Source organism: Micromonospora sp. NPDC000668, assembly GCF_042897975.1.
In the GTDB taxonomy this organism is placed as follows: domain Bacteria; phylum Actinomycetota; class Actinomycetes; order Mycobacteriales; family Micromonosporaceae; genus Micromonospora.
Genome location: NZ_JBIAYP010000003.1, coordinates 1 through 227,900 on the forward strand (window position 1 = coordinate 1; position 227,900 = coordinate 227,900).

Genomic DNA, 227,900 nt, shown 5'->3' on the forward strand with positions numbered 1-227,900 from the left:
CCGGGGTATAAATCATAATTGGCACTGGCTTTTCAAGCACCCTGTTGAGTTCTCAAAGAACAACCACACACCGACCAGAAGCCCCACTCAGTGGAACCCCGTTTCGGGGCAACCGCTCAAACCTACTTGGTCGAATTTTCATTGTCAACCTCGTGTTCGAGGCGATCAATGTGATTCGTCCGGACCCACGATGACGCACGCCGTACCCGGCGGTCGTTACTGTCGTGGGAAGCCGCAGACCGGCCGATCGCCACTTCGTGGCTCTCTGCCCGGCTCCTGCCGGCTTCAGAACTCTACCCGGTCGGCTTCGCGTTCGCAACCCCGTTTCCGGAGTGTTCCGCACCGCCCGATCCTCAGTCTCGCTCGGCGTTCCCGCCACGAGCCTGGTGCCTGGTCTCGGCCGGTTTGTCCGGCCTCCCCCGTGCAGAGAGAAAGTTACGCGGACGGCCCCGAGAAGGCAAATCAGGGTTCATCACTGGTTCGGCTCGCGAGGGCGCTGCGATGTCCCACGCAGCCGGGGACGCGGGGCGCGTCGGCGTGCCAGAGTGTCAGGCATGGATGAGTCCGGGCTCGGCGCCACGGTGTTCGCCGAGGAGGCGCTGCTCGGCCTCCTCCTGCCGTTCTGGCAGTTGGTGATCGGTGCGGTAGTGCTGGTCGTGCTGGTGCTCTCGGTGGGGCGGTTGGCGCGGCGGGGCCGGTCCCGGATGAGCACCGCCCTGCTGGTCACCGCCGCGGCCATCGCCGGCTTGGCGACGATCGGCGTCCTGTTGGAGGGCTGAAGGCTCAGAGCCGGCGGTTGGCCAGGCTGGGCAGCTCGGCACGGATCGCGGCGAGCCGGTCGAGGTCCAGGTCGACGACGGACACCCCCGGGCCGTCCGGCAACTGGGTGAGGACCGTCCCCCACGGGTCGACCACCATGCTGCGCCCGAAGCAGGTGCGACCCGGCTCGTGGTCGCCGGTCTGGCCAGCGGCCGCCACAAAGCACTGGTTCTCGATCGCCCGGGCCCGCAGCAGGACCTCCCAGTGGTCCCGCCCGGTGTGGAGCATGAACGCCGCCGGGACCACCAACAACTGGGCGCCCCCCGCGGTGGCGAGTCGCCGGTACAGCTCCGGGAAGCGCAGGTCGTAACAGATCGACAGGCCGACCCGGAGGCCCTCGACGTCGACCACCACGGGCTGGACACCAGCAGCGACGGTCGCCGACTCCAGGTATGAGACCCGGCCGGGAATCTCCACGTCGTACAAGTGGATCTTGCGATAGCTCGCGGCGAGGCTGCCGGACCGGTCGAAGACCAGCGAGGTGTTCCAGGTGTGCTCCGGGTCCGGGCCGGCCTCGTGGAACGACCCGGCCACCAGCCAGATGCCGAGTCGCCGGGCGATCCCGGCGAAGAAGCTGCCCACCTCGCCGTCCACCGGCTCCGGCTCGGGCAACCCGGCGGCGGGGCCGAGGTAGTCGACGTACTCCGGCAGGACGGCGAGGTCCGCGCCGCCGGCGGCGGCGCGTTCCAGCAGGGCCTCCGCGGCGGCCAGGTTGGCCTTGCGGTCGTCCCGGGCGTTCAGCTGGCAGACGGCGACGCGCATGAGCCCAGAGTACGGCCGGAAGGGCCGGCGCCGACAGCTTCAGATGCTGGCCAGCACCAGAGCACCGGCGGCGAAGCCGAGGCCGGCGACCTGGATCGGGCGCAACCGCTCTCGGTCGACGGCGAGCGCGAGCAGCACGGTACTGGCCGGGTAGAGCGCGGTGATCGCCGCGACGATGCTCAGGTGGCCACGGGCGGCGGCGGCGAGGAAGAGCGCGTTGGCAGCGCTGTCGAGCAGGCCGGCGACTGCCGCCCAGCCCAGCACCCGCCGTCCGAGCCGGAGCCGCACGCCGGTCCCGACGGCGAGCGCGAGACCGAACGCGATCGAGCTGGCCCGCACCGCCGCCACCGGCCACATGCCGGCGCCCTCATCGGCCTGGCCGAGCAGCGTGAAGAAGACGCCGAAGAGTGCGCCGGCGGCGAGGGACAGCCCCACCAGCCGCGCCGGGACGGACCGCCGGCTACCACCGTCTCCCAGGCTGACCAGTGCGATCGCCAGCACGGCGAGGCCCGCCCCGGTGAGTGCCGCTGCGCCGGGGAACGTCGCGGTGAACAGGCCGGCGATGATCGGCACCACGGCGGCGGTGATCGCGGTGACCGGTGCCACCACGGCCATCATCCCGCCGGCGAGCGCCCGGTAGAGCAGCATGACCCCGGCCGCGCCGGCCACCCCGGCGAGCAGCCCCCAGGCGATGTCCCCGACGGTCGGGGTGCCGGGCACCACCAGCACCAGGACGACCAGCAGCGGGACGCTCAGCAGCTGGGAGATCACGGTCACGGCGATCGGGTCCGCATGGCGGGACGCCTTCCCACCGGAGAAGTCGGCGGTGCCGAACGCGACTGCGGACACTGCGGCAAGGACAATGGGGAGCATAGAGTGTTCGTATCACAATAGTGACCGTGAGGGATAGTTTAATGACCGAGACCGGAACCGGCCGGGTGGGCGCGGTCACCGCCGCGGTGGCCCAGCAGGTACGCGAGCTACGCGCCGCCCGGGGCTGGTCCTTCGACGAGTTGGCCGGCCGGTCCGGGGTGAGCAAGGGCATGCTCGTGCAGATCGAGAGCGCACGCACCAACCCGAGCGTCGGCACACTGTGCCGGGTCGCCGACGCGTTCGGCGTCAACATCGCCCGACTGCTGGAGCCCGCCGAGGAACGGACCGTGAAGATCACCTCGGCCGCCGAGGCGCCGGTGCTCTGGCAGGGCGAGCGCGGCGGCACGGGCCACCTGCTGAGCGGGCTGGGCGAGCCGGATCTGGTCGAGCTCTGGGACTGGCGGATGGAGGCTGGGGAGGCGCACCGCTCCCCCGACCACCCGCGCGGCACCCGGGAGGTGCTGCACGTGCTGACCGGCGCGGTGGTCGTGCGGGTCGACGGGCAGGACCACCCCGTCCGGGCCGGCGAGACCATCGAGTTTCATGCCGACCGGGAGCACGGCTACCGCAATGACGCCGACGTACCGGCACGGCTGATGATGGTGACGGTCACCCCGTCGGGCGAATGGGATCGACGAACCCGTTCGCGCCGGCCGCGTCAGGACTGAACGGGCCGGCGCGACGCGAGAACGATCAGGCCGACTTCTCCTCGCGGTCCCGCCGGGCCCGACGGCCGGTGAACTCGCGCGGCACGATGGTCGGGTTGACGTTCTCCAGGACCACCTCGCGGGTGATCAGCACCCGGGCGGCGTCGGGGTTGCTCGGCACCTCGAACATCGCGGAGAGCAGAACCTCCTCGATGATGGCCCGGAGGCCACGGGCACCGGTGCCCCGCAGCATGGCCTGGTCGGCGATGGCCTCCAGCGCCGGCTCGTCGAACTCCAGCTCGACGCCGTCCAGCTCGAAGAGGCGCTGGTACTGCCGGACCAGGGCGTTGCGCGGCTCGGTGAGGATCCGTACGAGGGCGCTGCGGTCCAGGCTGCGCACATTGGTGATCACCGGCAGCCGGCCGACGAACTCGGGGATCAGCCCGAACTTGAGCATGTCCTCCGGCATGACCTGACTGAAGATGTCATCGGTCGACCGGTCGGAGACCGATCGGAGCCGGGCGCCGAAGCCGGTGCCGCCCTGCCCGGTGCGGGACTCGATGATCTGATCCAGCCCCGCGAAGGCACCACCGCAGATGAACAGCACGTTGGTGGTGTCGATCTGGATGAACTCCTGGTGCGGGTGCTTGCGACCGCCCTGCGGCGGCACGTTGGCCACTGTGCCTTCGAGCATCTTGAGCAGGGCCTGCTGCACGCCCTCGCCGGAGACGTCCCGCGTGATCGACGGATTCTCCGACTTGCGGGCGATCTTGTCGACCTCGTCGATGTAGATGATGCCGGTCTCGGCGCGCTTGATGTCGTAGTCGGCGGCCTGGATCAGCTTGAGGAGGATGTTTTCCACATCCTCGCCGACGTAGCCCGCCTCGGTCAGCGCGGTGGCATCGGCGATGGCGAACGGGACGTTCAACATCCGGGCCAGCGTCTGCGCCAGGTGGGTCTTGCCGCACCCGGTCGGGCCGAGCAGCAGGATGTTGGACTTGGCCAGCTCGACGGCGTCGCTGCCGGAGCCCGGCGCGCCGGCCGCCTCGGCCTGGATCCGCTTGTAGTGGTTGTAGACCGCGACGGCGAGCGCCTTCTTGGCCTGATCCTGCCCGACGACGTAGTTGTCGAGGAACTGGCAGATCTCCATCGGCTTGGGAAGCTCTTCCCACTTCACCTCGCCGGACTCGGCCAACTCCTCTTCGATGATCTCGTTGCAGAGATCGATGCACTCGTCGCAGATGTAGACCCCAGGGCCCGCGATGAGCTTCTTCACCTGCTTCTGCGACTTGCCGCAGAAGGAGCATTTCAGTAGGTCGCCGCCGTCACCGATCCGTGCCACCTACGTTCTCCCTGCACTCATCGGCCGGAGACCCGGCCCTGACCTGCGGACGCTGCGCGCCGTCCCGCTCCGTTCACCCCCGCCGGCCCAACCGGCGAAGCGGTACGGACCCGACGTTACCCGCTGGCGGGGCATTCTCCGACCCCCAAAACGGGTGTGTCAGAGGTCGGCCGGGAACCGATGCCCCGGCCAACCTCTGACCCGGTGCTGCTCAGCTGGCGGCGTTGGCTGCCAGCAGGCCCTTCTTGCGGCTGGTCAGGATCGTGTCGACCAACCCGTACTCCTTGGACTCCTCGGCCGTCATGATCTTGTCGCGGTCGATGTCCTTGCGAACCTGCTCGATCGGCCGGTTGCAGTGCCGAGAGAGCATGTCCTCCAGCTGCGTACGCATCCGGAGGATCTCCCGAGCCTGGATCTCGATGTCCGAGCCCTGCCCGTAGCCGCCCTCGGTGGCCGGCTGGTGGATGATGATCCGCGAGTTCGGAAGAGCCATCCGCTTACCCGGCGTGCCGGCCGACAGCAGCACCGCTGCCGCGCTGGCGGCCTGCCCGAGGCAGACCGTCTGGATGTCCGGGCGGACGTACTGCATGGTGTCGTAGATCGCCGTCATCGCGGTGAACGAGCCACCCGGCGAGTTGATGTACATGATGATGTCGCGGTCCGGGTCGGTGCCCTCGAGCGTCAGCAGCTGGGCCATCACGTCGTTGGCCGACGCGTCGTCCACCTGGACGCCGAGGAAGATGATCCGGTCCTCGAAGAGCTTGTTGTACGGGTTCGACTCCTTGACCCCGTACGACGTGCGCTCGACGAACGACGGCAGCACGTAACGGTTGTGCACGGCCGCGAACTGGGGCGGCAAGCTCAGATCGGTCATCGTCAGCTCCTCAGCTCAGGGTCCCGGCGCCATCCGGAACCTGAGCGGCCCCGATGATCACCTTGTCGATGAAGCCGTAGTCCATGGCCTCCTGGGCGGTGAACCAACGGTCCCGGTCCGAGTCCGCCTCGATCTGCCCCTGGCTCTGGCTGGTGTGGTGTGCGACCCGCTCCTGGAACATCCGCTTCGTGTAGAGCATCTGCTCCGCCTGGATGGCGATGTCGGACGCCGTGCCGCCCAGACCACCGGACGGCTGGTGCATCATGATCCGGGCGTGCGGCAGGGCGTACCGCTTGCCCTTGGTGCCCGCGCAGAGCAGCAGCTGGCCCATCGAGGCCGCCATGCCCATCGCCACGGTCGACACGTCGTTGTCGATGAACTGCATGGTGTCGTAGATCGCCATGCCGGAGTAGACCGAGCCACCCGGCGAGTTGATCCACAGATTGATGTCGCGGTCCGGGTCCTCCGCGGCGAGCAGCAGCAGCTGCGCGCAGATGCGGTTGGCGACCTGGTCGGTCACCTCGCTGCCCAGGAAGATGATGCGCTCCTTGAGCAACCGGTTGTAGACCGAGTCGTCGAGGTTGCCAATGGTGTCGCCACCTCGGGCATCAATCGCCCGGAGCGGCTTCGCTGGGATGTGCATGTCGGTCATGGCAGCCCTTCGCTCTCCGTACCGTCTTTCCCGACACTAACCGCTGTGCGGGGCGGCAGAGTCCCGGTCGGGGCACTGTTCGCTCTCAGCGCAGCTGTGTCGGGCGTACCCGCGGCGCGGGCTTCCGGGCGTACCCGGAAAAGGATTTGGCCGCCGTCCACCGCACAGCGGCGGACGGCGGCCGCACCCGACGATCAGTGCTCGTGGTTGTGCTCCGCCTCGTTGGCCGCACGCAGCGCGTCAAGGGTGACCTCGTTGCCGGCCGAGTCCTTGATCTTGATCCGCTCCATGACTGCCGCGAGCGCCTTGCCCCGCCGCACGTCACCGAAGACCGCGGCAGCCGCCCCGGAGCGCATGAGCTGGTCGTAGTACTGCTGCGGGGCCATCCCGGCGCGCTGCGCCCGGTGCACGATCTCGTGGCCGAACTCGTCGTCGGAGACCTGGACGTCCTCGGCGTCGGCCAGGGTGTCCAGCAGAAGCTGCACCTTGACGCCCTCGGTCGCCGCCTCGGTCAGCTCGGCGTCGATCTGCTCCTCGGTCTTCTCCTCGGCGGCGAGGTACTCCTCCATCGAGGCGCCGATCCGCTCCAGCTGATCGATCATGGCCTGCTTGCGGCTGGCCACCTCCTCGCGGATGACACCCTCCGGCGCCGGCACCTCGGCGGCCTCGACCAGCTCCGCCAGGGCCTTGTCCCGAGCCGCGTAGATCTGCTCGACCTGCTTGCCCTGGGTGACCCGCGCCCGCAGGTCGCCGCGCAGCTCCTCGATCGTGTCGAACTCGCTCGCCATCTGGGCGAACTCGTCGTTCAGCTCCGGCAGCTCCTTCTCCTTGACCGTGCGCACGGTCACCGCCACCTCGGCGTCCCGGCCGGCGAAGTCGCCGCCGACCAGCTGGGTGGTGAAGGTGGTGCTGTCACCGGCGGCGAGACCGACCGCGGCCTCGTCGAGGCCCGGCAGGAGCTGCTTGCTGCCCACCTCGTGGGAGATGTTGCTCGCCTGGCCGCCCGGCACGTCCTCGCCGTCGACGGTGGCGTTCAGGTCGATCTGGACGAAGTCGCCCTCGGCGGCGGCGCGCTCGACGGTCTTGAGGGTGGCGAACCGCTCACGCAGGTTCTTCACCTGCTCGTCGATCTCGCTCTCGTCGATCTGCAGCTCGTCGACGGTCACCTCGATGGTCGTGGCGTCGGGGAGGGTGATCTCCGGTCGGACGTCCACCTCGGCGGTGAAGTTCAGCGAGTCACCGTCGTTGAACTCGGTGATCTCGACCTCGGGACGCCCCAGCGTCTTGAGGTCGTGCTCGCGTACCGCGGCGAGGATGTTCTCCGGGATGGCATCCTGGACCGCCTCGTTGAGGACGGTGCCCCGGCCCACCCGCTGGTCGATCACCGCGGTCGGCACCTTGCCCCGGCGGAAGCCCGGGACCTGGACCTGCGAACCGATCTCCCGGTACGCCTTCTTGAGGCTCGGCTCGAGCTCGACGAACGGCACCTCGATGGCGAGCCGCACGCGCGTCGGGCTCAGAGTCTCGACGGTGCTCTTCACAGGCGTACTCCTTGACGGATCTCAGTTGAGTCTGGGCGTGGATTCAGCCCATCGAGTGTAGGTGAGCCGGCCTGACGCTCCGGCATCGCCCGGGGACCGCACGGAAAACTCGGGCGGCACCCGGGGCTGCCCGGCCGCGGACGACAGTCGGGGTGGCGGGATTTGAACCCACGGCCCCTCGCTCCCAAAGCGAGTGCGCTACCAAGCTGCGCCACACCCCGTGGCGACGTGCAGTCTATGCCGTCGCCGCTCCCGGGACGTGCCGGGGCCGCCCCCACCCGGACACAATCCCCCGAAAGCCGCGGGCGGCGGGCAAGATCCACACAACTTCGGGGAAAGTGTGGCCTCCCGGCGCGCGGAGACCACTACATCCCTGAAGTTGTGTGGATCTTGGACGCATCGCGACGCAGCACAGGGCGACGCGGTGGCGCAGGGCGGTGGCGTGGCTGCGCGGTCGGCAGGGGCATTGGGTACGCTGTCGGCGCATCCCGTTCCGGTGGGATGCACGCGGGCGTAGCTCAATGGCAGAGCTTCAGTCTTCCAAACTGACGGTGCGGGTTCGATTCCCGTCGCCCGCTCCATCGACAAAGGCCCAGGTCGACCGCATGATCGCGGCACCTGGGCCTTTCGCTTCTCCCCCACTGCGCAGGTCGTGGAAGTGGAAGCCGGCCAGGCCCAGCGAGGCGACTGTTCTGGTCCACTTCACCGCCCGAGCGAAGTTGCCGGAACGCAGCGGCGCCCCCTTCGCCGCCGATCGATGAAACAGCGAAACCGGTGCGCGCAAGGCGATCCTCCCGCAACCATGGGCGGATGGGGCGTCCATCGGAGCCGGCGCAGACCGGGGGCATCCTGCGTGGCGAGGAGGACGCCCAGCAGGCCAGCTTCCTGGAGCTGTTCTTCGACCTGGTGTTGGTCTTCGCCCTGGTCGGGGTCGTAGGCCGGATGGTGCCGGAACTTCTCTCCGACAGCGCTGGCATGCGCTGGCTGGCGCTGTTGGACGTCGTCGTTCTGGGCCTGCCGCTGCTCTGGCTGTGGACGACCACGGCGTACGTCACGAGCCGGTTCGACTACCGCAACCGCTGGATTCAGCTGCTGGTCCTGGTCAGCGCGTTCGGCCTGCTGATCATGGCGACGTCCCTGTACGAGTTCGAGCAACGCGGCGTCGCCTTCGCCGTTGTGTACGTGTTGCTGCACATCGGACGCCCCTTGCTGCTCCGGCCGTTGTTGCGGGAGCACAAGGAGGTACGGGCGCTCTACACCCGTCTGGCCATCTGGGCCAGCGTCTCCGGCGTGATCTGGCTCGCCGGGGCGGCGATGCGCGGAAACCACCGGATCGCCGTGTGGTTGATCGCCATCACCGTGGACATGGTCGTGGCGCGGTTCAGATGGCCGGTACCCGGCATGGGCCGACCACCGACCAGCGCGTGGGCGATGGCCAGCAGTCGATACCTCCCCGAGCGCTACCAGCAACTGTTGCTGATCGCGCTCGGCGAGACGGTGCTGTCCATTGGCCTCGCCTTCGCCAATCACCCCACCACGCTCGCCGCAAAGACGGCCCTGGTGATCACGTTCCTGTCGTCCGTGCTGATGTGGCGGATCTACTTCTATCGCGCTGGCCAGGTGCTGGCCGAGGCCGTCGAGATGGCGTCGAACCGAGCAGCTGCCGGCGGTATCGTCGGCGTGGCCCACGTGCTCATGGTGCTCGGCATCACCGCCACTGCGGCTGGCTCGGAAATCGTGCTGGCGCACCCCGAAGGGCCCTCCGTGCCGGCCTGGCTCGCGGTCATCCTCGGCGGGCCGGCGGTCTTCCTGTTCGGCCGCAGTCGGCTGGAACGGGTCGTCTTCAACCGGCTCGCCGTGCGCCGGCTCGTCGGCATCGCCGCTCTGGCTCTGCTGGCGCCGCCGCTGTTGTTCGGCCCGCCGCTGCTGGCCGCCATCGCCGCTGCCGTCGTGCTGCTCGGGGTCGCCGTCGCGGACGCTCGACGCGCCGCCGGCAGCCCACCGGAGTCCCCGTCCCCGTCCGCCTAGCGGAGACGGCCGCATCCAGTCCGCAACAGGTCCACAGACGATGGGGAAGCGTTGGGGGATGTCGTACGCCGCTGCCGGTGCGGTCAGTCAAGACGGCAGGACGATCGCAGCGAGGATGCCGGCCACGACCAGTGCGGGGACGGCGGACAGGCTGCCTGTCAGCAACGCGGAACGCCTCCGGCTATGGGTGACCAGGAGCCAGAGCGCCACCAGACTGATCAGCAGGGCGAGGAACAGCGCTGGCGTGGCCGTGTAGAGCCCGAACATCAGCATCCCCGACCGGTCGGAGTCGCAGCCCTCGTGACAGTCCGCCGGGACGTCCCCGGACAGCAGACTCAGATACACGCCGAACGACACGACGAGCGCGCCGTACCAGCCGAGCATCACCAGGAGCGAAGCCCTCGGGTCGGGCCGGGGCGGACCAGCAACGTCCGGACGTGCCGCCGACAGGGTCATGCGGCGAATTGTCCACCACTCGCAGCGATCGGGTCGCCCTGGACAGGGCGGCACAGCCCGCCCCGCTCCGAGAGCACTCGCGTCCGCCCGATCCCGGCCACCCCAACCGGGGCGTCTTGACAGGTGTCGATCTATGCACTGGTGTGAGGACCAGTGACATCGACGTCCGTCAGGAGGGCACATGATCGTCCGACGACGGTGGACAGCTGCCGCCACCACAGCGATCCTGATCAGCGCGGTACTGTCCCACCCCGGTCCGGGCACCGCGGCACCCGCCGCCTCGCCCGCACCGGTCACCCTGACCAGCAACGAGACCGCCCTGGTCCGGGTGCAACTGCGCGATCAGGCGCAGCTCGACCGGCTGGTCGCCGCCGGCGCCGACCTGGCCAACCGGCCTCGGGCCCGGGACGGGCGGATCCTCGCCGACCTGGTGCTCAACGGCGCCCAACTCGCCGACCTGACCGCGCAGGGCGCGACGGCCGTGCAGATCGTGCAGCGCGCCGGGGACGGCAGCCGGCATCACGCCGACAGCGTCCGCGCAGCACAGGCCCGCACCGCCGCAGGGCTGAGCGCTGCGGCCCCCGGCCAGCGGACCACCGCCGCCGCGACGGCCGTCGACACCCTCCAGGTGCAGCAGGCGTACTGGTGGACCACGGGTGGGCAGACGTTCCTGCAGGCCCAGGTGGCCACCACCGCCACCGACGACCCGGACGTGGAGATCACCGTCAGCTGGCGGACGGCCGATGGCGCCACCGGAACGTTCCCGCTGTTTCGGTTCGAGGACTCCGGCGAGTACCAGTACCACTACGCGCTCCCCCAACCGGTGCCGAACCGACCGGTCCAGCTCACCGCCACCTCCAGCCTCGGCGGGGTCAGCCGGGTGGTCACCCCGGCACTCTGGCCGAACGCCACCCCGCCGCCGCTGCCGGCCGGCTACCAGAAGGACTTCATCGACGCGTACCTGACGCCGGTGGACATCCAGGCGCGGATCAAGCGGTTGGCCCGCCAGTACCGGGACCTGGTGGACGTGATCGATCTGCCGAACCGGACCCAGGGGTACCGGCGCAACGCCGTCGCGTACCTGGGCGACCCGGCGGTGGCCGCCGTGGTGGTCGAGTCGGTCCGCTTCGGCGACCAGAGCATGAACGGCGTGCAGGTGCGGACGGTCGACCCGGGCCGGCGCAACCGCCCGCTGACCGTTGGCTACCGCGACCGGGTTCTCACGGTCTCGCTGGCCACCGACACCGCCGGCAAGACGGTGAGCACCACCGACGAGGTCGCGGCGGCGATCAACGCCCGCCAACCGAACCGTTTCCGGGCCTCCGTCGAGGACGGCTCGGCCGGGCTGCCGATGCCGGTCGCCGGCCCCGCCCGGCTCGACGACGACCTCCAGGGCACCGAGGTGCCGGCGCGGCCGTGGACGGTGCAGGCGCTGCGCCTCGGCGTGCACCGGGACGGCTCCCGGGTCGGGGTGCTGGCGTACTCCCAGGAACACGCCCGGGAGTGGGCCACGCCGCTGGTGACGCTGGAGTTCGCCGAACGGATGCTGGCCAACGCCCGCACCGACCCGGCCACCCGTGAGCTGCTGGAGCAGGTCGACGTCTTCGTCATCCCGACGGTCAACCCGGACGGCGCGAACTACTCGTTCAACGACTTCAACTTCCAGCGCAAGAACCTGGTCAACCACTGTGCCGGGGCGGCCCGCGACCCGAAGAACCGCAACTCGTGGGGCGTCGACATCAACCGCAACTACACCGTCGGGTCGTACTTCGACGGCTACGTGGGTGCCAGCGCCAACTGCCTCTCCGGCAACTACGCGGGCACCGCCGAGTTGTCCGAAGCGGAGAGCCGGAACGTGGTCGCGCTCGCCCAGGCCCACCCGAACATCAAGTTCGCGATGAACGTGCACTCCTACGGCGGGTACTTCATGTGGCCGCCGGGGGCGTACCGGGCGGACGGGCGGATCACCCTGCCCCGGCCGTCGATCGACGAGTCGACGCTGTTCCTGAACAGCGCCCGGCGGATCGTCGGCGCCATCGCCCAGGAGCGCGGCACCGTCACCTGGCCGTCGCAAACCGGCCCGGTCGCCGACGTGCTCTACTCCGCCGCCGGGAACTCCGCCGACCAGCTCTACTACGAGCTGGGCATCTTCGCCTGGGACTTCGAGGTCGGCAACGACCGGTGGAACCCGGCCACCGGCGAGTGGGAGGGCGTCGGCTTCCAGCCGCCGTTCGACGAGGCGCACGGCGAGTCCCAGGAGTACGCGGGCGGGCTGGTGGAGCTGGTCCGGGTGGCCCGCGACTACGCCGCCGCCCAGGCCGCCGAGGGCTGATCTGCCGGCGGTGCCGCGTCCGGCCCTCGGACGCGGCACCGCCGGACCGGCCGACCGCAGCAGGGACCGAGCAGGCCCCGAACGGGGCACCAGTCGGACCGGCCGGCCACGGATGAACCGTGGCCGGCCGGGTAAGCAGCGGCCCTGCCTGGTGGGGAGACGACCGGTGTCGCGGCGTGCTGCGACCGGGCGCACGGGCGGGCGGCGCTGGCCGGCCCGCCCGGGCGTACCCCGGGTCAGTTCGAGGAGATCCAGTTCCAGGCCGAGACGACCCACTCGGTCTGCTGGAGCCAGGCCACCCCGAGGCCGACGAGGAAGACCGCGGTCGCCAGGTGCGCGCCCCGCGCGCTGCGCCGGACCCGTCCCATCTGCCGCTCCAGCACCATCCGGCCGACCAGTCGGGACAGCGCGAACAGGCCGACCGCCACCAGCAGGCTCAACACCAGCACCAGCAGCGGACCGCTCAGGTCGCCCTGGCCGGAGAGCGCCCAGATCCCCCAGCAGACGAACGCGAAGAGCCCGGCCGCCGCACTCCACTCGCCGCCGCGACGCAACTGCGCCAGGCGCCAGCTCAGCGGCCGGCGGGGCGCCGGTTCGCCTGGCCAGCCGGTGCCGGTCGGATCCTGCTCGACCACCGGGAACGGCTCGGTCCGCGGGCTGCGCGGCTGACCGACCGGAGCCACGCCCCGGCGGAACCCGTCCCGCTGCGGCGGCACCCCGACGCCGGCCTGCGGCGGCACCTCCACGGTCCGTTCCGCCCACGGCTGCGTCTGGTCTGCCATCTCGTCTCCCCCTGACCGGCGGCACACCACCGCCCGGTTCCGAGGGTAGCCAGCCGGCAAATCGGTCGACGAGCCCGTCCGCGCACGCCCGGCACGACCGTGCCGAATCCCACCCCAAGCGAGTACGGTCGGCTGATGGGTGACCCGGACCGACGACGACGGCGGCTGCGCCACCACCCCGACTCCGAACCGGCCGGACGGGGCACCGACGGCCCTACGGTCAGCACGGCCGGGGTGCACGATGGCGCGGAGCCACCGACCCGCCGCCGGGGCCCGTCCGGCGACGAACGCGACGGCGAACGAGGGCTGCGCGGGCTGGTCGGATCCGGCTCGTCGCAGGTGGGGCTGAGCGCCGCGCTGCGGGCCCGGGACGCGGCCCGGCCCACCGACGACGACCTGGCCGAGGCCGAGGCCCGGGTGGTGGTCGTCCGACGCAACTGGGTGCCCCGCGAGGAGCTACCCCGCCCGCCGCGCTGAGCGCCCGCTGGCCGGGTCAGGGCAGGTCGGGCAGCTGCCGGGTCAGCTCGTACTCGGCCACCTGGGCGATCCGGCGGGAGTGCCGCTCGTTGCCGGAGAACGGGGTGCTCAGGAACGCCTCGACGATGGCGGTCGCCTCGTCCAGGGTGTGCTGGCGGGCGCCGACCGCGACCACGTTCGCGTCGTTGTGCTGGCGGGCCAACTGGGCGGTCTCGACGCTCCAGGCCAGCGCGGCGCGGACCCCGGCGACCTTGTTCGCGGCGATCTGCTCACCATTGCCGGACCCACCGATGACCACTCCGAGGCCGGTCTCGTCGGCCACCACCCGGTCGCCGGTGTGCAGGCAGAACGCGGGGTAGTCGTCGTCCGGGTCGTAGCCGTGCGGGCCGACGTCGACCACGTCGTACCCCTGCTTGGCCAGGTAGTTGGCCAGGTGCACCTTCAACTCGAAGCCGGCGTGATCGGAGCCCAGGTAGACGCGCATACCGGGCAGTCTGTCAGGCCGCCGTCGGGGACGCCGCAGGGGCGGCGTCCCCTGGCCGGGTTCGTCACACGGTCGTGCGGACGGTCACTCAGCGGGGCAGCTCGGCGACCACCAGGCCGCCGCGCGCCTTCGGGGTGAACCAGGTGCTCTTGCGCGGCATCTTCTCCCGAGCCAGATTCACCGCGACGAAGTCCGCCACGGTCACCGGCGCGATCAGAATGGCCAGCTCGGCCCGGCCGGCGTCGACCTCCCCGGTGAGCCAGCTCGCCGGGTAGTCACCGCCGACATAGGTGATCCGCTTGTCGCCCGGGTCCAGCCCCAGCGCGTCGCGCAGCAGCAGCCGCTCGACCAGGGCGTGGTCCAGGTTCTCCAAGCGGTCGCCGACGGTGGCGGGCAGGCGCACCGCGTACCCCTGGCCGGGGAGCTGGAGGTGGACGGTGCCGCCGGCCGCCGGAACCTCGACCCGGCCGTCGATCGGCTCGACCTCGGCGCCCGCCGCGCGCAGCCGGTCCAGCAGTTCCTCCGGCGTGGTGGTCAACTCGCTGACCAGCCGGTTGTACGGCTGGATGGCCACCGACGCGGGGGTGGTGACCACGGACAGGAAACGCGGCAGCCCACCGGTCTGGGCGGCCAGGCTGCGGTGGTTGCCGTCGGCGACGACCAGCTCCCCGCCGCCGGCGAGCGCGGTGAGCGCGTCCTGCTCCGGGCCGGGGCCGAGCAACCAGATGGCGTGCGTGCGCCCCGCCTGGTCGGTGTCCGTGGCGGCAGGCGCGCCGGCCGCGTCGGTCGCCGCCGCGAGCGCGGCGTGCAGTTGGTCGCCGCACCCGGTCTGCAACAGGAGTACGGGCGAGAGCAGGTGGCCCAGCGCGTCGGCCAGCGCCACCCGCTCACGCACCTTGGCGATGAAGACGTCCTCGTTGCGGATGACCAGGCCCGGCTCGTCGGCCCGGGTGGAGATCTGGTCGGTGTCCACCATCGCGAACAGCCCGTACGCGGGATCCTCGCCTGGTGCGCTGATCCGGTAGAGCACCACCACCTGCTCGGCGGGGGTGTAGCTGCCGTCGGCCTTGGCCTCGGCGAAGCGGGCCACCGCGTCCGGCAGCGCGTCGAGGAAGGACTTCCCCTGGCTCTCCGGCGCTCGGTGCGGCATCTCGATGCCGAGGGCACTGTGCGGGTTCGCCTCGATGATCGCGGTGATCTCCGCGTCGTCGGCGAACTCGTCGTAGTTCTGCGCGCCGGTGCCGCCAGTGGTGATCCAGGCCCGGGCGATCGGGTGTACGACCGTCATGCCCGCTGACGCTACCGGCGACGGCGTCGCCTCCGGACGGGGACCCGCACGGCGTCCACCAGATGAAAGTGCCGCAGCCTGGGCGGAGCGGTCAGCCGGCGCGGCCCGAGGTGCCGTTGTGCCGGCGGTGTCGACCGGCTGCGGCGGGTCCGCCGTTGCCCCGCCGGCCGGTCCCGGCAGGCCCGGTGGTGGCGTTGCGGCGGGGCGCGGCGGGCGGCCCGGGCACGGGACGGGGCTCGGGCGGCGGCGCCGGGACGGGCCGTGGGCTCAGCGGCGGCGTCGGCACCGGCCGCGGGTTGGCGGGCGCCGGCGGGGGCGGCGCGGGCTCGGCGGGTGCGGCCGCCGACGGTACGGCCGGAGCCGGAGCGGTCGCCGACGGTACGGCCGGAGCCGGAGCAGACGGTACGGCCGGCACGGACGCCGGAAGCGACGCCGGAAGGTCGGCCGGGGCGCTGCCCGGGGGCGGCGCCGGACGGTGGGTCGGCGCGAGGCCGGCGGGTGGCGTCGGCAGTTCGGCCGGCACGGGGCCGCCGGTCGACGGCAGCGGCGCGGCCGGACCGGCGGTGGCCGGCGGCCCGGGCGGCGTCAGGCGGGACGTGACCGGGACCCGCGCCACACCGACCACGATGGGAGGCGCGAGCAGATCCACCAGGTGGGCGGGCAGGTCGGGGCGGACCGACGGCCAGCGGGAGTCGTCGACCGACCAGTAGGCCGCGCCGGGAGTCTCGATCACCCCCTGCCGGGTCAGCTGATCGTCACCGGACGCACGGTGCTTGGCCATCGGGATTGCCTCCACGAACTGCGGGTGCGGCCCGGTGGGCCGCTGCGGCGGACACCGAGGGAAACGATGCCGCCCGCCCACCGGTGACGCAGCGACCGCCACCGACCCGAGACACACCCGGACGCCGAACGCGACGTGCCCCCGCCCGGGCAGCCGACGGTGACCGGAACGGGGGCGCGTGGTGTCGTGGATCAGTCGAAGATCGGGCCCTGCTCGCGGGTGCGCTTGAGCTCGTAGAAGCCCGGGGTGCCGGAGACCAGCAGCACGCCGTCCCAGAGCCGGCCGGCCGCCTCGCCCTTCGGCGCCGGCGTGACCACCGGACCGAAGAACGCGACCTGTCCGCCGTCCGGGCCGGGCGCGTGGACGACCGGGGTGCCGACGTCCTGACCGACCGGGCGCATGCCGGCCTCGTGGCTGGCCCGCAGCGCCTCGTCGTACTCGGTGCTGTCGGCGGCCTCGGCCAGCGCCGGGTCCAGGCCGGCGTCCGTCAACGCGGCGACGTAGAGCTCCTGGCCGCGCTCCTCCTTGCCGAGGTGGATCCGGGTGCCGAGCGCCGTGTAGAGCGCGCGCAGGACATCGGTGCCGTACCGCTGCTCGGCGGCGATGCAGACCCGCACCGGGCCCCAGGCGGTGCTCAGGAAATCCTTGTACTCCTTGGGCAGGTCGTCCCGGCCGTCGTTGAGCACAGCCAGGCTCATCACGTGGAAGCGGATGTCCACATCACGGACCTGCTCGACCTCGAGCAGCCAACGGGACGTGATCCACGCCCACGGGCAGGCCGGGTCGAACCACATGTCGGCGGTGACACGATCGGTCACGGTGAGGTCCCTTCATGATGGGTGGCGCCGGCAATCCGGCGTCTCTCCGAATCTTCACCCCGGGTCGCGTCGAGCGGCACCCGAATCAGAGCGTGACCTCGGCCACCGCCAAATGCCCGTACATGGAAGACTCGGATCCGGACCGGCCGCCACGAGCGGTCGGCAAACGGGCGCCGCCGGGCGTACGGCGAGATGTGGGATGGAGACGAACAGTGCCGGGAGTGCGCAACCTGACGCAGGTCGAGGCGACCGAGCGGGCACGCCTGCTCGACGTGACCGGGTACGACATCAGTCTGGACCTGTCGACCGCCGTGCTGGCGGCCGACGGCCGCACGTTCCGGTCGACGACCGAGGTCCGGTTCCGCTGCACCGAGCCGGGTGCGAGCACGTTCATCGAGGTGGCCGCCGACTCGGTGCGCTCCGCCACGCTGAACGGCGCTCCCGTCGACCTGTCGGACTGGTCGGCCGAGAAGGGCCTGACCCTGTCCGGGCTGGACAGCGAGAACGTCCTCGTGGTCGACGCCGACTTCGGCTATTCCAACAGCGGGCAGGGGCTGCACCGCACGGTCGACCCGGTGGACGGCGAGACCTACCTCTACAGCCAGTTCGAGACGGCCGACGCGCAGCGGGTGTTCGCCTGCTTCGACCAGCCCGACCTGAAGAGCGTCTACACCTGGCACGCCACCGTGCCGGCGCACTGGCGGGCGGTGTCCAACATGCCGGTGCAGCGCGAGGAGCCGGCGGGTGAGGGGCTGAAGTCCGTCCACTTCGCCGAGGCGCCCCGGATGAGCACCTACATCACGGCGCTCTGCGCCGGGCCGTACCACGAGGTGCGCGACACCCACGACGGCATCGACCTGGGCGCGTTCTGCCGGGCGTCGATGGCGCAGTACCTCGACACCGACGACCTGTTCCTGATCACCAAGCAGGGCTTCGACTTCTTCCACGAGAAGTTCGGGGTGCGCTACCCGCTGCCGAAGTACGACCAGCTCTGGGTGCCCGACTTCAACGCCGGCGCGATGGAGAACTTCGGCTGCGTGACGCACGCCGAGTCGCACTACCTCTACCGCTCGCAGGTCACCGACTTCGAGTACGAGCAGCGGGCCAACACGATCCTGCACGAGATGGCCCACATGTGGTTCGGTGACCTGGTCACCATGCGCTGGTGGAACGACCTGTGGCTGAACGAGTCGTTCGCCGAGTGGGCCAGCCACTGGTGCAACACCAACGCCACCCGGTTCACCGAGGCCTGGACGACGTTCCTGTCCATCCGGAAGAACTGGGGCTATCGGCAGGACCAGCTCTCCTCCACCCACCCGGTCTACACCGACATGCCGGACATGGAAGCCGTCGAGGTCAACTTCGACGGCATCACCTACGCCAAGGGCGCGAGCGTGCTCAAGCAGCTCGTCGCGTACGTCGGTGAGGAGCCGTTCGTCGCCGGGCTGCGGGCGTACTTCGGCAAGCACGCCTGGGGCAACGCCACCTTCGACGACCTGCTCACCGAGCTGGAGGCGGCCTCCGGCCGGGAGCTGCGCAAGTTCGCCTCGCAATGGTTGGAGACGGCGCAGGTCAACACGCTGCGGCCGGAGGTGACCATCGGCGCGGACGGCACGTACCAGCAGGTGGTGGTTCGGCAGGAGGCGCCCGCGGCGTTCCCGACGCTGCGGACGCACCGGATCGGCGTGGGCCTGTACGACCTGACCGACGGACGGCTGGTGCGCCGCGAGCGGTACGAGGTGGACGTGGCCGGCGAGCGGACCGACCTCGCCGAGCTGCGCGGCGTCCCGGCGGCCGACGTGCTGCTGCTCAACGACGACGACCTGAGCTACACCAAGCTGCGCCTCGACGACCGGTCGATGGCCACCGTGGTGCAGCACATCGGTGGCTTCGAGTCGTCGCTGGCGCGGGCGCTCTGCTGGACCGCGGCGTGGGACATGACCCGCGACGCCGAGCTGGCGGCCCGCGACTACGTGGCGCTGGCGCTCGCCGGCCTGCCCGCGGAGACCGACATCAACCTGGTCACCGCCACCCTGCGGCAGGCCACCACCGCGCTCACCCTCTACACCGACCCGGCGTGGGCGCCGACCGGCTGGGCCAACCTGGCCCGTACGGCCCGCGACACACTCGCCGCCGCCGAGCCGGGCAGCGGGTTCCAGCTCGCCTGGGCCCGGGCGTACACCTCGGCGGCCCGCTCGGACGAGGACCTGGCCATCCTGCGCGGGTGGCTGGACGGCTCCGGCGTGCCGGCCGGGTTGACCGTGGACACCGAGCTGCGCTGGGCGGTGCTCGGCGCGCTGGTGGCCAACGGTGCGGCCAACCCGGCCGACATTGAGGCGGAGCTGGCCAGCGACCGCACCGCCAGCGGCGAGCGGGAGGCCGCGTACGTACACGCACTGGTGCCGACGGAGGAGAACAAGGCCGCCGTCTGGGCACTGCTGACCGGCCCGGACGCGCTGCCCAACTGGCGGCACCGGGCGCTGCTGCAGGGCTTCGCCCACCCGGTGCAGGTCGACCTGATCGCCCCGTACCGGGAGCGGTACTTCGCGGCGGTCGGCCAGGTGTGGGCCACCCGGGACAGCGAGCCGGCGCAGGAGTTCGCCCAGCTGGCGTACCCGGCCTACCTGGTGGAGGACGACACGGTGGCGGCCACCGACACGTGGCTGGCCGGTGAGGGCCACCCCGCCCCGCTGCGCCGGCTGGTCGCCGAGGGCCAGGACGGCGTGGTACGTGCGCTCAAGGCCCGCGCGAAGGACGCCCAGAGCGCCTGATCAACCGCCGGAGATCTTGGAAGGAACAGGCCCCCAGCTGGGCGGTTTCCTTCCAAGATCTCCGGGAGCTCGTTCAACACCGACACGCGAAAGCCCGGCCCGCTTCCAGCGGGCCGGGCTTTCGCGTGCGAGTGGTGCTCAGCCCTTGCCGGCGTGGCTGGCGAGCTGGTCGAGGCCGTTGATGATGCCGCCGGCCAGGTCACCTCCGCTGAACGCGCCAACCATGGAGAGCGCGGCCAGCTTGGCGTACGTGTCGGGGATGCGCTTGCGGGCGTGCCGCCCGGTGACGATCTCCAGCTGGCGCTGGTTGGGCGACACCGCGATCAGCACCGACCTGTCGGGGTCGGCGAGCTGGCGGTGCAGCCGCTGGGCGTGCTCCCGGATCGGCTCGTCGAGGCCGCCGACGAAGATCGAGAAGACCAGGCCGGTGCCCTGGTCGGCCAGGCGCAACGCCTCGTCGATGCGCAGCAGCTGGCGGGTCGAGAACGGCCCGTCCAGCACCTCGGGCGGCGTGTCCGTCCCGGTCTGCTTCTCACCAACGGTCACTTGCGCCTCCGGTTCCACCGGCCGGCGCCTCGACGCTGGCCTGCTCAAGCTTGTGGCTGGTCAGCGCCGGCGCCTGCGCGCCAGCGGTCAGCGCGGTGCCGGCCGAGTCGGCCAGCTGCTCCGGGCGGCCCAGGAACCAGACCGGAGTGAAGTCGAAGGGCCGGCCCGGCCGGTAGCGCTTGGCACCGCCACCACCGCCGGTGGCACCGCCACGGCTACTGGCGTACGCCAGACCGGCGATCACCAGTATCGCGGCCGCCGGGATGCCGACGAAGACCAGCAACGTCTCGGTAACAGACAATCCCAACGCCCCCAGGCGGAAGAAGGACCTCGGACAACCGGGCCGGATGGACGATCATGACGCCGACCGCCGGACTCCGTCGCCATTCACGTTAGCGGAGTCGACGGCCCGCCAGATTGCGGGGTGCCGATCCCATCCGTCACTGGAGTTCTCCAGTTGCGCAGCGGTCGCGATGAGCCGCGCGTCGTCGCCGTACCGACCGGTGAGCAGCACCCCGACGGGCAGGCCGTCGGCGGTGACGCCCAGCGGCAGGGAGACCGAGGGTTCGCCGGTGACGTTGAAGATGGCGCAGTAGGGCGAGAAGCGGCGTTGCCGGTCGAAATCGGCCGCCGGGTCACCGTCGGCGGTGAACCAGCCGACGGGTGCCTGCGGGGCGGCCAGGGTGGGACAGAGGAGCAGATCGCAGCCGGCGGTGCGGCGGGCGCCGAGGCGGACCTGCGCCTGCAACTCGCCGAGGGTGGCGGCCAGGGCACCGGCTGACACCTCGGCGCCCCGGGCCCGCAGCAGCCGGGTCAGCGGCAGCAGCTCCGCCTCGCGCTGTGGCGGCACCGGGGCGAGCGCCAGCACGTACCAGATGACTTCGAACAGCGGCCACGCCTCCGGCCCGAGCGGCGGCGGCACCTCGACCACCTCGTGGCCGGCGGCGGTGAGCAGCGCGGCGGCCAGGTCCACGGCGGCCACGCAGTCGGGGTGCACCGGCTCGTCGGCGAGCATCGGGGTGGTGAACCGCCCGATCCGCAGCCGGTTGGGCGCGGCCTGGCGGGCGACGCCCAGGTAGCCGCCGGACGGTGTGGGCGGCGGCAGGTAGGGCTCGCCGGGCACCGGCACGGCCATGACGTCGAGCAGCGCGGCGACGTCGGTGACGGTCCGCCCGAGCGGCCCACTGGTGGGCAGGCCGAACGCACCGGAGCCGAGTGGCCCGCCGGAGACCAGGCCGCGGCTGGGCTTGTAGCCGACCAGGCCGCAGAGCGACGCCGGAATGCGCAGCGAGCCGCCGCCGTCGGAGCCTTGGGCGACCGGGACCAGCCCGGCCGCCACCGCGGCCGCCGCGCCGCCGCTGGACCCGCCAGCGGTGTACGCGAGCTGCCACGGATTGCGGGCCGGTGGCGCGACCAGGCCCTCGGAGTAGAGCGAGCAGCCCAGCTCGGAGGTGGTTGTCTTGCCGAGGCTGACCAGACCGGCGGCCTTGATGAACCGGACCACGTCGGCGTCGACCGGCGGGACGAAGTCGAGGAAGGCGGCCGAGCCGAAGGTGGTGCGTACCCCGGCGGTGAGGGTGAGGTCCTTGATCGCGGTCGGTACGCCGTGCAGCGGGCCACGCCCCTCGGCGGGCGCGGCGTCGGCGGCGCGGGCGGCCTCCCGGGCCAACTCCGGAGTGACCGTGACGAACGCGCCCACGGTGTCGCCGATCGCCGCTACCCGGTGCAGGTAATGCTCGACCAGGTCCGCGCTGGACAGTTCGCCGCGGGCTATCGCGGCGGCCTGCTCCAACGCGGTCAGGTCGTGCATTTCGGTCATCCCGTCATCCTGCCGGCCGCCGGCCCTCGGTGCACCCGTCACGCGCCGACGATCGGAGACGGACCGGAGCGGTCAGCCGTAGAGGAACCGCCGAGCGTTGGCCGAGAGGAGCTTGTCGCGCTGGTCGGGGCTGAGGAAGTCGGCCGCGTGGACCACCGCGCCGACCGGCCGCTCACCCAGGGGGTACGGGTAGTCGCTGCCGACCAGCACCCGGTCCTCCCCCATGGTGTCGACCAGCAGTCGCAGCGCGGGCGGCGCGAAGACCACGGAGTCGACGTGGAACCGGTCGAGGTAGCTGCTGGGCGGGCCGGCGGACGCGCCCCGTACCAGGTCACCACGGCGGCGCCAGGCGTTGTCCGCGCGGCCGAGCCAGAACGGGAAGCTGCCGCCCCCGTGCGCGAAGCAGATCCGCAGTGTCTCCGGCACCCGGTCGAAGACGCCGCCCAGGATCATCGCCAACACCGACAGGTGCGTCTCGGCGGGCATCCCGGTGAGCCAGCGGGCCATCCACCGGTCCAGCCGGGGACCGCCTGGCATGTCCCACGGGTGAACGAAGACCGGCGCACCCACCTCGGCGCAGTGCTGGAGGAAGGTGACCACGCCGGCGTCGTCGAGGTCCCGGTCGCCGACGTGGTTGCCGATCTCCACGCCGACGTGTCCGGCGGCCAGGCAGCGGTCCAACTCGGCGCAGGCGGCGTCCGGGTCCTGCAAGGGCACCTGACAGAACGGCACCAGCCGGTCGCCGCCGGCGGCGGTGACCTCCAGGGTCAGGTCGTTGAAGATCCGGGCGACCCGCACCGCCTGGTCGGCGGGGCGGTCGTAGCTGAAGAAGACCGGGGTGGGCGAGACCACCTGCACGGCCACGCCGTCGGCGTCCATGTCGGCCAGTCGCGTCGGGGCGTCCCAGCACTCGGCGCCGACCGGGCGGAACTCGGTCTCCCCCACCATGATCATCGCGGCCCGCTCGGAGTCGACCCGCAGCCAGGGCCAGCCGGACCCGCCGCACGCGGCGCCGAGGTCCGGCCATCCCTTCGGTACGACGTGCGTGTGCACGTCGACGACACCTGGAGGCATCAGCCCTTGCCCGGGTGCAGGGTCCCGCAGTTGGCGCAGGTACGCGCTGCCTCATCGGCGTAGAACGCCTGGAACACCGGCGGCAGGTCGGCGGCGATGTCCCGGACCTGCAACTCCACCTCGTGCACCCGGTGCCCACACTCCGGGCAGTACCACTGGAACGTCTCCAGGGTGCCCTCCTCGCGGACCCGCTCGACCACGACACCGATCGAGCCGACCTCCGGCCGCTGCGGCGAGTGCGGGGTGTTGCGCGGCAGCATCCACATCTGACCCTCGCGCACGTGCACCGTACGCGGCCCCTCCGGGGTGATCAGGTTGATGTGCATGTTGCCCTTGACCTGGTAGAAGAACTCCTCGTACGGGTCCACGTGGAAGTCGGTGCGTTGGTTGGGCCCGCCCACCACCATCACGATGAAGTCGTCCCCGCCGGGGAACATCTCCTTGTTGCCAACCGGGGGCTTCAGCAGGTGCTGGTTCTCCGCGATCCATCCCGGAAAACTGAACGGCTCGGCAATCTCACTCACGACTGACCTCCCGAGGGAAGAAGGGCAACGGCCTGGATCTCGATGAGCAGGTGCGGGTGCGGCAGCTGGTGCACCGCCACCGTCGTACGGGTCGGCCCGGACGCGTCGAAGAACTCCGCCCACACCTCGTTGTAACCACCGAAGTCATTCATGTTGACCAGGTACGACGTCACCTGGACGAGGTCGGTCAGGTCGGCGCCGACCGAGCGCAGCAGGTCCCGGATGTTCTCGATGACCGCCCGCGTCTGCACCCGGACGTCCAGCTCGGTCGTGCCGAGTTCGTCGACCGACACACCCGCGAAGCTGTTGTCCGGCCGCCGCGACGACGTACCCGAGACGAAGACGAACCCGCCCGCGACCTTGACGTGCGGAAACGCCCCGCGCGGGACGGCCTTCCCCGCCACCACGCTCGCATCGTCGCTCATGCCGACGCCTTCAGCGACGCCGTGCCCAGCTTTTCCACCACGGCACGGACATGAGCCCCCGGACGCAGTGGAACGGCGGCTGTGGCGGCACCAGCGAGAAACACCCACCCGGACTGCAGCCGCACCCCGTGCCGGCCGGCCAGCCGGATGCCCTCGTCCAGCGCCCGGCGCGGGTCGCCGAGGATCGCCGCCGTCGAACCGACCTGAACCACCCGCCCGTCCACCTCCAGCAGCACGCCGAGGTTGTCCAGGCCGGCCGGGACCGGCGACCACGGCCCCACCACGAACGCGGCTGCCGAGGTGTTGTCGGCGATCACGTCCGGCAACGAGAAGCGGAAGTCGGCGTACCGGGAGTCGATCAGCTCGATGGCCGGGGCGACCGCGCGGACCGCGGTGGCGAAGTCGCCGATCGGCTCGCCCGGTTCGGGCAGCCGGTCCAGGAGGAACGCCACCTCCGGCTCGACCCGGGGGTGGATGTACGCGGACGGGTCGACGGCGCCGCCGTCGGGCACCCGCATCGCGTCGGTGAGCCGCCCCCAGATCACCTCGTCCACGCCGACCTGGGCCATCTTCGCCTTGCTGGTCAGGCCCATCTTCACCCCGACCAGCCGCTCGCCACGGTCCAGCCGGCGCTGCACCAACGCCGCCTGCACCCCGTACGCGGTCGGCACGTCCAGCTCCACCTCGGCGGCGAGCTGTCCGATGGCGGTGGCGGTGTCCGCCGCCACGCCCAGCTTCGCCGCGACGCCCGCGGTGTCCACGCCGATCACAGTGCCACCTTCATTCGCGACTGCGGGGCTCGCAAACCCGGCTCACTCCTCACGCTCACGGTGCCACCTTCTGCTCGCGCTGACCCGCCAGGTCCAGCGCCACGTCCACGATCATGTCCTCCTGGCCGCCGACCATCCGGCGCCGGCCCAGCTCGACCAGGATCGACCGGACGTCGACGCCGTACTTCGCCGAGGCCCGCTCGGCGTGCCGCAGGAAACTCGAGTAGACCCCCGCGTACCCCAGGGAGAGCGTCTCCCGATCCACCTGGACCGGCCGGTCCTGCAACGGGCGGACCAGGTCGTCGGCGGCGTCCATCAGCGCGAACACGTCGCAGCCGTGCCGCCAGCCGTGCAGCTCGGCGACCGCGACGAAGACCTCCAGTGGCGCGTTGCCGGCCCCGGCGCCCATCCCGGCCAGCGAGGCGTCCACCCGCACGGTCCGGCCGTGCGGGGCGTCCGGGCCGGCCGGGGCTGACCCGGTGACCCGGCCGTGCTCGACGGCCAGCACGCTGTTGGCGACGCCGAGCGACAGGTTGTGGTGGGCGTGGATGCCGATCTGCGTCTCCGGCGCCAGCACCTGCCGGTACGCGTCGACCCGCTGCGCCACGTCCGACATCAGCAGCCGGCCGCCGGAGTCGGTGACGTAGACGCAGTGCGCCCCGTACGACTCCATCAGCTTGGCCTGCCCGGCGAGCCCCGCCGGGTCGTTCATGTGCGACATCATCAGGAAGCCGGCCACGTCCATGCCGTTCTCCCGGGCCCAGGAGATGTGCTGGGCGGAGATGTCCGCCTCCGTGCAGTGGGTGGCGATCCGGACGCTGGTCACCCCGAGCGCCTTCGCCGCCCTCAGGTCGGCGATGGTGCCGATGCCCGGCAGCAGCAGGGTGGTCAGCTTCGCCGAGGTCAGCACCTCGGCGGCTGCGGAGATCCACTCGGCGTCGCTGACCGCGCCGTGGCCGTAGTTGACGCTGGAACCGGCCAGCCCGTCGCCGTGCGCCACCTCGATCGCGGCCACCCCGGCGGCGTCCAGCGCGGCGGCGATGGTGCGCACCTGCTCGACCGTGTACCGGTGAGCGATGGCGTGCATGCCGTCGCGCAGCGTCACGTCCTGGATGTACAGATCCGTCATCGGGCGATCACCTCGCGCAGAGCGACCAGCCGCTCCGCGGTGCGCAGCGCGGCGGAGGTCATGATGTCCAGGTTCCCGGCGTACGCCGGCAGGTAGTGCCCGGCACCGGAGACCTCCAGGAAGACCGACACCTGCAACGCCGTGAGCTGCCGCCCGAGCGTCGGCAGGTACGCCTCGACCCGGTCGAACTGCACGTCCTGCTTGAGCCGGTAGCCGGGGACGTACTCCTGCACCGTCGCCACCATCTCCGCGACCGAGGCGGCGATGGCGGCGGTGTCGGCGTCGGCGTCCGGGCAGAGGCAGTAGACGGTGTCGCGCATCAGCAGCGGTGGGTCCGCCGGGTTCAGCACGATGATCGCCTTGCCCCGTTCGGCGCCGCCCACCACCTCGATGGCCCGGGCCGTGGTCTCGGTGAACTCGTCGATGTTGGCCCGAGTGCCCGGACCGGCCGAGCGGGACGCGATCGACGCGACGATCTCCCCGTACGCCACCGGGGTGACCCGGCGCACCGCAGCGACGATCGGCACGGTCGCCTGCCCGCCACAGGTCACCATGTTCACGTTCGGCTCGTGCAGGTGCTCGTCCAGGTTGACCGGCGGCACCACGTACGGGCCGAGCGCGGCCGGGGTCAGGTCGACGACGGTGCGGCCGTGCGCGCGCAGCACCTCGTCGTGGCGGCGGTGCGCACCCGCCGAGGTGGCGTCGAAGACCAGCTCGACGTCGGCGAACTCGGGCATCGCGACCAGCCCGTCCACGCCGTCGGCGGTGGTGGCCACGCCGAGCCGGCGGGCCCGGGCCAGGCCGTCGGAGGCCGGGTCGATGCCGGCCATCGCCACCATCCGCAGCTCGCTACTGAGCCGCAACACCTTGATCATCAGGTCGGTGCCGATGTTGCCGGAACCGAGCACCGCCACCCCGACGCTCATGCCGGCACTCCGCTTCGCTCCGTGCCGCCATGAGGCACCACGACCCTGCGCCGATGATTCGCTCGCTGACGCTCGCTCATGAGGATCCCTCCGTCGAGAAGCAGGTCCGCACCGAGCCGAGCCCGGAGATCCGCGCCTCGTACGCGGCGCCCGGGGTGACCGGCACCATCGGGCCGAGCGCCCCGGAGAGCACCACGTCCCCGGCGCGCAGCGGGTCACCGGCGCGGGCCAGCGTTTCGGCCAGCCACTGCAGGGCGTGCAGCGGGTTGCCCAGACAGGCCGCGCCCGCGCCCACCGACACCGGCTCCCCGGCGTGCTCCAGCACCATCCCGCACAGCCGCAGGTCGACGTCGGCGAGCCGGCGCGGCGACGTGCCGAGCACGAAGAGCCCGCTGGAGGCGTTGTCGGCGACGGTGTCCACGATGGAGATGTCCCACGCCGCGATCCGCGAGTCGACGATCTCGATGGCGGGCAGCACATGGTCCACAGCGCGGATCAGGTCGACCGTGGTGAGCTGCGGGTCCGGCAGGGCCTTCGCGAGCACGAACGCGATCTCCGCCTCGACCCGCGGCTGGAGCAGCCGGTCGATGGGCACCTCGACCCCGTCGCCGACCGCCATCGCGTCGGTCAACATGCCGAAGTCCGGCTGGAACACCCCGAAGGTCTCCTGCACCGCCCGCGAGGTCAGCCCGATCTTTGCACCGACCCGGCGCTCGCCGCGGCCCTGCCAGGCCCGCGCCTGGTGCTGCTGCACGCGGTACGCGGACTCGACGTCCCCCTCCGGCAGCAGTCGGCCGCGCAGTGGCGGGCACGGCTTGCCGGTGCTGCGGGCCTCGGCCAGCTCCCGGTTGGCGGCCTCGATGTCAGCTTTCATGCCCGCTCCTCGCTGCGGCGGCTCACGACAGGTCCACGCACACGTTGGTGAGTTCGGAGTAGAAGTTCAGTGAGTGCACGCCACCCTCGCGGCCGATGCCGGACGCCTTCACCCCGCCGAACGGGGTGCGCAGGTCACGCAGGAACCAGGTGTTGACCCAGACGATGCCGGCGTCCAGCCGTGCCCCGGCCCGGTGCGCGCGGCCCACGTCCCGGGTCCACACCGTCGCCGCCAGGCCGTACTCGGTGCCGTTCGCCAGGGCGTACGCCTCGTCCTCGGTGTCGAACGGGGCGACGTGCACCACCGGGCCGAAGATCTCCTCGCGGTTGGTGCGGGTGTCCGGGCCGAGCCCGGTCAGCACCGTCGGCTGCACGTACGACCCGCCGTCGCGGGCGTCACCGAAAGTGGGCGTGCCGCCGCCGGCGAGCACCTCGGCGCCCTCGGCGCGGGCCAGCTCGTAGGCGCCGAGCACCTTCGCCCGGTGCTGGTGGGAGATCAGCGGCATGGTCGCCGTGGCCTCGTCGGCCGGCCAGCCGTACGCCAGTTCGCCGGCCCGCTTCGCCAGCCGGGCGGTGAACTCCTCGAAGACCGGGCGCTGCACGTAGAGGCGTTCGGTGCAGAGGCACACCTGCCCGCCGTTGGTGAAGCTGGAGCGCACCGAGCCGGCCACCGCGGCGTCCAGGTCGGCGTCGGCGAAGACCAGGCCGGCGTTCTTGCCGCCCAACTCGAAGCTCACCGCCTTCACCCCGTCGGCGGCGGCCCGCATGATCGCGCCGCCGGTGGCCGACTCGCCGGTGAAGGTGATCGCGTCCACCCCGGGGTGGCGGGTGAGGAACTCACCGGCCGAATCGGGCCCGAACCCGTGCACCAGGTTGAACACCCCGGCCGGTACGCCGGCGGCGGCCATCACCTCGGCGAGCAGTGTCGCCGAGGCGGGCGTCTCCTCGCTGGGCTTGACCACCACGGCGTTGCCGCACGCCAACGCCGGGGCCACCTTCCAGGTGAGCAGCAGCAGCGGCAGGTTCCACGGCACGATGACCGCGACCACGCCGACCGGCTTGCGGACCGCGTAGTTGAGCGCCCGGCCGCCGGTCGGGGTGACCGTGGTGAACGACTCGGTGGGCGCGGTGGCCACGATCTCCGCGAACGCCCGGAAGTTCGCCGCGCCGCGCGGGATGTCCAACGTGCGGGCCTGGGCGATGGACTTGCCGGTGTCGGCGACCTCGGCGGTGACCAGGTCGTCGAAGCGGCGTTCCAACTCGTCGGCGACTCGGCGCAGCACCTCGGCGCGCTCCCGTTCGCCCATCCGGCCCCACGGCCCGCGCAGCGCTGCCCGGGCGGCGGCCACCGCATCGTCCACCGTGGACTTCGACGCCTCGACCACCTCGAAGACCGGCTCGCCGGTCACCGGGCTGACCTTGGTGAAGGTGGGCCCGCCGTCGACGAACTCGCCGGCGATGAAGTTGCGCAACCGCCCCGGCCCGGCCGGCGCACGGCCGGCCATCAGCCGCGGATCCCAGTTGCCGGTCATGCGCGCCTCCCTCGGCTGAGCGCGGCGCCGATCGCGCCGACCAGCAGCAGCGCGGCGCCGCCGGCGAACGCGCCGAGCACCCGGTGCTGTCGGCGGACCCGGCGGCGAACCTCGGCGTACGGGGTGGTGGAGAAGGACACCAACTCGTACTGGGAAACGTACCGGCCGGGCAGGGCCCGTTCCAGCGCGTGCTCCACCCGGCGGCCGAGCTGGAAGACCGGGGAGGCGACCTTGTCCCGCATCTCCACGAAGTTGGTCAGCGCCATCCTCGCGATGGCCTCGGCGTTCTCCTGCCGCCGCCGCTGGAACAGCGGCAACGCCGCCAACCAGTCGTCGGCGCACTCGTCCAGACAGCGGTCCAGCTCCACCACGTCCTCGAAGGCACAGTTGGCGCCCTGGCCGTAGAACGGCACGATGGCGTGCGCCGCGTCGCCGAGCAGGCCGACCGTCCCGTTGACCTGCCAGGGGGTGCAGCGGACCGTGCCGAGCACGCCCACCGGGTTGTGCTGGTAGTCGTCCACCAGGTTCGCCGCCAGCGGGACCACGTCCGGGTAGTGCTGGACGAAGTGCCGCTCGATGGCCGCCGGGCTGTCCAGCGAGGCGAAGCTCCCGGCACCCTGGTTGGGCCAGAACAGCGTGCAGGTGAAGGAGCGGTCCGGGTTCGGCAGCGCGATCATCATCGAGGTGCCGCGCGGCCAGATGTGCAGCGCGTCCGGGTCCAGCGCGAAGTCCCCGCCCAGCGGCGGGATCGTCAGCTCCTTGTAGCCGTAGTCGAGGAAGTCCACGCTCTCGCGCAGCAGCCCGTGCGCCAGCAACTGGCCACGCACGGCGGAACCGGCGCCGTCGGCGCCCAGCACCACCGACGCCTTGGCACTGACCGGACCCTGCGGGGTGTCGAAGCTCAGGCCGCCGTCGGTCGGGTCGAGCCCGACCAGCCGGTGGTCGAAGACGATCCGTACCCCGGGCAGCGCGGCTGCCGCGTCCAGGAGGGCGTTGTTCAGTGCGCCCCGGCTGATCGAGTTAATCGCCCGGTCGCCGGCCGCGCTGTACGACTGGAACTGCGGCTCCCCGTCGACCGGGTGGATCATCCGGCCGCGCATCGGCAGCGCGTCGGCCATCACCTGCTCGGCAAGGCCGATCCGGCGCAGGGCGTCCAGGCCGCGCTCGGAGAGCGCCAGGTTGATCGAGCGGCCCCGCTCGGCCGTGCCGGCGCGCGGGTCGGGCCGGCGCTCGTAGAGGGCCACCGGGTAACCGCGCCTGGCCAGGAAGCAGGCGGCCAGGCAGCCGGCCAACCCGGCACCGATGATCGCGATCTCGTCACGCCGGGCGGTCATCGGGACACCTGCCCTACCGTCGCGGCGAGCGCGGCGGCGGCTCGCCAACAGTCGTGGTACGTGGAGTAGAGCGGCACCGGGGCGAACCGGACGACGTCCGGTTCGCGGGCGTCGGCGATCACGCCGTGTTCGTGCCGCAGCCGCTTGGTCAGCTCAGCGGCGTTGCCGGCGCCGATCCGCACCGAGAGCTGACAGCCCCGCCGGGCCGGGTCGCGCGGGGTGACCACGCGCAGCGGCCGATCGGCGGTGACCTCGTCGAGCAGCCGCTCCAGCCAGCCGGTGAGCCGCAGGCTGCGCGCGCGCAGCGCCGGCATGCCGACCGCGTCGAACAGCTCCAGGGAGGTACGCACCGGGCCCATCGCGAAGATCGGCGGGTTGGAGATCTGCCACGCCTCCACTGTGGCCGGTGGCCGGGACACCGGCGTCATCTCGAACCGGGTGGCCGCCGCGGTGCTCCACCAGCCCTCGAAGCGGGGCAGGTCGGGGTCGCCGAGATGCCGCTCGTGCACGAAGACGCCGGCCAGCGCGCCCGGCCCGGAGTTCAGGTACTTGTAGGAGCACCAGGCGGCGAAGTCGACGTCCCAGTCGTGCAGGGCCAGCGGCACGTTGCCGACCGCGTGCGCCAGGTCCCAGCCGACCACGGCACCGGCCGCCCGGCCGGCGGCGGTGATCGCCGGGATGTCGAGCAGCTCGCCGGTGAGGTAGTTGACCCCGCCGAGCAGCACCAACGCCACCCGGTCGCCCTCGGCGGCCAGGTAGCCGGTCACGTCCTCGGTGCGCAGGGCATCCTCGCCGGGACGCGGACGCAACCGGACCACGGTGTCGTCCGGGTCCAGGCCATGGAACCGGGCCTGGCTGCGCACCGCGTAGCTGTCCGAGGGGAACGCGGAATCCTCGATGACGATGCGGGTGCGGGCGCCGGCCGGGCGGTAGAAGCTGACCATCAGCAGGTGCAGGTTGACCGTGAGGGAGTTCATCACGACGGTCTCCGCGGGCCGGGCGCCGACCAGTCGGGCGGCCGGCGCCGTCAACAACTCGTGGTACGGCAGCCAGGCGCGCTCCGCCTCCAGGTGCCCCTCGACGCCGAGCCGCTGCCAGGAGTCCAGGTCCGCGAGGAGTTCGTCGCGGGTGGCCCGGGGTTGCAGGCCGAGCGAGTTGCCGGCGAGGTACGCCGACTCGGGGTGGCTGCCGCCGTCCGCTGGCGGGACGTGGAACAGGTGCCGGTGGCCCGGATCGGCCTCGTCGAGGCGGCGGGCCTGCGCTTCGCCAGCGGCGAGGCCCAGAGGCTCGGTTTCAGGGGTGTGCACAGGGGTGTCTCGCTCTCCGGTCACATCGCGGTGCGGGCCGACCACAGCTCCGGGAAGACCACCCGGGCCATGCTGCGCTGCAACCACGCCAGTCCGGCGGAACCGCCGCTGCCGACCTTGGCGCCCATTGTCCGCTGCACCGCCTTGACGTGGTTCCACCGCCAGTCGCCGAACTCCTCGGCGACCCCGCTCAGCGCCTCGCCGAGCAGCCGCAGGTGGTTGTCCGGCCCGGTGTCGGCGTAGATCCGTACCCAGGCCGCCTCGACCGACGGCTGCGGGTCGTGCTCGATCGCCACGTCCCGGTTCAGCAGGTCGGCGGGGAGGTCGAAGCCGCGCCGGGCGAGCAGCGCGAGCACGTCGTCCCAGAGGCTCGGGGCGGCCAGCGCCGCGGTCAGCGCGGCGTGCACCTCGGTCTGCCGGCGGAACGGCCGGATCAGCGCCGGGTCGCGCAGCCCGAGCAGGAATTCCAGGTGCCGGTACATCGCCGACTGGAAGCCGGAGCCCTCGCCGAGCAGGTTGCGGAACCGGTTGAAGTCGGCCGGGGTCATCCAGCGCAGGCCCTGCCAGGCGGCATTGAGGCCTTCCAGGTGCAGCGCGGCGCGGCGCAGCGGGGCCAGCGCGTCCCAGACCCGGTCGTCGCGCAGCAGCCGCTGGGTCTCCCGCAGCTCGTGGCAGGTCAGCCCGAAGTACAGCTCCATGATCTGGCTGACCATCAGGAAGGACATCTCGCCCGGGTCGCTGCTGAGCGGATGCTGCAACTGGTGCAGGGCGCTGGCCTGCACGTACGCGTCGTAGGGCACCAGCTCGGCGAACTCCAACGTCGGCTCGCCGCCGTTGCGTGCGGCGCGGGCGGCCCGCTGCCGTGGGGTCACCGGTCGTACCGTGGCGGCGCGGTTCGGCGCCCGCCGCTCCGTCTGATCCACCATTCGTCTCCCTCCCCCGGACTGGTCGACGTCATGATCTCGCGGTCGGATGGCCTGCGGAATGCCGGATCAACGGTGCTTCCCGCGCTCAGCCGGCAAGCCAAAGGCATCTGGGCGAATCCGGTTCACGAAAGTAAGGTCTGAGCGTGGACGACATGGACTGGGCGCTGCTGCGCGAGTTGCAGGCTGACGCCCGCCTGTCCTTCAGCGAGTTGTCCCGGCGGGTCCACCTCTCGCCACCCGCCGTGGCCGAGCGGGTCCGTCGGCTCGAGGAGGCCGGGGTGATCACCGGCTACCACGCCCAGGTCGACCTGACCCGGGCCGGCCGCACCGTGGTCGCGCTCATCCGGATGTCCTGCTACGGCGCGCGGTGCATCCTGCACGACCCGGCGGTGGCCGGCTGGCCGGAGATCCTGGAGATCCACCGGATCACCGGGGACGCGTGCAGCATGCTCAAGGTGGCGGCCGGCTCGATCGGCGAGTTCGAGGCGGTCATCGACCGGCTCGCCCCGTACGGCCAGCCGTCGAGCACGATGGTCCTGTCCTCCCCGCTGGGCTGGCAGCCGATCACGCCGCTCCCCTCCGGCGGCACCACGCCCCGCCGCCGCTGACCGACCCCACCCTGCCCGCCTGCGGGTTTGCCCCCCGGCCAGCGGGAAAACAGCGCGTGTGCCCAGGGGAGGGTTCCGGCGGTTGTCGCCGGTAGGGGGAAATCATGCAGGGTCTTCGCACGATCAACCGCGCACTCTCGGCCGCCCTGACACTGATGGGGCTGGTCGGGGCATTCGTCCTGTTGTCGGTCTCACCGGCGAGTGCCGGTGAGAACACCTTCGTCGAGGTGACGCCCAGCAGCGTCCAGGCCGGAGGCCGGGTCCAGGTCCGGGCGAGCTGCGACAACGACAACAATCGCCAGGCCACCGTGCAGTCCGACGCGTTCGGGCAACTGATGCTCAGACCGGACAGGGGTTTCCTGACCGGGTCGGTCACCATCCCGGGCGACAAGCAGCCCGGCGAGTACCCGGTCGACCTGCGCTGCGACAACGGTCAGACGGCCACGACCACTCTGACCGTGCTGAACATGGCCTCGCCCAGCAAGGGGCCGGCGACCGGGGGCGGCGGCACCGCTGGCGGCCGGGGCACCGGATCGCTGCTGGTGCTCGGCGGCGTGGCGCTGGTGGCCACCGCCGTCGCGCTCGGCATGGCCGGCGGCCGGCGGCGTACCGGGGCGGGCTCCTGAGCAGGACACGCCATGACCCGATCCTCCGCGCGTGCGCGGCCGGACCGCGGTGCCCGGGGCCGGTCCGGGGCGGCGCTGCGCGCCTCCGGCCGGCTGGTCGCCCGGGCCTCCGGCCGGCTACGCAGGGTCGCCGGGCAGGCCGTGTCGGCCAGCGTCGCCACCACCGATCCGGCCGCCCGCCCGTTGCCGCCGAGCCGCCCGGCCGGCTCGCCGCTGCTCCGACGTCGGTTCACTACCAACCCGGGAGTGCCGGTACTGGCCGTCGCCGCGCTGATGGTGCTGATCGTGGCGATGCTCGGCATCGAGCAGGTGACCGGGGTCAGCCTGTTGCCGGACCGGATCACCGCCGGCCTGCGGCCTCCGCCGAAGAAGTTCCCGGTGCTGCCGGCCAGCCGCCCGGTGGGTCTCGCCATCCACACGCTGGACCTGCAGGCTCCGGTGCACGGCGTGGGCATCGCACCGGACGGCACCATCGCCGTTCCGGACGCGGCCCGCGCCCAGGAGGCCGGCTGGTACGACCAGGGACCCACGCCCGGGCAGTACGGCCCGGCGGTGATCGTCGGACACGTGGACACCACCAGCGGACCGGCCGTCTTCCACAAGCTGCGGGACCTGCGTTCCGGCGATCAGATCGAGGTCACCCGCTCCGACCGGAGCGTGGCGGTCTTCGAGGTGGACTCGGTGGAGCGGTTCGACAAGGCGCAACTGCCGGTGGACGAGGTGTACGGCGACTTCAGCCGCCCGAGCCTGCGGCTGATCACCTGCGGCGGCCGATGGGTCGGGGGCGAGACCGGCTACGCGGACAACGTGGTGGTCTTCGCGTCGCTGGTGAAGGCTCGTTCTGCGTGACGTTGGGGTCTGCGGGACCAGGATCAGGCGGCCGCTTCGGGCTCACGCAGGTCGAGCCAGTCGGCCCAGCGCGGATCGGGGGCGCGGTGCCCGAGCACCCGCCAGGCGGTGCCCTTCGGTGCGGCCGGCAGCGCGTGCAGCCGCCAGCCCAGCTCGGCCGGGGTCTTGTCACCCTTGGTGTGGTTGCACCGGGCGCACGCGGCGACCACGTTCTCCCAGGCGTGCCGGCCACCCCGGCTGCGCGGAAAGACGTGGTCGATGGTCTCGGCCGGGCCTCGGCAGTAGGCGCACCGCCACCCGTCCCGGGCGAAGATCGCCCGCCGGGACAGCCCGACGTGGGTGCGGTAGGGCACCCGGACGAAGCGGGTCAACCGGACCACCGACGGCACCGGGAGGGCGTCCCGGGCGCTGTGCAGGATGCCGTCACCGTCGGCGACGCAGACAGCCTTTGCGGAGAGGACGAGGATGGCGGCTCGGCGCACCGACACGACACACAGCGGCTCGTAGGTGGCGTTGAGGACCAGCGCGCCGGAGCCCACCGTGGGTCGTATGTCAGGCATCGCGCTCACCCTCCCGGTTCAGCGGCTGCTGCGGTACCGCCGCCGACCGGGGCCGGGCACGACGGCCCACACGGTCGACGCCGGTCCGATCACCGACGTCCGTTGCGCCAATAGTCCCTGATCGGACCCCGGATTGCACGTACTAATCCGGGGTCCGACATGAAGCTCTTTCCCGCACCTGTCACGATGGCCGGTTCGCCCCAGTCCGACCCCGCCCTCGGCGGCAGGTCACCCGGCCGGTGGGTCGGCGACGGGCTCGCCGGCTCGTTGCGGTACGAAGACAGGGTGAGTGCCGCCAGCCTGATGCCCCTTGCCCTGTCCACCGCCGCCCCGCCGGACTGTCAGGGAAGTACCTCCTGCGAATGGCTGTACGACCTGACCAAGTCGGCCTGGTTCGCCGAGGGCAGCTACTGGATCCTGCTCAAGCCACTGCGGGTGCTGGTGATCGTGGCGGTGGCGATGATCGCCCGCTGGGCGGTGCACCGGACGATCAACCGGCTGGTCCGGACCACCACCGACGGTGCGGTGCCGACGATGCTGCGGCCGCTGCGCGAACGGGTGCCCACCGCTGCGGTCGACCCGACGGAGTTCGTGCCGGAGCGACGTCGGCAGAGGGCCGAGGCGATCGGCTCGGTGCTGCGCAGCCTCACCACCGCGTTCGTCTTCGGCATCGCGCTGCTGATGATCCTGCGCGAGTTCAGTTTCGACCTGGCCCCGCTGCTCGCCAGCGCCGGGATCGCCGGCGTCGCGCTGGGCTTCGGCGCGCAGAGCCTGGTCAAGGACCTGATAGCCGGTCTGTTCATGCTGATCGAGGACCAGTACGGCGTCGGCGACAACGTCGACCTCGGCGAGGCGACCGGTGTGGTGGAGTCGGTCGGGCTACGTGTCACCACCGTGCGCGACGGGCGGGGCGTGCTCTGGTACATCCGCAACGGCGAGGTCGTCCGGGTGGGCAACAAGAGCCAGGGCTGGGCGCTGGTCGTGGTGGACCTGCCGATCGGCTTCAGCGGCACCGAGGAGGCCACGGCCGTGCTGCGGACCGCGGCAGCCTCGATGGCGGTGGACCCGGAGCTGTCGCCGGAGATCGTGGAGGCGCCGGAGGTGCTGGGCGTCGAGCAGATGACGGTGGAGGGGGCGGTGATCCGGACGGTGGTCAAGACGACTGCCGACGGGCAGTTCGCGGTGGGCCGGGAGTTGCGCCGGCGGCTGGCGGAGGCACTGGAGAACTCGGGGATCACCGCCCAGATCGCCGCCTCCCGCAGCTATCCCGGCGTCCCGATCCGGCCGCTGGCCGACGGCGAGACAGGTCAGGGCGGCCCGACCTGACCCGGACGACGCTGTCCGGCCATCGAGGGGTCGCGAGCCGCCCGGCCCCTCAGGTATCGTCCGTTCGTTCAGTCGGGGATGCGACGAACGAACCGTTCGCCCTAGCTAGTTGTCAGACGATCGGGCAGAATCCGGAGCACGCGTTCCCGCCGGAGCGTGATCCACATCCTCGCTGATCCGTAGATCTGACGAGTGTTTCCGGCCCCGGCTGTCACGAGCGGCCGTCCCGGGAGCCGATGGAGGCGACGGTGCCCGACGAGCGACCTTCCGCGGAAGGCCCGGCGACATTCCGCGAGGTGTTCGCCCAACGCGAGTTCCGGGCCGTCTTCGCGGCCGGCGCGCTCTCCTGGGTCGGCGACTATGTCGCGAAGGCCGCGGTCACCCTGCTCGTCTACCAGCAGACCAAGTCCGTCGCACTCTCCGCCGCCGCGTTCGCCGTCAGCTACCTGCCCTGGCTGCTCGGCGGCCCCGTGCTCGCCGCACTGGCCGAGCGGTACCCGTACCGACGGGTGATGGTGGCGTGTGACGTGATCCGGACGGCGCTGATGCTGCTCATCGCCCTCCCGGACCTGCCTGTCCAGGCCGTCCTGGTGCTCATCTTCGCCGCCACGCTGGCCAACCCGCCGAGCCAGGCGGCGAAATCCGCGCTGATGCCGCAGATCCTGGCCGGGGACCGGCTGGTGGTCGGGTTGTCGCTGAACAGCAGCGTGGGGCAGGCCGCCCAGGTCGTCGGCTACCTGCTCGGCGCCGCCGTGGCCGCGATCGACCCGGCCCTCGCGCTGCTGATCAACGCGGTCACCTTCGCCGTCTCGGCGCTGCTGGTCCGTCTCGGCGTCCGCGACCGGGCCCCGATGATGACCACCGCGCAGCGCAGCCACCTGCTCCGGGAGACCGGCCAGGGGTTCCAGATCGTCTTCGGCACCCCGGTGCTGCGGGCCATCGCGGTGTTGGTGTTCAGCGCGATGCTCTTCTCGATCGTCCCCGAGGGGTTGGCCGCCGGCTGGGCCAACCGGGACGACAACGGCGACCTGGACGCCGGCCTGGCTCAGGCGGTGATCATGATGGCCAACCCGCTCGGGTTCATCCTCGGCGGGCTGCTGGTGAGCCGACTGTTCGGCCCGGCCCGTCGGTTGGCCCTGATGCGACCGCTGGCGGTGTTCGCCCCGCTGGCGCTGGTGCCGGCACTGTTCGACCCACCGCCGATCGTGGTGGCGCTGCTCGCGGCTCTCTGCGGGTTCGCGGTCGCCGGCATGCTGCCGATGGCCAACGGGCTGTTCGTCCAGGCGCTGCCCGGCGAGTTCCGGGCCCGCGCCTTCGGTGTGATGGCCACCGGCGTGCAGGTCATCCAGGGCATGGCGGTGCTCGTCACCGGCCTGCTCGCCGAGCGGTTCTCCATTCCGCTGGTGGTCGGCGTGTGGAGCGCGGCCGGCGTGGTGCTGATGGTGGTGGCGTCGCTGCGCTGGCCGGACCAGCAGACGGTGGACGGCGCCATCGCGACGGCCTCCGCGGCCAACGCCGGGTCGCCGGCCAACCCGACGCCCGGCGGCACCCCGGCAGGGCCCCCCGAGCCGCGAGCCGGTGACGACCGCCGTCGGCACGCGGTCAGCTGACCTGGTCCGCCGATCCGACACGAGCGGCCCTGACACGAACGCGGGCCCGGCGTGACCCGACGCACGGCGTCCGGGTCGGGCCGGCACTGAACACGCCTGGCAGGATGGAACGGTGACTCCCGCAGGTGACTCCGACCGTCCTGGTGCGTCGACGACCCTCTTCGAGGCGGTCGGCGGCGAGCCCACCTTCCGCAAGCTGGTGGACGAGTTCTACGCCGGCGTCGCCACCGATCCCCTGCTGCGGCCGATGTACCCGGACGACCTGGCCCCGGCGGCGGACCGGATGACGCTGTTCCTGATGCAGTACTGGGGCGGGCCGAACACGTACTCCGCCCAGCGGGGGCACCCGCGGCTGCGGATGCGGCACGCCCCGTTCCGGATCGGCGTGGCCGAGCGGGACGCCTGGCTGCGGCACATGCGCCGCGCCGTGGACCGGCTCGACCTGGAGCCGGAGGTCGCCAGCACACTCTGGGACTACCTGGAGCGGGCGGCGCACTTCATGATCAACGCCACGGAGGACCCGGCCTGACCGCGCCTGACGGCCCGGCCCGGGCACCCGGCTCGCGGCTAGGTCAGAGCAGCGCGCCCTCGTCGTGCAGCCAGTCCACGAAGCTGGTGGCCACCGCGGCGCCGCAGTCGAGCATCTCGACCAGCAGCGCATCGTGGGTGCCGGCGCCGAGCGGCACCTGAAGCTCGGCGTAGATCGGTAGCTGCCCGCGCTCGGTCGGGTCGCCGATGTACGCCTTGCAGAACCGACGCGTGTGGTTCCACTCGTTGACCACCCGGTACGCCCGGTCGGCCCAGTCCGGCGGCACTGTGGCGTGCGGACGTGCCCGCATCACCAGGATCTCGTCCTCAGGCCCCTCCAGGGTGACCAGCACGGCGTGCCGCTCCCACATGGCCAGCAGGTTGCCGTCACCGTCGGCCAGATATCGCACGTCGAGCAGGTCGAGTGCGTCACAGACCCGGCGCAGGCTCACCGGCTCGATGGTGGCCGGCATCTCGGTCAGCACGGGCCGCTCGTTGGACGGGCAGTCGTCCCCCGGCTGGCGAGGGTTGGGCGGTCCGACCCGGACCGCGCTCTCCACTGTGATCCCGCTTCGGGTTTCCGGATCGCCGCCGTCGGCGGGACCGGGGCGCCATGACCACCACGGCATCGCTCGCGCACCTCACTCCCCAGCGGATCCAGTCGCCTACGGTGCGTTGGATCCGAGGATGGACGGTACCCGGACAGCCGGGTTGAAGCACCCCCCCAACGACCGCCCCAGACTAGAAGAATGAGTAGGGGTCATCCGTTCGGACGAGTAGCCAGGGGCGTCACGGCGAGATCGGTGGCCTTCTGCAACCAGGCCGCTCCGTATGGTCCCACCAGGCCAACCCAACGGCCGGCCACCCGCACCTGGACGGCAGCCTCGGCAGGGGCACCGGCCGGGCCGTCAACCGGCCCGAGGAAGCCCATCCGGACCAGCCCCTGAACCAGTCGCTGCGGCACCTCCACCGGCGGGCCGGGCGGACCGTCCGGACTGACCAGCACGGCCACGTGGTCGAGCAACGCATCGCGCAGCATCCGCTGACCCACCGCGCGGCCGGCCACGCCGTGCTCGCTCGCCGTACGCAGGGTGCCCGCCGCCGCGTCCGCGATCCGCCGCAGCTCGGCGGCGGGCAGCGCCTCCACCGGCCGGCTGCGGACCGGCGGCAGCGGCCACCGCCACTGCGCGTCCCGACGCGCCGGCAACGCCGCGCCGCCGCGCTCCAGCTCCGCCAGCAGCTCCGCGGCGGCCACCGTGACGTCCTCGGGGGTGCCGTCGGCCGGGCCGCCCGCGACCGTCCGGACCACCAGCACCTGCCACGGCAGCCGGGCCCAGAGGGCGACCCGACCGGCGGCGCCGGCCGGCCGCAGCCGAACCGGCGCGCCCGGATCCAGCCGGACCAGCCGGGCCAGGAAGGCGCCCGCGTCGGCCACCCCGGTGACGCCGTGTCCGGCCGCCGTCGCCGTCACCCCGTCCACCCCGGCCGAGTCACGCCGCGCCGCCCTGCGGAGCGTAGGTGAGCAGGAAATCCCGCTCCTCCGCGGTGATCCGCCGGGGCACCTGGCGGGTCAGGTCGAACGGCACCAGCACCGAGCGGGCCCGACTGGCCAGCACCTCGCCGTCGTACAACTCGTAGGCGACGGTGAACCGGGAGGCCCGGATCTCCTCCACCCACAGCTCGATCCGGACGGTGGGCGCGGCCTCTGCGGTGGCCCGGCCCAGCGCGTAGTCGACCGGGCGCAGGTAGTCCACCTCGTGCCGGCGGATCACCACCCCGTCGGCGAACGAGCCGACCCCCCAGGCCCGGCCGCCAGCGAACATCAACGCCACCCGCGCCTCCTCGTACAGGGTGAGGAAGCGCGAGTTGTTGACGTGGCCGTACGCGTCCAGGTCGGACCAGCGCAGTGTGCAGTGGTAGACGAACCGGTCAGACACCTTGTCGGCCCGGTCAGTCGCGGGTCAGCTTGCGGTAGGTCACCCGGTGTGGCCGGGCGGCCTCCGCGCCGAGGCGGTCGATCTTGTTCTTCTCGTACGCCTCGAAGTTGCCCTCGAACCAGAACCACTTGGCCGGGTCCTGGTCGTCGCCCTCCCAGGCCAGGATGTGCGTGGACACCCGGTCCAGGAACATCCGGTCGTGCGAGATGACCACGGCGCAGCCGGGGAACTCCAGCAGCGCGTTCTCCAGGCTGGAGAGGGTCTCCACGTCCAGGTCGTTGGTCGGCTCGTCGAGCAGGATGACGTTGCCGCCGATCTTCAGCGTCAGCGCCAGGTTGAGCCGGTTGCGCTCGCCGCCGGAGAGCACCTTGGTCGGCTTCTGCTGGTCCGGCCCCTTGAAGCCGAACGCGGCGATGTACGCCCGGGACGGCATCTCGACCTTGCCCACCATCAGGTAGTCCAGGCCGTCGGAAACAACCTCCCAGACGGTCTTGTCGCCGTCGAGGCCCTGGCGGTTCTGGTCGACGTACGACAGGGAGACGGTTTCGCCGACCCGGACCGAGCCGTCGGTCGGCTGCTCCAGCCCGACGATGGTCTTGAACAGCGTGGTCTTGCCGACGCCGTTGGGGCCGATGATGCCGACGATGCCGTTACGCGGCAGCGAGAACGACAGGTTGTCGATCAACAGCCGGTCGCCGAAGCCCTTGCTCAGGCTCTGCGCCTCGATCACCGTGCTGCCCAGGCGCGGGCCCGGCGGGATCTGGATCTCCTCGAAGTCCAGCTTGCGGGTCTTCTCCGCCTCGGTGGCCATCTCGTCGTACCGGTCCAGGCGGGCCTTGGACTTGGTCTGCCGGGCCTTGGCGTTGGAGCGGACCCACTCCAGCTCCTCGGTGAGGCGCTTCTTCATCTTGGCGTCGCGGCGGCCCTCGACGGCCAGCCGGGCGGCCTTCTTCTCCAGGTAGGTGGAGTAGTTGCCCTCGTAGCCGATCGCCCGGCCGCGGTCCAGCTCCAGGATCCAGCCGGCCACCTTGTCCAGGAAGTACCGGTCGTGCGTGATCGCCATGACGGTGCCGGCGTACTTGGCCAGGTGCTGCTCCAGCCAGGAGACGCTCTCCGCGTCGAGGTGGTTCGTCGGCTCGTCGAGCAGCAGAAGGTCGGGCGCCTCCAGCAGCAGCTTGCAGAGCGCGACCCGGCGGCGCTCACCACCGGAGAGCTGGGTCACGTCGGCGTCCGGCGGCGGGCAGCGCAGCGCGTCCATGGCCAGTTCGAGCTTGGAGTCGATGTCCCACGCGTCGGCGTGGTCCAGCTCCTCCTGGAGCTTGCCCATCTCCTCCATCAGCTCGTCGGAGTAGTCGGTGGCCATCTGCTCGGCGATCTTGTTGAACCGCTCCAGCTTGGCCTTGGTCTCGGCGACCGCCTCCTCGACGTTGCCGAGGACGGTCTTGGCGTCGTTGAGCGGGGGCTCCTGGGCGAGCATGCCGACGGTGTAGCCGGGCATAAGCCGGGCCTCGCCGTTGCTCGGCCTGTCCAGCCCTGCCATGATCTTGAGGAGGCTGGACTTACCGGCGCCGTTCGGGCCGACCACACCGATCTTGGCCCCCGGCAGGAAGCTCAGCGTCACATTGTCGAGCACGACCTTGTCGCCGTGCGCCTTGCGCGCCTTTTCCAGGACGTAGATGTACTGGGCCACGGTGCGGGCTACCTCCGTCGGTTGCTGTCGCATGATGGGCGGCGCGGCGCGGGCTGCGACCTCCGCCCGCGGCACCGGCCGGGGGCCGGCCGCGCGCACGCCATCGTCAATCCTGACAGGTTCGGCCCGCTTCGCCCACATCACCCCGCCCCAGGAGTACGTCGTGCCGTCGGAGGACCCATGTTGTTGACAAGATCACCATCCAGATTCAGCCCCTGCGGGGCGGGTAGGGAACTCAGGCACGGGGCACCAGACGCCGCAGCTACGCTCAGTACGCTCATCGCGGTGGACCCGTCAGTACCCGGAGGTGGCCGATCGTGACCGTCCGTAGCTCCTTTGTCGTAGTGGCGAACCGCCTGCCGGTCGACGAGGTGAGCACCCCCGAAGGGCGGCAGTGGCGACGCAGCCCCGGCGGGCTGGTCACCGCGCTGCATCCCGTGCTCGCCGAACACCAGGGGACCTGGGTCGGCTGGGCCGGCGGGACCGGCGCCGCCCCCGAGCCGTTCGACCTTGAGGGGATCCGACTGCACCCGGTGCCGCTGAGCGCCGAGGAGCTGGAGCGGTACTACGAGGGCCAGTCCAACGCGACGATCTGGCCGCTCTATCACGATGCGGTGGAGACGCCGGCCTACAAGCGTCGCTGGCGGGAGGCGTACCGCCTGGTCAACGCGCGGTTCGCGGAGGCCGCCGCGGACGTGGCGGCCGAGGGCGCGACGGTCTGGGTGCAGGACTACCAGCTCCAGTTGGTCCCGGCGATGCTCCGGGAGCTGCGGCCGGACCTGCGGATCGGCTTCTTCCTGCACATCCCGTTCCCGCCGATCGAGCTGTTCATGCAGATGCCGTTCCGTACCGAGATCCTGCGCGGCCTGCTCGGCGCCGACCTGGTCGGCTTCCAGCAGCGGCTGGCCGCGCAGAACTTCGTCCGGCTGGCCCGGCACCTGCTCGGGCTGCGCTACGAGGGGCAGATGATCCAGGTCGACGGGCGGCAGGTGAAGGCGGGCGCCTTCCCCATCTCGATCGACACCCAGGAGATGGAGCGGATGGCCGCCGACCCGGCGATCCAGGCCCGGGCGAAGCAGATCCGCGCCGAACTGGGCGATCCGAAGACGATAATCCTGGGCGTGGACCGGCTGGATTACACCAAGGGCATCGAATTGCGCCTCAAGGCCTTCCGCGAGCTACTGGCTGACGGAAAGTTGACAGTTCCGGACGCGGTTATGGTGCAGGTGGCCACGCCAAGCCGGGAGCGCGTCGAGCACTACCAGGCACTTCGGGTCAAGGTGGAGCGCGAAGTTGGTCGGATTAATGGGGAATTCGGCAGGGTCGGCGTGCCTGCGGTGCACTATCTGCATCAGTCGTACAGTCGCAGTGAACTGGCCGCGATGTACGTCGCTGCCGACGTGATGATGGTGACCCCGCTGCGAGACGGAATGAATCTGGTGGCCAAGGAGTACGTCGCATCGCGCGCCGACCAGGGTGGCGCGCTCGTGCTCAGTGAATTCGCCGGCGCCGCCACCGAGCTGCGCCAGGCCTTTTTGTGTAACCCGCACGACCCGGACGCGGTCAAGGACGCCCTGCTCCGGGCCGTGCACGTGGAGAAAACCGAGGCGCGCCGCCGGATGCGGACAATGCAACGTCACCTGCGCACCCACGACGTGGGGCACTGGGCCAAGTCTTTCCTCTCCGAGCTTGGAGTCTCCGAGGCGGAGGCCGCGTGAACACGTCCGTCAACGACGGAGCGGCGATCGCCACCGGGGTGATGGACCCCGAGCTGCGCTCCGCCATCGGCCGGATCGCCCGGGTCCCCCAGCTCCTGATCGCCTGCGACTACGACGGCACACTGGCGCCGATCGTGGAGGATCCGAGCACGGCCGTACCGCTGCCCGAGTCGGTGGCCGCGGTCCGCGCGCTCGCCGCGCTGCCGCAGACCACCGTGGCGGTGGTCTCCGGCCGGGCGCTGCGCGACCTGGCCGCGCTCTCCCGACTGCCCAGCGAGGTGCACCTCGTCGGCAGCCACGGCTCCGAGTTCGACATCGGCTTCGTCGAGCGGCTCTCCCCCGAGCTGGTCGCGGTGCGCACCCGGGTGCGGGACGCGCTGCGCGAGATCGCCGCCGAACACCCCGGCATCCGGTTGGAACGCAAGCCGGCCAGCGTCGCGGTGCACACCCGTGGGGTCGACCCGCAGATCGCCGCCGCGGCCATCGAGGCGGTCCGCAACGGCCCGGCCACCTGGGACGGCGTCACGGTCACCCAGGGCAAGGAGGTTTTCGAACTCTCCGTGGTGGCCACCCACAAGGGCACTGCGGTCGACCAGCTGCGGACCCAGCTCTCGGCCAGCGCGGTGCTCTTCATCGGCGACGACGTGACCGACGAGAACGCGTTCGGCAACCTGCACGGGCCGGACCTCGGCATCAAGATCGGCCCAGGGGACACCCAGGCCGACTACCGGGTGGCCGATCCGCTCGAGGCGGCCCGCGCACTCGGGCTGCTGCTGGAGACCCGGCGGCACTGGCTCTTCGGTGAGCGGGCGGTGCCGATCGAGCGGCACTCGATGCTGTCCAACGGCCGCACCGTCGCGCTGCTCACCCCCGAGGCCAAGGTCAGCTGGCTCTGCCACCCCAAGCCGGATTCGGCGGCGATCTTCGCCGACCTGGTCGGCGGCAGCCCGGCCGGTCACTTCAGCGTCGCACCGGAACGCGGGGGCATCCCGCTGGGCCAGCGCTACCGCTCCGGCACGATGACCGTGGAGACCCGGTGGTCCGGCCTCACCGTCACCGACTGGCTGGACAAGCCGGCCCGGGAGACCACCCCGGACGGCCCGGCGGTGGTCACCGGCGACTCGACCCTGATCCGGGTGCTCACCGGCAGTGGCCGGGCCCGGCTGGAGTTCGCGCCACGACCCGAGTTCGGTCAGGTCGCCGTGCAGATGCAGCCGCTCGGCGACGGCCTGCTGGTGCTCGGCTCCAACGAGCCGGTCGCGCTCTACTCCCCCGGCGTGGAGTGGCAGGTCAGCAACGACGGCGGCTACCAGACCGCCAAGGCGGTCGTCGACCTCTCCGCCGCCGGCGGGCAGGTCCTGCTGGAGCTGCGCTTCGGCACGCACAGCCTGGAGCACCACCGGGTGCCGATCCACGACCGGCAGGCCGCGGCCGAGCAGCCGTGGAAGGACTGGGTCGCCTCGCTGAAGCTGCCGTCCACCTCCCGCGACCTGGTCACCCGCAGCGCGCTCACCCTGCGCGGGCTCTGCCACGAGGCCACCGGCTCGATCCTGGCCGCGGCCACCACCTCGCTCCCCGAGGAGCTGGGCGGCGTCCGCAACTGGGACTACCGCTACTGCTGGCTCCGCGACGCCGCACTGACCGCCCGCGCGCTGGTCGACCTGGGTTCCCTCGAAGAGGCCGAGGGCTTTCTGCGCTGGGTGGACGGCTGCATCGAGCGCACAGGCGGGCACCCGGAGCGGCTGCACCCGCTCTACACCATCGACGGCTACGAGCTGGGCGCCGAGGCGGTCATCGACACCCTGCCCGGGTACGCCGGCTCCCGGCCGGTCCGGGTCGGCAACCTCGCCAACCACCAGCTCCAGCTGGACGTCTTCGGCCCGATCGCCGACCTGATCGCGGCCGTCGCCGACGCCCGCGGCTCGGTCCGCGACGACGAGTGGCGGGTACTGGACAACATGGTCGAGGCGGTTCGCCGCCGTTGGCACGAGCCCGACCACGGCATCTGGGAGGCCCGGCTGCCACCCCGGCACCACATCTTCTCCAAGGTGATGTGCTGGATGACCGTCGACCGGGCCCTGCACGTGATGCGCCAGCACGGCGGCGAGGACCGCCCCCAGTGGGTGGAGCTGCGCGACCGGATCGGCGCCAACGTGCTGGAGCACGGCTGGCACGAGGAGGTCGAGGCGTACAGCGTCGCGTACGGCGACGAGGACATGGACGCCTCGTCGCTCTGGATCGGGCTCTCGGGCCTGCTTCCGGGCGATGACCCGCGCTTCCTGTCCACCGTGCTCCGGATCGAGGCGGACCTGCGCAGCGGCCCGGTCGTCTACCGCTACCACTGGGACGACGGCCTGCCCGGCCGCGAGGGCGGCTTCCACATCTGCACGGCGTGGCTGATCGAGGCGTACCTGCGCACCGGCCGCCGCACCGACGCCGAGGAGCTGTTCGCGCAGATGGTGCTCACCGCCGGCCCGACCGGCCTGCTCCCCGAACAGTACGACCCGCTCGCCGAGCGCGGGCTGGGCAACCACCCGCAGGCGTACAGCCACCTCGGTCTGATCCGCTGTGCCCTGCTGCTGGACAACATGCTCAAGCAGTGATCTGACACCCGCAGCGGGCCGGAGACGTCGTCTCCGGCCCGCTGTCGTCAGACGTCCAGCGCGTGCACCACGTCGCCCACCACGACGACCGCGGGCGGGCGCAGATCGGCCGCCAGCACGTCGGCGGCCACCGCGCCGAGGGTGGACCGCAGCGCCCGCTGGGCGCCCGTGGTGGCTTCCTGGACGACGGCGGCCGGTGTCTGCGGCGACCGGCCGTGCGCGATCAGGGTCGCCGTGATGGCGCCGAGGTTCTTCAACCCCATCAGGATCACCAGGGTGCCGCGCAGCCCGGCGAGCGCCTCCCAGCGCACCAGCGAGGCCGGCGAGTCGGGCGCTAGGTGCCCGGAGACCACGGTGAACTCGTGCGCCACCGCCCGGTGGGTGACCGGGATGCCGGCCGCAGCCGGGGCGGCGATCGAGCTGGTGACCCCGGGGACCACGGTCACCGGAACACCGGCCGCCGTGCACGCCAGCAGTTCCTCGCCGCCCCGGCCGAAGACGTACGGGTCACCGCCCTTGAGCCGGACCACCAGCGCGCCGGCCAGGGCCCGGTCCACCAGGATCCGGTTGATCTCCTCCTGGGCGCGGGACGGGCCGTAGGGGATCTTCGAGGCGTCCACCAGCTCCACGTCGGGGCGCAGCTCGTCCAGGAGCAGCCCGGGCACCAGTCGGTCGGCGACCACCACATCCGCCTCGGTGAGCAGCCGCCGGCCCCGCACGGTGATCAGCTCCGGGTCACCCGGCCCCGCCCCGACCAGAGCCACCCGCCCGCCGACTGCCGCAGCAAGAGACCCCTGCTCCACCGCAGGCGTCGACAGGGCGCCCTTGCTCGCACCGAGGAGGTCGCGGATGGCGTCGCGGACGGTCATCGCGCGGCGCGGGTCGCCGCCGCCGAGCACCGCGACGGTGACCGGCCCGTGCCGGGTCACCGCTGGCGTCCAGGCCGTGGCGGCGGTGCGGTCGTCGGCCCGCACGCAGAAGATCCGCCGCTCGGCGGCGGCGACGCTCACCGACTCCGCCGCGAGCGGGTCGTCGATCGCCACCTGGACCAGCCACGCCCCGTCCAGGTCGTGGGGCGCGAACCGGCGCGGCAGCCAGCGCAGCCGGCCCGCGTCCGCCCGCGCACGAAGCGCCGGGGTCAGCTCCGGTGCCACCAGCAGCACGTCCGCGCCGGCGTCCAGCAACGCCGGCACCCGTCGGGTGGCGACCGCACCACCGCCCACCACGACCACCCGCCGCCCGTCCAGCCGCAGGCCGAGAGGGTACGGGTTGGTGCTCACGTCGCGGCCGCGCTGTCGCGCCGGATGGCTCGCCCGCTGCGCTCGCTCACTTCTCGGCCACGCCGGCCGAGTCGAAGGTGGCCACCTCGTGCAGCACCCGGACCGCGCCGGTGACCACCGGCAGCGCCAGCAGCGCGCCGGTGCCCTCACCGAGGCGCAGGCCCAGGTCGATCAGCGGGTCGAGGCCGAGGTGGCGCAGCGCCACCGTCGCGCCCGGCTCGGTCGAGCGGTGGCCGGCGACCATGGCGCCGACCGCGTCCGGGGCGAACGCCGCGGCGGCGAGCGCGGCGGAGACTGCGATCACGCCGTCCAGCAGCACCGGCGTGCGGCGGGCCGCGGCGCCCAGGATCAGCCCGGCCAGCGCGGCGTGCTCCAGCCCGCCGACGGCGGCCAGCACGCCCAGCGGGTCGGCCGGGTCGGGGGCGTGCCGGGCCAGCGCGGCCCGCACCACCGCCACCTTGCGGGCGTACGTCGGGTCGTCGACCCCGGTGCCCCGGCCGGTGGCGTCGAGCGGGTCGGCACCGGTGAACGCGGCGATCAGCGTGGCGGCCGGGGTGGTGTTGCCGATGCCCATGTCCCCGGTGAGCAGGACGCCGGCCCCGGCGTCGATCAGCTCGTCGGCGATCCGGATGCCGGTCTGCACCGCCGCCCGCGCCTCGTCCCGGGTGAGCGCGGCGGTCACCGCGAGGTCCCGGGTGCCCCGGCGCACGGTCGCGCTGACGAACCGGGGCACGGACGGGTCGAGGATGGCCGGGCCGGACGCCTCAGCGGCGGGCTGGGCGGGTAGCGGGGTGGCCACGCCGACGTCGACCACGGTGACCGAGGCACCGGCCTGCCGGGCGAACGCGTTGACCACGGCCCCGCCGGCCAGGAAGTTGCCGATCATCTGCCCGGTGACCTCCTGCGGCCACGGGGTCACCCCCTGAGCGTGCACTCCGTGGTCACCGGCGAAGATCGCCACCGCGGCCGGCTCGGGCACCGGCGGCGGGCAGGCCGCGGCGAGGCCAGCGAGGCGTACCGACAGGTCCTCCAGCGCGCCCAGCGACCCCGCCGGCTTGGTCAGCCGGCCGTGCAGCTCGCGGGCGTCGGCCATGGCCGACTCGTCCAGCGGCCGGATCGCCGCGATCGTGGTCTCCAGCATCATGCCTCCATGGTCTCGCGCAGCACCGCGACGAACGCGTCGGTGGTGGATCGGTCGCGCACGGCCACCCGCAGCCAGTCTGGGCCGAGGCCGGGGAAGGTGTCGCCCCGGCGTACCGCCCAACCCCGATCGCGCAGAGCCTCCCGGACCCGGGTCGCGCCCGGCAAATGCAGCAGTACGAACGCGCTGGCCGGGCGGCCGGCGACGCGTACCCCGGGCAGGTCGGCCAGGCGGGCGACCAGGTGGTCGCGGTCGGCGGCGAGCTCGGCGGCGATCACGCGTTCGGCCTGGACCGCGACGGGGGTGGCGCAGGCCGACGCGGCGGCCAGCGCGGGGGTGGAGACGGCCCAGAGCGGCTGGACGGCGGCCAGCCGGGACAGCAGGTCCGGTGCGCCGAGCAGGTAGCCGATCCGCAGGCCGGCCAGGCCCCAGGTCTTGGTGAGGCTGCGCAGTACGAGCAGCCCGGGCAGATCACGCCGCTCGGCCAGCGACTCCGGCTCGCCGGGCCGCCCGGGGACGGCGGTGGTGTCGGCGAACGCCTCGTCGACCACCAGTACCCGGCCCGGGCGGGCCAGCGCGGCCAGGGTCCGCGCCGGGTGCAGCACCGAGGTGGGGTTCGTCGGGTTGCCGATCATCACCAGCTCGGAATCGGCGGGCACCCGGTCCGGGTCGAGCCGGAAGTCCTCGGCGGGGTCCAGCAACACCCGCTCGACCCGGTGGCCGGCGGCCCGCAGCGCCGCCTCCGGCTCGGTGAACTGAGGATGCACCACCACCGGGCGGCGGATGCCGCGCAGCGCCTGGGCGATCAGCACGAACCCCTCGGCAGCGCCGGCGGTGAGCAGTACCTCGTCCGGGTGACGCCGGTGCCGGGCGGCGACCGCGGCGCGGGCCGGCGCCGGGTCCGGATAGCGGGCCAGGTCGGTGAGGGTGGCGGCGATCGGGCCGGCCAACCAGTCCGGCAGCGGTGCCCGGCGGACGTTGACGGCGAGGTCGACCAGACCGGCGCTCGCCTCCGTGTCGCCGTGGTGCGCCAGGTCCGGCTCGGGGGCGGCCCCGGCCCCGGCGGCCGGTGCCAGCACGCTCGGCTGATCACACATGTCCGCGATCCTGCCGGGAAGGCGGCCGGTGGGACAGCCGATCTCGACGTAAGCCGCATCACCACCCGATGGTTTATGAGTTCTTCTCATGTTCGAATCGGAAATGTCATAACTTGGCCATGTGAGCAACCGACCCCTTGCTGCCGCTGGTCGACTCGTTCCTCTACTCCGCGCCGGGCTGATCGCCGGCATCGTGATCGCCGCCGCCGCGTACCCGCTGGTCGCCCTCACCGGGCTCGGCGCGAAGGCCACCGCGCACGCCGTGGAGCACAAGACCAAGCTGCTGACCACCGCCCTGCCCGCCGAGACCTCGTACCTCTACGCCCCGGACGGCAAGACCGTGCTGACCATGTTCTACGAGGAGTACCGGCAGTACACCAAGCTGTCGGACATGTCGCCGAACATCCAGCAGGCGATCGTCGCGGCCGAGGACTCCCGCTTCTACCAGCACCACGGCGTCGACCCGAAGGGCGTGGCCCGAGCCTTCGTCTCCAACGCCCGCTCCAACGGGGTCTCGCAGGGCGCCTCGACGCTGACCATGCAGTACGTCCGGATGGCCCTGCGGGACAGCGCGACCACGCCCAAGGAGGTCCAGGAAGCCACCCAGCAGACCAGCCTGCGCAAGGTCAAGGAGATGCGGATGGCGCTGGACCTGGAGAAGGAGATGAGCAAGGAACAGATCATGGAGCGCTACCTGAACTCGGCGTACTTCGGGCACCGGGCGTACGGCATCTACGCGGCCAGCGAGATCTTCTTCTCCAAGACCCCCAAGGACCTCACCCCGGTCGAGGCGGCCACCCTGGCCGGGCTGGTCAAGTCGCCGTCGGAGTACGACCCGGCCGACTCCGACCAGAAGGAGGCCACCGGGCGGCGCAACTACGTGCTGGACCGGATGAGCCAACTCGGCTACCTCTCCCCCGACTCGGTCACCGCCGCGAAGTCCGAGCCGATCCGGCTGAAGCTGACCAACCCGCCGAACGACTGCGCGGCGGTGCCGGACAAGTACAACAGCTGGGGCTTCGCCTGCGACTACCTGAAGAACTGGTGGAGTGCGCAGCCCGCGTTCGGGGAGAACCGGCTGGAACGGATGGACAAGCTGCGCCGGGGCGGCTACCGGATCGTGCTCAGCATCGACCCGAAGATCCAGGAGGCGGCCGAGAAGAACGTCGGCGCCAAGGAGGGCACCGGCAGCCCGTTCGCCAACGGCATCGTGGTCGCCGAGCCGGGCACCGGGCGGGTGAAGGCGATGGCGGTGAACCGGACGTACTCGCTGGACCTCAGCGAGAACCCACAGAGCTCCAACCCCGAGGCCGGGCCGAAGGTGAAGGCCAACTACCCGAACACGGTGGCGCCACTGCTCGGCGGCGGCGACCTGCCGGGCTACCAGGCCGGATCGACGTTCAAGATGTTCCCGATGCTGGCCGCCCTGGACTCCGGGATGACGCTCTCCACCTCGTTCAACGCGCCGTACCGGTACAAGTCAGCGGTCTACGACGGCTGGGCGCCGTCCAACGCCAGCGGCGCCATGACCGGGCAGCAGACCATGTGGTCCGGCTTCGGCAAGTCGGTCAACACGTACTTCGTGTGGCTGGAGGAGAGGGTCGGCGCGGACCGGGCGGTGCGGCTGGCCGAACAACTCGGGTTGCGCTGGCGCACCGACGTCGACCGGGAACAGGCGTCCCCGACGAAGGTGAAGAAGTGGGGCGCGTTCACGCTGGGCGTCTCCGACGCCACCCCACTGGAGATGGCGAACGCCTACGCCGCCGTCGCGGCCGACGGCCGCTACTGCGAGGCGATCCCGGTGTCGGCGATCATGAACCGGGATGGCACGCCGGCCACGTCCGTCACCCCCGGCGGCCTCCACCGTGAGGTGGCCAAGCCGCGCTGCCGGCAGGTGGTCAGCGCGGACGCCGCCCGGGCGGCCACCGACGCCGCCCGCTGCCCGACCGGGGACACCCCGGCGCGCGGAGGCTGCGGCGGCTGGTCCACCGCCGACAGCGTCCGGGGTACGGTCGGCCGCCCGGTGGCCGGTAAGACCGGTACCACCGACAGCACGCGGTCCGCCTGGTTCGTCGCCTACACCCCGGAGTTGGCCGCGGCCAGCTTCATCTCCGACCCGGACAACCCGTTCAACGCGGTGGGTGACGGGCAGTCCCAGATCCCGATCGCGGCGGTCGCGGAAACCCTGCGCGACGGCCTGAAGGGCCAACCCACCCGCCAGTTCACCCCACCGTCGGACGCCATCGTCGGGTGACCGGCCCAGGGAGGGTCAGCGCAGGTCGGCCGCCACGAACGACCACAGCTCAAGATCGACCCGGCCGCCGCGGACGAAACCAGCGTTGCGCAGCAACCCTTCATAGCTGAAGCCGGCCTTCTCGGCGACCCGGCGGGAGGCCAGGTTGCCGGGAGCCACCCGCAGCTCGACCCGCTGGAAGTCGTGCTCCAGGATCAACGCGATGGCCACCGCATCCACCGCCTCGGCGGCCAGGCCGAAGCCGCGCGCGTGCGGGGCCATCGCGTAGGAGACCTCGGTGAGCCGTGCGCCCCAGTCGGTGCGCCGCGTCCACAGCGAGCCCACCACCTGGTCATCCTCACGACGCAGCACCGCGTAGTGGTCCCCCTCGCCACTGTCGCGGCGCTGCCGGGCCAGATCGGTGCACCAGGCGTGCCCGTCGATCGGGCCGGAGTCGTCGGCCAGCGGCAGCCAGCGCCGGGTCAGCTTGTCGGCGAAGATCTCCCCGGCCGCCGACGCATCCGCAGCGGTGAGCCGCCGCACCTCGGTGCGCGGGGTGGAGACGGTCAACGCCGGGAAGCGGCGCACCGCCACCTGACCGATCACGCCGGCACCCCGCCGGGCTGCGCGGGCACGCCCTCGGTCGCCGGGTCGGTCGCCGCCGCGGCGACCAGCCGGGCGGCGGTCGCCGGGTGGGCGGCCCAGTGCAGGGTGAGCTGGGAGGCGTGCACGTTGCGCCAGACGAAGCCCTCCGGCGCGCCACCGTCCCAGCTCCACGCCGGCCGCTGACCGGCACGCGGGGTGAGCACCGCGCGATGCTCCTTGTGCCCGACCAGGATCGTGCCGGTCGCGGCGACCACGCTGTCGGTCTGAGCGGTCGCCTGCCGGTAGCCAGCCACCAGGCCGTCCCGGCTGACACCGACCGCGTCCAGCACCCCGCACATCGGCAGCCCGTCCATCTCCCGGGCCAGCCAGAGCAGACCGGCGCCCTCGGCGACCACCGGACGCCCGGTACGCGCCAACTCGGCCACGGCGATGCAGAGCCGCCGGTTGGCCGACAACTGCTCGGCGTACGCCTCGGGCAGCCCGCCGCCGACGACCAGCGCACGGGTGCCGGCCGGCAGCGCCTCGTCGCGCAGCGGATCGATCGTGACCACCTCGGCGCCGGCGGCCCGCAGCAGCTCGGCGGTCTCCGGGTGGCTGAAGCTGCCGCCCGGCCCACCGGCCAGCGCCACCAGCGGGCGGTCCGCCAGGACCGGCACCGAACCGAGCGCCTCCTCCGGTGACCATGCCTCGGCGGGCAGCGGCGGGGCGGAGCGGGCCAGACCGAGCAGCCGTTCCAGGTCGACCGTGGCGGCGACCGCCTCGCCCAGCCGGCGGACCGCGCGGGCGGCATCGGCGGACCCGTCGACGACCGGCGCCACACCGTGCCGACGCGACGGCAGCACCGCGGGCAGGTCCTGCCTGCGCAGCGCGCCGTAGACCGGCACGCCCACGTCGTCCAGCGCCTCGCGCAGCATGCCCTCGTGCCGCGAGGACGCCACCCGGTTGAGGATCACCCCGCCGAGCCAGAGCTGCTCGTCGTACGAGCGGAAACCGTGCACCAAGGCGGCAACCGACTGCCCCATCGCGGCCACGTCGACCACCAACACCACCGGGCTGCGCAGCGCGGCGGCCGCGGCGGCCGTGGACTCCTGCTCCGGGCGGCCACCGACCGAGTCGTACAGCCCCATGCTGCCCTGCACCACGGCGAGCCCGGCGCCCGCGGCGCCGTGCGCGACCAGCGGGGCGAGCCGGTCGACGCCGACCAACCGGGGATCGATCACCCGACCGGGCCGACCGGCGGCGAGGCCGAGATAGGCGGCGTCGACGTGGTCCGGGCCGAGCTTGAACCCAGCGACGTCGACACCCCGCTCGGCCAGGGCGGCGAGCAGCCCGATCGCCAGCGCGTTCTTGCCGTGCCCAGAGGACGGCGCGCTGAGCACCAGACGCGGCACGACGGTCATCATCGACTCCTCGCGGGGGCGGCGGGTTCGCGCGACGGCCGACCGGGGGGCCGGTCCGTCCGCGTGACGATACCCGCCCGGCCCGACGCGCGAGCACCGCCAACCGGGGCCGGCTCGACCGTTCCGACCCGGCCGAGGTCAGTGGCCCCGGTCATACGGGTAGCCTCGGTGCCGTGTACCGGTTCCTGCTGAGCCCACGTTGGCTGGGCGCGTTCGCGCTGACCCTGGTCGCCGCAGCGGTCATGGTGCTGCTCGGCAACTGGCAGATGGACCGCTACCAAGGGCGCACCGAGATCAACGAGCGGATCGACGCCGGCCTGCGGATGGCCCCGGTGCCGCTGACCGACGCGCTGCGCGCCCCCACCGGCGGTGCGGGAACGGCCGGCCCGGCCCCCGCCGAGGACAGGGTCTGGACCCGGATCACCGCCACCGGCCGGTACGACCCGACGAACACCGTCCTGGTCCGCGGCCGGACGGTGGACAGCCGGGTCGGCTTCGAGGTGCTCACCCCGCTGGTGCTCGCCGACGGCACCGCGCTGCTCGTGGACCGTGGTTGGATCCCGCCGGCACCGGGTGGGGCGACCGCCCAGCCGCAGGTGCCCGCCGCACCGACCGGCGACGTGACGGTGGTCGGCCGGGTGCACGAGACCGAGAGCGGCGCTGGCGCCGTCGACCGGCGCGACGGTCGGCTGGAGACCCGACGGGTCGGCGTGACGCGGCTGGCCCGCGAGCTGCCCTACCCGGTGTACGGCGGTTACGTGCTGCTGGACGAGCAGACCCCGGCCGCCGACCCCATGTTCAAGGCGGTGCCGGTCGGGCACGCCAACAACTGGCAGAACCTCGGCTACGTCGTGCAGTGGTGGCTCTTCGCCGTGATGTCCCTGTTCGGTTACGGCTGGGTGGCCCGCCGGGAGGCCCGCCGCGCCGCCGGCATCACCCCGGCCCCGCTGGACCGGGCCGCCGAGCCGACGCCGACGCCGACGCCGAGCCCTTCCGCCTGAGCGCCGGTCAGCCGGTGGCCCGGCCGGCGTGGATGGCGCGGACGGCGTCGATGGTGTCCGCCTCGGCGGCGGACTTGTCGTCGCGATACCGCACCACCCGGGCGAACCGGAGCGCCATGCCGCCCGGATAGCGCGAACTCGTCTGCACCCCGTCGAAGGCGATCTCCACCACCTGCTCGGGACGGACCCGGACCACCCAGTCGCCGCGCTCGACGGCGAGGTCGAGGAAGCGTTCGGTCTGCCAGCGCAGCAGCTCGTCGGTGAGCCCCTTGAATGTCTTGCCGAGCATCACGAAGTCACCGGTACGCGGGTCGCGGGCGCCGAGGTGCAGGTTGGACAGCCAGCCCTGCCGTCGGCCGTTGCCCCACTCCACGGCGAGCACCACCAGGTCGAGGGTGTGCCGGGGCTTGACCTTGACCCAGGCCGCGCCGCGCCGGCCGGCGTCGTACGGGGCGTCCGGCGCCTTGACCACGACGCCCTCCTGGCCGGCGTCGAGGGCGGCGGCGAACGCGGCCCCGGCCTGCTCCGGACCGTCGACCTCCATACGGCCGACCAGCAGCGACGCGTCGACCGCGCCGGCGAGCGCGGCCCACCGCTCCCGGCCGGGCAGGTCGATCAGATCGTCACCGTCGAGGTGCAGCAGGTCGAAGAAGTATGGAGTCAGCACGGCCTGGCCGGTGCTGGCGGCGGCCGCGAGCACCGCCGGAGCGACCGGTGTGCGCCCGGTGGTGCTGGGCGTGGTGCGCCGGGCGGCCCGGCTGGAGGTCTGCTGGAACGGCAGCGGGCGGCCGGTCTCGTCCAGGCCGATCGCCTCGCCGTCGAGCACCAACTCCCGACCGGGCAGGGCACGGACGGCGGCGACCACCTCGGGCACCCGGGAGGTGATCTCGTCGAGGCTGCGGGTGAAGACGGCGATGTCGCTGCCGGAGCGGTGCACCTGGATGCGGATGCCGTCGAGCTTCACGTCGACCACGGCCGGCGTGCCGGTCGCGGCCAACGCCTCGTCGACCGAGGGGGCACTCTGGGCGAGCATCGGTGCCAGCGGCCGGCCGACCCGCAGGCCGAACCCGGCCAGCTCGGCGGCGCCCCCGGCCAGCGCGGCCACGGCCACCGCGCGCAGGTCACCGGCGAGCAGCAGGGCCCGACGGACCACCGCGACCGGCACCTCGGCGGCTCGGGCCACCGCGTCGGCGAGCAGCCCGGCCTGGGCGCCCTGGCGCAGCTCGCCGCTGAACAGATTGGTGAGCAGCCGTTGCTCATCGGCGGTCGCCGCCGCGAAGAGGGCGCCGAGCAGCGCCCGGCGCCGGGCCTGCGAGCCCGCGCCCTGCACGGCGGCGATCTGCTCGATGGCCGCGTCGACGGCGGCCACGGTCAACGTCGGCTCGGCGGCCGGCGGTGGCAGGTCACGCAGGCTCGCGTAGCCCACCCCGGTCTGTCGCTGGCGCAGCTCACCGGCGAGATAGCCGGCGCCGGGCTCCACCTCGGCCGGATCGAGCCGGCGCAGCGCGTCGGCGAGCAGCTCCACCTTGGCCCGCCGGCCGCTGGTGGCGCCCACGGCGGCGGAGGTGGCCGCCAGGTCGATGAACCGCACGGACCTCATCCTGCCAGCCACCTCCGACACCGCCCGGGCATTGCCGTGCCCGGGCGGTGTCGGCAGGGTGCCGCCACCCTGCTGGGTGGCGGATCAGGCGGAGACGGGTTCCTCGATGCGCAGCCCCCGGGCGCGGACCTCGCCGGCGACCCGGGAGAGCACCGAGTCGAGGGCGACCAGGGCGGCGGAGAGCTCACCGAGCTGTTCGTTGAGCGTGTCCTCGGACCACGCGGAGACGTCGACGTCCCCCAGCGCGCTGACGGCGGCCCCCAACCGGGCCATCACCTCGTTCGTACTCATGTTCGAAAGGCTATAACAGCCCCGCGCCCGACACACCGCAAACTCCCAGATCAGACCGGAAGTTACGGTTCCGACACCTAGCTCCCGTTCGTGCCCGCCGCGGCCACCTTGCCCAGCAGCAGCGCCTCGGCGAGGCAGACCCGGGCGAATTCTCCGAGGTGCAGGCTCTCGTTCGGCCCGTGCGCGCGGGCGTGCGGGTCCTCCACACCGGTCACCAGGATCGCGGCCTTCGGGAACATCTCCTGGAAGGTGGCGATGAACGGGATCGAGCCGCCGACGCCCATGTCCACCGGATCGGTGCCGTCCCAGGCGGTCCGGAACGCCGAGCGGGCGGCGTCGAACATGGGCCCGGAAGCGTCGATCACGCACGGGTCGCCGTCGTGCTCGAAGCTGACCGTCACCTGGGCACCCCACGGCGCGTGCTTCTCCAGGTGTGCGCGCACCGCCGCGTACGCCCGCTTGGGTTCGTCGCCCGGAGCGAGCCGGATGCTCAGCTTCGCCTTTGCCGACGGGACCAGGGCGTTCGGCGCCTCGCCGGTCGACGGCGCGTCGATGCCGAGCACCGCCAGCGCGGGCTTGGTCCAGAGCCGGTCGGTGATCCGGCCGGTGCCGATGAACTGCACGCCCTCGGCCAGCCCGGCCTCGGCCCGAACCCGGTCCTCGGGGTAGTCGACGACGGCGCCCTCGCGGCCCACCAGCCCGTCCACCGCCACGTCACCAGCGTCGTCGTGCAGGGTGGCCAGCAGCCGGACCAGCGCGGTGAGCGCATCCGGGACGGCACCGCCGAACATGCCGCTGTGCACCGCGTGGTCGAGCGTGCGGACCTCGACGAAGCAGTTGACGATGCCGCGCAGCGAGGTGGTCAACGCCGGTACGCCGATGTCCCAGTTGCCGGAGTCGGCGATCACGATGACGTCCGAGGCGATCTCGTCGCGGTGCTCGGCCAGCAGCCGCTCCAGCGAGTCGGAGCCGTACTCCTCCTCGCCCTCGATGAAGAGCACCACGCCGACCGGGAGTGCGTCCCCGTACGCGCGCAGCGCCGCGATGTGCGCCATGATGCCGGCCTTGTCGTCGGCCGCCCCCCGCCCGTAGAGCCGGCCGTCCCGCTCCACCGGCTCGAACGGGTCGGACTCCCACAGCGACCGGTCGCCGACCGGCTGCACGTCGTGGTGGGCGTAGAGCAGCACGGTGGGCGCGCCGGGCGGGGCGGCCCGACGGCCGATCACCGCGGGCTGCCCGCCGGAACGCACGATGTTGACGTCCAGGCCACAGCCGCGCAGCAGCTCGGCGACCGCCTCGGCGGAGCGCTCCACGTGCGAGTGGTCGAAGCCCTCGAAGGCGATGCCGGGGATACGGACGAGGCGTTCCAGGTCGGCCCGGACACCGGGCATCTCCCGCTCGACGGCGGCCCGCACCTCGGACTCGGACATGATCGGTGTGGTCATGACCGGCATCGTATGCCGGCCTTACCCCGACGTGCCGGCCGAGCCCGTACCCTCACCGCCACCCGGCGAGCCGGCACCCGCCGGAGCGCCCGGCGCGGCCCGACCGGCGCGCTGCGCGCGGCCGGCGGCCTCGGTGGCGGCATCCATCCAGGAGCGGGCCCGACCGGCGGTGTCGCCCACCCACTCGCCGACGTCGCTGGCGCCGTCACCGAGGCGACGCAGCAACCCGACCAGCGGGTCGGTGGACCGGCTGAACTCCTCCCGGTACGACTCGGCAGCCGCCTTGATCTCCTCCGAGACGCTGGTCGAGCCGTCGTCGTCGCGGCGCGGGTAGTCCCCGGCCAGCACCCGCCCGTACGCCCCGGAGTCGATCCACTGCCGCAACTGGGCGGCCCGTGCCACCGGCGCCGGATGGGTGCTCCAGGCCGTCATCCGGATCTTGTGCAGGCTGTCCCGCAGGTCGCCGCCACCGGAGTATTCGGCGGCTTGTTCCAGGAAGGCGGTGGTGTCGATCTGGGACAGGTCACCGCCGCCGGCGAGCTTCATCAGCAGCCGCAGCGCGGCGGCCGGGTCCTGCCCGGCGAGCAGACCGGCCCGGTCGGCGGACAGCTCCGCCTTGCGCCACCACTCCAGCATCGCCGCGATGATCGCCCGCAGCGCGAACGCGCCGACCGGCAACCAGCTCAGGTTGGCCGCCCACCGGGTGAGGATCATCAGCATCGTCTTGTAGACCGCGTGCCCGCTGCCGACGTGCCCCAACTCGTGGCCGAGCAGGCAGCGCAGCTCGTCCTCGTCGAACTGCTGGACGCAGGCGGAGTTGAGCACGATGAACGGCCGGTCCAGGCCGACCGCCTCGGCCCCCAGCCAGGGCGACTGGGTCACGTACAGCTCGGGCAGCTCCGCCACGTCGAGCGCCGCGGCGGCCTCCGTGTAGCGCTGCCACACCGCCGGGTACTGCCGGTGGTCGACCCGGATGCCGGAGGCCAGCACGGAGAGCCGGAAGCCGCGTTCGTTCCACATGCCGAAGAACGCCCGCAGCACGTCGTCGAACCCTCGCAGCTCCCGCAACGCGACCAGAGCGCCGCGGTCGGCCGGATGCTCCCAGGCCCGGGAGCTGATGCCGGTCAGGGTGATCCGACGCCGTGCGGGCGTGTCCGTTGCCGACATGTGGCTCCCCGTTCGCCGTACCCGACCTTTCCCGTATCGTGCCCCAGCCGGTGGCCGGCGTCCATGCCCCGCTCGGGTCAACGGGTGCGCACGTAGTACCGCTCAGCGTCGTGCGGCAGGGTCGGCGCACCGTCGACCACCAGGTCGACCCGGGTGACCGTGTCGTCGGCCTCGAAGTGTGCCCGCTCCCCGGCGTGCCAGCGGCGCAGCTCGGGCAGGATCTCCGGCCCGTCCCGGGCGACCGCGCGAGCCAGCCGCAACGGCGCGGGCGCGGTCACGAAGACGGCCAGGGTCAGCTCCGGCCGGACGAGGGCGCGCGCGGCGCTGACCCCTTCCAGGACCAGCACCGGCGCGGCCGGCACCGGGATCGGGTGGGGCAGGAAGCAGCGCCGGACCCAGCTGTAGCGCCGGTAGGCACCGGGCCTCCCGGCGCGCAGCGGGGCCAGCACCTCCTCGTCCAGGCGCGGCCAGAAGGTGAGCTGGTCGTCCCAGCCGTCCAGCAGGTCGTCGGTGTGCACCACCGGCGGCCGATCACCGCCGGCCAGCACCGCCAGGGCGTCCGCGAGGTGCGCGGCGAACCGGCTCTTGCCCGCGCCGCTCGGCCCGTCGACCGCCACCAACCGGGTCCGCCCCAACCGCGCCGGGCCCGCGAGCACCCGGCGGGCCAACTCGGCGTACGCCTCGACGACCACCACGGTCGACCTGCCGGTCAAGTGGCCGGGTGCCTCCTCGACGTCCTCGGCCCCATCGGCCATTCCCTCGACGTCCCCGGCCCCGTCGGCCAATCCCCCGACGACGTCCTCGGCCTCGTCGGCCAATCCCTCGACATCCGCGGCCCGATCGGCCATTCCTCCGACGTCCCCGGCCTCATCGGCCAATCCCCCGACGTCCCCGGCCCCATCGGCCATTCCTCCGACGTCCCCGGCCTCGTGGCCTGGTGCCGGCCGGCCGGTTTCGGAGGTCAGCGCGGCCTCGCGTGTTCCGGCCGCCTCAGGGCGGGATGGTGGATGCCGTCGACGAGCGGGCCTCGGCTGGCGAGTTCGTACACGACCGAAGTATGCCGCCGCCGCCGCAGGTCAGGGTGATCGACTCCAGATCGCTGACATCGCGGTATCCGCCGTGAGGGATACCGCGATGTCGGGGAAACCGAGTCGATCACACGGAATCAGCGGCCAGCGTGGGCCGGCCTGACACGTCCGGCTGACGGCCATGGCCGGGCACCGTCACGTCCGGGGGAATTGGGGCGGCGACGGGTGACGCCGCGACCGTTCGCCGCCCGGGGTGGCACCCGAATCGGCATGATCGGGTGGTGCTCCGAGACGTGATGAGCCCCGGCATCGACGCCCTGCTCGAACAGGCCCGCGCCGGGCTGCACCGACTGACTCCGCAGCAGACCGTCGAGGCGGTCCGCGGCGGCGCGCTGCTGGTCGACACCCGTACCGAGATGCAGCGCCGCGAGCAGGGCGACCTGCCCGGGGCGGTCGTCATCGACCGGACGGTGCTGGAGTGGCGGCTCGATCCGGCCAGCGCCTGGCGCATCCCGGAGGCCACCGCCTACGACCGGGAGATCGTGCTGGTGTGCCGGCAGGGTTACAGCTCCAGCCTGGCCGCCGCCAGCCTGCAGACCCTCGGGCTGCGCCGGGCCACCGACATGATCGGTGGCGTCGACGCGTGGCTCGCCGCCGGCCTTCCCACCACTGACCGCCCGGCCGACATCCGCCACTGACGTTGCTGTCGCCGTCGGCGACCCTCCAGACCGCCCAACCAGCAGGCCGAGGCACGCCCGGCCCGGTCAGGCCAAGGCACGCCCGGCCCGGTCAGGCCAAGGCACGCCCGGCCCGGTCAGGCCAAGGCACTCCCGGCCCGGTCAGGCCGGTGGCGGCCCGGGTGGGATGAAGGGGAGGCCGGGGGGTGGCCCGGTCTCGATGAGGCGCCAGAGGGCGTCGGTGTCCAGGTACTCCTCAACCAGGTCACCGAGCAGGTCGAGCGAGCGTTCCCGGGCGGCGGCGAAACTGCTGTCCGGAGCGACCCGGAATCCGGTGCGTCCGGCCAGCCGGGCCGCCTCGGTGAGGAATCGGCGGCGGAACCCGTCGGATTCGAACGTGCCGTGCCAGTGCGTGCCGTGCAGGGCGCCGAGCACCGCACCCTCGCCGGTGCCGTCAGCCACAGTCAGTAGCGGGGTCAGGGCGGGGTCGGCGTGGGAGACGTACCCGTGGTGGATCTCGTAGCCGCGCACCGGCAGGTCGTCGCCGGCGGTGCCCACCGACTGCCGGACGGTCTTGCGCGGGTCGAAGGTGATCTCGATGGGCAGCAGGCCGAGGCCCGGGACGCTGCCCTGGCGACTCTCCACCGTGTCGTGGATCGCCCGGCCGAGCATCTGGAAGCCACCGCAGATGCCGAGCAGCGGCTTACCGGCCGCCGCATGGGTGGCGATCGCGTCGGCGAGGCCGGTCTCGCGGAGCCAGGCGAGGTCCGCCACGGTCGACTTGGAGCCGGGCAGGACGACAAGGTCGGCGGCGGCCAGTTCGGCCGGTTCGACGGTGAGGCGTACCCGGACGCCCGGCTCGGTGGCCAGCGCCTCCACATCGGTGGCGTTGCTGATCCGGGGCAGCCGGACGACGGCAACGTCCAGCCACTCGGTGCCGTGCGGGGCGGCCGGTCGACCGAGCACCCGCCCGTAGGCGAGCGAATCCTCGGCGTCGAGCCACAGGTCGAGCGCCCAGGGCAGCACCCCGTACGTGGGGCGGCCGGTCACCTGCCGCAGCATGTCCAGCCCCGGCTGGAGCAGGCCGAGGTCACCCCGGAACTTGTTGATCACGAAGCCGGCGATCAGCGCCTGGTCGGCAGGATCGAGCAGGGCCACGGTGCCGAACATCGAGGCGAACACGCCGCCCCGGTCGATGTCGCCGACCACGATGGTGGGCAGGTTGGCGTGCCGGGCCAGCCCCATGTTGACGTAGTCACCGGCCCGCAGGTTGATCTCCGCGGGGCTGCCGGCACCCTCACAGATCACCACGTCGTACGCGGCACGCAACTCGGCCAGCGCCGCGTACGCGGTCTCCGCCAGCCGGGGACGCAGCTGCCGGAAGGTGCCGGCCGTGATCGTGTCGACCGCCTCGCCGAGCAGCACCACCTGGCTGGCCAGGTCGCTGCCCGGCTTGAGCAGCACTGGGTTGAACCGCAGGTCCGGGGCGAGCCCGCAGGCGGCGGCCTGCATGGCCTGGGCCCGGCCGATCTCGCCGCCGCGCCCGTCCGGCCCGACCACCACCGCCGAGTTGTTCGACATGTTCTGTGCCTTGAACGGCGCCACCTTCACGCCCTGCCGGTGCAGCCAGCGGCAGATGCCGGCGGTGAGGACGCTCTTGCCGGCGTCGGAGGTGGTGCCGGCGACCAGCAGCCCGCCGCTCACCGCCCGCTCCCCCGCCTCGCCGCGACGGCTCGCCAACCGCCCGGCCGCGCACCGGCACCGCCCGATCCGTGCCCACCAATGGCGGCGAACAGCCCGCGCCCACCGCCGCCGCCCGAGCCACGCCGGCCAACGCCGTCAACCGGCCCGCGCCGGCCAAGGGCGTCAACCGGCCCGCGCCGGCCAAGGGCGGCAACCAGGCCGCGTCGACCGATGGCGCCGGCCAGGCGCCCAACGGTCAGCGGGTACGCGGCGGCCAGCCCGAGGGCGGCCAGGCCGACGGCGCCGGAGATCTGGGCGGCCCGCTTCAGGTGGCGCGCCTCGGGGCGGGGGCCGTCACCCAGGAACGGGCGCACCTCGGAGCGTCCGAAGTAGACGTTGCGGCCGCCGAGGCGGACGCCGAGAGCGCCGGCCATCGCCGCCTCGCACTGACCGGCATTGGGGCTCGGGTGATCGTTGCGGTCACGCTGCCACACGCGCCAGGCCTGCTCCCGGTTGCCGTTCGCGACCGGCGAGACGGCGATGGTGAGCAGCCCGGTCAGCCGGGACGGCACCAGGTTGAGCACGTCGTCCAGGCGAGCTGCCGGGGTGCCGAACCGGGCGTAGCGCGCCGACCGGTGCCCGACCATCGCGTCGAGGGTGTTCGCCGCGCGGTAGCCCAGCAGCCCGGGCAGGCCGGCAACCGCACCCCAGACCAGCGGGGCGACCACCGCGTCGGAGGTGTTCTCCGCCACCGACTCGACGGTGGCCCGGGCCAGCTCCGACTCACCGAGGGTCGACGGGTCCCGGCCGCAGAGGTTACCGAGGCGTCCCCGGGCGGCGGGCAGGTCGCCGTCACGCAGCGTCTGCCCCATGACGGTGGCCTCCTGTCGCAGCGTGCGACCGCCCAGCACGGTCCAGGTGCCGGCAGCGACGAGCACTGCCCGGGTGACCGGCCGATTCCGGGTGGCTGCCGCGGCGATCGCACCGAGCAGCACCGGCCCGCCCACCGCCAGCGCGGTGAACGCCGCACCGGCCGTCCGGTCCGGCCGGTAGAGGCGACGCTCCAGCGCACCGGCGGCCTGCCCGAAGCCGGCCACCGGGTGCCACCGGCGTGGGTCGCCAAGCAGCCTGTCCAGCGCGTACCCGGCCAGCAGCCCCACCGCGTTCGCCACCGGCGCTGTCCGTCGCACGCGCACCACCTCCGGCCGGCCAGCCTAGACGAGCACCCCGTGAACCAACCCGGCCCGCCGCATTCCACGAGCCCATCGGCAGGCGCGCCCCAATGCGGGCCGCCGCGCCCACGAGCCGGCCCAGCACGCCCGTGAACCGCCCCGGCCGACGCGGACGAGGCCCCACCCGTGCGGTCACGCGGGGTGACGACGCCGGTCGCGTCGCCACCCCGCCCCCGTCGTGACGTGCCTGCGGAGCACCAGCCCACCGATGCGGCTCTCTCGCACCGGTGGAACCGCCATCCCGGCCACCGTCCGAGACAGCCGGGATGGACCCCGTCCCAGCCGCCGTCAGCGGCAGGCTGGGACGGTCGGGCCGAAGGTCACGCCGGCTGCGGGACCCGCCCTCGGCCACGCCGCCCCCGACCAGACGGCGCGGGCTCCACCTCGTCCGGCACCGGGCCCAACTCGTCATCCCGCTCGTCGTCCAGGTCGTCGTCGTCCGTTCTGGGCGGGAGGGCCAGTTCGTCGTCGTCGGCCCCGCTCTGCCCGCCGCCGCCGACGGGAGCGCCGTGGTCGACCGGGCCGGCATCGGCGAACGGGCTGGTGTCGGCGAACGGGCTGGAGTGCGGCGTGCCGAAGTCGGACAGCTCGAAGTCGTCGTCCAGCGGACGGTCGTCAGGCAGGACGGGCGCCTGCCCGGCCGGTACCGGCTCGGTGGGCTCGCCGTGCACGCGGCTCTCCGCGTCCGCGTCCTCGACAGTGCTGGTGGTCGTGCTCGGCCGGTTGCGCAGGAACCGCGCCCGGCCCCGGGACAGGTCGTGGCCGACGGCGACCGCCTCCAGCTCGTACAGCGTGCGGTGGTTACCGGCGTCATCGGTCCAGTCGCGGGTGTAGAGCCGGCCGCAGACCACCACCGGGTCACCGACCATCACCGAGGCAGCCACCCCTTCGGCGAGCTTGCGCCAGCAGTTGACGCGGACCCGCAGCGAGTTGCCGTCGACCCAGCGGCCGGTGTCCCGGTCGAGCCGGCGGGCGGTGGAGGCGACCTTGAAGTTGGCCACCAGGGTGTTGCTCTGGGTGGTACGCCGCCACTCGGGCGTTGTCAGAATATTGCCGACAATTGTTACGTAGGTGTCGAACATCGTCCCTCCAGGGGATCGGGGGCCTGCCAGCGCGAGTCGACTCGGCACGAGCCTGAGTGGTCTGGACCGCCGTCGCCAGCACCCCACCCCGGCCTGTGGATGACGAAGCCACCTGTGGACAACGCCCTGATCACGGCCCGGTGTGGTACGGCCAACCCACTCGGGCGGCGGACGGCGGTTCCGGGTCCGGCCGAACTGGGTATGGACTTGATCAAGGCACCACCGACAGCTCCACGTCGACGAGAGGTCAGCGCCATGATGATCACCACCATCGGCTCCGCAACCGCTTCCGAGGCGCGGCGATGAGCGCCGTGGCGAACCCGGCCACCGTGGCGGAATGCCTGCGGGTTGGCACCGGGTTCTCGCAGGGCGACCGCACCTGGATCGCCGAGCAGTTCGCCACCCTCGACGCCCGGCTGGCCAGCTTCCACGCCGACGCCACCGAGCTGGAGGTGTCGGTGAAGGACCGGGAGGTCCGGGGGCAGAAGGTCACGCTGGAGTGCTGGGTCGCCGGCCGCCAGAAGATCGTCACCACCTCCGCCGAGGAGGACCTGCACGCCGCGCTCAACGACGTCCGTGACGACCTGCGCCGGCGACTCAACGACGCCAAGACCCGGCAGGAGCCCCGGCACAACAAGCACCTGCGCGACGTCAGCCAGCCGCAGGGCCAGGTCGACCCAACCGAGGAGCCGGAGGCCCTACCGGCCGCCGACCCGAGCCGCGCCGACGCGGAAACGGCCTAACCTCGCCCCTCTCCGCCCCGCGATCTTGCACCTCTCGCGCCTTCCGCGCGGAGGCAACAAGTGCAAGATCGCGGGGCGGAGAGGTGCACGCGGGGGCGCGGGGCTACCGCTCGGTAGGTTGCCGGCGTAGCGTCGCAAACGTGGAACCGGACGTGTTGGGGCCGCCGTACGAGCGGCAGACGATCGACCTGGGCACCGACGACGAGGGACCGGTCGTCGCGACCCTGGTCCGGCGGCGGGCCGAGCGCCCCACCGGGCGGGCCGTGCTCTATGTGCACGGCTTCGTCGACTACTTCTTCCAGACCCACCTGGCCGACTTCTTCGCCGAGCGGGGCTGGGACTTCTACGCCCTGGACCTGCGCAAGTACGGTCGCAGCCTGCTCCCGCACCAGACCCCGAACTTCTGCCAGGACATCAGCGACTACTTCCCCGAGCTGGACGCCGCCGCCGAGATCATCCGCAAGGACGACGGGCACGACACCCTGCTGGCGATGGGCCACTCCACCGGCGGCCTGATCATCTCGCTCTGGGCGGACGCCCGCCGCGACGCCGGCACCGTCGACGGCCTGGTGCTCAACAGCCCCTTCTTCGACCTGAACGCCCCCTGGGCGGTGCGCCGACCCCTCGCGGCCGCCGCCTCCCGGCTGGGCCGCAGGGCGCCGCACCGCATCCTGCCGCTCGGGCTGGGCAAGGTGTACGGCGAGAGTCTCCACGCCGACCACCGCGGCGAGTGGACCTATGACCTGGCGTGGAAGCCGCTGGGCGGGTTCCCGGTCCGGGCCGGCTGGCTGAACGCGATCCGCACCGGCCAACGCCGACTGCGCGCCGGGCTGGACATCCAGGTGCCGGTGCTGATGGCCTGCTCGACCCGCTCGTTCCGGGGCACCAAATGGCACGACAACGCGACCCTGGCCGACGCCGTGCTGGATGTCGAGCACATGGTCCGGTACGCGCCCCGCCTCGGCCGCCACGTCACCCTGGCCCGCTTCGACGGCGGGCTGCACGACCTCACGCTCTCCGGCCCCGCCGTACGCCGAAAGGTCTTCGACGAGGTCGGCCGGTGGGCCGAAGCGTTCCTCGCCGCAGGCCCCACCGCCCCGGCAGGCCCGGCTGACACCGTCTTGACCGACGGTGCTTCGCCCGGCGCCGCCCCAACGGACACCGCCTCGCCCGACACCACGTCGACCAGGGACGGAGCCTTGCTGCCGGAAACTCGGCGTCCGGCGTCCGATCAGGCAGGTGCGGCGACGGCCGTCGGCTGACCCAGCCGGGCAACGGCTCGCTGGCGGCGGCCTCATCCGCCGGCGAGTCGGCGCGGGTCGCGCCTCAGGCGTCGCCCGGCGTGGGCGGGAGGACGGCCCGGATCCGGTCGAAGGTCGCCACCGGGTGACCACCGACGCCAGGCAGCACCAGGCCCAGGCAGTACAGCGACACCTCCCCGGTGGCGTCGGCCTGCACGACGAAGACCGGCGCCCCGACGTACCCCGGCGGCAGCTCCGTGGTGATCCGCACGGTGTCCCCGTCGCGGACCACCCGCTCGATCGCCACCTCCAGCGGCCGCGACCCGTCCTCGCGTACCCCGTGGGCCAGCACGAAAGCGGAACTGGCGTCGGCGCCGAGGCGGGCGACCACCTCGGGGCCGGCGGCGATCCGGGCGGGCACCGGTTGGACCCGCCACGACCAGCCACCGTCGCCGGCGTACCGGTGCAGCCCGCCGGTAGGCAGCACCGCGACGCCGTCGCTTGGGAAGCGTGCCCAGCCGGGCCTGATCTCGCCCTCCACGACGGCGGCCGGGGCGACCCCGGTCGGCTCGGTCACGCTCGGCCGCAGACCCAACTCCCCACCCGGGGTACGAATGAGTTCGGCGGCCGTCAGCAGCGACTCCCCCACCGGGTCGTCGGTGCCCTGGTAGAAGAACGCGGTGCCGAAGCGATGATCGGTGTCGTCCGACGACCGGTACGGCAGGATGGCGCGGCCGACGATCTGGCACAGCTCGTAGGCGACGTCGTTCTCGGCCTCGGAGTCCAGCAGCACCAGCCGAGGGTACGGTCCAGCACCGGGTCGGTCCGTGGGAACCCGGATGCCGGCCACCCGTCCTCCGTGAGACCCTGCTCGGCAACGTGGACGCGGGCACCCTTTTCGCCGCCGGCCGGCGGGGCGGCGGTACCCTCTTGGCGCGACATCCACGCCACGCGCCCGTAGCTCAGCGGATAGAGCAGGGGACTTCTAATCCCAAGGCCGCAGGTTCGAATCCTGCCGGGCGCACCACCGTCACCGCAGGTCAAGGGCTTCCAATTCCGGTCGAGACGATCACCACGGCCCCCCGTACAGCCATTCGTACAGCCAAGTCAGCCGAAGAGGTGCTTCGCGGCCTCATCCACGGCGGCCCGCTCGATCTCGGGTAGGACGTGGGCGTAGGTGTTCATCGTCAGCCCGATCTGGCTGTGACCCAGCACTTTCATCACGGTGCGAGGCGAGGCCCCGGAGACGAGCAGGAACGTCGCGCAGGCGTGCCGCAGGTCGTGCAGCCGCAGCCAGTCGAGTCCGGCCGCCGCCCGGATCTTGTGCCACGTCCGGTCGATGTGGTCCGGGTCCATCGGCGTACCGACCTTGGACGGGAAGACCAGGCCGTGATCCTGCCACCGCTCCCCCGCCGCCAACCTGTCCGCGGCTTGCTGCCGACGGTGCGCGCGAAACAGGGCGAGAGTCTGCGCCGGCACCGGAACCGTCCGCCGAGACCGCTCCGTCTTGGGCGCAACGATCTGAAGGTGGCCCTCTGCCCGCTGGACGGTTTGCCGAACGGTCAGGGTGCCGGCGTCGAAGTCGATGTCAGACCACGCGAGTCCGAGCAGTTCTCCGCGACGAAGCCCGACCGTCAAGGCGCAGACGTACAGCGCTTCCAGGCGGTGTCCCCGCAGCACGTCGAGCAACCGCTTGGCCTCGTCCACGCCCAGGGCGCGACGCTCGACCTGCCTCATCGCAGGCGGACGGACCGACTTGGCGGCGTTGCGGTGCACCAGCTCCTCCCGCTCCGCGTCACCGAGCGAGTTCCGGATCAGCCCGTGGATGTGCCGAACCGTCGTTGCCGAGAGACCCGCGTCCGTCTTCTCGGCCAGCAGCCGGCGGATGACGGTCGGCGTCAGCTTGTCGAGCGCCAGCCGGCCAAGCGCCGGGCGGACGTGGTTCTCAATGAGCTTCCGGTAGCCCTGCAACGTCGACGGCCGTGTCCCGTCACGCTCCTTCATCCGCAACCACTCGTCCAGCCACTCCCCGACCGTCCGAGGAGCGGCGGCGAGGTTCTGCCCCTGCTCCTGGCGGCGGCGAAGGTCGACCAGCTTGCCGAGCACTTCCCGCTCCGTCTTGCCGTAGACCCACTTCCGCGACCGCTTGCCCTCGCCCCAGCCCACATCAAGGCGGCCCGCAAGCGGGCCGCGCCGGCCCGGCCCCGGCCTGCTGGCGACCTCCGGCCGGCATCGGCCGGGCCGGCCGGCCACGCTGACGGACGACCAGGACCACGAAGACCTCGGGGCTCCGCCCCGAACCCCGGCCCTCCTCAGAGATGCCGCCGCGGCTCGCCTCGCCAGGCACCACAAGGGCTACCAGCCTCCCCGGACGGGGACCAGGTCGTTCGGCCGGTAGGGCGCTCCACCTGGTCCCCGTCCGGGGAGGCTGGACGGTCTACGACTGCCCGACGAGGAGATCCGCTTGAGTCGCAGGGGACTTGAGCCGCAGGCATTGGAAGCAGACCTGAGCGTGTGGGAGCGTCGACGTTCCACCTGGCGGAGCCGTTGCAGCCGGAGGCAGCTTTATCGCGGCGTGCGGCTCTGGCAGGTGGTTGGCGGTAATCATTGGGCTGGAGATGACACAAGCCAGGGTGAACGTTCGTCAACCAGGCGGGAGTCTTGGATGGGTCCACCGGGAGAACGCAATGAGGATTGGTTCACCAGCGTCTACGCGGCCGATTACCCACACGTGGTGAAGTACGGCCAGCGTCGGCTCGGCAATCTGGACGCGGCGGCTGAACTCGCCCAGGACGTGTTCGTCGTCGCCTGGCGGCGTCGCCGCGAGGTTCCGAACCGCAGCCTGCCCTGGCTGTACGGGGTGGCCCGTCGCCTGCTGGCGAACGAGTGGCGAGCTCGGAGAGCTGCGCCGGAGGTGCTACCGATTGCCGACGCCGGCCTTCTGCAGAAGCCGGGCTCGTCCGGCGCCGACGCGACAGTGGGCGTCACCGATCTCCACGCCGCTCTAGCCACCCTCGCCGACCTCGACCAGGAGATCCTCCGGCTGGTCGGTTGGGAGGAACTGACAGTTTCCGAGGCCGCTCAGGTCCTCGGCTGTACCCGCACCACCGCTGCCGTGCGTCTGCACCGCGCCCGTAGGCGCCTCAACGAAGCCATGTCGCACCGAGTTGTACCGCCGGCGCAGCAGCCGGTGTTGGCGAGTCCTCGAAAGGCCATGTGATGTTCGGAGAAGAGCGAACGCGTACCCTCCTCGGTCCGGCTGACCCGGCCCGGCACAGCACGATCGCACCGCCCCGGCTGTCGGCACACGATCTGATCGTCCGCGCGGAGGCTGTCGCCGAGCCGGCCGCCCATCACCGCCGGGCACGCCCGACGCGCAGGCTGGTTCTGACCGCCGGGGCGCTGACCGTAGCGGTCGGCGCCGCGGCAATCGTCCAGACGTTCGGCCCGTCCAGCCCGGACACCTCGGGGATCGCCGGTCCGCCCGGGGCGGATCCGGGGGTGGTGCTCGTGCCGGTGGCGTACGGCTCTGTCACCCGTGACGCGGGGAGCGAGCTACGCGCGTTGGCGAGCAGGCTTGTCGATGCGGAGTACGACAACCGCACCGGTCGGTACATGTACCACCACACGAAGACGTGGGGCGACCCGGTGATGACGTCCGCCGACGGCCGCCACCATGTCGCTTTCGCCGACGAGACCAAGGTCTGGCAGGCGGCCGACGGGACCGGTAAGCAGGTCAGGACCCAGCTTGAGCCGCAGTATCCGGACCAGGAGTCCCGGGAGTACTGGCAGCGGAACCTCAAGTCCAAGGCTTCCGCCTCCGGAACGCCCGCGCCCGACGACATGCCGCTGCCACCGGAGGACCTCGCACCGCTGCCGTCGGGTCGAGCCCAGGTGAACGACCTGCTCAAGGTCAGGTACGGCGCGGGCGCCGTCAGCAAGGAAGTCAACACGGTGTACGGGCGATATGTCGTTCCGCGCCAGACGCGAGCTGAGATCCTGCGGGGCCTTGCCGATGTGCCCGGTTTCCTGTGGCGGGGCCAGGTGACCGATCGGGCCGGCCGCAAGGGTGTAGCCATCACCTTCGACGACCGCGAGCACAACCAGCAGTCCCTTCTGATCTTCCACCCGAACACTGGGGAACTGCTCGCCCACGAGCTGCTGACCCTCTCGCCGGTACGGATCAGCTCGTACCAGGTAATCCTCGATACCGCCTGGGCCGATCAACCCAACTGAATCGCCGGTGCCGGGGGCCACTCCTACGGGGTGGCCTCCGGCCACCTCCACGGTCGGGGCTGGGCCATCCACGGGCCACAAACCGGTGTCAACGGAGGGCATTTCAGGCCGCTCGAGGTCATGTCGACCAGGCAGAACGTAGTGCCCCGAACCGATCTTGTGCGATTCCCAAGCTGCGAGTCCGATCAGATTTTGTCTTTGAGTCGACCGTTGGTGCGATGCCGGTCTGCGTCCTGGATCCCATGACGAACGGCCACCCGAATCACTCCGTACAGGACGACCAAACCGATAACCCACATCGCCACGACCGAGACAAGGTCCTCGAGGGGCGAGCCCGACGACGACATCGCTGCGAGGGGAGACTCCAACATCATGGCTGGCACAGTAGGCAGCAGGACGCGTGTCCGCTACCCCATCAACGGCGAGCTGTACAGCCATCCGTACAGCCAAGACCACCCGCCAATACCGACGCCGCCCGACAACGGCGGACGAGCTGACCAGGGGCGAAGCCACCTGACCAGCCATCCGTGATCTTCTTCTAATCCCAAGGCCGCAGGTTCGAATCCTGCCGGGCGCACCAACATCACCCCCCAGGTCAGCGGCTTTCCGCTCCCGGTCGAAGCGATCACTACGGCCGCCGAAGTCCGTATTGAGTTGGTCAACCTTCCGTAGTCCCTCGGCGGTGTCGTTCACGAAAGGACGGCTGGTTGTTGGCCGGCCGGCGGTTACCAAGCGGCGGGTGCGGCACGAAGGTCTTGCTCGACGCGCGCTCGTAGCGCCGTCGGGTCAACGCTGAGGTCGCGCAGAATAGCGCTGCCGTCGCCGGCATCGTCCTCGATCAGCGCAAGCAAGAGGTGACTGGTACCCGTGTCGGGGTGCCGGTAGGCAAGCGAGATCTCCATGGCTCGTGCCATCGCGGTGACGACGTCGGTGCCCGTGAACGGGTCGCCTGGGCGCTGACTGCTCAGTTGCTTGGTGAGCACCTCGGCCGGCGGCTCCTCGGGCCCGCCGCGCCGCGCGGCCAGCAGGCGCAGGCGGTCGGCATCGACACCGTGGATGCGCAGGACGGCCGGACCTCGGTTGCGGCCGGAGTGATGGACGGGCACCCGGACTCGGGCCGCTTCGAGAGTGGCGTCGTGTGTGAGCACCGCGAGCAGGATGTGCAGTGGGCCGATCACGTCATGGTCGAGCCGGATTGCCTGGCGTTTCGCCTCGAACTCGACTCCGACCAGGATCGGGCCGAGGCGGCTGAGTCGAGATGCGCGCGCGAAGAACCGTCCCGCGAGTCGGTCGAGCAGCGACCCAGAGCCTGGCCAGAGCGCCAACCTTTCGTCGTCGAGGTCCGGATAGGGCTCGTCGGTCCTGCACATCGTCGGCTCGGCGCCCAACCGGTCAATGGCCGACAGCCGCGCGTACTCATAGGGGAATACATAGTGGGTCCCGTCGCAGCCGCGCAGCTGCAGCATGCCGAGCACGAGATGAGACAGGTTGGCGAACGGTACACGGTGGTCGCGCGCGGCATGCAGCGCGCCGTCCAGGGCCGTACGAACGCCATTCGTCCACGATGGGCGAGGGCGCGTGTCCTGCACGTCAGGCTTTCTGAGCCGCCTGTCCGGCCGGCGGTTGATTCTCCACTCGACCTCGCGCAGAATCGCTTGCACCTCCTGGTCGAACTCGCTGACCGACTCGGACAACAGTTCGCTGACTGTTCGCCCGGCTGGGATCCGGCGAGGATCAGCAACCATCCGCATGAGGTTCGCACCGTTTGAGCCCGCAAGCAGCCACGGCGGGACTGACTTGGCGTAAAGCGCCACCCGGCACAACAGGTCGAGGGTGCCGACGCTGCTCGCTCCGCGCCGCACCGCCGCTGAATACGCCTGCAGCAACACCCTCATCGGCATCGCGCCGAGCGCGATGAACGGTCGCTGCGCCTCGTGCGGCAGCATTGGCCCTCCATGTCCGGGACGGAATGGCGCCTCGATAACTGACTGGCGCAATGGTGCCTCGGCAACGGGATGTAGAACGCAGGCTCAGGCCGTAGAAGAGAACGCCTGCGATCGAGGCTTCCATGATCGTGAACCGTAGACGTCGACTGTCGGTGGGGCTACAGCCATTCGTACAGCCAAGACCACCCCCTCACGCCGGCGATGCCCGACGACAACAGACGTCCTGACCACGGCTGCAACAGCCTGGACAGCAATCCGCAACCCTTCTCTGATCCCAAGGCCGCAGGTTCGAATCCTGCCGGGCGCACATTCCTTACCCCACGTCAGTGGCCGCTGCGTCCCGGTCCGGTCGATCAACCACGGCCCCCGTACAGTCATTCGTACCGACAAGTCAGCCGAAGAGGTGCCTCACGGCCTCGTCCACGGCGGCCCGCTCGATCTCCGGCAGGACATGGGCGTAGGTGTTCATGGTCAGCCCGATCTGGCTGTGCCAAGCACCTTCATCACCGTTTGCGGCGAGGCCCCCGAGACGAGCAGAAACGTCGCGCAGGCATGGCGCAGGTCGTGCAGGCGCAGCCAGTCGAGGTCGGCCGCAGCCGGATCTTGTGCCAGGTCCGCTCGATGTGTCCGAGCTACAACCGGTCGGCGATGCGGCGCCTCAGTGGGTCCACCGCGTCGATTGCCTGCTCAACAGCCTCAGCCGGCCCTCGATCTGATCTCATGATCTCCTCCAGTGCCGACTCGGCGGCTGCCACGTCCTTACCGAAGGCCGAGTCGGCCAGAGCCCTGGCCGTGGCGTAGAGCAGCGCATGCACGTCGACCACGGTGGTCTGTCGGTCAAATAGCCGGTCGAACGCATCGAGGAGCGCCTCAAGGAGAGGCAGTTCATCTGCCGAGGTCATGCTTCATGATCCTATCGATCCATGGCCCACAGGCAGGAGTCTGAGGCGTGCCATTGGGCCAGGAAAGCAGGGCCGGCCGAGGCCACGAGAGACCGCCGGGACCAGGCCGCCAACCCAGTAGACGGCCGGAGATCGACAATTCCCCAAGCTGACAGTCGGTGCGACCTCTAGACCGTCGCCAGCTACGGGAGTTGGTCCTCGTCACCGAGGTTCAGCATGAACGGCGATCCGGGATGATCCGGCTGCCAGCCACGGTCAAGAGCTTGCCGTATGGCGCTGGCGACCGCGGAAGGCAGCACCGGCGAGGCTGGAGCATTCATCCAGTTGTCAGGATGAGGGGACGCCAGCCGGACGATGAGGGTGGCGCAGCCAGGTGGGTCCGCCCGCTCAACAGCAAAGCTCAGCGGCGACCAGGTCAAGCCCTGGCTGTACGTCGGCTTCCGGCGGACGAACCAGCGGTAGCCGATCCCGTCTACAACGATCGGCCTACTGCCCCGCTTCTTGAGCGCCGCCGCCACGAGTTCGTCGGCCTGGCGCTGATGGCGGGCCACGATGGTGCACCCCGCCGGCAGGGTGAGCCCGGGAAATCGAGAACGCGGTGCGTGGTGGCGACCATGTCCGTGTCGAGTTCCTCGTAACGCACGACGTGCGGTTCGATCCCCCACGAGGCGAACCACGACTCCCAGGCCGCGTTGTGCTCTTTGATCGTTTCGATGAGGTGCGTGATGCCGTCCGCGTCGAAGCGGGGTGCCTGCCCGTTGCCGGCGTCGCCGCCGATTTCTCCGTTGCCGCCGATGAACCACGTGGCCGTCTGCTCGGCGCGCAGCCAGGACACCGCTTGCGCCAGTACGTCATCCCGTCGCACGAAGACGAAGCGGGTACGGCCGAATGCCTTGTTCAGCAGGGCGATGTCGTTGCCGGCAAGATCCGGGTAGACCCGCGCGAGCTTGTCGACCACCTCGTCCAACGTGCCCCACATGAGCTTCGCGCCGAACACGCCGTTGTCTGCCCGGCCGGAGGCCAGCGCAGTCCGCACGTAGTCCGCGTAGTTGAACCCACCCTCGGCGGTGCGGCGGATCTGCCAGCGGTCGACCCACAGTGGTTCATCAGGTGAGCGGAAGTACGCCTGCGGATGACCGGCGACAGCCGTGGACTCCAACAACCCGAGCAGTTCTGAGCAGTTCTGAGCAGTTCTGAACTGCCCGTTGCGCGGGTGCCGCAGATAAGATACAAAGTCGACACGATCGGAGAGATCCCGCATGCCGCCCATAGTCGCAACCGATGCCCGACAAATTCGTGGGGTGCCCGGCCTGATGTGGTTGGTGCAGACGTGCCCGTGCTGGTGGTAGCAGGCGGGCATGACGGTTCAGATAGTCATCGAGGTTCCTACGCCTTGTTGATCGTCCGAAGTGGAAACGGTTCACTACCGAGACCGTCTACGCAATCACCGATCTGCGCGTGCACCCGCCACTGGCGCTAATCGGCATCACCTGACGGTTTTGCCGGGCTTGGACTCAGCGGGGAACGTTCGACTGAACCAGGAGCACAGCTATCCGTTGGGGCTAGTGGGCACGCAACTGATCGGATTGGTGAAGCGATGGCCGCACCGGTGTCAGCATCGAAGGCAGCATTCGTGCAGGCTGGGTCAGCTTGGAGAGATTCAGTGACCGGCCGCCGATGCCGATGCCGATGCTTCACCGAATGCGTGACCACAATGGGGGAGGAAAGTTGGCTGCAAGTTTATGTGCGGCGGAAGGATCACTGAGAATCGCCAGGCGGTGGGACGTGCATGTACTTGTTCAAACCGCCCGTCTTTGCGACTTGGCAGCCGTCAACGACCTGCACATGCGCTGCTCGCGAGAAGCCCGGCGAGCCCGTTATCACGGCCCGCGCGATGGCCTCCGACCCGTCGAATGGAGGAGGCTGACCGATCCGGAACAAGGCTCGACCGTCTTGCTCAGGGCGAACAATGATCGTGGACGTGTCATAGGCTTCGCCAGCCTGATGCACCTGCCGGATTCCGAGGCCGAGATAGCACTACTAATTGAAGACCGTTGGCAGAACCTCGGGATCGGAACGGCGGTAGTCAACCACCTCGCCTCCACCGCAAGCTCTCTGAGTATTCAGGCTCTGGCAGCCTGGATCGAACCGGGCAACGCACGGGCTTTGCGCATCATGCACGGGTTAGGCGCCAAGATCGACCTCACCGATGGCGTTGCTGAGGCGCGAATCCTGTTGCGGAGCCCCGTAGATTCGTCCGTGTGACCTGGGCAGCGCCCCGGCATAGTCGTCAGGTGAGTGCCGAGTAGTGCGAGTGGGCGGGTGCACGCGCAGGTCGGTGATCGCGCTTTGCCGGGCCCCTGTAATCGCAACCCAGGTACGCCCGCAACTGAAACGCTGCACGGGCTGACCAGTTCGACGATGGTCCGATCCCCAGCCGGGCAATAGGTTTGTGCCCCTCCAGGGAGGGTGAGCCGGTGAAGAAGCAACGGCGCGTTTCGCTCGCACCGCCTGCCAGTGGCATTCGTCCACGCAGGAAGGTGCTGCTAATGGGGCTGATCATCCTGCTGGCGGGCCTGGGTCTGGCCGGCGGTGCCCTGGCCTTCCGCTGGCACGTGTCGTCCGAGGCGGACCGGCTGCGATCTGACGGCGTACCGGTGACCGCGTATGTCTCCGACCGGGCCGGGGGTGGCGGTCGGGGCAGCGGTATCGACCGGATCGAGGTCTCCTACCTGTACGAGTCGAGGCAGTACAGCACCTGGATCCCCTGCGCCGGTGTAACCGGCTGCCACAAGACTCCCGGACCGAGGATGGCGGTCTGGGTGGACCCGGCCGACCCGGGGAAGTTCGTTGCGGAGAACGGGCACACGTCCGGCTCGCTGTCGTTCCTGATGTCGTGGACCACGATTCCGGGTGGACTGCTCTTCGCCTCGCTCGGAACCGTCCTACTCGTGTTGGTCGTCCGGTTCAAGGACGACAAGTGGAAGTAGCGACAGCCCCGGCGGACGCGACCCGCGAAGGCCTACAACAACCGAGGTAACCGGCACGGCGAAGCCTGCGACTCGCGGTCGCCGGTTGGGTGGTCCTCCTGGCGGCTTTTCAGACTGAGGTTGCGGCCACGCAGAACTCGTTGCCCTCCGGGTCGGCCATCACCACGTGGTGCTCGTCGACTTCCTCCAGGACTCTCCCGCCCGCCTTCACCAGGCGCTCCGACTCTGCCCTGATCCGTGCCCACCGCTCGTCGGGGTTGCCGTGGCCCGGCACCCGGATGTCGATGTGCAGCCGGTTCTTCGCCGTCTTGGGTTCGGGGACGTTGAGGATGGAGAGGCGGGGGCCGACGCCATCGGGATCGCACAGCCATGCAGCGTGCTCCGGGAGGTCGTCCTCCGGTAGGTCGAACTGCGCCAGCCACTCCTCCCGCGTGGCGAAGGGAGCGGGCGGCGGCTCGTCGACATAGCCCAGGGCCGTCTTCCAGAACGCCGCGAGCACCTGGGCGTCCGTGGAGTCAAGCGTCAGGTCAATGCTGGCTGCCATGCCGGGACCGTAGCCCGCACCTCTGACTTTCCCCCAAGGCGCGCCTCGCCGGAATGGCGTCGGCGCTGAGGATCTCGACGCCTGCCTCCTGCACGTAGATCTCACGCCGGTCGACCGCCTGCCCGCGCTTGTCGAGGACGTAGCCGGTCAGCCAGATCCAACCGTGGTAGGTCGGACCCAGGTTCACCGCGGAGATGCGGAGCCGGAGAGTGCGGTCGCCGGCGAACTGGACGCTGGCGGCGGCACCGATGAGTACGACGTCCCCCGTGGCCGGAACGCTCACGACGGCCAGTGGCCCCGGCTGATCGGAAGGCGGTGCCGGGTGCGGCAGGGCAGCTCCGAGCCGCATCGGCAGACCCGTCGCCAACGCGTCCAACTCCACACGGGTCGGTGCCGCCGAGCCAGCGTCAGCGCTGTGGCAAACAGGTAGTCGTCGTAGCGGATCCGGTTCATCGGCACTCCTGCGTCAAGCCCAAGGGACAGCCGTCAGGGCGACGGGATCCACGCCGCCCTGACGGGGCTGACCACCGGTTTGCCGAACCAAGGGAGCAGCCACCCACAACCTACGTCACTATCTGACGTAGGTAAACCCACCGTGCGTGATCCTCTTACATCACTTGCTGACGGAGGTTGAGCCATGGTCAGATGGCAGGGCCGAACCAAGGGAACCGGACCTCATGCCCTCTGCACCTGCCGAATATCGGCGTATCGCCGACGAGTTGACCGCGAAGATCAAGAGTGGCGATCTCGCGCCAGGGACGAAGCTGCCCAGCACGAGCGAGCTGGCCGATCAGTTCGGGGTCAGCGTCGCCACCGCCTACCGCGCGGTCTCGCTCCTGCACGACCGCGACCTGGTCGTGGGCCAACCCGGACGCGGCGTCTACGTCGCTGGCCAGAAGTAGCGGCAACCGCGCTGCCCTGGCGGCGCCGGTCCGCCCAGAAGCAGATGTCGGATCTTTCCCCCGGTGCCATATGCTGCGCGCGTCGGCACGGGGCCACGGGGAGAAACACTTGCGACGCCACACCAGGGCAGCGGTCACGGCTGCGCTCATCACGATGACGCTGGCGGGCTGCGGCACGCCGGCCGGCACGGACGGTGACCTGTCCGACGACTGGAAGCCGATGGCCCAGGCGCAGCAGTACAGCCCGAAGGCCGGCGAGTGCCACGTGATCCCCGAACCGACCGCGTACCTCGCCAGCTACGCGCCGGTGGACTGCGCGAAGACCCACCTGGTGGAGACGTTCCACGTCGGCACCTTCACCGGCGCCCTGGCGGCGCGGACCGCCCCGCCCAAGGTGGAGTCGGCGGCCATGCGCGCCGTCTTCACCGACTGTGACACCCGGGCCAAGGAGTTCGTCGGTGGCGACTGGCGCACGGCCCGACTGTCGGTGCAGGTCGCGCCCACCTCACCGGCCGGTTGGACAGGCGGCAGCCGCTGGTACCGGTGCGACATCTTCGAGCTGGACGAGGTGGACGGCGCCAACGGCGACGGCGAACGGGCGATCCACCGGGCTGGCACGCTGCGCAACGCGGTGGGTAGCCGCTCGCCGCTGACGTACGGCTGCATGAACGAGGATGAGTGGGGTCGACTTCGCCCGGCGGGCTGCACCACCGCGCACCAGTACGAGTTCGTCGGCATCTGGACCGCCCCGGACCGCTCCTACGAGGACGCCGGCCGGGACGAGGACTCGGTGCACTCGGCCTGCCGCACCGCGGTTGCCCGCTACGCCAAGGTGCCCGTCGATGCCAAGCTGCGCTATCGCACCGGCACCTCGTACCGCTTCCCCTCGCCGGAGCTGTGGGCGCGCGGTGACCGGGGGGTGCGCTGCTACTTCTGGTCCGGTGGTCCCAAGCTCACCCGGTCCATCGCCGGCGGCGGCCCGGCGGTGTTGCCGGTCAACTGAGCCGGGTTCGTCAGCTCTTGAGCGCCTGGGCGGATTTCCAGGCCACGGCACGGTTGATCCGGTCCGGGTAGCGCTCGATGATCGCCGCGTACAGTTCCTCGGCACTTCCCGTACGCTGCGCGGCGGCCTCGACCTCCTCCAGGTAGCGGCGGGTCTCCTCGACGTTGGTCAGATCGTCGTCCGCGCCGTCACGTTTGTGCCCGGCGATCACCACACACGGCCGCAACGAGTTGACCATCTTGAGGGCCGCGTACCAGCTCTGAATGCCGTCGTTGCCCGCCTCGGCGAGGTACAGGTGGACGTCGTTGTAGACCACGTCGCCTGCGACGACGAGACCGAGCGACGGTACGTGCAGCACGGTCGTCCTGTCGGTGTCGGTGTGGCCCGCCTCGACGGCGACCAACTGCTCGCCCTCAAGATCGATCGTGTTATCGGCCAACGGCTCCGCCATCGGTGGATGCTCGGCGAGCTGGTCGGGGAAACCCTTGCGCCAGACACCGTCGAGCCACTGCTCCCCGAGCTGAACGCGCATCTTCTCCACCACGCCGCGAGGTGCCACCATCCGCGCCTGAGGAAAGCGCTCCAGCACGGCTGCCGCGCCGAAGAAGTGGTCGCCGTGGCCGTGCGTGATGTAGATCGTCGTGAGGTTCCTGCCGTTCGCCGCGACCCAGTCGGCCAGGGCCCGGCCCTCGTCGACGGTCAGTAACGCGTCGACCAGGACGGCGTCGCGATCGCCGTAGATCAGCGTCGAGCTGGTGGGCGACCACAGCTCGCGGCTCTCGCCCGGCGGCAGGTTCGTCGACACGACCGGCTTGGCCGGGGCGACATAGGTTGACCAGGCCAACCGTCCCATGGTTGCTCCTCACCGCACCGGCGCGCTCCCCGACACCCAGTGCAGCAGACCACCACGGCGCTCCGGGCGGGATCGCGGAAAGAGCGAACCGGAGGTGGCTCAGCGACGCCCCAGCAGCTCGGCCAGCGCGGCGTCGCCCTGCCCGAGCTGCGACCCACCGGTCGGTGCCACGACCAGGAAGCGCAGGCAGCCGTCGAGTTCCACGTACCGGTCGGGTCCGCCGGTGCCGTCGAGCGGGCGCAGCACGGCGAAGCGGGACGCCGGGGTGGCGCACTCGGTCGCCGGCCGAGCGGCGGCCAGTTTGCCGAGTACGGCGGGCTGCCGGTCGGGCGGCAGCGGCCCGCCGTACGCGAAGTCACCGGCCGGTTTGCCGCCGCCCTGCTGCGACGCGGGCACCTGGTAGACGCAGAAGCGCAGCGGCTCCGCGTCCGGGACCGCCGGTGCGGGCGGTCCGGGCCGTCCGATCGTCGTCTCCACCCACACCATGTCCGCCCACCGCTGCTCGCAGCCGGCGGCCTCCGCCGCCGCGGATTCGACCTCCCCGACGGTACGGGTGTCCACCGTGGTCAGTCGCAGCGCGTCCAGGGCCGCCAGTACCTCGGGACGAGGCTTGCGGCATTCGTTCACCGGCAGGTACGGCCGCAGCCAGCGGCCCCGCTCGTCCAGTAGTGCCAACCAAGGCGGGATGACCATGTCGAGGGTGCAGGCGATCTCCCCGTCCGCCTGCTGGTCGGGGAGGCGCAGGGCGGCGATCAGCGGACCGATCTCCTCGGCCCGCCGCTCGGTGGCCACCTGCTCCCGACCGCCGCCGGGTCGCGGCCGGACCTCCCGGCCGCACAGCACGGCGGTGACCGGGGTGAACGCCGGGTCGATCCGCCCGATCGCCGGGTCGTCGCCGCCCGGCGCCGGCAGCTCACCGGACTGCGGGGCCGCCTCGGCGCACGAGGTCCACTTCTCGACGATCCGGGCCGGGCCGGGATCCTCCACCACCCCCGGCCCGGCGCTCCGGCCCGCACAGCCGACCAGCGCCACGCCGAGCAGCGCCACCGCCAGTACCGTCCCGCCCGAACGCACCCGGCTCACCACCTCTCCACAGGCGATGGGACGGGCGGTCACCGCCCCCGGTTCCCTCAGGTGCCGACGTAGGCCGCGAGGTGCTCGCCGGTGAGGGTGGAGCGGGCGGCGACGAGGTCTGCGGGTGTGCCCTCGAAGACGACCCGGCCGCCGTCGTGGCCAGCACCGGGGCCAAGGTCGATGATCCAGTCGGCGTGCGCCATGACCGCCTGGTGGTGCTCGACGACGATGACCGACTTGCCGGAGTCGACGAGCCGGTCCAGCAGGCCGAGCAACTGCTCGACGTCGGCGAGGTGCAGACCGGTGGTCGGCTCGTCGAGGATGTAGACGCCGCCCTTCTCGGCCATCCGAGTGGCCAGCTTGAGCCGCTGCCGCTCGCCGCCGGACAGCGTGGTGAGCGGCTGGCCGAGGCTGAGGTAGCCGAGCCCGACGTCGGCGAGCCGGTCGAGGATGGCGTGCGCGGCCGGCGTGTGCGCGTCGCCGGAGCCGAAGAACTTCTCGGCCTCGGTCACCGACATCGCCAGCACCTCGCTGATGTCACGGCCGCCGAGGTGGTACTCCAGCACCGATGCCTGGAACCGCTTTCCCTCGCACTCCTCGCAGAGGGTGGCGACGCCGGCCATGATCCCCAGATCGGTGTAGATGACGCCGGCACCGTTGCAGGCGGGGCAGGCCCCCTCGGAGTTGGCGCTGAACAGCGCGGGCTTCACACCGTTGGCCTTCGCGAACGCCTTGCGGATCGGGTCCAACAGCCCGGTGTACGTCGCCGGGTTGCTGCGCCGCGAGCCCTTGATCGCGGCCTGGTCGACCGACACCACGCCGTCCCGGCCCGACACCGAGCCGTGGATCAGCGAACTCTTGCCCGAGCCCGCCACCCCGGTGAGGACGACCAGGACGCCGAGCGGGATGTCGACGTTGACGTCCTGCAGGTTGTGGGTGCTGGCGCCGCGTACCTCCAGTGCCCCCGACGGCGTCCGCACCGACGACTTCAGGGAGGCGCGGTCGTCCAGGTGCTGCCCGGTGCGGGTGCCACTGGTCCGCAGCCCCTCGACGGTGCCCTCGAACACCACCTCACCGCCCTCGGTGCCGGCGCCCGGGCCGAGGTCGACGACGTGGTCGGCGATCGCGATCGCCTCCGGCTTGTGCTCCACGACCAGCACCGTGTTGCCCTTGTCCCGCAGCCGCAGCAGCAGGTCGTTCATCCGCTGGATGTCGTGCGGGTGCAGCCCGATCGTCGGCTCGTCGAACACGTAGGTGACGTCGGTGAGCGACGACCCGAGGTGGCGGATCATCTTGGTCCGCTGGGCCTCGCCGCCCGACAGGGTCCCGGACGACCGGTCGAGGCTGAGATAGCCCAGCCCGATCTCCACGAACGAGTCGAGCGTGTGTTGCAGCTTCGCCAGCAGGGGCGCGACGGATGGCTTGTCCAGACCGCGTACCCACTTGGCGAGGTCGCTGATCTGCATGGCGCACGCGTCGGCGATGTTGACCCCGTCGATCTTCGACGACCGAGCCGCCTCGCTGAGCCGGCTGCCGCCGCACTCGGGGCAGGAGGTGAACGTCACCGCCCGCTCCACGAAGGCGCGGATGTGCGGCTGCAGCGTGTCGACGTCCTTGGACAGGAACGACTTCTGGATCTTCGGGATCAGACCCTCGTAGGTGAGGTTCACGCCCTCGACCTTCACCTTGGTCGGCTCCCGGTACAGGAAGTCGTGCATCTCCTTCTTGGTGAACGTGCGGATCGGCTTGTTCGGGTCGAGGAGTCCCGACTCGGCGTAGGTCCGCACCGTCCAGAAGCTGTCCGACTTCCAGCCCGGGATGGTGAACGCGCCCTCGGCGATCGACTTGGAGTCGTCGTAGAGCTGGGTGAGGTCGATGTCGGAGACGTTGCCCCGGCCCTCGCAGCGCGGACACATACCGCCGGTGATGCTGAATTCGCGACGTTCCTTGACGGTCTTTCCGGCGCGCTCCAGCGTGACGGCACCCGCTCCGCTGATCGAGGCGACGTTGAAGGAGAAGGCCTGGGGCGAGCCGACGTGCGGCTGCCCGAGTCGGCTGAAGAGGATGCGCAGCATCGCGTTGGCGTCGGTGGCGGTGCCGACCGTGGACCGGGCGTCGCCACCCATCCGCTGCTGGTCGACGATGATCGCGGTCGTCAGCCCGTCGAGCACGTCGACCTCGGGCCGCGCCAGCGTCGGCATGAAGCCCTGCACGAAGGCGCTGTACGTCTCGTTGATCATCCGCTGTGACTCCGCGGCGATCGTGCCGAACACCAGCGAGCTCTTGCCGGAGCCGGAGACGCCGGTGAACACCGTCAACCGGCGCTTCGGGAGCTCGACGCTGACGTCCTTGAGGTTGTTCACGCGGGCGCCCTGCACGCGGATCAGATCGTGGCGGTCGGCAGCGTGCAGCTCAGGCGACTGCGTGGCCTTCCCCGTGGCCTTGCTCATCGTGTCTCCATCTGTTGGGCGGGACCGCCGTCACGGTCTCCGTCGGCGTCCGCTGGCTCAGCCGGCAGGGGCGTCGGACCGACCGGTCACCCACTCCTGCCGGGCGGTCGGTCTAGCGCAGTTCCTGGATGCGGACCATGTTGCCCGCGGGGTCGCGGAAGGCGCAGTCGCGGACGCCGTACGGCTGCTCGGTCGGCTCCTGGACGACCTCGGCGTCGCTGGCCTCCAGCTTGGCGAAGGTGGCGTCGAGGTCGGCGGTGGCCAGGTTGACGCCGAAGTAGCTGCCCTTGGCCATCAGCTCAAGGATGGTGCGCCGCTCGTCGTCGGTGATGCCGGGGCTGGCGGTCGGCGGGTGCAGGACGATGGACGTGTCGGGCTGGTCGGCGGGGCCGACGGTGATCCAGCGCATCCCCTCGTACCCGACGTCGTTCCGAACCTCGAAGCCGAGGGTGTCGCGGTAGAAGGCCAGCGAAGCGTCCGGGTCGGTGTGCGGGAGGAAGCTCGAGTGAATGGTGATCTGCATGACGGTCACGCTAGGCGCGGCCCGGGAGCCGGCGCTTCTCGATTCCTGACCGGTCTGGTCACCTGTTTCGCCACGCAGGACGGCATCCCCGCCGTCGCGGCCGCCGCCTCGCGCCGGTAGGTGCTGGGCGGCACACCGACCAACTCGGTGAAGCGGGTGCTGAAGGTGCCCAGTGACGAGCAGCCGACCGCGAAACAGACTTCGGTGACGCTGAGGTCGCCACGGCGCAACATTGCCATCGCACGCTCGATACGCCGCGTCATGAGATAGCTGTACGGCGACTCGCCGTAGGCGAGCCGGAACTCGCGGCTGAGGTGCCCGGCGGACATGTGCGCGCCACGGGCGAGCGCCTCGACGTCCAGCGGCTGTGCGTACTCCCGGTCGATCCGGTCGCGGACACGGCGCAGCCGCGCCAGGTCGCTCAGGCGCTGCGCCGCGTCGGGTTTGCTGGTCACCTGCGAAATCGTGCCACAAAGCAGGGGCCAACGGTCGAGCGTGACGCGTCCGGTCGACCAGGATCGGCTTCGCTCGGCTGACCGGCTGCGCGACCCCACCGAGCGGGAGGACACTGCCGGCCGGGGCCGGCGCGACCGCCGGCATGATGACCGGATGGCACATCTGGGACTGGTCGCGCTGCTGGTACGGGAGTACGACGAGGCGATCGACTTCTACGTCGGCGGCCTCGGCTTCGAGTTGGTGGAGGACACCGCCCGCCCGGACGGCTCCCGCTGGGTGGTGGTCCGCCCGCCGGGCGCCCGGGAGACGGCGCTGCTGCTGGCCCGGCCGAGCAGTGCGGAGCAGCAGGCCCGGATCGGCGACCAGACCGGCGGCCGCGTCGGCCTGTTCCTGTACACCGAGGACCTCGCCCGGGACCACGCCCGGATGGTCGCGGCCGGGGTGCGGTTCCTGGAGGAGCCGCGGCACGAGGCGTACGGCTCGGTCGCGGTCTTCGCCGACCTGTACGGCAACCGGTGGGACCTGCTCCAGCCTCGCAGCACAGGGTGACGCGTCGACGACACTCCGCGCATGGAGGGTGATCGACTGTCACCGGTCATGTTATTCTCCGATGTCGATCTCTGCCGCGCGGACCCGGACCGGGTCGTTGTCGGAAGGACACCTCCCGATGCCGGCCGTTGCCACTCCGACCGCGCCGCCGCCCGCGCTGGACAATCCGGCCGGCGGCGCGTTCGGCCTCATCTTCACCACGTTGCCGGCACTGCTGCGGCTGACCTGCGGGCTGGTCGGCGCGGTGGTGGCGCTGTCGGTGCGTACCCCGCCGGTCGAGCCGGCCCTGCTGCTGCCCGGCGTGGCCGCACTGACCGGCTGGTCCGTCTGGTACGCCGCCCGCGCCCTGCGCCACGGGATCACCCCGGCCCTGGTCGCCGGTGACGTCGCGGTCACCGCGGTGGCCTGCCTGCTCATCCCCCGCCTGGTGGCGCCCGGGGTGCTGCCCGGCGAGGGCAGTTGGATCGCGGTGCTGGCCAGCACCACAGTGATCAACACGCAGGCCACCGCCTCGGCGCGCTGGTCCATCCCGGCCGGGCTGCTGGTCACCGCCGCGTACGCGGCGGGGGCGCAGGGGGCCGGCAATCCCACCGAGGCCCGGGCGCACGCGGCCACCCTGCTGGTGCAGACCGCCTGCACGGCGATGATGACGGCCGTGATGCGCCGCCGGATCGGGCGGGCGGACCAGGCGTTCGCCGAGCACCAGCGGCTGACTCGGGACGCGTTGGTCGCCCGGGCCGCCCGGGAGGCCGAACGCCGGCAGAACCGCGACCTGCACGACACGGTGCTCGGCACGCTGACCATGGTGGGGCTCGGCGCGGTGCCCGGGCGGTCGGCCATGTTCAGCGAACGGTGTGCCGCTGACCTGCGTGCCCTCGTCGCGCTGACCGACGGCGGCCCGGTGCCGGGCGACGGTCCGGTGCCGCTGGACGGGCGGCTGCGGACGGTGCCCGACCGGCTGCCGGAGCTGCGGGTGAGCCTGGAGCTGGCGTCGTGCGCGGTGCCCGCCAGCGTGGCCGACGCGATCACCGACAGCGCCTACGCCGCGCTGTCCAACGTGGCCCGGCACGCGCCGGGCGCACAGGCCACGCTGCGGTTGACCCGGGACGCGGTCGCCGTCGTGGTCGAGGTGGCCGACGACGGCCCCGGCTTCGACCCGGCCAGCGTCCCACCGCACCGGTACGGGCTGCGCGAGTCGGTCCGTGGCCGGATGGCGGCGATCGGTGGGCGGGCCGAGGTGCGCTCGGCGCCCGGCGCGGGCACTGTGATCCGGCTGGAGTGGCCCGGTGTCGGCTGACCTCGGTGCCCCGGCGGAGCGCCCCGGAGCACCGGAGGCAACCCTCCGCGCCCCGGGGCCGGCGCTCCAGCCCGGCCTGACCAGCGTTCCGGGGCCCAGAAACCCGGCGCCGACGATGGTGCTCGCCGCGCCGGCGGCGGTGGCACACGCCTCCGACCGGGGTGCCCGGATCGCCGCCGTCGCCATCGCGCTGGCCTGGCACGCCGCCATCGGGCTGCCGGCGGTGCTGGGCGCCCGCACGGAGTTCGCCGCGCCAGCGGTGGTGCTCGGCGGCTGGGCGCTGGTCGCCGTGGCCGGCGCGGTGGCCGGGGTGCGGCTGCTGCGCGGCGCGCAGCTGCCGCCATGGCCACTCGCCGCGCTGCTGGTCGCCGTCGACGCGGCGGTCTTCGCCGCGGCCGGCGAACGGCAGCTGTTCACCGCCGGCAACTGGGTGTGGAGCACGCTCGGCTGGTTCTTCCTGCTGGCGATGTGGGGCCGGCGGGTCACCGGGCTGCTCGCGCTGCTCACCACGCACGCGTTGATCGCGTTGGCCGCCGTGCTCCGGCACGGCCCTGACACGGCCGACCTGGCCCGCTACGTGATGTACGTCTACGGCACCTTCTCGCTGCCGGTGGCGGTGTTCATGGGCAGCGCGGCGATCGTCGGCCTGGCCCGGGACCGGGCAGCCACCGCAGCCGCCGGTCACGCGATGGCCGCGGAGCGGGACGCCGCCGAGCGGGCCCTTCGGGAACGCCGCGACCGCCTCGCCCTGGTCGGCGCGGCGGCCGGGCGGGTGCTCGGGGACCTGGCCGCCGGGCAGGCCGATCCGGACGACCCGGAGGTGCAGCGCCGCTGCATGCTGGCCGCGGCCCGGCTGCGCCGCCTCATCGCCGAATCCGACGACGTGCCCGATCCGCTGCTGCACGAGCTGCGGGCCGCCGCCGACCTGGCCGAACGTAACGGACTGCCGATCGATCTGGTCACCATCGGCAGTCCGCCGCCGCTGCCGGTGGAGATCCGCCGCCGGCTGGCCGACCCGCTCACCGGCGTCCTCGCCGACGCGCGGGGCTGGGCCCGACTGACCGTGGTTTCCGGTCCCGACGAGGTGGTGGTCAGCCTGGTCACGCCAGATCGGGAGGGGCCTGCGGCGGCCGGCCCGCCGCTCGGGGAGCACGACGACGGGCCGGTACAGCACCTCTACGAGCGGGACGGGGACATCAGATGGGCGCAGACCCGGTGGCGGAAGTGACCGGCGACCGGCCGGTCGGGGTGGCGATCGTCGACGACCACCCGGTGGTGGTCGACGGGGTGCGCGCCTGGCTCGCCACCGAGCCGAGGCTGACCGTGCTGGCCACCGGGGACGACCCGGACGAGGTGCTGCGGACGGCGCCGGACGCCGACGTGGTCCTGCTCGACCTCCGCCTGCACGGTCGGATGGTGCTGGACAAGCTGGCCGAGCTGAGCGCCACCGGGCGGCGGGTGGTGGTCTACTCGGAGCACACCGACCCGGAGACGATGCTCGCCGCGTTGGACGCCGGGGCGGTGGCGTTCCTGGCCAAGCACGAGGGCCGGGAGCACTGTGTGGCGACCGTGCTGGCTGCGGCGAGCGACCGCGCGTACGTGCCGCCGGCGCTGGCCGGCGCGATGGTCGGCGACCCGCGACCGGACCGGCCGATGCTGTCCGACAAGGAGCGCGAAGCGCTGCTGCTCTGGTTCCAGTCGATGTCCAAGGCGTCGGTGGCTCGCCGGATGCGGATCAGCGAGCACACGGTCAAGCAGTATGTCGACCGTGCGCGGATCAAGTACACCCGGGCGGGGCGGCCGGCCGCCACAAAGGCGGCGCTGCTCGCCCGGGCGATCGAGGACGGCCTAGTCCGCCCGGAGGAGATCGGCATCTACCGGTCACAGGCGACGCACGACCGGCCGACCCCCTAACGGGCGTCATGACAGCGGCTCGCTGATCCACCAGGCTTCACACCACAGCCAGCTGACCGGGAGGTCGTGACGATGCACGCCGACGCGTCCCCGTTCTTCATCGGCCCCCACCGGTTCGATGCGCCGGACGACGATGTCAGGCCGACCCTGGATCGCCGCTACGACCTGCGCCCGGTGCCCGGCGAGCGGGTGCTCGGCCGGTACCGGCTGCTGGTCGCGGGTTACCTGCTCGGGCCGACGGAGTCGCAGCGTGGCTGGCGGCTGCCCGGGCCGGTGTCGGTGACCGTCACCGACCAGCGGATGTGCTGGGTGAGCAGCGGCCCGCAGTTTTCCCTGGTTGCCGACGACACGTCCGGCCTTCGGCCGGCGGGCTGGCTGACCGGCCTGATGAGCGGTCAGATCCGCTGGCAGTGGCCGTCCCGGTTGGAGCTGCCCCCGGCCGACCCGGACGGCGTGGCGCAGCTGCTGATCGTCTGCGACGCGCTGCGCACCATTCAGCAGCCGGCGCTGGCCCTCGGCGGGTCGACCGTAGAGGTCATCGCGCTGGCCCGGCAGGTCCGTCGGGCGGTGGCCACGTTCCGGCTCATCCACCCGCAACTGGTCGACCTCTCCGCGCAGGAGCGGGACGTGCTGCTGCTGCGGGCCGGTTCCGGGTGGCTCGCCGGAAACACCCGGGTCACCCTGCCGGGCTCGCTGCCAGTGGAGTTCCGGTCCCGGGACGACTACTACCGTTCAGTGCCGGAGTCGACCTCGTGGAGCGGGCTCGCAGGCGGCGCAGCATCCGGGCGTCGGTGAAGCCGACCGTCCGCGCGGCGGCCTCCACCGTCGCGCCGTGCCCGATCAGGTGCTCGGCGCGTTCCACCCGTAGCAACTGCTGGTAGCCGAGCGGGGTGAGCCCGGTGGTCGCGCGGAACAGCCGGGTCAGCGTCCGTTCCGCCACGCCGCCGGCAGCGGCCAGGTCGGCGAGCGGCAGCGGCTCGGCGTACCGGCCGTCGATCAGGTCCTGCACCCGGTGCACCGCGTCGGACAGGTGCGAGCGATGCCGCATCATCGCGCTGGCCTGCGGCTCGTGCCCGTTGCGCCGGGCGTAGACGACCAGCGTGCGGGCGATCCGGGCGGCGGTCGCCGGGCCGTGCCGGGTGGCCACCAGGTGCAGCGCCACGTCGATGCCGCTGGCGATGCCGGCCGAGGTGACCACCCGGTCGTCGACCACGTACAGCACGTCGCGGGCCACCCGGGCCGCCGGGTACCGGCGGGCCAGGTCGTCCTGCACCTCGTGGTGGGTGGTGCAGCGCCGGCCGTCGAGCAACCCGGCCCGACCGAGGGCGTACGCACCGGCGCAGACGCTGGCCACCGTGCCTTCGGCCGCGTGGTGCTCGGCGAGCCGCCGCAGGTCGGTCGCCGACACCGGTCCCTGCGGGCCGTGCGCCGACGGTCGCCAACCGGGTACCAGCACCAGGTCGTCCGGGGTCAGCTCGGGCCATCGGGTCTCGGCGACCAGCGGTACGCCCTGCACGCTGGGCACCTGCTCCCGCTCGGCGACGTAGTGCAGTCGGTAGTCGTACCCGAGGTCGGCGGCGCTGGAGAAGACCTGGGCCGGTCCGGCGAGGTCCAGCAGGTGCAGCTGCGGGACCAGCAGGAAGACGACCCGGGTCACCTGGTCAGCCCCGTACGCCGGTCAGGGTCGCACCCGTCAACTCGTCCACTGTGCGGATGGTCGCGAAGCGGCCGGCCAGCGCGTACTCGGTGCGGGTGACCATCTCGTCGGCCGAGAGCGTGCGCGGGTCGGCGAGGATCTCCTCGACGGTGGCGGTCTCCGGCAGGTCCCGGTGCGGGGTGGGGAAGGTCAGCGTGGCGTCGGTGACGAACGTCATCCGGTAGCCGAGGTCCGCGCCGACCCGGGTGGTGGTCTCGACGCACTGCTCGGTCCGGATGCCGCAGACGGTGAGGTCGTGGATGCCGGCCAGGGTGAGCAGTTGCTGGAGGTTGGTGGTGCTGAACGCGTTGTGCGCGGTCTTGACCAGCGTCGGTTCACCCTCGGCCGGGACCAGACCGTCGATCAGCCGCACGTGCCCGAGGGCCGGGTCGAACACCCCGCCCGTGCCGGGCTCGGAGTGCAGGACCCAGACCACCAGGTCGCCGCGCTGGCGGGCGGCGGCGACCAGCCGGTCGACCTGCCGGACCAGGTCGGGGTTGGAGCCGTACGCCCAGATCGGGCGCTGGCGGAAGGACTCCTGGACGTCGACAACGACGAGTGCTGCTCTGCTCATGTCTCTGATCCTGGCCGGATGGCGGCCGCGATGGCAGACACCATCATGCCCGGTTGCGGAACGATCCGGTCATCGCCGCCAGGTCACACGCTGGGGGCGCGGTGCTCACCAGCGGCGTCGAGGGCGGCGGCCTCCTCCAGTGTCGGTGCGCTGCCGCCCAGGTGCGCCGGCTGCCACCAGGTGTCGTCCGGGCCGGCCGGCGAGTCCGGGTACTCCCGCTGCGCCCGGTCGACGAGCGCGCTGAGCCTGGTGGTCAACTCGGCGGACAGCACGTTCACGTCCGGAAAGTCCGCCGGGTCGATCGGCTCGCCGATCAGGATGGTGATCGGGGTGTGCCGGCGGGTGAGGGTGCGTGGGCGACCCTTCGTCCAGAGCCGCTGGGTGCCCCACACCGCGACCGGCAGCACCGGCACCTTCGCCGAGCGGGCCATCCGGACCGTGCCGCTCTTGAGCTCCTTGACGGTGAACGACCGGCTGATCGTCGCCTCGGGGAAGACGCCCACCACCTCGCCGCGCTTGAGCGCGTCCACGGCCGTGCGGAACGAGGCTGCGCCAGCCTGCCGGTCCACCGGGATGTGCTTCATCCCGCGCATCAACGGACCGCCGATCCGGTGCCCGAAGACCGACTGCTTGGCCATGAACCGGACCAGCCGGTGCGACGCGTGTGCACCCAGGCCGGCGAAGATGAAGTCGAGGTAGCTGACGTGGTTGCTGGCCAGCACTGCCCCGCCGGTGCGGGGTACGTGATGGGCGCCCTCGATCGTGATCTTCAGGTCGAGGACCCGGAACATCGTCTTGGCGGCGGCGATAACGGGCGGGTACACGAGCTCCGGCATTCGCAGAATCTACCCTGCCCGTCTGTGGATCGCCTGGGTGGAGACCGGGCGGCGACGCCGGGCTGCGCGTCGCCGCCGGTTCACCGGCTCGGCCGGCCGGTCGGGTCAGTCGGCGAGGTTGTGGAGGTCCAGCCGGCCCCGGGCGAACGCGTCCACCCGACCCCAGCGGCCCGGAATGTCCAGCACCTCGATCCGGCCCATCCCCACCGGCAGCCGTGGTTCGACCGCGAGGTGCCCCTCGTGCGGCTCCAAGCCGAGCATGGTGCGCAGCAGCAGCAGCGGCGTACCGGTCGACCAGGCCTGCGGGCTGCACGCCGTCGGGTACTCCACCGGGAACTTGGTCAGCTCCCGCGGGTAGCCGCCGAACGCCTCCGGCAACCGGCCGTCGAAGTAGGTGGCGGCGTCCAGGATGCCGCTGGCGATGGCGGCGGCCTCCTCGGCGAAGCCGTACCGGCGCAGTCCCCAGGCGATGAAGGAGTTGTCGAACGGCCAGATCGTGCCGTTGTGGTAGCCGATCGGGTTGTACCGGACCTCCCCCTCGGCCAGCGTCCGCACCCCCCACCCGGTGAAGAGCCGCGGCCCCACCAGGTGCTGCGCGATCTTCTCGGCCCGCTCCGGATCGACGATCCCGCTCCACAGCAGGTGGCCGATGTTGGAGCTGAGGGTGTCGCACTGGCGGCCGTCCGGGTCCAGGGCCAGGGCGAAGTACTCGCCGTCGTCCACCCACCAGTCCCGGTTGAACCGCACCTTCAGCTCTGCCGCCTCCCGCTCCAGCTGGTCGGCGAACTCCGGGTCACCCCAGAACAGCCGGGCCATCCGGGCCGCCCGGATCTTCGCGTCGTACGCGTACCCCTGCACCTCGCAGGTGGCCCGGGGGAACGGCGGCAGCGTGCCGTCCCGGTAGGAGATCGAGTCCCAGGAGTCCTTCCAGCACTGGTTCTCCAGGCCGGTGTCGGTGTTGCGCCGCTCGTACCAGATGTAGCCGTTGCCGACCAGGTCGGCGTAGTTGTCGATCCACCGCAGCGCCGCCCGGGACTCCTGCTCCAACTCCTTGACCAGCGCCACGTCACCGGTCCACCGCTCGTACTCGTCGAGCAGCACGACGAACAGCGGTGTGGCGTCCACCGAGCCGTAGTACGGCGAGTGCGGCTGCTCCTCGAACGCGGCGGTCTCGCCGTAGCGCATCTCGTGCAGGATCCGCCCGGGGTCCTCGTCCCGGAAGTCGTCGAACCGGCTGCCCTGCAGGGAGGCCAGGACGCGCAGCGTGGTCTTCGACAGTTGCGGGGTGAACGGCAGCGTCTGCAGGCAGGTGAGAATGCTGTCCCGGCCGAACATCGTCATGAACCAGGGCAGGCCGGCGGCCGGCAGGGTGGCGCCGCCGAGCGACAGCGGCGAGAAGCGTAGCGCCGCCAGGTCGATCAGGCTGCGCTGGTACGTGCTGGCTACCCGGCCGTGCTCACTGTTGACCTTGGGGGCATCCGCGATCCACTTCTCCAGGTCGTGCTGGAGGGCGAGCCGTTCGTTGCCGTGCACCCGAAGTCCGAAGCGCAGGTCCCGGCCGCCGGGCCCGACCGCGTTGGTCTGGACGTCGATCGCCGCTTCCCACTGCTCGTTGGGCTCCAGGTGGACGGTGTACACGAATCCCGTGCTGTCGTAGCGGGCCGCCACCGACGAGGAGATGACAGTCTCCCGTTTGAAGTTGCCCCGGCGGTAGCCCAACCGCAGCCGGTCCGCCTCGACCTCGGTGTAGATCTCGCCCTTCTTGTTCAGGATCTCGTCCTTGACCTGGAACAGGTCGGCGAAGTCCGACGCCGCGTCCATTCGGATTTCCAGGTCCACCGGCTTCTCGTCGTGGTTGAGGATGGTGAGCTGCTCGCGGAAGCTCCCGCCGACCGCACGCTCCCGGATGATCGACAACTTGGCGTCGATGTAGTGCGTGGCCATCCCCGGCACCAGGAAGAAGCGCGACTCGAAGTACTGGAGGTCGTCGAAGGAGAGCGAGTTGAGCCGCTCGCCGTTCACGGTCAGCACCCAGGTGGACAGAAACCGGGTGTCGATGGAGAACAGCCCGGTCGGCTCGCTCGGCGTCGCCTCGATGTCACCGGTGTCCTCGCAGACCACGAACGTGTTGCCGTCGAGGATCCGGACCGTGTTGCTCTGGCCCATCAGTGCACCTCCCCCGCGAAGCGCCGGCGCGGCCCGCGGGCGTCCGGGGAACCCGGGAAGACCCGCTCCACCTGCACCACCAGCCGGGCGTCACCCAGCACCGTCATGTCCCCCCGGAACAGTGCGGCTAGTCCGTGCTCGCGGCCCGCGGCGATGTCCTCGAAGAGCGCCGGGCTGGTCCCGAGGACCGTGTCGGCCTCCCGGTCCTCCTGGCTCACGTCCACCCGGCCGTGGTCGATCCGCAGCAGCCAGTGCCTGGTCTGCGCCCCCTCCTGCAGGTCGATGCGCAGTGTCCCGGATGCCTTCGCCAGCAGGGGTTCGTACCCCCGCCGGTCCAGGTCCTCGAAGAACCTCGTGGTCGCGTCCACCATCGGGTCCACTCCTCCCCAGTTGGCCGGGCCGGGATCCCACCCGGCGTGCTCGCGTCGCACGCGCGGCCGGCTTCGCACGTCCCCGCACGGGTCCCCGCCGGTCCTCCGGTCAACCTCGCCCGGATCGGGTGAGCCGCCGGGCGGTGTCGGACGGGCCGGGTAGCGTGCCGGGCATCGGGGTGGGCGCGACGGGACGTCCGGGACGGAGGGGCAGATGACGGTGCAGACGCCAGAGGTCGACCGCCGGCAGGTGCTCGCCTACCGGGTCGGGGCCCAGCAGCTCGACCGCTCCGGCGGCCGGCGTCCGGGCGACCTGGCGGTGCTGGCCCTCGGCGTGCAGGACACGCCCTACGGCTCGGCCCGGCAGGCGCTGGCGGCGCGCGGCGCGACCGAGCCGGACGACCGGCTGGAGCTGGTCTGGTCGATGCGGGGCGCCCCGCATCTGCACCGGCGTGCCGAGCTGCCGACGCTGGCCGCGGCCATCTGGCCGCTCAGTGACGCCGACGCCACCCGGCGGATCCCCGGGCAGATCGGCGCGGGTGCCCGGCTCGGGCTGGCCGCGTTCCGGGCCACCGCCGAGGCGTTCCAGGCGGTGGTCACCACCGAGTTGGAACGCGGCGTGGTCAGCCGGGCGGTCTCCGACCGGGTGCCCGCGGAGTTGACCTACGACTGCCGGACGTGCCAGGCGCGGCACATCTCCGGGGCGGTGTTCCAGCAGGTCGGGCTCGCCGGCGGGGTGCGCCTGGTGGTCGTTGGGCGGGCCGCCCGGCTCGCCCCGCTGCCCGACTGGCCCGGCCCACCCGCCGAGGCGGCGCACACGGCCGAGCTGATCACGACCTACCTGCGGCTGCTCGGCCCGGCCACCCCCGCCGACGCGGCCGGCTTCCTGGGCTCCACCGCGACGGAGCTACGCCGGGTCTGGCCGGCGGGCCTGGCCGAGGTACGGGTCGACGGCCGGGCCGCCTGGCTGCCGGCCGACGCGCTCGACGCGTTGACCGGCGCTCCCGCGTCACGGCTGGTGCGGCTGCTGCCGCCGGGCGACCCCTTCCTCGCCGGCCGCGACCGTAACCTGCTGGTGCCGGAGCGGGAGCACCAGCAGCAGCTGTGGCGGGCGATCGGCAATCCCGGCGCCCTGCTGGTGGACGGCGAGGTGGTCGGCACCTGGCGGGCACGGCAGGCCGGAAAGGGGCGGCTGGAGCTGACGGTCAGCCCGTGGTCGGCGTTGTCGGCCCCGGTCCGACGGGAGGTCGACGCCGAGGCCGCGACGGTGGCCGCCGCTCGCGCCGCCACCGACGTGCGGGTCCAGGTCGAGCCGATCTGACGTCCCGGAACGGCGCAGCGCCGGCCCTCCCGTGCGGGGAGAGCCGGCGCGCCCGCGGCGGACGGTCAGTTGTTCGGATCGTCGGCGCTGATGTCGGCCAGCACCGACTGTGGTTCGCGCTCGACGGCGAGGTCGCCCATCGAGACCAGGCCGATCAGCCGCCCGTCGTCGATCACCGGCAGCCGGCGTACGGCGTAGGTGCGCATCAGGTCTGCGGCGGCCACCGCGTCGTCGTACTGGCTCACGGTCACCACATCTCGGGTGGTGACCTGGTTCAACCGGGTCGAGCCCGGGTCCATGTTCTCGGCGACACCCCGGACCGTGATGTCCCGGTCCGTGACGATGCCGACCACACTGTCGCCGTCGGTCACCACCACATCACCAATCGCGCTGTCGCGCATCTCCTGCGCGGCTGCGATGAGCGTGTCGTTGCCGTCCATCGTCACCAACCGGGTCGTCATGAACTCTCCGACCGTTGTCATGGTGCTCCCCTCTCGGTGTCGGCACGGCCCGTCTACCCGCCGCCCGGGGCGGGGTAACGCGGGGTGGCCGGCCGACCGTAGGACGACGGGCGAGCGTCAGCCTCGGGGCGGCGCGCCGTAGATCCGCTCCACGGGCAGGCGCAGCACCAGCCGCCGCTCGGCGACCATGGCTTCGCGGTATTCGTCCCAGTCCGGGTGTTCGCCACGCAGCGACCGGTAGACCGCCACCAACTCCTCGACGGTCTCGTCGCCGGGCTCGCTGGCCGGGGCGGTCAGCTCGGCGTGCCCCTCGACCACCGCGTACGCCCAGCCGTCCTCGCTGCCGACGTGGAAGCTGGCCCGCGGGTCCCGGCGGAGATTGGCGGTCTTGGCGCGGCCGTCGGTGACCGAGACCCGGATCAGCCCCGCCTCCCGGTCGAACGAATAGACCACTGTGGACAACTGTGGCCGCCCGTCCCGCTTGAGCGTCGCCAGCACGCCCATCGAGCGGCCGGCGATCAGGTCGGTCAACGCCTGCTGGGTGCGATCGTCCGGCACGGCTTCCTCCAGGTGGCACGGTCAGCTTCGTCCATCCAAGCACGACCGGCTGCCCGTCGCGCCCGATGGCCGACCGGCGACATCCCCTGAAACGACCCGAGGCCCCCGCCGGTTGCCGGCGGGGGCCTCGGGTGACGGCGACGGTCAGCGACGCTCGGCGGCGACCAGCTCGGCGATCTGCACCGCGTTGAGCGCGGCGCCCTTGCGCAGGTTGTCGTTGGAGCAGAACAGGGCCAGCCCGTACTCGACGGTCTCGTCCGCGCGGATCCGCCCCACGTAGCTCGGGTCCTGCCCGGCCGCCTGCAACGGCGTCGGGACGTCGGTCAGCGCCACCCCCGGCGCGTCGGCGAGCAGTTCGTGGGCACGCTGCGGGGTGAGCGGCCGGGCGAACCGGGCGTTGATCTGGAGCGAGTGGCCGGTGAAGACCGGCACCCGGACGCAGGTGCCGGAGACCTTCAGGTCGGGGATCTCCAGGATCTTGCGGCTCTCGTTGCGCAGCTTCTGCTCCTCGTCGGTCTCGAACGAGCCGTCGTCGACGATCGAGCCGGCCAGCGGGAGCACGTTGAAGGCGATCGGCTCGGCGAACGAGCGCGGCGCAGGGAACTCCACGGCCGATCCGTCGAAGGCGAGCGCGGCGGCGTGCTCGGCGACCTTGCGGACCTGCTCATCCAGCTCGGCGACGCCGGCCAGCCCGGCGCCGGAGACCGCCTGGTACGTCGAGACGACCAGGCCGACCAGGCCGGCCTCGGCGTGCAGCGGACGCAGCACCGGCATCGCGGCCATCGTGGTGCAGTTGGGGTTGGCGATGATGCCCTTGGGGCGCTCAGTGACGGCGTGCGGGTTGACCTCGGCGACCACCAGCGGCACCAGCGGGTCCATCCGGAACGCCGAGGAGTTGTCGATCACCACGGCACCGGCCTCGGCGACTCGGGGGGCCAACTCCCGGGCCGTCCCCTTACCGGCCGAGAAGAGCACGATGTCCAGACCGGCGTAGTCCGCGGTCGCGGCGTCCTCGACGGTCACCTCGCCGTCACGCCAGGGCAGCGTCCGCCCGGCGGACCGCGCCGAGGCGAACAACCGCACCTGCTCCGCCGGGAACTCCCGTTCCGCCAGCACCTGCCGCATCACGCCACCGACCTGGCCGGTGGCCCCCACAATGCCGATCCTCATGCCCGCGAGGCTACCCAGCCCGCCCCCACAACCGGGAGCCCTTTCCCACCCCCCGCGTCCCGCATCACACTGCAACCCCAACCCGCCCCCGGACCCCCGGCCCTCCCCCGCCCGCTCCGGTGATCATGGGGTTGGCGGGGTGTTCGGTGATCGAACTCCCCGTCAACCCCATGATCAACGCGGAATCAGGGGTGGGTGATCAGTTCGCCGAGGTTGGCGGCGGTTAGCTCGTCGCGGATGATGGCGGCGTCGCCCTCGACGACCAGGGTCAGCGCGTCCGGGTGCAGGTGGGTGGCCGCCGCTGCGGAGACCTGGTCCACGTCGGCGGCGAGCAGCGCCTCGCGCAGCCGTGCGTGGTAGTCGTCCGGCAGGTCGTGGACCACCAGCGTGGTCAGCGCGGAGGCGATCGCCCGAGGGCTCTGCAACTCGACCGAGAGCTGACCGGCCCGCCAGGAACGGGCCACCGCCAGCTCGTCCTCGGTCACCCCGGCGACCTGGGTACGGGTGATCTCGCCGACCGCCTCGACCAGGGCCGGCGTGGTCACTGCGGTCTGCACGCCGGAGCTGACCGCGAACCGGCCGAACCGCCGCGACGAGGCGAAGTCGCCCCGAATGCCGTACGTGTAGCCGCGCACCTCGCGGATCAGGTGGTTGAGCCGGGAGGTGAACGCCCCGCCGAGCACCGTGCCGGCGAGCGTCATCGGCACGTGGTCGGGGTGCGCCCGGTACGGCGACGGGTGGCCGAGCCGCAGCGTGGACTGCACCGAGCCGGGGCGGTCCACCAGGATGATCCGCCGACCGCTGTGCAGCGGCACGTCGATCGGGCCGCCCCGGTCGGCCGCGCCCCCACCGGTGCCGGCGAACGCCGCGGCGGCCAGCGCGTCCAGGTCGATCCGGTCCAGGTCACCAGCGACGATCAGGGTGCCCGGCCGCAGGAACCACTCGGAGTGGAAGACCGTCACGTCCTCCACGTCCAGCCCGGCCACCGACTCCGGGTCGCCGTACATCGGGCGTCCCCAGCGGTTCTCCGCGCCGAACAGGTCCGCGCGCAGCGCGGCGTCGGCGCGCGGGCCGGGGTTGGCCCAGTCCATCCGCAGCGCGGTCGCCTCGTCGTCACGGACCCGGCTGACATCGGCCGGGTCCAGGCGGGGCGTCCGGACGGCCTCGGCGAGCAGCTGCACCGCGGCGGTCAGCCGGTCCACCGGCACCTGGACGCTGACCTGGAACGAGTCCCAGTCCAGCCCGGTCACCAGCTCGGTGCCGAGCGCCTCGATGGCCAGCGCGAACGCGGTGGCGTCCCGCTGCGCGGTGCCCTCCTCCAGCGCCTTGGCCAGCACCCCGCCCAGCCCTTCCTTGCCGGTCGATTCCCGGCCGGCGCCGGCGTCGAGCAGCAGCAGCGCGACGGCGAGGTTCTGCCCGGGCAGGTGCGCGGCGACCACCTGACCGCCGGCCACGGCGCGGCGGACCACCGGCGGGAACCGGTACGGGCGAGCGGCACCCGGGCCGGGACGGACGGCGATCAGCGTCATGGGGTCTCCTCGGGCAGGTAGGTCAGGGTCACCCGGTTGGCGGCGTCCAGCACTTCGGCGGCGGCCTCGGCGATCTGCTCGGCGGTCACCGCGAGCCAGCTGGGCAGCCGGTCGGCGGCCCGGGCCGGGTCACCGAACTGGGTGGCGTACCGGCCGAGCGTGTCGGCGCGGCCGTCCACCGTCGACATCTGCCGCCACCACGCGGTGCTCAGCAACGCCTTGGCCCGGTCCAGCTCGGCGGCGGTGACCGGCACGGTGGCCAGTTCGTCGACGACCTCGGCCAGCCCTTCGGCCAGCCGCTCGGCGCTCACACCGGGGCGGGCGGTGGCCGTGGCGATCAGCGGCGCCGGGGCGTGCGCGAGGTCCACGCCGTACGCCCCGACCAGGTCCGGCTGGGCGATCCGCTCACCGTCGGCGAGCCGCTGGTAGAGGCGGCTGCCCCGGCCGCTGCCGAGCACGGTGGCGAGCACCGTGAGCACGTCGTACCCCGGGCTGCCGAACGGGTAGCCGCGGTGCGCCACGTACACCCGGGGGGCCGGCACGTCGGTGGTCACCGTCTCGGCGGCGGGTCGCCCGGTCGCCGGGACGCTCCGGCCGTCCGGGGCCGGCGGGATGTCGTCGCGGGCGGGCAGCGCGCCGAAGTACTTGTCGGCCAGCGCGAACACCTCGGCGGCCGCGGCGTCGCCGACCACGGTGAGCACCGCGTTGTTGGGCGCGTAGTACGTCTCGTGGAACGCCTGGAAGGTGGCGAGGTCGGCGGCGTTCAGGTCGGCCATCGAGCCGATCGTCGAGTGGTGGTACGGGTGCCCCGGCGGGTAGAGCAGCGGCAACAGCCGCAGCCAGGCGTCACCGTACGGGACGTTCTCGTATCGCTGCCGGCGCTCGTTCTTTACCACGTCGCGCTGGTTGTCCAGGGTTTCCTGGGTGAGCGCGGGGACCAGGCCGCCCATCCGGTCGGCCTCCAACCAGAGCGCCAGCTCCAGGTGCTCGGCCGGGACCGTCTCGAAGTAGTTGGTCCGGTCCGGGTTGGTGGTGGCGTTGAGCGAGCCGCCCGAGCCCTGGATCAGCTTCATGTGCTCGGTCTTCGCCACGTTCACCGAGCCCTCGAACATCAGGTGCTCGAAGAGGTGGGCGAAGCCGGTCTGCCCTTCCGGCTCGTGCCGGGAGCCGACGTCGTACCAGAGGTTGACGGCCACGGCCGGCGCGGTGCGGTCCTCGCTCACCACCACGCGCATGCCGTTATCCAGTCGGGACGTCTCGATGGGCCAGGGGTAACCGCTGTCGGGCATGGCACGACGCTATCCGATCTCGCGGGCGGAAAGGTGACGCGAGGTGGGTCGGCGAGCCGACCGCGCCACCGCGGCTCGGCGCGGACGCGCCGCGCCTGGTGCTCGCGGTCGCGTCCGCCTGGGCCGTGGCCGCCGATCAGTCCGGCGGCTCGACGGCGACCACCGTCTGATCCGAGGTGCGGTGCTCCAGCACCGTGTCCGGGGCCGCGTTCTGGTCCGCCTCGCGAATATCCGACTCGGTGAGGATGGCCTCCGCCTGCGCCTCCGCGTCGTCGCTGCCAACCGCCGCCTCCTCGGGTAGGAGGTGCGCCCGGGACTCGACCCGGTCCTGATCGCTCTGCTCGTCTGTCATGGCACCCCTGTTACCCCCGCCTCGGCCCTGCCACGCGGTGATCGTCCAGCCTTCTGGGACGACCCGCTCAGCTTCACGGCCCGGTCGGGTACGCTGGGCCCGTGACGCGTTCGTATCGATGGTTTAGGCAGCCGGCTCGCACGCCGGTGACTTCACCATGATCTGACGTCACCACGGACCGAGCCGGCTGGGCAGGAGCTATCGTTCCTGCCCTTTTGCGTACGAGCAGCCGGCTCGTCCCGGGCACCGGCCCCGGGCACGGTCGGCGGAAGGATTCCCACCGTGACGACCCCGGAGACCGATCGGGTCAGCGATCAGCGGATCGACCGTGTCGTGCCGCTGACCACGCCCGCGTTGCTGCACCACGAGTTGCCCCTGGACGCCCCGCTCGCCTCGGCCGTGCTGACCGGCCGACGCGCGGTGGGTCGCGTGCTGGACCGCGAGGACGACCGCCTGCTGGTGGTGGTCGGCCCCTGCTCGGTGCACGACCCGGTTGCCGCCCTCGACTACGCCCAGCGGCTGCGCGTCGCCGCCGACCGGGTCGCCGACGACCTGCTGATCGTCATGCGCGTCTACTTCGAGAAACCGCGGTCCACGGTGGGCTGGAAGGGCCTGATCAACGACCCGGGGCTGGACGGCAGCGGGGACGTCAACACCGGTCTGCGGCGGGCGCGGGCACTGCTGCTCGACGTGCTGCGCCTCGGCCTGCCGGTGGGCTGTGAGTTCCTCGACCCGATCACCCCGCAGTACATCGCGGACACGGTGGCGTGGGGCGCGATCGGAGCGCGCACGGTGGAGAGCCAGGTGCACCGGCAGCTCGCCTCCGGCCTCTCCATGCCGATCGGCATGAAGAATCGCCCGGACGGCAGCATCGGCACCGCCGTGGACGCGATCCGCGCCGCCGGAGTCCCGCACGTCTTCCCCGGCATCGACTTCTCCGGCACCCCGGCGATCATGCACACCCGGGGTAACACCGACGGGCACCTGGTGCTGCGCGGCGGCGGTGGCCGGCCCAACTACGACGCGGAGTCGGTGGCCGGCGCGCTCGACCTGCTCCGCGCCGCCGGGCTGCCGGAGCGGCTGGTGATCGACGCCAGCCACGCCAACAGCGGCAAGGACCACCGCAACCAGCCGCTGGTCGCCGCCGATGTGGCCGCCCAACTGGCCGCCGGCCAGCGCGGGATCACCGGCGTGATGCTGGAGTCGTTCCTGCTGCCCGGCCGCCAGGACCTCGACCCGACCCGGGAGCTGGAGTACGGCCGCTCGGTCACCGACGCCTGCCTCGGCTGGGACGACACCGCCGAGGTGCTCGATCACCTGGCCACCGCCGTCCGGGCCCGGCGGGCCACCCTGCCGACCCCGGCCTGACCTGCCGGTCGCTGTGACGGCGACCACAGGAAAGGGCGGAACAGCGGTGGGGGTCCGCTCGTTGACTGGGGTGTCGGTGTGTCCAGTGTCCCCGGGCCTCACCTAAATAGCCTTCGCGGAATACCGTCCGGCTGGAGCCGCGTAGTGCCACTCGCCGAGAGGCGACCTGCACACCGACACCAGCGCCGCCCCCGGCCTACCGGCCGGGGGCGGCGCTGTCGTATGCCCGCCACGGCCAAGCGCGGGGCCAATTGGCGCGACGTTTGACCGATTACGGCCCGGGTAGCTGATCGGCGTGACCGACGACGCATCCGTGGCCGGCGAGCCGGACACCCAGGCCCTCGACGACCTGCTCGACGACATCTACCGGGGTCAGGAACGGGTCACCCAGGCGGAGATCTACCGCCGCGCGGTGGCCGCCGAGCTCCCGCCGGACCTGCTGGCCCGGATCGACTCGCTACCCGAGGGCGAGTACGCGGTGGACGAGGTCAGCGACCTGCTGGGCGGCTCCGTCGGGTGAGCGCGCCCGCCACCTCGCACCCCGACCCCGAGCGCGCCGACGACCTCTGGAGGGACACCGACATGACGCACCACGAGGACCACGACGAGAAGGTGGCGGCGCTGGCCCAACCGCCGAAGGGCAGGGACACCACGCCCGAACCGGACTTCGCCAACGAACATGACAAGACGGCGGTGGACCGGGACATCATCACCGGGGCCGACGAGGACGAACGGGAGCCGGAGTCGCCGCACGGCTGGTCCGGCATGCAGCGCTGACGCGCACGGCAGCGGGGGCCGGCATCCGCCGGCCCCCGCTGCGCTCGGCACGGATCAGTCGTCGTCGTGCCCGCCCTCGGCGGCCTGCTGCGCCGTCGCGTACGCCATCTGGAGGAAGTCGGACGCGGCGACCGCGGTCAGCGCGGTGGCCACCAACCGGGTCAGCCGGGGCGCGAGCACCAGGCCCCCGGTCAGCCCGGTGGCGACCCAGACCGCCAGGCAGAACGGGCAGCTCAGCAGCTCCCCGATGGCGTGCCGGGTGGAGCTGCCCGAGTCGCGGACCTGCTCCATCACCTCGCCGCTGCCGATCGGACGGTCGTACCGGGTGAACGGCGCCCGCAGCGGGCTGGTCACCGCGTCCTTGGACAGCAGCCGGCTGAGCTTGTGCGTGGCGATGGAGAGCAGCACCACGTCGGCCGGGGCAGGACGCTCGGGCACCGGCCGACCGGTCGCCTTCACCAGGCCGGCGAGCGCCCCGGTGACCCCGGCATAGGTGCCCATCGCCACCAGGTAGCCGCCGAGCGGGCGGTGCTCGTGCGGCGCGTACGCCCGGCGCAGTCGCGCCGCCTTCTGTCGCAGGCCAGTGGGGGTCACCCGGTCTCCTCGCGTGTCGTGGTGGTGCGGGCTTGGCCGTCCCGCGCGGCTGGCCGGGGATCGCAGGCCCGCTGCCGGGGCGCCGGCCGGGTTCGGGCCGGCGGAGGTCTCAGCCGGCCTGGAGGTTGTCGGCGACCTCGCGAATCAGGTTGCTCAGCGCCTCGTCGGCCAGCTGGTCCGGCTCCGGCCCGCCCGACCTGTCAACCAGGTCGAGCTGGATCCGGGCGCCGCCGGAGTCCGCCGGCTCCACCCGGATCTCGGCGGACCAGTCGGCGTCGTCGCCGTCGCCCCAGCGGGCCCGCAGTTCCTCGCCACTGATCTCCGCTGCGGGGCTGCCGTCGCCGCGCAGCGGCTCCGGCAACCACGCCGACGCGCGGGCGGGGTCGGTGGCCGTGTTGAAGACCACCTCGGGTGGCGCGGACATGCCACGCACCGCACGCGCCGGCATCACACGCCCCGCAGGCGGCTCGGGTCGATCTCCCGGCCCGGGTGGCGGGCCAGGTACTCGGTTTCGAGCTCCGCCGTACGCCGCAGGTGGTTGGCGAGCGCGGAGTCCGCCGCGTGTCGGAGGGTGTCCAGCCGGGTGCGGTGCAGGCTGTGCATCTCGCGGATCAGATCCTCGTCGGTCAGCTCCGTCGGGTCGACGCCGAGCAGGTCGCCGGCGGGATCCGGGCCGTCGCCCGTCGGGTCGGCGAGGTGGTCACCACCCCACTCGGGCACCCGCTGCTCCGGGCTCATATCCCTGTTACCGCTGGACGGAAAGCCGTCCTCGCGTACCGATCCGGTCATCATCGCCCCCCTGGTCTCGTTTGGGCTGGCGTCTAGACGGATGCCCACACCGGGTAATGCCAAACCATCCCCCGCCGTGCGACAACTACGACACGGTGTCGGAGAGCGGCAGCGTGCCCGGTACCCTCGATGCCATGAGGTGGCTCTGGACCCCGGCGTGGATCGCGCGTCACGTGGCCATGGTCGTGCTGGTCGTGGGCTTCCTCGGGCTGGGCTGGTGGCAGATCAGCCGGGCCACCGCCGGCAACAGCATCAGCTGGGGGTACGCGGTCGAGTGGCCGATCTTCGCCGGCTTCGTGGTCTACGTCTGGTGGCGCGAGGTGCGGCTGGCCCACCGGGCCGCCGCAGCGGCCGACGCGCCGCCGGTTGACCCGGCCGCCGAGCCTGAGCCGACCGTCACCGCCGGGTCCCGACCGGCGGTACGCCGACCGGTGCGGGTGTCCCGGGTGCCGGCCGGCGGCGAGGCCGTCGACGACTCGGACCTGGCCGCCTACAACCACTACCTGTCATGGTTGAACGCCAACCCGGGCGCTCGACCCGGTGACTATCCCGGCTGAGCCGGGCTCGGAAGGACGGACGAAGGTGGGCGCAGCCCTTACCCGGTACCGCGTGATCGCCTGGATCGTGGGCGTGGCACTGATCCTGCTGGTCGTGATCGGCATGCCGCTGAAGTACGCGTTCAACAATCCGGTCGTGGTCGAGACGGTGGGGCAGGCGCACGGCTTCCTCTACATGGTCTACCTGCTGGCCGCGTTCGACCTGAGCCGTCGGGCCGAGTGGCCGCTGAAGCGGATGCTTCTGGTGATGCTGGCCGGCACCGTGCCGTTCGTCTCGTTCTACGCCGAGCGCCGGGTCAGCGGCTGGCTGGCCGCACCGCGGCAGGAGCAGACCCCGGAGCCGGTTCTCCCCCGATGACGGTGCGCACGGCTTGACGGTCGGGGTGTTCCGACCTTCACGCCGCGCGGCGGGCGAGCAGCCAGCCGGCCAGGGCCAGCGCAGCACCGACCGCAACCAGTAGGACCGAGTCGACCGCCACCAGTCCCACCAGAATCAGCACCGCCCCCGCTACCGACAAGGCGTACGCCTTTGGGTTGCGGGCACCGGACGGTCGCCACCCAACTCGTTTGACCGGTTTCGTCATGTCATCTCCCTTTGTGGTCGGTGGGACGGTGCGTCTGGCTCCGCTTGTCGGATCTCACCAGGACGAGCATCAGGCCGCCCACGATGACAAAGAGCACGCCGACCGGAACGAGGGACCAGGACATCAGGGGGAACAGCGAGCCGTCGGTCCGGTCGTTCTCCGCCACGAAGTGCTCCGGATCGCTCGGATCCACCCAGATGGTCAATGCCTGGGGCGGCTCGCTGCGGCAGGCTGCCAGCTTGGCGCAGGGGATCCAGTCGTGGTGCTGCTCCCCGTCGTACATGTAGTAGACCTCGATCCGGTCGATGCCGCTGCCTCGGGCACTGCCGCCGGCCCGGTCGGCGAGCGTGGCCGGGACCTGCACGCCCTCGACTCGCAGCCGGTCCGCCTCGGAGGAGTCCCACCACCGGTAGCCGAGCGAACCCACGGCCAAGCCCAGACCGACCAGGAACATGGCCAGCCCTCCGCGGGCCGTCTGTCGCCGGGATGCTGCTTGCTCGCTGGATGGCGCGCCGGAAACCGGCCGCCGCTTCTTCGTCACGACATCCCCCGTCGACCATCCCAGCCATGGCCCGCAACCTTCAATATCGAAGATCAGCGTATTCGACTGGATCAACAACGAATTGCGGTCGGTTGGGGGTAACCGCTGCCCGCGCCGGATCAGCGGCTGGGCCGCCACGGGTCGGCCGAGGCGAGCGGGTCCACCCAGCCGCCGTACCGGTTCACCTCCCGGGCGCGCAGCAGCGCCCGGGTGACCTGGCCGAACTGCCGCTCGTCGTCGGCGCTGAACAGCAGCACCTCGGCACCCCGGTTCCACCCCCACAACTCGTACGGCGGTGGCCGCCAGCGGTCGCCGACCAGGGCCAGCGCCGCCGGCAGCAGGAACACCGCACCGAGGATGAGGTACGCCCCGGCGGTCAGCCGCTGCAGGCCGCCGGTGAAGCCGAGCAGCAGCCCGACACCGCCGATCATGGCGGCGGTGATCGCGACGGCCCGGACGGCGATCCGGTCGTGGGGGCCCCGGGTGGTACGCAGATGGGTCAGGTCGGCGACCCGGTAACTCGTCCGGCCGACGGTGAACCGGTCGACGGTCACGATGATGCCGGGTCGCGCGTACAGCAGGGTCGACCTTGCGCCCGGCACCGTTCGCGGCGGTCGCGTCTTTGCGCCTTCACGATTCACGGTTCCTCCCGCGGGGCGGTTCGCCGGGCTGGCCTGCGGGTGAGGCATCGCTGCCTGTCGACGGGATTCCCGGCTCCGGCCTTCATTGTGTTGTGGCGCCGCCAGCCCACCGGGCAAGTTACGGCCTCCCGACAGCTCACCCGGCCGGGGGACATCGTCGCGAAACAGCATCCATTTCAGGTTTTATCGGTTATGGCGCACTGGTATCCGGCGTCATACGCCCGGAACGACGAAGGTCGTATATCCGTCAATCGACCCGGAAAGGGATCGCGCCGGAAGGCTCGTCGCGCGTCAGCAGCCCCGCTAAAGCCACCTGCCGCAGCGCTACTTCCCGCCACTTTGCCAACATTCGCCCCTGCTTCAACTGCGGGCGACATCCGTCCCGGGTTAGGTTGGGCGGGCCGGTCCGGCCCAGTGCCGTCCGCCCGGGTGGCCCCGGCCGGTGTCGCCGAGGGCATCAGCAGCCCCGTCGGCGGCCGTGGGAGAGGAGCCTTCCGCTCTTGTCATCCCTGAGAAACCTGCTGCGCACCGTGGCGCTGGTCGGCATGTCGGCCGCGCTGATCGCACCGACGGCGGCGGCATACGCCGAGCCGTCACCCGCTGACCTGACCCGCCGGATCGAGACGTCCTCGGCCGAGCTGGAGCGGGTCGTCGAGTCATACAACAAGCTCCGCGAGGAGATCAAGACCAACAAGACGGCAGCGGGCCGATTACAGGCCCGCATCGGCCCGCTCGAACAGCAGGCCGAGCAGAGCCGGGCTGACGTCGCCGAGCTGGCCACGACCGCGTACAAGAGTGGTGGTCTGCGGACCGCGGACGCGCTGCTGCGTCCCGGCGGCTCGGCGGCGCTGCTGGACCGGCTCGGCGCGCTCGATCAACTGACCCGCCAACGGCAGGAACGCATCTCGGGCTTCACCGCCACCCAGCAACGGCTGCTCGATGAGAAGAGCCGCCTGGACGCCACGCTGACCCGGCAGGCCGCGCAGGCCCGCCAACTCTCGGCGGCCAAGAAGCAGATCGAGAAGGACCTGGCCAACCTGTACGAGCTGCGCCGGCAGGCGTACGGGGCGGCCACCGAGCAACCCGCGCCCAGGGCGGCGGCCACCGAGGCCGCGAACGTACCCGCCGTCGCCGGTGCGGCCGGCGTCGCGGTGCGCTACGCCTTCGGCGCGCTGGGCAAGCCGTACGTCTGGGCGGCCGACGGGCCGAACGGCTACGACTGCTCCGGGCTGACCTCGGCGGCCTGGCGGGCGGCTGGGAAGTCGCTGCCGCACAACACCCGGATGCAGTGGGGTGCGGTCGCCCACATCGGTCGGGGCGACCTAAGCCCGGGAGATCTGGTCTTCTACAGCGGGCTCGGGCACGTCGCCCTCTACGTCGGCGGCGGCCAGGTGATCGACGCACCGAGCGCCGGCCGCAACGTGCTCAAGCGGGGCATGAACATGATGTCCATCCAGGGCTACGGCCGGGTCCGCTAGCCGGACCGGATACGGCGAACGGCCGGCGTCCCCCTATCGGACGCCGGCCGTTCGCCGTCATTACTAGCAGGTCAGGCTGCCTGCAGCCCCTCTGCCCGGGCCAGCTCACGGAGCCGGCCGAGGGCCTGGATCTCCAGCTGCCGGATCCGTTCGCGGGACAGGGAGAACCGGGACGCGACCTCGGTGAGCGAGTGCTCGCGGCCGTCCTCAAGCCCGTACCGGGCCCGCATGATGCCGGCCGACCGGTCGTCGAGGTGGTTCAACAGCCCCTCGATGCGCTGCCGCTCCAGGCCGCTGAGGACGATGTCCTCCGGCGACGGCGCGTCACTGTCGGCGACCAGGTCACCGAGGTTCGTGTCGCCGTCGTCGCCCACCGGGGTGTCCAGCGAGACGGTGTCCTGCGACCAGCGGCGTAGCTCGTTGACCCGCTCGACGGTGACGCCGAGGGCGGCCGCGATCTGGTCCGGCTCCGGGTCGCCACCCAGCTCACGGGTGAGCTGCCGGGCCACGTTGCGCATCCGGTTGACGTCCTCCACGAGGTGCACCGGAAGACGGACCGTGCGCTCCTGCTGGGCGATCGCCCGGCTGATGGCCTGGCGGATCCACCAGGTGGCGTAGGTGGAGAACTTGTAGCCGCGCTCGTAGTCGAACTTCTCGACCGCCCGGACGAGGCCGGTGTTGCCCTCCTGGATCAGATCCAGCATGGGCATGCCCGAGCGCACGTAACGGCGGGCGATTGACACGACCAGTCGCAGGTTGGCGCGGATGAAGAGGTCCTTCGCGCGCTCCCCCTCGACGACCAGCCACTCCAGGTCAGCCCGGTCGACACCGGCGGGGACGCGGTCCTCGCCGAGCAGGTGCTCAGCGTAGAGGCCGGTCTCGATCGCCTTGGAGAGATCGACCTCCTTGGCGGCGTCCAGCAGTGGCGTCCGGGAGATCTCGTGCAGGTAGACGCCGACCAGGTCGCGCTCCTCGGCAACCTCGTCGGTGCGCATGCCGATGTTCTTGTCCACGTTGCCCACGGTCCCCTCGCTCGCGCCGGTTGCCCGGTTCCTTGCCGTCCCCACGTCCGTCAGCCCTTCCCCGGTAACCTTCTGTTGTGCCCACCGGTGCTGACACCTACACAACAGATGAGACGTGTCAGGGATTCCATGTCCTGAGTCGAAAGTGTCACGAATGCCTGAGTAGTAGCTGAGAGCACGGTCCACGTTTGCTGTCAGCACCCGCCGGGTGGCTCGCCTCTGGGCACCACGTACGGGTTGGCGGGTCGACGAATCGCCGAACGCCCGCAACTATGGCAACACCGCCCGCCGCGGGGGCACAGCGACCCGGGTCACCACCGAGCTGCGATCCTGGTCACTGCCAGATACGCACCGGTGGACCGGTCGGTTCATCTACGGAGGTGGTATTACCCCCCGGCCAGATGAACAATCCGGAGCCCCGTTCGCTTCCCATCCGTCGGTACGGGGTTTGGGGGCTAGGAGGCGAGCAGGGCCAGCGCGCCGCGAACCTGGTCGGCAGAGCGGGCCAGCGCGGCCCGGGCGGCGGCGACCTCGGCACCGGAGACCAGCGAGACCAGCGCGGTCTTCAGATCGCCGTCGGCCTCGTTGAGGGCCCGCCGGGAGATCTCCTCCGAGCAGCCGGTGGCCTCGACCAGGATCGAAATCATCCGCCCACGGAGTTTCGCGTTGGTGGCCACCATGTCGATCATGAGGTTCGAGTAGACCCGTCCCAGGCGCACCATGACGGCGGTGGAGAACGTGTTGAGCACCAACTTCTGCGCGGTGCCCGCCTTCATCCGGGTCGACCCGGTGACCACCTCCGGTCCGGTGTCCACCCCAATGAACACGTCGACCGACCGGGCGGCCTCCGCCTCCGGATTGGCGCAGAGCAGCACCGTCGAGGCACCCGTGGCGCGGGACGCGGCGAGCGCCCCGAGGACGTACGGGGTGCGTCCGCTGGCGGCCAGACCGACCACCAGGTCGCCGGCGTGCACACACCCGGCCGCATCGACCGCGCCGCCCCGCTCGTCGTCCTCGGCGTCCTCCACGGCCCGCCACATCGCGTCCGGCCCACCGGCGAGGTGGGAGCAGAACCAGTGCCGGGGCGAGTTGAAGGTCGGTGCCAGCTCGGCCGCGTCGAGCACACCCAGGCGGCCGGAGGTGCCGGCCCCGAAGTAGTGCACCCGGTGGCCGCCACGCAGCGCCGCGACTGCCAGATCGACCGTTGCGGCGATCTCGTCGAGCACCGCGGCGACCGCCGCCGGTACCCGCCGGTCGGCCTCGTTGATAACGGTGAGCACGTCGCGGGTCGACATCAGGTCGAGGTCGACGCTCAGCGGGTTGCGCCGTTCGGTCGGGGCACCCACCCGGACCGTCGGGCGGGCGGGGCGTGCTGGCGTGTCCTCGTCGGGCTCCACGCCGGCCGTCATCCCCGCCTCCGGTTGGCGCCCACCCGGTGCGACTGGACCGCTTCCGCCGTCGCCTCAAGGGCCTTACGCGCCCTGGAGCGGTTGCGGGCGGCCACGCCCACGAAGAGGCAGTCGACCACCGTGAGCTGGGCCAGTCGGCTGGCCGTCGCGCCGGAACGGTAGGTGGTCTCGCGGGCGGCGGTGGTCAACACGAAGTCGGCCACGTCGGTGATCGGCGAGCGCGGGAAGTTGGTCAGTGCCACGGTGGCGGCGCCCCGCGTCCGGGCCTGCTCCAGCACCTCGATCACGTCGGAGGTGGTGCCGGTGTGCGAGATGCCGATCGCCACGTCGCCGCGACCGAGCAGGGCCGCCGAGGTCAGCGCGGTGTGCACGTCCGGGAAGTAGAAGGCGATCCGGCCGATGCGGTGCAGCTTCTGTTGGAAGTCGGAGGCGACGAACCCGCTGGCCCCGGCGCCGTAGATGTCGATCCGGCCGGCGTTGGCGATCGCCTCGACCACCTGCTCACAGACGGCCGGGTCGAGTTGCTCGGCAGTCTCCTCCACCGCGCGTGCGTCGTTGAAGGCAATGGTGGCGATGATCTGGGCGAGGTCGGCGCCGGGCGGGATGTCACCGCCGACCACCCGGGCGTCCGGCGGCTCGATCCGGCGCGCGGCCTCGGCGGCGAGCCGGATGCGCAGCTGCGGGTAGCCGTCCATGCCGACCGACCGGCAGAACCGGATGACGGTCGCCTCGGATGTCTCGGCCGCGGTGGCGAGATCGGTGATGGTCCGCCGGGCGGCGGCCGCCGGGTCGGACACGACCAGACGGGCCACCCGCTGTTCGGCTGGCGACAGCGACGGAAGCAGGCCACTGATGTGGACGATCAGCCCACCGGGCTCGTGACTCGCGGAAATCTTCGGACTCTTCGCCACGGATGAAACTTACTTTCATGAGGCGTGAGCGTCAACCATGACTGGCCGTGATGGGAAAAGTACCGTCGATCGGGATCACCCGTCCTGCACAGCGTGCCACTCCCCCAGGAGCGCCGCCTCATCCGCCGGGTCCAGTCCGCCCTGCCGGACGGCGGCTGGTTGTGCGGCCATCCAGGTCGCGGTCGCCCGAACGGTGTCGGACAGCGGCCGGACCGCCAGTCCGGCGTCGAGCGCCGGTCGGACGTCCCGATCCATCAGGCCGCCCCACTCCGGCAGCCGCACCCACAGCGGCAGTGCCCGCTCCCCCGACCACTCGCGTACGTCCCGGACCAGCAGAAAACCCTGGTCGACCCAGGTGAGGAGCGGATCGGCGACGCCCAGCCCGGCGGCCACCCCGGCCAACAGGTCAGCTCGGGACAGCGCCGGGCCGCTGCCGTCGTACGTGCCGGTGAGGCGGGTGCCGGCGGCGTGCAGTAGCCAGGCCGCCAGATCGGCGACGTCCACGAACTGCACGCGGTCGGTCTGGCGTCCGGGCGCGAGCACCTCCCCACCGGCCGACAGTCGCCGCACCCAGTACGGAAAGCGGTCGCTCGGATCTTCCGCCCCCACGATCAGCCCCGCCCGGCAGATGAACGAGCGGTCCTCGCCCATCCGCTCCCGGACCAGCTGCTCGATGCTCACCTTGCACTCGCCGTACCAGCGGTTGTCCGGGCCGACCGGACCGTCCACGTCCGGCGGGGCGGGTGCCAGCACCGGCGCGTCCGCCGCGTTCTGGCCGGGGGTGGTGTTGTCGGCGTACACCGAAACCGTCGACACGAACGACCAGTGGCCGACCTGATTGGCCAGCGCGGCCAGCGCGTGCCGGGCATGACTGACCTGGCGGGTCACGTCCACCACCGCGTCGAAGCCCTCCCTGGCGAGCGGCGCCAGGCCGTCCGGGTCGTCCCGGTCGACCGGCACGAACCGGGCCTCGGCCGGGGCGGTGCCGGAGACGCCCCGGGCGGCGCAGGTCACGTCGTGCCCCTGCGCGACGGCGAGCTGGGCCAGTGCCCGGCCGAGGAACCGGGTGCCACCGAGAATGAGGATCCGCATCCGCTGATGCTGCGCCGCTGGTGGGCTGTTCACCAAGCCGCTCTGCTCTCGGCAGAGCGCTCCCGCAGCCGGCCCGCAGCCTGCCCCGCCGCCGGAGTGGCCGCTAGCGTGGGCGCATGGCAGATCGCAGTGTGCTGGTGACCGGAGGTACGGGCGGGCTCGGCGGGGCGGTCGTCGCCACCTTCTTGACGGCCGGCTGGCGGGTGGTCGTACCGGAGCGGGAAGCCCGGCCCCGGTCGGAGCCGGCAGTGGACGGGCCGGTCCGGCTGGTCGCGGACCTGACCGACCCGGCCGGCGCGGCACGGGCGGTCGAGGCCGCCGCCGGTGAGCCGGCGGCGCCACTGCGGGCGGTGGTCAACCTTGTCGGGGGGTACGCCAGCGGCGGGCTGGTGCACGAGACACCGGTCGAGGAGTTCGAGCGGATGCTCACCGCCAACCTGCGGCCGACCTACCTGGTCACCCAGGCCGCGCTGCCGCACCTGGTGTCGGCTGGCGGCGGCGCGGTGGTCTGCGTCTCGGCCCGCGCGGCGGTCGCCCCGTTTCCCGGCGCGGCCGGCTATGTCACGGCCAAGGCGGCCGTGCTCGCCTTCGCCAACGCGGTCGCCGTGGAGTACCGGTCCCGCAATGTGCGATGCAACACCATTCTGCCCAGCGTCATCGACACCCCGGCGAACCGGGCCGCGCAGCCCGACGCCGACCACTCCCGCTGGGTGACCCCGGCCGAGATCGCGCCGGTGATCCACTTCCTCGCGTCGGCGGAGTCCGCACCGACCAGCGGCGCCACCGTCCCGGTCTACGGGCGGGCCTGAGCCACCAGCGGCCCGGCGGGATAGCGACCGCTCTGCTCCCCCGCCGCCGGCTCGGCGGACGTGGTCACGACGGGTGGCGGCGACGCCGACGGCTCCGGCACGGACGGCTCAGGCGGCACGTCGGACGGCGGCGGAACGGCCGACGGACGGGCGGGGTCGGGACGGGCGTCGGGCGGCAGCCAGGTCGCCAGGTGCGCCTGAATCTGCTCGGTCACCTCCTCGGCCGGGCGGCCCGCGTCCACCAACACGAAGGTCGGGTACTCGGGCAGGGCGCGGTAGGCGGTGTCGGCCGCGGTCAGCCAGCCCATCGTCTCGTGGTCGGTGCCGCGCTGTTCGATCCGTCGGTACGCCTCGGCCGGGTCGACGGCGAGCAGGAAGGTCACCTGGGGCGTCGGGAAGCACCGGTAGCCGGCCCGGGCCAGCCGCTCCCAGCGGTGCCCGCCATGGGCCCGGATGCTGGCGTACTGGCAGGCCGAGTACCGGTCCATCACCGCCGTCCGGCCGGTGAGCAGGCAGCTGAGCAGCGCGGCTGCGATGGCGAGCCAGCGCAGCACGGACTCCACCGCCAGCATGCCGTCGCGCCCGACAAGTCGCTGGGCGTCGGGGCGGCCGAACCGGTGGGCGACCCGGCCGAGCCAGCGGCGCCCGCTCGCGTTGCGCCGGTACTTGGCCGGGCGGCCAGCGGCGGTCAACGCGTCGGCCAGCCGGTGCGCCTGGGTGGTCTTGCCCGAACCGTCAATGCCGATCAGGGCGACGGTGCGCAACCGGGCCCTGCTGCGTCGCATCCCCGTTGATCTGGCCACCCTCGACAGGTTATCCGACCCGCGCTCCGAGTCGGCGAGGTTTATGGTGCTTCATCCCGGTTGGCACCCGCCCGCGACCGGACCAGGTGTGGCCGACCGGAATGCCGGGTACGGGAGATTCAAATCCAACCGCCTGTCCACCGACCTGACCGACGGGAGAACCAGATGGCTGAGCGCGGGGACGAGAGTCTGGTGCACACCCTCAAGAAGGTCGCCGCCGTGCTCAAGCAGTCCGAGATCCCGTTCGCGCTCGGCGGCAGCTTCGCCGTCTACGCCCACGGTGGCCACTCCAGCGACCACGACGTCGACTTCCTGATCCGGGAGGCCGACGTCGAACGGTCGCTGGAGGCCCTGGTGGCCGCCGGCTTCGTCGCCGAGCGTCCCCCAGAGGACTGGCTGGTGAAGGTCTTCGACGACGGGCGGATGGTGGACCTGATCCACCGGCCGATCGAGACGCCGGTGACCGAGGAGACGTTCGGCGACACGGTCATCCGGCCGGTCGACGCGATTCACATGCCGGTTCTGTCCGCCACCCAGCTGATGGTGCACAAGCTGCTCAGCTTCTCCCAGCACTACTGCGACTTCGCCCGCGGCCTACCGCTGGCCCGGTCGCTGCGGGAGCAGATCGACTGGGAACGGGTACGCAAGGAGACGCAGCACTCGCCGTACGCCGAGGCGTTCCTGGTGCTGCTGGACCGGCTGGAGGTGGTGCCGGAAGCCGGCACCCAGGCAGGAGAGGGGACACCGTGACCCACCATCGCGACAGCGGCGCCGGGCCGCCGGACGAGTACGTCGAGGCGGAGATCCACCGGCTGCTGGCCGAGGACCCGGCCGTCGCCGAACAGGGGATCACCGTGGTGCGGCGGGAACGCGCCCTCGTGCTCTACGGCGAGGTGGAGAGCCCGCACCGGCGCGAGGAGATCCTGCGCCGGGTGGCCGCGCGTTTCCCGGACGTGCCGATCACCAGCGACATCGGGGTGATCCGTGTTCAGGCGCCCACGGAGATCGAGCAACTGCCCTGAGGGAGGTTCCATGGTGATCCGGATCGCCGCCGTGGGCGACGTACATCTGGACGAGGACGTGGTCGGCCGGTTCCGCCCCGCGCTGGAGGAGCTGCCGGAGTGCGCCGACGTGCTGCTGCTGGCCGGGGATCTGACCCGGCACGGTACCGAGGCCGAGGCGCGCTGCGTCGCGCAGGAGTTCGGCGGGTTGGCCGTGCCCGTGGTGACCGTGCTGGGCAACCACGACCACCAGTGTGACCAGGTGCCGCAGGTGGTCAAGGTGCTCGAGGACGCGGGCATCACCGTACTGGAGGGCAACGGCGTCGTGCTGGACTGCGCGGGCGGGCGACTCGGCATCGCCGGCGTCAAGGGGTTCGGCGGCGGGTTCGCCGGTCGGTGTGCGAGCGACTTCGGCGAGCCGGAGATGAAGGCGTTCGTCCAAACCACCAACGACAGCGCGGACCGGCTCGGTGACGCACTGCGCCAGCTGGACTGCGACATGCTGGTCGCGCTCACCCACTACTCACCGGTGCCGGACACGCTGGCCGGCGAGCCGCTGGAGATCTACCCGTTCCTCGGCTCGTACCAGCTGGGGCAGGCGATCGACTCGGCCCCCACCGCGCTCGCCCTGCACGGGCACGCGCACGCCGGCACCGAGCGGGGCACCACCCCCGGCGGGGTACGCGTACGCAACGTCGCGCACCCGGTGATCAAGCAGGCGTACAGCGTCTTCCACGTGGGCGATCAACTTGACACCGACCAGGTTTCCCCGATCGGCGGGTCGGGTAGTCAGAGGTCATGGAGCTGATTCTCTGGATTCTCGCAGTCGTACTCGTGGTCGCCGGCATTCTCGCGCTGTTCCGCCGGCAGATCCTGTGGGGCATCGTCCTCATCGTCGTCGGGCTGTTGGTCGGCCCGGGTGGTGTCAGCATCTTCAATTGACGTTCGTATCTCGTAACACCGGGACCCGCCGGGGTCGCCGCGACCGGAGCTCCGTCCTCCCGACAGGAGCACCGCCCGCGGCGACCCCGGCGTTGTGCTGTCCGAGAGCGCTGTGCTGTCCGAGGCCGCTCTGTCCGAGGGTCTGAGCATCCAGGCGGAGGCGTCCCGCCCGGCCGCCCCCGCCCGGGTGCCCCCTTCAGTCCCTGTCGAGCTGCCCCAGATATGGGGCGCCGGAGCCAGCACCAGTTACAGCATGTGCGCGCCAGTTGGCCGCCACGACGTGAGCGCACCAGTCGGGCCACGACGGCGTCCCCGCCCACCCGCGAACACCCGACCGCGCCGCAACGCCACCCGCACCGACCGGTTCGGCCACGACCGCGCCCCAACACCACCCCCACCCCCGGTTCGGCCACAACCGCGCCCCAACACCACCCCCACCCCCGGTTCAGCCACAACCGCGCCCCAACACCACCCCCACCCCCGGTTCAGCCACAACCGCGCCCCAACACCACCCCCACCCCCGGTTCAGCCAGATCGCCCCGCAAGACCATCCCCACCCCCGGTTCAGCCACAACCGCGCCCCAACACCACCCCCACCCCCGGTTCAGCCACGACCGCCCCGCAACGCCATCCGCGCCCACCGGTTCGGCCACGGCGAGGGCTGCACAGCGGTTTGGCCTACGAGGGAGTATCGGCACGAGTACGGTCACGGCGCAGACCGGTCCAGATCTGGGGCAGCTCGACAGGACCGTGCTGGCGCGGGCACCGGCGGCGGCAACCTGGGCGCGAGCCCTGCCTGGCCGGTGCAGCGTTTGACCGCCGACCAGACGGAAACATCTTGACCGTGAAGAGATCGCAGGACGTGCGTCCAACCTCCAACCGACGGTCGCGCTGGGCGCTGGTCGGCTTCGTGGCGGCCGTCTTCGTCGCGGCCGCGATCGGAGGGCTGGGGGTACAGGGCACCACCGAGGAGTACGCGAGCCTGCGGCAACCCAGCTGGGCACCGCCCTCGTGGCTGTTCGGCCCGGCCTGGTCGCTGCTCTACGCGCTGATCGCGGTGGCCGGCTGGCTGGTCTGGCGCCGGGTCGGCTTCTCCCCGCCGCTCTGGGCGTGGACCGCCCAACTGGTGCTCAACGCGATCTGGACCCCGCTGTTCTTCGGCGCGGGGCAGTACGGGCTGGCGTTCGCCGAGATCGTGGCGATGTGGCTGGCCATCGGGCTCACGGTGGTGTTGTTCGCCCGGGCCTCGCGGGTCGCGGCGGCGCTGTTGCTGCCCTACTGGGCCTGGGTCACCTTCGCTGCCGCACTGAACCTGTCGATCTGGCGGCTGAACTCCTGACCTACCGGTCCCCGGCGGCGGCGCCCGCCGGGGACCGTGGCCGTTCCCGGGTCAGCAGCGGGGCACGTTGGGGATGTAGCCGTCGTGACCCGTGTACACGTACGCGTCGGCGATGTAGCGGCCACTGCCAATCCGGTCCCAGATCGAGCTGGTGCCGTAGGTGCCGGTGACCGTGGTGCCGCTGGTCTGGCAGGCGATGGTCACCCGGGTGCCGTCGGCGACGGTCCCCACCGAGGCGTACCCGGTGCCGGGGCCGGAGCGGACGGTCAGCGGGGTGCCGCTGGTGTCGACCGTGCCGGAACCGGCGCCCGAGCTGCAACCGTTGTCGCTGGTGTAGCTCCTGCTGCCCCAGTAGAGCGCGAGGGTGCCGTTGAATCGGACCTGGATGTCGCTGCCGTTGAGGCGCTGCTCGTAGTGCAGGTGCGGGCCGGTCGAGCCGCCGGTGCTGCCGACCCAGCCGAGCACCTTTCCGTAGGCGACCGTCTGCCCGACCGAGACGTTGAAGCCGTTGAGGTGGGCGTAGTACGTGCTGTAACCGCCACCGTGGTTGATTCGGACGTACTTGCCGTAGCTGGTGCCGCCGAGGTCGGTCACCCGGTCGACGGTGCCGGGCGCGCTGGCCACCACCGGGTCACCGAGGTCGTCGGTGCGGTTGAAGTCGACGGCGTTCGCCGGGCTGTGGTTCGTCCGGGTCTGCCCGGTCCAGGACTGGCCGCACGGGAACGGCACTTTGAAAGTCGGCGCGGCCAGCGCCGGGCTCGCCGGGGCCAGGACTCCCCCGACGAGCAGACCCGTCACCAGCAGGCTGATCCACCGCTTACGCATACAGCTCCTCCTATGTCGAAAACCTTCGATGCGTAGCACTCAGCCTGACAGATATCGTCATCCTTCGAAAGAGTCGAAGATCTGGCCCGGGAGCGCGCCCATGAGGCAGCCCGGAGGTTTCCGGATTGTTACTCGCTCGTGTCTGACAGGGGCTGGACCGAACCCGATGCAAGCGCTTACATGTGTGCACGCCCATCGGGACCGGCGCCGGGCCTTTGAGCACGACCGCGCCGGCTAGAAAGGAGGACGGCATGGCGGTCTTTACCAGACCACGCCAGGCCTTCGCGATCGCCGGCGTACTCGGGCTGGCGCTCAGCGCCACCGCTTGCGGTACCGGCGACGACAAGAAGAGCGACAACGCGGGCTCCGCGGAGTGTGCCGCATACGACAAGTACGAGGGCCACGACGGCAAGAAGGTCTCCATCTACGCGTCCATCCGTGACGCCGAGGCCGACCTGCTGGAGCGGTCGTGGTCGCAGTTCACCGAGTGCACCGGCATCGAGATCGACTACGAGGGCAACGCCGAGTTCGAGGCGCAGCTCCCGGTCCGGGTCGACGGCGGCAACGCGCCCGACCTGGCGTTCGTGCCCCAGCCGGGTCTGGTCAAGCGGTTCGCCGACGCGGGCAAGCTGAAGTCCCTCGGTGCCGACACCAAGACGATGGCCGAGCAGAACCTGCCGGCCGACTGGCTGAAGTACGGCACCGTCAACGGCACCCTCTACGGCGTGCCACTCGGCGCCAACGTGAAGTCCTTCGTCTGGTACTCGCCGAAGCTCTTCAAGGAGAAGGGCTGGGCGGTCCCGACCAGCTGGGACGACATGATCAAGCTCAGCGACACGATCGCTGCGAGCGGCGTCAAGCCGTGGTGCGCCGGCATCGAGTCCGGTGACGCCACCGGCTGGCCGGCCACGGACTGGATCGAGGACGTGCTGCTGCGGACGCAGACCCCCGAGGTCTACGACCAGTGGACGACCCACGCCATCCCGTTCAACGACCCGCGGATCGTCGACGCGGTCAACCGGGCCGGCACCATCCTGAAGAACGAGAAGTACATGAACGGCGGCTTCGGCGGCGTGAAGAGCATCGGCACCACCGCCTTCGGTGAGGCCGGCCTGCCCGTCACCACCGGCAAGTGCGCCATGCACCGGCAGGCGTCCTTCTACGCCAACCAGTTCCCCGAGGGCACCAAGGTGGCCGAGGACGGTGACGCCTTCGCGTTCTACTTCCCGGCCATCGACCCCGCCAAGGGCAAGCCGGTGCTGGGCGCGGGCGAGTTCGTCGTCGCCTACGCCGACCGCCCCGAGGTCCAGGCGGTGCAGACCTACCTCGCCTCCAGCGAGTACGTCAACAGCCGCGCGAAGCTGGGCAACTGGGTCACGGCGAACAACAAGCTGGACATCGCCAATGTCGCCAGCCCGATCGACAAGCTCTCCGTCCAGATCCTGCAGGACAAGAGCGGCGTCTTCCGCTTCGACGGATCCGACCTGATGCCGGCCGCGGTCGGCGCGGGGACGTTCTGGAAGGGCATGGTCGAGTGGATCAACGGCAAGGACACCGCACCGGTGCTCCAGGGCATCGAGAGCAGCTGGAAGTGATCTGAACGGTGGGCCGGTCCGCACCCGCGGGCCGGCCCACCGGCGGATCCGGACCTGGGAGGGTCGATGGAGTTCGACTTCGCGGAGGAACAGCCGAAGTTCCTCATGCTGATGTACGGGCTGATCGCTTTCGTCGCGGTGGTGGGCGGTCTGCTCCTGCTTCTCGACGTGGTGCCGGCCTGGTTCGCTCGGCGGCGGGAGGCGCAGTTGGTCGCCGCGTCCGTCAGCGGCACCCCGCTCCCCCGCCGGCGCAAGCAGGGGGAGGGACTCTTCGCGCTCTTCTTCCTGCTGCCCACGCTGCTGCTGCTCATGGTCGGGTTGGTCGTTCCGGCCATCCGCACCACACTGCTGTCCTTCATGGACGCGGGCAGCAACAACTGGGTCGGGCTGCGCAACTACGGCTGGCTGTTCTCCGACGGCTCGATCATCCGGGTCCTGATCAACACCCTGGTCTGGGTGGTCCTGGTCCCGCTGGTTGCGACCGCGTTCGGCCTGATCTACGCCGTCCTGGTGGACAAGGCCCGCTTCGAGGCGGTGGCCAAATCACTGATCTTCCTGCCGATGGCGATCTCCTTCGTCGGCGCCAGCATCATCTGGAAGTTCGTCTACGCCTACCGCGGCGACGGCGACCAGATCGGTCTGCTCAACCAGATCGTGGTCAGCCTCGGCGGTGAGCCCAAGCAGTGGCTGCTCGAATCACCGCTGAACACGCTGCTGCTGATCGTCATCATGGTCTGGATCCAGGCCGGTTTCGCCATGGTGGTGCTCTCCGCCGCGATCAAGTCCATCCCCGGTGACATCGTGGAGGCCGCCCGACTCGACGGCGTCAGCCCGTGGCAGATGTTCTGGCGGATCACCATGCCGAGCATCCGGCCGGCGCTGATCGTCGTGGTGGTGACGCTCACGATCGCCACGCTCAAGGTCTTCGACATCGTCCGGACCTCGACCAACGGCAACTACGACACCAACGTGATCGCCAGCGAGATGTACAACCAGGCGTTCCGGTACGGCCAGAACGGGCAGGGCTCCGCACTCGCGGTCTTCCTCTTCATCCTGGTCATCCCGGTCGTGATCTACCAGATCCGCAACCTCCGTCAGCAGCGGGAGGGCTGAGATGACCACCGCAACGCCCACCGTGGCCGCCGGCACCCAGAAGACCGACGGCACCACGCCCACCACCGCCGGGCGGGTCCGCAAGCGGCTGAACAGCCGTACCGCGACCCTTGTCTCGGTCGTCATCGCGGTGGTCTGGACCATCCCGACCTTCGGCCTGTTCATCTCCTCCCTCCGGCCGGAGGACGAGATCAAGACCACCGGCTGGTGGACCGCCTTCACCAACCCGCAGTTCACGCTGGAGAACTACCAGCAGGTCCTGTTCGGGCGGTCGTCGTCATCCGGGCAGCTCGCGAGCTACTTCGTCAACTCGTTGGCGATCACCATCCCCTCGGTGCTCTTCCCGCTCGCCTTCGCGGCTCTGGCCGCGTACGCGCTGGCGTGGATCAACTTCCGTGGCCGGGACTGGCTCTACATCGCGATCTTCGCGTTGCAGATCGTGCCGTTGCAGATGGCCCTGGTGCCGCTGCTGAAGTTCTTCTCCACCGGCGTCACCCTCGGCGGCGTGACCCTGATGCCGGCCTGGGATCTGGTCGACGAACAGAAGTTCGCCCAGGTGTGGTTCGCGCACACCTGCTTCGCGCTCCCGTTCGCCGTCTTCCTGCTGCACAACTTCATCTCGCAACTGCCGGGAGACCTGATGGAGGCGGCCCGGGTAGACGGGGCCAGCCACCCGAAGATCTTCCGCAGCATCGTGCTGCCGCTGATCATGCCGGCGCTGGCCGCGTTCGGCATCTTCCAGTTCCTCTGGGTCTGGAACGACCTGCTGGTCGCGCTGATCTTCGCTGGCGGTGGCAACGAGACAGCTCCGCTCACCGTCCGGCTGGCCGAGATGGCCGGCACCCGGGGCAACGAGTGGCAGCGGCTGACTGCCGGCGCGTTCGTCTCGATCGTCGTACCGCTCATCGTGTTCCTGTCCCTCCAGCGCTACTTCGTGCGAGGTCTGCTCGCCGGCAGCGTCAAGGGCTGACCCGCATGCCCGCCGCCGCCTGGCCCCTCGGGCGGCGGCGGGCATGCGGGTACGGAGCGGGGGAACCGTGACGAAGATTGATGATGTCGCCCGGCTGGCCGGAGTGTCCACAGCCACCGTTTCGCGGGCACTGCGCGGGCTGCCGACGGTCTCGGCGGCCACCCGACGCCGGGTACTAGCCGCCGCCGAGCAGCTCGACTACGAGGTCTCGCCGAGTGCGTCCCGGCTCGCTGGCGGCCGGACCGGCACGGTCGCTGTGGTGGTCCCCCGGATCACCCGCTGGTTCTTCAGCACCATCGTCGAGGCGGTCGAGGAGTTCCTCCACCAGTCCGGCTACGACCTGCTGCTGTACAACCTGGGCGGCCGGGAACAGGTCCGCCAACGGGTGCTGCGCACCGCCAACCTGCACAAGCGGGTGGACGCGATCATGCTGGTCGCCACGCCGCTGCGGCCGGCCGACCTGACCGCGCTGGCCACCCTGGACCTGCCCGGTGTGACCATCAGCTCGGGGACCAGGGTGCCCAACTGGCCGTGCGTGCGGATCGACGACGTGGCCGCCGCCCGGACCGCCACCCGGCACCTGCTCGACCTCGGTCACCACCGGATCGCGCACATCTCCGGTGACCCCGACGACGAACTGGCCTTCACCACCCACCTGGACCGACGCCGGGGCTACCAGGCGGAGCTGCGGGCCGCCGGCCTGCGACCCGACCCGAGCCTGGACGTCGAGTCGACGTTCACCATCGACGGCGGCAACCGGGCCGCCGCCGAACTGCTGGCCCGGGGCGAGCCGCCGACCGCGATCTTCGCGGCCTGCGACGAGATGGCGATGGGCGCGATGACCGCGCTGCGCGACGCCGGGCTGCGCGTACCGCAGGACGTCAGCGTGATCGGCATCGACGACCACGACCTGGCCGGCGTGCTCGGGCTCAGCACCATCGCCCAGCCCGCCGCCGAGCAGGGCCGGCTGGCCGCCCGGATGCTGCTCGACCCGCTCGGGGCCCGGAGCGTGGGCCCGATCGTCGGTCAGCGGACCGCCGGCTGCGAGACCCCGGTGATCCTGCCCACTCGGCTGGTGGTCCGGGACTCGACCGCACCACCCCGGGCACACTGAACGGACCCATCCGCCGCCGGCCGGCGGCTGGCGGCGACGTGGCCGGCAGCAGCACCGCCCGGCAGTCCACCCACAGCTCGACACGGGAGACGACCCTGAACACCGACCCGACGCAGCAGATCCCCTCCGGCGACCCGATCACCGGCTGGTGGACCGAAGCCGCCATCTACCAGATCTACCCCCGCTCGTTCGCCGACTCGGACGGCGACGGGGTCGGCGACCTGCCGGGCATCACCGCCCGCCTCGACCACCTGGTCGAGCTGGGCGTGGACGCGGTGTGGCTCTCCCCGTTCTACCCGTCGCCGCAGGCCGACGCCGGCTACGACGTGGCCGACTACCGGGACGTCGATCCGCTGTTCGGCACCCTCTCGGACGCGGACAAGCTGATCGCCGAGGCCCGCTCCCGCGGTCTGCGGGTGATCGTCGACCTGGTGCCGAACCACACCTCCTCGGCGCACCGCTGGTTCCGAGCCGCGCTGCCCACCGCACCCGGCAGCCCGGAGCGGGCCCGGTACATCTTCCGCGACGGCCTCGGCCCGGCCGGCGACCAGCCGCCGAACGACTGGCAGAGCGTCTTCGGCGGCCCGGCCTGGACTCGCACGGTCGACCCGGACGGGCGGCCCGGCCAGTGGTACCTGCACCTGTTCGACACCGGCCAGCCCGACCTGAACTGGGACAACCCCGAGGTGCACGCGGAGTTCCTGGACGTGCTGCGGTTCTGGCTGGACCGTGGGGTCGACGGCTTCCGCGTCGACGTGGCGCACGGCCTGGTCAAGCAGGCCGACCTGGCCGACTGGCAGGAGCCGCAGGAGATCCTCTCCGGCAACGAGGTGGACAAGCCGCGCCCGCCGATGTGGGACCAGGAGGGCGTGCACGAGATCTACCGGCAGTGGCGGCAGGTCCTGGACAGCTACCCCGGCGAGCGGGTGCTGGTCGCCGAGGCGTGGGTGGAGCCGGCCGAGCGGCTGGCCCGCTACGTCCGCCCGGACGAGATGCACCAGGCGTTCAACTTCGAGTACCTGCTCGCCTCCTGGACCGCACCGGCCCAGTACGCGGTGATCACCCGCTCGCTGGAGGCGACCGACTCGGTCGGCGCGCCGACCACCTGGGTGCTGTCCAACCACGACGTGGTGCGGCACGCCTCCCGGCTCGGCCTGCCGATCGGCGCCGGCCGGCCCAACGGCATCGGGATCGGCGACCCGCAGCCGGACGCCGCACTCGGCCTGCGCCGGGCCCGGGCGGCCACCCTGCTGATGCTGGCCCTGCCCGGCTCGGCCTACCTCTACCAGGGCGAGGAGCTGGGGCTGCCCGAGCACACCACGATGCCCGACGAGGCCCGGCAGGACCCGACCTGGCTGCGTAGCGGGCACACCCAGCGTGGTCGCGACGGCTGCCGGGTGCCGATCCCGTGGGAGGCCGACGCGCCGTCGTACGGCTTCGGCCCGACCGACGCCAGCTGGCTGCCGCAGCCACCGCTGTTCGCGGAGTACGCCCTGGACCGGCAGCGCGACGTGCCCGGATCGACGTACGAGCTGTACCGCACGGCCCTGCGGTTGCGCCGTGCCCACGGGCTGGGTCGCGGCACGCTGGAGTGGTTGTCCTCCGGCGACGAGGTGCTGACCTTCCGCAATGGCGGGCTGACCGTGCTGACCAACTTCGGTGACGCCCCGGTGCCGGTTCCGGCCGGTGCCGAGTTGCTGGCCGCCAGCGCGCCGCTGGACGACGACGGCGCGGTCCCGACCGACGTGACGGTCTGGCTGCGCGGCTGACCTCAACCCAACCGGCCCATCCCGTCGACCCCTGCTCCTGACCGGGCCGACGGGATGGGCCGGCGAGGGCCGGGGGCGGCGGGACGGCGCCGCCGAGCGCAGCCGGCGGGGTCGGATCAGAGACGGTCGGCGCGGGTGTGCAGCAGGTCGTGCACGTTTTCGATGTCCGCCGGTGAGGTCCGCGAGGCGAGCCAGTACATGATGCCGGTGGGAATGAAGAAGAGCTGGAACGCGGCCAGCCCGACGGCGAAGTTCAGCGGCGGCGGGAACGCCGTACGCAGGCCCTGGAAGGCCGCCCCGACCAGCCCGTTGCCGGCCGCCCGGCCGACCCCGTTGACCAGGTTGCCCAGGCTGTACACGGTGCCCCGGTGCTCCGGCGGGTTGACGTCGGCGATCAGCGCGAACCAGTTCGGCGAGTTGGCCGAGGTCAGCGCCAGCGCCACCACCGCGGTCAGCAGGCTCAGCCCGACCGTCGGCTCGGTGAACACACTGGACAGCACGGCGCCGACCACCGCGCCGGTGCTGCCGCCGTCCGGCACGTCGATGGTCACCGGCACGAAGAACAGCACCAGGTAGAACGGCAGCGCGGCGAGGATGCCGACCGCGGCGACCAGTGCCCGGCCCCGAGGGGTACGCCGCTGCACCGCGTCGCCGATCAGCCCACCGACGATGGAGAGCACGCCGCCGAGCTGGAACAGCGTGGCGAAGACACTGCCCACCACCACCGCTGTCGACTCCGAGTAGCCCTGGTCCTCGGCCCGCTCGGCGAAGAGCACCGGCAGCCAGACCAGCGAGCCGAAGGCGGCCTGCGCGGTCAGGCCCTGCAGGATCAGCCACCGGTTGGTCCGCCGGGCCAGGATTCGCGGCAGGTCGGCCCGGCTGATCCGGTAGTCGTACTCGGCTCCGGCCTCCAGTGCCTCGGCCAGCTCCGGCTCGCTCTGGCCACGCCGGATGTCGTAGGTGAACAGGTAGGCCATGGTGGCGGCCAGGCCCACGCCGGTCAGCACCAGGAACGGACGCCGCCAGTCGGTCGCGCCGAGCAGCCCGCCGACCAGCGTGCCGGCCAGTGTGCCGACGCCCTGGGACAGCCCCCAGAAGCTCATCACCAGCCCTCGTCGGGTCGGTGAGATCAGGTCGGTGACCACCGAGAAGCCCACCGAGCCGACCGCACCGAGACCGACCGCCGCGACCATCTGCGCGGCCAGGAACGTCAGGTAGTCGCCGGCGAACGCACTGCCTCCGGTGCCCGCCGCCCAGAGCAGCGTGCCCACCATGAGCAGGGGTTTGCGGTTGGTCCGGTCGCCGACGTACGCCCAGCCGACCGCGGCCACCGCGCTGACCAGGAAGCTGACCGCGGTGACCAGGCCGAGCAACCGCGCCGACACGGCGAACGCGTCGGAGATCGGCCCGTACAGCGGCGGCACCAGCCCGATCGCCACATTGTCCAGTGAGGCGAGCAGCACGAACACCACGACGCTGTACAGCCGGTGCGCCCGGCTGCCGCCCCTGGCCCGCCGAGGCCCGTCACTGGTCACGGTCATGACCGGCAGCCAACCAGACCGCGCCGACGGGTGCGTCACGCGGGTGGGTGCCGCCGGTCAGCGGCGGTCGAGGACCAACCCCCGAGCGGCGGCGTACTGGTCACGGACGGCGGGGACGGGCTCGGCGCCGTACTCCTCGGTGCCCTCGACCGCCCAGGCGGGCGGCGTCGGACCGCCCAGGGCGACCCAGGCGGCCTGCCGGGCGGCGCCGTCGGCGACGTACTCCCCGGCTGGCGGAACGACCACCGGGCAGCCGAAGACCTGCGGCGCGATCCGGCGCACCGCGACCGACCGTGCCCCGCCGCCGACCAGGATGACCCGGCGGACGGTGGCGCCCTGAGCCCTCAGCGCGTCCAGGCCGTCGGCGAGCGCGCAGAGCATGCCCTCCACGGCGGCCCGAGCCAGATGCGCGGGAGTCGAGGTGCGCAGGGTCAGGCCGTGCACCGCGCCGGTGGCCAGCGGTCGGTTCGGCGTCCGCTCCCCCTCCAGGTAGGGAACCATCACCAGCCCGTCCGCCCCCGCCGGCGCGGACAGCGCCAGCTCGGCCAGCTCGTCCAGGCCGACCCCGAGCATCGCGGCGGCGGCGTCCAGCACCCGGGCGGCGTTCAGCGTGCAGACCAGCGGCAGGAATCGTCCGGCCGCGTCGGCGAAGCCGGCCACCGCGCCACTCTCGTCGGCCGCCGCCACGTCGGCGACGCTGAACACCGTGCCGGAAGTGCCGATCGAGACGACCACGTCGCCCGGGCCGGCGCCGACGCCGAGCGCGGCGGCGGCGTTGTCCCCGGTGCCCGCGCCGAGCAGCGCACCGCCCGGCCCACCCAGCTTCCCGGCCGGCAGCGTGCCGGCCGACTCGGCCGGGCCGAGCACCTCGGGCACCGCCAGCCGCCGGCCGAAGGCCCGCTCCAGCAGGTCCAGCCGGTAGCCGCCGGTGGCCGGCGACCAGTAACCCGTGCCGCTGGCGTCACCCCGGTCGGTACGCAACGCGGCCAGCCCTGGCGCGCCGGCCAGCCGCCAGGTCAGCCAGTCGTGCGGCAGGCAGACGGCGGCCACCCGGGCCGCCAGCTCCGGCTCGTGCCGGGCCAGCCAGCGCAGCTTGGTGATGGTGAAGCTGGCCACCGGCACGCTGCCGGTGGCCTCGGCCCAGAACTGGCGCCCGACCGCGCCGCCGCCGGCCTCCTCGACCAGCTCGGCGGCGGCGTCGGCGGAGCGGGTGTCGTTCCACAGCAGCGCCGGGCGGACCACCCGGCCGGCCTCGTCGAGGCAGACCATGCCGTGCTGCTGGCCGGCGACCGAGACCGCCGCCACGTCGGCCAGCCCGCCGGCCTGGTCGGCGGCGCTGCCCAGCGCCTGCCACCAGGCTTCCGGGTCGACCTCGGTGCCGTCCGGGTGCGGCGCCCGGCCCTGCCGGAGCAGGGCACCGGTCTCCGCGTCCCGGATCACCACCTTGCAGGACTGGGTGGACGAGTCAACGCCTGCGACCAGCGGCATGGCGGGCCTCAGCGGGCGCCGAGCAGGTGCTCGACGGCGAGCTGGTTGAGCCGGACGAAGCCGAAGCCCCGGGCGGCCACCGCGTCGGCGTCGAACTCCTCGAAGGCGGACCGGTCGGCGCGCAGCTCGTCGTACCCCTCGCCGGGGTTCAGCGTCGGGGTGGTCAGCTCGGCGACCTTGCTGACGGCGAGCGCCTCGGCCACCTCGGGGTCCTCGCGGAACGCCGCGGCCCGCTCCTTGAGCAGCAGGTACGTGCTCATGTTGGCCGCTGCCGACGCCCACACCCCGGCCATGTCCTCGGTCCGGGAGGGCTTGTAGTCGAAGTGCCGGGGCCCGTCGTAGGTCGGACCGCCGTCCGGGCCGCCGTTCTCCAGCAGATCCACCAGGGCGAACGCGTTGAGCAGGTCGCCGTGGCCGAAGACCAGGTCCTGGTCGTACTTGATGCCGCGCTGACCGTTGAGGTCAAGGTGGAACAGCTTGCCCTGCCAGAGCGCCTGGGCGATGCCGTGGGCGTAGTTGAGCCCGGCCATCTGCTCGTGCCCGACCTCGGGGTTGAGGCCGACCAGCTCCGGGTGGGCCAGCTGGGAGATGAAGGCCAGTGCGTGCCCGATGGTGGGCAGCAGGATGTCACCACGCGGCTCGTTGGGCTTGGGCTCCAGCGCGAAGCGCAGGTTGTAGCCCCGGTCGATGACGTACTGGGTGAGCAGGTCGACCGCCTCGCGGTAGCGGTCCAGCGCGGCACGGACGTCCTTGGCGACGTCGTACTCGGAGCCCTCCCGGCCGCCCCACATCACGAAGGTGCTGGCACCCAGCTCGGCGGCCAGGTCGACGTTGCGCAGCACCTTGCGCAGCGCGTAGCGGCGGACGTCGCGGTCGTTGCTGGTGAAGCCGCCGTCCTTGAAGACCGGGTGGTTGAAGAGGTTGGTGGTGACCATCGGCACCACCAGGCCGGTCTCGTCGAGAGCCTTGCGGAATCGGGCGATGTGCTGGTCACGGGTGGCGGCGTCGGCCCCGAACGGGACCAGGTCGTCGTCGTGGAAGGTGATCCCGTACGCGCCCAGCTCGGCGAGGCGGTGCACCGACTCGACCGGGTCCAGCTCGGGACGGGTCGCGTCACCGAACGGATCGCGGGCCTGCCAACCCACGGTCCAGAGCCCGAAGGAGAACTTGTCAGCGGGGGTGGGACGGGGTGCCATGAGGAACCTCCGGGGGTGGTGGGGTGGTGTCGTCCACTATTTGTTCAACGATTGAATTATTTGCGCGACGTATGGCACTGTCAAGGGGTGAGCCCCACCAACGCCCCTGCCGGTGCGGTCCGTCAGGGCAGCCTGCGCGAGCTCAACCTCGCCCTGGTGCTCGGCCGGATCGCCGCCGCCGACCGACCCCCGTCCCGGGCCGATTTGGCCACGGCGACCGGCCTGACCCGGGCCACCGTCTCCGCGGTGGTCGAGGACCTGCTCGCCGGCCAACTGGTCAGCGAGGCCGATCCGGCGCCCCGATCCGGCGCCGGCCGCCCGGCCCGGGGTCTGGTGCTGGCCGACCAAGGGCCGGCCGGGCTCGGCCTGGAGGTCAACGTCGACTACCTGGCGGTCTGCGTGGTGGACCTCGCCGGCCAGGTCCGGCACCGGACCGTGCACCGAGCCGACCTGCGCCCGGTCGACCCCGCCGACGCCCTGGCCCGACTGGTCGAGCTGGCCGGACAGGCCCGCGCCGACGCCGCCCGGCAGGGCCTGACCCTGGCCGGGGCCGCGCTCGCCGTGCCCGGCCTGGTGGACGACGCCGGGATGGTCCGGCTCGCGCCGAACCTCGGCTGGCGGGACGTGCCGGTGCCCGCACTGCTCGCCAGGCATTCCCCGCTGACCGAGCAGGTGCCCGGCATGCCGGCACTGGTGGTGGACAACGAGGCCAACCTCGCGGCGCTCGGCGAACTGCACTCCCGGCCGCCCGGCCCGGCCAGCTTCCTGCACATCTCCGGCGAGGTCGGCATCGGCGCCGGGATCGTGCTGGACGGGGCGCTGTTCCGTGGCGTCCGCGGTTGGAGCGGCGAGATCGGGCACCTCCCGGTCCACCCGCAGGGCCTTCCGTGCCGCTGCGGCGGGCGGGGCTGCCTGGAGCAGTACGCCGGGCAGGAGGCCATCGTGGCCGCCGCCGGGCTGGCCCGGGCGGAGCTTCCCGCGGACACCGCGACCGCGCGCCTGGCCGAGTTGGCCGAGGGGGGCGACGCCGCCGCGCTGCGGGCGCTGCACGACGCCGGGACCGCGCTCGGTGTCGCGGTGGCCGGCGTGGTCAACCTGCTGGACCTGGACACCGTGGTGCTCGGCGGCGGATACGCACCGCTGGCGCCCTGGCTGTGCCCGCCGGTGCTCGCCGAGATCGCCAGCCGGGTGCTCACCGCCGCCTGGTCACCGGTCACGGTCCGGCCGGCGACGCTCGGCGCGGAAGCCGCCGCGGTGGGCGCGGCCGGCTCGGTGGTCCGCCGGATCGTCGCCCGGCCCGCCGGCTGGCTGGCCCGCTGCGGCTGAGCCGGGCCGTCCGCTCTGGGCGTCCGTCGGAGGGGCTCGGTACGCTTTCCCTCCAGCAACGATCCCCGGGCAAGGAGCCAGGAACAGCATGTGCAGAGGTCGTCAGACGGGGGCCGGCGTCGGGCGGTGAGCACGACCCGACAGCCCACCGGCCATCCGCTGCCGGCCGACTCCCAGTTGGCCCGGGAGCTGCTCGACGGGCTCGCCGAGGCCGTGCTGACGACCGATGCGGGCGGGCGGGTCACCCTGGTCAACGCCACTGCGACGGAGCTGCTCCCGGAGATCACCGCGGGCGTCGACCTGTCCCGGTGCCCGGTGCCGGCACTGGCCCGGGCGATCGCCGACGACACTGAGAGCTTCGACGCCGAGCATCGCGGGCCGCGCGGCGGGCCGCGCGGCGTGGAGATGTTCGGCGAGGCCCGGCTGAGCGCCGCGCTCGCCTCGGCGGCCGGGCTGCCTCCGGCAGCGCTGGTCGACTGGCTGCTCCAGTTGGTCGACGAATGGCTGGACGGGCAGGCCCACGACGACATCGCGATGCTGGCCGTGCGTGCGTCAGCACCGGCGTGACCGACGGGGCGTCAGGCGGTCCGGGCCACCGGGGGCTCACCGGTGGGCTGCTCCCGGGATGCGCCGACGGTCCGCTCCGGGCCACCCGAGACGCCCGGCCACACCGCCCGGGTCGGCCCGTCCGGATCCTCCACCGAGTCCGTCTGCCCGGTCGGCCGGTCCGGGCCGTCCGGCCCACCCGGCGCCTGCACGTTCTGGCTCCGCTGCCGACGGGCGGTCTCGTCGAACTCCTGCATCCCCCGCAGCAGCGCGTTGCGTCCCGCCGGTGTCATCCCGTTCAGCACGGCGGCGAGCTGTGCCTGCCGGTTGGCCCGCAGCTCGGCGAGGAGCCGCTGGGCCTCCGGCGTGAGGTGCAGGGCGATCTCCCGCCGGTCGAACCGACCCGGCTCGCGCTCCAGCATTCCGGCGGCGACCAGCCGGTCGCAGAGCCGACTGGCGGAGCTGAGCAGCATGTCGAGTCGGGAGGCGAGCCGGCGAAGGTTGATCCCGTCGAATTGCTCCACCACCATCACAGCCCGTAGCTGGGCTCCGGAGACCCGGTTGGCCGTCCTCTCCCGGGCGGACTCCCACACGGTCAGCAGGGCAGCCGCTGCCGCGTCTAATGCGGCAGCCATACTCGTCTCGGGGTCCGGCGGACCGTGCAGTTCGGCCATGGTGGCCCGAGACTACTCCGAACCCACTGGTGGTCGAGCTTTGATCAAGGGAGTGGTGATGAGCGAAACGGTCAATCGGGCACGACGCGCCCTGAACGAGACACCCGCCGATCGACTCGTCGTCGGCATCGGGGATGTTCTGGCCCCGTCGTACGGGATCACCGAGGCGGAGCTGTACCAGGTCGACTACCGGCTCTCGAAGCTGTTGCCCCTCACCGAGGGTGATCCCATCACGGGTCCCGGGCACCCCGCCTGGCGCGCCTTCGACCATCAGTCGCCGGTGCTCGCCGACGGCACCGCCTGGCTCCCGGTCAGCATGCGCGGCGAGCGTCGGGGCGTGCTGCGACTGGCACCGGTCCCGGACGACCCTGCCCTCCTCGGCGAGCTGGCCGACATCACCACCGCGCTCGCCCACGAGCTGGCCGCCGTCTCCGCGGGCACCGACGTCTACCGCGCCACGCGGCGCAGCCAGCGGCTCACCCTGGCCGCCGAGATGCAGTGGGACCTGCTGCCGGGCCGCAGCCGGATCCGGCCCTCGTTCAGTCTGGCCGGGCAGTTGGAGCCGGCGTACACGGTGCGCGGCGACGGCTTCGACTGGTCCGACGACGGGCAGCGGCTCTGGTTGTCCACCATCAACGGCACCGGCGAGGGTGTCGCGGCCTCCCTGCTCACCTCACTGGCCACCCACGCGCTCCGCAACGCCCGCCGGGGCGGGCTCGGCCTGGCCGACCAGGCCGCCCTCGCCGACCAGGCCCTGTACGACGAGTACCGGGGTGAACGGCACCTGTCCGCGCTGCTGATGGAGCTGGACCTGCGCTCCGGGGTGATGACCGTGGTCGACGCCGGCTCGCCCCGCCTGGTCCTGCTGCGTGACGGAGAGGTCACCGAGCAGCCGCTGGAGGCGCAGTTCCCGCTCGGCATGTTCGAGGCGACCGACTACCACGAGCAGCGGTTTCCGCTGGAGCGCGGCGACCGGCTCTTCGTGGTCAGCGACGGGGTGGTGGACGCCACCGGGCAGGACGTGCGCTACGGCGAGACGGCGCTGGACCGGTTCCTTCGGCGGACCGGCCCGATGGAGCCGCTGGACGCCGTCCGGTCGCTGATCGGGGACCTGCGCGCGTTCGTGTCCGGTGACCTGGTCGACGACGCGGTGGTGGTCTGCCTGGACTGGACCGGCCCGCAGCCGTAGCCGGCCCGGCGTGTCGTCGCCGGGGATCACCGCCGGCGGACGGTCAGTACGCGCCGCGGCTTTTCAGCACGGCGCCGAAGGTCTTCCAGAGGATGGTGAGGTCGGCGGCGAGGGACCAGTTCTCCACGTAGTAGAGATCGAGCCGGATGCCGTCCTCCCAGCTCAGGTCGGACCGGCCACTGACCTGCCACAGACCCGTCATTCCTGGCTTGACCAGCAGCCGCCGGGCCACATCACCGTCGTAGCGGGCCACCTCGGAGGGCAGCGGCGGCCGCGGCCCGACCAGGCTCATCTGCCCCAGCAGCACGTTGACCAGCTGCGGCAGCTCGTCCAGCGACCACTTCCGCAGCAGCCGGCCAACCCGGGTGACCCGGGGGTCGTCGCGCATCTTGAACATCAGACCGTCGGTCTCGTTGCGGGCGGCCAACTCACCGAGCAGTACGTCGGCGTTCACCACCATGGTGCGGAACTTGAACACGCCGAACTCCTGCCCGCCCCGGCCGACCCGGACCTGCCGGAAGAGCACCGGGCCTCGGCTGTCCAGCTTGATGGCCAGCGCGATGACCGCGATCAGGGGCAGCAGCGCCAACAGCGCCATCGATGAGACGGACCGGTCGACAAAGCCCTTCACCAGCTTCCGCGCACCGCGGAACTCGGGCGCCTCGACGTGGATGAGTGGCAGCCCGGCGACCGGGCGGGTGTGGATCCGCGGGCCGGCCACGTCGGTCAGCGCGGGTGCCACCACCAGGTCGATGCCGGTCCCCTCCAACTGCCAGCCGAGTCGGCGCAGCCGGGTGGCGGTCAGCTCACCGGAGGCGGTGACCGCGACGGTGTCCGCGCCGATCGCGGTCGCGGCCTCCGGGATGCCACGGAACGATCCCACCACCGGCACGTCACCCAGCCGCTGCGCCACCGGCGCCAGCAGCGCGTCGGGGATGCACGCGCCGACCACCTGGTAGCCCGCGTACGGCTCTCGGCGCAACGTCTGCACCAGCTCCAGCACGTGCGCGGTGCCGCCGACCACCAGCACTTTCCGGGACCAGCCGGCGCCCCGAGAGCGGGCCCGGTGCAGGCGCTTGCGGGCGGCGAAGCGGACAACTTCCAGCCCGACGGTGCCCACCGCGAAGGACATGCCGAGGAAGCCTCGGGACACCGCGACGTCGGCGATGTACCCGGCGATGGCGATCGCACCGGCCAGCCGCAGGCTGGCCGTGCTGACCCGCCGGTACTCGTCCGCCCCGTAGCCGATCACCCGGTCGTCGTAGCAGCCGAGCGCCTTGAGTGAGACCAGCCAGGCCAGCACCAGCCCTGGGGCCACCAGCACGTACGGGATCTTCGAGCCGCTCGGCTCCTCGTTACCGAAGCGGGAGACGTACCCGATGAGCAGCGCGAGGATGAGGACGGTGGTGTCCAGCACCACCAGGATCCGGATGTAGGACCGTTCGTCGGCGCGCGCCACCAGCCCGGCCGGACGGCCTTCCGGCTTCGCCGACGTGCTGGCGGGGGTCAACAGTGTCGCAGTGGCCACCGGCCCTCCCACTCCGCTCAGGACGGCCTCGGCCGACGGGTCGGACCGGAGGCGGGCCGACATTGTCGGACACGTCGACATCCTGCCCCGACAACTGTGGTGAGCGATCACTTACGACGCATTGCCGTCACTTTTCTTTAGCGTTGAGGGCGAAAAAGGGCCCGCCGTACCGGATTGCGGTACGGCGGGCCCTTTCGTGCTGAGCGTCGACTCAGCGCGGCGCCGGGGGACGGAGCGCGATGGCGTTGAGGAAGATGGAGCCGATCTCGGTCGGGTCCTTGGTGACGAAGCTACCGCCACCGGTCACCTTCGTGATCGACTCCAGCTCGGCCTTGCTGACGCCCTCACCGATGCCGATCATGACGACCTGGACCGGCCGCTCCGGGTCGGCGAGCCGCTTCAGTTGGGCGAGCAGCTCGGCCTGGGAGATGCCGTTGTCGTCCTCGTTCTTGCCGTCGGTAAAGAGCACCACCGAGTTGACCCGGCCGGGCTGCCAGTCCGCCTGCACCGTCTTGTAGGCCGCGAGCATCGTGTCGTAGAGGCCGGTGTCGCCGTCGGATGGCTTGATGTTGCCGAGCGCCGCCTCCAGCTGGGCCCGCTGGCCGGAGAGCGGGGCGATGCCGACCAGCTCGCGGTAGTCCCGGTTGCCGACCAGCTTGGTGGAGAAGGTCCACAGCCCGATCGACCAGGAGTCGTCGAAGAGGCCGAGGCCGCGGCGGGCCGCGTCCACGGTGACCTCCTCCCGGCTGCGGTTGTTGGCGCTGGGCACCTCTTCCTTCATCGAGCCGGACACGTCGATGACGCAGAGCATCCGACCCGACTGGGTGGCGACCGACCAGGTGGTGACGACGCGCTGGATGGCGGCCGGGTCCAGGCCACCCGCGGCGGTGCCGCCGGTCGCCGGCGCGGTCGACGCGCCGCCGGCCGGGCTCGGTGCACCCTGCGGCGCCTTGAAGCCGGAGCCCCAGTTGCCGTCCGGTGCGCGCAGCGACTGCGCCGCGAGCCGGTTGCGGAAGGTCGGGGTGGTGAGCAGCTCGAACAGCACCCGGGCCGCGGACGCCTTGGACGGCTCCAGGCCGGGCAGCACCGCGTACGGGTAGTCCAGCGGCATCGGCGCCGGCTCCATGTAGAGCGCGGCGAGCTTGACCGGCGGCTCCTTGCTGTTGTACGCGATCACGTCTTCTTCGGACAGGGCCGCCGCGCCGAGACCACTGGCGATGGACGTCGCGTCCTTGGAGGTCGGGAAGCGGGCCAACAGGTCGTTACGGAGCGAGGAACGGCCGGTGGCCAGCGCACGCAGCGCGCCGACGGTGTTGCGCTGGGCGTCGCCGCCAGCCGCGCTGGCGGCCGTGGTCAGCGAGAGGAGACCGGACAGGCCGGCCGCGTCCCGGGTGGGCTCGACGATCCCGGTGCGCAGCGGCTTGCTGCTGTTGACCTGCTTGAGCAGGTCCGTCCAGGTGAACTTCTTGTTGGGCCAGCCGAGCCGGGTTGCCACCGGCTCGGGCATCGCCACCACGATGGGGCTGCGCGCGATGGACGCGCCGTTGGTCGGAGCGAACGCGGTCGCGTCCTTCTTCAACCGCAGCAGCCACGTCGAGGAGTCCGGCACCCAGACGTCCGGGGTGACGGCGGTGCCACTGGCCTGCCCCACGCCGGCCAGGATGACACCGTGCTTGGCCGCCACCACGGCGGCCACGTCGACCGGGTCGGACGCTGAGACGTCCACCCGGATGCACGTGCCGCCTACCGCGGCGCCGTCCTTCACCCACTGGGACGCGGCGGCGTCCACCGCTGGCGCGAGCTCGGCCGCGACTGCCACCGAGAGCCGGATCTCGCCCGAACAGTTGGGCTGGATCAGCTCTCGATAGCCGAACCAGACGCCGGTCGTGACGACGAGAACCGTCGCCGTCGCGGCGGCGGCGGCTAGATGAAGTTTCGAACGCATGCGATGGCGGCCTGCTGACACGGTGACCATCTTGCGTACAAGATGCCGTCCTTGCCACAACCGTTCGGACTAAAGTTACGCAGGAGAAACAGTTGATCACTGTTTAGCAACACACAGTGATGATGTGGCCCCGTCGTGTTGCCAAACCCGCGCCGCCCTCGCATCCCGTCCATCGACGCCGAGGCTCACGGCAGCACGCAGGTCGGGCTCGGCACCAGCACGGGCTCCCCGACGGGCGCCGGGACGCCGGTGTCGGCGTTCCGCCGGAAGACCCGCACCATGTCCGCCCGCTCATCAGCGACGTAGAGGTGGTCCCCGACCAGCGCGAAGTGCCGGGGCCACTCGCCACCGGTGTCCACTTCGGCCACCAGCTCGGGCAACTCGCCGGCCAGGCTGAAGACGGCGAGGGTGCCCACCCCGCGGTTGGCGACGTAGAGGAATCGACCATCCGGGGCGACCGCCAACTCCGACGGCTGGACGTGGCCGGTCCGCTCGCTCGCCTCGACCCGACCACGCTGGTGCAGCGCGCCGTCGTCGGTCAGCTCGTACGCGACGACCGAGGCGTCCAGCTCGCCGACGAGGAAGCAGCGCCGTCCGTCAGGGTGGCGGGCCAGGTGCCGGGGCCCGGTGCCGGGCGCCGTCCTGATCCGTGGCCTGCGTGGGACCAGCCGCCCGCTCGCGCCGTCCAGGTCGTACCGGTAGACCGAGTCGGTGCCGAGGTCCACCGCGAGCAACGGCCCCCGGCCCGACCCCGGGGAGACCATGTGGGTGTGCGCCCGCTCCTGGCGCTCCGGGTCCGGGCCGTGACCCTCGTGCACCACCAGGTCGGTGCGCTCGCCGGGCGAACCCTGCGGGTCGAGCGGGAAGACCGCGACGCTGCCGCCGCCGTAGTTGGCCGCCACCAGGTGGGCGCCGTCGGGCAGCACGGCCAGGTGGCAGGGCTCGGCGCCGCCGGTCGACCGGCTGCCGAGCGCGTCCAGCGCGCCGTCTGGCCCGACCCGCCAGGCGCTGATCTCGCCGTCCGTCAGCTCGTTGACCGCATAGAGCACCGGCTGGGTGGGATGCCGAACCAGGAAGGAGGGCGACGGGGTGACCGCCACCGTGCCGAGCGGAGTCAGCGCCCCGGTTGCCGGGTCGCGGCGGGCCACCACGATGCCGCTGCCCCGCCCGCCGCTCTGCGCCGTGTAACCCCCGATGTGGACGATCTCGTCCTGACCACTCACGTGCAACCCCTCCGCCGGCATCCTCCGTCGATCCAACCAGAGGCTGCCCGCGATGCCGGCCCGTTAACCGGCTTTCCGGCGGCGGATCGGCATCGTCGACGCCTTCGCCCACGACGGCGTCGGCGCTGCCGAACGCGGGCGGCGCCCCGCTCAGGCGGCCGGCACCGGCTCCCCGCGCTGCCGGGCAACATGCTCGACCAGGGAGATCAACACCAACTTGCCGGACTGCCGGTCCCGGGCGTCACAGAGCACCATCGGCACGTCCGGGTCCAGGTCGAGCGCCCGGCGTACGGTCTCCAGGTTGAACCGGCGGGAGTCGTCGAAGCAGTTCACGCCGACCACGAACGGGATGCCGCGCTGCTCGAAGTAGTCGATGGAGGGGAAGCAGTCCGCCAACCGCCGGGTGTCCGCGAGCACCACCGCACCGAGCGCGCCGAAGGCCAGCTCGTCCCAGAGGAACCAGAACCGGTCCTGGCCCGGGGTGCCGAACAGGTAGACCTGAAGGTCCTCGGTGATGGTGATCCGTCCGAAGTCCATCGCCACCGTGGTGGTCGACTTCCCCTCCACCCCGGAGACGTCATCGGTGCCGATCCCGGCACCGGTCAGCACCTCCTCGGTCTGCAACGGCCGGACCTCGCTGAGCGCGCTCACCAGCGTCGTCTTGCCTGCTCCGAAGCCTCCGGCGATGAGGATCTTCAGTGCCAGCGGGATGGTGGCGCCAGATCCCACATGGTCATAGCGCACGGAGTCCACTGACCACCGCCTTGAGGATGTCGTCGTCGGGAAGGTTGCCGGCGGCCGGCGGTTCGTGCACCGCGACCAGACCCTGGGCGAGGAGGTCACCGAGTAGCACCCGGACCACCCCGACCGCGAGGTCCAACTCGGCCGCCAACTCGGCCACCGAAACAGGTTGACGGGCCAGCTCGACCAGCCGCCGGTGCTCCGGAAGCAGCCGCGGGTCGCCCGCCGGATCGAGGTCCAACCTGGCCAGTACGAACGCGACCAGGTCGAAACCGTCGACGGCGGAGCGTACCCGGCCGCCGGTGAGTGTGTACGGGCGCACTACCGGGCCGGCGTCGCCGTCCAGCCACTCGTGCTGCGGCCCGGGCGGCTCAGCCCGCATCACCGGCACCGGCCGACGATCGGGCTGGCGCGGTGAGGTTCTCCCCCACCCGGATCACCAGCATCGCCATCTCGTACGCGACCAGCCCGATGTCCGCGTCGGCATCGCTCACCACGGCCAGGCAGGCGCCCTGTCCGGCGGCGGTGACGAAGAGGTACGCCGACTCCATCTCCACCACGGTCTGCCGGACCGGGCCACCGTCCACGTGCCGGCTCGCGCCCCTGGCCAGGCTGGAGAAGCCGGCGGCGAGCGCGCAGAGGTGCTCGGCGTCGGAACGCTCCAACTCGGCCGACGAGCCGAGCAGCAGCCCGTCGGCGGAGAGCACCACCGCCTCCCGGGCGGCCGGTACCCGTACAACCAACTCGTCGAGCAGCCAGTCGAGGCCGGCGCTCTGCTTCGTCGAATGCCGCACTAGGCGTCCCTCTCACTCGCGGTCAGGGGTTCGGGGGCCGCCGCCGGTCCGGGCGCGGCGGGCGAGGCGGGCCCAGGGTCGACAGCTGGCCCGGTACGGAGGTCCGCGCCGACCGGGCTGGCCGGGGTCACCGGCGCGGCCGAACTCACCGGAGCCGCCGCGTCCGCCGGAGCGGCCGGGCTGACCGGAGCGGTCGGGGCCGCCGGAGTGGCCGGGGTGGCCGGGGCCGCCGGAGTGGCCGGGGTCGCCGGGGTGATGACGGTGGCGCGGCCCCGGGCGGTGCCGGCCTGGAGGGCCGACATCACCCGGCGTACCTCCTCCGGCGATCGGGGCGTCGCGGTGTCGGCGACGGTCGACCGGGGCCGGGTGGTGGGGGTACGCCGCCGCACCCGGCGAGGCAGCCCGTCCAGCTCGTCCACCGACTCGTCAGCGGGTGGCACCCGGTCGGCGACACCGTCACCTGGCCCATCGACCGCGGCCGGCGCGGTGGCCGGCGACCCGTGATCGCCCAGCTCGGTGGCGTCCGACCCGATCGCGGGAGGCACGGCCGGAGCCGGGCTGCCCGGAGCCGGGGTGCCGGTGGCTGGAGCGGACGGTGCACCGGCGGCGGACGCCGCGGTGGTCGGTCGACTGCGGCCCATCCGGGGCCGGGGCACGGCGCCCCGACGGCTGGTCCGGGTCAGCCGCCGGTCCGGGCCGGCCGGCGCGGCACCCGGTGCGGCAGGGTCGGGGCCGGCCGGAGGCTCGGCGGTGACCAGGTCGGTGGGAACCAGCGCCACGGCGGTCACCCCGCCCTCCCCGGACGGGCGTAGCCGCACCCGCACGCCGTGCCGAGCGGCCAGCCGCGCAACCACGAACAGGCCGAGCCGGGCGCTCTGCGCCGGGTCGAACTCGGGCGAGCTGGCCAGCCGGGTGTTGGCGGTCTCCAACGCGGCGGCGGACATCCCCAGCCCACGGTCGGTGATCTCCAGGGCGTAGCCGTTGGCCACCTGCTCCCCGGTCACGGTGACCCGGGTGTCCGGCGGGGAGAAGGCGGTGGCGTTCTCGATCAGCTCGGCGAGCAGGTGGATGACGTCGCCGACGGCCCGGCCCAGCACACCGGCCGGCTGCACGGAGGTGATGTCCACCCGGTCGTACGCCTCGACCTCGGAGATCGCGCCGCGGACCAGGTCGACCATCGCGACCGGGTTGCGCCAGCCCCGGCCCGGCGCGGAGCCGGCGAGGATGACCAGGTCCTCGGCGTGCCGGCGGAGCCGGGTGGCGAGGTGGTCCACCTGGAACAGCTCGGCCAGCTCGTCCGGGTCCTCGGCGCGTCGCTCCATCCGGTCCAGCAGGTGCAACTGCCGGTGCACCAGGCTCTGGCTGCGCCGGGCGATGTTGAGGAAGACCTCGTTGAGCCCACGGCGCAGGGTGACCTCGTCCACCGCGGCCTGGACCGCGGTGCGCTGCACCTCGGTGAAGGCTCGCCCGACCTCGCCGATCTCGTCGTGGCCGTACTCCAGTGGGGGTGCCTCCCGCGCGACGTCGACCTGCTCGCCTCGGCGCAGCCGGGCCACCACGTCCGGGAGCCGGTGCTCGGCCAACTCCAGGGCGGCGGTGCGGACCCCGCTGAGCCGTCGGACCAGCGTGCGGCCGACCCGCACCGCCACCAGCACCGAGACCACCACGGCGACGAGCCCGAGCACCCCGGCGGCAGCCAGGCGGATCAGGATCCGGACCGCCATCGGCACCGAGCGGTCGGTGAGCCCGTCGGCCTCGGCCAGCTCGAAGTCACGCAACTGCTGCTGCACCGCGTCGTGGCTGGCCTGCCAGCTCGCCGCGTCCACCTGCGGCCGGCTGGACCGGTCGGCCACGACCAGCGCGTCCTGCATGGTGCGCAGCTGGGTGAACGCCTCGCTCTCGGTCAACCGCTGGTACGCGGCCCGGCCGGCCTCGGGCAGGTCGGCCACCGCGCTCTCGGTGAGCCACCGCTGGTTGCCGATGGCCTGCACGAGCTGGGTGTGCTCCCCCTCGGCGTACCGGCCGGCGGTCAGCGCACCGGCCAGCAGGGCGTCGGTCTGGCCGAGCAACTCGCGGGAGCGGCCCAGCGCGGTGAGCGCCAACGCCTGCCGGTTGAGGTCGGGGTCGGCCAGGGTCGCCATGCCGGCGAACGCCTGGAAGGCCGAGGAGATCATGCCGCTGTAGAGGCCGATCGCGCCGGCCCGGTCCACCTTGCGGTCGTCGATGAAGTCCCGGCCGGCCGGCAGCGCCGCCAGGGCGGTGACCAGCTGGTCGACCCGGGTGTCGAGCAGATCGTTGGCAGCGTCGCGCAGCTCCTCCCCGTCGACCCGGCGGCGCAGCTCGGTGACCGCCCGATCGGTGCGCTGCCGTTGCTCGGTCAGCGCGGGCAGCTCGGTGGTGCCGGCGAGCTGGACCACCGAGAGCCGGCGTTCCCGTTGCAGCTCGGTGACCACGACTTCACCGGGGCGACCCAGGTCGTACAGCAAGGTCCGGGCGGAGAGCAGGTTCAGGGCGGGACCGAAGGTCAGCGTGGTCGCGAAGATCCATAACGCCAGTAGTGCGGTGACCGGCGCGACGACCAGCGCAGTCAACTTCGAACGGATCGGCCAGTCGCGGGTTCTCATCAGACCTCGCCCGTACAGGGGTGGCAGGAGGGGCGCCGGCACCGCCGGGCAACGCGAGGCCGGCTGCGCCCGGCCATGACGCCGGGCACCGGCGCGGGCGCCTTGGGCAGGATACGTAATCGCGGGCCGTTGCACTACCGCCTGTCGCGCCGAGATCGACGCTCCGGAATGCACCCCGAGCGGTACGGCGAGCGCCCCGCCGGCGGACCGGCGGGGCGCTCGTGGTGGTGCGGTACGGGTCAGGCGTTGGCGGAGATGCCGAGCCCTTCGGCGACCCGACGGCCGTAGTTCTCGTCGCACTGGCTGAAGTGCCAGACCATCTTCTCCTGGATGTGCTTGTCGCACTGGGCCAGCAGCGTGGTCAGGTTGAGGATCAGGTCGTCGCGCTCCCAGTCCGCCATCTCGCGGAAGCGGCGGCCCGCCTGGGAGTAGTTGTTCTGCCGCTCGATCGGGGCCTTCATGACCTGCCCGGAGACGAACGGACGGTACTCCCGGTAGGACTCGTCAGCCTCCTGGAGGCCGGCGACCGAGGACGGCTCGAAGTTGATGTGCGGGTTGCCGCCCCGGTTGTCCACCCCGTACGACATCTGGCCGCCACCCTGGTTGGTGCTGACCTGGACGTCCTCGCGCGGCCGGTTCACCGGCAGCTGGAGGTAGTTCGGGCCTACCCGGTAGCGCTGGGTGTCCGAGTAGGAGAAGGTCCGGCCGACCAGCATCTTGTCGTCGGAGAAGTCGATGCCGTCGACCAGCACGCCGGTGCCGAAGGCGATCTGCTCGTTCTCGTTGTGGTGGTCGGTGATGTTGCGGTTGAGCGTCATCATGCCGACCGGCAGGTAGGGGAACTGCTCCTCCGGCCAGATCTTGGTGTCGTCGAGCGGGTCGAAGTCCAGCTCCGGGTGCTCGTCGTCGCTCATCACCTGCACGTTGAGCTCCCACTGCGGGTACTCGCCGCTCTCGATGGCGTCGTAGAGGTCCTTGGAGGCGTGGCCCAGCTCGGTGGCCTGGATCGCGTCCGCCTCGGCCTGGGTCAGGTTGTGCTCGCCCTGCTGGGTGATCCAGTGGAACTTGACCAGCACGCCCTCGCCCTGGGCGTTGACGAGACGGTAGGTGTTCACCCCGGAGCCGCGCATGGTGCGGTAGTTCTTCGGGATTCCGTACGGGGAGAAGAGCCAGGTCAGCATGTGCATCGACTCCGGCGTGTTCGACATGAAGTCGAAGATCCGGTTCGGCTCCTGGCGGAAGGTCACCGGGTCCGGCTTCAGCGAGTGGATCACGTCGGGGAACTTGATCGCGTCGCGGATGAAGAAGACCTGGAGGTTGTTGCCCACCACGTCCCAGTTGCCGTCCTCGGTGCGGAACTTGACCGCGAAGCCGCGCGGGTCGCGGGCGGCCTCGGAGGAGTCCCGGCCGCCGATGACGGTGGAGAACCGGATGGTGACCGGGGTCTTCTTGCCCTTGGTCTGGAACAGCTTGGCGCGGGTGTACTTCGCCGCCGGTTCGTCACCGATCGTCCCGTACGCCTCGAAATCGCCGTGCGCGACGAAACCGCGCGCGTGCACGACCCGCTCCGGGATCCGCTCCCGGTCGAAGTGGCTGATCTTCTCCAGGAAGTGGTAGTTCTCCAGCGTCGCGGGGCCGCGCGAGCCGACCGTCCGCTGCTGCTGGTTGTTGTTGACAGGGTGACCCTGCCGGGTGGTGAGGATCGGCTTGTTGGCCTCGTCGCTCATCGCTCTCCTCCAGGTGGCTGGTGCGGCGCTTCTGATCGGTGCTGGGACTGACAGTCAGGGCAGCGGCCCCAGTAGGTGACCTCGGTGTAGTCGACCTCGAACGCGGCGGCTCCCGGGTCCAGGCAGGGCCTGGGGGCGGCGCTCCGGCCGGTGTCGACGATCGCCCCACATTCCCGGCACACGAGGTGGTCGTGGTCGTCCCCGCCCACCTCGTACCGGGCCGGCCCGCCGGCCGGGGTGAACCGGCGCAGCAGACCCGCGTCGGTCAGTGCGTGCAGGACGTCGTAGACCGCCTGGCCGGAGACCCGGTCGAGGCGGACCCGGGTCCGCCGGGTGATCGTGTCGGCATCCAGGTGTGGCCGCTCACGCACCGTCGCGAGCACCGCGAGGCGAGGCTGCGTGACCCGCAGCCCAGCGGCCCGCAGGCGTTCGACGTCGGTTCCGAGCGGCATCACCCCACCCAAGCTCGTTTTCTGGAATGAGTCAAGTTTTAGGCGGGTGCGGCACTGTGTGCCTCGTCATCGCCGGGAGGAATCCCGACATCGGACGCGGGCCGGCAAGGAAAGTGCCCCGGATGGGGATTGGCGATCAGTACGCGGAGGGAATACCGGGTAACGAAGGAGGAGCCCATGTCGCCCACGCAGATAATCGTCATCGTGCTCGTCGTGCTGGTGATCGCGGCACTGGCCGTGGCCGCCCGGTCGCTCATCCGGCGCCGCGAGCTGCGCAGCCGGTTCGGGCCGGAGTACGACCGGGTGGTTGCCGAGCAGGACAGCCGGTCTGCCGCGGAGCGCGAACTGCGCGACCGGGAACGCCGGCACGCCGAACTCGCGCTCACCCCGCTCAGCCCGGAGTCCCGGGCCCGCTACGCCGCCGCCTGGGAGGAGCTCCAGGTCCGCTTCATCGACTCGCCGAGCGAGACCGTGGGTGACGCGGATGAACTGGTCACCCGGCTCATCGAGGAGCAGGGCTACCCGACCGGGGACTTCTCCGACCAGACCGCCCACCTCTCCGTCGACCACGCCCGCACGCTGGCCAACTACCGGGACGCGCACGAGATCCACCTGCGCAACTCCCGGGGCGAGGCCAGCACCGAGGAGCTGCGCCAGGCGGTCGTGCACTACCGGGCACTCTTCGCCGACCTGCTCGGCGAGGAGCCGGTCGGCCACCATCCGCCCGAGCAGCGCCATCCGGACACCCCGCACGACGCCACGAGCCGCTGAGGAGACCACCGATGCGCCAGGAAGAGCAGCAGGTGAGCAACGACCACCCGGAGGCCGTCCGGTCCGCGCCGGTCCCGGTGCCGCCGGCCGGTGACCTGGCCGGCCCCTCGGACATACCCGAGGACGCCCTGGACGACCGGGGCACGTTCGACGACCCGTCCGTCGCCGACGAGCGGGCCGACGGGTCCCGGCGCGACCGGCCGGACGACCGGTCCGCCGACCCGGACGACCGGTCCGCCGACGAGGGCGGGTTCCACGAGCCAGGGCCGCTGCCGACCACGTTCGGTGCCACCACGGTGGCCGACGCGGTGGCGGCTTCCGCGCTGGCCAGCCCGCGCCCGCAGGACAAGCCGGACCCCCGGGGCGAGCGGACCGCCCAGCCGGGCGACGGTGCCGAGGACGGCGAACGCGAGGGTCTGCGCGCCGACCCCACGGCCGAGCTGCACCGCCGAAACACCGACGCGGACGAGGACGCGGACACCGACGACGACTGGCGGGCCGACGCGGACACCTCGCGGACCGTCGTACCGCCGGGAAGCACGGACGGTGCGCCCGAGCGGCGCAGCGATCTGACCGCGGCCGGTGGCGATCCGGACGCGGCCGCCTACGGCAGCGCGACGCCGGAGATGGTCGACCCGGACGCGGTCTCGCCGGACGCCGACCCGGTGCTCGCCGGACGTGGCGCCGGCACCTCGCTGGAGTCCGCTGGGACGTCGCGACCGGCCGGCTCGACCGTGGCGGCCGAGGCGGCCGCGCTCCTCGACGCGGACACGGCACAGGCGTTCCGGGATCGCTGGCGGGACGTGCAGCTGCGCTTCGTGGACGATCCGCAGGCCGCGGCCGCCGAGGCGCAGGCGCTGGTGGAGGAGGCCATCCAGGCACTCGCCTCGGCGCTGGCCGCGCAGAAGACCACCCTGGGCGGATGGCAGGACGCCGGCTCGGCGGACACCGAGCACCTGCGGGTGGCGGTGCGCCGCTACCGGGACTTCCTGGACCGCGTGCTGGGTCGCTGAGCGACGACGAACCACGGGCGCCCCGGCCGACCGGCCGGGGCGCCCGCGCACATCCGTCAAAGCGCCCGCGGCACCCTCCGGGCGGGCGAAGCCGGGTGGGACAAGGCCCAGGGCCTCCGGATCAACCTGTGGGCCGGCCTGGTGATGCTCGTCTTCGGCCTGCTCATGCTGCTCTGGCAGCGGCTGCGCCCGGCGGAACCACCCGCCCCCAACGAGGAGGAGCCCGGTCGCTGACCATCGGCCGCGCACCGGTGTACGCCGGTGTCGGGGGCGCGGGGCATGAGCGCGGCCCGAGGGGGTACGCGAGGGGGATCAGGCAACGTGTCGGACACAGGAGGCAGCACCATGACCGATCGCGATCGCCGACCGCCGCTGGAGGACAGCCCGGAGGTGGCCTCTGCGGTGGACGATGACAGCACCGTCCCGGAGCTGCGGACCGGCGGCGGCCCCGACCGGGACACCCCGGCCTTCGCCGAGCCCCGCGACCGGCCGGACGACCTCGCGCCGGACACCGACGACCTGATCGGCGACCCGTACGCGGCGGGCACCGGAGCGACCGGGACGGGTACCGGCGCCGGCGGGGACAACATCCGGACTGGGGCGGAGCAACCCTGGGAGCCGGAGGATCTGGTGATGGCCCGCGGGCAGGACCTCACCCCGGAGAACCTGGACAAGGCCCGCCGCGATCTGGCCGAGCAGGGTCGGGCGGCGATCGAACGCACCGTGCCCTGATCCCGGCGCACGAGGGCGGGTCCCCGGCCCGACCACAACGGTCGGACCGGGGACCCGGGGGAACCTGCCGCCGGCAGTGCCTCACCTACTGCCGGCGGCGGGTGGGTGCGGGAGCGAGCCGGTCAGAGCGCCGGGTACGCGTTGCGCATCAACTCCTGGAACTGGGCGGAGAACCAGGCACCGGAGATCGGCGCGTTCGGCAGGGCACCCGTCGCGCTGTTGCCGTTGCGGGGGTTGCCGCCGTAGGTCGGGTCGCACATCCGGTCGAAGCCCTTGCCCTCGTCGTTCGGGATCAGCTCGCTGGAGCCGTCCGACTCGCCCGGAGGCTTCACCCAGACGTACGCGTCGATGCCGGACTCCGGCGCCGACCGGGGCCGCTCGCCGAGACCCGCACCGGACTGGTTGCACCAGTTGCCGGCGTGGATCCGGCGGTCGATCCGACCCCCGTTGACGTAGGTGTCCACGCTGGTCGTCGCGCCCGGTCCGGTGGGCCGCGCGGAGCCGCCCCAGCCGTTGCGGGAAGTGTCGATCAGCATGCCGATGTTGGCGTCGAAGCCGACCTGGACCAGCTTCTGCCGGAACGCCTGGGCGAAGGACAGCTCGTCGACGTAGAAGTTCCAGTCGACCCACTTGGACTGCCGCACCGACTGGCCGTTGACCGAGTCGGTGATCTTGACGTACGGCTCGCGGAGAGCCGAATAGTTGGCCGTGTTGACGATGAAGCCGTGCACGTTCGCCACCGTGCTGCCGGAGGCGACCGCGGCGCTCTTGAGCATGTCGGCGGTCGGGCCGAAGTTGCTGTCCCAGCCGATCCAGCCGTGGTGCGCGGCGTCGATGTAGTTGTAGACGTTGCCGAGCGCGCCCAGCTTCGTCAGGGCGTAGCCGACGCCGTTGACGTACGCGCCGTTGGCCTTGACCGTGTCGCACATGGCCGTACCGCCCGGCTGTCCCGAGGTGTTGGTCACCAGGTTCGGCAGCGAGTCGATCTCAATGATGTTGATGATGCGTAGGTTCCGGTACTTCGGGTCGGCCTGGATCGCGGCGATCGGGTCGATGTACTCGGCCTTGTAGCGGGGCAGGTCGTTCGGGCCCAGCTCACCGTTGGAGGCGAGCGCGGCGCAGTCCCGGCCGGGCAGGTTGTAGATCACGAACTGGATGTAGCCGGCGCCCTGGCGCAGCGCCTCCTCCAGGTGGTCCCGCACCCCGAAGGCGCCGTTGGAGCTGCTGTCCGGGGTGCCGTTGATGGCGGCGATCCGGTCCAGCCAGACGGCGGTCGGGTTGTTGGAGATCCGGCTGCCACCCGCCTCGGCGTCCGCCTTGGCCTTCCACTCCGGGTTCACGTACCCCCGCGCCCCGGCGTACGGGTTGTCCACCTTGCTGCCGGCGGGCGGCGGCGTGGTCGGGGGTGGCGTGGTCGGCGGCGGGGTGGTCGGGGGCGGCGTGGTCGGGGGCGGCGTGGTCGGGGGCGGCGTGGTCGGCGGCGTGGTGCCGCCGTTGCAGGTCACCCCGTTGAGGGTGAACGACGTCGGCTTGGGGTTGCTGCCACTCCACGCGCCGTTGAAGCCGAGGCTGATCGAGGCACCGGTGGCGAGGCTGCCGTTGTAGGACAGGTTGCGTGCGGTGACCTGGCTGCCGGACTGGGTGAACTCGGCCGACCAGCCCTGCTGAACCCGCTGGCCCGCGTTCGGGAAGGTCCAGCCGAGGGTCCAGCCGTTGACCGGGTCGCCGAGGTTCTTGAGGGTGATGCTCGCGGTGAAGCCACCGGGCCAGTCGTTCGTCGTGTAAGCGACGTCGCACTGCGTCGCGGCGTGCGCCACGGTGACCGGAATGGTCACCAACCCGCCGGCGACCAGGACGCCCGCGCCGGCGAGCGCGAGGGCCCGGCGTTGGCCGGACAGCCTTCTCCACACATTCATGCCACTGATCTCCTTGGGCGAGACCGGGCTCGCGTACGGCCCGGCGAGACGGCCCGGTGGGCGTCCTGGACGGACGGCCGCCGGCGCCAAACGGGATTCTTCGGGGGTGCCCGACCCGGACGGGCGTGGTGGTGGTGGTGAACGACCGGCACGCGGCCGGGCGGTCAATCGGCGGCGGGACGTCGTCCGGTGGACCGGATGCCCTCGACTCCCTGCCTGCGCGGTGTGGCTCCCCGAACCGCGTGCGCCGATTCTTGCATGGGAGCGCTTCCATGGCAATGGCTCGATGCGTTCCCGTGGTGAGGCCCGTGACCCGAGTCGGACGATACCGCCGAGCCGGGCCCGAGCGGCACGAGCGCCACCGTGCTCACCGCTACCGGATGAGCACGACGGGCAGGGCACAGCGAGCGCGGAACAGCGCGGGCCGCTCGCAACGGCGTGCCGCGCCTGAGACGGCACTCACTGCGGCGAAAGCCGCGCAGTGCCTCCTTTGCCACCTACCAACAGTAAACGCCAAAACACGAATCTTTCGCTTCAAAGGTCATGAAACGGTCTAACGTCGGTCGTAGCTCGGTTGTCGCCGGGCTCAGGACAACAGGGATGGAGTGACGCAGGTCATGGCTAAGAAGATGCTCGGGAAGGTCGTTGCGGGCGCCGCGCTCGGGAGCGCGTCGCTGCTGGTGTTCGCGCCGGGGATCGCGTTCGCTGACGGTCACCACGACGACGGCAAGGACCGTGACGGCAAGGTGTTCGCCAAGCCGCACGTGGTCAAGGCCGGCGACGAGGTCAAGCTCCTCGAGATCTGCTCGGAGCGACAGGAGCACGCGTTCGTGTGGTCCAAGGTCACCGGCAAGGTCAAGCTCAAGCCGGTGCACGACGAGCACGGCAAGGACGACAAGGACAAGGACGAGCACGGCAAGGACGAGCACGGCAAGGACGACAGGGACAAGGACCACAAGGGCAAGGACGAGCACGGCAAGGACGACAAGGGCAAGGACCACGAAGGCAAGGACGAGCACGGCAAGGACGACAAGGACAAGGACGAGCACGGCAAGGACGAGCACGGCAAGGACGACAAGGGCAAGGACCACGAAGGCAAGGACGAGCACGGCAAGGACGACAAGGACAAGGACGAGCACGGCAAGGACGACAAGGGCAACGACCACGACGGCAAGGACGAGAACGAGCGGTACGGCCAGGGCGGCGGCGCTGCGGCCGACGAGGGCAGCAAGGACTGGAAGGGCGAGGAGCACGGCCAGGACGCGGAGCACAGCCGCGACAAGAAGGACTGGGAGTCCAAGGACGAGGACAAGAAGGACCGGGACTCCAAGGACGAAGACAAGAAGGACTGGGACTCCAAGGACGAAGACAAGAAGGACCGGGACTCCAAGGACCACGACAAGAAGGACTGGGACTCCAAGGACCACGACAAGAAGGACTGGGAGCACAAGAAGGACTTCGTCTACTACGGCGAGGCCAAGGTCGACAAGGACGCCCGTCCGGGTCGCCACGAGCTCAAGGGCTCGTGCGGCGAGGGTGAGCTCGTCGTCCTGCCCCGCGGCGGGGTCGACGGTGGTGACGGTGGCGCCAGCACCGGCACCGACCGTGGCCTGGCTACCGGTGGGGCGAGCCTGCTCGGCGCTGCCGCGCTGGGCGGGATCGTGCTGATGCGCCGTCGGCGGACCGATGGTTCGCTCGTCTGACGTGACGACGACACGGGCCGGCGGCCGTCACGGGAAACCGTGGCGCGCCGCCGGCGCGGCCGTCGCCGTCGTCACCCTGGCCATGATCGGCGCCGGCATGATCGGCGCCTCCCTGAAGACCACGCCCGCACCCCGCCCGCCGCAGCCACTGGCCCAGGCCGGTCCCGAGGTCACCGGGCCGACGGTCACCGCCACCGGCGTCCCTCCGGTCGACGGGGAATCCGTCGCGCAGGCAGAGGCTCCGGCCGGACTGGCCCGCTCCGCAGCGACCACGATCGAGATCCCCCGGATCGGCGTCAACGCGACGATCATGTCGCTGGGCACCAACCCGGACGGCACCGTCCAGGTCCCTCCGCTGAGCAAGGCCGACCAGGCCGGCTGGTACGAGCCGGGCGTGAGCCCCGGCGAGACCGGTAACGCGGTCATCGTCGGGCACGTGGACTCGGCGAAGCTCGGCCCGGCCGTCTTCTTCGACCTCGGCTCCCTCGTCCCGGGCGACAGGATCACCGTGGGGCGGGCGGACGGAAAACCGGTCGCCTTCCGGGTCGACTCGGTGAAGTCGTACCCGAAGACGTCCTTCCCCACCGAGCTGGTCTACGGGCCGAACGACCGGGCCGGTCTGCGCGTGGTGACCTGCGGCGGTCAGTTCGACGAGACCGTCAAGAGCTACCCGGACAACGTGGTCGTCTTCGCCACCCTGGTGGAATGACCAGCCAACACCAACGCGGTCCGGCCGGTCGGGGTTACCCGACCGGCCGGACCGCGTCCGGCGTACCGACTCAGGCTGCCGCGGAGGTCCGCACCAGGGTGCGGATCTGGCGCAGCAGCACGGACAGGGCGGCGAGATCCGCCCGCGACTCGTCGAACTCCCCCATGGCTCGGCGGGCCCGGTGGATCGAGGTGGCGTTCGACTGCTCCCACTGCTGCACCCGCTCGTGCGGCGGCAACTCGTCCGGGGTCGAGTCGAGCACCTCCGCGGTGAGCGCGGCCAGCGCGGCGTACAGGTCGTAGCGCAGCGCCATCCGGGCCAACGTCTGCCAGCGGTCCTCCCGCGGCAGCAGGGAGATCTTCGACAGCAGCGAATCCACCCGGAACAGGTCGGAGAGCACGAAGTAGACCGAGGCCACCTCGCTGACGTCCCGCCCGCTGCCGGTCGCGGTCTCCACCACGTCCATCAGACCGAAGCTGTACATGAGCCGGGTCGCGCGTTCCGCCAGCTCCCGGGGCAGGCCACGCTCGGTCATCGAGTCGATGTGCGCCACGATGCCCTGCCGCTCGGTGCCGTAGAACAGCTCCTCCAGCCCCGGCAGCAGCCGGGCCACCCCGTCGCGCAGCCGGGCGATCTCGGCCGGCACGTCGATCGGCGAGCGCCGGTTGGACACCAGCCACCGCACCGCGCGGTCGAGCAGCCGCCGGGTGTCCAGGTAGACGCTGGTCTGCAGTTCCGGCGCAACCTTGTTGTCCAGCGCCTCGACCGCGTCCCACAGCTCGCGCAGCCCGAACACCTCGCTGACCACCACGTAGGCCCGGATCACGTCGGCCGCGCTGGCCGCGGTCTCCTCGACCACCCGGAAGACGAACGAGATGCCGCCCCGGTTGATCGCCTCGTTGACCAGCACGGTGGTGACGATGTCCCGGCGCAGCCGGTGCCGGCCCATCCGGTCGGCGAACCGCTCGCGCATCGGCGTCGGGAAGTAGTTGACCAGAACCTCGGTCGTCCACTCCTCGTCTGCCAGCCCCTCGGTGAGGATCTCCCGCTCCAGGACGATCTTCACGTACGCGAGCAGCACCGCGAACTCCGGCGCGGTCAGCCCCGACTCGCTGCGGACCGCCAGCTCTTCGTCCGGCGGCAACGCCTCCAGTGCCCGGTCCAACGCGCCCGAGCGCTCCAGGTCGTTGATCATCCGGCGGTGCACCGGGAGCAGCGAGGCGGCCTGGGCCTGGGCGTTGTTGATCGCCCGGGCCTGGTCGTAGTTGTCCCGCAGCACCAACTCCGCGACCTCGTCGGTCATCTCGGCCAGCAACTCGTCCCGCGCAGCCGTGGTCAGCTCCCCGTCGGCGACCGCGGTGTTCAGCAGGATCTTGATGTTCACCTCGTGGTCGGAGGTGTCCACGCCGGCCGCGTTGTCGATGAAGTCGGTGTAGATCCGGCCACCGGTCAACGCGTACTCGATCCGGCCGAGCTGGGTCCAGCCCAGGTTGCCGCCCTCGCCCGCCACCCGGCAGCGCAGGCTACGCCCGTCCACCCGGATCGCGTCGTTGGACTTGTCGCCCACCTCGGCGTTGGTCTGGCTCGACGCCTTGACGTAGGTGCCGATGCCGCCGTTCCAGAACAGGTCGACCGGCGCGGTGACGATCGCCTTCATCAGCTCCTGCGGCGAGATCTGCGTGACGTCGTCGTCCAGGCCGATCGCCGCGCGGACCTGCGGGGTGATCGGGATGGACTTGGCGGTACGCGAGAAGATGCCACCGCCGGCCGAGATCAGCTCCGGGTTGTAGTCCTCCCAGGATGATCGGGGCATTTCGAACAGCCGCCTGCGCTCGGCGTACGAGGTGGCCGCGTCCGGGGTCGGGTCGAGGAAGATGTGCCGGTGGTCGAAGGCGGCCACCAGCCGGATGTGCTCGGAGAGCAGCATCCCGTTACCGAACACGTCACCGGACATGTCGCCGACGCCGACCACGGTGAAGTCCTGGGTCTGGGTGTCCAGGCCCAGCTCCCGGAAGTGCCGCTTGACCGACTCCCAGGCGCCCCGGGCGGTGATGCCCATCCTCTTGTGGTCGTAGCCGGCCGAACCGCCGGAGGCGAACGCGTCACCCATCCAGAAGTTGTGGGTCTTGGAGATCTCGTTGGCGATGTCGGAGAACGTCGCGGTGCCCTTGTCCGCCGCCACGACCAGGTACGGATCGTCGCCGTCGTGCCGGACCACGTCCTCGGGCGGCACGATCTGCCCGCTGACGATGTTGTCGGTGACGTCCAGCATCGCGCCGACGAACGCCTGGTAGCAGGCGACCGCCTCGTCCCGGTCGCCCGGCTTCTGCTTCAGCACGAAGCCGCCCTTGGCACCCACCGGCACGATCACCGTGTTCTTCACCATCTGCGCCTTGACCAGGCCGAGCACCTCGGTGCGGAAGTCCTCCCGCCGGTCGGACCAGCGCAGCCCGCCCCGGGCCACCGGCCCGAACCGCAGGTGCACGCCCTCGAACCTGGGTGAGTAGACGAAGATCTCGAACTTCGGTCGCGGCGCCGGCAGGTCCGGGATGGCCTGCGGATCGAGCTTGAAGGCCACGTACGCCTTCGGCCGCCCGTCGGCGCGCTTCTGGTAGAAGCTGGTCCGCAGAGTCGCCTCGATCAGCGTCAGGTACGAGCGCAGAATCCGGTCCTGGTCGAGGCTGGCCACGTCGTCCAGCGCGCCCCGGATCGTCTCCACCAGCTCACCGCTGCGCTGCTGACGCTGCTCGGTGCTCAGCTCGCCCGGCGCGAACCGGGTCTCGAAGAGCTCCACCAGCAGCGCGGCGAGCTTCGGGTACGCGATGAAGGTCTGCTCCATGTAGTCCTGCGAGAAGACCGTGCCGGCCTGCCGCAGGTACTTCGCGTACGCCCGCAGCACCACCACCTGCCGCCAGGTCAGCCCGCCGCGCAGCACCAGCTCGTTGAACCGGTCCACCTCGGCCTCGCCACGCCAGGCGGCCGCGAACGCGTTCTCCACGTGCGGGCGTACCTCGGCCAGCTCCTGGTGCGCCTCGGGCAGCATCAGGCCGAAGTCGTAGAGGTACACCCGGCCGTCGATCCGGTCCACCTCGTACGGGTGCTCGTCGACCACCCGGACACCGAGCGAGTGCAGCACCGGCAGTACGGCGGAGAGCATCATCGGCTCGCCGTACCGGTAGACCTTGAACCGGACGTCCATCGCCTCGGTCGGGTCCGCCCCCGGCACGCGGGTGCCGGGCCGGGGCGGGAGCTGCTTGCGGAACAGGTGCATCTCCAGCTGGCCCGGCTCCTCCAGCAGCTCCAGCTTGGCCAGGTCCTTCATCGCCTCGTACGGCGTGTGCCCGTCCTTGTAGCCCTCCGGGAACGCGTCGGCGTACCGGGCGAAGAGGTGCTTGGCCTGCTCGTCGCCGAGCTTGCGCTCCAGCACCAGCCGGTAGTCGTCGTCCCAGAGCCGGGTCGCGTCGGCCAACTCCTCGGCGAGCAGGTCGGCGTCGATCTCACCGGGCGGCCGGGTGGGGTCGGTACGGACGATGAAGTGGACCCGGGCCAGCATCGACTCGGTCACCCGGGTGGTGTAGTCCACCCCGACACCGTTCAGCTCGCGCAGCAGGATGTCCTGCATGCGGAGCCGGTTCTGCGTGGTGAACCGGTCCCGGGGCAGGTAGATCAGGCAGGAGATGAACCGCCCGTACGCGTCCCGGCGCAGGAAGACCCGCAGCTGCCGCCGGCCCGCCATCCGCAGCACGCCGATCACCGCGTGGTACAGGTCGTCGGTCTTGATCTGGAACAGCTCGTCGCGCGGGTACGTCTCCAGGATCTGGAGCAGGTCCTTGCCGGAGTGGCTGCGCCGGCTCAGGCCGGAGCGGTCCAGCACCTCGGCCACCTTGCGGCGTACCACCGGTAGTTCTCGCACGCTGGTCCGGTACGCGGCGGTGGAGAACAGGCCCAGGAAGCGCCGCTCGCCGATCACCTCGCCGGCCTCGTTGAAGATCTTGAAGCCGATGTAGTCCAGGTACGCAGAGCGGTGCACGGTAGCGCGCGAGTTGGCCTTCGTGATGATCAGCAGGCGCTTCTCCAGCACCTTCTCGTGCGCCTCGGGCGTCATCGACGACAGCGACCGGGCCTCCGGCGAATCCGAACGCAGGATGCCCAGACCGGTGCCGAGCACCGCCTCCAGGGCCTTGCCGTCGACCATGTCCGCGCCGCCGCCACCGGCGGCGTCCACCAACCGGTACTCGCGGTAGCCGAGGAAGGTGAAGTGGTCCTGGGCGAGCCAGCGCAGCAACTCCACCGAGTCGGTGATGTCCTTCTCCGGCACCGGCGGACGGTTGTCCGAGGTGCGGGCCGAGGCCAGCTCGTCGGCGAGCGCGAGGGCCCGCTGACGCATCTTCGGCCAGTCCTCCACCGCCTCCCGCACGTCGGTGAGCACCCGTTGCAGCTCGCGGCGCAACCGGTCCCGCTCGGCGGCGTCCCGGACCGGATCGATCTCGATCCGCATCCAACTCTCGATGATGTCACCGGCGATCGCGTCGTCCGGTTCGACGTCCGCGGAAACCTCGGTGAGCCGGCCCAGCGGCTCGCGCCGGACCACCACCAGCGGGTGCACCAGCAGGTGCACGTCCAGGTGGTACGAGTTGAGCAGCGCGGTCACCGAGTCGACCAGGAACGGCATGTCGTCGGTGACGAACTCGACGACAGTGTGGTGCTGGTCCGCGTGCGGTTCGTGGATCCGCAGCTTGAGCTCTCCCGGCACCCGTTGCTGGGCGAGGTCCCGGTGCGCACGGGCGGCGTCGAGCATCTCCTCCGCCGTGAAGCCGACCAGCTCCTCGTCCGGGGCGAACCGCCAGAAGCGGCCTACCAGGGTCGCCGCGTCGTGATCGTCTCCGGCGAGCGCGACGGCCTGGGCCACCAGGCGCTCCGCGTTGGGCACCGGCTCGTCGAGCTCGGCGTCCTCCACATCGTCGGCCAACGCCTCTGTCGGCAGGCCCAGATCGTAGATCGTGTCGATACTCGACCCGGTCAGCCCGGTCACTCCCGTGTCGAGTCGGCCGTAGCCGTCCCCGTCGGTCGCCGAATCGAAGCTGTCGTCGTCCCGGCCAGAGTCATCCTGCCGGAGGTCGGGTTCCGGTTTGATCGCCGGACGCCGGTCCATCGGTGCCACTCCCCTCGACCCACCACGTTGTGGGTCACTCAGCCCAAGCCTAGGCCCTGCCGTTCTGCACGATCGTCGGCGGACCACCGGCCAGACGTCCGGATCGGGACTCTGTCCTTTCACCCGTTGCGGGTCATGAGGTTGGCCGGTTGCGGGATACCCCGCCACGCGATGTTCATCACACCGGCACGGACGGTCTTTCCGCACGTAGGGCCGCATCACGGGACGTTGAGGACACCATCCGCGTACTACCGTGCAGGGCAGTCCGAGATTGGAAGGACCCGCTTCATGCCCCTGTCGTACCCCCGGCCCCACCGGCCGAACCATGCCCGCCGGCGCATCGCCGCCCTCACCGCGACCCTGGTCGCCGCCGGTCTCCTGGCCGCTTGCTCCGGCGACGACGGGCCGCAGCGCAGCGTCGACGCGTTTCTGGCCGGCTGGCGCAGTGGCGACCTCCAGGCGGTCGGCCTGGTCGACACGACCGGCGCCAAGGTGCCGGCGGCCGAGGTGAGCCGCGAGATCAAGGAGCTCTCCGGTGAACTGGCGGCCACCCCGCCCACGCTGACCCGCCGGGGCGAGCCGAAGGTCACCGCCAACATCGCGACCGTGCCGATCCGGGTGGAGTGGACCCTGCCCGGTCAGACCCGCTGGGCGTACGACCGGGAGGTGCGGCTCGTCCAGGGCGACGACGACCAGTGGCAGGTGACGTGGGAGCCCCGGGTGCTGCACGAGCAGCTCACGAAGGGTGACCGGCTGGGTCTGCGCCGCGACACCGGTCCCCGGGCCGGGCTGCTGGACGCCGCCGGGCAGCCGATCGTGTCCCCGCGTCCGGTGATCCGGGTGGGCGTGCAGCCGAACGGGGTCGCCGACATCAATAAGCTGGTCAAGGATCTCGACGCGGCCTTCAAGGCGATCCGCCCGGCGCTGGTCCCCGCGATCGACCTGACCGATCTGCCCTCGCGGGTGGCGAAGGCCGAGCCGGGCGCCTTCGTCGAGGTGGTGTCGCTGCGCGAGGAGGCGTACCTCCAGATCAAGCCCCGGATCTACGACCTGCCCGGCACCAAGTTCCAGTCCGACAAGATCGACCTGGCGCCCACCCGGGAGTTCGCCCGGGCGCTGCTCGGCTCGGTCGATCAGGCGCAGGCCGACGACCTCGCCGCGCACCCGGACCGGTACGTCGCCGGCGACCTGGTCGGGCACGGCGGCTTGCAGGGCCGCTACGACGAGCGGCTGCGCGGCAACCCCGGGCTGACCGTGGTGGTCGAACGCCCGGACGAGGGCGGCAAGCTGGCACCCACCGGCACCGAGTTGTTCCGTCGGGAGCCGCAGCCCGGGCAGGCGCTCAAGACCACGCTGGACGTGGCCGCCCAGAACGCGGCCGACGGGGCACTGCGTGCGGAGTCCCGCCGATCGTCCCTGGTGGCGGTACGGATCAGCGACGGTGCGGTGCTCGCCGTGGCGAACGGCCCCGGGCCGGCCGGGGAGAACCTGGCCTTCACCGCCCAGGTGCCGCCGGGCTCCACGTTCAAGATGGTCAGCGCGCTGGGCCTGCTGGACCGGGGCGCGGTGACGCTGGACGGGCCGGTGAACTGCCCGAAGACCTTCACCGTCGACGGTCGCTCGTTCAAGAACTCGGACAATTTCCAGCTCGGCTCGGTGCCGTTCCGCACCGACTTCGCCAAGTCCTGCAACACCGCGTTCGCGGCGCTGGCGCCGAAGCTCGGCGGCGACGGGCTGGCCGCTGCCGGCCGCTCGCTGGGCCTGGAGGGGCAGTGGGACCTCGGCGCGGACGCGTTCACCGGCAAGGTGTCGACCGGCGGCAGCCCGGCCGAGCAGGCCGCCGCCTCGTTCGGGCAGGGCACCACGCTGGTCAGCCCGCTGGCCATGGCCGGCGCCACCGCCGCGGTCGCCCGAGGCCGGTTCGAGCAGCCGAAGCTGCTGATCGACCCGGCACCGGCCAAGCCCGCCGCAGCCGGCGAGCAGCTCAAGCCGGAGTCGGTCGCGGCGCTGCGCACGATGATGCGCGAGGTGGTCACCGTCGGCACCGGCAGCGCGCTCAAGGACGTGCCGGGCGGCGAGGTGTACGGCAAGACCGGCACCGCCGAGTACGACGACAACCCGGCCCACACGCACGCCTGGTTCGTCGGTTGGCGGGGCGACGTCGCGTTCGCCGTCTTCGTGGAGAAGGGCGGCGCCAGCACCGCCTCGGCCGTGCCGATCGCCGAGCGCTTCCTGCGCGCCCTGCCGGCCCGCTGACCCACCCAGGCACTGCGGTGATCCACTCGCGAGGTCGCTGATGTTGGGGTGTCCGAGCCACTGGACACCCCAACATCGCCGATACCGTCTCGATCACGGGCACCGGCCGCCCCCGCGTTCGGGCGGTCGGTGGGTCAGGCCGTGTCGACGTTGGGGCGGTCGGTGTCCGGGGCGGCTGGCGAGGGCCGCCGCAGCAGACCCGGGCCGGCCGATGCGGGCGGGCCGACCGGTTCCCGCTCGACCGGAGCCGCGACGCCCGCCGGCTCCGCGTGCACCGACGCCAGGGTGCCGAGCGGCTCCGGCTCGGCGGGGGCCGGAACGCCGCGCGGCCGGCCCGACGGGCGGACGCCGGAGGGGCCGTCGGCGGGCGAACCGGCAGCGACGGCGAGGTCGAGCGCGGCGGACTGCGCCTCGTCGACGGGCGCGGGACGCGCTCCGTCGAGCCGCTCGGGGGCAACCGCTGGCCGCCCCTTCCCGCGCCGCGGGGCGGGGGCGGCGGGGCGGGCCGACAGCAACCGGGGCGGTACCGCCTCCGGGGCGGTGACCGGGGCCAGGCCGGCCACCACGGTGTTGACGATCTCGGCGGCGTAGGAGCCGTCCGGGTCGTAGTCGGGGTCGAAGACGGTCAGCTCGACGCCCAGGCAGTGCGGAGTGTCCACCAGGCCGGCGAGCAGGATCTCCAGCTCGGCGAAGGCGATCCCGCCTGGGTCGGGCGCGTCCACGGCGGGCATCACGGCCGGGTCGAGCACGTCCACGTCGATGTGCACCCAGTAGCCCGCGCAGTCGGCGAGCTGCTCGTGCGCCCACTGAGCCGTCCGGGCGGCGCCCTCGGCGCGCAGCGCGGGCACCGGCCGGGTGATGATCCCGGCCGCCTGGAGGTCGAGCCGGTACTCGTCCTGCGCCCGGATGCCGAGCACCACCACGTCGATGTCACGGAAGTAGGGTCGGCGTCCCTCCAGCGCGGCCAGGTCGGCCTGCCCCCGCCCGGTGACCAGGGCCAGGTCCTCGCCGGCCGCAGCACCCACGTAGGAGGCGTTGCCGGGGTGCCGGAAGTCGGAGTGCCCGTCCACGAAGACCAGCCCGATCCGCCCGCCGACCGCCTCACCGAGGCGGTGCATGGCCAGCGCCGAGCCGAGCAGCACCGAGCAGTCGCCGCCCAGCACCACCGGGAACTCGCCCCGGTCGATGATCGAGCCGATCCGCTCGGCGAGCGCCATCGAGTAGTCGGCGATCTCCCGGGCGTGGCACACCCCGTCGCCGGGCCGCCAGTCGCCCGGGTCGTACCGGGGCGGGGTGAGGCAGCCGGCGTCGCGGGCCCGCAGCCGGGCCAGCAGGTCGTGGTCCCGCAGCGCACCGGGCGCCTTGCCGCAGCCCGGGATCGAGGTGGACGTCGGCGGCCGCAGACCAAGATTTGTCGGCGCGTCGAGGACGGCGATCCGGCGCATCATGAGCTCCCGTCCTCGGTGGTCGGGCGGGCCGGCCGGAACGCCGGCCCGCGCTGGCGTGCTACGAACTCAGAACAGGGCGCTGGCCAGAGCCCGGCGCGCCGAGGCGACCGCCGGATCGTCGGGGCCGGCGATGGTGAACAGCGAGACCAGGTGCTGGCGTGCCGTCTCGCGGTCCTCGCCGGCGGTGCGCCGGACCAGGCCGACCAGCCGGGCGTACGCCTGCTCGGCCATGCCGCTGAGCACCTCGATGTCGGCGGCCAGCAGTTGGGCCGCCACGTCGTCGGGAGCGCTCTCGGCGGCGGCCAGCGCGGCGGTCGGGTCGGCGCCGGCCACCCGGCGGGCCACCCCGACCTGGGCCAGACCGGCCTCGGCCGCGGCATCCGCCGGGGAGTCGGCCAGGATCTTGCGGTACGCCCGCTCGGCGGCGTCCAGGTCGCCGCTCATCAGCGCGTCGTCCGCCTCGTCGAGGCGCGGGTCCTCCGGCTCGGCGACAGCCACGCCACCGGCCTTGAGCACGGCCTGGAGCCACTGGCGCAACTGCGCCTCGGGCACCACGCCGGAGAAGGCGTCGATCGGCTGGCCGCCGACCACCGCGTAGACCATGGGGATGCCCTGGACCCGGAACATCTGGGCGATCCGCGGACTTTCCTGCACGTCGACCCGGGCGAGCACCCACGCGCCGCCACTCTCGGCGGCCAGCCGCTCCAGCACCGGGGCGAACTCGTCGCTCTCCGGGAAGCCGGCCGCGCCGAAGAAGACGATGACCGGCAGGGCCATCGACCGTTCGAGCACGTCGGCCTGGATGGTGGCCTCGGTGACGTCGACGATGGCGGCGTTACCGCCAGCGGTGGGCGCGCCGGGGGCGCCTGCGGACGGGCCGCCCTGCGGGGGTGTGCCGGGACGGGTACTGGCTGGTGCGGGGCCGCGCAGCGTGCTGAGGTCGACCGCGCCGCGGGTGAAGATCGACGAGGTGATCCGTGGGTCGCTCATGGTTACCTAGTCTCGCACGTGAGCCCGCGATCTCAGCTCACCCGCAACCCCGACGTTGCAACTCTCACGCCCACCAACCCGCGCCGCCCCCAACCCCCGTGATCACGCACTTTCTGTCCCCGAGACGCGGCATATGTCGGGGCAGAAAATGCAAGATCGAGGGGGGTCGGGGGCGGTGGAGGGTCAGAAGCGGGCGGGTTCGCGGTAGGTGCCCCATTCGGCGCGCAGAGCGTCGCAGATCTCGCCGAGGGTGGCTTCGACGCGGACCGCGTCCAGCATGGCGGGGATCATGTTCTGGTCGGTGCGGCCGACCTCGACCATCCGGGCCACCGCCGCGCGGACCGCCGACTCGTCCCGGGCGCCCTTGCGCTCGGCGAGCACCCGGCGCTGCTCCAGCTCCACCTCGTGCGAGATGCGCAGGATCTCCAGCTCCTTGGCGACCGTGCCGGTGTGGCAGTTGACGCCGACGATCTTCTTGTCGCCCTTCTCCAGCGCCTGCTGGTAGACGAAGGCCGACTCGGCGATGTGCCCGGTGAACCAGCCGTCCTCGATGCCGCGCAGGATGCCGGAGGTCATCGGGCCGATCTGGTGCGGGCCCTCGCCGCCGAGCTGCCTGATCCGGGCGAAGATCTCCTCCGCCTCGGCCTCGATCTTGTCGGTGAGCGCCTCGACGTACCAGGAGCCGCCGAGCGGGTCGGCCACGTTGACCACACCGGTCTCCTCCATCAACACCTGCTGGGTACGCAGGGCGATCTCGGCGGACTCGTCGGTGGGCAGCGCCAGGGTCTCGTCCAGCGCGTTGGTGTGCAGCGAGTTGGTCCCGCCGAGCACCGCGGCCAGCGCCTCGACGGCGGTGCGTACGACGTTGTTGACCGGCTGCTGGGCGGTCAGCGACACCCCGGCGGTCTGCGTGTGGAACCGCAGCCAGAGGGCCTTCTCGCTGGTCGCGCCGTAGACCTCGCGCAGCCAGCGGGCCCAGATCCGGCGGGCGGCCCGGAACTTGGCGATCTCCTCGAAGAAGTCGAGGTGCGAGTCGAAGAAGAAGCTCAGCCCCGGCGCGAAGACGTTGACGTCGAGCCCTCGGCTCAGCCCCAGCTCGACGTAGCCGAACCCGTCAGCCAGGGTGTACGCCAACTCCTGCGCGGCGGTCGAGCCGGCCTCGCGGATGTGGTAGCCGGAGACCGACAGCGGCTTGTAGCGCGGGATCTCCCCGGCGCAGTACTCCATCAGGTCGCCGATGAGGCGCAGGTGCGGCTCGGGGTCGAAGAGCCACTCCTTCTGCGCGATGTACTCCTTGAAGATGTCGGTCTGCAGGGTGCCATCCAGCTTGGACAGGTCGGCGCCCTGCCGCTCGGCGGCGACCAGGTACATGCAGAACACCGGCACGGCCGGGCCGGAAATGGTCATCGAGGTGGTGACGCTGGCCAGGTCGATGCCGTCGAAGAGCGCCTCCATGTCGGTGGCGGTGTCGATGGCGACGCCGCAGTGGCCGACCTCGCCGAGCGCCTGCGGGTCGTCCGAGTCGCGGCCCATCAGGGTCGGCATGTCGAACGCGACCGAGAGGCCACCACCGCCGGCACCGAGGATCATCTTGTAGCGCTCGTTGGTCTGCTGGGCGTTGCCGAAGCCGGCGAACTGCCGGATCGTCCAGGTCCGCCCGCGGTAGCCGGTCGGATGGAGACCCCGGGTGTACGGGTACTCGCCCGGCCAGCCGATCCGCTCGAAGCCCGGGTACGCGGCACCCTCCGGCGGTCCGTAGACCGGGTCGACCGGCATCCCGGAGAGCGTCGTGAAGTCCGCGTCCCGCTTGCGCGCGGAGTCGTACCGGGCCTGCCAGCGTGCCCGTCCGGCGGCGATCTCGTCGGCGTCCATGCGCAGGGCTCCTCCTCGGGTCCTCGACTGCACATCGAGTGTAGAGCCCTCGCCTGAACGATCGCTAAGTCACGCCGTACCCGTGGGTAACGTGAGCTGGGCGGTTTCCATTCGACGGCAGGCCGAGTACGTGGACCGAGTCGGTGAGGGTGCCGGCGCGACGGTGGCCGTTGCCACCGTCGCACCGGAATGAGAGGCCGCCGGTGGCACGGCGGACGATTGTCATCCCCCTACGATGGCCACCTGCGGCCCACCGCCAGCCGAGGTCAGGAGACTGATCTCAGTAGCGGGTCTTCACGAGGAACTGGTAACCAAGCAACTTGGTGCCGTTGTAGTTGTACATCGGCCAGCACTGCTGGGGCGACGTCCACGACGAGACGTACGTCGGCCTCGCCGCTTTGCACGCCGACATCGTCGGGTACATCGGGCTGTTGTAGTCCGCAAGAGCGGGCGAGGCGGTGCCCAGCACCAAGCCGCCAGCCAAGGCGACAGCAGCGATGAGGGTGCGGGGGCGGGGGTGACGCGAGTTCTTCGCCATCCTTACTCCATTCCTGGTGAACCGTCCATTATGGATCTTGACACCAGGAGCTTAAGGCACCCACCGGGACGCGCACGCCGAGCGTCTACCTCTGGCCGCCCTGTCGGAGGTCAGGCCGTCGGAGCCGCGGCCCCGCCCATCTCCACGTCGTCGACCCGGATGTTGACCTCGTCGACCCGCAGCCCGTACGCCTCGACCGCCTCGGTGACCCGTGCCCGCACCTGGCCGGTCACCTCCGGCACCGGCTGGCCGGCCTGGATCACCAGTACCAGGTTGACCACAGCCGCGTTTCCGGTCACGTGGGCAGAGCAGCCCCGCCGGGCATCGCCCACCTCATCCAGCCCCACCTTGTCGAGGAACGAGTTGAAGAACCGGGCGACGTCCCCACCAAGCTCGGCCACCCCGGGCACCGCGCGGGCCGCCGCTACGGCGATCTTCTCGATCACCTCGTCGGAGACCTGCGTCGACCCACCGGCCGCCGCCGACACCGTGGTCAGCTCTCGCGTCGCCTCGTCACTCACGTCCCGCTCCCCTGCTCTTCGCGCCACCGCACTGGCACACGCCCGACCCCCACCGCCGTGGGGCGGTGCGAGCCTACAAGGGCGTCGGGATGTCGGGGTGTCCCTGGTGGACGGTCAGCGGGCGAGCTGGGAGAGCAGGGTATCCGCCGCCGCGTACGGGTCGAGCGCGCCCTCAGCCACCTTGGCGGCGAGCGTGGGCAGCTCCGTACCGTCGCGCAGTGAGCCGATCCGGGCACGGAGCACGCCGAGCGCGATGGCCTCGATCTCGGCGGCGGCCCGCGTCTCCTGGCGGCGGCGCAGCTCGCCGTGCTCGACCAGCCAGCCACGGTGCTTGTCGATCGCGGCGGCGATGTCGTCGATGCCCTCGCCCCGCGCGGCGACCGAGCGGACCACCTGTGGCCGCCACTGCCCCGGGCCGCGCTCACCGAGGGCGATCATGCCCTGGATGTCGCGGACCGTGGCGTCGACGCCGTCCCGGTCGGCCTTGTTGACCACGAACACGTCGGCGATCTCCAGGATGCCGGCCTTGACGGCCTGGATGGCGTCGCCCATGCCGGGCGCGAGCAGCACCAGCGTGGTGTCGGCCAGCGACGCGACCTCCACCTCGGCCTGGCCGACGCCGACGGTCTCCACCAGCACCACGTCGCAGCCGGCGCCCTCCAGCACCCGGACCGCCTGCGGCGTCGCGGCGGCCAGCCCGCCGAGGTGCCCACGGCTGGACATCGACCGGATGTAGACGCCCGGGTCGGTGGCGTGGTCCTGCATCCGCACCCGGTCGCCGAGGATCGCCCCGCCGGTGAACGGGCTGGACGGGTCGACCGCCAGCACGCCGACCCGGTGCCCCCGGGCCCGCAGCGCGCGGACCAGCTCATTGGTGGTGGTCGACTTGCCCACCCCGGGCGAACCGGTCAGCCCGACCACCTGGGCCTGCCCGGCGTAGGGCGCGAGCGCCGCCGCGATCTCCGGCAGCAGATCGTCGCCGTTCTCCACCAGCGTGATCAGCCGGGCCACCGCGCGGGGGTCGCCCGCGCGAGCCCGCTCGACCAGCAGCGGTACGTCCCGGCTACGGCGCACCGACGAGGCGCCCGCCGCCGGAACGTGCTCGACCGCTTCGCTCACTGTGCCATTTTCGTTCACGACTGCGGGGCTCGCAGAACCGGCTCACTTCTCGCGCTCACTGGTTGGTCTCAGCCTTACCCGGAACATGGATGATCAGGGCGTCGCCCTGGCCGCCGCCGCCGCAGAGCGCCGCCGCGCCGGTGCCGCCGCCACGCCGCCTCAGCTCCAGCGCGAGGGTGAGCACCAGCCGGGCACCGGACATGCCGATCGGGTGCCCCAGCGCGATGGCACCACCGTTGACGTTGACCTTGTCCGGGTTGATCCCGAGGTCACGGGTGGACTGCACGCCGACCTGGGCGAAAGCCTCGTTGATCTCGATGAGGTCCAGGTCCTCGACGCTCAGGCCGCCCTTCTTCAGGGCGTGGTTGATCGCGTTGGACGGCTGCGAGTGCAGGGAGTTGTCCGGGCCCGCCACGTTGCCGTGCGCGCCGATCTCGGCCAGCCAGGTCAGCCCCAGCTCCTTGGCCTTGGCCTTGCTCATCACGACCACCGCGGCGGCGCCGTCGGAGATCGGCGAGGAGCTGCCGGCGGTGATCGTGCCGTCCTTGGCGAAGGCGGGACGGAGCTTGGCCAGCGACTCGACGGTGGTGTCCGGGCGGATCCCCTCGTCCTCGTTGATCACCAGTGGGTCGCCCTTGCGCTGCGGGATCACCACCCGGGTGATCTCCTCGGCGAAGTGGCCGTTCTTCTGCGCGGCCGCGGCCCGCTGGTGGCTGGCCGCGGCGAAGGCGTCCTGCTCGGTGCGGGAGATGCCGTGCTTCGTACCGAGCCGCTCGGTGGACTCGCCCATGGAGCAGCAGTCCCAGGCGTCGCTGAGCCCGTCGTGCGCCATGTGGTCCTTGATCACCACGTCGCCGTACTTGTAGCCGGAGCGCTGGCCGAGCAGCAGGTGCGGGGCGTTGGTCATCGACTCCATGCCACCGGCCACCACGACGTCGAACTCGCCGGCCCGGATCAGCTGGTCGGCCAGGGCGATGGCGTCCAGGCCGGAGAGGCAGACCTTGTTGATGGTCAGCGCCGGCACGGACATCGGCACGCCGGCCTCGACCGCCGCCTGCCGGGCCGGGATCTGGCCCGCACCGGCCTGGAGGACCTGACCCATGATCACGTACTGGACCTGGTCCGGGCTGATACCGGCCCGCTCCAGCGCTGCCTTGATCGCGATCCCGCCGAGCTTCGTGGCCGGGAGGTCCTTGAGGTTGCCCAGCAGCCGCCCCATCGGGGTCCGCGCGCCGCTGACGATCACCGAAGCCATGCCTGCCTCCGAGGGGGGTGCCGAGCTGTACGCCTTAACGATTGTTCGGTCAGACTAACGCCATGGCTGAGAACTCCCCCGCCGAGCCCGGTGCGGACTACGTCACAGACATCGGGCTTCGCAAGATTGACCACGTCGGGATCGCCGTGGCCGACCTGGACGCCGCGATCGACTTCTACCAGCGGACGTTCGGGATGCGCTGCGTACACATCGAGACCAACGCCGAGCAGGGCGTCCGGGAAGCGATGCTGGCCGTCGGGCCGACCGCCGAGGGCGGCTGCGTGCAGTTGCTCGCCCCGCTCACCCCCGAGTCGACGATCGCCAAGTTCCTGGACCGCAACGGGCCGGGCGTGCAGCAGGTCGCGTACACCGTGGTGGACATCGACGTGGCCTGCGCGGCGCTGCGCGCGCGGGGGATGCGGCTGCTCTACGACGCCCCACGGCGCGGGACCGCGGACTCGCGGATCAACTTCGTGCACCCCAAGGACGCCGGCGGCGTCCTGGTCGAACTCGTCGAACCCGCCGCCTCGCACTGAGCCCGCCACGCGGCGCCGCTCGCTGGCGGCCGGGGCTCTGATCAACTCCAGATCGCCGATGTGGCGGTGTCGCGATCGTCCGGACACCGCCACATCAGCGAAATGGAGACGATCAAGCGTCGCAGGGACCGCGCAACGGGCCCGAGAGCGCATGGGTGCGCGGTTGGCGGGGCCGCCGGACACCTTCACGCATCGGCCGATGCAGTTTTTCACAGATGACTTCCGGCTTTAGCTACCGTTCAGTAACGTCCCGGCCCACAGGAGCGCGACCGGTGCCGGATGTGTCGAATGCCGACATGGCGGTCGTGCCCACCGGCGCCGACGATGGCAGCACCCGGGCCCGTGCGGGTGCGGACGAACCGGAGGTCACCGTGCAGGACATCCTCGAAGCAATCATGGCGGCGGAGGAATCGAGCGACCCGGACCGCGAACTGGCCGGCCTCGCCGGGCTGCCCGTACCGGAGAGCTACCGGGGCGTGGTCGTCCGCGCCGAAGAGGCCCGGATGTTCGACGGCATGGCCACCCGGGACAAGGACCCCCGCAAGGCGCTGCACGTGCAGGAGGTGCCGACACCGGAGCTCGGGCCGGGCGAGGCGCTGATCGCGGTGATGGCCAGCGCGATCAACTACAACACGGTGTGGACCAGCATCTTCGAGCCGCTGCCCACCTTCAAGTTCCTCCAGCGGTACGGCCGGATCTCCGAGCTGACCAGCCGCCACGACCTGCCGTACCACGTGGTCGGCTCGGACGCGGCCGGCGTGGTGCTGCGCACCGGCCCCGGGGTGACCCGGTGGGCCGCTGGCGACGAGGTCGTCGCGCACTGCCTCTCCGTCGAGCTGGAGGACGCGGCCGGGCACGACGACACCATGCTCGATCCACAGCAACGGATCTGGGGCTTCGAGACGAACTTCGGCGGGCTGGCCGAACTGGCCGTGGTCAAGGCCAACCAGCTGATGCCCAAGCCGCGCCACCTGAGCTGGGAGGAGGCGGCCAGCCCAGGGCTGGTCAACTCCACCGCGTACCGGCAGCTCGTCTCGCACCACGGGGCCAACATGAAGCAGGGCGACGTGGTGCTGATCTGGGGCGCCTCCGGCGGCCTCGGCGGATACGCCACCCAGATGGCGCTGAACGGCGGCGCCATCCCGGTCTGCGTCGTCTCGTCACCGGAGAAGGCCGAGCTGTGCCGCCGGATGGGCGCGGAGCTGGTCATCGACCGGGCGGCCGAGGGCTTCCGGTTCTGGAAGGACGAGGAGACCCAGGACCCGGACGAGTGGAAGCGCCTGGGCGAGCGGATCCGCGAGCTGACCGGGGGTGAGGACCCGGACATCGTCTTCGAGCACCCCGGCCGGGAGACCTTCGGCGCGAGTGTCTACGTGGCCCGGCGCGGCGGCACCATCGTCACCTGTGCCTCCACCAGCGGCTTCCAGCACCAGTACGACAACCGCTACCTCTGGATGCACCTCAAGAGGATCGTCGGCAGCCACTTCGCCAACTACCACGAGGCGTGGCAGGCCAACCGCCTGGTCGCGCTCGGCAAGGTGCACCCGACGGTGTCCCGCACCTACCCGCTGGAGCAGACCGGTCAGGCGGCGTACGAGGTGCACCGCAACGCCCACCAGGGCAAAGTCGGAGTGCGCTGCCTCGCCCCCGCCGACGGGCTGGGCGTCCGTGACGGGGAGTTGCGGGCCCGGCACGAGGACGCGATCAACCGGTTCCGGGGGCACTGACCGGGCCGCAGGCCGGACGGACGAGCACCGGATGGCCATTGCGGTGATCGGCCATTGTTCTTCCACCCTATTTGTGGGATACCCAGCCGGATCGAACAAAGGGCCACGGGCACGTCCCGTGGCCCTTTTTCGTGTCACTCTCCGTGGCGTCCGACCCGCCCGGGACCTGCCAAGATCGCCGATTGGTCCGGCCTCGTCGATTGCGGGAGTTGACCATGTAAAGAGGACACGAAAGCTGCGCACCGCTCTTGCGAAGCACCCTGGGGCGTCTGCCAGTATGTCCCAATGCCCCAGCAGCAGTCCTCCCCTCTCGCGTTCTTCGATAACGCGAACTCGCAGCCAGATTTCACCGTTGGCCTGCGCGGATACAACACTCACCAGGTCGACGACTTCCTCGGCCGGATGACGGCCGCGCTGACCCAGTCCGAGCAGGCCCGTGCCGAGGCCGAGCAGCGGATGAACGACGCCCAGCGTCGCCTCCGCCAGGCCGAGCAGCGCATGAGTGCGCTGGAGCAGAAGCTCACCGACACGAACAAGCAGCTCGAAGAGAACAACCGGCCCACCCTCTCCGGGCTCGGCACCCGCGTCGAGCAGATCCTCCGGCTCGCCGAGGAGCAGGCCAACGACCACCGCAACGAGGCCAAGCGCGAGTCTGAGGGCATCCTCTCCGCCGCCCGCCTCGAGGCCCGTGAGATCACGGACAAGGCCCGCGCCGAGGCCGCCGCGATGAAGGCGAGCGCCGAGCGCGAGGCCGGCAACCTGCGCACCGCCGCCGAGCGCGAGGCCGCCGAGGTCCGGGTGCAGGCCCGCCGCGAGGCCGACACGCTGCGCGCCGACGCCGACCGCGAGACCAAGCAGCTTCGTACCGTCACCGCGCACGAGGTGGCCGAGCTGAAGTCGACCGTCGAGCGGGAGGTGGCCACCCTCCGGGCCACCGCCGAGCGGGAGATCACCCAGCAGCGGGCCAAGGCCGCCCGCGAGGCCGAGGAGAAGCGCGCCGAGGCGACCAAGCTGCTCACCGACGCACGGGACAAGCGCGACAAGGACCTCCAGGCCCTGGAGCTGCAGCTTGCCGAGCGGCGGGAGAAGGCCGAGCGCGAGGAGTCCGAGCGGCACGCCGCCCAGGTCGCGCAGACCCAGAAGATGGTCAGCGAGGCCGAGCAGCGGGCCCGCGCCGCGCAGGAGCGCGCCAAGGAGATCGAGCAGCGCGCTGAGGCCCGCCGGGTCGAGTCGGAGCGCAGCGCAGCCGAGACGCTCGACAAGGCGAAGGCACACTCGGAGAAGACGCTCAACGAGGCCAAGGCCGAGTCGCAGCGCCTGCTCACCGAGGCCCGCACCGAGGCGGAGCTGACCACTCAGGCCGCCCGCCGCGAGGTCGAGGACCTCACCCGGCAGAAGGACGCGGTCACCTCGCAGCTCGGTCAGATGCTCTCCGGGCTCGCCGGCATCGTCCCCGGCATGCCAGCCGCGGCCGCTCCGGCGGCCAAGCCGGAGGCCAAGAAGGCCGACGGCGGTCAGGAGCGGGCGACGGCGGAGACTGCCGGCTGACGCCAGGCGTCAGGTTGGGGCAACGACGGCGCGAGGTGACACCGGGTAACCGGTGTGACCTCGCGCCGTGTGCGTTTCCCGCCCCTTGGCATTCACCCGTTGCGTCCGGAGTGAAGTAGGTCCCATAAGGGGCGTCCGTATCGCCCCAGCAGGGGCCGTTGCGTGTGAGGATGGGGGCATGTCGCACGGCGAGGAACTGTTCGCACTCGGCGGGGACGTGACCACGGAGCCCAGCTTCGAGTCCGCTCTGCGGGGATACGAGAAGAAACAGGTCGACCGGTACGTCGCGCGTGCCGAGCACGAGATCGCGACCCTCGCCGCCGAACGGGAACAGGCGTACACACAGATCCACAAGCTCGCCGGCCAGGTCGAGGTGCTTCAGCGGGACCTCGTCCAGGTGCGCAAGCAGATGAACGTGGTGGACCGGGCCTCGTTCCGGCACCTCGGCCCCCGGGTCGAGTCGATCCTCGCCCTCGCCGAGGAGCAGGGCGAGGAGATCCTGTCCGCGGCGAACGAGGAGATCGAGGCCCGCCGCGCCGCTGCCGAGCACATCATCGATGAGGCCCGCGAGCAGGCCGCGCGGGCACTGAAGGACTTCGAGATCACCCTCGCCGCACGACGCGCGGAGGAGGAGCGGCACAGCGCCGCCCGGCGCGCCGAGGCGGAAGAGACTCTGCAGTCGGCCAAGGACGAGTCGGCGCAGTTGCGCAAGACGGCGCAGGACGCGCTGGCGAAGGCCCAGCAGGAGGCCACCCAGCTGCGGGACACCGCCAAGGAGATCCACACCCGGGCCCAGCAGGAGGCCACCAAGCTGCGCGAGGCGGCCCGCGAGACGCTGACCACCGCCCGGCAGGAGGCCAGCGAGCTGCGCGAGGCCGCGAAGGAGGTGCACGCCAAGGCCCTGCAGGAGGCCAAGCGGCTCACCGACACCGCGACCGAGGCCGGCCGGGCCACTCACGCCAAGGCGCAGCAGGAGGCCAAGCAGATCATCGACGACGCGTCGATGGCCGGCCGGGCCACCCGGGCGAAGGCCCAGCAGGAGGCGGAGCGGCTGATAACGCAGGCCACCGAGTCGGCCAAGCGCAGCCGGGGCGAGACCGAAGCGTACGTGCAGCGGATGCGCAGCGAGACCGAGGCGTACGTGCAGCACGCCCGGGCGCAGACCCAGCAGGAGCTGGGCGCCTGGCGGGCCGGCGTGGAGCAGGAGGTCAACTCCCGGCGGGAGACGGCCGACCGGGAGCTGGCCCAGCGGCGGTCCACTGCCGAGCAGGAGTTCGCCAAGCGTCGCGACGAGCTGGAAAAGCAGTACAAGTCCCGCCAGCACGAGCTGGAGACCGGTTTCACCAGCCGTCAGGAGGAGCTGGAGACCACCTTCAGCAGCCGCCAGCAGGAGCTGGAGACGGGCTTCATCACCCGGCGCGACACACTGGAGACCGAGTACACCACCCGCAAGAACGAGGTCGAGCAGGGCGCCGACGCGATCCGCCAGGCGGCCGAGCAGGATGCGCTGACCATGCGCCGGCAGGCCGAGGAAGAGTCCGCCGAGATGCTGAGCCGGGCCGAGACCGAGGCGGGCGACAAGCGCCGCGAGGCCGACGAGCATGTCGCGGCCTCCCGCCGCCAGTTCGAGGAGTACGCGGCCACCACCCAGCAGCACCTGGCCACCACCCAGCAGCATCTGGCTGCCACTCAGCAGGAGTCGGCGGCCGGCCGGCAGCAGCTCGCCCAGGTCATGCTGGAGATCGCCCAGGCCCAGCAGCAGCTCGCCGACCTGCGGCAGGAAACCTGGAAGTCCCGGCAGGAGTCCGACGAGCTCCAGCGGCAGATGGCCGAGCTGCGGTTGCAGAGCGTCACCGTCCCGACCGTCGACGGGGCCGCGAGCGCGCCGGCCACGCGCGACGGAGCGACGGCGAGCGCGCCGACCAGCGGAGACGGCTCGACCGCACCGGTTGCTGGAGACCGTCCGACCGCGCCGGTCGCTGGAGACGGCCTGACCGCACCGGTTGCTGGGGACGGCCGCGTGACCGCCCCGGCCACGGCGATCACCGACGCTGCCCCGGCGACCGCCGGAGCCGCCGCGAACGGGTTCAAGGCCGAGCCTGCCGACGCCCGGCAGCCGGCGAACGCCGAGGCCGAGCCCGCCGAGCAGTCCACGACCCGGCCGGTGGCCGAGCCGTTGACCACCGTCGACGGCGGGGCGGCCAGCGCCGGGGTGGACGGCGAGCCGACCGTGGCCGCCGTTCCGGGTGAGGGTGGCCGGGGCGCCAAGCCGACCAAGATCACCAGCACCGGCGAGAACGGCAAGCGGCCGACCAAGCCGACCACCGACGAGCGCAGTGCCAAGCCCAGCAAGGTCACCGTCGAGAAAGACTGACCCGCACGGCAACAGCCCGGCCCCGGCCGCGTCGCTGTCGAGCTGCCCCCGATCTGGTTGTCGAGCTGCCCCAGATCTGGGGCAGCTCGACAGGGCGTCGGAACAGCATCGGGCACCGGCCTGATCAGCCGGGCTGGCACGGCAGGTCAGGGCCCGGAGGCGGGTCGATGACCGGGCGGCGGAACGGGCCCCACGCCACGAAGCGTTCGAACAGCTCCCGAGGGGTCGGCCCGTCGTAGGGGTTGAGCTGGTACAGGTCGTGTGCCGCCTCGTGATAGAGCCCGGCCAGGTAGATGGTCAGGGCCGCCGGGTCCGCGTCGAACTCCGCCTTGAGCAGCAACCGGGCCTCCGCGCACGGCCACGGCCGGCCGTCGGCCCGGCAGCACCACATCGGCCGCAGCGGGGTGTGCGGCGTCCGTTCACCGCAGGCTCGGGGATGTGCGGGGTACGGCCCGAGCCGCGGGTGCGGCAGCCCGGCCATCGACGTACGCGCCCGCGACCGTCGGGGCCAGCCGGGGCGGCTTGAGCTGGGCATGGGGTACCTCCTCGACTGGGGACGGGAACGCGCAGCCGGGTGCGCGGGCCCGGTGGGGTGACAACCGGAGCTGCCGACGGCGATCCGGTAGGTGACAGTCTGCTGATCACACCGCTACGGTCGGAAGGCGTCGGCGCGTCCGACGGCGGAGCTGCGTCGGTTGCGCGACCCGCCGGGCGGGCCGGTGGAGACGACCCCCGACCTGCGGAGGCACTGTGGAAGGCGACGCCGCGCCGACGGCCGACATGATCCGCGCCCAACTGCGCCGGCTGCGCACCGCCGCCGGGATGAGTCAGGAGGACTTCGGCCGGCTGGTGCACTACTCCGGTTCGATGGTGTCCGCGCTGGAGCTGGGTCAGCGCCCGCTGGACCGGCTCTTCCTGGCCCGCGCCGACGAGGTGCTGGCCACCGGCGGCCTGCTGGTCTACCTGCTCAAGCTCGCCGAGCGGGACGGCCAGCCAAGCTGGTTCCGGCCCTGGCTGGACGCCGAGCGCAGCGCCCGCCAGTTGCGCTGCTTCCAGCCCACGCTGATCCCCGGCCTGCTCCAGACCGAGAACTACGCCCGCGCCGTCCTTCGTGGCGACGAGACCCTCAGCACGGACGGCCTGGACAGATTGCTCGCCGGTCGGATGGACCGCCAATCGCTGCTGATCCAAGCCGAGCCGCCGCAGTTCGTCGCCGTCATCGACGAGTTGGTGCTGCGTCGCACCGGTGCGGAATTCCTAGGGCTGATGGTTGAGCAGGTCACCCACCTGATCACCTGCGCGGAGCAACCAAACGTCAGCGTGCACATCGTTCCGGCCGAGGTCGGGCTGCACCCAGGGCTGTCGGGCCCGTTCGTCCTTGCTCGGGGCGCGGACGGCGGCTGGGTGGGGCACCTGGAAAACCAGCTCGGCGGCACGGTGGTGGACACCGAGGATGGTCTGGCTACGCTGCTCGCAAGATGGGAGAGCGTGCGGAGCGATGCCTTGTCCCGCCGACACTCCATCGAGCTGATGAAAAGGATCGTGACGACATGGAGCTGAACGGCGCCGAATGGCGCAAATCAACCCGCAGCGGCGTGAGCGGGGGCGACTGCGTCGAGGTGGCGGACAATCTTCCCGGGGTGGTGGGCGTGCGGGACAGCAAGGACCGAACCGGCCCGGTGCTGGTCTTCGCGCCGGCCGCCTGGCGGGCGTTCGTCGCCGTCGCCCGCCGACCCACCGCCTGACCCGGAGGTCCTGTTGCCGCAGAACGGCCCGCCGACCGAGAACCCGGACGCGACGCCCGGTCGCCCGCCGGCCAGTCCCCCGCCGATCACTCCCTCGCCAACCGAGACGCCACGCCCGGTGCCGATCCCCGACCCGGGCGTCGACCCGGACGAGCCGCCCGCCGTCCCGTCCGGAAAGTTCGGCACGCCGGGGCGTCCGCTTCGGCGCAACAGCTTCCTGATCGGCTTCACCGGCGCGGTCGGCGTGCTGCTGGCGTACACCCTTTATCTGGGGGTCCGCAACGCCGGCGGCATCCTGGTGCTGGTGGTGATCGCGCTCTTCCTCGCGGTCGGCCTCAACCCGGCGGTGGTCCGGCTGCGCCGCTGGAAGCTGCCGCACGGCCTGGCGGTCGCGGTGGTGGCGCTGACGGTGGTGCTGCTGCTCTGCGGCGGCGTGGTGGCGCTGGTGCCGCCGATCGTGACCCAGTCCGGGCAGTTCATCGACCAGATCCCCAGCCTGGTCGAGGATCTGCGCCGCAACCCGACGGTCAATGACCTGGTGGAGCGGTACGACGTGATGGAGCGGGTGCAGAGCGCGGCCAACGCCCAGACGGTGGGCCGGGCGCTGGGCGGGGTGCTCGGCGGCGCCCAACTGATCTTCGGCACGGTGTTCCGGACGCTGACCGTGCTGGTGCTGACCATCTACTTCCTGGCCTACTTCAACCGGCTGCGCTCCCTGGGTTACGCGCTGGTGCCGCGCTCACGCCGGGAGCGCGTACAGCTGATCGGTGACGAGATCCTGGCCAAGGTCGGCGCGTACATGGTCGGCGCGTTGAGCATCGCGGTGCTGGCCGGCGCGACCACCTTCGTGTTCGCGTTGATCGTCGGGCTGCCGTACCCCTTCGCGCTGGCCGTGGTGGTCGCGGTGACCGACCTGATCCCGCAGATCGGTGCCACCCTGGGCGCGGTGGTCGTGAGCCTGGTCGGTTTCGCCACCAGCCTGCCGGTGGGTATCGCCTGCGTGGTGTTCTTCCTCATCTACCAGCAGGTGGAGAACTATCTGATCTACCCGAAGGTGATGCGGCGCTCGGTCGAGGTCAACGAGGTGGCCGCCCTGCTGGCCGCGCTGCTCGGGGTGGCGCTGCTGGGCGTGGTGGGCGCGCTGATCGCCATCCCCACGGTGGCCGCGCTGCAACTGATCCTGCGCGAGGTGGTGCTCCCCCGGCAGGAGACCCGCTGACCGGCCCCTGCGGTCAGTCGGCCTGGCCGGCGAGCGGTCCGGGGACGGGGACGTCGGCGAACGACGCCACCGTCCGGTCGGCGTACGCGCTGACGTCGCCGGCCTCCATCGGGCCGTCCCAGGTGGTCGGCAGCGGCACCGCGACCGCCGGGTTGACCCGACGGACGATCTCGTCGAGCACCCTCTCCGCGTCGCCGACCCAGAGGTGTTTGGCGCCCGGCACCCCCACCACCTCGGCCTGCGGCACCGCGGCGAACCGCTCCTCGGCCTCCGCCGGGCGCAGGTAGTCGTCGAACTCCGGCACCAGGGCCACCAGCGGCCGACCGGAGGCGGCCCAGGTGGCCAGGTCCTCCGGTGCCGAGAAGCGCAGCGGCGGGGAGAGCAGGATCGCGCCGGCGATCGCCGGGTCGCAGCCGTACTTGAGCGCCAGGTCGGTGCCGAACGACCAGCCGACCAGCCAGATGTTCGGCAGTTCGGCGAACTCCGCGTACTCGATGGCGGCAGCCACGTCGAAGCGCTCGCCGACGGCCCCGTCGAAGGCCCCCTCGCTGGTGCCGCGCACGCTGCTGGTCCCCCGGGTGTTGAACCGGAGCACGGCCACGTCGGCCAGCGCTGGCAACCGCCAGGCCGCCTTGCGGAACACGTGGCTGTCCATCATCCCGCCGTGGGTCGGCAGCGGGTGCAGACAGACCAGGGTGGCCACCGGCGGCCGGTCGGCCGGCACGGCCAACTCGCCGACCAGCCGCAGACCATCGGCGGTGTGCAGCTCGATGTCCTCCCGGCGGCCGGGCAGGATCGACGACGCGCGGATCGCTGTGCTCACCGCTCAAGTCTGTCGCGAAGTCACCGCCGCCGCCCGCCCAGGCACGAACAGGGTGATCCAGGTCGCTCAGTAGCGCGGAGTACCCCGGCCGCGCTGCACCGCAGGGCCACGCCGGTCGCGAGCGCGCCAGCAGCCGCTGTGCCAGTGCCGCCGGTCGGTGAGGTCACCAAGGCCGTCCGCAGGCCAGGCCACCAGGTGCGCCACGCCGGGCCGAATCTCCTGGTTACAGCCGGGGCAACGGTACGTCTTGACCGACGCCCCCGCGCCGATCCCGCGTACCTGCCAGGCGCCGTCGGTCCACTGCTGCACCGAGGCGACGCCCTGCCGGACCCGGTCGTCGTCCAGGTTGGCGTTCTCGTCCCGGCGGGGGCGATTGCGACGGGGGCTCACAGTCACCAAGCGTACGGTCCGACGGGCGGGACGGCCCCACGGCCGTCCCGCCCGACGGCTGAGATCGGCGTTGACCCGTCAGCGGTGCGAGTGGTCGCGGAAGCCCCGGCGGGTCTTGCGGCCCAGGTAGCCGGCGGTGACCAGGTGCTCCAGCAACGGCGCGGGCGCGAAGCCCGGCTCGCGCAGCTCCAGGTACAGCTCCCGCTGGATGGCCAGCGAGACGTCCAACCCGACCACGTCGAGCAGGTCGAACGGGCCCATCGGGTAGCCGCAGCCCAGCTTCATGGCGTGGTCGATGTCGTCGGCCGTGGAGTAGCTGGCCTCCAGCATCTTCACCGCGTCGTTGAGGTACGGGAAGAGCAGCGCGTTGACGATGAACCCGGACCGGTCGCCGCAGACCACGGCGGTCTTGCCCAGCGCGGCGCAGACCGCCCGGGCGGTCGCGGTGGTCTCCGGGGAGGTGCGGATGGTGCGGACCACCTCGACCAGCGGCATGATCGGCGCCGGGTTGAAGAAGTGCAGCCCCACCACGTCGGCCGGCCGGTGGGTGGCCATCGCCACGTCGATCACCGGCAGGGACGAGGTGGTGGTGGCCAGCACCACGCCCGGCTTGCAGATCTCGTCGAGGCTGGCGAAGAGCGCCTTCTTCACGCTCAACTCCTCGACCACGGCCTCGACCACCAGGTCGACGTCGGCGAGGTGGTCGAGCGCGGCCGACCAGCTGATCCGGCCCAGCGCGGCGTCCCGGTCGGCCTCCGCGAGCTTGCCGCGCACCACGCCCTTGTTCAGCGAGGTCTTCACCGCCTCGCAGACCTTCGCGGACTTCTCCGCGCCCCGGGTCACCGAGACGACCTCGTAGCCGGCCTTCGCGAAGACCTCGATGATCCCGGTGGCCATCGTCCCCGAGCCGACCACGCCAACCTTGGTGATGGCCCGCGCGCCGTCGGCGAGCGCGACCTCCGAGGCCAGCGGCGTCGCCTCGTCCGGTACGACCACCGGCGAGCCGGGCCGCTCGTAGGTGTAGAAGCCCCGGCCGGACTTCCGGCCGAGCAGCCCCGCCGTCACCATCTGCTTGAGCAGCGGCACCGGGGCGTGCCGGCGGTCCCGCCCGCCGCGCCGGTACATGGTGTCCAGGATTTCGTACGCGGTGTCCAGGCCGATCAGGTCCATCAGCGCCAGCGGGCCCATCGGCAGGCCGCAGCCGAGCTTCATGGCGGCGTCGATGTCCTCCCGGGTCGCGTAGTGCGACTCGAACATGCCGACCGCGTGGTTGAGGTAGCCGAAGAGCAGCGCGTTGGCGATGAAGCCGGCGCGGTCGTTGATGGTGACGTCGACCTTGCCGAGCCGGGCGCAGAGCGCCTCCACGTCGGCGACCACCTCGGGCGCGGTGACCACGGTGCGGACCACCTCGACCAGCTTCATCACCGGCGCGGGGTTGAAGAAGTGGATGCCGATCACCTGGTTGGGCCGGGTGGTGGCCACCGAGATCTCGGTGACGCTCAGCGACGAGGTGTTGGTGGCCAGGATGGTTTCCGGCCGGCAGACCCGGTCCAGCTCCGCGAAGATCCGCTGCTTCAGGTCCAGGTGCTCGGGCACCGCCTCGATGACCAGGTCGACGGAGTGCAGCGCGTCCAGCCCGACCGCGAAGTGCACCCGCTCGTGCAGGGCGTCCCGGTCCGCCGCGGCGAGCTTGCCCTTGGCCACCGCACGGTCGGTGGAACCGGTGAGGGTGACCCGGCCTCGCTCCAGCGCCGGCTCGGAGATCTCGACCGCCACCACGTCGATGCCATTGCGGGCGAAGACCTCGACGATGCCGGCACCCATGGTGCCCAGCCCCACAACGCCTACGGTGCTGAACTCGCGCGCCACGACCGGCCTCCCCAGACAGTCCGCACGACCACTGAACGGCCGCTAAGGTTATGCGCGCGAGTCTGCCACGTGACGCACAGTTGTCGAGGCGCCGTGGCATATTTCACCCACGACGACACCGTCTGACCGGGTTGCCGAGGCTCCGCTTCAGCTCGCCGGGACGGTGGTCAGCGCCAGCAGCTCCGAGACGAACGCCGCCGGCCGCTCCAGGTGCGGACTGTGCCCACAGCCGGGCAGCACCACCTCGTGGTACGCGCCGCCGGCCGCCGCGTACCGCTCCAGCACCGCCCGGGTCTGGCCGATCATCGGCTGCGCCGGGCAGTCCTCCTCACCAGGCCAGCCGGGCACCACACCCAGCGAGCCCAGGTACGCCAGGTCGAACAGCGAGGTGTCCGACACGATCACGTCGGCGTCGCCGCGTACCCAGGTGACCGGGGGCTTGTCGGCGACGGCCACCAGCTCGTCGGCGAGCCGGAACCAGGTCGGCGCGAGCGCGTTGAGCACCCCGCGCTCCCCCGGCGCCATGCCCGGCCAGTTCTCCGAGGACGCCGCCGTGCCCGGGTAGTTGTCGTCCCCGGTCGCGGTGGAGAGCAGGCTGTCCAGCAGCAGTTCCTCGTCTGCGCCCAGCGACGCCGGATCAGCCACGTAGGTGGCCCGCAGCACGGCGCGTGGGCTGGTCTGGGCGTCCGCGCTCCGGTCGTGGGCGGCCAGCCGGGCGACGAAGTCCGCGTTGGCTGTGCCGGCGCCGGTCCCCGCGTAGTCAGCGGTGGTCGGTGTACCGACCAGGTCGCGGGTGCCACCGAAGCCGTACGGGGAGACCGGCGCGGCGAGCAGCAGTGCGCCCACCCGGTGTGGGTGGTCGACCAGCAGCCGCATCGCCACGCCCCCGCCGAGGGAGTGCCCGACCACCACTGGGCGGGCGTCGGCGGTGCCGAAGAGCGTCGGGTCGTCCAGCAGGGCGGCCACGTCGTCGGCGAAGTCAGTCAGCCCTCGGGTGGCGTTCACCGGGGCGGTCTCGGAGTCGCCGTAGCCGCGCAGGTCCGGGGCGACCACCCGCAGCGTCGGCGGCAGCCGCCGGACCAGCGGCTCCCAGAACAGCGCGGACGAGCAGTTGCCGTGGATCAGCAGCACCGGCGTGCCGTCCGGCGGGCCTGCCACCCGTACCGCCAGGGTGATGCCGTTCGCCGTCACGGTCCGCTGCTCGGTCTCCATTCGCGGGATGGTGCCACGCCCGCCGACGCCGGTCCATGTGCCAGCCACCCATCCGCAGTCCGCCGCGAATGTGGCCCACCGGCATCCGAGTGAGGGGTCAGCGGCGCGCGGAGGGCGGTGTGGCCAGGGGCAGAGGCAGCGTCGGCCGGATGTCGCGCCGGGACAGGCCGAAGCTGAGCCCGACCGGATCGGTGTGGGCCACCCCCGGGTCGAACAGGCGCAGCTCGGTGCGGCCGATCCGAATCAGGTCGCCGTCGGAGAGTCGTTCCACCTCGGTGATCCGGCGGTCGTTGAGCCAGGTGCCATTGGTGGAGCCCAGGTCCCGGAGCGAGGCGCCCTCCGGGGCCAGCCACACCTCCGCGTGCCGACGGCTCAGGTGCGGGTCGTTGATGACCACATGACCGGTCGGGGCGCGACCGATCATTTGCGGCTCGGCCCGCAGTCGAAAGCTCGCCCCGCGCATCGGCCCACCTGCGACCGTCAACAGTGGCCTCAGCTCCGGATGTTCGTCCATCGACAGTCATCCCTCCACCCACACCGTCACTCCGCGCGTCAGCCTGCCACCAGACGGTAATCGTCAATATTGACCGGCCGGTCAGCTCCGCGCCGCCTCCCGGCCACCTCCCGCTCGACGATTCGGACGGGCGACATCCGGCCCCAAGGCCCTGAACTGCTCTGATCAACGAGTGGGCGGGTCGATGCGACTCCCGTCCCGCCGGCCCGAATCAGGGCCTACCGGCGAGTAATCTCCGGGTCTAGACTTCCGCCATGACGGCTGTTCATGTCCCGGGCACCCCGGTCATCGATGCGGGCCTGCTGGTGTCCACCAGCCCGGCCACCGGCGCCGAGGCCGGTCGCTTCCCCGTCGCCACCGACGTGCGGCAGGCCGTCGACCGCGCCCGCGCCGCGGGCGAGTGGTGGGCCGGTCTGGGCTTCACCGGCCGTCGGGCGCGGCTGCTGCGCTGGCGCGCCCTGCTCGCCAAGCGGATCGAGCAGCTCGCCGAGCTGATGCACCTTGAGGGCGGCAAGCCCGTCGCCGACGCCATCGTCGAGATCGTCACCGCGATCGAGCACGTCGACTGGGCCGCCCGCAACGCCGGCAGGGTGCTCGGCCCACGCCGGGTGCGGTCCCGGCTCATCCTCGCCGAGTTCTCCGGGCACCTCGAATACCAGCCGTACGGCGTGGTCGGCGTCCTCGCGCCGTGGAACTATCCGGTCCTCACCCCGATCGGCTCCGCGGCGTACGCCCTCGCCGCCGGCAACGCCGTGGTGTTCAAGCCGAGCGAGTACACGCCGGCAATCGGCCAGTGGCTGGTGGACAGCTTCGCCGAGGTCGTCCCCGAGCAGCCCGTGTTCACCGCCGTGCACGGGCTGGGCGACGTGGGCGCCGCGCTGTGCCGCTCCGGGGTGAACAAGGTGGCCTTCACCGGCTCCACGGCGACCGGCCGGAAGGTGATGGCCGCCTGCGCCGAGACGCTGACCCCGGTGGTCATCGAGGGCGGCGGCAAGGACGCCATGATCGTCGACAGCGACGCCGACCTGGACGCCGCCGCAACGGCGTGCGTCTGGGGCGGCATGACCAACGCCGGCCAGACCTGCATCGGCATCGAGCGGGTGTACGCCGTCGACCCGATCTTCGACGCCTTCGTCGACAAGGTGGTGGCCCGTGCGGGCCGGCTGACCGTTGGGCCGGACGGCGAGGACATCGGCCCGATCACCATGCCCGGTCAGATCGACGTGATCCGCCGCCACATCGAGGACGCGGTCAGCTCCGGTGGGCGCGCCGTGCTCGGCGGCCCGAGCGCGGTGCAGCCGCCGTACGTGCACCCGACCGTGCTCGTGGACGTACCGGAAGAGTCGGCCGCCGTCCGCGAGGAGACCTTCGGGCCGACGCTGACCATCAGCCGGGTCCGCGACGCCGACGAGGCCGTCGCCCGGGCCAACGCGCTGCCGTACGGGCTCGGTGGTTCGGTCTTCGGCCGGCGCCGCGCGGTGACCATCGCCCGACGGCTGCGCTCCGGGATGGCGTCGGTCAACTCCACCCTGACCTTCGCCGGGATGTCCACCCTGCCGTTCGGCGGGGTCGGCGACTCCGGCTTCGGGCGGATCCACGGCGAGGACGGCTTGCGCGAGTTCGGCCGGACAAAGGCGATCACCCGCCGGCGAGCCCGGTCACTGCTGCCATCGATGACCTTCGAGCGGACCCCGGCCGACGTCGCCCGACTGGTCAAGACCATCAAGATGCTGTACGGGCGGTGACTCTCAGAAGAGGGTCAGCTCGTCCTTCTCGATGCCCCGCAGCTTGTCGTAATCCACCACCACGCACCGGATGCCCCGGTCGGCGGCGAGCACCCGCGCCTGCGGCTTGATCTCCTGCGCGGCGAAGACCCCGGCGACCGGGGTGAGCAGCGGGTCGCGGTTCATCAACTCGAGATAGCGGGTGAGCTGCTCCACCCCGTCGATCTCACCGCGCCGTTTGACCTCGACGGCGACCGCGCCCTGGTTGGCATCCCGGCAGAGCAGGTCGACCGGACCGATCGCCGTCATGTACTCGCGGCGGACCAGCGTGTACCCCTCGCCCAACGTGCCCGGGTTGGCCGCCAGCAACTCCTGCAGGTGCGCCTCCACCCCGTCCTTGCGCAGGCCAGGATCCAGCCCCAGCTCGTACGAGGTGTCCTGGAAGATCTCCTCCAGGGTGATCCGCAACTCCTCGCCGGCCTTGTTGACCACCCGCCACACACCGGGGGCCTCCTCCAGCCGACACGGGGGGCTCATCCAGTTCAACGGCTTGTACGCCCGGTCGTCGGCATGGATCGACACCGACCCGTCCGCCTTCACCATCAGGAGCCTGGTGGCCAGCGGCAGGTGAGCCGAGAGCCGTCCGACGTAGTCCACAGAGCACTTCGCAATGACCAACCGCACCCGACGAGGGTAGCCGAGCACCCACCGGTCGCCAGCGAGCGGCACTGGCGCGTCGATGCGATGCTGAGACCGTGCTCGAAGTCCTCACCGGTACCGGACTCGCCGCGTCGGCGGGGCTGAACGCCTACATCCCCCTGCTCACCCTCGGTCTGCTCGCCCGCTACACCGACCTGATCGACCTGCCCAGCGGCTGGACGTGGCTCGGCAACGGCTGGGTCATCGTCATCCTGGCCGCCCTGCTCGCCGTGGAGATGGTGGCGGACAAGGTGCCGGTGGTCGACCACGTCAACGACGTGGTGCAGACCGTGGTCCGACCCACCGCCGGCGGCCTGGCCTTCGGCGCCGGATCATCGTCGGAGACGGTGACGGTCAGCGACCCGGCGAGCTTCTTCTCGTCCCACCAGTGGGTGCCGGTGGTCGTCGGCGTTCTGCTCGCGTTCGGCGTACACCTGCTCAAGTCCGCCGCGCGGCCGGTGGTCAACGCCACCACCGCAGGGTTCGGTGCCCCGGTGGCCAGCACCGCCGAGGACGCCACAAGCGTGTTGGTCTCACTGGCGGCGATCCTCCTGCCGGTGTTGGTGCTCGCCTTCCTGCTCGGCCTCGTGGCGTTCGTCTACTGGTTCCTGCGCCGGCGCTCCGAACGTCGCCGGGAACGCCAGGCAGCCCGCGCCGCCGGCTTCCGCGTCTGACGGCTGCTGTCCAGGTTCGTCTGCTGTCCAGATTCGTCGTGACCCTGGACATGCCGCTGGCCGGCACCCCGGGTTGGGGGTGCCGGCCAGCGGTCGGGTCACGCGGTGGTGCGGTGGTGTTTTGTGGGTCAGCTGTTCCAGTACTGGCCGACCAGGTCGGTGGCCTGCTTCTCCCACTGGGCGTAGGCGTCCGGGTAGGCCGACACCTGCACGGTCTGGGCGGCGTCGGTCAGCGGCATGTCCTGCCACCCGTCAACCTGCTTCAAACCCTTGAGGAACGCGGTGGTCGAGTACTCAGGATCGGTGATCTGCTCCGGCGTACCCCAACCCGAGCTCGGCCGCTGCTGGAACAGGCCCAGCGAGTCGTGGTCGTTCATGTCGCCGAGGTGGCCGAGGTTCTCCAGCTTCGACTCCTGCAGGCTCGTCGCGATCGAGATGACCGCGGCCCGCTCCGGCAGACCGGCCTTCTTCGTCGCGGCGATGATCGCCTTCACGTTGGCGGTCTGCTCACCATTCAAGTCGATGCGCGACTGCTCACCCTGCGGCGAGACCGACTGCACGGCCACGGCGGCGGGCTTGCCGTCGACGGGGGTGGCGGCGTGGGCGGCGATCGGACCGGCGAACACACCACCGGCGAAGGCCAGACCAGCAACAGACAGCACACTCTTACGCATGATCGTGTTCATGGGGGTAGCTCCTTCACGGGGGTAAACACCCAAGCCGACCGGGGGATCGGCATCACGGGTGCGAGCACCTCGTCCGGCGCTAACAACAACAAGGGAAAAGTCTTTTCGGCTGCCTACAAGCGGGGGGCTCGTGGCGCCGGGTCCATGTGTAACGACCGCCGGGCCGACATCATTCCGGCCTGGCCCATCCGCCGGCACCCTGTCGAGCGGGGCGCGGGGGCGGTCGTTCAGGGGATCTGCAACGACCGGCGGGCCGAGGTCATTCCGGCCTGGCCCATCCGCCGGCACCCTGTCGAGCGGGGCGCTGGGTGCGGTCGTTCGGGGATCTGTAACGACCGGGCTTGGCCTGGCATTCCAACCCCGGGGGGTGGGGCGGCGGGCCGTGGTGCTGCGATCGTCAGGGTATGTAACGACCCCGGGCCGGCCCCCATTCCGGCCGACGGGTGCAGCCGGTCACACGCCAGAGACCCCGATAACGGGACATTCGGCGCCCGGATCGCCCACCGCTCCCGGCGTCAGCCGGACATTCACACCCGGACCGCCCCGCTCCCGGCGTCAGCCGCACATTCGACGCGATCGGCCACCGCTCCCGCCGTCAGCCGGACGTTCTACGCGCGCTCGATCACCGCCCCGGCGTCAGACCGGGCCGGCTGGCCATGGTCAACTCCAGATCGCCGACATGGGGGCTATCACCGCGTCGGGATACCGCGACATCGCCGACACCGAGTCGATCACCCCGAAACCTCGCGATCCCGGCCCGGGGTCGACAACACCAGTGATACCTCACAGGCATATTTATGCCTCACAGGTATCACGCCAACAACAGCGACCGACCGGAAGACGAGGGCTGGGCTGGGCTGGGGCTGGGGCCGCGTCCAGGCGATCGGAGCAGACGGCGACCACCGACGCGCGATCGGGACAGGCGGTGACCATCGACGCGGCGATGGACTGACCGCACCCAACCGTGGGTCGGGAAAGACGACCACTCCCAGGGCGGACCCGCCTGCCAGCGCAGGCATCAGGACCGACGACGACAGCCGACACGGGGTGGAGCCCGCCGCCGTCCAGCGCAGGAACCAGAAAGCGACGGTGACCACCGACAGGGTGGGGCCCCGCCGTGCCCGGCGCAGGGATCAAGCCTGACCGCCCGGAGCCGGGCACGGCGGGCCCCACCCCACCAACGACGCATGCCCACCATCGGGGCAGACGCCACCCCCGGAGGCAAGGGGCAGGCAGCACGCCATAGCCAGCCCAGGAAGCCGACAAAAGCCTAGGATCGGGGCAAGAGCCCGAGGAGGTCGGCATGACCACAGCGATCGAGATGCCCCGAGTTCAGGAGTGCGTGGTGGCTGCCTGCGCGTACAACAACGCTGGCGACTGCCACGCCTACGCGATCACGATCGGCAGCATGGATCACGCCCACTGCCACACCTTCGTCGAGTCACCGGTCCGGGGCGGCGTGGAGAGTCTGATCGCACAGGTGGGTGCCTGCCAGCGTTCCGACTGCCAGCACAACGAGCAGTTGGAGTGCCACGCGCCGTCGATCAGGGTCGGGCCGGACAACGACCTGGCCGACTGTATGACCTACGTCGGCCGCTGACCTGCCAAACCCATCCGCTCAGGGCAGGTCGTTGGCGCGACGGATGACCGTCACCAGGTCGTCGATGATGCTGGTGAGAGCGAAGTCCTTCGGGGTGAAGACCCGGGCCACCCCGCAGGCCCGCAGCGTGTCGGCGTCGCCCGCGGGGATGATGCCGCCAACGACCACCGGCAGGTCCGCCCGGCCGGCGGCGCGCAGCCCGTCGAGCACCGCCGGTACGGCGGCCAGGTGCGAGCCGGAGAGCACGGAGAGCCCGACCAGGTCGACGTCCTCCTCCACGGCGGCGGCGACGATCTGCCCGGCGGTCAGCCGGATGCCCTGGTAGACGACCTCGAAGCCGGCGTCGCGGGCGCGTACCGCGATCTGTTCGGCGCCGTTGGAGTGCCCGTCCAGGCCGGGCTTGCCGACCAGCAGCCGCAGCCGGCCGCTGCCCAGCTCGCGGGCGGTGGCGGTGACCCGCTCGCGGACGTCCGCGAGGCCGGGTTCGCCGCCGGTCCCGGTGGCGCCGGCCAACCCGGTGGGCGCCCGGTACTCGCCGAAGACCTGGCGCAGCGCGCCGGCCCACTCGCCGGTGGTCACCCCGACCCGCACGCACTCCAGGGTGGCCGGCATCAGGTTCGTGGTGGTCGCGGCGTCCGCACGGAGCCGGGCCAGGGCCGCGTCGACGGCCGCACCGTCCCGGTCGGCTCGCCACCGGCGTACGCCCTCGGCGGCGGCGGCCTCGACCGCAGGGTCCACCTGCTCGACCGCTTCCGCTCCGGCCCCGGTGAGCGGGGAGGGCTCGGTCTCGGCGAACCGGTTGACCCCGACCACCACATCGGCGCCGGACTCTATCCGGCGGCGACGCTCGGCCAGCGAGGTGACCAGCGCGCTCTTGAGGTAGCCGGTCTCCACGGCGGCGACCACACCGCCCAGCTCCAGCACCTGGTCCAACTCGACCCGGGCTCCGGTGACGATCTCGTCGACCAGCGCGGTCATCACGTGCGAGCCGGCGAAGAGGTCGGGGTATTCGAGCAGGTCCGACTCGTACGCCAGGACCTGCTGCATCCGCAGCGACCACTGCTGGTCCCAGGGACGGGGCAGGCCGAGTGCCTCGTTCCAGGCGGGCAGTTGCACGGCGCGGGCCCGGGCGTCGCGGGACATCGTCACGCCGAGCATCTCCAGCACGATGCGTTGGATGTTGTTCTCCGGCTGCGCCTCGGTCAGGCCGAGCGAGTTGACCTGCACGCCGTAGCGGAACCGGCGCTGCTTGGCCTCGGTGACCCCGTACCGGTCGCGGGTGATCTCGTCCCAGAGCGCGCCGAACGCGCGCATCTTGGCGATCTCCTCGACGAAGCGCACCCCGGCGTTGACGAAGAACGAGATCCGCTGCACCACGTCGCCCATCCGCTCGGCGGGCACCTGGCCGGAGTCGCGCACGGCGTCGAGCACGGCGACGGCGGTGGCCAGCGCGAAGCCGACCTCCTGCACCGGCGTGGCACCGGCCTCCTGAAGGTGGTACGAGCAGATGTTGACCGGGTTCCAGCGCGGCATCTCGCGCAGCGTGTACGCCACCACGTCGGCGGTGAGCCGCAGCGACGCCGCCGGCGGGAAGATGTACGTCCCCCGGGACAGGTATTCCTTGATGATGTCGTTCTGGGTGGTGCCGGCGCAGCGGGCCAGCTCGGCGTCCTGCTCCAGCCCCACGGTGCCGTACAGGGCGAGCAGCCACATCGCCGGGGCGTTGATGGTCATCGAGGTGTTCATGTCGGCCAGCGGAAGGCCGTCGAAGAGCGCCCGCATGTCGCCGAGGTGGGCCACCGGCACGCCGACCCGGCCGACCTCACCGGCGGCCAGTTCGTGGTCGGGGTCGTACCCGGTCTGGGTGGGCAGGTCGAAGGCGACCGAGAGCCCGGTCTGCCCCTTCGCCAGGTTGCGGCGGAAGAGGGCGTTGGTCGCGGCGGCCGAGGAGTGGCCGGCGTAGGTGCGCATCACCCACGGGCGGTCCCGCTCGGGCAGGCGCCCCGAAAGTGCCTTCTCATCCATGGCCGGAGTTTAAGTTACCGTTCAGTAAAACGGGCTGTGGAAAACCACACAGGTCCATGTCGCGGACGTCCGGGTGCGAACTGCCCGCAGTGGCGCGGACCGACACACCCCGGGCGCCGCTCCGCCCCAGCAAGGACGCACACTGGACGCCATGGATGACGAGCTGGCCATCTCCGTCCGGGGGTTGCGCAAGGCGTACGGCGGCAACGTGGCGGTGGCGGGCGTGGACCTCGACGTCCACCGTGGCGAGGTGTTCGCTCTGCTCGGCCCGAACGGTGCCGGCAAGACCACCACGGTGGAGATCCTGGAGGGCTACCGGCGCCGGGATGCCGGCGAGGTCTCCGTGCTCGGCGCGGACCCGGCCCATCCGGACCCGGGCTGGCGATCCCGGGTGGGCATCGTCCTCCAGGGCACCGGCGAGTTCGACGAGCTGACCGTGGCCGAGGTGATCCGGCACTTCTCCGGCTTCTACCCCGACGCCGACGACCCGGACAAGGTGATCGAGCGGGTCGGGCTGGCCGGTAAGGCGAAGGCCCGCACGCACACCCTCTCCGGCGGGCAGAAGCGCCGCCTCGACGTGGCGCTCGGCATCATCGGCCGCCCCGAGCTGCTCTTCCTCGACGAGCCGACCACCGGCTTCGACCCGGAGGCGCGCCGCGAGTTCTGGGAGCTGATCCGCGACCTCGCCGCGGCCGGCACCACCATCGTGCTGACCACCCACTACCTGGACGAGGCGGAGGCGCTGGCCGACCGGGTCGGCGTGATCAGCGGCGGCCGGTTGGTCGAGGTGGCCGCGCCGAACCGGCTGGGCAACCGGCAGGAGGCGCTGGCGACGGTCTCCTGGCGTACCCCGGACGGGACGCCGGAGAGCGCGCAGAGTGCCACGCCGACGGCCCTGGTGGCCGAGCTGGCCGCGCGCTACGGCGGCGAGGTCCCCGGGCTCACCGTGACCCGGCCGACCCTGGAGGACGTCTACCTCACGATGATCGGACACGCGCGATGACGACCACGACGAAGCCGGCGACGCCGGTCGCCGCGACCTCGGGCCGCCGGCCGGGCGTCGCCGCGCTCGCCCTGCGGCAGGGCCGGCTGGAGATCACCCAGTTCCTGCGTAGCCGGGAGTCCGTGGTCTTCACGATGGGCTTCCCGATCATCATGATCCTGATCTTCGCTTCGATCTTCAGCGGGGAGATCGGCGGCGGGGTCAAGTACACCCAGTACTTCATCACCGGCATGATCGCGACCGGCCTGATGACCGTGAGCTTCCAGAACCTCGGCATCTGGATCCCGATCGAGCGGGACCGGGGCGTGCTCAAGCGCTACCGCGGCACGCCGATGCCCAAGTGGGTGTGGTTCGCCGGCAAGGTGATCATGGTGGTGGCGATCGGCATCGCCGAGACCGCGCTGCTGCTGGCGGTCGCGGTGGGGCTGTTCGACCTCGACCTGCCGGGCACCGCCGGGAAGTGGTTCACCTTCGGCTGGGTCTCCGTGCTCGGTGTCACCGCCTGCACCCTGTGCGGCATCGCCATCTCGTCGCTGGCCCGCACCGCCCGCAGCGGCTCGGCGGTGGTCACCCCGGTCGCCCTGGTGCTCCAGTTCGTCTCCGGCGTGTTCTTCATCTTCACCGACCTGCCCACCTGGATGCAGCAGCTGGCCGCGCTGTTCCCGCTCAAGTGGATGTGCCAGGGGCTGCGATCGGTCTTCCTGCCGTCCAGCTTCGGCGCCCAGGAGCCGGGCGGCTCGTTCGAGCTGGGCCGGGTCGCGCTGATGCTGGCCCTGTGGTGCGTGATCGGCCTGGTGCTCTGCCTGACCACCTTCCGCTGGACCACCAAGCGCGACGGCTGACGCTGAAAAAAGGGGGCGGGCGCACGGCGCCCGCCCCCTTTCCATGTCCCGCTCAGTACGTGTAGAAGCCCTTGCCGGTCTTGCGGCCCAGGTCGCCGGCGGTGACCATCCGCTGGAGCAGCTCCGGCGGGAAGAACTTCTCGTCCGCCGTGTCGGTGTAGATGTTCTTCGAAGCGTGCAGCAGCACGTCCACGCCGGTCAGGTCGGTGGTGGCCAGCGGGCCCATGGCGTGCCCGAAGCCCAGCCGGCAGGCGGTGTCCAGGTCCTCCGCGGACACCACGCCGGACTCGACCAGCTTGACCGCCTCCACCACCAGGGCGGAGATCAGCCGGGTGGTGACGAAGCCGGCGATGTCCCGGTTGACCACCACGACCGTCTTGCCGATCTCCTCGGCGAAGGCCCGCACGGTGGCCAGCGTGGCGTCACTGGTCTTGTAGCCGCGGACCAACTCGCAGAGCTGCATCATCGGCACCGGGGAGAAGAAGTGCGTGCCGACGACCGCCTCGGGCCGCTCGGTGACCGCGGCGATCTGGGTGACCGGTATGGCCGAGGTGTTGGTGGCGAGCACCGCGTCGGCCTTGCAGATCTTGTCCAGGGCGCGGAACACCTCGTGCTTGATCTCCAGCCGCTCGAAGACCGCCTCGACCACGATGTCCGCGTCCGCCGCCGCCTCCAGGTCGGTGGTCGGGGTGATCCGGGCAAGCGTTGCCTCGACCTCGGACGCCTCGATCCGGCCCTTCTCGGCGAACTTCTCCAGCGACTTCCGGATGCCGCCGAGCCCCCGGGTGGTGGCCGCCTCGTCCAGATCGCGCAGCGTCACCTGCCAGCCCGCCTGCGCCGCCACCTGGGCGATGCCGGAGCCCATCAGCCCGGCCCCGACGACCGCGAGTCGACCCGCCATCTACTTCTCCCTCGCTGCGATTGAGTGCCTCCCTGCACCCTAGTCGGCGAGCCTGAACGACGGCTAAGGGGCTGTCGGGAGACCCCGCAGCCCCTGGGCCATGTCGGCGTCAGATCTCCAGCGCCGGCTCCTCCGGCGTGGTGCCCCGCTCGACGGCCACCCCGAGCGCACGCAGGTCGGCCACGAAGTCCGGGTAACCCCGGTCGACGTGGTGCACGTGGGAGACCTCGGTGAGCCCGTCCGCGCAGAGCCCCGCGATGATCAACCCCGCTCCGGCGCGGATGTCGGTGGCCCGCACCGGCGCCCCGGAGAGCCGATCCCGGCCCCGGACCACCGCGTGGTGCCCGTCGGTCTTGATGTCCGCGCCAAGGCGGGCCATCTCGTTGGCGAACATGAACCGGCCGTCGAAGATGTTCTCGGTGATCAAGGAGGCGCCGTCGCTCACGGCGGCCAGCCCGATCGCCATCGGCAGTAGATCGGTGGCGAAGCCGGGGTACGGCAGCGTCACCACGTCCACCGCCCGGGGCCGGTCGTCCATCCGTACCCGGAAGCTGTCTCCCCGCGTCTCGACCAGGCCGCCGGCCGCCACCACCTTGTCCAGCGCGACCTCCAGGTAGGCCGGGTCGAGCCCGGTCACCGTCACGTCGCCGCGGGTCATCGCCGCACCGAACGCCCAGGTGCCGGCGACGATCCGGTCCCCCACCGTGGCGTGCCGCACCGGGCGCAGCCCGGGCACCCCGGTGATCCGCAGGGTGGACGTCCCGGCACCGGAGATCCGCGCGCCCATCTGGTTGAGCATGGTGCAGATGTCGACGATCTCCGGCTCGCGCGCCGCGTTGTCGATCACCGTGGTGCCCTGGGCCAGCACCGCCGCCATCACCAGGTTCTCGGTCGCGCCCACGCTGGGGAAGTCCAGCACGATGTCCGCGCCGCGCAGCCCGTGCGGGGCGGCGGCGATGACGAACCCGTGCTCACCGGAGATGTCCGCGCCCATCCGGGTCAGCCCGGAGACGTGCATGTCCAACCCACGCGAGCCGATCGCGTCGCCGCCCGGGTGGGCCACCCGCACGTACCCCCGGCGGGCCAGCAGGGGGCCGAGCACGCAGATCGACGCGCGCAGCCGGCGGACCAGGTCGTAGTCCGCGTCCGCACCCGGCTGCTCGGGCACGTCGATGGTCACCGACCGGGACCGCGCCACCCCACCTCGGGCGACCATCGGGTCGACGGGGTCGTCCTCGTCGAACCGAACCTCGCAGCCCAGCCGGCGCAGCACCTCCCCCATGATCGCGATGTCGGTGATCCGCGGGACGTTGGTGATCACGCTGCGGCCCGGGGCGAGCAGAGCCGCGGCCATCAGCTTCAACGCCGAGTTCTTGGCACCGACGACGTGCACGGTGCCGGTCAGCCGGGCATCACCGCGTACCCGGATGACATCGACGTCGTTGACCGCCGGATCGCCCGCGTCGCCGGGGCCCACCACCGCGGGCCAGCCGGCGGTGTCAGGCCGCGCCGGGATCGTCAGGTCCGGTATCCGTAGGCTGTGCGTCATGGCCGTCCACCTCACGCGCATCTACACCAAGGCCGGCGATGCCGGCATGACCAGGCTGAGCAACAACGAACAGGTGCCGAAGAGCGATCCGCGGATCGCCGCGTACGCCGACGTCGACGAGTGCAACGCGGCGATCGGTGTCGCGCTCGCCCTGGGCCAGCTCGACGAGGAACTGCGGGCCGTGCTGGGCTCGGTGCAGAACGACCTCTTCGACGTGGGCGCCGACCTGTCCAACCCAGTCGAGCCGGAGCCGAAGTATCCGCCGCTGCGGGTGACCGAGGAGTACGTCGAGCGCCTCGAGGGCTGGTGCGACGAATACAACGCGCGCCTGAGCAACCTCGACTCCTTTATCCTCCCCGGCGGCACCGCGGGCGCGGCGCTGCTACACGTGGCGCGGACCATCGCCCGGCGTGCCGAACGGGCAGCGTGGGCGCTGGTCAGCCACGATCCGGAGCGGACCAGCACGCTCCCGGCAAAGTATCTCAACCGGCTCTCCGATCTGCTCTTTATCCTGTCAAGAACGGCCAATCCGGCTGGAGATGTGCTATGGGTGCCGGGCGGGAAGCGCTGAACGTCGGCGCGCTGCACCACGTCGAGGTATGGGTTCCCGATCTCGGGGCGGCCACGCGTAGCTAGGCGAGCTGGGCTGGACGGCTCCACCAGGACTGACAGGCCGGTCGCTCCTGGCGCCTCGGCCACTTACCTGGCACTGGAGCGCACGCCGGCGCTCTCCGGTCAGCGGCATGACCGGCTCGCCCCCGCGCTGAACCATCTGGCCTTCCACGCCGGTCCGCCGGCGGGGCGGTGATCGACTCCAGGTCGGCGATATCGGGGTATCCAGGGCAGCGGGACACCCCAACATCGCCGATACCGTGTCGATCATTCCCGACGGAGACCCGGATAGCCGGCTGCCACCGGTATCGGCAGGGTGAAAAGCGGCGCCTGGACGACGCACAGCGCCTCGGCAGGGTTTCCGGGGAGCCCGCCCGGCGGAGGGATCAAGCCTGACCGCCCGGAGCCGGGCGGGCTCCCCGGAAACCCCCACGGCGAGAGGGAACTAGGCAGCAGGCCAATCTTGGGAGGCCATACGCGGCGAGACCGCCCCCGGAGGGGCGGCCTCGAGCCAGGAGAGGAATCCGGTCACTGTCGACCGCGCCATGGCGATCTCCACCGGTGCGTGGTGACTGGTACAGCGGAGGATCACCCAGTCGGCCGGCATGGAGAGGCGTTCCTGACCCTCCGGCAACCGGCGGCGCTCCACCGCGAGCCCTTTGCGGGAGAGCACCCGCTTGGGCCGCAGCGCGAAGCTGAACATCCGGTACCAGCGCAGCTCGTCGCCAGCGAACCGGCCGAAGCCCGGCGACCAGCCGCGGCCGTCGAGCATGGTGGAGACCCGGACGCTGAGCCGGATGATGCCACCGCTACGGGTGACCAGGGCTCGCCGGACGAAGAGAATGAGGAGCGCGCCGAGGATGACTGCGACGCCGATCCCGAATCCCTCGACGATCTCCATCCCCGGTACGGCTCAGTGACTCTGCGCGGAGACCGGGGTCGCGCTCTCGGCCAGAACGATGACACCGTCGGCGCTCACCGAGAGGAAGCCGCCGGCCACCTCGTAGGAGACCTGCTCACCACCGGCAAGCTTGATGCGTACCTGGCCGGGCTCGGCGAGCTGGCCGAGCAGCGGCGCGTGCCCCGGCAGCACGCCGAGCTCACCCTCGGTCGTCCGGGCGACGACCATCTCGGCCTCACCGGACCAGACTTTCTCCTCGACGGCGACGAGCTCGACGTGAAGCTGCTGTGCCACGCTGTCTCCTTGCTGCGGCGACGGATTGCCGAAAGTCTAGTCGGGTGGCCGACGCGCACCCAAGGCGGGTGGGGAGAGCTGCGCCACGGCTACTTGGTCTTGTTCTGGAACTCCGGGTGCTCCAGCAGGAACGGGTCCAGTTGTTCATTGTGCAGGGCGGTAAAGAAGTCCGGTACGCCTGCCTGGAACTGCTCACCCTTGTATTTCGACCCGTCGAAGACGGGACCACCGGGCAGCTTGATCATCTGGATGGTGTTCGGCCGGATGTCCTTCAGGGCGAGCCCGAAGTCGACCACGCTGTTGCCCCGACCGTTGAAGATCAGCGACTGGCCGGCGGCGCGGAGCACCTTGTCCAGCTTGAGCGGGTTGGCCACCACGTCGGCGCTGAACGCCTGCCCGACCATCGCCTTGACGAACTGCTGCTGGTGGCGCTGCCGGCCGTAGTCGGCGTCCGGGACACCGTTCTTCGGGTAGCGCTGCCGGACGTAGTCCAGGGCCTGCCACCCGCTCAGGTGGTGGTTGCCCTTCTTGTAGACCGCCTGCGGGCCGACGTAGCCCTCGCCGCGCGTGTTGCCGGGCCGCGGCGTGCCGTCCGGCTGCTTGTGCTCGGACCTCACTTCGCGCTCGACGTACATGTCGACGCCGCCCATCGCGTCGACGATCTTCTGGAAGCCGGTGAAGTTGATGATCGCGCCGCCGTCGAAGCGCTTGATGCCGGTCACCGTCTGCACCGTGGTGGCCAGCAACTCGAAGCCGCGCGCCGCGTCGGGTTTCCCGCCGGGCACCCGGCTGCCGAACGACATGGCCGCGTTGATCTTGTCCTTGGTGCCGTTGAAGTCCGACTTGCGGAACGGCGGGATGTCGACGTAGAGGTCGCGAGGCAGCGAGAAGAGGTACGCCCGGTCCATCGTTGCCGGCACATGCAGCACCATGATCGAGTCGGCCAGTGGCAACGCCGTCGCATTACGTGGGTCGATACCGACCAGCAGGATGTTGAGCGGGCCCTTGATCTCGGACTTCTTCGCCTGGGCCCCGGCCGCCTGGTCGCCGAAGAGGTCGGCCTTGCCGACCGCGCCCTCGTAGCGGGCCATCAGCACCTCGGTGCCGACCAGCACCGCCCCGCTGAGCATGGTCAGCACGGTGCCGAACACCGTGCAGATCCTGGCCCAGCGCGGCACACCCCGCCAGATGGACGACTTGCGGCCACTCTTGCTGGCCTTACCCACGAGCATCTCCGTTCGTTACGCCCACGAGAAGGAGACGGGCGCACGTCGCCGAAAGGTTGCAAAGATCAACGCTCGTTCAAGTGAACGTGCGGAAGAACCGTATCTCGGGTGGCGCGCAACCGACGACCGCGAGAAACGGACTGCGGCGATGGTAAGGCCTGAAGATGAACAAAAGACTGCCCCGGCATTGCCGGGGCAGTCTTTTGGGTCAGCTCTGGTCGGAGCTGTCAGTCCTTCATCAGTTCCTCGGCCTTGCGCTCCAGGTCCTCAAGACCGCCGCACATGAAGAACGCCTGCTCGGGGAAGTGGTCGTACTCCCCCTCGCTGATCTTGCGGAACGCCTCGATGGTCTCCTTGATCGGGACCGTCGAGCCCGGCACGCCGGTGAACTGCTCCGCAGCGTAGGTGTTCTGCGACAGGAAGCGCTCGATCCGCCGCGCGCGCTGCACGGTGATCTTGTCTTCCTCGGAGAGTTCCTCGATGCCGAGGATGGCGATGATGTCCTGCAGGTCGCGGTAGCGCTGCAGGATCCGCTTCACCTCGGTGGCGACCTGGAAGTGCTCGGCGCCGACGAACTCCGGGGCGAGGATCCGGGACGAGGACGCCAGCGGGTCCACGGCCGGGTAGATGCCCTTGTCGGAGATCGACCGCTCCAGGTTGGTGGTCGCGTCCAGGTGGGCGAACGTGGTGGCCGGGGCGGGGTCGGTGTAGTCGTCCGCCGGCACGTAGATCGCCTGCATGGAGGTGATGGCCTGGCCCCGGACGGAGGTGATCCGCTCCTGGAGCTCGCCCATCTCGTCGGCCAGGGTCGGCTGGTAACCCACCGCGCTCGGCATCCGGCCGAGCAGGGTGGAGACCTCCGAACCCGCCTGGGTGAAGCGGAAGATGTTGTCGATGAAGAGCAGCACCTCCTGCTTCTTCACGTCACGGAAGTACTCGGCCATGGTCAGCGCGGAGAGCGCCACCCGCAGCCGGGTGCCCGGCGGCTCGTCCATCTGGCCGTAGACCAGCGCGGTCTTGTCGATAACGCCGGACTCGGTCATCTCGGCGATGAGGTCGTTGCCCTCACGGGTGCGCTCACCCACGCCGGCGAAGACCGAGGTACCACCGAAGTTACGGGCCACTCGGGTGATCATCTCCTGGATGAGCACCGTCTTGCCCACACCCGCGCCGCCGAACAGGCCGATCTTGCCGCCCTTGACGTACGGGGCGAGCAGGTCGATGACCTTGATGCCGGTCTCCAGCATCTCGGTCTTCGGCTCCAGGTCGGCGAAGGCCGGGGCCTTGCGGTGGATGCCCCACCGGTCGTCGGCCTGGATGGTCTCGCCCTCGGTGAGGTTGAGGCACTCGCCGATCGCGTTGAACACGTGCCCCTTCACCGCGTCGCCCACCGGCACGGTGATCGGCTCGCCGCGGTCACGCACCACCGCGCCGCGGACGAGGCCGTCCGTCGGCTGCATCGAGATGGCGCGGACCAGGTTGTCACCCAGGTGCTGGGCGACCTCCAGGGTCAGCGTCTTCTCACCGCCGGACAGGTGCACGTCCACGTTCAGGGCGTTGAACAGGGCCGGCATGGCGTCGCGCGGGAACTCGGCGTCGACGACCGGGCCGATGACCCGGACCACGCGACCCGTGGCCGTCTTGGTCTCTACTGGTGCAGTCATCACACTTCACTTCCCGACGCGGCCAGCGCGTTGGCGCCGCCGACGATCTCGCTGATCTCCTGGGTGATCCCGGCCTGCCGGGCCGAGTTCATCTCACGCGTGTACTTGTCGATCATTTCTTCGGCGTTGTCGGTGGCGCTCTTCATCGCCCGCCGCCGTGCCGCCGACTCACTCGCCGCCGACTCGATCAACGCCGCGTAGATCCGCGTGTTGATGTACCTCGGCAGGAGCGCGTCGAGCAGCGCCTCCGCCTCCGGCTCGAACTCGTACGCCGGCAGCAGCCCCTCGGAGCGCGGCCGGTCCTCGACCTGCATCGGCCCGATGACCTTGGTGACCGGGGTCTGCGTCATCAGCGACTGGAACTCGGTGTAGACGATGTGCAACTCGTCGACGCCGAGCACCCCGTCCGCACCGGCGCTGCCGTCGACGTCGTCCGCACCGGCCGTGAACGCCTTGATCAGCGTCTCACCGACCGTACGGGCGTCCTCGAACGACGGCTGCTCGCTGAACCCGGTCCAGTTCGCCTCCATCGGCCGACCGCGGAACCGGTAGAACCCGACGCCCTTACGCCCGATGACGTAGAGCACCGGCTCCTTGCCGTCCGCCCGGAGCCGCGCGATCAGCGACTCCGCCTTCCTGATCGCGTTGGAGCTGTAGCCGCCGGCCAGGCCACGGTCGCTGGTGACCAGCAGGACGCCCGCCCGCTGCACCCGCTCGCGCGGGGTCAGCAGCGGGTGGTCGATCCGTGCGTTGGACGCCAGCGCCGTGAGCACCCCGGTGATGGCCTGGGCGTACGGCAGGGACGCCTGCACCCGGGCCTGGGCCTTGGCGATCCGGCTCGTCGCCACGAGCTCCATCGCCTTGGTGATCTTCTTCATCGACTTCGCCGAGCGGATTCGTTGACGAAGAACGCGTACCTGGGCCGCCACGGGATCAGCTCTCGGCCGGGCGGTCGGTCGTGCCGTCGCGGAAGCGGGTCACCGTCTCGCGGTTCTCCTCGCCCTCCAGCGGCGTGGCCGGCGCATCGTTGATCCGACGCTCGTCGGCCTTGCCGAGGAAGACCTGCTTGAACTCGCTGATCGCGGTGTCCAGGGAACCGATGATCTCATCGTTCCACTGGTTGTCGGCGATCCCGGCCAGCACACCCGCGTGCTTGTGCCGCAGGTACTGGAGGAACTCCGACTCGAAGCGCCGGACCTCACCCACCGGGATGTCGTCCAGCTTGCCCTCGACGCCGGCCCAGACCGAGACGACCTGCTCCTGCACCGGGTACGGCGAGTAGTTCGGCTGCTTGAGCAGCTCGACCAGCCGCGAACCGCGGTCCAGCTGGGCCCGGGAGGCCCGGTCCAGGTCGGAGGCGAAGGCGGCGAACGCCTCCAGCTCGCGGTACTGGGCCAGGTTGAGCCGCAGCGAACCGGCGACCTTCTTCATCGGCTTCACCTGCGCGGCGCCACCGACCCGGGAGACCGAGGTGCCGACGTTGATCGCCGGACGAACGCCCTGGTTGAACAGGTCGGTCTCCAGGAAGATCTGGCCGTCGGTGATCGAGATGACGTTGGTCGGGATGAAGGCCGAGATGTCGTTGGCCTTCGTCTCGATGATCGGCAGACCGGTCATCGAGCCGCCACCCAGCTCGTCGGAGAGCTTCGCGCAGCGCTCCAGCAGGCGGGAGTGCAGGTAGAAGACGTCACCCGGGTACGCCTCACGGCCCGGCGGGCGACGCAGCAGCAGCGACACGGCCCGGTACGCCTCGGCCTGCTTGCTCAGGTCGTCGAAGACGATCAGGACGTGCTTGCCGCCGTACATCCAGTGCTGCCCGATGGACGAGCCGGTGTACGGGGCGAGGTACTTGAAGCCGGCCGGGTCGGAGGCCGGGGAGGCGACGATGGTGGTGTACTCCATCGCGCCCGCCTCCTCCAGCTGGCCCTTGATCGAGGCGATCGTGGAGGCCTTCTGGCCGATGGCGACGTAGATGCAGCGAACCTGCTTCTTCGGGTCGCCGGTGCGCCAGTTGTCCCGCTGGTTGAGGATGGCGTCCAGGGCGACCGTGGTCTTGCCGGTCTTCCGGTCACCGATGATCAGCTGCCGCTGACCCCGACCGATCGGGGTCATCGCGTCGATGGCCTTGATGCCGGTCTGCAGCGGCTCGTCAACGGACTGCCGGGCCATCACGTTCGGAGCCTGCAGCTCCAGCTCGCGGAAGCCCTCGTTGGGGATGTCACCGAGCCCGTCGATCGGCTGGGCGAGCGCGTTGACCACGCGGCCGAGGAAGGCGTCGCCGACCGGGACGGAGAGGACCCGTTCGGTGCGCTTGACGCGCTGCCCCTCCTCCAGCTTGGCGGAGTCACCGAGAACGACGACACCGATCTCCCGGACGTCGAGGTTCAACGCCACGCCGAGCGTGCCGTCCTCGAACTCCAGGAGCTCGTTGGTCATGGTCGAGGGCAGGCCCTCGACGTGGGCGATTCCGTCGCCGGTGTCGGCGACGGTGCCGACCTCCTCGCGGGAGACGTCGGACGAGTAGGAGGAGACGTAGCGCTCCAGGGCGCCGCGGATCTCCTCCGTCGAGATGGTCAGCTCGGCCATCCTCTGCTTCCTTAAAATTCAGGGGCCCGGGATACCTAGTACCGACCGGTCCGAATGGCGTCTGTCAATCCGGGCGCTGCGCGGCGGAGCCGCCCCAACGTTGGGCGGCGGAGCTGCTCAGCGCTTCGCGAGCGCGTTGCGGGTCTCGTTGAGCCGACGCAGGATGGTGCCGTCGTACAGGTCGGAGCCGACCCGCACGCTCATGCCACCCAGGACGTCGGGGTCCACCGTCTGCCTGACGGAGACCTCTCGACCGTATATCGCGGTGAGGCTCGCACCCAGCCGCCGCTCGTCCTCGTCACTCAACGGGGCCGCGACGGTCACGTACGCCACCTGCCGGTCGCGTCGCTCGGCGGCGAGCTCGACCAGCCGGGTGAGCGCCCCGATGAAGGAGCGTCCGCCGAACCCGCCCAGCGCCACCTCGACGAGGCGGACGGTCACCGGACGAGCCTTGTCGGCGAGCAGCTCGCGAGCCAGGGAGGCCCGCTGCTCGACCGGGGCGACCGGGTCGGCCAGCGCGTTGCTCAGCGCCGACTGACCCGCCACGACCTGGCCGAAGCGGAACAGCTCGTCCTCGACCTCGCCGAGGTCGCCGGCCTTGTCGGCGCTGGCCAGCAGCGCCTCCACGCCCAGCCGCTCGGCGCCCTCGAGCAACTCCGACGGTGCCGACCAACGGCCGGAGACCAGCGACACGAGCAGGTCGAGCGCGTCGACGCCGATCCGGCCGCCCAGCATGTCACCGAGCAGAGCGCCGCGGTCCTCGCCGGAACGGGCCGGCTCGGACAGCGCCCGGCGCAGCCGCGGCTCACGCCGCAGCAGGGTGGCGACGGAGAGGACGGCGTCAGCGGTGGAGGCCACCGCCGACGGCTCCGCGCCGCGGACGTACGCGTCGAGGCTCTCGGCCGCGATCTTGTACGACTCCCGGCTGGCGGCCTGCATCAGCGGGCCCCCGTGCTCTCAAGACCGCTCAGGAACCGGTCGACGGTGCCCTTGCGCCGCGCCTCGTCGGCCAGCGACTCGCCGACGATCTTGCTGGCCAGGTCCACCGCGATGGTGCCGACCTCGGTGCGCAGCTCGCGCACGATGGTGGCCCGCTCGGCGGCGAGCTGATCCTTGCCGGCCGCGATGATCCGGTCGGATTCCTCCCGCGCCTTGGCGAGAACGTCCTGCCGGATCCCCTCGGCGTCGGCCCGGGCGTCGTCGCGGATCTTGGCGGCGTCGGTCCGGGCTTCGGCGAGCTGGGCACGGTACTGCTCGAGCAGCTGGTTCGCCTCGGCCTGGGCGGCCTCGGCGCGCTTGATGCCACCCTCGATCGCGTCGACCCGAGCCTGGAACGTCTGCTCCATGCGGGGGAAGACGAACTTCATCAGCACGAAGCAGAGCACAGCGAAGGCGACCGTACCGACCACGATCTCCTGCCAGAGCGGGATGATCGGGTTGTGGGTCGACTCACCACCCTCAGCGGCGAGGAAATACATGGTTACCTCCCAGTCGAGGGGCGGAATCAGCTAGCAGTGCCGGCCCAGATGAAGCCGAAGGCGATGCCCAGCAGCGCGAGCGCCTCGATGACGGCGAAGCCGATCCAGACGTACGGCAGGGTCATCCGGGACGACTCCGGCTGGCGGGCGGTCGACTGGATGTAGGCGGCGAAGACCAGGCCAACGCCGATGCCCGGGCCGATGGCGGCGAGGCCGTAGCCGATGGCAGCGGTGCTACCGGTGACCTCGGCGAGAACGCTAGCGTCCATTGGTGTGGTTCCTCCTGGGTATCACGCGTGACTCTCACGCGGGACGACAACGGATGGTGCGGTGGATCAGTGCTCTTCGGCGAGCGCGCCCTGCACGTAGCTGGCGGTGAGGACGGTGAAGACGTAGGCCTGCAGGCAGATCACCAGGAACTCAAGGAAGGTGAGCGCGATGGTCATCACCCAGGAGAGCACCGAGACCGGAGCCAGCCAGGCGTTGGCGCTCAGCATGGCGAAGCCGCCGAGCGTGAAGACCAGCAGGAGCATGTGGCCGGCGAACATGTTCGCGAAAAGACGAACCGCGAGCGAGAACGGCCGGACGAGGAAGGTCGAGAAGAACTCGATCGGGATCAGCAGCGGCAGGATGTACCAGGGTGCCGGCGGGATCAGGGAGTTCCGCACGTACTTCTTGAAGCCGTGGTGCTTGATGCCGATGTAGTTGAACAGCACGTAGCTGATCACCGCGAGGATCGCCGGGAAGGCGATGTGCGAGTTCGGCGAGATCTGGAAGAACGGGATGATCGCGAACGCGTTCGTCAGCAGCACGAAGCAGAACAGCGACGTGAAGTACGGCGCGAACCGCACCCCCGCGTGCCCGATCATGTCGACCGCGATGTTGTTCCGTACGAAGCCGTAGATCGACTCGGCGAACCACTGCTTCTTGGTCGGCACCAGTTGCGGGTTCCGGTAGCTCGCCAGGAAGAAGATGATCAGGACGCCGACCGCGATCCAGACCATCGCCGTGATCTTGGTGAACCAGTATGAGTCGTGCGCACCCCAGGGCAGGATGCTGGGCAGGTAAAAGTCCTCCACACTGGGTGGGAATGCCGCCTGGCCCGCTGCCAGAACGTTCGCCTGTCCGAACACCGCGTCCCTTCCTAAGTAGGCGTGCCGAGCCGGCGGACGACGAGGATGATTCCCCCGGCCATGCCGAGCACGACGCCGATCCCGGTGGCGACGCCGCCGGTGTCGAGCCACTGGTCAACCAGCCAGCCGATGAAACCCCACACGAGCATGCCTCCGATGAGGTAGCTGAGCGCGGTCCAACCCTGACCGGCGCCGGACGGAATGTCGTCCGGTTCGCCGGCGGGACGGGGGGTTTGGTCACCAGCCATGACGGGGCGAACGATATCAGCCGGGAAGACGAGGCTGTGCCTCACCCCCCGCACAACCGTCGTTGTGTGGGCATCTCGGGGGCGCCGTCGTCTGTGGGCACGCTACTCCCCTTCCGCCCATGAGAGAATGACCGATGGCCGACAGCTTGTCGCGCGTCCGATGGATGGGACGAGCGGCCGATTGCCAGGTCAGCTACGCGATCGTCGGGCGTGCACGGTGGTCAACCACCAGATGTGCACCGCCGTCCACACTGCCACTCCGGCGACGATGCCGAGGCAGAGCGGGACCAACCCGGGCCAGCCCGTCGACGCCACCGCCACCATCACCACACCCAGCAGGGTGAACTTCAGCGCGTACAGGCCCAGCCCGAGCGGCAGCATCAGCTGTGGGTTGATCCGGTCCGCCCAGGCCAGCACCACGGTGGTGAGGGTGTAGCTGAAGACCGTGACACCGACACCGGCCGCCGCGCCGAACGCGGCCGTCATGCCGCCGGTCACCCCGCCGATCACCGCGGCGACCGCGGCCAGCGCCACCGACGCGGTCAGGAGCACCGGCAGGTGCCGCAGCCGCCAGCGCCGGTCGGCGTCGGGCTCGACCACCCCGGGCTCAGCCACGGGGGTACGCCGGGAACGCGGCAACCAACTCGGCCACCTCGGCACCGATCCGGGCCAGCTCGTCCGCGCCGCCCGGGACGCCGGGATCGGCGCGTACCGCCCGGGCGATCAGGCCGGCGACCTGTCGCAGCTCCCCCTCCCGCATGCCCTGGGTGGTGACGGCGGGCGTGCCCACCCGGATGCCGGAGGCGACCATCGGCGGCTGCGGGTCGTACGGGATCGCGTTCTTGTTCAGGGTGATCGACGCGGCGTCGCAGCGACTCTCGGCCTCGGCGCCGGTGACCCCCACCTCGCGCAGGTCGATCAGGGCGAGGTGGGTGTCGGTGCCGCCGGACACCGGGCGCATCCCCTCGGCGGCCAGCCCGGCGGCGAGCGCCTGGGCGTTGCGGACCACCTGACCGGCGTACGTCTGGAACTCGGGCTGGGCGGCCTCACGCAGCGCGACCGCCTTGGCCGCGACCGCGTGCATCAACGGGCCGCCCTGGGTGAACGGGAAGACCGCCTTGTCGATCCGCTGGGCCAGCGACTCCCGGCAGAGGATCATGCCCCCGCGTGGGCCGCGCAGCACCTTGTGGGTGGTGGCGCAGACGACGTCGGCGTACGGCACCGGGGACGGGATCGCCCGCCCGGCGACCAGGCCGATGAAGTGCGCCGCGTCCACCATCAGGTACGCACCGACCTCGTCAGCGATCTCCCGGAACCGGGCGAAGTCGATCAGCCGGGAGTAGGCCGTGGCGCCGCAAATGATCATCTTGGGCCGGTGCGTCAGGGCCAGGTCCCGTACCTCGTCGTAGTCGATCAGCTCGGTGTCCCGCCGGACGGTGTACCCGACCGTGGCGAACCACTTGCCGGAGAAGTTCACCCGACTGCCGTGCGTCAGGTGACCGCCGTGCGGCAGGTCCATCGCCAGCACCGTGTCCCCCGGCTGCACCAACGCGGCGTACGCGGCCAGGTTGGCGCTCGCCCCGGAGTGCGGCTGGAGGTTGGCGTGCTCGGCGCCGAAGAGCTCCTTCGCCCGGGCGATGCCGATCTCCTCGGCCCGGTCGACCTCGGCGCAGCCACCGTAGTAGCGCCGACCCGGGTAGCCCTCGGCGTACTTGTTGGTCAGCGTCGAACCGAGCGCGGCCAGCACCGCTGGCGAGGTCAGGTTCTCGCTCGCAATCAGCTGCAGGCCGCTGCGCAGCCGGTCCAACTCGCCGAGGACCACCCCGGCGATCTCCGGGTCGGTGGCCCTGAGCTGCGCGAAATCCGGCCCCCAGAAGGTGCTCGTCTCGGTGTCCACAGCGAAGGAGTCTAGGGGGCCGCACACTGGGAACCGTGAGATGCCTGGTCACCGGAGCCACGGGATACATCGGCGGGCGGCTGACGCCGCTGCTGCTCGCCGACGGACACACCGTGCGCTGCCTGGCGCGGAAGGCCGTGCGGCTGCGTGACGTGCCCTGGGCGTCGGCGGCCGAGATCGTCGAGGGGGACCTGAGCCGGCCGGAGACGCTGCCCGCCGTGTTCGCCGACGTGGACGTCGCCTACTTCCTGGTGCACTCGCTGGGCCGGGCCGACTTCGAGGCGACCGACCGCACGGCGGCGACCAACTTCGCGGCGGCGGCCCGCGAGGCCGGCGTACGCCGGATCATCTACCTGGGCGGCCCGGAGCCGGCGTCGCACGAGGAGGTGCCCTCCCCGCACCTGCGGTCCCGGGCCGAGGTGGGCCGGATCCTGCTGTCCAGCGGAGTGCCCACGGCGGTGCTCCGAGCCGCGGTGATCATCGGCTCCGGCTCGGCGTCGTTCGAGATGCTGCGCTACCTGACCGAGCGACTGCCCGCCATGGTCACCCCACGCTGGGTGAGCAACCGGATCCAGCCGATCGCGGTCCGCGACGTGCTGCGCTACCTGGCCGGCTGCACCGCGCTGCCGGCGGAGGTCAACCGGGGCTTCGACATCGGCGGGCCCGACGTGCTCACCTTCGGCGACATGATGCAGCGCTACGCCTCGGTGGCCGGGCTGCGCCGGCGGGTCATCGTGCCGGTCCGCCTGCTCACCCCGTCGCTCTCGTCGCACTGGGTCGGCCTGATCACCCCGGTGCCGAACGCCATCGCCCGCCCGCTGGTGGACAGCCTGGTCCAAGAGGCGGTCACGCACGAACACGACATCGCCCGGTACGTGCCCGACCCGCCGGGCGGCCTGATCGGCTTCGACCAGGCCGTCGCGCTGGCGCTGGCCAAGGTGCGCGACGCCCAGGTGGAGACCCGTTGGTCGACCGCGAGCGGCCCGGACGCGCCCGCCGAGCCGCTGCCCAGCGACCCGGCCTGGTCCGGCGGCACCGCCTACACCGACGTCCGGGAACAGGCGGTGAACGCGCCACCGGAGGCGCTCTGGCGGGTCATCGAGGGCGTCGGCGGCGAGCACGGCTGGTACTCGTTTCCGCTCGCCTGGTCGGTTCGCGGCTGGCTGGACCGGCTGATCGGCGGGGTCGGGCTGCGTCGCGGCCGGCGCGACCCGCACCGCCTGCAGGTCGGCGAGGCGCTGGACTTCTGGCGGGTCGAGGAGATCATCCCGGGCGAGTTGCTGCGGCTGCGCGCCGAGATGCGGCTGCCCGGCCGGGCCTGGCTGGAGATGCGGGTACTGCCGACCGACGACGGACGCAGCCACTACCACCAGCGCGCCGTCTTCCTGCCGCGTGGGTTGGCCGGGCACACCTACTGGGGGTCGGTGGCCCCGTTCCACGCCGTGGTCTTCGGCGGAATGGCCCGCAACATCGCCCGCAACGCCGAACACCTGGGTTAGTTGCCGGTTCGGGGTTCGGTGACCTGGAAGGCGGCCCGTTCGCTCGGCGGGACGAAGTCCCGCACCGGCTGGCCGCGCAGGCCGATGGCGAGCACCTCGCCGACGGCATCCACCATCTGGGCCTGCACCGCCTGACCGACGGCGTCGCGTGGGTTGTCCGGGTTGGCAGCCATCGAGGCGACCGCGAGCTGCGGGGTGAACGCCACCACCGTCTCCACCTCGTACCGATCCGAGCTGCCGGTCTTGCCCGCCACCGGACGGCCGAGCTTGGCCCGGAAGTCGCCCGCGGTGGCGCCGTCGCAACGTCCGTACATCGACTGGTCGCCGACCGGGCAGCGAGCCGCGTCGGTGGCCGCCCGGGCCACGTCGGTGTCGATCACCTGCCGGCAGTCCGGCTTGGCGGCGTCGACCGGCCGACCGGCCGAGTCGGTGATCGAGACCACCGGCAGCGGCGCGCACCAGGTCCCCTCGGCCGCCACCGTGGCGTACGCAGTGGCCAGGTCGAGTGGGGTGGTCGCGGCCACGCCCAGGGTGAACGGGCCCCAGTTCTTCGCTCCGTACCGGGCCAGCCGGGCATCGGAGTCGGCGCGCAGCACGATGCCGAGCCGCTCGGCCATCTCCACCACCCGGTCGGCGCCCACCTGCTCGGTGAGCCAGGCGAAGTAGGTGTTCACCGAGCGCCCGAACGCGGTCCACATGGTGCGCCGGCCGTCCATCACCGAGGGGCTGGAGTTCTCCGGGCACCAGCGGCCGTCGCAGCTCGCCTCACCGGTCGCCGCGTAGCGGGTGACCAGCCGGCTCGGCGAGTCGAAGTCGGTCGACAGCGGCAGGCCGGACTCCAGCGCGGCCAGCATGGTGAAGAGCTTGAACGTGGACCCACCCTGGTACCCCTCGATCGCCCCGCCGCCGGCCACCAGCTGGTTCACCGTGTTCGGGTGGTTCTTCTGCCCGACCGGGTTGTCCGCCACGCCGTAGCTGCGATTCACCGACATCGCCAGCACCCGGCCCGTGCCGGGCTGCACCACGGCGGTCGGCATGGCCCGGGCATTGGTCGGCTTGTAGATTTTCAGCACCTGCTCGGTGGTGGCCCGCTGGATCCCCGGGTCCAGCGAGGAGACGATGGAGAATCCGCCCCGGCGCAGCGTGCGCTGCCGCTCGTCGGCGCTCGACCCGAACGCCGACTGGCTGCTCCACCATTTGGTGAACCAGTCGCAGAAGAAGCCCCAGTCGTTGTGCCCGTTGGGCACCGCGGTGCAGTCGTTCGGGGTCTCGCTGGGCCGCAGCTCCAGCGCCTCGGCCCGGGCCGCCGCCGCCGCCTCCACCGACACCTGGCTCGACTCCACCAGTTGGTCCAGCACGTACCCCCGTCGCTGCAGCGCACTGTCGGCGTCGCCGTTGATCGGGTCGTCGCTGTCCGGCGACCGGACCAGACCGGCCAGCATCGCGGCCTGGGCCAGGGTCAGCTCGGCCGGGGACCGCGAGAAGTAGCGCTTGCTGGCTGCCGCGATGCCGTACGCCCCGGCGCCGAAGTAGGCGATGTTGAGGTAGCGGGCGAGGATCTCCTCCTTGTTCAGCTCCCGCTCCAGCGCCAGCGCGTACCGCATCTCCTGGACCTTGCGGGCGGTGGTGACCTCGGTGGCCGCGTCGCGCTGCCGCTCGGTCAGCCGCGGGTCGCTGCGGAGCACGTTGCGGACGTACTGCATGGTCAGCGTGGAGGCGCCCTGCCGGGTGTGGCCGTCACGCTTGTTCACCGTGAACGCGCGCACCACGCCTCGCAGGTCCACCCCGCTGTGCTGGTAGAACCGGACGTCCTCGGCGGCCACGATCGCCTGGCGCATCACCGGGGCGACCTCGTGCAGCGGCACGTCCACCCGGTCCTCCTGGTAGAAGGAGGTGATCAGGGTGGTGCCGTCGTTGGCGTAGAGGTTGGAGCGCTGGGCGGTGGGCGGCGTGCGCAGCGTGTTCGGCAGCTCCGAGTAGGGCGTGGAGAGGGCGCTGAAGCCGATCCCGAAGACCAGGGCCGCGGGCAGGGCGGCCGCTGCCAGCACCAGCCCGGCCAGCACACCGGCAATCAACACGGTCAGCAGTTTGTCGAGTCGGGCCCGGATCATCAGCTCTCCCCGCAGGAGCCGGTCACGCTAGGACCCGTTCAGAATGACCCGGAACGCCCCTTTCGCCCCGGGTTTTCCCCAAACCCGGAGGAAATTCGCACGACGCTCAGGGCAGCAGCGCGCCGGCCAGCGGGTGGACCGTCTCCTCGATCTCGTCGGCAACCCGGCTGAAGCACTGGTCGCCACGACCCCACGGGTCGTCCAGATCATCGGTGGGCAGCGACGAGGCGCCCAACCGGGCGCTGTGGGCCGCCGCCACCAGGGCCATGCCCCGGGCGTACACCGCCTCCGGGGTCGCCTCGGCCGGCGGCAACGCGGCGGCGTCCACCGCGGCCAGCAGCCGACCGAACTCACCCAGCACGAACGTGCGGGCCGCCGCGTCCGGACGCAGCGCCACCACGTACTCCTGCTGATCGGCGGTCGCGGTCAGGACCAGGTCGGCGGCGTCGATGTGGTCCGAGCGCAGCTTGCGCGCGGCGAACCCCTCGACGTCCCCACCCCGGCCGGTCACCTGCCGCGCCGCCGGCGGGTTCATCTCCTCGCCGGCGTGCCAGCCGCCGGTGCCCGCGCTGTGGCTGTGCAGCAGCTCCTCGGCCCGGGCCGGGTCCTGCTCGCGCCGGGCCAACCGCTCCCGCACCGCGAGGGCCAGCAACCGTTCCGCCATCGGCGAGCGGCAGATGTTGCCCATGCAGACGTGCAGAACGGTGAAGGGGGGCACTCAGACCCCCTGGCCGTCAATGAGGTCCGGCACCACGTCGCGCAGCTTCTCCAGTGGGATCGCACCGGCCCGCAGCAACTGCGGCACCTCGCCGGTCAGGTCCACGATCGTGCTCGGCACCGGGTCCGGGCAGGGCCCGGCCTCCAGGTACGCACGCACCGAGTAGCCGAGCTGGTCGCGGGCCTCCTCGGCGGTGACCGCGGCGGGCTGGCCGGTCTTGTTGGCCGAGGAGACCGCCATCGGGCCGGTCTCCCGCAGCACCTCCAGCGCCACCGGGTGCAGCGGCATCCGCACCGCCACCGTGCCCGACTTGTCGCCGAGGTCCCACTGCAGGCTCGGCGAGTGCTCGACCACGATCGTCAGCGCACCCGGCCAGAACGCCTCCACCAGGTCTCGCGCTGCGCTGGGCAGCGAGAAGACCAACCCGTCCAGGGTGTGCCGCGAGCCGATCAGGACCGGCGGCGGCATCTGCCGGCCCCGGCCCTTCGCGTCCAGCAGCGCCTTGACCGCGTACGGGGTGAACGCGTCCGCGCCGATGCCGTAGACAGTGTCCGTTGGCAGGACGACCAGCTCGCCGTTCTTGACCGCCTCGATGGCCGCAGCGATGCCGCGGTCCCGATCGGCGGGCGATCGGCAGTCGTAGAGCATCACGAGGAGTCAGTCTGCCACGCCGGGCCGGCCGTGGCGTGCTGGCCGTCCGCCCGTCGGGACGCGGTCGCGTACCGGGGGCGGCCGGTGAGGTCCAGATGCTCCGTGACGTCGGCGAACCGGCCGTCCGCAGCGAGCAGCCCGGGCACCGCCGCGCCGTGCGTGTCGTCGTGCTCGACCGCGAACCCGCCGCCGGGACGCAGCAGCGCCGCCGCCCTGGTGATGACCGGCCGGATCACCGCCAGACCGTCCGCGCCGCCGAAGACCGCCTCCGCCGGGTCATGCCCGGCCACCTCCGGCGGCACGACCACGTCGACCGGTACGTACGGCGGGTTGCAGAGCAGCACGTCCACCCGGCCGACCAGGTCGGCCAGCAGGTCCGGTGCGGTGACGTCGGCCTCGACCACCTCGATCGGGCGGTCCCCCGCCGCGGCCCGCTCCGCCGCGTTGCGGCGCAGCCAGCTCAGCGCCGCCGGGGACCGCTCCACCGCGATCACCCGCGCCCCCGGCAGCTCCTGGGCTACCGCCAGTGCGATCGCGCCGGAGCCGCTGCATAGGTCCACCACCAGCGGGTCCGGCAGGCCCCGGGCCTGCTCAACGCCCCAGCCGGCCAGCAGCTCGGTCTCCGGCCGGGGCACGAAGACACCCGGGCCGACCACCAGCTCCAGGTGCCGGAAGCCGGCGACACCGGTCAGATGCTGCAACGGCTCCCGGGTGGCGCGGCGGCGCACCAGCTCGTCGAGCCGGTCCGCCTGGTCGTCGGTCAGGTCGTCGGCGAGGGCCAGCCGGCCCCGGGGCACCCCCAGCACGTACGCCGCCAACAGCTCGGCCTCCGCGCGGGCCGGACCCACCCCGGCGGCGGCGAGCACCCGGGCCGACCGGGCCACCGCGGCGGACGGACGGAGCCGGCCTGTCCCTTCGGGGGGGTGTTGCGGCAGAGTGGTCACGTCATAATCATGAAGCGTCGCGGGGGACGCCATGAACGGGTGCGACCATGCGCACACGACGGGAGGTTGCGAGTGGGCTGGCTCGACCGGGTCGATGACCAGGTTGACGCCCTCACGCGCGCTCGGGCGTTGCAGGAGGCCAGTCGCTCCGCGGAGGCGTACGCCCTGCTGGAGCGGGTGATCCGCAGCACCACGGACCCGGCGGCGCGAGCGGACGCCCTGGTGCAGCGCCTCTCCGCGTTGATCAATCTTGGTCGGACGGCGGAGTTCACCCGGGCCATCGAGGAGGCCTCGGCGGCCGTCCGCGACCTCGCCGAGCCCTACCTGCACGGGCACCTCAACGCGCTGGCCGCGCTCGCCGCACACCACCAGGGAGCACTGGACCGCTGCGTCACCCACCTGGTCAAGGCCGCCCGGGCGCTGGGCGCCGTGGAGGACCCGGACCGGGACACCGCCTGGGGCTGGCACGACCTCGCGATGGCCTACAGCTATCTCAGCTTCCACGGGTACGCCCTGGGTGCGATCGAACGTGCCCGGCAGCTCGGGCTGACCTCCGGGATCCCGGAGGAGACGTTCGCCGCGCCGGGGATCCGGCTGCGCAACGCCGTGGCGCTGGACCACAACGGCGACAGCGACGGCTGCCTGCGGGTGCTCCGGGACGTGGCCGCCGACCTGGCCCGGTTCGTCCGCACCGGGCGGGCCGGCCGGCTGCGCCCGAGCAGCCTCGCCGCGTACGGGTACGCGGCGGCCCGACAGGCCGCGCTCGGCGACCGGGTGGAGTCCGCCCCGGACACCGAGCCGTCCCGGCTGCTCGGCCACGGCGGGGACAGCGCCCGGGCCCGCGACATGCGGCAACTCGGGCTGGTCTGCCTGGCCGTGGCCGACGGACGGCCGATCGAGGCGGTCACCCGGCTGGACACCATCCGGGTGTCCACCGAGACGCTGGGCGCCGCCGAGCCGGCCCGGCTGCGCAGCATCGCGCTGACCCGTGCCGGGGACCACCTGGCGGCGCACCGGGCCGACCGGCTGGCGTTCCGGCTCGCCGCACAGCGCAACGACCGGCTGCGCGACGTCTACATCGACGGCATCGCCGCCCGGATCGACCACGAGGAGATGCGCCGGGAGGCGGCACGGTTCGAGGGCGAAGCCCTGACCGACCCGCTCACCGGGCTGCCCAACCGGCGACGGTTGGAGCGGTACATCACCGCCGTGGTCACCCGCGGCGAACGGGTGGTGATCGGCGTCTGCGACCTGGACGGCTTCAAGGCGGTCAACACCCGGCACGGGCACCACTCGGGAGACCTGGTGCTCCAACGCATCGCCGGGGTGATCAACCGGGTGATGCGCCGGGGTGACTTCGTGGCCCGCTACGGTGGTGACGAGTTCGTGGTGGTGCTGCCCGACACCGGCATGGCCGAGGCCTCCGAGGTAGCCCGCAGGATCGAAGCGGCGGTCAGCGCGGAGGACTGGGAGTCGCTGGTGCCCGGCACCCCGGTCGGGGTGAGCATCGGCTTCGCCGAGGTCTCCGGCGGCGGCGGGCTGCGCGACGCGCTCAGCGTCGCCTTCGAACAGGCCGACCGGGAGATGCTGCGCGCGAAGTCCCGTCCACGCGCGAGCTGACCGCCGGCTGTTCGGCCGTCGCCGGAGGGCGCCGGTGGCGATCCGTCAGCGGCGGGTCAGCTCGGTGTCGCCGGCCAGCCGGGCGGCGCGGTCGGCTTCGCTCAGGGCGTCCAGCACCCCGTCCAGATCCCCGGCGAGCGCCAGGTCCAGGTTGTACGCGGTGTAGCCGATCCGGTGGTCGGTGATCCGGTTCTGCGGGAAGTTGTAGGTCCGGATCCGCTCCGAGCGGTCCACCGTGCGCACCTGCGCCTTGCGGGCGTCCGAGGCGGCGGCGTCGGCCTGCTCCTGGGCGGCGGCGAGCAGCCGGGCCCGCATGATCCGCATCGCCTGCTCCCGGTTCTGCAGCTGGGACTTCTCGTTCTGGCAGGAGACGACGATGCCGGTCGGCAGGTGGGTGATCCGCACCGCCGAGTCGGTGGTGTTGACCGACTGGCCACCCGGGCCGGACGAGCGGAACACGTCGATGCGCAGGTCGTTCTGGTCGATGGTGACGTCGACGTCCTCGGCCTCCGGCAGCACCAGCACCCCGGCGGCGGAGGTGTGGATCCGACCCTGCGACTCGGTGACCGGGACACGCTGCACGCGGTGCACGCCGCCCTCCCACTTGAGCCGCGACCAGACGCCGTTGCCGCCCTCCGGGACGCCCTTGGTCTTGATCGACAGCGAGACGTCCTTGACCCCGCCGAGGTCCGAGTCCTGTGCGTCGATCACCTCGGTGATCCAGCCGTGGCGCTCGGCGTACCGGGTGTACATCCGCAGCAGGTCACCGGCGAAGAGCGCGGACTCCTCACCGCCCTCACCGGCCTTGATCTCGACGATCACGTCCTTGGCGTCGTGTGGGTCACGCGGAATGAGCAGCTCGGCGAGGCGCTCCTCCAGGGCCGGCAGGGACGCCGCGATCGCCTCGGTCTCGGCGGCGAAGGAGGGGTCCTCGGCGGCCAGCTCGCGGGCTGCGGCCAGGTCGGCGCGCGCCTGCTCCAGCTCGCCGGCAGCCTTGCGCAACGGCACCAGCTCGGCGTACCGACGGCCGACCCGACGCGCGGTGGCCTGGTCGGCGTGGATGGCCGGATCGGCCAACCGCTTCTCCAGCTCCGCGTACTCGTCGAGGAGACCGGCCAGACGCTCGCTGCTCATGCTGCGGGTGCTCCTTCAGGGGTTGCGGCGCCGGCCGGGCCGGCCGGAGGGCCGGGCGCCAGGCGAAACAGGGCGGAATGCGGACGGCGCCCGCGTCCGGTGGAAAACCGGACGCGGGCGCCGAACGAGAAGTTACTTGGCCTTCTTGGCCTGAACCTTGGCGTACTTCTGCTGGAACTTCGCGACCCGGCCGGCGGTGTCGAGAACGCGCTGCTTACCGGTGTAGAACGGGTGGCAGGCGCTGCAGGTCTCGACGTGGATCGCCCCGCCCTTGGCGGTGCTGCGGGTCGTGAACGTGTTGCCACAGGAGCAGCTGACCTCGGTGGTCACGTACTCCGGGTGGATGTTTGCCTTCATCTTGCCTCGGTCCTCTCGTTGGTGGTCGCCGGGTCGCCGTCACCGCCCGTCGCGCCGTGCACGACGGGCTCGGGCGTGAACCGGAACCGGTGGCCGATTGACCAGTGTGCCATGGGCCTGAGCCGACCCGGCAATCGGGCCGCACACCTCGTCCGGCATCGTCAACACGTGCCTCCCCGTCCGCATTCCCGCCGCTCGGCCGGGCATTCACCCGCCCGGCGGGCCGCGGTCGAGTGCCCCGCCGGGGGTACGCCCGCCGAGCCGAAGAGGAGCCGATGAGCCGCCTGATCGCCACCCGGGGCCTGCCCGCGTCCGGCAAGACGACCTTTGCCCGGACCCTTCAGCCGTCCGTGGTCCGGGTCAACCGCGACGACCTGCGCCGGATGCTGCACGGCGAGCGGCTCTTCACCCAGTGGGCGGAGGCGCAGGTGACCGTCGTCCAGCGAGCCCAGGTCGAGGCGCTGCTGCGGGCCCGGGCGGACGTCTGCGTGGACGACACCAACCTGCGCTCGCGGTCGCTGCGGGACTGGGCCGAGCTGGCCGCCCGGTACGGCGCGGAGTTCGAGGTGCACGACTTCACCGACGTGCCGTTGGCCGAGTGCCTGCGCCGGGACGCCGCCCGCCCGGAGGCCGACCGGGTCGGTGCGGACGTGATCTCCCGGCTGCACGAGCGGTACCTGGCGGGGCGGACGCTGCCCTTGCCGGTGCCGCAGGCCCGCACCGGACGACCCGCCAGCGTCCACCCGCCGTCGACCGAACCGCCGGAGATCGTGCTCGTGGACATCGACGGCACCGTCGCGCTGGCCGTCTCCCGAAGCCCGTACGACATGACCCGGGTTGGCGAGGACCAGCCGAACCTGGCGGTGATCGCGGCGGTCCGGGCGATGCACGCCGCCGGGTACGGGGTGGTCTTCTGCTCCGGGCGGGACGCCTCGGCCCGGGCGGCCACCGAGGCGTGGCTGGCCCGGCACGTCCGGGTCCCCTACCTCGGCCTGCACCTGCGTGCCGTCGGCGACTCGCGCAAGGACGCGATCGTCAAACGGGAGATCTACGACCGGGAGATCCGGGACCGGTACCGGGTGGTCGGTGTCTTCGACGACCGCGTCCAGGTGGTGCAGATGTGGCGGGCCCTCGGTCTCACCGTCTTCCAGGTGGCCGACGGCGACTTCTGACCCGGCGCCGCCCCGCCCCGTGCGGCTCGACGGGGCGGGGCGGCGGCGGGGTCAGGCCGCGGGCGCGGCGGCCCGGGCGGTGAGGGTGATCGCGGTTTCGGCGCGGACGCCGTTGACGGTGACCGCCAGAACCACCGACCCGGGGCGCAGCGCCGTGAGGGTGCCGCTCGCCGGGTCGAAGCGGGCCCTGTGCCACGGGCGTACCCCGGCCGCCGAGCCGATGTGCACGCCCGGCGAGGCCGACCAGTCCGCACTGACCGGTGCGGCCACCGAAACGGTCCGGCCGCCGGGCTGGGTCAGCGTGGCGGTGACCGGTGCCGGGGTGCCGACCGCGACGCTGGCCGGTGCGGTCAGCGCGAGCTGGTCCACGTGCGCGTGGAACTCCACGTCCACCCAGCGGGGTCCCTCGGCGCGCGGGTCGCGCCGGGCCTGGTCCGCCTCGGCCGGGGTGACCGGGTCCACGCCGAACTCCGTCCAGCCGGTGAAGCCTCCCTGGTCCGCCGGGGTGGACGGCGTCTTGCCCGCGTTGCCGTTGATCACGTACGGCACCCCGTCCACCCGCTCGGCATGGAAGGTGCCGACGTGGCCGCCGACGAAGAGCGCGCCCTTGCCGGTGCGGTGCTGGAAGTCGGCCAGCCACTGCTCCAGCAGCGCCGCCTCCTTGCGGTCGCCGAGCTGGCTGGCCTGCGCCGGGCTGGGGTCGCGCGGCGGGTGGTGGTGCAGCACGACGACCGAGCCGACACGCTTGTCGGTGGCCGCCGCGTCCAGCGTCTCGCGCAGCATCCGGACCTGGTCGAAGCCACCGCCCCGCAGCGTCCCGGTGGACGAGTTCAGCGTGACGAACCGCGTGCCGGCGTGGTCGAAGACCCGCGAGGTGGCGCCGAACGCCGCCTGGAAGTTGCTGATCGGGGCGCCCATGATCTCGTGGTTGCCGGGCACGTAGTACCAGGGCAGCGCGTCACCCAACTCCTCGTCGAGGATGCGCTTGGCCAGCGTGAAGTCGGCCGGGTAGGCGGTGTCGACGAAGTCACCGTTGATCAGCAGGAAGTCCGGCCGGGCCGCCTTCACCTCGCGCAGCGTCCGGCGGGCCTGGGCGACCAGGTCGCTGTCCGGGTTCGCGGCGACGAACTGGGCGTCGGAGAGCACGGCGAACCGCCAGGGTGCGCCGTCCACGGTGCCGTCGCGGATCACCACCCGGTCGGTACGCGACGCCTCCACCGGCACGTCCACCGAGGGCGGCACCTTCGCCACCAGATCGTCGATGATCACCTCGCTGCGGTACTGCGCGGTGGCGATGGTCTCGGCCACGTAGAACCGGCGCACCCGGACCGGGTACTGCACGCCGGCAGGGACCGCGAACTCCACGTACCGCCAACCGGTCCAGGTGATCAGCGGGCCGCGCAGCACGTGCTGGGTGTCCTGGGCGTCGTGCAGGTGCAGGCTGGGCCACTCCCCGGTGCCGTTGCCGTGGATCCACATGCCGAACGCCTGCGGCTGGCCAGGCACCTCGATCCAGGCCGGCGGGTCGGCGTACGCGGCCCGGGTGCCGGTGGACTGGCTGAAGTCGTACGTCATCCGCAGGCCGGTGCCGGTGTGGCCGGGCGCCGGCGCGACCGATCCGCTGGCCCGGGCCTGGCTGAACCGCCAGGACGCGGCGTCGTCGAAGTCGGCCACCGGCACGTCGGTCAACCCGACGGTGACCGGCACGACGGTGCTGTTCCGTCCGACGTGGACGGTGATCAGGCCGGAGCCGGTGTCCCGCAGCGCGGTGACGGCGAGGTTTCCGTCCTCGGTGGGGGTGACCCGCAGCAGGTCCCGGTCGTAGTCGAGGGTCAAGTCGGCCGGCTCGATCGGCGCGGTGTTGCCCTCGGCGTCGTAGCCGACCACCCCGACCACGGCGTTGCCGTCCCGGCCGGTGAGCCCGACCCGCTCCACGGTGAGGCCGATCCGTTCCAGCGAGCCGAGCACGGTGAGGCCCAGTGAGCCGGTGGCCCGGCCGCGTGCGGCGGTGACCGTGCTGGTCCCCGACGCGCCAGCGCGGAACACACCGTGCTGGTCGACGCGGCCGCGCGCCGCCGGGGTGGCCCGCCAGGTCGGCGTGCCGGCCGCCGGGCCGTACGTCTCGTCGTAGCCGGCCGCGGTGAGGGTGCGGGTCAGACCGGGAAAGACCCGGTCCGGCCGGCCACCGCGCACCGGTGAGACGCCCGGGGCCGCGGTGGGGTCGCTGGCGGTCTCCACCCAGTAGCCGGTGAGCCGGCCGCTGCCCTTCGGCGCGTAGATGGCCAGGCCGTTGGGCACGGGTCGCTCGCTGCCGTCGGAGGGGCTGTTCTCCACCTGCACGGCGGGCGCGCCCGGCTCTCGGGCCAGCAACGTGGACGATCCGCCGCCGTCCAGGTTGAGCGCGTGGTGGGCACCCAGCTCGGCCATCATCCGACCCATCTCGGTCTGAGTCACACCACGGCTGTCGACCTGCCGACCATCCACCGTCAACATGATCATCTTGCGACCGTCGGCGGTGAAGCCGACCGCGGTGCGCGGGGCCAGCGCAGGGTCGGCGATGCTCTGCACGACGCCGTCGCGGACCAGGACGTTGCCGCCGCCGACCGCCGCGTGCAGGGAGCTGCCGTCGGACGACTTCGGCTGCCAGGCCACCGTCACCGGGTCACCGGGGCGGAGCCCGGCCAGCGCGTCCGCGCCGGCGTCGCGGCCGAGCAGCACGGTGCTGCCGGCGACGATCGGGCCGCTGCCGGCCGCGCCGGCCACCGCAGCCACCCGGCCGCCGGCCACGGTGACCTCGACGACCCGGGCCGCGCCCGCGACCGCCCGCTCCCGGGAGTACGTCCCCCAGAGCTCGGTGAACGCGCCGATGCCGTTGGCCTGCACGATGTTGTTGAACTGGGTCAGCGGCACCGGCCCGCTGGGCAGGGTGGCGGTGCCGTCGAAGTTCACCTCGATCACGCGGCCGAGCCCGTCGGCGGTGACCGCCACCGCGTTGCGGTGACCGCTGACCGCCGACTGGATCAGCTCGCCGTCGCGGATGCCGACGCCCTGGGCGGCCCCGGAGTTGTTGATGTCGAAGAAGTCGCCGTTGACCGCGGCGACCGCGCGCGAGCCGTCCACCGCGGTGCGCAGCGGCTCGGCCCGGCTGACCGCTCCGGAGTTGACGTAGTCGACAGTGGCGCCGCCGGTGAGATCGGTGGTGAGCGCGTCGGCACGCAGCCAGCCATCGGCGTCGTACCGGTCGAAGGAGGTGAGCTGCACGCCCGGCGCGACCGGCCGGGTGGCCTTCGTGGTCTCCAGACCGCCGGCCGGCTCCAGGCCGGCGGCGACGGTCGGGGCGGCGATCGGGGCGGAGACGGCGGTCGGGGCCGGCGGGGCGGCGGTCGCCGGCACCGGAACGGCCAGGGTGAGCAGCGGTGTCAGCAGCAGGACGCCGGTGCGACGGGCGGAACGTCTGCGGGTACGCATGGACGACAGTCAACCCGATGGTGAATAGAAGTTTCAAGATGTACCGACTGAACCGAAGGAAAACTCCACCCCTCGCCGCCGGGCGGGGTGGACACGACGAAGGGGCACGGCCGGGTTGGCCGTGCCCCTTCGTCGTGTTGTCACCTGGGGATGGTTACTCCCCCGGCGTCGACTTCGCGATCTGCATCAGGAACTCGATGTTGGTGCGGGACTGCTTGAGCCGGTCCAGCAGCAGGTCCAGCGCCGCCTGCGAGTCCAGCGAGTGCAGCACCTTGCGGAGCTTGTGGATGATGGCCAGCTCCTCCGGCGCGAGCAGGACCTCTTCCTTACGCGTACCGGACGGGTTGATGTCGATGGCCGGGAAGGTTCGCTTGTCGGCGATCTTCCGGTCCAGCTTCAGCTCCGCGTTACCGGTGCCCTTGAACTCCTCGAAGATGACCGTGTCCGCCATGGACCCGGTCTCCACCAGCGCGGTGGCGAGGATGGTAAGCGACCCGCCGTTCTCGATGTTGCGGGCCGCGCCGAGGAAGCGCTTCGGCGGGTAGAGCGCGGTGGAGTCGATACCACCCGACATGATCCGGCCGCTGGCCGGCGCCGCCAGGTTGTACGACCGACCGAGCCGGGTCACCGAGTCCAGCAGCACGACCACGTCGTGCCCCAGCTCGACCAGGCGCTTCGCCCGCTCGATCGCCAGCTCAGCGACCGTGGTGTGGTCCTGCGGCGGCCGGTCGAACGTGGCCGCGATGACCTCGCCCTTCACCGAACGCTGCATGTCGGTGACCTCTTCGGGCCGCTCGTCCACCAGCACCACCATCAGGTGGCACTCCGGGTTGTTGCGGGTGATCGCGTTCGCGATCGCCTGCAGCACCATCGTCTTACCCGCCTTCGGCGGCGACACGATGAGCGCCCGCTGGCCCTTGCCGATCGGCATGACCAGGTCGATGACCCGGGTGGTCAGGATGTGCGGCTCGGTCTCCAACCGCAGGCGCTCCTGCGGGTACAGCGGCGTGAGCTTGTAGAACTCCGGCCGGCGCCGCGCCTCCTCCGGCTCCATGCCGTTGATGGTGTCCAGCCGCATCAGCGGGTTGTACTTGTCCCGCCGCTGGTCGCCACTGTTGCCGCCCTCGCGGGCCGCACGCACCGCACCGGTGATCGCGTCACCGCGGCGCAGGCCGTACTTCTTGATCTGGGACATCGAGACGTACACGTCGTTCGGTCCGGCCAGGTAACCGGTCGTCCGCACGAAGGCGTAGTTGTCGAGCACGTCGATGATGCCGGCCACCGGGACGAGCACGTCGTCCTCGCCGACCTGCGGCTCGCGCCCACCGGTGTCGGCACCGGTCTCGGTGCGCTCGCCACGGCCGCGGCGACGGTCCCGGAAGCGGCTGCGCCGGCCACGCCGGCCGCCGCCCTCGCCGTCATCGTCGTCGTTGTCGCGCTCGGCGCGCTGGCCACGGTCGTTGCGGTCGCCCCGGTCGTTGCGCTCGGGACGGTCACCACGCTCGTTGCGCTCGGCACGCTCGCCTCGCTCGGCACGGTCACCACGCTCGTTGCGCTCGCCCCGCTCGGCACGCTCGCCCCGGTCGTTGCGCTCGGCACGCTCGCCCCGCTCGGCACGCTCGCCCCGCTCGGGACGCTCTGCCCGGTCGGCACGCTCTACCCGGTCGTTGCGCTCGCCCCGGTCGGCACGCTCTGCCCGCTCCGGACGCTCGGCACGCTCCGGACGCTCGGCGCGCTCGGCACGCTCCGCGCGCTCCGGACGCTCGGCCCGGTCCCGGCGATTCTCACCCCGGTCGGTCCGCTCGCCGGCCTCCGCCTCGTCGGTGCGTGCCTCAGTGGGACGCGCCTCCGCCGCGGTGGTCCGGCTCCGCCGGGTACGACCCCGGCCCTCGGTCTCGGCGGCCGGCTCGGCCGGCGCCTGGTCGGTGCTGCGTCCCTCGGCCGCCGGACGGTCCACGGTCTCCCGCACCTCCTCACGAGCCGGAGCGGCCGCAGCCGCGACCTCAGCCCGCGGTCGAGGGGTCCCGGCGGCGTTGCCGCCCTGCCGCTCGGAGATCGCGGCGATCAGCTCGCCTTTGCGCATGCGAGCCGTGCCGGAGATGCCGAGCGACGCGGCCAGGCTCTGCAGCTCTGGCAGCAGCATCGCCGACAGACCGGTGCCGCTACGCCGCCGACGGGCGGGAGCGGCGGTGGTGGCATCGCCAGCGACGTTGGAAACATCCGACGTCACGTCGGTGGTGTCGCTCAATGGATTCCTTCCCTCGATAAAGGCCGGGACTGCCCGGAGTCAGAACTCAGGTGGCCGGGCGGCCTCGGTGCACCCGCCTCGCAAGGACGCGTCGCGGGAGTCTGTGACACAGCAGCCGGTCGGTATCCCGACTCACCAAAGGTCGGTGAGCAGGTCTCGCCGTCTGCGGCGACCTGTGGAAACTGCGGTGCGGCGTGAGCCTTGGGCAGGGGTGACGGGCTGACCGCCGAGAGCTTCGGGGGTGCGCCGCCCCGCAGGAGATCGCGTGCTTCGCGGCTGTGCTAGGTCTAGAGCGTAATCAACTCTTCCGACCTGCGGCAACAGGGTCCCGCTCGGCGTGTCCAAGTCTACCCCGGGCAACCCTTGCACCGCTGACGTCTATCGGTAACTGCCAGATCTGCCAATCTGTTCCCATCGGGAAGGCGGCCGGTGGGTCACTGAGCGCCAGGACGGTCGGCCCCGCACCACTGATCACAGCCGCCACACCGGCCGCTCGCAACTCGCTGACCAGGGCGGACGTCCCCGGCATCGCGGGTGCGCGGTAATCCTGGTGGAGCCGGTCAACGGTGGCCGGCAGCAGCAGTGTCGGGTCGGCGGTCAGCGCGTGCACCAGCAGCGCGGCCCGCCCGGCGGTCAACGCGGCGTCGCCGTGCGGCACGGTGGCCGGCAACGCCGCCCTCGCGGTCGCGGTCAACCCACGCTCCGCCGGAACGAAAACAGTGGGCCGGACCCCGTCAGCGACCGTCAGGGACACCGCGCGGGCGCCGGTCGACTCGGACCAGGCCAGCGTGAAGCCCCCGAGCAGACACGGCGCGACATTGTCCGGATGGCCCTCGATCTCGGCGGCCAGCCGGAGAACGGCCGCGTCGTCCAGCCGGCGCTCCCCATCGGTGACCAGGGCGCGAGCCAGCAACACACCGGCGACGATCGCGGCGGACGAGGAGCCCAACCCACGCGCCTGCGGGATCCGGTTGACGCACTCCACGCTCAGCCCCTCGGGCTGGGCACCGAGCACGTCGAAGCCGGCCCGCATCGCCCGCACCACCAGGTGCCGGTCGTCGTCGGGCAGCTCACCGGCCCCCTGCCCGGTCACCGTCACCCGGACCCCACCCGAGGTGACCTCGGCGGCCAGGTCGTCGTAGAGGCCGAGGGCGAGACCGAGCGCGTCGAAGCCCGGGCCCAGGTTGGCACTGGTCGCGGGGACCCGGACCCGGACCGGCCCGGCGGCGAAGTTCGTCGGCACGGGCTCATGCTAGGGGTCGACACCGACGTTCCGGTCCTGCGCCCGCAGCGTGGGACCGGCGCGCTCAGCCGGCCGGGTCGGGAACCGGCTCGGCAGCCGGGGTGGTGAGCGAGAGTCGGCGGGTGGCGATCCGCCAGCCGACCGCGTACACGAGGGTGACCAGCCCACAGCCGGCCAGCACCACCCGCTCGTCCACCACGTCCACCACCAGGGCCACGGCCAGCTGGCTCACCGAGATGGCCAGCGTCGCGAGCATCATGTCGGTGGCGAAGACTCGCCCCCGCAACCGGTCCGGCACTTCGCCCTGCAGGGCGAAGTTCGACATCACCCAGTTGCTCCCGCCCGCGAAGTGCGCCACGAAGACCAGCAGCAGCACCAAGGGGAACCAGCGGACCACCGACGCGCCCAGGTAGGACAGGCCGTAGAGCGACATGGACAGCGCCAGCCCGGGCAGCAGCCAGGACCGGTTGGTCAGCACCCGACGCATCAGGATCGGCCCCACCAGAGCCCCCGCCCCGCGCACCGCGAAGAGCAGGCCAGCGCCCAGCGAGCCGACCCCGTACACGCCGGCGAGCAGCGGGAACACGGTCAGCACCCCGTTGCCCAGGCCGACCGCCGACTTCACCGTGACCAGCGCCAGCACCCGCGGCCGGTGCCCGATGTAGCCGAGTGCCTCGCGGACCGCCGGCCAGGTCCGCTGGGCCGGCCGGTCGGCGTCCCGGGGCGCCTGCAGGGGCCGGCGGATCCGTGTGGCGAGACCCGCGGCAAGCGCCAGGCCCACCGCCGCAACCCAGAAGCAGACGTACGGGCCGGCGGCCGAGCTGAGTACGCCGCCGAGCGAAGCGCCGACCACCGTCATGGTGCCCCAGGCTGAGCCGGCCACCGCGTTACCGGCCGCCAGCTCGTCCGGCTCCAGCACGTTGGGCAGCGCGGCCTGGGCGGCCGGCGAGTAGAACGCCTTGGCGACCGCCACCACCCCGATCGCCACCAGCGCCAGCCAGGCCGTTCCGTCCCGGACGCCGAGCAGCAGCAACACGCCCACCAGCGCCGCCACGTTCGCCGCGATCATGATCTTCCGCCGGTCGAACCGGTCGGCCACCGTGCCGGTGTACGGCAGCAGCAGCGCCACGATGCCGGTGTCCACCGCCAGCACCAGCGCGCCCCAGACCCCGCTGCCGGTCAGCTGGGGCAGCAACACCAGCAGCGGCACCATGACGAACCAGTCGGCACCGAAGACCACCAGCTCGGCGAGGAACAGGTTACGGAAGCTCCGGTTGCCGGTGAGAACCGAGAGGGTGGACGCCACGGAGCAGGACCCTACCCGGATGACAGGGCTCTATTTCGGCGCGACCAGCCACGACCGGTCCCGGGATCCACCCGGAGCCGGCCGGCCTCGGAAGCCGGAACGCCCCCGGCGGGTCGGAACCCGCCGGGGGCGATTCACCGTGCCGGTCCGACTACTCGGTCGGCTCCGACGGAGGCAGCGGCGAGGTACGGCTGCGCGGCAGCCGCAGCACCTCGAACTGGTCCGTGCCGTCCACCAGCGCACCCGACGGGGCGAGTCGCCCCGCCGCCGGCTGCGATCCCTCGGTCTGCGCCGCGGCCGGCGCACCGGACGGCACCGCGACCTGGTTCGGGCCGGCCGGCTCGTCGGTCTCCGGTCCGGTCGACCCGGTCACCGCCGGCTGGCCGGAGCGCCGCTGGCGGCGCCGCTCCCGCAGCGACTCCTTGGTGCGCTCCACCATCGTGTACAGCGTCGGCACCAGGATCAGGGTGAGCAGCGTCGAGCTGAGCAGGCCACCGATCACCACGACCGCCAGCGGCTGGGAGATGAAGCCGCCCTCGCCGGTCAACCCGAGCGCCATCGGCAGCAGCGCGAAGATGGTCGCGACCGCGGTCATCAGGATCGGGCGCAGCCGGCGCCGGCCACCCTCGACCACCGCCTCCCCGACTCCCATGCCCCGGGCCCGGTACTGGTTGATCAGATCCAGCAGCACGATCGCGTTGGTCACCACGATGCCGACCAGCATCAGCACGCCGATCAGCGCCGGCACGCCGAGCGGCGTCCCGGTCACCAGCAGCAGGCCGATCGCGCCGGTCGCCGCGAACGGGATGGAGATCAGCAGGATCAGCGCCTGGGTGAGGCTCCGGAACGTCGCCACCATGATCAGGAACACGATCGCGATCGCGGCCAGCACAGCCAGGCCCAGGTCGCCGAACGCGTCCGCCTGGTCCGCGCTGACCCCACCGATGGTGAAGGTCGCCCCGGGCACGTCGATGCCGTCCAGCCGCTTCTGCAGCTCCTGGCTGGTCGCGCCCAGGTTCGAGCCGGTCGCCGTGCCGGTCACCGAGACGCTGCGCTCACCGTCGATCCGGCTGACCTGCTGCGGCCCCTCGGCCCGGGTGACCTTCGCGATGTCGCCCAGCTTGACCGGACCGATCGGCAGGGCGTTCAGCTGCTCCACCGACACCGGCGGCTGTACGCCCAACCGCAGCACCACGTTCTGCTGCTGGCCGTCGAGCGTGACCTGGCCCAGCGGCGCCCCACGGAACGCCTGCGACACGAACTGACCCACCGCGGCCTCGGTGAGCCCGACCCGACCGGCGGCGACCCGGTCGACGGTCACGTCGACCCGCGGCACCTGCGCGGCAAGGCTGGTGGTGACGTCCGCGACGTCCGGCACCCCGGCCATCGCCGTCCGGGCCGCCTCAGCGGCCCGGGTCAGCACCTCCGGGTCGCTGGCCTGGACGACCACCTCAAGCTGGCTGGTCGAGGCGTCCTGCCCGCCGCCGAAGGTGACCTCGCCCAGTCCGGTGCCGAGCGTGTCGAACTCCTTGCGCAGCACCTCGCGCATCTGCTTCGCGTCGGTGTCCCCGTTCAGCGCCACCGACCACGTCGCGATGTTGTTGCCGCCGCCCGCGAACGGGTTGTCCCCGCCGCCGGCGGTCACCTGGTAGGTCTCGACCCCGTCGGTACGCCCGAGCACCGTCTCGACCTGCTTGGCCGCCGCGTCGGTGGCGGCCAGGCCGCTACCCGCCGGCAACTCCTGCTGGAAGCTGAGCGTGTCCTGACCGGAGTCGTCCAGGAAGTTGGTCTCCAGCTTCTGGGACAGACCGAAGGTGCCGAAGAGCACCAGCAGGCCGAGACCGACGGTGATCCAGCGGGTGGACCGCTTGCGGGTGGCGAACCCGATCACCGGCAGGTACGCCCGCTGCAACGGGCTGCGCAGCTCCTTCTCCTCCGCGCCGCGCCGCACCGCCTCGTCGTCCACGGTGCCGCCGCGCGGCTTGAGGAACCAGTACGCCAGCACCGGGATCACGGTCAGCGACACCAGCAGCGAGGCGAGCAGCGCCACCGTCACGGTGATCGCGAACGGCGCGAAGAGCTGCCCGACGAACCCGCCGACCAGCGCGATCGGCGCGAACACCGCGACCGTGGTGAGGGTGGACGCGGTCACCGCGCCAGCCACCTCACGGACGCCGGTGATGATCGCGTGCTGCTTCTCCTCGCCGTACTCGAGGTGCCGTTTGATGTTTTCCAGCACCACGATCGAGTCGTCCACCACCCGGCCCACCGCGATGGTCAGCGCGCCGAGGGTGAGCAGGTTGAGCGAGTAGTCGCCGATCCAGAGAGCGATCAGTGCCACCAGCACGGAGAGCGGGATGGAGACCGCGGTGACCACGGTCGAGCGCACCGACAGCAGGAAGACCAGGATGACGATGACCGCCATCAGCAGGCCCAGCAGGCCCTCGGTGGTCAGCGACTCGATCGACTTCTCGACGAACGGCGCCTGGTCGAAGACCACGGTCAGCTCGGCGCCGGAGGCGTCCTTCAGGTCGGCCAGCTTGTCCCGGATCTCGTGCGAGATCTCCACGGCGTTGCCGTCCGGCGCCGCGGTGACCGCAATGCCGAGACTGTCCTGGCCGTTGGTCCGGGTGATCGCGGTGGCCGGGGCGACCTGCTGCTCGACGGCCGCCACGTCACCGAGACGGACCGGGCGCGCGCCAGGGGCGACCACGATGCCGCGCAGGTCGTCCAGGGTGGCGACCGGCGTGCCAACCTGCACCGGGAGGGCCAGGCTGCCGTCGTTCACCGCGCCGGCCGGGATCGTCACGCCGTTGGTCTTCAGCGCGGCGCCGATCGCCGTGGGCTGGAGCTTCGCCGCGGCGAGCTTGGCCGGGTCCGGGGTGACCACCACGACGTCGTCGCGGGTCCCGGTCACATCGACCGTGCGGACCCCCTCGATCCCCTCCAGCTCCGGCACCACCGTGTCGCGCAGCTTCTCGGCGAGCGCCCGCTGGTCCGCCCCGCCGGCCGCAGCCAGCACCACCGCCGGCAGGTCGTCGGTGCTGCCCGCGATGACCTGCGGATCGACGCCCTCCGGCAGCTGGGCGTCGATGCGGCTCAGCGCGGTCTGCATCTTGTTGACCATGTCGTCCAGGTCGGTGCCGAACTCGTACTGCACCTGGACGGTGGCCGACCCCTCGCGGGAGGTGGAGGTGACCTTGTCCAGACCGGGGATGCTCTGGAGGGCGTTCTCGATCGGCTCGGTCACCTGCGACTCGACGATCTCGGGTCCGGCGCCGGGGTAGGGGGCCACGATGAACGCGGCCGGGAATTCGAGCGACGGCAGCAGTTGCTGCTTCAGCGACGGTACGGCGAACGCTCCGAACGCCGTGATCACCACCGCGATGAGGGCAACCAGCCCTCGGTTGGCGAGGCTGAATCTGGCGAGCAGCGACATCGGCCTGGCTCACTCCTGAAAGAGAATGCGGGTGGGGATACCCGAAAGTGTGCCGGACTCGATCACCCCGACCCTCGCCGGCCCCACGCCGGCCACGTTTCCGGAGCCGGCCGCCGCCGAGACCGGCGGCGATGCGGGGGCGCTGGCCGCTCAGGCCAGGTCGAGGGCGCGGGCCGCGGCCAGCGGGTCGTTCGCGATGGTCAGCGGAGCGGGCGCCGTGGAGATCGCCCACTCCGGGTCCTTCAGACCATGGCCGGTCACCGTGCAGACCACCGTCGAACCCGGCGGCACCGCACCCGCCGCGGCCTGCTGGAGCAGGCCGGCCACGCTGGCCGCGCTGCCCAGCTCGACGAAGACCCCCACCTCGCGGGCGAGCAGCCGGTACGCGGACAGGATCTCCCGGTCCGTCACCGCCGCGATCAGGCCACCCGAGGCGTCGCGGGCGTCCAGCGCCTTGGTCCAGCTCGCCGGGTTGCCGATCCGGATCGCGGTGGCGATGGTCGACGGCTCCGGCACCACCTGGCCGGTCACGATCGGGGCCGCGCCGGCGGCCTGGAAGCCGTACATCTTCGGGGCCCGGGTGGTGGCGCCGGCGGCGTGCTCCTCCGCGTACCCCATCCAGTAGGCGGCGATGTTGCCGGCGTTGCCGACCGGCAGGCAGTGGATGTCGGGCGCGTCACCGAGCGCCTCGACGATCTCGAAGGCGGCGGTCTTCTGCCCGTGCAGCCGGTCGATGTTGACCGAGTTGACCAAGGCGACCGGGTAGTCCTGGGCGAGCTTGGCGGCCGTCGCGAGACAGTCGTCGAAGTTGCCGCTCACCTGGAGCAGCTTCGCGCCGTGCACCAGCGCCTGGGCCAGCTTGCCCAGCGCGATCTTGCCCTGTGGCACCAGCACCGCGCAGGTCAGCCCGGCCCGGGCCGCGTACGCCGCGGCGGAGGCGCTGGTGTTGCCGGTGGAGGCGCAGATGATGGCCTTGTTGCCGGCCTCGACCGCCTTGGAGACCGCGAGGGTCATCCCGCGGTCCTTGAACGAGCCGGTCGGGTTGGCGCCCTCCACCTTGAGGTGCACGTCGCAACCGAGCCGGGCGGAGAGCACCGGCGCGGGCAGCAGTGGGGTGTTCCCCTCGTGCAGCGTGACGACGGGCGTGGCCGCGGTGACCGGCAGCCGATCCCGGTACGCCTCGATCAGACCCCGCCACATGTCGCTCTCCTCGCCTCTACCGCCGTGCCGACCTGAGCATTTCCAGGCCACCCTGGACCAGCCTGCCGGAGCGACCGGTGGCGCACCCCGGGTTACCCACCTGGCGGGACGCGAGGGCCGCACACGGCCTGCCCCACCACCGGGTCAACGACTCACGCGCCGCCCTCGACCCGCAGCACGCTG

210 protein-coding genes, 3 tRNA genes and 1 pseudogene (1 of these 214 running past the window's edge) are annotated in these 227,900 nt (G+C 71.7%); 75 read left to right on the top strand and 139 right to left on the bottom strand.

Annotation, left to right across the window (positions count from 1 at the left end):
- Positions 1–554 precede the first annotated feature (554 nt).
- Positions 555–779 (top strand): hypothetical protein, encoded by a 225-nt coding sequence (locus ACFY29_RS16165; protein ID WP_328419478.1) that lies wholly within the window; start codon positions 555–557, stop codon positions 777–779.
- Positions 780–783: 4 nt separating this feature from the next.
- Here the strand turns inward: ACFY29_RS16165 and ACFY29_RS16170 are convergent, their stop codons facing one another.
- The gene (locus tag ACFY29_RS16170) at positions 784–1,581 is read right to left on the bottom strand and encodes a carbon-nitrogen hydrolase family protein (RefSeq protein ID WP_386986850.1); all 798 of its coding nucleotides are present in this window, start codon (positions 1,579–1,581) and stop codon (positions 784–786) included.
- A 39-nt stretch (positions 1,582–1,620) separates the two neighbouring features.
- Positions 1,621–2,454, bottom strand: coding sequence for an EamA family transporter (locus ACFY29_RS16175; RefSeq protein WP_386986853.1), 834 nt, complete (start codon positions 2,452–2,454; stop codon positions 1,621–1,623).
- 41 nt (positions 2,455–2,495) lie between these two features.
- Here ACFY29_RS16175 and ACFY29_RS16180 point away from each other — a divergent pair, with 41 nt between their 5' ends.
- Entirely contained in the window at positions 2,496–3,122 is a 627-nt protein-coding gene (locus tag ACFY29_RS16180) for an XRE family transcriptional regulator (RefSeq protein ID WP_355610028.1), read from the top strand.
- Between the two features lie 25 nt (positions 3,123–3,147).
- Here ACFY29_RS16180 and clpX read toward each other — a convergent pair whose 3' ends face one another.
- The 5 genes from clpX to ACFY29_RS16205 all read right to left on the bottom strand — a co-directional run bounded on the left by clpX (position 3,148) and on the right by ACFY29_RS16205 (position 7,731).
- Complete coding sequence (gene clpX, locus ACFY29_RS16185) at positions 3,148–4,443, bottom strand: ATP-dependent Clp protease ATP-binding subunit ClpX (protein ID WP_139588132.1); 1,296 nt, start codon at positions 4,441–4,443, stop codon at positions 3,148–3,150.
- 211 nt (positions 4,444–4,654) lie between these two features.
- Positions 4,655–5,317, bottom strand: a complete 663-nt coding sequence (locus ACFY29_RS16190) for an ATP-dependent Clp protease proteolytic subunit (protein WP_130339200.1) — start codon at positions 5,315–5,317, stop codon at positions 4,655–4,657.
- A gap of 10 nt (positions 5,318–5,327) precedes the next feature.
- Entirely contained in the window at positions 5,328–5,969 is a 642-nt protein-coding gene (locus ACFY29_RS16195; RefSeq protein WP_386986857.1) for an ATP-dependent Clp protease proteolytic subunit, read from the bottom strand.
- Positions 5,970–6,163: 194 nt separating this feature from the next.
- Entirely contained in the window at positions 6,164–7,510 is a 1,347-nt protein-coding gene (gene tig, locus ACFY29_RS16200; protein WP_328419491.1) for a trigger factor, read from the bottom strand.
- A gap of 147 nt (positions 7,511–7,657) precedes the next feature.
- Positions 7,658–7,731: transfer RNA gene (locus ACFY29_RS16205), tRNA-Pro, on the bottom strand.
- Between the two features lie 286 nt (positions 7,732–8,017).
- Between ACFY29_RS16205 and ACFY29_RS16210 the strand changes: the two genes are divergently transcribed.
- Both ACFY29_RS16210 and ACFY29_RS16215 read left to right on the top strand, forming a co-directional pair.
- A tRNA-Gly gene (locus ACFY29_RS16210) sits at positions 8,018–8,091 on the top strand.
- 229 nt (positions 8,092–8,320) lie between these two features.
- Positions 8,321–9,538 carry a low temperature requirement protein A gene (locus ACFY29_RS16215; RefSeq protein ID WP_386986860.1) on the top strand — a complete coding sequence of 406 codons (1,218 nt, stop codon included), beginning with the start codon at positions 8,321–8,323 and terminating at the stop codon, positions 9,536–9,538.
- A gap of 87 nt (positions 9,539–9,625) precedes the next feature.
- Here ACFY29_RS16215 and ACFY29_RS16220 read toward each other — a convergent pair whose 3' ends face one another.
- The gene (locus tag ACFY29_RS16220) at positions 9,626–9,994 is read right to left on the bottom strand and encodes a hypothetical protein (protein WP_386986863.1); all 369 of its coding nucleotides are present in this window, start codon (positions 9,992–9,994) and stop codon (positions 9,626–9,628) included.
- 181 nt (positions 9,995–10,175) lie between these two features.
- Here ACFY29_RS16220 and ACFY29_RS16225 point away from each other — a divergent pair, with 181 nt between their 5' ends.
- On the top strand, positions 10,176–12,326 hold the full coding sequence (locus tag ACFY29_RS16225; RefSeq protein ID WP_386986866.1) for a M14 family zinc carboxypeptidase: 2,151 nt from the start codon (positions 10,176–10,178) through the stop codon (positions 12,324–12,326).
- Between the two features lie 236 nt (positions 12,327–12,562).
- Here the strand turns inward: ACFY29_RS16225 and ACFY29_RS16230 are convergent, their stop codons facing one another.
- The gene (locus ACFY29_RS16230; protein ID WP_355610037.1) at positions 12,563–13,108 is read right to left on the bottom strand and encodes a hypothetical protein; all 546 of its coding nucleotides are present in this window, start codon (positions 13,106–13,108) and stop codon (positions 12,563–12,565) included.
- A 135-nt stretch (positions 13,109–13,243) separates the two neighbouring features.
- Here ACFY29_RS16230 and ACFY29_RS16235 point away from each other — a divergent pair, with 135 nt between their 5' ends.
- Entirely contained in the window at positions 13,244–13,585 is a 342-nt protein-coding gene (locus ACFY29_RS16235; protein WP_386986869.1) for a hypothetical protein, read from the top strand.
- Between the two features lie 16 nt (positions 13,586–13,601).
- On the opposite strand, the gene ACFY29_RS16240 is transcribed toward ACFY29_RS16235, so the two are convergent.
- The 4 genes from ACFY29_RS16240 to ACFY29_RS16255 form a co-directional block, all read right to left on the bottom strand.
- The gene (locus ACFY29_RS16240; protein ID WP_386986872.1) at positions 13,602–14,069 is read right to left on the bottom strand and encodes a ribose-5-phosphate isomerase; all 468 of its coding nucleotides are present in this window, start codon (positions 14,067–14,069) and stop codon (positions 13,602–13,604) included.
- Between the two features lie 88 nt (positions 14,070–14,157).
- Positions 14,158–15,357, bottom strand: a complete 1,200-nt coding sequence (locus ACFY29_RS16245) for a DUF1015 family protein (protein WP_386986875.1) — start codon at positions 15,355–15,357, stop codon at positions 14,158–14,160.
- Positions 15,358–15,448: 91 nt separating this feature from the next.
- Positions 15,449–16,138 carry a hypothetical protein gene (locus ACFY29_RS16250; RefSeq protein ID WP_386986877.1) on the bottom strand — a complete coding sequence of 230 codons (690 nt, stop codon included), beginning with the start codon at positions 16,136–16,138 and terminating at the stop codon, positions 15,449–15,451.
- 191 nt (positions 16,139–16,329) lie between these two features.
- Positions 16,330–16,956, bottom strand: a complete 627-nt coding sequence (locus ACFY29_RS16255) for a disulfide bond formation protein DsbA (protein ID WP_355610044.1) — start codon at positions 16,954–16,956, stop codon at positions 16,330–16,332.
- A 221-nt stretch (positions 16,957–17,177) separates the two neighbouring features.
- Between ACFY29_RS16255 and pepN the strand changes: the two genes are divergently transcribed.
- Entirely contained in the window at positions 17,178–19,727 is a 2,550-nt protein-coding gene (gene pepN, locus ACFY29_RS16260; protein WP_386986881.1) for an aminopeptidase N, read from the top strand.
- 138 nt (positions 19,728–19,865) lie between these two features.
- Here pepN and ACFY29_RS16265 read toward each other — a convergent pair whose 3' ends face one another.
- From ACFY29_RS16265 to ACFY29_RS16330, 14 genes are all read right to left on the bottom strand, one after another.
- Positions 19,866–20,273: a DUF5130 family protein gene (locus ACFY29_RS16265; RefSeq protein WP_328419516.1), complete on the bottom strand. Its 408-nt coding sequence runs from the start codon at positions 20,271–20,273 to the stop codon at positions 19,866–19,868.
- Complete coding sequence (locus tag ACFY29_RS16270; RefSeq protein ID WP_386988423.1) at positions 20,260–20,556, bottom strand: hypothetical protein; 297 nt, start codon at positions 20,554–20,556, stop codon at positions 20,260–20,262. The genes ACFY29_RS16265 and ACFY29_RS16270 overlap by 14 nt, the downstream gene beginning before the upstream one ends.
- Positions 20,557–20,628: 72 nt before the next feature.
- The gene (locus tag ACFY29_RS16275; RefSeq protein ID WP_386986884.1) at positions 20,629–22,092 is read right to left on the bottom strand and encodes an amidase; all 1,464 of its coding nucleotides are present in this window, start codon (positions 22,090–22,092) and stop codon (positions 20,629–20,631) included.
- A 72-nt stretch (positions 22,093–22,164) separates the two neighbouring features.
- A complete protein-coding gene (locus tag ACFY29_RS16280; RefSeq protein ID WP_386986887.1) occupies positions 22,165–23,166 on the bottom strand; it encodes an amidohydrolase family protein in 1,002 nt (333 codons plus the stop codon).
- On the bottom strand, positions 23,166–23,690 hold the full coding sequence (locus tag ACFY29_RS16285) for a 3-hydroxyanthranilate 3,4-dioxygenase (protein WP_355610056.1): 525 nt from the start codon (positions 23,688–23,690) through the stop codon (positions 23,166–23,168). The genes ACFY29_RS16280 and ACFY29_RS16285 overlap by 1 nt, the downstream gene beginning before the upstream one ends.
- Positions 23,687–24,115, bottom strand: coding sequence for a RidA family protein (locus tag ACFY29_RS16290; RefSeq protein ID WP_386986890.1), 429 nt, complete (start codon positions 24,113–24,115; stop codon positions 23,687–23,689). The genes ACFY29_RS16285 and ACFY29_RS16290 overlap by 4 nt, the downstream gene beginning before the upstream one ends.
- Positions 24,112–24,885, bottom strand: a complete 774-nt coding sequence (locus tag ACFY29_RS16295; RefSeq protein WP_386986893.1) for a 2-keto-4-pentenoate hydratase — start codon at positions 24,883–24,885, stop codon at positions 24,112–24,114. Before ACFY29_RS16295 ends, ACFY29_RS16290 begins: the two co-directional genes overlap by 4 nt.
- Positions 24,886–24,940: 55 nt before the next feature.
- Positions 24,941–26,014, bottom strand: coding sequence for a 4-hydroxy-2-oxovalerate aldolase (gene dmpG, locus ACFY29_RS16300; protein ID WP_386986895.1), 1,074 nt, complete (start codon positions 26,012–26,014; stop codon positions 24,941–24,943).
- Positions 26,011–26,940 (bottom strand): acetaldehyde dehydrogenase (acetylating), encoded by a 930-nt coding sequence (locus ACFY29_RS16305; protein WP_386986898.1) that lies wholly within the window; start codon positions 26,938–26,940, stop codon positions 26,011–26,013. Before ACFY29_RS16305 ends, dmpG begins: the two co-directional genes overlap by 4 nt.
- A 76-nt stretch (positions 26,941–27,016) precedes the next feature.
- Positions 27,017–27,814: a fumarylacetoacetate hydrolase family protein gene (locus ACFY29_RS16310; RefSeq protein WP_328419533.1), complete on the bottom strand. Its 798-nt coding sequence runs from the start codon at positions 27,812–27,814 to the stop codon at positions 27,017–27,019.
- Positions 27,815–27,836: 22 nt separating this feature from the next.
- Positions 27,837–29,318 (bottom strand): 2-hydroxymuconic semialdehyde dehydrogenase, encoded by a 1,482-nt coding sequence (locus ACFY29_RS16315; protein ID WP_386988426.1) that lies wholly within the window; start codon positions 29,316–29,318, stop codon positions 27,837–27,839.
- Between the two features lie 23 nt (positions 29,319–29,341).
- Complete coding sequence (locus tag ACFY29_RS16320) at positions 29,342–30,679, bottom strand: NAD(P)/FAD-dependent oxidoreductase (protein ID WP_328419535.1); 1,338 nt, start codon at positions 30,677–30,679, stop codon at positions 29,342–29,344.
- Positions 30,676–31,986, bottom strand: coding sequence for a kynureninase (kynU, locus tag ACFY29_RS16325; RefSeq protein ID WP_328419537.1), 1,311 nt, complete (start codon positions 31,984–31,986; stop codon positions 30,676–30,678). The genes ACFY29_RS16320 and kynU overlap by 4 nt, the downstream gene beginning before the upstream one ends.
- A gap of 20 nt (positions 31,987–32,006) precedes the next feature.
- The gene (locus ACFY29_RS16330) at positions 32,007–32,909 is read right to left on the bottom strand and encodes a tryptophan 2,3-dioxygenase (protein WP_386988429.1); all 903 of its coding nucleotides are present in this window, start codon (positions 32,907–32,909) and stop codon (positions 32,007–32,009) included.
- A gap of 146 nt (positions 32,910–33,055) precedes the next feature.
- Here ACFY29_RS16330 and ACFY29_RS16335 point away from each other — a divergent pair, with 146 nt between their 5' ends.
- From ACFY29_RS16335 to ACFY29_RS16345, 3 genes are all read left to right on the top strand, one after another.
- Positions 33,056–33,520: an Lrp/AsnC family transcriptional regulator gene (locus tag ACFY29_RS16335; RefSeq protein ID WP_355610069.1), complete on the top strand. Its 465-nt coding sequence runs from the start codon at positions 33,056–33,058 to the stop codon at positions 33,518–33,520.
- 104 nt (positions 33,521–33,624) lie between these two features.
- Complete coding sequence (locus tag ACFY29_RS16340; protein ID WP_328419541.1) at positions 33,625–34,146, top strand: hypothetical protein; 522 nt, start codon at positions 33,625–33,627, stop codon at positions 34,144–34,146.
- 12 nt (positions 34,147–34,158) lie between these two features.
- Entirely contained in the window at positions 34,159–34,995 is an 837-nt protein-coding gene (locus tag ACFY29_RS16345) for a class F sortase (protein ID WP_386986905.1), read from the top strand.
- 23 nt (positions 34,996–35,018) lie between these two features.
- Here ACFY29_RS16345 and ACFY29_RS16350 read toward each other — a convergent pair whose 3' ends face one another.
- Complete coding sequence (locus ACFY29_RS16350) at positions 35,019–35,555, bottom strand: HNH endonuclease (protein ID WP_074313833.1); 537 nt, start codon at positions 35,553–35,555, stop codon at positions 35,019–35,021.
- Positions 35,556–35,858: 303 nt separating this feature from the next.
- On the opposite strand from ACFY29_RS16350, the gene ACFY29_RS16355 reads away from it, so the two are divergent.
- The 3 genes from ACFY29_RS16355 to ACFY29_RS16365 all read left to right on the top strand — a co-directional run bounded on the left by ACFY29_RS16355 (position 35,859) and on the right by ACFY29_RS16365 (position 39,020).
- A complete protein-coding gene (locus ACFY29_RS16355) occupies positions 35,859–36,881 on the top strand; it encodes a mechanosensitive ion channel family protein (RefSeq protein WP_355610148.1) in 1,023 nt (340 codons plus the stop codon).
- Between the two features lie 236 nt (positions 36,882–37,117).
- On the top strand, positions 37,118–38,491 hold the full coding sequence (locus tag ACFY29_RS16360; protein WP_355610107.1) for an MFS transporter: 1,374 nt from the start codon (positions 37,118–37,120) through the stop codon (positions 38,489–38,491).
- 112 nt (positions 38,492–38,603) lie between these two features.
- Positions 38,604–39,020 carry a globin gene (locus ACFY29_RS16365; protein WP_328419547.1) on the top strand — a complete coding sequence of 139 codons (417 nt, stop codon included), beginning with the start codon at positions 38,604–38,606 and terminating at the stop codon, positions 39,018–39,020.
- Positions 39,021–39,063: 43 nt separating this feature from the next.
- Here the strand turns inward: ACFY29_RS16365 and ACFY29_RS16370 are convergent, their stop codons facing one another.
- The 4 genes from ACFY29_RS16370 to ettA all read right to left on the bottom strand — a co-directional run bounded on the left by ACFY29_RS16370 (position 39,064) and on the right by ettA (position 42,646).
- Positions 39,064–39,648 carry a YbjN domain-containing protein gene (locus ACFY29_RS16370; protein WP_109817147.1) on the bottom strand — a complete coding sequence of 195 codons (585 nt, stop codon included), beginning with the start codon at positions 39,646–39,648 and terminating at the stop codon, positions 39,064–39,066.
- Positions 39,649–39,779: 131 nt separating this feature from the next.
- Complete coding sequence (locus tag ACFY29_RS16375; protein WP_386986911.1) at positions 39,780–40,499, bottom strand: hypothetical protein; 720 nt, start codon at positions 40,497–40,499, stop codon at positions 39,780–39,782.
- A gap of 10 nt (positions 40,500–40,509) precedes the next feature.
- On the bottom strand, positions 40,510–40,956 hold the full coding sequence (locus tag ACFY29_RS16380) for a thioesterase family protein (protein WP_328419553.1): 447 nt from the start codon (positions 40,954–40,956) through the stop codon (positions 40,510–40,512).
- 13 nt (positions 40,957–40,969) lie between these two features.
- Positions 40,970–42,646 carry an energy-dependent translational throttle protein EttA gene (ettA, locus tag ACFY29_RS16385; protein WP_328419555.1) on the bottom strand — a complete coding sequence of 559 codons (1,677 nt, stop codon included), beginning with the start codon at positions 42,644–42,646 and terminating at the stop codon, positions 40,970–40,972.
- A 317-nt stretch (positions 42,647–42,963) separates the two neighbouring features.
- Between ettA and ACFY29_RS16390 the strand changes: the two genes are divergently transcribed.
- Both ACFY29_RS16390 and otsB read left to right on the top strand, forming a co-directional pair.
- Entirely contained in the window at positions 42,964–44,364 is a 1,401-nt protein-coding gene (locus tag ACFY29_RS16390; protein ID WP_328419557.1) for a trehalose-6-phosphate synthase, read from the top strand.
- 41 nt (positions 44,365–44,405) lie between these two features.
- The gene (otsB, locus tag ACFY29_RS16395) at positions 44,406–46,967 is read left to right on the top strand and encodes a trehalose-phosphatase (RefSeq protein WP_328426037.1); all 2,562 of its coding nucleotides are present in this window, start codon (positions 44,406–44,408) and stop codon (positions 46,965–46,967) included.
- Positions 46,968–47,014: 47 nt separating this feature from the next.
- Here the strand turns inward: otsB and cobA are convergent, their stop codons facing one another.
- Genes cobA through cobC form a run of 3 tightly spaced genes read right to left on the bottom strand, consistent with a single transcriptional unit; the run spans position 47,015 to position 50,485 of the window.
- Positions 47,015–48,247 carry a uroporphyrinogen-III C-methyltransferase gene (gene cobA, locus ACFY29_RS16400; RefSeq protein WP_386986914.1) on the bottom strand — a complete coding sequence of 411 codons (1,233 nt, stop codon included), beginning with the start codon at positions 48,245–48,247 and terminating at the stop codon, positions 47,015–47,017.
- A 46-nt stretch (positions 48,248–48,293) separates the two neighbouring features.
- Entirely contained in the window at positions 48,294–49,388 is a 1,095-nt protein-coding gene (gene cobT, locus ACFY29_RS16405; RefSeq protein WP_386986917.1) for a nicotinate-nucleotide--dimethylbenzimidazole phosphoribosyltransferase, read from the bottom strand.
- Complete coding sequence (gene cobC, locus ACFY29_RS16410; protein WP_386986919.1) at positions 49,388–50,485, bottom strand: Rv2231c family pyridoxal phosphate-dependent protein CobC; 1,098 nt, start codon at positions 50,483–50,485, stop codon at positions 49,388–49,390. The genes cobT and cobC overlap by 1 nt, the downstream gene beginning before the upstream one ends.
- Before the next feature lie 121 nt (positions 50,486–50,606).
- Between cobC and ACFY29_RS16415 the strand changes: the two genes are divergently transcribed.
- The gene (locus tag ACFY29_RS16415; protein WP_386986922.1) at positions 50,607–52,739 is read left to right on the top strand and encodes a transglycosylase domain-containing protein; all 2,133 of its coding nucleotides are present in this window, start codon (positions 50,607–50,609) and stop codon (positions 52,737–52,739) included.
- 15 nt (positions 52,740–52,754) lie between these two features.
- Here ACFY29_RS16415 and ACFY29_RS16420 read toward each other — a convergent pair whose 3' ends face one another.
- Positions 52,755–53,324, bottom strand: coding sequence for a GNAT family protein (locus ACFY29_RS16420; protein WP_328419565.1), 570 nt, complete (start codon positions 53,322–53,324; stop codon positions 52,755–52,757).
- Positions 53,321–54,724, bottom strand: a complete 1,404-nt coding sequence (locus tag ACFY29_RS16425) for a cobyrinate a,c-diamide synthase (RefSeq protein WP_386986925.1) — start codon at positions 54,722–54,724, stop codon at positions 53,321–53,323. Before ACFY29_RS16425 ends, ACFY29_RS16420 begins: the two co-directional genes overlap by 4 nt.
- A 173-nt stretch (positions 54,725–54,897) precedes the next feature.
- Between ACFY29_RS16425 and ACFY29_RS16430 the strand changes: the two genes are divergently transcribed.
- Positions 54,898–55,725: an SURF1 family protein gene (locus ACFY29_RS16430; RefSeq protein WP_386986928.1), complete on the top strand. Its 828-nt coding sequence runs from the start codon at positions 54,898–54,900 to the stop codon at positions 55,723–55,725.
- Positions 55,726–55,732: 7 nt separating this feature from the next.
- On the opposite strand, the gene ACFY29_RS16435 is transcribed toward ACFY29_RS16430, so the two are convergent.
- The 5 genes from ACFY29_RS16435 to ACFY29_RS16455 all read right to left on the bottom strand — a co-directional run bounded on the left by ACFY29_RS16435 (position 55,733) and on the right by ACFY29_RS16455 (position 60,983).
- On the bottom strand, positions 55,733–57,325 hold the full coding sequence (locus ACFY29_RS16435) for an ATP-dependent DNA ligase (RefSeq protein WP_386986931.1): 1,593 nt from the start codon (positions 57,323–57,325) through the stop codon (positions 55,733–55,735).
- 84 nt (positions 57,326–57,409) lie between these two features.
- Positions 57,410–57,616 (bottom strand): hypothetical protein, encoded by a 207-nt coding sequence (locus tag ACFY29_RS16440; protein WP_030333429.1) that lies wholly within the window; start codon positions 57,614–57,616, stop codon positions 57,410–57,412.
- Between the two features lie 77 nt (positions 57,617–57,693).
- The gene (locus ACFY29_RS16445) at positions 57,694–59,046 is read right to left on the bottom strand and encodes a dipeptidase (RefSeq protein WP_386988434.1); all 1,353 of its coding nucleotides are present in this window, start codon (positions 59,044–59,046) and stop codon (positions 57,694–57,696) included.
- Between the two features lie 36 nt (positions 59,047–59,082).
- Positions 59,083–60,228, bottom strand: coding sequence for a M48 family metallopeptidase (locus ACFY29_RS16450; RefSeq protein WP_386986935.1), 1,146 nt, complete (start codon positions 60,226–60,228; stop codon positions 59,083–59,085).
- Positions 60,229–60,305: 77 nt separating this feature from the next.
- Complete coding sequence (locus ACFY29_RS16455; RefSeq protein WP_386988437.1) at positions 60,306–60,983, bottom strand: uridine kinase; 678 nt, start codon at positions 60,981–60,983, stop codon at positions 60,306–60,308.
- A gap of 569 nt (positions 60,984–61,552) precedes the next feature.
- On the opposite strand from ACFY29_RS16455, the gene ACFY29_RS16460 reads away from it, so the two are divergent.
- A complete protein-coding gene (locus ACFY29_RS16460) occupies positions 61,553–61,954 on the top strand; it encodes a rhodanese-like domain-containing protein (protein ID WP_328426043.1) in 402 nt (133 codons plus the stop codon).
- A 141-nt stretch (positions 61,955–62,095) separates the two neighbouring features.
- On the opposite strand, the gene ACFY29_RS16465 is transcribed toward ACFY29_RS16460, so the two are convergent.
- From ACFY29_RS16465 to ACFY29_RS16475, 3 genes and pseudogenes are all read right to left on the bottom strand, one after another.
- A complete protein-coding gene (locus ACFY29_RS16465) occupies positions 62,096–63,637 on the bottom strand; it encodes a cobyric acid synthase (RefSeq protein ID WP_386986938.1) in 1,542 nt (513 codons plus the stop codon).
- A 176-nt stretch (positions 63,638–63,813) separates the two neighbouring features.
- Positions 63,814–64,788 (bottom strand): annotated as a pseudogene (locus ACFY29_RS16470) (cobalamin biosynthesis protein); the annotation flags it as partial.
- A 380-nt stretch (positions 64,789–65,168) separates the two neighbouring features.
- Positions 65,169–65,930: a single-stranded DNA-binding protein gene (locus tag ACFY29_RS16475; RefSeq protein ID WP_386986941.1), complete on the bottom strand. Its 762-nt coding sequence runs from the start codon at positions 65,928–65,930 to the stop codon at positions 65,169–65,171.
- A gap of 302 nt (positions 65,931–66,232) precedes the next feature.
- On the opposite strand from ACFY29_RS16475, the gene ACFY29_RS16480 reads away from it, so the two are divergent.
- A complete protein-coding gene (locus tag ACFY29_RS16480) occupies positions 66,233–66,673 on the top strand; it encodes an HPF/RaiA family ribosome-associated protein (protein ID WP_355610130.1) in 441 nt (146 codons plus the stop codon).
- Positions 66,674–66,813: 140 nt separating this feature from the next.
- On the top strand, positions 66,814–67,935 hold the full coding sequence (locus ACFY29_RS16485; protein WP_386986945.1) for an alpha/beta hydrolase: 1,122 nt from the start codon (positions 66,814–66,816) through the stop codon (positions 67,933–67,935).
- A gap of 64 nt (positions 67,936–67,999) precedes the next feature.
- Here ACFY29_RS16485 and ACFY29_RS16490 read toward each other — a convergent pair whose 3' ends face one another.
- Entirely contained in the window at positions 68,000–68,707 is a 708-nt protein-coding gene (locus ACFY29_RS16490; RefSeq protein ID WP_386986948.1) for a hypothetical protein, read from the bottom strand.
- Between the two features lie 158 nt (positions 68,708–68,865).
- Between ACFY29_RS16490 and ACFY29_RS16495 the strand changes: the two genes are divergently transcribed.
- Positions 68,866–68,941 (top strand) — tRNA-Arg (locus ACFY29_RS16495).
- A gap of 80 nt (positions 68,942–69,021) precedes the next feature.
- Here the strand turns inward: ACFY29_RS16495 and ACFY29_RS16500 are convergent.
- Entirely contained in the window at positions 69,022–70,020 is a 999-nt protein-coding gene (locus tag ACFY29_RS16500) for a tyrosine-type recombinase/integrase (protein ID WP_386986951.1), read from the bottom strand.
- 559 nt (positions 70,021–70,579) lie between these two features.
- Here ACFY29_RS16500 and ACFY29_RS16505 point away from each other — a divergent pair.
- Together ACFY29_RS16505 and ACFY29_RS16510 are read left to right on the top strand one after the other, a co-directional pair.
- A complete protein-coding gene (locus ACFY29_RS16505; protein ID WP_386986954.1) occupies positions 70,580–71,134 on the top strand; it encodes an RNA polymerase sigma factor in 555 nt (184 codons plus the stop codon).
- Positions 71,134–72,150: a CU044_5270 family protein gene (locus ACFY29_RS16510; protein ID WP_386986957.1), complete on the top strand. Its 1,017-nt coding sequence runs from the start codon at positions 71,134–71,136 to the stop codon at positions 72,148–72,150. The genes ACFY29_RS16505 and ACFY29_RS16510 overlap by 1 nt, the downstream gene beginning before the upstream one ends.
- A gap of 725 nt (positions 72,151–72,875) precedes the next feature.
- Here ACFY29_RS16510 and ACFY29_RS16515 read toward each other — a convergent pair.
- The 3 genes from ACFY29_RS16515 to ACFY29_RS16525 form a co-directional block, all read right to left on the bottom strand.
- The gene (locus tag ACFY29_RS16515; RefSeq protein ID WP_386986959.1) at positions 72,876–74,096 is read right to left on the bottom strand and encodes a Clp protease N-terminal domain-containing protein; all 1,221 of its coding nucleotides are present in this window, start codon (positions 74,094–74,096) and stop codon (positions 72,876–72,878) included.
- A 632-nt stretch (positions 74,097–74,728) separates the two neighbouring features.
- Complete coding sequence (locus tag ACFY29_RS16520; protein WP_386986962.1) at positions 74,729–74,998, bottom strand: hypothetical protein; 270 nt, start codon at positions 74,996–74,998, stop codon at positions 74,729–74,731.
- 472 nt (positions 74,999–75,470) lie between these two features.
- Positions 75,471–76,259, bottom strand: a complete 789-nt coding sequence (locus ACFY29_RS16525) for a Stf0 family sulfotransferase (protein WP_386986964.1) — start codon at positions 76,257–76,259, stop codon at positions 75,471–75,473.
- 440 nt (positions 76,260–76,699) lie between these two features.
- On the opposite strand from ACFY29_RS16525, the gene ACFY29_RS16530 reads away from it, so the two are divergent.
- Both ACFY29_RS16530 and ACFY29_RS16535 read left to right on the top strand, forming a co-directional pair.
- Positions 76,700–77,263, top strand: a complete 564-nt coding sequence (locus ACFY29_RS16530) for a GNAT family N-acetyltransferase (protein WP_386986967.1) — start codon at positions 76,700–76,702, stop codon at positions 77,261–77,263.
- A gap of 284 nt (positions 77,264–77,547) precedes the next feature.
- Entirely contained in the window at positions 77,548–77,988 is a 441-nt protein-coding gene (locus ACFY29_RS16535) for a DUF3592 domain-containing protein (protein WP_386986969.1), read from the top strand.
- A 109-nt stretch (positions 77,989–78,097) separates the two neighbouring features.
- Here ACFY29_RS16535 and ACFY29_RS16540 read toward each other — a convergent pair whose 3' ends face one another.
- Entirely contained in the window at positions 78,098–78,532 is a 435-nt protein-coding gene (locus tag ACFY29_RS16540) for a VOC family protein (protein ID WP_386986972.1), read from the bottom strand.
- Complete coding sequence (locus tag ACFY29_RS16545) at positions 78,516–78,815, bottom strand: hypothetical protein (RefSeq protein ID WP_386986975.1); 300 nt, start codon at positions 78,813–78,815, stop codon at positions 78,516–78,518. The genes ACFY29_RS16540 and ACFY29_RS16545 overlap by 17 nt, the downstream gene beginning before the upstream one ends.
- A gap of 394 nt (positions 78,816–79,209) precedes the next feature.
- Here ACFY29_RS16545 and ACFY29_RS16550 point away from each other — a divergent pair, with 394 nt between their 5' ends.
- Together ACFY29_RS16550 and ACFY29_RS16555 are read left to right on the top strand one after the other, a co-directional pair.
- Positions 79,210–79,434, top strand: coding sequence for a winged helix-turn-helix domain-containing protein (locus ACFY29_RS16550; RefSeq protein WP_355609249.1), 225 nt, complete (start codon positions 79,210–79,212; stop codon positions 79,432–79,434).
- Between the two features lie 154 nt (positions 79,435–79,588).
- Positions 79,589–80,437: a septum formation family protein gene (locus tag ACFY29_RS16555; protein WP_386986977.1), complete on the top strand. Its 849-nt coding sequence runs from the start codon at positions 79,589–79,591 to the stop codon at positions 80,435–80,437.
- A 10-nt stretch (positions 80,438–80,447) separates the two neighbouring features.
- Here ACFY29_RS16555 and ACFY29_RS16560 read toward each other — a convergent pair whose 3' ends face one another.
- The 5 genes from ACFY29_RS16560 to ACFY29_RS16580 all read right to left on the bottom strand — a co-directional run bounded on the left by ACFY29_RS16560 (position 80,448) and on the right by ACFY29_RS16580 (position 85,792).
- On the bottom strand, positions 80,448–81,290 hold the full coding sequence (locus tag ACFY29_RS16560) for an MBL fold metallo-hydrolase (protein ID WP_386986979.1): 843 nt from the start codon (positions 81,288–81,290) through the stop codon (positions 80,448–80,450).
- Positions 81,291–81,389: 99 nt separating this feature from the next.
- The gene (locus tag ACFY29_RS16565; protein WP_386986982.1) at positions 81,390–82,406 is read right to left on the bottom strand and encodes a hypothetical protein; all 1,017 of its coding nucleotides are present in this window, start codon (positions 82,404–82,406) and stop codon (positions 81,390–81,392) included.
- Between the two features lie 14 nt (positions 82,407–82,420).
- Complete coding sequence (locus tag ACFY29_RS16570; protein WP_386986985.1) at positions 82,421–84,814, bottom strand: ATP-binding cassette domain-containing protein; 2,394 nt, start codon at positions 84,812–84,814, stop codon at positions 82,421–82,423.
- 112 nt (positions 84,815–84,926) lie between these two features.
- The gene (locus tag ACFY29_RS16575; RefSeq protein WP_328419636.1) at positions 84,927–85,337 is read right to left on the bottom strand and encodes a VOC family protein; all 411 of its coding nucleotides are present in this window, start codon (positions 85,335–85,337) and stop codon (positions 84,927–84,929) included.
- Between the two features lie 5 nt (positions 85,338–85,342).
- Positions 85,343–85,792: a helix-turn-helix transcriptional regulator gene (locus ACFY29_RS16580; protein WP_328419637.1), complete on the bottom strand. Its 450-nt coding sequence runs from the start codon at positions 85,790–85,792 to the stop codon at positions 85,343–85,345.
- Positions 85,793–85,946: 154 nt separating this feature from the next.
- Here ACFY29_RS16580 and ACFY29_RS16585 point away from each other — a divergent pair, with 154 nt between their 5' ends.
- The 5 genes from ACFY29_RS16585 (at position 85,947) to ACFY29_RS16605 (ending at position 90,348) form a co-directional block, all read left to right on the top strand.
- Positions 85,947–86,342 carry a VOC family protein gene (locus tag ACFY29_RS16585; protein WP_386986989.1) on the top strand — a complete coding sequence of 132 codons (396 nt, stop codon included), beginning with the start codon at positions 85,947–85,949 and terminating at the stop codon, positions 86,340–86,342.
- Between the two features lie 118 nt (positions 86,343–86,460).
- Positions 86,461–87,639 carry a sensor histidine kinase gene (locus ACFY29_RS16590; protein ID WP_386986992.1) on the top strand — a complete coding sequence of 393 codons (1,179 nt, stop codon included), beginning with the start codon at positions 86,461–86,463 and terminating at the stop codon, positions 87,637–87,639.
- A gap of 115 nt (positions 87,640–87,754) precedes the next feature.
- Positions 87,755–88,867, top strand: a complete 1,113-nt coding sequence (locus ACFY29_RS16595) for a hypothetical protein (RefSeq protein WP_386988440.1) — start codon at positions 87,755–87,757, stop codon at positions 88,865–88,867.
- Positions 88,840–89,553 (top strand): response regulator, encoded by a 714-nt coding sequence (locus tag ACFY29_RS16600; RefSeq protein WP_386986996.1) that lies wholly within the window; start codon positions 88,840–88,842, stop codon positions 89,551–89,553. The genes ACFY29_RS16595 and ACFY29_RS16600 overlap by 28 nt, the downstream gene beginning before the upstream one ends.
- Positions 89,554–89,625: 72 nt before the next feature.
- Complete coding sequence (locus tag ACFY29_RS16605) at positions 89,626–90,348, top strand: hypothetical protein (RefSeq protein ID WP_386986999.1); 723 nt, start codon at positions 89,626–89,628, stop codon at positions 90,346–90,348.
- Here ACFY29_RS16605 and ACFY29_RS16610 read toward each other — a convergent pair.
- The 5 genes from ACFY29_RS16610 to ACFY29_RS16630 all read right to left on the bottom strand — a co-directional run bounded on the left by ACFY29_RS16610 (position 90,230) and on the right by ACFY29_RS16630 (position 95,196).
- Positions 90,230–91,210 carry a GlxA family transcriptional regulator gene (locus ACFY29_RS16610; RefSeq protein ID WP_386987002.1) on the bottom strand — a complete coding sequence of 327 codons (981 nt, stop codon included), beginning with the start codon at positions 91,208–91,210 and terminating at the stop codon, positions 90,230–90,232. The two genes, ACFY29_RS16605 and ACFY29_RS16610, sit on opposite strands and share 119 nt — an antisense overlap.
- Positions 91,211–91,214: 4 nt before the next feature.
- Positions 91,215–91,823, bottom strand: a complete 609-nt coding sequence (locus ACFY29_RS16615) for an isochorismatase family protein (protein ID WP_386987003.1) — start codon at positions 91,821–91,823, stop codon at positions 91,215–91,217.
- An 83-nt stretch (positions 91,824–91,906) separates the two neighbouring features.
- Complete coding sequence (locus tag ACFY29_RS16620; RefSeq protein WP_328419651.1) at positions 91,907–92,659, bottom strand: lysophospholipid acyltransferase family protein; 753 nt, start codon at positions 92,657–92,659, stop codon at positions 91,907–91,909.
- A gap of 105 nt (positions 92,660–92,764) precedes the next feature.
- A complete protein-coding gene (locus ACFY29_RS16625; protein WP_355609280.1) occupies positions 92,765–94,825 on the bottom strand; it encodes a glycogen debranching N-terminal domain-containing protein in 2,061 nt (686 codons plus the stop codon).
- Entirely contained in the window at positions 94,825–95,196 is a 372-nt protein-coding gene (locus tag ACFY29_RS16630; protein ID WP_355609452.1) for an SCP2 sterol-binding domain-containing protein, read from the bottom strand. Before ACFY29_RS16630 ends, ACFY29_RS16625 begins: the two co-directional genes overlap by 1 nt.
- Before the next feature lie 214 nt (positions 95,197–95,410).
- On the opposite strand from ACFY29_RS16630, the gene ACFY29_RS16635 reads away from it, so the two are divergent.
- Positions 95,411–96,517, top strand: coding sequence for a DNA glycosylase AlkZ-like family protein (locus ACFY29_RS16635; RefSeq protein ID WP_386987008.1), 1,107 nt, complete (start codon positions 95,411–95,413; stop codon positions 96,515–96,517).
- A 65-nt stretch (positions 96,518–96,582) separates the two neighbouring features.
- Here the strand turns inward: ACFY29_RS16635 and ACFY29_RS16640 are convergent, their stop codons facing one another.
- The 6 genes from ACFY29_RS16640 to ACFY29_RS16665 all read right to left on the bottom strand — a co-directional run bounded on the left by ACFY29_RS16640 (position 96,583) and on the right by ACFY29_RS16665 (position 101,876).
- Positions 96,583–96,999, bottom strand: coding sequence for a CBS domain-containing protein (locus tag ACFY29_RS16640; protein WP_386987011.1), 417 nt, complete (start codon positions 96,997–96,999; stop codon positions 96,583–96,585).
- A gap of 96 nt (positions 97,000–97,095) precedes the next feature.
- On the bottom strand, positions 97,096–97,536 hold the full coding sequence (locus tag ACFY29_RS16645) for a PPOX class F420-dependent oxidoreductase (protein WP_328419659.1): 441 nt from the start codon (positions 97,534–97,536) through the stop codon (positions 97,096–97,098).
- Between the two features lie 144 nt (positions 97,537–97,680).
- Positions 97,681–98,706: an aspartate-semialdehyde dehydrogenase gene (locus tag ACFY29_RS16650; protein WP_386987015.1), complete on the bottom strand. Its 1,026-nt coding sequence runs from the start codon at positions 98,704–98,706 to the stop codon at positions 97,681–97,683.
- Between the two features lie 185 nt (positions 98,707–98,891).
- Complete coding sequence (locus ACFY29_RS16655; RefSeq protein ID WP_328419663.1) at positions 98,892–100,235, bottom strand: pitrilysin family protein; 1,344 nt, start codon at positions 100,233–100,235, stop codon at positions 98,892–98,894.
- Positions 100,232–101,524, bottom strand: coding sequence for a M16 family metallopeptidase (locus ACFY29_RS16660; RefSeq protein WP_386987018.1), 1,293 nt, complete (start codon positions 101,522–101,524; stop codon positions 100,232–100,234). The genes ACFY29_RS16655 and ACFY29_RS16660 overlap by 4 nt, the downstream gene beginning before the upstream one ends.
- 136 nt (positions 101,525–101,660) lie before the next feature.
- Positions 101,661–101,876, bottom strand: a complete 216-nt coding sequence (locus ACFY29_RS16665) for a hypothetical protein (RefSeq protein ID WP_386987021.1) — start codon at positions 101,874–101,876, stop codon at positions 101,661–101,663.
- Positions 101,877–102,149: 273 nt separating this feature from the next.
- Here ACFY29_RS16665 and ACFY29_RS16670 point away from each other — a divergent pair, with 273 nt between their 5' ends.
- The 3 genes from ACFY29_RS16670 (at position 102,150) to ACFY29_RS16680 (ending at position 104,021) form a co-directional block, all read left to right on the top strand.
- Entirely contained in the window at positions 102,150–103,244 is a 1,095-nt protein-coding gene (locus ACFY29_RS16670; protein WP_328426049.1) for a 3-deoxy-7-phosphoheptulonate synthase, read from the top strand.
- 286 nt (positions 103,245–103,530) lie between these two features.
- Entirely contained in the window at positions 103,531–103,764 is a 234-nt protein-coding gene (locus tag ACFY29_RS16675; RefSeq protein WP_386988444.1) for a hypothetical protein, read from the top strand.
- A 62-nt stretch (positions 103,765–103,826) separates the two neighbouring features.
- Positions 103,827–104,021, top strand: a complete 195-nt coding sequence (locus ACFY29_RS16680) for a hypothetical protein (protein ID WP_328426051.1) — start codon at positions 103,827–103,829, stop codon at positions 104,019–104,021.
- A 54-nt stretch (positions 104,022–104,075) separates the two neighbouring features.
- Here ACFY29_RS16680 and ACFY29_RS16685 read toward each other — a convergent pair whose 3' ends face one another.
- The 3 genes from ACFY29_RS16685 to ACFY29_RS16695 form a co-directional block, all read right to left on the bottom strand.
- Entirely contained in the window at positions 104,076–104,615 is a 540-nt protein-coding gene (locus ACFY29_RS16685; RefSeq protein ID WP_328419671.1) for a DUF1360 domain-containing protein, read from the bottom strand.
- Between the two features lie 109 nt (positions 104,616–104,724).
- On the bottom strand, positions 104,725–105,063 hold the full coding sequence (locus tag ACFY29_RS16690; protein ID WP_355609301.1) for an SRPBCC family protein: 339 nt from the start codon (positions 105,061–105,063) through the stop codon (positions 104,725–104,727).
- On the bottom strand, positions 105,063–105,407 hold the full coding sequence (locus tag ACFY29_RS16695) for a DUF6158 family protein (RefSeq protein WP_386987026.1): 345 nt from the start codon (positions 105,405–105,407) through the stop codon (positions 105,063–105,065). Before ACFY29_RS16695 ends, ACFY29_RS16690 begins: the two co-directional genes overlap by 1 nt.
- A 131-nt stretch (positions 105,408–105,538) precedes the next feature.
- On the opposite strand from ACFY29_RS16695, the gene ACFY29_RS16700 reads away from it, so the two are divergent.
- Together ACFY29_RS16700 and ACFY29_RS16705 are read left to right on the top strand one after the other, a co-directional pair.
- Positions 105,539–105,961: a hypothetical protein gene (locus ACFY29_RS16700; RefSeq protein ID WP_328419677.1), complete on the top strand. Its 423-nt coding sequence runs from the start codon at positions 105,539–105,541 to the stop codon at positions 105,959–105,961.
- 25 nt (positions 105,962–105,986) lie between these two features.
- The gene (locus ACFY29_RS16705; RefSeq protein ID WP_386987029.1) at positions 105,987–106,319 is read left to right on the top strand and encodes a DUF3817 domain-containing protein; all 333 of its coding nucleotides are present in this window, start codon (positions 105,987–105,989) and stop codon (positions 106,317–106,319) included.
- A gap of 37 nt (positions 106,320–106,356) precedes the next feature.
- On the opposite strand, the gene ACFY29_RS16710 is transcribed toward ACFY29_RS16705, so the two are convergent.
- Genes ACFY29_RS16710 through ACFY29_RS16720 form a run of 3 tightly spaced genes read right to left on the bottom strand, consistent with a single transcriptional unit; the run spans position 106,357 to position 107,727 of the window.
- Entirely contained in the window at positions 106,357–106,545 is a 189-nt protein-coding gene (locus tag ACFY29_RS16710) for a hypothetical protein (protein ID WP_386987032.1), read from the bottom strand.
- Between the two features lies 1 nt (position 106,546).
- Complete coding sequence (locus tag ACFY29_RS16715) at positions 106,547–107,224, bottom strand: DUF3592 domain-containing protein (RefSeq protein WP_386987035.1); 678 nt, start codon at positions 107,222–107,224, stop codon at positions 106,547–106,549.
- Positions 107,206–107,727 carry a DUF6232 family protein gene (locus ACFY29_RS16720; RefSeq protein WP_386987037.1) on the bottom strand — a complete coding sequence of 174 codons (522 nt, stop codon included), beginning with the start codon at positions 107,725–107,727 and terminating at the stop codon, positions 107,206–107,208. Before ACFY29_RS16720 ends, ACFY29_RS16715 begins: the two co-directional genes overlap by 19 nt.
- A gap of 500 nt (positions 107,728–108,227) precedes the next feature.
- Here ACFY29_RS16720 and ACFY29_RS16725 point away from each other — a divergent pair, with 500 nt between their 5' ends.
- Positions 108,228–109,205, top strand: coding sequence for an NlpC/P60 family protein (locus tag ACFY29_RS16725; RefSeq protein ID WP_328419687.1), 978 nt, complete (start codon positions 108,228–108,230; stop codon positions 109,203–109,205).
- 71 nt (positions 109,206–109,276) lie between these two features.
- Here ACFY29_RS16725 and ACFY29_RS16730 read toward each other — a convergent pair whose 3' ends face one another.
- The 4 genes from ACFY29_RS16730 to ACFY29_RS16745 form a co-directional block, all read right to left on the bottom strand.
- Positions 109,277–110,227: a sigma-70 family RNA polymerase sigma factor gene (locus ACFY29_RS16730; protein WP_328419689.1), complete on the bottom strand. Its 951-nt coding sequence runs from the start codon at positions 110,225–110,227 to the stop codon at positions 109,277–109,279.
- A gap of 455 nt (positions 110,228–110,682) precedes the next feature.
- Entirely contained in the window at positions 110,683–111,636 is a 954-nt protein-coding gene (murQ, locus tag ACFY29_RS16735; RefSeq protein ID WP_328419691.1) for an N-acetylmuramic acid 6-phosphate etherase, read from the bottom strand.
- Positions 111,633–112,547 carry a MurR/RpiR family transcriptional regulator gene (locus ACFY29_RS16740; RefSeq protein ID WP_252419657.1) on the bottom strand — a complete coding sequence of 305 codons (915 nt, stop codon included), beginning with the start codon at positions 112,545–112,547 and terminating at the stop codon, positions 111,633–111,635. Before ACFY29_RS16740 ends, murQ begins: the two co-directional genes overlap by 4 nt.
- A gap of 75 nt (positions 112,548–112,622) precedes the next feature.
- Positions 112,623–113,639 carry an NAD-dependent epimerase/dehydratase family protein gene (locus tag ACFY29_RS16745; RefSeq protein WP_386987043.1) on the bottom strand — a complete coding sequence of 339 codons (1,017 nt, stop codon included), beginning with the start codon at positions 113,637–113,639 and terminating at the stop codon, positions 112,623–112,625.
- Positions 113,640–113,755: 116 nt separating this feature from the next.
- On the opposite strand from ACFY29_RS16745, the gene ACFY29_RS16750 reads away from it, so the two are divergent.
- Complete coding sequence (locus ACFY29_RS16750; RefSeq protein ID WP_386987046.1) at positions 113,756–114,448, top strand: SDR family NAD(P)-dependent oxidoreductase; 693 nt, start codon at positions 113,756–113,758, stop codon at positions 114,446–114,448.
- On the opposite strand, the gene ACFY29_RS16755 is transcribed toward ACFY29_RS16750, so the two are convergent.
- Positions 114,433–115,233 carry a dTMP kinase gene (locus ACFY29_RS16755; RefSeq protein WP_328426053.1) on the bottom strand — a complete coding sequence of 267 codons (801 nt, stop codon included), beginning with the start codon at positions 115,231–115,233 and terminating at the stop codon, positions 114,433–114,435. The genes ACFY29_RS16750 and ACFY29_RS16755 overlap by 16 nt on opposite strands.
- A 141-nt stretch (positions 115,234–115,374) precedes the next feature.
- Between ACFY29_RS16755 and ACFY29_RS16760 the strand changes: the two genes are divergently transcribed.
- The 5 genes from ACFY29_RS16760 to ACFY29_RS16780 all read left to right on the top strand — a co-directional run bounded on the left by ACFY29_RS16760 (position 115,375) and on the right by ACFY29_RS16780 (position 118,533).
- Positions 115,375–116,001, top strand: a complete 627-nt coding sequence (locus ACFY29_RS16760; RefSeq protein WP_355609457.1) for a nucleotidyltransferase family protein — start codon at positions 115,375–115,377, stop codon at positions 115,999–116,001.
- Positions 115,998–116,273 (top strand): hypothetical protein, encoded by a 276-nt coding sequence (locus ACFY29_RS16765; protein WP_386987048.1) that lies wholly within the window; start codon positions 115,998–116,000, stop codon positions 116,271–116,273. Before ACFY29_RS16760 ends, ACFY29_RS16765 begins: the two co-directional genes overlap by 4 nt.
- 10 nt (positions 116,274–116,283) lie before the next feature.
- Entirely contained in the window at positions 116,284–117,060 is a 777-nt protein-coding gene (locus ACFY29_RS16770; RefSeq protein WP_386987050.1) for a metallophosphoesterase, read from the top strand.
- On the top strand, positions 117,051–117,194 hold the full coding sequence (locus ACFY29_RS16775) for a GPGG-motif small membrane protein (protein ID WP_007464364.1): 144 nt from the start codon (positions 117,051–117,053) through the stop codon (positions 117,192–117,194). The genes ACFY29_RS16770 and ACFY29_RS16775 overlap by 10 nt, the downstream gene beginning before the upstream one ends.
- A gap of 844 nt (positions 117,195–118,038) precedes the next feature.
- The gene (locus ACFY29_RS16780) at positions 118,039–118,533 is read left to right on the top strand and encodes a TspO/MBR family protein (RefSeq protein ID WP_386987055.1); all 495 of its coding nucleotides are present in this window, start codon (positions 118,039–118,041) and stop codon (positions 118,531–118,533) included.
- 51 nt (positions 118,534–118,584) lie between these two features.
- Here the strand turns inward: ACFY29_RS16780 and ACFY29_RS16785 are convergent, their stop codons facing one another.
- The gene (locus tag ACFY29_RS16785; protein WP_328419705.1) at positions 118,585–119,358 is read right to left on the bottom strand and encodes a peptidoglycan DD-metalloendopeptidase family protein; all 774 of its coding nucleotides are present in this window, start codon (positions 119,356–119,358) and stop codon (positions 118,585–118,587) included.
- A gap of 251 nt (positions 119,359–119,609) precedes the next feature.
- Between ACFY29_RS16785 and ACFY29_RS16790 the strand changes: the two genes are divergently transcribed.
- The 5 genes from ACFY29_RS16790 to ACFY29_RS16810 all read left to right on the top strand — a co-directional run bounded on the left by ACFY29_RS16790 (position 119,610) and on the right by ACFY29_RS16810 (position 125,919).
- On the top strand, positions 119,610–120,953 hold the full coding sequence (locus ACFY29_RS16790) for an ABC transporter substrate-binding protein (RefSeq protein ID WP_355609333.1): 1,344 nt from the start codon (positions 119,610–119,612) through the stop codon (positions 120,951–120,953).
- 66 nt (positions 120,954–121,019) lie between these two features.
- A complete protein-coding gene (locus ACFY29_RS16795) occupies positions 121,020–122,066 on the top strand; it encodes a sugar ABC transporter permease (RefSeq protein ID WP_355609336.1) in 1,047 nt (348 codons plus the stop codon).
- 1 nt (position 122,067) lies between these two features.
- Positions 122,068–123,036, top strand: coding sequence for a carbohydrate ABC transporter permease (locus tag ACFY29_RS16800; protein ID WP_355609339.1), 969 nt, complete (start codon positions 122,068–122,070; stop codon positions 123,034–123,036).
- A 67-nt stretch (positions 123,037–123,103) separates the two neighbouring features.
- Positions 123,104–124,150, top strand: coding sequence for a LacI family DNA-binding transcriptional regulator (locus ACFY29_RS16805; protein WP_328419713.1), 1,047 nt, complete (start codon positions 123,104–123,106; stop codon positions 124,148–124,150).
- A gap of 95 nt (positions 124,151–124,245) precedes the next feature.
- Positions 124,246–125,919: a glycoside hydrolase family 13 protein gene (locus ACFY29_RS16810; protein ID WP_386988448.1), complete on the top strand. Its 1,674-nt coding sequence runs from the start codon at positions 124,246–124,248 to the stop codon at positions 125,917–125,919.
- Positions 125,920–126,035: 116 nt separating this feature from the next.
- Here the strand turns inward: ACFY29_RS16810 and ACFY29_RS16815 are convergent, their stop codons facing one another.
- From ACFY29_RS16815 to xylA, 3 genes are read right to left on the bottom strand one after another with little or no spacing between them, the layout of a single operon-like run.
- Positions 126,036–127,460: an MFS transporter gene (locus ACFY29_RS16815; RefSeq protein ID WP_386987060.1), complete on the bottom strand. Its 1,425-nt coding sequence runs from the start codon at positions 127,458–127,460 to the stop codon at positions 126,036–126,038.
- Between the two features lie 57 nt (positions 127,461–127,517).
- The gene (gene xylB / locus ACFY29_RS16820) at positions 127,518–128,948 is read right to left on the bottom strand and encodes a xylulokinase (RefSeq protein WP_386987062.1); all 1,431 of its coding nucleotides are present in this window, start codon (positions 128,946–128,948) and stop codon (positions 127,518–127,520) included.
- Positions 128,949–128,956: 8 nt separating this feature from the next.
- On the bottom strand, positions 128,957–130,144 hold the full coding sequence (xylA, locus tag ACFY29_RS16825; protein WP_386987065.1) for a xylose isomerase: 1,188 nt from the start codon (positions 130,142–130,144) through the stop codon (positions 128,957–128,959).
- An 87-nt stretch (positions 130,145–130,231) separates the two neighbouring features.
- Between xylA and ACFY29_RS16830 the strand changes: the two genes are divergently transcribed.
- Complete coding sequence (locus tag ACFY29_RS16830; protein ID WP_386987067.1) at positions 130,232–131,470, top strand: ROK family protein; 1,239 nt, start codon at positions 130,232–130,234, stop codon at positions 131,468–131,470.
- A gap of 126 nt (positions 131,471–131,596) precedes the next feature.
- Positions 131,597–132,037, top strand: coding sequence for a SpoIIE family protein phosphatase (locus ACFY29_RS16835; protein WP_386987070.1), 441 nt, complete (start codon positions 131,597–131,599; stop codon positions 132,035–132,037).
- An 11-nt stretch (positions 132,038–132,048) separates the two neighbouring features.
- Here ACFY29_RS16835 and ACFY29_RS16840 read toward each other — a convergent pair whose 3' ends face one another.
- Positions 132,049–132,690, bottom strand: coding sequence for a MarR family winged helix-turn-helix transcriptional regulator (locus ACFY29_RS16840; protein WP_386987072.1), 642 nt, complete (start codon positions 132,688–132,690; stop codon positions 132,049–132,051).
- A 58-nt stretch (positions 132,691–132,748) separates the two neighbouring features.
- Between ACFY29_RS16840 and ACFY29_RS16845 the strand changes: the two genes are divergently transcribed.
- Positions 132,749–133,879 carry a PP2C family protein-serine/threonine phosphatase gene (locus ACFY29_RS16845; protein WP_386987075.1) on the top strand — a complete coding sequence of 377 codons (1,131 nt, stop codon included), beginning with the start codon at positions 132,749–132,751 and terminating at the stop codon, positions 133,877–133,879.
- A gap of 43 nt (positions 133,880–133,922) precedes the next feature.
- On the opposite strand, the gene ACFY29_RS16850 is transcribed toward ACFY29_RS16845, so the two are convergent.
- From ACFY29_RS16850 to ACFY29_RS16890, 9 genes are all read right to left on the bottom strand, one after another.
- Entirely contained in the window at positions 133,923–135,407 is a 1,485-nt protein-coding gene (locus ACFY29_RS16850; protein WP_386987078.1) for a sugar transferase, read from the bottom strand.
- Between the two features lie 211 nt (positions 135,408–135,618).
- The gene (locus ACFY29_RS16855; RefSeq protein WP_386987081.1) at positions 135,619–137,373 is read right to left on the bottom strand and encodes a substrate-binding domain-containing protein; all 1,755 of its coding nucleotides are present in this window, start codon (positions 137,371–137,373) and stop codon (positions 135,619–135,621) included.
- 164 nt (positions 137,374–137,537) lie between these two features.
- The gene (locus tag ACFY29_RS16860) at positions 137,538–138,575 is read right to left on the bottom strand and encodes a lactonase family protein (protein ID WP_386987084.1); all 1,038 of its coding nucleotides are present in this window, start codon (positions 138,573–138,575) and stop codon (positions 137,538–137,540) included.
- A gap of 150 nt (positions 138,576–138,725) precedes the next feature.
- Positions 138,726–139,328 carry an ATP/GTP-binding protein gene (locus ACFY29_RS16865; protein ID WP_386987087.1) on the bottom strand — a complete coding sequence of 201 codons (603 nt, stop codon included), beginning with the start codon at positions 139,326–139,328 and terminating at the stop codon, positions 138,726–138,728.
- Positions 139,309–139,698, bottom strand: a complete 390-nt coding sequence (locus ACFY29_RS16870; protein ID WP_386987089.1) for a DUF742 domain-containing protein — start codon at positions 139,696–139,698, stop codon at positions 139,309–139,311. The genes ACFY29_RS16865 and ACFY29_RS16870 overlap by 20 nt, the downstream gene beginning before the upstream one ends.
- The gene (locus ACFY29_RS16875) at positions 139,688–140,110 is read right to left on the bottom strand and encodes a roadblock/LC7 domain-containing protein (protein WP_386987092.1); all 423 of its coding nucleotides are present in this window, start codon (positions 140,108–140,110) and stop codon (positions 139,688–139,690) included. The genes ACFY29_RS16870 and ACFY29_RS16875 overlap by 11 nt, the downstream gene beginning before the upstream one ends.
- Positions 140,110–142,734, bottom strand: coding sequence for a nitrate- and nitrite sensing domain-containing protein (locus tag ACFY29_RS16880; protein WP_386987095.1), 2,625 nt, complete (start codon positions 142,732–142,734; stop codon positions 140,110–140,112). The genes ACFY29_RS16875 and ACFY29_RS16880 overlap by 1 nt, the downstream gene beginning before the upstream one ends.
- A 239-nt stretch (positions 142,735–142,973) precedes the next feature.
- Positions 142,974–144,461, bottom strand: coding sequence for a catalase (locus tag ACFY29_RS16885; protein WP_386987098.1), 1,488 nt, complete (start codon positions 144,459–144,461; stop codon positions 142,974–142,976).
- Positions 144,458–144,913: a Fur family transcriptional regulator gene (locus ACFY29_RS16890; RefSeq protein WP_386987101.1), complete on the bottom strand. Its 456-nt coding sequence runs from the start codon at positions 144,911–144,913 to the stop codon at positions 144,458–144,460. The genes ACFY29_RS16885 and ACFY29_RS16890 overlap by 4 nt, the downstream gene beginning before the upstream one ends.
- A 177-nt stretch (positions 144,914–145,090) precedes the next feature.
- Between ACFY29_RS16890 and ACFY29_RS16895 the strand changes: the two genes are divergently transcribed.
- From ACFY29_RS16895 to ACFY29_RS16905, 3 genes are all read left to right on the top strand, one after another.
- Complete coding sequence (locus ACFY29_RS16895; RefSeq protein WP_386987104.1) at positions 145,091–145,684, top strand: hypothetical protein; 594 nt, start codon at positions 145,091–145,093, stop codon at positions 145,682–145,684.
- Between the two features lie 11 nt (positions 145,685–145,695).
- Positions 145,696–146,697, top strand: coding sequence for a hypothetical protein (locus tag ACFY29_RS16900; protein ID WP_386987107.1), 1,002 nt, complete (start codon positions 145,696–145,698; stop codon positions 146,695–146,697).
- A gap of 345 nt (positions 146,698–147,042) precedes the next feature.
- Entirely contained in the window at positions 147,043–147,429 is a 387-nt protein-coding gene (locus ACFY29_RS16905) for a hypothetical protein (RefSeq protein ID WP_328419762.1), read from the top strand.
- A 122-nt stretch (positions 147,430–147,551) separates the two neighbouring features.
- On the opposite strand, the gene ACFY29_RS16910 is transcribed toward ACFY29_RS16905, so the two are convergent.
- Positions 147,552–149,345 carry a glycoside hydrolase family 6 protein gene (locus tag ACFY29_RS16910; protein ID WP_386987110.1) on the bottom strand — a complete coding sequence of 598 codons (1,794 nt, stop codon included), beginning with the start codon at positions 149,343–149,345 and terminating at the stop codon, positions 147,552–147,554.
- A 617-nt stretch (positions 149,346–149,962) separates the two neighbouring features.
- Here ACFY29_RS16910 and ACFY29_RS16915 point away from each other — a divergent pair.
- Positions 149,963–151,048 (top strand): hypothetical protein, encoded by a 1,086-nt coding sequence (locus ACFY29_RS16915; RefSeq protein WP_386987113.1) that lies wholly within the window; start codon positions 149,963–149,965, stop codon positions 151,046–151,048.
- Between the two features lies 1 nt (position 151,049).
- Positions 151,050–151,757 carry a class F sortase gene (locus ACFY29_RS16920; RefSeq protein WP_328419767.1) on the top strand — a complete coding sequence of 236 codons (708 nt, stop codon included), beginning with the start codon at positions 151,050–151,052 and terminating at the stop codon, positions 151,755–151,757.
- Between the two features lie 70 nt (positions 151,758–151,827).
- Here ACFY29_RS16920 and ACFY29_RS16925 read toward each other — a convergent pair whose 3' ends face one another.
- Positions 151,828–156,909, bottom strand: coding sequence for an NAD-glutamate dehydrogenase (locus ACFY29_RS16925; RefSeq protein ID WP_386987116.1), 5,082 nt, complete (start codon positions 156,907–156,909; stop codon positions 151,828–151,830).
- 288 nt (positions 156,910–157,197) lie between these two features.
- Between ACFY29_RS16925 and ACFY29_RS16930 the strand changes: the two genes are divergently transcribed.
- The gene (locus tag ACFY29_RS16930) at positions 157,198–159,165 is read left to right on the top strand and encodes a penicillin-binding transpeptidase domain-containing protein (RefSeq protein WP_386987119.1); all 1,968 of its coding nucleotides are present in this window, start codon (positions 157,198–157,200) and stop codon (positions 159,163–159,165) included.
- 134 nt (positions 159,166–159,299) lie between these two features.
- Here ACFY29_RS16930 and ACFY29_RS16935 read toward each other — a convergent pair whose 3' ends face one another.
- The 7 genes from ACFY29_RS16935 to ACFY29_RS16965 all read right to left on the bottom strand — a co-directional run bounded on the left by ACFY29_RS16935 (position 159,300) and on the right by ACFY29_RS16965 (position 166,908).
- Entirely contained in the window at positions 159,300–160,613 is a 1,314-nt protein-coding gene (locus ACFY29_RS16935) for an arginase family protein (RefSeq protein WP_386987121.1), read from the bottom strand.
- A gap of 66 nt (positions 160,614–160,679) precedes the next feature.
- Positions 160,680–161,603: a tetratricopeptide repeat protein gene (locus ACFY29_RS16940; protein WP_328419773.1), complete on the bottom strand. Its 924-nt coding sequence runs from the start codon at positions 161,601–161,603 to the stop codon at positions 160,680–160,682.
- 183 nt (positions 161,604–161,786) lie between these two features.
- Positions 161,787–163,475 (bottom strand): methylmalonyl-CoA mutase, encoded by a 1,689-nt coding sequence (locus ACFY29_RS16945; protein ID WP_386987124.1) that lies wholly within the window; start codon positions 163,473–163,475, stop codon positions 161,787–161,789.
- Between the two features lie 280 nt (positions 163,476–163,755).
- Entirely contained in the window at positions 163,756–164,013 is a 258-nt protein-coding gene (locus tag ACFY29_RS16950; RefSeq protein WP_328419777.1) for a hypothetical protein, read from the bottom strand.
- Positions 164,014–164,123: 110 nt separating this feature from the next.
- Positions 164,124–164,534: an Asp23/Gls24 family envelope stress response protein gene (locus ACFY29_RS16955; RefSeq protein WP_328419779.1), complete on the bottom strand. Its 411-nt coding sequence runs from the start codon at positions 164,532–164,534 to the stop codon at positions 164,124–164,126.
- A 114-nt stretch (positions 164,535–164,648) separates the two neighbouring features.
- On the bottom strand, positions 164,649–165,653 hold the full coding sequence (gene meaB / locus ACFY29_RS16960) for a methylmalonyl Co-A mutase-associated GTPase MeaB (protein ID WP_355609414.1): 1,005 nt from the start codon (positions 165,651–165,653) through the stop codon (positions 164,649–164,651).
- Between the two features lie 55 nt (positions 165,654–165,708).
- A complete protein-coding gene (locus tag ACFY29_RS16965; RefSeq protein ID WP_386987128.1) occupies positions 165,709–166,908 on the bottom strand; it encodes an acetyl-CoA C-acetyltransferase in 1,200 nt (399 codons plus the stop codon).
- 62 nt (positions 166,909–166,970) lie between these two features.
- On the opposite strand from ACFY29_RS16965, the gene mce reads away from it, so the two are divergent.
- The 4 genes from mce (at position 166,971) to ACFY29_RS16985 (ending at position 173,093) form a co-directional block, all read left to right on the top strand.
- A complete protein-coding gene (mce, locus tag ACFY29_RS16970; RefSeq protein ID WP_328419785.1) occupies positions 166,971–167,444 on the top strand; it encodes a methylmalonyl-CoA epimerase in 474 nt (157 codons plus the stop codon).
- 371 nt (positions 167,445–167,815) lie between these two features.
- A complete protein-coding gene (gene ccrA / locus ACFY29_RS16975) occupies positions 167,816–169,171 on the top strand; it encodes a crotonyl-CoA carboxylase/reductase (RefSeq protein WP_386988451.1) in 1,356 nt (451 codons plus the stop codon).
- Positions 169,172–169,456: 285 nt separating this feature from the next.
- Positions 169,457–170,719: a DivIVA domain-containing protein gene (locus ACFY29_RS16980; RefSeq protein ID WP_328419787.1), complete on the top strand. Its 1,263-nt coding sequence runs from the start codon at positions 169,457–169,459 to the stop codon at positions 170,717–170,719.
- 178 nt (positions 170,720–170,897) lie between these two features.
- Complete coding sequence (locus ACFY29_RS16985; protein ID WP_386987132.1) at positions 170,898–173,093, top strand: hypothetical protein; 2,196 nt, start codon at positions 170,898–170,900, stop codon at positions 173,091–173,093.
- Between the two features lie 124 nt (positions 173,094–173,217).
- Here the strand turns inward: ACFY29_RS16985 and ACFY29_RS16990 are convergent, their stop codons facing one another.
- The gene (locus tag ACFY29_RS16990) at positions 173,218–173,574 is read right to left on the bottom strand and encodes a hypothetical protein (RefSeq protein ID WP_355609462.1); all 357 of its coding nucleotides are present in this window, start codon (positions 173,572–173,574) and stop codon (positions 173,218–173,220) included.
- A gap of 299 nt (positions 173,575–173,873) precedes the next feature.
- Between ACFY29_RS16990 and ACFY29_RS16995 the strand changes: the two genes are divergently transcribed.
- From ACFY29_RS16995 to ACFY29_RS17005, 3 genes are read left to right on the top strand one after another with little or no spacing between them, the layout of a single operon-like run.
- Entirely contained in the window at positions 173,874–174,653 is a 780-nt protein-coding gene (locus ACFY29_RS16995) for a helix-turn-helix domain-containing protein (RefSeq protein WP_386988454.1), read from the top strand.
- Positions 174,644–174,838, top strand: coding sequence for a DUF397 domain-containing protein (locus tag ACFY29_RS17000; RefSeq protein WP_386987135.1), 195 nt, complete (start codon positions 174,644–174,646; stop codon positions 174,836–174,838). The genes ACFY29_RS16995 and ACFY29_RS17000 overlap by 10 nt, the downstream gene beginning before the upstream one ends.
- A 13-nt stretch (positions 174,839–174,851) precedes the next feature.
- Complete coding sequence (locus ACFY29_RS17005) at positions 174,852–176,057, top strand: AI-2E family transporter (RefSeq protein WP_386987138.1); 1,206 nt, start codon at positions 174,852–174,854, stop codon at positions 176,055–176,057.
- A gap of 13 nt (positions 176,058–176,070) precedes the next feature.
- Here ACFY29_RS17005 and ACFY29_RS17010 read toward each other — a convergent pair whose 3' ends face one another.
- The 5 genes from ACFY29_RS17010 to ACFY29_RS17030 all read right to left on the bottom strand — a co-directional run bounded on the left by ACFY29_RS17010 (position 176,071) and on the right by ACFY29_RS17030 (position 180,865).
- Positions 176,071–176,880 carry an alpha/beta hydrolase gene (locus tag ACFY29_RS17010; RefSeq protein WP_386987141.1) on the bottom strand — a complete coding sequence of 270 codons (810 nt, stop codon included), beginning with the start codon at positions 176,878–176,880 and terminating at the stop codon, positions 176,071–176,073.
- Between the two features lie 66 nt (positions 176,881–176,946).
- Positions 176,947–177,270: a hypothetical protein gene (locus ACFY29_RS17015; protein WP_355609432.1), complete on the bottom strand. Its 324-nt coding sequence runs from the start codon at positions 177,268–177,270 to the stop codon at positions 176,947–176,949.
- A 78-nt stretch (positions 177,271–177,348) separates the two neighbouring features.
- Positions 177,349–179,139: a 3-hydroxybutyryl-CoA dehydrogenase gene (locus tag ACFY29_RS17020; RefSeq protein WP_328419799.1), complete on the bottom strand. Its 1,791-nt coding sequence runs from the start codon at positions 179,137–179,139 to the stop codon at positions 177,349–177,351.
- Positions 179,140–179,286: 147 nt separating this feature from the next.
- Positions 179,287–180,351, bottom strand: a complete 1,065-nt coding sequence (locus ACFY29_RS17025) for an alpha/beta hydrolase (protein ID WP_386987145.1) — start codon at positions 180,349–180,351, stop codon at positions 179,287–179,289.
- Between the two features lie 97 nt (positions 180,352–180,448).
- Positions 180,449–180,865: an FHA domain-containing protein gene (locus tag ACFY29_RS17030; protein ID WP_386987148.1), complete on the bottom strand. Its 417-nt coding sequence runs from the start codon at positions 180,863–180,865 to the stop codon at positions 180,449–180,451.
- Positions 180,866–181,119: 254 nt separating this feature from the next.
- Here ACFY29_RS17030 and ACFY29_RS17035 point away from each other — a divergent pair, with 254 nt between their 5' ends.
- Positions 181,120–182,610 (top strand): aldehyde dehydrogenase family protein, encoded by a 1,491-nt coding sequence (locus ACFY29_RS17035; RefSeq protein ID WP_328419805.1) that lies wholly within the window; start codon positions 181,120–181,122, stop codon positions 182,608–182,610.
- 3 nt (positions 182,611–182,613) lie between these two features.
- On the opposite strand, the gene nucS is transcribed toward ACFY29_RS17035, so the two are convergent.
- Positions 182,614–183,273: an endonuclease NucS gene (gene nucS / locus ACFY29_RS17040; RefSeq protein WP_328419807.1), complete on the bottom strand. Its 660-nt coding sequence runs from the start codon at positions 183,271–183,273 to the stop codon at positions 182,614–182,616.
- A 71-nt stretch (positions 183,274–183,344) separates the two neighbouring features.
- Between nucS and ACFY29_RS17045 the strand changes: the two genes are divergently transcribed.
- Positions 183,345–183,962 carry a DUF4126 domain-containing protein gene (locus ACFY29_RS17045; RefSeq protein ID WP_355609447.1) on the top strand — a complete coding sequence of 206 codons (618 nt, stop codon included), beginning with the start codon at positions 183,345–183,347 and terminating at the stop codon, positions 183,960–183,962.
- A 128-nt stretch (positions 183,963–184,090) separates the two neighbouring features.
- Here ACFY29_RS17045 and ACFY29_RS17050 read toward each other — a convergent pair whose 3' ends face one another.
- Positions 184,091–184,648, bottom strand: a complete 558-nt coding sequence (locus ACFY29_RS17050) for a hypothetical protein (RefSeq protein ID WP_386987151.1) — start codon at positions 184,646–184,648, stop codon at positions 184,091–184,093.
- 1,303 nt (positions 184,649–185,951) lie between these two features.
- Between ACFY29_RS17050 and ACFY29_RS17055 the strand changes: the two genes are divergently transcribed.
- Positions 185,952–186,248, top strand: a complete 297-nt coding sequence (locus ACFY29_RS17055; RefSeq protein WP_328419813.1) for a DUF1540 domain-containing protein — start codon at positions 185,952–185,954, stop codon at positions 186,246–186,248.
- A gap of 18 nt (positions 186,249–186,266) precedes the next feature.
- Here ACFY29_RS17055 and ACFY29_RS17060 read toward each other — a convergent pair whose 3' ends face one another.
- Entirely contained in the window at positions 186,267–188,273 is a 2,007-nt protein-coding gene (locus ACFY29_RS17060; RefSeq protein ID WP_386987154.1) for a protein meaA, read from the bottom strand.
- Positions 188,274–188,424: 151 nt separating this feature from the next.
- Between ACFY29_RS17060 and ACFY29_RS17065 the strand changes: the two genes are divergently transcribed.
- Both ACFY29_RS17065 and ACFY29_RS17070 read left to right on the top strand, forming a co-directional pair.
- A complete protein-coding gene (locus ACFY29_RS17065; protein WP_328419817.1) occupies positions 188,425–189,276 on the top strand; it encodes an ABC transporter ATP-binding protein in 852 nt (283 codons plus the stop codon).
- Entirely contained in the window at positions 189,273–190,118 is an 846-nt protein-coding gene (locus ACFY29_RS17070; protein WP_386987157.1) for an ABC transporter permease, read from the top strand. The genes ACFY29_RS17065 and ACFY29_RS17070 overlap by 4 nt, the downstream gene beginning before the upstream one ends.
- A gap of 52 nt (positions 190,119–190,170) precedes the next feature.
- Here the strand turns inward: ACFY29_RS17070 and ACFY29_RS17075 are convergent, their stop codons facing one another.
- Together ACFY29_RS17075 and murA are read right to left on the bottom strand one after the other, a co-directional pair.
- Positions 190,171–191,019 (bottom strand): 3-hydroxyacyl-CoA dehydrogenase family protein, encoded by an 849-nt coding sequence (locus ACFY29_RS17075; RefSeq protein ID WP_328419821.1) that lies wholly within the window; start codon positions 191,017–191,019, stop codon positions 190,171–190,173.
- 109 nt (positions 191,020–191,128) lie between these two features.
- The gene (gene murA, locus ACFY29_RS17080) at positions 191,129–192,568 is read right to left on the bottom strand and encodes a UDP-N-acetylglucosamine 1-carboxyvinyltransferase (protein ID WP_328419823.1); all 1,440 of its coding nucleotides are present in this window, start codon (positions 192,566–192,568) and stop codon (positions 191,129–191,131) included.
- On the opposite strand from murA, the gene ACFY29_RS17085 reads away from it, so the two are divergent.
- Positions 192,567–193,139, top strand: a complete 573-nt coding sequence (locus ACFY29_RS17085) for a cob(I)yrinic acid a,c-diamide adenosyltransferase (RefSeq protein ID WP_328419825.1) — start codon at positions 192,567–192,569, stop codon at positions 193,137–193,139. The two genes, murA and ACFY29_RS17085, sit on opposite strands and share 2 nt — an antisense overlap.
- A 486-nt stretch (positions 193,140–193,625) precedes the next feature.
- On the opposite strand, the gene ACFY29_RS17090 is transcribed toward ACFY29_RS17085, so the two are convergent.
- The 13 genes from ACFY29_RS17090 to glyA all read right to left on the bottom strand — a co-directional run bounded on the left by ACFY29_RS17090 (position 193,626) and on the right by glyA (position 204,607).
- A complete protein-coding gene (locus ACFY29_RS17090; RefSeq protein ID WP_328419827.1) occupies positions 193,626–194,081 on the bottom strand; it encodes a DUF2550 domain-containing protein in 456 nt (151 codons plus the stop codon).
- 12 nt (positions 194,082–194,093) lie between these two features.
- Positions 194,094–194,375, bottom strand: coding sequence for a F0F1 ATP synthase subunit epsilon (locus ACFY29_RS17095; protein ID WP_386987163.1), 282 nt, complete (start codon positions 194,373–194,375; stop codon positions 194,094–194,096).
- An 89-nt stretch (positions 194,376–194,464) separates the two neighbouring features.
- Positions 194,465–195,607 (bottom strand): LCP family protein, encoded by a 1,143-nt coding sequence (locus ACFY29_RS17100; protein WP_386987166.1) that lies wholly within the window; start codon positions 195,605–195,607, stop codon positions 194,465–194,467.
- 221 nt (positions 195,608–195,828) lie between these two features.
- Entirely contained in the window at positions 195,829–197,265 is a 1,437-nt protein-coding gene (gene atpD, locus ACFY29_RS17105) for a F0F1 ATP synthase subunit beta (RefSeq protein ID WP_328419834.1), read from the bottom strand.
- On the bottom strand, positions 197,265–198,194 hold the full coding sequence (locus tag ACFY29_RS17110) for a F0F1 ATP synthase subunit gamma (RefSeq protein WP_328419836.1): 930 nt from the start codon (positions 198,192–198,194) through the stop codon (positions 197,265–197,267). Before ACFY29_RS17110 ends, atpD begins: the two co-directional genes overlap by 1 nt.
- Before the next feature lie 4 nt (positions 198,195–198,198).
- Entirely contained in the window at positions 198,199–199,851 is a 1,653-nt protein-coding gene (atpA, locus tag ACFY29_RS17115; RefSeq protein ID WP_386987170.1) for a F0F1 ATP synthase subunit alpha, read from the bottom strand.
- A 117-nt stretch (positions 199,852–199,968) separates the two neighbouring features.
- Positions 199,969–200,790, bottom strand: a complete 822-nt coding sequence (locus ACFY29_RS17120; RefSeq protein WP_386987172.1) for a F0F1 ATP synthase subunit delta — start codon at positions 200,788–200,790, stop codon at positions 199,969–199,971.
- A complete protein-coding gene (locus ACFY29_RS17125; protein WP_328419842.1) occupies positions 200,790–201,329 on the bottom strand; it encodes a F0F1 ATP synthase subunit B in 540 nt (179 codons plus the stop codon). The genes ACFY29_RS17120 and ACFY29_RS17125 overlap by 1 nt, the downstream gene beginning before the upstream one ends.
- A gap of 26 nt (positions 201,330–201,355) precedes the next feature.
- Positions 201,356–201,598 carry a F0F1 ATP synthase subunit C gene (locus ACFY29_RS17130; RefSeq protein WP_328419844.1) on the bottom strand — a complete coding sequence of 81 codons (243 nt, stop codon included), beginning with the start codon at positions 201,596–201,598 and terminating at the stop codon, positions 201,356–201,358.
- Positions 201,599–201,664: 66 nt separating this feature from the next.
- Positions 201,665–202,462: a F0F1 ATP synthase subunit A gene (gene atpB / locus ACFY29_RS17135; RefSeq protein ID WP_328419846.1), complete on the bottom strand. Its 798-nt coding sequence runs from the start codon at positions 202,460–202,462 to the stop codon at positions 201,665–201,667.
- A gap of 11 nt (positions 202,463–202,473) precedes the next feature.
- Entirely contained in the window at positions 202,474–202,710 is a 237-nt protein-coding gene (locus ACFY29_RS17140) for an AtpZ/AtpI family protein (protein WP_030488045.1), read from the bottom strand.
- Positions 202,711–202,899: 189 nt separating this feature from the next.
- On the bottom strand, positions 202,900–203,325 hold the full coding sequence (locus ACFY29_RS17145) for a hypothetical protein (RefSeq protein ID WP_355608691.1): 426 nt from the start codon (positions 203,323–203,325) through the stop codon (positions 202,900–202,902).
- Positions 203,318–204,607, bottom strand: a complete 1,290-nt coding sequence (glyA, locus tag ACFY29_RS17150) for a serine hydroxymethyltransferase (RefSeq protein ID WP_328419851.1) — start codon at positions 204,605–204,607, stop codon at positions 203,318–203,320. The genes ACFY29_RS17145 and glyA overlap by 8 nt, the downstream gene beginning before the upstream one ends.
- Before the next feature lie 35 nt (positions 204,608–204,642).
- On the opposite strand from glyA, the gene ACFY29_RS17155 reads away from it, so the two are divergent.
- Positions 204,643–206,106: an SDR family oxidoreductase gene (locus tag ACFY29_RS17155; RefSeq protein ID WP_386987177.1), complete on the top strand. Its 1,464-nt coding sequence runs from the start codon at positions 204,643–204,645 to the stop codon at positions 206,104–206,106.
- Here the strand turns inward: ACFY29_RS17155 and ACFY29_RS17160 are convergent.
- The 4 genes from ACFY29_RS17160 to prmC all read right to left on the bottom strand — a co-directional run bounded on the left by ACFY29_RS17160 (position 206,103) and on the right by prmC (position 210,530).
- Complete coding sequence (locus ACFY29_RS17160) at positions 206,103–208,217, bottom strand: transglycosylase domain-containing protein (RefSeq protein ID WP_328419855.1); 2,115 nt, start codon at positions 208,215–208,217, stop codon at positions 206,103–206,105. The genes ACFY29_RS17155 and ACFY29_RS17160 overlap by 4 nt on opposite strands.
- 106 nt (positions 208,218–208,323) lie before the next feature.
- A complete protein-coding gene (locus ACFY29_RS17165; RefSeq protein ID WP_355608681.1) occupies positions 208,324–208,935 on the bottom strand; it encodes a phosphotyrosine protein phosphatase in 612 nt (203 codons plus the stop codon).
- Positions 208,936–209,583 (bottom strand): L-threonylcarbamoyladenylate synthase, encoded by a 648-nt coding sequence (locus ACFY29_RS17170; protein ID WP_328426063.1) that lies wholly within the window; start codon positions 209,581–209,583, stop codon positions 208,936–208,938. It lies immediately after the preceding gene.
- Complete coding sequence (gene prmC, locus ACFY29_RS17175) at positions 209,583–210,530, bottom strand: peptide chain release factor N(5)-glutamine methyltransferase (RefSeq protein WP_386987181.1); 948 nt, start codon at positions 210,528–210,530, stop codon at positions 209,583–209,585. Before prmC ends, ACFY29_RS17170 begins: the two co-directional genes overlap by 1 nt.
- Positions 210,531–210,602: 72 nt before the next feature.
- On the opposite strand from prmC, the gene ACFY29_RS17180 reads away from it, so the two are divergent.
- Positions 210,603–212,150 carry a GGDEF domain-containing protein gene (locus ACFY29_RS17180; protein ID WP_328419861.1) on the top strand — a complete coding sequence of 516 codons (1,548 nt, stop codon included), beginning with the start codon at positions 210,603–210,605 and terminating at the stop codon, positions 212,148–212,150.
- Between the two features lie 45 nt (positions 212,151–212,195).
- Here the strand turns inward: ACFY29_RS17180 and prfA are convergent, their stop codons facing one another.
- Together prfA and rpmE are read right to left on the bottom strand one after the other, a co-directional pair.
- Positions 212,196–213,284 carry a peptide chain release factor 1 gene (prfA, locus tag ACFY29_RS17185; protein ID WP_328419863.1) on the bottom strand — a complete coding sequence of 363 codons (1,089 nt, stop codon included), beginning with the start codon at positions 213,282–213,284 and terminating at the stop codon, positions 212,196–212,198.
- A gap of 132 nt (positions 213,285–213,416) precedes the next feature.
- Positions 213,417–213,641, bottom strand: a complete 225-nt coding sequence (gene rpmE, locus ACFY29_RS17190) for a 50S ribosomal protein L31 (RefSeq protein WP_007464546.1) — start codon at positions 213,639–213,641, stop codon at positions 213,417–213,419.
- 275 nt (positions 213,642–213,916) lie between these two features.
- On the opposite strand from rpmE, the gene ACFY29_RS17195 reads away from it, so the two are divergent.
- On the top strand, positions 213,917–214,813 hold the full coding sequence (locus ACFY29_RS17195) for an AAA family ATPase (protein WP_386987186.1): 897 nt from the start codon (positions 213,917–213,919) through the stop codon (positions 214,811–214,813).
- Between the two features lie 51 nt (positions 214,814–214,864).
- Here ACFY29_RS17195 and ACFY29_RS17200 read toward each other — a convergent pair whose 3' ends face one another.
- The 7 genes from ACFY29_RS17200 to ACFY29_RS17230 all read right to left on the bottom strand — a co-directional run.
- On the bottom strand, positions 214,865–218,281 hold the full coding sequence (locus tag ACFY29_RS17200) for a phosphodiester glycosidase family protein (protein ID WP_386987189.1): 3,417 nt from the start codon (positions 218,279–218,281) through the stop codon (positions 214,865–214,867).
- A gap of 154 nt (positions 218,282–218,435) precedes the next feature.
- The gene (gene rho, locus ACFY29_RS17205; protein WP_386987192.1) at positions 218,436–220,529 is read right to left on the bottom strand and encodes a transcription termination factor Rho; all 2,094 of its coding nucleotides are present in this window, start codon (positions 220,527–220,529) and stop codon (positions 218,436–218,438) included.
- A gap of 298 nt (positions 220,530–220,827) precedes the next feature.
- Positions 220,828–221,772, bottom strand: coding sequence for a homoserine kinase (thrB, locus tag ACFY29_RS17210; RefSeq protein WP_386987195.1), 945 nt, complete (start codon positions 221,770–221,772; stop codon positions 220,828–220,830).
- A 64-nt stretch (positions 221,773–221,836) separates the two neighbouring features.
- Entirely contained in the window at positions 221,837–223,078 is a 1,242-nt protein-coding gene (locus tag ACFY29_RS17215) for an MFS transporter (RefSeq protein ID WP_355608662.1), read from the bottom strand.
- Between the two features lie 151 nt (positions 223,079–223,229).
- Positions 223,230–226,517, bottom strand: a complete 3,288-nt coding sequence (locus tag ACFY29_RS17220; RefSeq protein WP_386987198.1) for an efflux RND transporter permease subunit — start codon at positions 226,515–226,517, stop codon at positions 223,230–223,232.
- Positions 226,518–226,667: 150 nt separating this feature from the next.
- A complete protein-coding gene (gene thrC / locus ACFY29_RS17225; RefSeq protein WP_328419878.1) occupies positions 226,668–227,717 on the bottom strand; it encodes a threonine synthase in 1,050 nt (349 codons plus the stop codon).
- Positions 227,718–227,869: 152 nt separating this feature from the next.
- Positions 227,870–227,900: the final stretch of a homoserine dehydrogenase gene (locus tag ACFY29_RS17230; protein ID WP_328426065.1), read on the bottom strand. It continues 1,280 nt past the right edge of the window; only the last 31 of its 1,311 coding nucleotides appear in the window; its start codon lies beyond the right edge, outside the window; the stop codon is at positions 227,870–227,872.

Coding starts and splice junctions, on each gene's coding strand:
- murA (WP_328419823.1), bottom strand. CDS start 192,568: ATGACGCACAGCCTACGGATACCGGACCTGACGATCCCGGCGCGGCCT.
- ACFY29_RS16455 (WP_386988437.1), bottom strand. CDS start 60,983: ATGGCCGATGGGGCCGAGGACGTCGAGGAGGCACCCGGCCACTTGACC.
- ACFY29_RS17000 (WP_386987135.1), top strand. CDS start 174,644: ATGGAGCTGAACGGCGCCGAATGGCGCAAATCAACCCGCAGCGGCGTG.
- ACFY29_RS16570 (WP_386986985.1), bottom strand. CDS start 84,814: ATGAGCAAGGCCACGGGGAAGGCCACGCAGTCGCCTGAGCTGCACGCT.
- ACFY29_RS16310 (WP_328419533.1), bottom strand. CDS start 27,814: ATGAAAGCTGACATCGAGGCCGCCAACCGGGAGCTGGCCGAGGCCCGC.
- atpA (WP_386987170.1), bottom strand. CDS start 199,851: ATGGCCGAGCTGACCATCTCGACGGAGGAGATCCGCGGCGCCCTGGAG.
- ACFY29_RS16985 (WP_386987132.1), top strand. CDS start 170,898: ATGTCGCACGGCGAGGAACTGTTCGCACTCGGCGGGGACGTGACCACG.
- ACFY29_RS16925 (WP_386987116.1), bottom strand. CDS start 156,909: ATGGACCGGCGTCCGGCGATCAAACCGGAACCCGACCTCCGGCAGGAT.
- ACFY29_RS16510 (WP_386986957.1), top strand. CDS start 71,134: ATGTTCGGAGAAGAGCGAACGCGTACCCTCCTCGGTCCGGCTGACCCG.
- ACFY29_RS17055 (WP_328419813.1), top strand. CDS start 185,952: ATGACCACAGCGATCGAGATGCCCCGAGTTCAGGAGTGCGTGGTGGCT.
- prfA (WP_328419863.1), bottom strand. CDS start 213,284: ATGAGCAGCGAGCGTCTGGCCGGTCTCCTCGACGAGTACGCGGAGCTG.
- ACFY29_RS17085 (WP_328419825.1), top strand. CDS start 192,567: ATGGCCGTCCACCTCACGCGCATCTACACCAAGGCCGGCGATGCCGGC.
- ACFY29_RS17030 (WP_386987148.1), bottom strand. CDS start 180,865: ATGGACGAACATCCGGAGCTGAGGCCACTGTTGACGGTCGCAGGTGGG.
- ACFY29_RS16305 (WP_386986898.1), bottom strand. CDS start 26,940: ATGAGCGTCGGGGTGGCGGTGCTCGGTTCCGGCAACATCGGCACCGAC.
- ACFY29_RS16900 (WP_386987107.1), top strand. CDS start 145,696: ATGCGCCAGGAAGAGCAGCAGGTGAGCAACGACCACCCGGAGGCCGTC.
- ACFY29_RS16775 (WP_007464364.1), top strand. CDS start 117,051: ATGGAGCTGATTCTCTGGATTCTCGCAGTCGTACTCGTGGTCGCCGGC.
- ACFY29_RS16475 (WP_386986941.1), bottom strand. CDS start 65,930: ATGTTCGACACCTACGTAACAATTGTCGGCAATATTCTGACAACGCCC.
- ACFY29_RS16845 (WP_386987075.1), top strand. CDS start 132,749: ATGAGCGAAACGGTCAATCGGGCACGACGCGCCCTGAACGAGACACCC.
- ACFY29_RS16180 (WP_355610028.1), top strand. CDS start 2,496: ATGACCGAGACCGGAACCGGCCGGGTGGGCGCGGTCACCGCCGCGGTG.
- ACFY29_RS16175 (WP_386986853.1), bottom strand. CDS start 2,454: ATGCTCCCCATTGTCCTTGCCGCAGTGTCCGCAGTCGCGTTCGGCACC.
- ACFY29_RS16515 (WP_386986959.1), bottom strand. CDS start 74,096: ATGCTGCCGCACGAGGCGCAGCGACCGTTCATCGCGCTCGGCGCGATG.
- ACFY29_RS16660 (WP_386987018.1), bottom strand. CDS start 101,524: ATGCCCGACAGCGGTTACCCCTGGCCCATCGAGACGTCCCGACTGGAT.
- ACFY29_RS16935 (WP_386987121.1), bottom strand. CDS start 160,613: ATGATGCGCCGGATCGCCGTCCTCGACGCGCCGACAAATCTTGGTCTG.
- ACFY29_RS16750 (WP_386987046.1), top strand. CDS start 113,756: ATGGCAGATCGCAGTGTGCTGGTGACCGGAGGTACGGGCGGGCTCGGC.
- ACFY29_RS16235 (WP_386986869.1), top strand. CDS start 13,244: ATGGGTGACCCGGACCGACGACGACGGCGGCTGCGCCACCACCCCGAC.
- ACFY29_RS16880 (WP_386987095.1), bottom strand. CDS start 142,734: ATGAGAACCCGCGACTGGCCGATCCGTTCGAAGTTGACTGCGCTGGTC.
- ACFY29_RS16550 (WP_355609249.1), top strand. CDS start 79,210: ATGCCCTCTGCACCTGCCGAATATCGGCGTATCGCCGACGAGTTGACC.
- ACFY29_RS16950 (WP_328419777.1), bottom strand. CDS start 164,013: ATGGCGAAGAACTCGCGTCACCCCCGCCCCCGCACCCTCATCGCTGCT.
- ACFY29_RS16890 (WP_386987101.1), bottom strand. CDS start 144,913: ATGCCGCTCGGAACCGACGTCGAACGCCTGCGGGCCGCTGGGCTGCGG.
- ACFY29_RS16425 (WP_386986925.1), bottom strand. CDS start 54,724: ATGACCGTCGTGCCGCGTCTGGTGCTCAGCGCGCCGTCCTCTGGGCAC.
- ACFY29_RS16225 (WP_386986866.1), top strand. CDS start 10,176: ATGATCGTCCGACGACGGTGGACAGCTGCCGCCACCACAGCGATCCTG.
- ACFY29_RS16480 (WP_355610130.1), top strand. CDS start 66,233: ATGAGCGCCGTGGCGAACCCGGCCACCGTGGCGGAATGCCTGCGGGTT.
- ACFY29_RS16290 (WP_386986890.1), bottom strand. CDS start 24,115: ATGAGCGACGATGCGAGCGTGGTGGCGGGGAAGGCCGTCCCGCGCGGG.
- xylA (WP_386987065.1), bottom strand. CDS start 130,144: ATGGCACCCCGTCCCACCCCCGCTGACAAGTTCTCCTTCGGGCTCTGG.
- ACFY29_RS16600 (WP_386986996.1), top strand. CDS start 88,840: ATGGGCGCAGACCCGGTGGCGGAAGTGACCGGCGACCGGCCGGTCGGG.
- ACFY29_RS17140 (WP_030488045.1), bottom strand. CDS start 202,710: ATGGCTGGTGACCAAACCCCCCGTCCCGCCGGCGAACCGGACGACATT.
- ACFY29_RS16620 (WP_328419651.1), bottom strand. CDS start 92,659: ATGCCGGAGCTCGTGTACCCGCCCGTTATCGCCGCCGCCAAGACGATG.
- ACFY29_RS16575 (WP_328419636.1), bottom strand. CDS start 85,337: ATGCAGATCACCATTCACTCGAGCTTCCTCCCGCACACCGACCCGGAC.
- ACFY29_RS16680 (WP_328426051.1), top strand. CDS start 103,827: ATGACGCACCACGAGGACCACGACGAGAAGGTGGCGGCGCTGGCCCAA.
- ACFY29_RS16915 (WP_386987113.1), top strand. CDS start 149,963: ATGGCTAAGAAGATGCTCGGGAAGGTCGTTGCGGGCGCCGCGCTCGGG.
- ACFY29_RS16245 (WP_386986875.1), bottom strand. CDS start 15,357: ATGACGGTCGTACACCCGATCGCCCGGGCCTGGATCACCACTGGCGGC.
- ACFY29_RS16170 (WP_386986850.1), bottom strand. CDS start 1,581: ATGCGCGTCGCCGTCTGCCAGCTGAACGCCCGGGACGACCGCAAGGCC.
- ACFY29_RS16215 (WP_386986860.1), top strand. CDS start 8,321: ATGGGGCGTCCATCGGAGCCGGCGCAGACCGGGGGCATCCTGCGTGGC.
- ACFY29_RS16965 (WP_386987128.1), bottom strand. CDS start 166,908: ATGGCTTCGGTGATCGTCAGCGGCGCGCGGACCCCGATGGGGCGGCTG.
- cobT (WP_386986917.1), bottom strand. CDS start 49,388: ATGCTGGAGACCACGATCGCGGCGATCCGGCCGCTGGACGAGTCGGCC.
- ACFY29_RS17100 (WP_386987166.1), bottom strand. CDS start 195,607: ATGCTCGTGGGTAAGGCCAGCAAGAGTGGCCGCAAGTCGTCCATCTGG.
- ACFY29_RS16635 (WP_386987008.1), top strand. CDS start 95,411: ATGACGGTGCAGACGCCAGAGGTCGACCGCCGGCAGGTGCTCGCCTAC.
- ACFY29_RS17025 (WP_386987145.1), bottom strand. CDS start 180,351: ATGGAGACCGAGCAGCGGACCGTGACGGCGAACGGCATCACCCTGGCG.
- ACFY29_RS16350 (WP_074313833.1), bottom strand. CDS start 35,555: ATGCCTGACATACGACCCACGGTGGGCTCCGGCGCGCTGGTCCTCAAC.
- ACFY29_RS17090 (WP_328419827.1), bottom strand. CDS start 194,081: ATGGAGATCGTCGAGGGATTCGGGATCGGCGTCGCAGTCATCCTCGGC.
- ACFY29_RS16440 (WP_030333429.1), bottom strand. CDS start 57,616: ATGAGTACGAACGAGGTGATGGCCCGGTTGGGGGCCGCCGTCAGCGCG.
- ACFY29_RS16240 (WP_386986872.1), bottom strand. CDS start 14,069: ATGCGCGTCTACCTGGGCTCCGATCACGCCGGCTTCGAGTTGAAGGTG.
- ACFY29_RS16945 (WP_386987124.1), bottom strand. CDS start 163,475: ATGGACGCCGACGAGATCGCCGCCGGACGGGCACGCTGGCAGGCCCGG.
- ACFY29_RS17130 (WP_328419844.1), bottom strand. CDS start 201,598: ATGGACGCTAGCGTTCTCGCCGAGGTCACCGGTAGCACCGCTGCCATC.
- ACFY29_RS17075 (WP_328419821.1), bottom strand. CDS start 191,019: ATGGCGGGTCGACTCGCGGTCGTCGGGGCCGGGCTGATGGGCTCCGGC.
- ACFY29_RS17200 (WP_386987189.1), bottom strand. CDS start 218,281: ATGCGTACCCGCAGACGTTCCGCCCGTCGCACCGGCGTCCTGCTGCTG.
- ACFY29_RS16615 (WP_386987003.1), bottom strand. CDS start 91,823: ATGAGCAGAGCAGCACTCGTCGTTGTCGACGTCCAGGAGTCCTTCCGC.
- ACFY29_RS16790 (WP_355609333.1), top strand. CDS start 119,610: ATGGCGGTCTTTACCAGACCACGCCAGGCCTTCGCGATCGCCGGCGTA.
- ACFY29_RS16530 (WP_386986967.1), top strand. CDS start 76,700: ATGCGTGACCACAATGGGGGAGGAAAGTTGGCTGCAAGTTTATGTGCG.
- ACFY29_RS16695 (WP_386987026.1), bottom strand. CDS start 105,407: ATGATGACCGGATCGGTACGCGAGGACGGCTTTCCGTCCAGCGGTAAC.
- ACFY29_RS17060 (WP_386987154.1), bottom strand. CDS start 188,273: ATGGATGAGAAGGCACTTTCGGGGCGCCTGCCCGAGCGGGACCGCCCG.
- ACFY29_RS16980 (WP_328419787.1), top strand. CDS start 169,457: ATGCCCCAGCAGCAGTCCTCCCCTCTCGCGTTCTTCGATAACGCGAAC.
- ACFY29_RS16795 (WP_355609336.1), top strand. CDS start 121,020: ATGGAGTTCGACTTCGCGGAGGAACAGCCGAAGTTCCTCATGCTGATG.
- ACFY29_RS16585 (WP_386986989.1), top strand. CDS start 85,947: ATGGCACATCTGGGACTGGTCGCGCTGCTGGTACGGGAGTACGACGAG.
- ACFY29_RS16655 (WP_328419663.1), bottom strand. CDS start 100,235: ATGACGCTGATCGCCGTCCGTCCCGGCCCGGGTGCCGCTCGCCCGTAC.
- ACFY29_RS16700 (WP_328419677.1), top strand. CDS start 105,539: ATGAGGTGGCTCTGGACCCCGGCGTGGATCGCGCGTCACGTGGCCATG.
- ACFY29_RS16360 (WP_355610107.1), top strand. CDS start 37,118: ATGGAGGCGACGGTGCCCGACGAGCGACCTTCCGCGGAAGGCCCGGCG.
- ACFY29_RS16540 (WP_386986972.1), bottom strand. CDS start 78,532: ATGGCAGCCAGCATTGACCTGACGCTTGACTCCACGGACGCCCAGGTG.
- ACFY29_RS16650 (WP_386987015.1), bottom strand. CDS start 98,706: ATGAGGATCGGCATTGTGGGGGCCACCGGCCAGGTCGGTGGCGTGATG.
- ACFY29_RS17035 (WP_328419805.1), top strand. CDS start 181,120: ATGACGGCTGTTCATGTCCCGGGCACCCCGGTCATCGATGCGGGCCTG.
- ACFY29_RS16280 (WP_386986887.1), bottom strand. CDS start 23,166: ATGCCTCCAGGTGTCGTCGACGTGCACACGCACGTCGTACCGAAGGGA.
- ACFY29_RS16220 (WP_386986863.1), bottom strand. CDS start 9,994: ATGACCCTGTCGGCGGCACGTCCGGACGTTGCTGGTCCGCCCCGGCCC.
- ACFY29_RS16665 (WP_386987021.1), bottom strand. CDS start 101,876: ATGACAGACGAGCAGAGCGATCAGGACCGGGTCGAGTCCCGGGCGCAC.
- ACFY29_RS16355 (WP_355610148.1), top strand. CDS start 35,859: ATGCCCCTTGCCCTGTCCACCGCCGCCCCGCCGGACTGTCAGGGAAGT.
- ACFY29_RS16525 (WP_386986964.1), bottom strand. CDS start 76,259: ATGCGGGATCTCTCCGATCGTGTCGACTTTGTATCTTATCTGCGGCAC.
- ACFY29_RS16340 (WP_328419541.1), top strand. CDS start 33,625: ATGCAGGGTCTTCGCACGATCAACCGCGCACTCTCGGCCGCCCTGACA.
- ACFY29_RS16195 (WP_386986857.1), bottom strand. CDS start 5,969: ATGACCGACATGCACATCCCAGCGAAGCCGCTCCGGGCGATTGATGCC.
- ACFY29_RS17220 (WP_386987198.1), bottom strand. CDS start 226,517: ATGTCGCTGCTCGCCAGATTCAGCCTCGCCAACCGAGGGCTGGTTGCC.
- ACFY29_RS17070 (WP_386987157.1), top strand. CDS start 189,273: ATGACGACCACGACGAAGCCGGCGACGCCGGTCGCCGCGACCTCGGGC.
- ACFY29_RS16690 (WP_355609301.1), bottom strand. CDS start 105,063: ATGCCGGCGCGTGCGGTGCGTGGCATGTCCGCGCCACCCGAGGTGGTC.
- ACFY29_RS16625 (WP_355609280.1), bottom strand. CDS start 94,825: ATGGGCCAGAGCAACACGGTCCGGATCCTCGACGGCAACACGTTCGTG.
- ACFY29_RS16910 (WP_386987110.1), bottom strand. CDS start 149,345: ATGAATGTGTGGAGAAGGCTGTCCGGCCAACGCCGGGCCCTCGCGCTC.
- ACFY29_RS16165 (WP_328419478.1), top strand. CDS start 555: ATGGATGAGTCCGGGCTCGGCGCCACGGTGTTCGCCGAGGAGGCGCTG.
- ACFY29_RS16595 (WP_386988440.1), top strand. CDS start 87,755: ATGGTGCTCGCCGCGCCGGCGGCGGTGGCACACGCCTCCGACCGGGGT.
- ACFY29_RS16905 (WP_328419762.1), top strand. CDS start 147,043: ATGACCGATCGCGATCGCCGACCGCCGCTGGAGGACAGCCCGGAGGTG.
- ACFY29_RS16770 (WP_386987050.1), top strand. CDS start 116,284: ATGGTGATCCGGATCGCCGCCGTGGGCGACGTACATCTGGACGAGGAC.
- ACFY29_RS16275 (WP_386986884.1), bottom strand. CDS start 22,092: ATGACCGAAATGCACGACCTGACCGCGTTGGAGCAGGCCGCCGCGATA.
- ACFY29_RS17120 (WP_386987172.1), bottom strand. CDS start 200,790: ATGCAGGCCGCCAGCCGGGAGTCGTACAAGATCGCGGCCGAGAGCCTC.
- ACFY29_RS16605 (WP_386986999.1), top strand. CDS start 89,626: ATGCACGCCGACGCGTCCCCGTTCTTCATCGGCCCCCACCGGTTCGAT.
- otsB (WP_328426037.1), top strand. CDS start 44,406: ATGGACCCCGAGCTGCGCTCCGCCATCGGCCGGATCGCCCGGGTCCCC.
- rpmE (WP_007464546.1), bottom strand. CDS start 213,641: ATGAAGGCAAACATCCACCCGGAGTACGTGACCACCGAGGTCAGCTGC.
- ACFY29_RS16870 (WP_386987089.1), bottom strand. CDS start 139,698: ATGCGGGCTGAGCCGCCCGGGCCGCAGCACGAGTGGCTGGACGGCGAC.
- ACFY29_RS16630 (WP_355609452.1), bottom strand. CDS start 95,196: ATGGTGGACGCGACCACGAGGTTCTTCGAGGACCTGGACCGGCGGGGG.
- ACFY29_RS16450 (WP_386986935.1), bottom strand. CDS start 60,228: ATGTCGGCAACGGACACGCCCGCACGGCGTCGGATCACCCTGACCGGC.
- thrC (WP_328419878.1), bottom strand. CDS start 227,717: ATGTGGCGGGGTCTGATCGAGGCGTACCGGGATCGGCTGCCGGTCACC.
- ACFY29_RS16785 (WP_328419705.1), bottom strand. CDS start 119,358: ATGCGTAAGCGGTGGATCAGCCTGCTGGTGACGGGTCTGCTCGTCGGG.
- ACFY29_RS16640 (WP_386987011.1), bottom strand. CDS start 96,999: ATGACAACGGTCGGAGAGTTCATGACGACCCGGTTGGTGACGATGGAC.
- ACFY29_RS17125 (WP_328419842.1), bottom strand. CDS start 201,329: ATGTATTTCCTCGCCGCTGAGGGTGGTGAGTCGACCCACAACCCGATC.
- ACFY29_RS16250 (WP_386986877.1), bottom strand. CDS start 16,138: ATGGCCAAGCACCGTGCGTCCGGTGACGATCAGCTGACCCGGCAGGGG.
- ACFY29_RS17065 (WP_328419817.1), top strand. CDS start 188,425: ATGGATGACGAGCTGGCCATCTCCGTCCGGGGGTTGCGCAAGGCGTAC.
- ACFY29_RS16940 (WP_328419773.1), bottom strand. CDS start 161,603: ATGAGCGACCCACGGATCACCTCGTCGATCTTCACCCGCGGCGCGGTC.
- ACFY29_RS16990 (WP_355609462.1), bottom strand. CDS start 173,574: ATGGCCGGGCTGCCGCACCCGCGGCTCGGGCCGTACCCCGCACATCCC.
- ACFY29_RS16320 (WP_328419535.1), bottom strand. CDS start 30,679: ATGACCGCCCGGCGTGACGAGATCGCGATCATCGGTGCCGGGTTGGCC.
- ACFY29_RS16555 (WP_386986977.1), top strand. CDS start 79,589: ATGACGCTGGCGGGCTGCGGCACGCCGGCCGGCACGGACGGTGACCTG.
- ACFY29_RS16370 (WP_109817147.1), bottom strand. CDS start 39,648: ATGCCGTGGTGGTCATGGCGCCCCGGTCCCGCCGACGGCGGCGATCCG.
- ACFY29_RS16505 (WP_386986954.1), top strand. CDS start 70,580: ATGGGTCCACCGGGAGAACGCAATGAGGATTGGTTCACCAGCGTCTAC.
- ACFY29_RS16460 (WP_328426043.1), top strand. CDS start 61,553: ATGAGCCCCGGCATCGACGCCCTGCTCGAACAGGCCCGCGCCGGGCTG.
- cobC (WP_386986919.1), bottom strand. CDS start 50,485: ATGTGTGATCAGCCGAGCGTGCTGGCACCGGCCGCCGGGGCCGGGGCC.
- ACFY29_RS16230 (WP_355610037.1), bottom strand. CDS start 13,108: ATGGCAGACCAGACGCAGCCGTGGGCGGAACGGACCGTGGAGGTGCCG.
- ACFY29_RS17160 (WP_328419855.1), bottom strand. CDS start 208,217: ATGATCCGGGCCCGACTCGACAAACTGCTGACCGTGTTGATTGCCGGT.
- ACFY29_RS17050 (WP_386987151.1), bottom strand. CDS start 184,648: ATGAACACGATCATGCGTAAGAGTGTGCTGTCTGTTGCTGGTCTGGCC.
- ACFY29_RS17195 (WP_386987186.1), top strand. CDS start 213,917: ATGAGCCGCCTGATCGCCACCCGGGGCCTGCCCGCGTCCGGCAAGACG.
- ACFY29_RS16190 (WP_130339200.1), bottom strand. CDS start 5,317: ATGACCGATCTGAGCTTGCCGCCCCAGTTCGCGGCCGTGCACAACCGT.
- mce (WP_328419785.1), top strand. CDS start 166,971: ATGGCTGAGAACTCCCCCGCCGAGCCCGGTGCGGACTACGTCACAGAC.
- dmpG (WP_386986895.1), bottom strand. CDS start 26,014: ATGACGGATCTGTACATCCAGGACGTGACGCTGCGCGACGGCATGCAC.
- ACFY29_RS16710 (WP_386987032.1), bottom strand. CDS start 106,545: ATGACGAAACCGGTCAAACGAGTTGGGTGGCGACCGTCCGGTGCCCGC.
- ACFY29_RS16885 (WP_386987098.1), bottom strand. CDS start 144,461: ATGAGCGACGAGGCCAACAAGCCGATCCTCACCACCCGGCAGGGTCAC.
- ACFY29_RS16745 (WP_386987043.1), bottom strand. CDS start 113,639: ATGCGGATCCTCATTCTCGGTGGCACCCGGTTCCTCGGCCGGGCACTG.
- ACFY29_RS16560 (WP_386986979.1), bottom strand. CDS start 81,290: ATGGGACGGTTGGCCTGGTCAACCTATGTCGCCCCGGCCAAGCCGGTC.
- ACFY29_RS16840 (WP_386987072.1), bottom strand. CDS start 132,690: ATGGCCGAACTGCACGGTCCGCCGGACCCCGAGACGAGTATGGCTGCC.
- ACFY29_RS16895 (WP_386987104.1), top strand. CDS start 145,091: ATGTCGCCCACGCAGATAATCGTCATCGTGCTCGTCGTGCTGGTGATC.
- ACFY29_RS16535 (WP_386986969.1), top strand. CDS start 77,548: ATGGGGCTGATCATCCTGCTGGCGGGCCTGGGTCTGGCCGGCGGTGCC.
- ACFY29_RS16815 (WP_386987060.1), bottom strand. CDS start 127,460: ATGACCGTGACCAGTGACGGGCCTCGGCGGGCCAGGGGCGGCAGCCGG.
- murQ (WP_328419691.1), bottom strand. CDS start 111,636: ATGACGGCCGGCGTGGAGCCCGACGAGGACACGCCAGCACGCCCCGCC.
- ACFY29_RS16590 (WP_386986992.1), top strand. CDS start 86,461: ATGCCGGCCGTTGCCACTCCGACCGCGCCGCCGCCCGCGCTGGACAAT.
- ACFY29_RS16520 (WP_386986962.1), bottom strand. CDS start 74,998: ATGACCTCGGCAGATGAACTGCCTCTCCTTGAGGCGCTCCTCGATGCG.
- ACFY29_RS16800 (WP_355609339.1), top strand. CDS start 122,068: ATGACCACCGCAACGCCCACCGTGGCCGCCGGCACCCAGAAGACCGAC.
- ACFY29_RS16345 (WP_386986905.1), top strand. CDS start 34,159: ATGACCCGATCCTCCGCGCGTGCGCGGCCGGACCGCGGTGCCCGGGGC.
- ACFY29_RS16435 (WP_386986931.1), bottom strand. CDS start 57,325: ATGAGGTCCGTGCGGTTCATCGACCTGGCGGCCACCTCCGCCGCCGTG.
- ACFY29_RS16755 (WP_328426053.1), bottom strand. CDS start 115,233: ATGCGACGCAGCAGGGCCCGGTTGCGCACCGTCGCCCTGATCGGCATT.
- ACFY29_RS17170 (WP_328426063.1), bottom strand. CDS start 209,583: ATGCTCTACGACTGCCGATCGCCCGCCGATCGGGACCGCGGCATCGCT.
- ACFY29_RS16995 (WP_386988454.1), top strand. CDS start 173,874: ATGATCCGCGCCCAACTGCGCCGGCTGCGCACCGCCGCCGGGATGAGT.
- atpD (WP_328419834.1), bottom strand. CDS start 197,265: ATGACTGCACCAGTAGAGACCAAGACGGCCACGGGTCGCGTGGTCCGG.
- ACFY29_RS16445 (WP_386988434.1), bottom strand. CDS start 59,046: ATGTCCGAGTCCGAGGTGCGGGCCGCCGTCGAGCGGGAGATGCCCGGT.
- ACFY29_RS16930 (WP_386987119.1), top strand. CDS start 157,198: ATGCCCCTGTCGTACCCCCGGCCCCACCGGCCGAACCATGCCCGCCGG.
- xylB (WP_386987062.1), bottom strand. CDS start 128,948: ATGCCGCTGGTCGCAGGCGTTGACTCGTCCACCCAGTCCTGCAAGGTG.
- ACFY29_RS16315 (WP_386988426.1), bottom strand. CDS start 29,318: ATGGCCGGCCGTGCGCCGGCCGGGCCGGGGCGGTTGCGCAACTTCATC.